Origin of the sequence: Bradyrhizobium sp. BWA-3-5 (genome assembly GCF_032917985.1) — a bacterium.
Lineage (GTDB): Bacteria > Pseudomonadota > Alphaproteobacteria > Rhizobiales > Xanthobacteraceae > Bradyrhizobium.
This window is the reverse complement of record NZ_CP136626.1, coordinates 396,436-627,121: the sequence shown is the minus strand read 5'-3', so window position 1 is coordinate 627,121 and position 230,686 is coordinate 396,436. Positions and strand designations below refer to the sequence as shown.

Sequence of the window (230,686 nt, the reverse complement as noted above, 5' to 3'; positions counted from 1 at the left end):
GCCGCCGGTCGCGATCGCGTTCTGGTCGTTCCGCATCATGGTCGGCATGGGCCTGTTGATGCTGGCGCTCGGCCTGTTCAGCCTCTTGATGCGCGTGCAGGGCAAACTCTACGATTCCCGGCTGCTGCACATGTTCGCGGTCGCGATGGCGCCTGCGGGCTTCATCGCCGTGCTGGCGGGGTGGATTACTACCGAGGTCGGGCGGCAACCGTTCACCGTGTATGGACTGTTGCGAACCGTCGACTCGGCCTCGCCGCTGGCGGCGCCTGCCGTCGGCTCCTCGCTGATCGCTTTCATCATCGTCTATTTCATCGTGTTCGCCGCCGGCGTGACCTACCTGCTGCGCCTGATGGCGGCACCGCCGCATCCCGGCGAGGAAGGACCGTCGAAGGAGGCACCGACCCGCACCGCCGGCATCACACCCGCGACCCAGGGAGCCCGCCCATGAGCATCGCGGTCGACCTCGCCACCGTCTGGGCCTTCATCATCGCCTTTGCCGTGTTCGTCTATGTCGTGATGGACGGCTTCGATCTCGGCCTCGGCATCCTGTTTCCGCTCTTCCCCGAGAAGCACGACCGCGACGTCATCATGAACAGCGTCGCGCCGGTGTGGGACGGCAACGAGACCTGGCTGGTGCTCGGCGGCGGCGGGCTGATGGCCGCTTTTCCGCTGGCCTATGCCATTCTGATGCCGGCGCTCTACACGCCCGTCATCGTGATGCTGCTCGGTCTCGTCTTCCGCGGTGTTGCCTTTGAATTCCGCTGGCGCACGACCAAAGAGCGCAACAAGTGGGATGTCGCTTTTTTCGGCGGATCGCTGCTGGCGACGCTGGCCCAAGGCATCGCCCTCGGCGCCATTCTGCAGGGCGTGCATGTCGAGGGGCGGCACTATGCCGGCGGCTGGTGGGACTGGCTGACGCCGTTCAGCATTCTGACCGGAATATCGCTGGTGATTGGCTATTCGCTGCTCGGCGCAACATGGCTCGTCATGAAGACCGAAGGCGAGTTGCGCGACCGCGCCTATCATTTGAGCTGGATATTTTTGCTGGCAATGCTGGGCGCGATCGGCGCGGTCAGCCTCGCAACGCCATTCCTGCATGTGCAGTACACCCATCGCTGGTTCGCCTGGCCGAACGTCCTCCTGACCGCGCAGGTGCCGATCTCGGTAGCCGTCATCACCGCACTCCTGCTGCGCAGCCTCGCGAAGAAATATGACTATCAGCCGTTCTTCCTGGCGCTGGGGTTGTTTGCGCTGTCCTATGCCGGGCTCGGCATCAGCATGTATCCCTACATCGTGCCGCAGAGCATCACGATCTGGCAGGCGGCGGCGCCGGAGAACAGCCAGCTCTTCATGCTGGTCGGGGTCGCCGGGCTGATCCCGCTGATCCTCGCCTACACGGCGTGGGCCTATTGGGTATTCCGCGGCAAGGTTAGACCCGAGAGCGGATACCATTGACAGAGATCAAGCCAAGCCAGCGTCCTCTGACCCATCGTTTGCTGTGGTTCGCAGCGCTGTGGCTCGGCGGCGTCGGCACGGTAGCGCTGATTTCGTTTCTGCTGCGGCTCTGGATCGCGCCGAAATAAGGCGGCTGGAGCTCCCATGAATATGGCGACATGCGGAAATTCAGAGACATTTCAGTAGGATATAAGTCACATTCGCCCTAAACTTGCCATCAAGCTAGCCCTGAGATTTGATGGTTCCGCTGATTTGGCTTACTTGGCCGATAGGAGAATTTTGCGATGAAAAAATTTCGGCACCTGATCTGCATGTTGATTGCGACCGGCGGTCTGGTCCTCTCGGCTTCGCAGAGCCAGGCGCAGTTGCGCCAGCCCGATGTCGGTGATCAGCCGGGCCTGCTTCCCGACGAATCCGTCGAGCTCGATCCGCAATTCAGGAAGACCGCGGTGCTCTATCGCACCAACGAGGCGCCGGGCACCATCATCGTCGTCACCGCCGAGCGCCATCTCTATCTGATCCAGGGCAATGGCCGCGCGCTGCGCTACGGCATTGGTGTCGGCCGCGAAGGATTCCAGTGGCAGGGGCTCGTCAACATCACCCGCAAGGCGGAGTGGCCGGACTGGACGCCGCCGCCGGAGATGATCGCGCGCCAGCCTTATCTGCCGCGCTTCATGGCCGGCGGCCCCGGCAACCCGCTCGGCGCCCGCGCCATGTATCTCGGCACCACCGTCTACCGCATCCACGGCACCAACCGTCCCGACACGATCGGCACCGCCGTTTCCTCCGGCTGTTTCCGCCTGGTCAACGCCGACGTCACCGATCTCTATGAGCGCGTGCCGGTCGGCACCAAGGTGATTATCCGTCAGAAGCCTGAGCTTTAATCCCGCCGCTGTTTCTTCAGCGCTCCATTCCAACATATTGGCGAGTTAAAAATGCTACGGACATTTCGAGGCGGCCTGCTCATCGGGCTGGCGGTCGCGGTCGCGGTTGCGGCTGCCGCAATCACCTATGAGCGTTACGACACCAAGACCTTGAAGCGCACCATCCGCCGCGGCGAGGTGTTGTGCGGCGTCAACAAGGGCTTGCCCGGCTTCTCGATCCCCGACGACAAGGGCGACTGGACCGGCTTCGACGTCGATTTCTGCCGCGCGGTGGCCTCCGCGATCTTCGACGATCCGAAGAAGGCGAAATTCGTGCCGCTCGACGCCAGCGAGCGCTTCAAGGAGCTGCAGAGCCGCAAGGTCGACATCCTCTCGCGCAATTCGACCTGGAGCATGTCGCGCGAAACCAATTACGACCTCTATTTCCCGGCGGTCGCCTATTACGACGGTCAGGGCTTCATGGTGCCGCGCTCGCGTAACATCGATTCCGCGCTGGACCTCAACAACAGCAAGGTCTGCGTCCAGGAGGGAACGACGACGGTGCTCAACGTCGCCGACCATTTCCGCGCCAACAACATGAAATACACGGAAGTGAAGCTTCCGAAGCTGGAAGACGTGCTCAAGGCCTATGAAGGCGGCAAGTGCGACACCTTCAGCGCCGACGTATCCCAGCTCTACGCGCTGCGGCTGAACCTGATCCAGCCGAGCGACCACGTCATCCTGCCCGACGTCATCTCCAAGGAGCCGCTCGCACCCGTGGTGCGCCAGCGCGACGACGACTGGATGATGATCGTGAAGTGGACGCTCTATGCGATGATCAACGCCGAGGAGCTCGGCGTGTCCTCGAAGAACATCGACGAGGCCTTGAAATCGAAGAAGCCCGACGTGATGCGCCTGGTCGGCACCGAAGGCACCTACGGCGAGGACCTCGGCCTGCCCAAGGACTGGGCCGCCCGCATCATCCGCCATGTCGGCAATTACGGCGAGATCTACGAGCGCAATGTCGGCGAAGGATCGAAGCTGAAGATCCCGCGCGGGCTGAACTCGCTGTGGAGCAACGGTGGGATTCAGTACGCGCCGCCGATACGGTAAGCCCTATCAGCACCCACAATTGTCATCGCCCGCGAAGGCGGGCGATCCAGTATTCCAGAGAAGCAAGACGTTGACCGAGAAGCCTCGGCATACTGGATCACCCGCCTTCGCGGGTAATAACGGCGGTGTGTGGGGCGCGTTTGGCGCGCGCCACAATCCTTCAATAACTCTTCATCCGCGCTAGTTGATCGGCGTGATAGTTGCTATCCCCGAACAATTCCTGGCAGACCCGCGCGCGCTTCATGAAGAAGCCGATGTCGAACTGATCGGTCATGCCCATGCCGCCGTGCATCTGCACGCCTTCCTGCACCGCCTGCGTCGCCGTGGTGCCGGCGCGCGCCTTGGCGACGGCAATCGCTGCGCCGGCGTGATCGAAATCGCCATCGAGCGCCTGCAGCGCCTTTAGCACGGCCGCGCGGGTGATCTCGATATCGACATAGAGCTGGGCGGCGCGGTGCTGCAGCGCCTGGAATTCGCCGATCAATTTGCCGAACTGCTTGCGCTCCTTGAGATAGGTGACAGTGCGCCCGAACACCTCTTCGGAGAGGCCCACCATTTCGGAGGCGACGGCGCCGCGGCCGATATTGAGCAGGCCATCCAGCAGCTGATAGCCCTGGTCGACTTCGCCGAGCACCTGGTCGGCATTGACCTCGACATTGTCGAACGCGATGCGCGCCGCGTTATGCGCATCGACCATCACGGTGCGCTCGATCGCAACGCCCTTGGCTTTGGGATCGACCAGGAACAGCGTCAGCCCGTTGCGCTCGCCGGGCGCGCCGCCGGTGCGGCCAGCGACGATCAGGAGATCGGCGGTGTGGCCGTCGACCACCAACGCCTTGGCGCCGCTGAGCTTGAAACCGTTACCTGACCGCACCGCCTGCAAATTGATCTGCAGCGGACGGTGTTTTGTGCCTTCGTCGACCGCCAGCGCAGCCAGCAGCGATCCATCAGCGATATCAGGCAGGTGCGCAGACTTCTGTGCTTCATTGCCGCCACGCGACAGCGCGGAAGCCGCGAGCACCGCCGTCGACAGGAACGGCGACGGCATCAGGGTGCGGCCGATTTCCTCCATCACCACGCCGGCCTCGACATAGCCGAGCCCGCTGCCGCCGAAGTTTTCGGGCACCAGAAGGCCGGAGAAGCCCATCTCGGCAAACGACTTCCAGAGGTCGCGGGAGAATCCCGTTTCATCCTTGCTGTCGCGCAGGTGGCGCAGATGCGACACGGGCGCCTTGTCGCTGATGAGGCCGCGCGCGCTGTCGCGCAGCATGGATTGTTCTTCGGTGAGGATAAGGGGCATTTTCAGATATCCGCTTCAGAGATGAATTACGTTGCTTCGTCGTCCCTGCGAACGCAGAGACTCATATACCGCGGCTATCGAATAGGAATTGGAGCTAACGTCACGACCAATACTCGGCGGCGGTGGTTATGGGTCCCTGCGTTCGCAGGGACGACGTGAGGGTGCGCTAGGCCCCCGGCAAATCCAGGATGCGCTTGGCGACGATGCCGAGCATCACCTCTGAGGTGCCGCCTTCGATCGAGTTGGCTTTCGTGCGCAGCCAGGCGCGCGGACGGGCGCCACCCCGCGAACGCTCGCTTTCCCATTCCAGCGCATCGATGCCGCCGGCTGACATCAGGATTTCATGGCGGCGCTTGTTGAGCTCGGTGCCGTAATACTTCATCGCCGAGGAGAAAGCCGGATGCGACTGCCCGGCTTTCGCCAGATCGATCGCGCGCTCGGCCACCGCCGCGAACGCCGCCTCGTCGACATCGAACGTCGCGATCTGGCCGCGCAGCATGGCATCGTCGAGCCGGCCGGACTCATCGCTGCCGACGGTATCGGCGGCGACTTGGCCGAGCGGACGGCCGATGCCGCGCTCGCCGGTGCCTGAGATCATCGCGCGCTCATGCTGCAGCAAGTACTTGGCGACATCCCAGCCGCGGTTGACGGTGCCGACCACATGCGATTTCGGCACGCGCACATTATCGAAGAAGGTTTCGCAGAACGGCGAATAGCCCGAGATCAGGAGAATGGGCTTGGTCGACACGCCCTTGGAAGCCATGTCGAACAGGATGAAGCTGATGCCGTCATGCTTCTTTGCCGTCAGATCGGTGCGCACCAGGCAGAAGATCCAGTCGGCGTAGTTCGCGTACGACGTCCAGATCTTCTGGCCGTTGATGATGTAATCGTCGCCGTCGCTTTCGGCGCGGGTCTGCAGCGAGGCGAGGTCCGATCCGGCGTTCGGCTCGGAATAGCCCTGGCACCAGCGGATCAGGCCGGCGGCGATTTTCGGCAGATGCTCCTTCTTCTGAGCCTCGTTGCCGTATTTGAGCAGCGCCGGTCCGAGCATCCAGATGCCGAAGCTCGACAACGGCGCGCGGGCGCCGATCGCCGTCATCTCCTCGCGCAGCACCTTGTGCTCGGCGCGATCGAGCCCGCCGCCGCCATATTCCTTAGGCCAGTCCGGCACGGTCCAGCCCTTGTCGCGCATCCGCTCGAACCAGACGCGCTGCGGCTCCGACGCGAACTTTGCGTTACGTCCGCCCCAATAGGTGTCGCTTTCCGAGGTCATCGGACGGCGCATCTCCGGCGGGCAATTGGCCTCCAGCCAGGCGCGGGTTTCACGGCGGAATGTTTCCAGATCGGACATATCGGCGTTTCCATATGCGATGTTTGAGACGACCTTAGCCCTCGGCTCGCGGAATTCAATATATGTCTGACGTCAGGTGATGCCGTTATGGCCGTGGTCATAGTGCCCGATCGGGTGTATTCGCAAAGCCGGAACGATTGAAAAACAAAAGGAAACGCCGATGCGGCTGAAACTGCTTTCGCCTGGCGAAATGAACGCCGACCAGAAAGAAATCTACGACGAGGCGATCGCGGGCAAGCGCGGCGCGCCGCCGGCGCCGATGATGGCCTGGCTCAACAGCCCCGACATGGCACGGCATGCGACGCGGCTCGGCGAGCAGCTCCGCTTCAACACGATCTTTCCGGCAAAGCTTTCCGAGATCGCGATCCTCGTCACCGCAAGGCACTGGACCTCGCATTACGAATGGTTCGCCCACAAGCGCCTGGCGCTGAAGGGCGGCATGGACCCCAAGATCATCGAAGACATCCGGGATCGCCGCACGCCTGTTTTCGACGATCCCAAGGGTCAGATGATCTACGACCTCGCAAAGTCATTGCATGAAGGCAAAGGCGTGTCGCAGCCGCTGTACGATGAGGCGGTGAAGCTGCTTACCGAGCGCGGCGTGGTCGAGGTGATCGGGCTGTGCGGCTATTACACAATGGTGTCGATGACGCTGAACACGTTTAAGTTCGGGCTGCCGGATGGCGAGGTGTCGGATCTTGCGTGATGTCTAAGCTCCCTCTCCCGCTCTTTGCGGGGAGAGGGTTGGGGTGGGGGCTCCCTCCGCGAATTGTGACCTTACGATCGACCTGTACCCCCTCACCCGGACTTTCCGCTTCGCGTAAAGTCCGACCCCTCCCCGCAAGCGGGGCGAGGTTCAGGAATCGCGAGTGGAGAAGCCATGCCCTCACATCCTCCCATCATCGCCGGCACCCGCATCGGTCACGTCCACCTCAAGGTCGCCGATCTCGAACGCGCGCTGGGCTTCTATTGCGGCGTGCTCGGCTTTGAGCTGATGCAGCGGATGGGCTCCGGTGCCGCGTTCATCTCAGCCGGCGGCTATCACCATCATATTGGCCTCAACACCTGGGAAAGCAAAGGCGGCCATCCGCCACCGCCGGGCACGACCGGGCTATTTCACACCGCCATTCTCTACCCCACCCGCCCGGCGCTGGCCGATGCGCTATTTCGCGTAATCGAGGCCGGCATCGAGCTCGATGGCGCCAGCGATCACGGCGTCAGCGAGGCGCTGTACTTGCGCGATCCCGACCAGAACGGCGTCGAGCTTTATCGCGACCGACCGAAAGAGGAATGGCCGCGCGCGCCGGACGGATCGCTTGCGATGTTTACCAAGCGGCTCGATCTGGAGGATCTACTGCGAGCGCGGGATGCGTAGGTCTCAACTCCGTCATTGCGAGCAAGGCAAAGCAATCCATCTCTCCGCTTGCGGAACCATGGATTGCTTCATCGCTACGCTCCTCGCAATGACGAGGCTCTACCGCGGATCATGATCAACACCGCCGCGGTCAGTTCGACCGCGATGCAGCCGTAGAAGGGCAGCGCGTAGCCGCCGGAGAAATCGCGCAGCAGGCCGACGACGCCGGGGCCGAAGGCGTAGGTGATCTGATTGATCGCCGTGATCAGGCTCACCAGCACGCCGAACGACCGCGGATCGAACTCGCGCTGCACGATCAGCGCCGGCAGCGTGATCAGATTGCCGACCGAAAAGCCGAACAGCGCGCAGGCCGCGATCAGCACATAATCATTGTGCACGTTGATGACGATGAGCAGCGCCACCGCCTGGCTGACGAAAGAAAGCGAGGACGCCAGCCGCTGGTTCATGCGGTCGATCACGAAGGAGAACAGCACGCGGCCAATCACCGCCATCGCCGTCAATAGCGCCATAGCGAGGGCGGCACGCTCGCGGCCGATCACCGGGTCGAGGAACGCGATCAGGTGCACGATGAAGCCGACCTGCGCGAACAGCACCAGCGCAAAGGCCGAGGACACCGAGAGGAAGCCGATGTCGCGAAACGCCCGTGCACGGATCTGCCGCGGCGACGGCGCATCCGCCGCTTCGACCGCTCCGATATCGGCAAGGACCGGCGGCCGACCGACGCAGAGCAGGATTACCGGCACCATCAGCACGACCATCGCCACGGCCGCCGCGGTCATCGCGCCCTCGAAGCCGAAATGGCCGATCGCCGCGATCAACAGCGGCGTGCCGACGATGCCGCCAAAGCTCGCGCCGTTCAGCGCGAGGCTGATCGCCATGCCGCGCTTGCGGTCGAACCACAAGCCGAGCGTATTGGTGATGATGCCTAGGCTGGTGCCGGCCCAGCCGAACGCCAGCACGGCGTTGGCAAGATAAAGCTGCCAGGGCTCGCGCACCTGGCCGATCGCAACCGCGGCGGCCGCCATCGCGAAGGTCCCGGCAACCAAGCAGTTGCGCGGACCGAACGCCCGGATGGCTTCGCTGACGAAGGCGACCAGCGCCGCGCCGAACAGATAGAAGAACGTGGTGCCGGACGAGATCAGCGACGCCGGCCAACCATGCAGCCGCTGCAGCTCCGCGACATAGACGCTCTGGCCGTAGAAGCCGAGCCCCCAGCCGAACGTCGCCAGCAGGAAGCAGACCGCGACGATGCGCCAGCCATCGTAGCGGATCGAGGTTTCGTCGATCGAATGGTAATTGCGAGCGTCCAAAAGACCTCTCTTCGTTTCTGTTCCGTCAGTGCGGCGCTTGTCCGGCACATGTCGTAACAGCCAACAAAGCCACAAGGGCGATCAATTCGATGCGCGCCGAACTGTCAGCACATGGCAGCAACTAGGAAGCCGGCTTCGCGGAATCGTAGAAGAAGCGCTCGCGCCAGACCTTGTCGCCGCGCCAGTCCTGCAGCGCGACCTCGTCGAAGCGGCCGGTCTTGCCGGAATGAAAGACGAAGTCGAAAATCCAGTGGATCGCGACGCGGTCGCCCTCGACGATCGAGCTCACGCAGGTCGAGGTCACGTTCTTGACGTGCTCCAGCACCGCGCGCTCATGCGCCACCAGCACGTCGCGGCCGACCCGCGGCGGTGCCGCGTTCTCCTGCATGCTGGCATCCTCGGTATAGAAGCGCTCGATCGCACCGGCATGATCGCCGGAGACGACGGTTGCGATGAACTCATCGAGACGGGCGCGCGACGGCATGAAGCCTCCATCGATTGACTGAACGACAGATACTGAAATTAGATGCTCGGATCGGGAATTTGGTCAACCGCGCGCAACTTGGCCCGCCGCTTGGCAAACGAGGCGAACGAGAGCACCGCGAGGCCGAGCAACACTGGCGGGAACACCACCATGTTGACCATCGACCAGCCGTAATGCGCCAGCAATTGGCCGGACGAGAACGATCCGATCGCCATCATTCCGAATACCAGGAAATCGTTGAAGGCCTGCACCTTATTGCGCTCCTGCGGCCGGTGCGTCTCCAGCACCAGCGCGGATGCGCCGATAAAGGCAAAGTTCCAGCCGACCCCGAGCACGAACAGCGTCGCCCAGAAATGCATCGCGGTGAAGCCGGCAAGGCCGATGCCGGCGGCGGCGGCCTCCAGCATGAGGCCGAGCGCGACGATCGTTGGCGCGCCGAAGCGCGCGATCAGCGATCCCGTGAAGAAGCTCGGCCCGTACATCGCCACGATGTGCCATTGAATGCCGAAATTGGAGTCGCTGACGGTCAGCCCGCACATCTTCATGGCGAGCGGCGCCGATGTCATCACGAGGTTCATCATCGGATAGGCGATCACCCCGCATAGCGCGGCGGCAATGAAGCGCGGCTGCCGCGCAATCTCGAACAATGGACGCCCGCCATGCATGTCCGACGGCGCGGGTTTTGGCGCATCGACGCCCGACAGCACCGCCATCGCAATAAGCGCGACGAAGGCCTGCACCACGAAGCTGAACGCAAACAGATAAGGCGGCCAGATGTCCATGGTCCACTGCACTAGCTGCGGACCGAGCACGCCGGCAAACACGCCGCCCGCCATCACCCACGACAGCGCCTTCGGCCGGAACGCCGCGCTGGCGCCGTCGGCGGCGGCAAATCGGTAGGACTGCGCGACCGCGCCGTAGAGCCCGCCGAGGAAGGTCGCCCCGCAGAACAGCCAGAAAGAGGCGTACAGCACGGCCAGAGCCGCGAGGGCGCCGGTCAAGACGCCGCAGAATGTGCCGATCATGAACGCGATGCGGCGGCCATAGGCGCGCGAGATCGCGCCGGTCGGCAGCGTGCCGGCGGCGAGGCCGAGCACATACATCGAGAGCGGCACGGTCGCGAGCGAGATGCTAGGGGCCAGCGTCGCGCCGACGATCGAGCCGGTGGCGAAAATCACCGCCGAATTGGCGCCGGTCAACGCCTGCGCCGCGGCAAGCCGCAGCACGTTGGCGCGCGCGCGTGCGTCATTGGCGATTTCTTCGGTGGCAGTCGTATCCAACATCGGCTTCCCGCCCGGCCGGCCCCGGGAGGGAGCCTCGTCGATTGATTTGCCGGCACTATGAAGACGCGAAGCGGTGCGATCAACCGGCGCAAACGGGCGCGCGCTATGCGCTCCCGTCACGCTCGATGGAATTGTTGACCGAAGACCCGGCCGATCGCGCGAAAGCCAGGATCATGTTGTTGGCGGGCATCGGCACGGTCTCGACCAGCACTAGACCCGCGCCAGCGGCGAGCTTCTCGAGATCGGCGATGTCGCGCACGCCCCATTCGGCGTCCTGCTCGCGCAGGCTGGTGTCGAACACGGCATTGCTCATCGCGGTGTGCTTGCCGCCGCGCTTGAACGGGCCATAGAGAAACAGGCGCCCGTCAGCGCCGAGATAACGGCCGGCGCCGGCGAACAGCCCTTCGGCCACGCGCCAGGGCGCGATGTGAATCACGTTGGCGCAGAACACGGCCGTCAGTTCGGCGGGGCCGCTGCCGTCATGCATCTGCGGGCACCAGGCGGGATCGGAAAGATCGATCCGCAGCGGCGGACGGATGTTCGGCAGCGCGACGTAGGCGCGCCACGCCTCGATGCTCCTCAGGTGGCTCTCGTTGAGATCGCTCGGCCACCAGGTGATGTCAGGTGCATGCCTGGCAAAATGCACGACATGCTGGCCGGTGCCGCTGCCGGCCTCCACAACGTCACCGGACTTGCCGGCGAGAAATGTCTGCAGCACTGACCAGATCGGTGCATGGTTGCGGTGGAACGCCGCGGCATCGAGCCGCCCGTCGGGCTCGACCGGCCGGCCATCCTTGCCGAATTCCACGACGTATTCGGCCATTGTCGCCTCTTTTCAAATTGCGCGACGCGGGCAGCGTCACTTCAGGTCGCCGCAATAAATATCTTTCAGCACCTGCAACAAGCGCAACGCGCGCGCATCCGCCACCCGATAATGCAGAGTCTGTGACGTCCGGCGGAACTCAACCAGGCCATCGGCGCGAAGTTTAGCCAGATGCTGCGACAAGGCCGACTGGCTCAGCTTCACTACGCCGACAAGTTCGCCGACGGTCATCTCGCCGCGGACGGCGAGAAAGCACAGGATCAGCAAACGCTTTTCGTTGGCGAGCATCTTCAGAAGCTGCGCGGCCTCGTCGGCTTGCTTCGCCAATTTCTTCAACGCCGCCGCATCGTCGGCGCCGGGGGCCGGTTGCGGCTTTTTGGCTGCCGCGGCGACTGCTCTCATGGCGTAATATCCGGATGTTTTTCGTGCCTGCGAAGCACGCCCACACTCTAGCGCCGCGGCACTTCTTTAGCATTGACTAAATTAGCAAATGTGGATACCGCTTCAAAAAAGCAATAAATGATGCGGCGAAGTGGCCGCGAGGAGAAGGAACGTGCGCTACACACCGTCACGCAGCAACGTTGTTCTCCCTAGGACCGCCGGTTCGCCTGCGCGGATCGGCCGGCGCGGCCTTCTTGGCCTCGGCGCGGCACTGACCGGCAGCCTCGCCCTTGGTGGCAAAGCAGCTATTGCGAATCCCGCGCAGGAGTCACCGCCCGCCGACGCGCCGTGGTCGCAATCGATCGGTGCGGGCGTGGTCGACCGGCCCTACGGACGGCCTGCGGAGACCGAAGCTTCCGTCATCCGGCGCAACGTCCCCTGGCTCACCGCCAGCGCGGAATCCTCGGTGAGCTTTTCGCCGCTGCAGGACCTGCACGGCATCATCACCCCGAACGGGCTGTTCTTCGAACGCCACCACGCGGGCCGGCCCGATGTCGATCCAGCGCAGCACCGTCTGATGATCCACGGGCTGGTCGAGCGGCCGCTGCTGCTGACCATGAAGGACATCCTGCGCTTTCAGCAGACGACGCGCATTCACTTTATCGAATGCCCGGCCAATGGCGGCATGAACTGGCGCGCCGCGCAGATGAACTCGCTGCAGTTCAGTCACGGCATGGTCAGTTGCGCCGAATGGACCGGCGTAAAATTGTCGACGCTGCTGGAGGAAGTGGGCGTCAAGAAAGAGGCGAAGTGGGCGATGGTCGAAGGCGCCGACGGCGCGCATATGAACCGCAGCATCCCGCTCGACAAATGTCTGGACGATTGCCTCGTGATCTATGCGCAGAACGGCGAGGCGCTGCGGCCCGAGCAGGGCTATCCGCTGCGGCTGGTGGTGCCGGGCTGGGAAGGCAACGTCAACATCAAGTGGCTGCGCCGGATCAAGCTTGGCGAAAAGCCGTGGCACACCCGCGAGGAGACATCGAAATATACCGACCTGATGCCGGACGGCACCTCGCGCGGCTTCACCTGGCTGATGGACGCCAAATCGGTCGTCACCTTCCCGTGCCCGGAAAAGCCGCTCGACGGCCCCGGCGTCTATGAGATCAGGGGCCTCGCCTGGAGCGGCAGCGGCAAGGTGAAACGCGTCGACGTCTCCACCGATGGCGGCGTCAACTGGCAGAGCGCACGGCTGCACGAGCCGGTGCTGTCGAAGGCGCTGACGAAATTCTCCTTGCCCTGGCGCTGGGACGGCCGCCCGGCGCTGGTCGCCTCCCGCGTCATCGACGAGACCGATTACGTGCAGCCGACGATTGCAGAGCTGCGCAAGCAGCGCGGCTCGAACTCGGTCTACCATAACAATTCAATCCAGACCTGGCAGGTCAAGCCGGACGGAAGCGTGTTCAATGTTCAGCTCGCGTAAGATTGCCCTGCCCCTCCTTGCTTGCCTGCTCGTGGTGGCAAGCCTCGCCGGCGCGGCCGAGCCCGGCGCATTTGGTTACGGCACGGCGGCAACGCCGGCGCAGATCGCCGGTTGGGACATCGACGTGCGCGGCGAGGACGGCGTCGGCCTGCCGCCGGGCAAGGGCACGGTCGACCGCGGCGCCGACGTCTATGCCGAGCAGTGCGCCGCCTGCCATGGAACCTTTGGCGAAGGCGAAGGCCGCTTTCCCAGGCTTGTGGGCGGCGTCGGAACGCTCCGGGACGAGCGCCCGGAGCCGACGGTCGGCAGCTACTGGCCGTTTGCCCCGACCCTATGGGACTATATTAACCGCGCCATGCCGATGCCTGCGCCGCACACATTGTCAGCGGATGACGTTTATGCTTTGACCGCCTATATTCTGAACCTGAATGATCTCGTTCCCCATGAATTTGTTGCCGACCGCAACAGTCTGCCGAAAGTCAAAATGCGCAATCGCGACAGCTTCATCTGGACCGACCCGCGCCCCGATACCGCGGCCAAGCCTTGCATGAGCGCCTGCACAAACGCCGGCGATGTCAGGATTTCATCGACGGCGGAGGGCAGGAAGCTGACGCCGCGCACCACCGGGCCGCTGGATACGATGCAACCAAAATAGAAATGACGGAAACGCCTGTGATCGCTCCCTTGAAGACGAAATCCGTGAGGTTCCCGGCCTTCGCGCTGGCTCTGGCGATCGGCACGGTCGCTCTTGCCGGCCCTGCGCTGGCGCAATCCACGGTGGACGAAGGCCGCAAGCTCGCCTTCGACCGCAGCAAGGGCAATTGCCTGACCTGCCATGTCATCAAAGGCGGCGACCTGCCCGGTACGATCGGGCCCGAGCTGGTGGACATCAAGAGCAAATATCCCAAGCGCGAGGATCTCGTCGCCATTCTCCACGACGAAACCCAGCGCAATCCGCTGACCGTGATGCCGCCGTTCGGGCGCAACCGGATCCTGACTGAAAAGGAAATCAATGCGGTGGTTGATTTCCTGCAGACCCTTTGAACGCGGCGCACGCCGCAGGAGATTTCCTAAATGAGCACCACGGAAAATGATTTTTCGGCGACGCGGCGGCTGATCCTGAAGGGAGCCGGCGTGCTGACGCTGGTTGGGCTCGGCATCGTCCCGCTCGATCTCACACGGGCGTTCGCCGCCGCCAACGACAAATATCCGGAAGAGGCCTTCAGGCAGAAGAGCGACGCCGATGTCATCAAGGCGCTCTACGGCAAGACCGTCGAGCCCTCGGACAAGGTGAAGATGGACGCGCCTGAGATCGCCGAGAACGGCGCCGTGGTACCGATCGCGGTCTCCACCACGCTGGCCGACGTGACCTCGATCGCGTTCCTCGTCAGCGAGAATCCGAACGTATTGATCGCAAAATACAGCATCCCGGCCGGAACGCTGCCGAACGTCGCCAACCGCATCAAGATGGCCAAGACCAGCAACGTGACCGTGCTGGTGGAAGCCGGCGGCAAGCTCTACAGCGCCGTCAAGGAAGTCAAAGTCACTGTCGGCGGCTGCGGCGGTTAGGGCCTCGAGGGAGAATTCATATGGCATCGACCATTCGCGTGCGCGCCACTTTGAGCGGCGAGACCACCGAGGTGCAGGCGCTGATCCAGCATCCGATGGATTCCGGTTTCGTGAAGGATTCGAAGGGCGAGCTGATTCCTGCGCACTTCATCCAGCAGCTCACCTTCGAGCATGACGGCAAGACCGTGTTCGCGGCTGATTGGGGCGGCGGCGTCTCCAAGGACCCCTACGTCAAGTTCGCCTTCAAGGGCGCCAAGAAGGGCGACGAGCTGAAGATAAGCTGGGTCGACAACAAGGGCGCAACCGATACCACCACGGCGAAGATCCAATGAAGCTGCGATCTGCGATCACTCTGGCGTCGGCAGCGCTGGCGCTTGCGGCGCTGACGCTCGCGAGCAGCCTGCCCTCCGGAGCCGCCGACAAGGTCGACCCCGTCGCCGACGCCAAGGCGTTCAAGAAATTCTTCACTGACAAATTCCCGAAGGTGAAGCTCGAGGATTTCGTCAACGGTCCCTATTCGATGAATGAGGACCTATACCGACAGTGGCAGGACAAGGAGCAATTCCCGCCTTACGAGTTCTCACTCGAAATGGGCAAGGAAATGTTCGCCAAGCCGTTCAAGAACGGCAAGTCCTATGCCGATTGCTTCCCGAATGGCGGCATCGGCATTCGTCAGAACTATCCGTATTTCGACGAGAAGGAAGGCAAGGTCGTCACGCTCGAACTGGCGCTGAACCGCTGCCGCGAAGCCAATGGCGAACAGCCCTATTCCTATGTGAAGGACGAGATGGCGGCCTTGACCGCCTACATGGCTTTTACCTCGCGCGGCAAGCTGATGGACATCAAGATCCCGAACGATCCGCGCGCGCTCGAAGCCTATGAGAAGGGCAAGGAATATTTCTACACGCGGCGCGGCCAGCTCAACTTCTCCTGCGCCACCTGCCACGTGCAAAGCCCGGGTGAGCGCATCCGCGCCGAAATCCTGGCGCCGGCGCTTGGCATCGTCAACGCGATGCCGATCTACCGTTCGGAATGGAGCGGCATGGGCACCACCAGCCGGCGCTTCGTCACCTGCAACAGCCAGATCCGCGCCGTGCCGCTCAACCCGCAGGACGACGAGTATCGCAACGTCGAATATTACCTGTCCTATCTCAGCAATGGGCTGCCGATTTCCGGTCCGGGAGCGCGGCCATGAGGAACATGATGCACCAATCAGCATTGGTTCTGGCGCTGCTCGCCGCTGGCGCCGCATCCGCGCGCGCGGCGGGCTCCGAGGAGGAGTTCAAGGCTGCCTACGCCGCGGCCGATGCCGCCAACAAGGAAGCCGGCAAGCTGCGCAACCAGTGGACCACCACGGCGAACACGCTGACCGCGGCGAAGAAGGCTGCCGATGCCGGCGATTTTGACAAGGCCACCGCGTCAGCCAAGGAAGCCGAGGCACTGGCCAAGGCTTCGATCTTCCAGGCCACCAGCGAAAAAACCCGCTGGAAGGATATGGAAATACGTTAAATACGTTAGAGCATGATCCGGAACGGTGGGAACCGGTTTTCCGTCGAGACCACGCTCAAACAATGAAGCCACTACGACGCGTGAGACCCGCATGACCATCCGCCGCCGCGATTTTCTGACGCTCGCGGGCGCTGCGACGCTTTCGGGCAGCCTGCCGCGGCTCGCGCGCGGCGCCGACAATGCCGGCGTCTACGATCTCGAGCGCTTCGGCAATGCACGCATCCTGCACATCACCGACACCCACGCGCAGCTTCGGCCGATGTTCTTCCGCGAGCCGAGCGTCAATCTCGGCATTGGGCCGATGCAGGGCAACCCGCCGCATCTGGTCGGCCGCGCCTTTCTCGATCGTTTCGGCATCCGGCCCGACAGCGCTGACGCCTATGCCTTCACCTGCGTCGAGTTCGAGAAGGCCGCCGGCCGCTTCGGCAAGCTCGGCGGCTTTGCGCATCTGAAAACGTTGATCGACCGTCTGCGCAGCGAGGCCGGCAGCGGACGCGCGCTGCTGCTCGACGGCGGCGATCTCTGGCAGGGCTCCGGCCTTGCCAATACGCTGCAGGGCGCCGACATGGTCGAGGCCGCCAACCTGCTCGGCATCGAAGCGATGACCGGCCATTGGGAATTCACCTACGGCGAAAAGGCGCTGCGCGCCAACCTCCAACGCTTCAAGGGCGAATTCCTGGCGCAGAACGTCTTCCTCACCGAGGAGGCCGCCTTCAACGACGCCAAGGCGTTCGATCCGGCCTCGGGGCGCGTGTTCAAGCCTTCCACCATCAAGGAGATCGGCGGGCATCGCATCGCCGTGATCGGCCAAGCGTTCCCTTACGTGCCGATCGCGCATCCGAAGCGCTTTACGCCGGACTGGAAATTCGGCATCCGCGACGAGGAGCTGCAGAAGCTCGTCGATGCGCATCGGAGCAACGACAAGGTCGATGCCGTCATCCTGCTGTCGCACAACGGCATGGACGTCGACCTCAAGCTCGCCAGCCGCGTGACCGGCATCGACGTCATTCTCGGCGGCCACACCCATGACGCCGTGCCGCAGCCGGTTGCCGTGACCAACGCGGGCGGCGTCACGCTCGTCTCCAATGCCGGCTCGAACGGCAAGTTTTTAGGCGTGCTCGATCTCGAGGTCGGCAAGGGCAAGGTCAAGGATGTGCGCTACCGGCTGCTGCCGGTGTTTTCGGAACTATTGAAGCCCGATCCGGCGATGCAGGCGCTGATCGACAAGGTCCGCGAGCCGCAGGCGGCCAGCCTCAGCGAAAAGGTTGGCGTCGCCGACCGCCTGCTCTATCGCCGCGGCAATTTCAGCGGCAGCATGGACCAATTGATCTGCGACGCGCTGCTCGGCGAATTGAATGCCCAGATCGCGCTGTCGCCCGGCTTCCGCTGGGGCACCACCGCGCTGGCGGGCCAGCCGCTGACCATGGAGGACGTGCTGGCGCAGACCGCCGTCACCTATCCCGAGACCTACGTTCAGACCATGACCGGCAGCCAGATCAAGGATGTGCTGGAAGACATCTGCGACAATCTCTTCAACGCCGATCCCTATTACCAGCAGGGCGGCGACATGGTTCGCGTCGGCGGCCTGCACTACACCTGCACGCCGACGGAGACCGTCGGCAAGCGCATCTCCGATCTGAAGCTCGAAAACGGTCACGCGCTGCAGGCCGGCAAGAACTACAAGGTGGCAGGCTGGGCCTCAGTGAACGAGCAGAGCGGCGCGCCGATCTGGGACGTCGTTACCAGCCATCTGAAATCGGGCAAGCCGCCGAACCGGGCGGCGCCCGGCGTCACGCTGAAAGGCGTCGAAGGCAATCCGGGCATTGCGGGGCAGTTATGACTGACTTGGCGGCCATCGTTCGCACCACGATCGTAGCGCTTCTGATCGCAGCAGCCGCCCCTGATACCCGCGCCCAGCAGGTGCCGCTGCAGGACAAGCCGTTTGCCGAGCACAAGATCGTGCTGCAGCTCTCCGACAACGACCCGCGCAAGCAAAGTCTCGTCCTCAGCGTCGCCAGCAATCTGATGAAGCACTACGACCCGGACAAGGTGGCGATCGAGGTCGTGGCGTTCGGTCCCGGCATCGACTTGCTGCGCCCGGAAAACCCCAACCGCAAGATGGTCGAAAGCCTGGTAGTGCAAGGCGCGCGCTTCGACATCTGCCTCAACACCGTTGATACGCTTGAGCGCGACAGCGGCAAGCGGCCGGAGTTCATTGCCGCGGCGACGCCGGTGCAGGTTGGCGTCGCGCAGATCCTGTTTCTGACGGAGAATGGCTATACGCTGGTGAGGCCGTGACCGCTGCCATCATTTGCGAGCAGCGGCGGGGGGGCTTAGGGAGTAAAGATTATTTTACTGGGGCGCTTTGTGTAGATGAAAGCTGTTTGAGAAGACCACCAAATTAGAATAATATCCTGCATGAGACTCAGATTTTGAGCGCGGCAGCAGGCATGATCTTTCGCCAACTCTTCGACAGCGTTTCCGGCACCTACAGCTATTTGCTGGCGAGCCGCGCCGGCGGCGAGGCGCTGATCCTCGACCCCGTGCTGGAGAAGGCCGACCGCTATTACCAGTTGCTGCGCGAGCTCGATCTGCGGCTGGTGAAGGCGGTCGACACCCATCTGCACGCCGATCACGTTACCGGCCTTGGCGAGCTGCGCGACCGCACCCAGTGCATCACCATCATGGGCGAGCAGAGCAAGGCCGACGTGGTGTCGATGCGGGTTTCCGACGGCGACAGGGTGACGATCGAGGGGCTCTGCCTCGACGTCATGTATACGCCCGGCCATACCGACGATTCCTATTCCTATCTGATGGGCGACCGCGTCTTCACCGGCGATACGCTGTTGATCCGCGGCACCGGCCGCACCGACTTCCAGAACGGCTCTTCCCGGGCGCAGTACGAGTCGATCTTCAACCGGCTGTTGAAGCTGCCGGAGGAAACGCTGGTGTACCCCGCCCACGACTACAAGGGCGACACGGTTTCCACCATCGGCGAGGAGAAGCGCTACAATCCGCGGCTGCAGGTGCGCAACGTCGACGAATATATCGAGCTGATGGCGAACCTGAAGCTGCCGAACCCCAAGATGATGGATGTCGCGGTGCCCGCCAACATGCATGTCGGCCTGCACCAGGAAGAGCTCGCCAGGCAGGGCCTCGCACTCACGGCGCGCGATGCCATCAACAGCCTCGGCCGGCCCGACATCCTTCTGGTCGATCTACGCGAGGACGGCGAGCGCGCCAAGCATGGCACGATCTCGGGCGCGCTGCACGCGCCCTATCCCGGCATCGCCGAGAGCCTGAAGCCCGGCGGCATGCTGCGCGAGGTCGCCGCCGCCACCGGCCGCCGCGTGGTGTTCTTCTGCGCGTTCGGCGAGCGCTCGGCAATGGCGGTGGCCGCCGCGAAGAATGCGGGGCTCGCCAACACCGCGCATATCGAGGGCGGCATCGATGCGTGGAAGAAGGTCGGCGGACCGGTGGTTCAAGGGTAGTCAAGTTGAAGTCGTCGTCCCTGCGAACGCAGGGACCCATACGCCGCGGCGCCAATGATAGACGTCGCGGCTGGTTGCCTTTCTTATTACATGCCCTGTGGTTATGGGTCCGTGCCTTCGCAGGGACGACGCGGCATTTGCGGCGCATGCTGCCCCGCCACTTTCAACTCTGCCGCCATCGCATCAAACATCCGCCCAGGGAACGATCACGGCTTCGTTCTGGTGTTCCGCGCGATAAGCCGAGATCCGGAACACATCCGCCATCACCTGTTCGGAGAGCGCCTCAGCCGGCGCGCCCTGCGAGACCAGCCGTCCGTGGTGTAGCACCAGCACGTGATCGGCAAACCGCGCGGCCAGCCCGAGATCATGCGTCACCACCATGACCAGCACGCCCTTGTCGGCGGTTGCGCGCAAATTCTGCATGACGTCGATCTGGTGCCGCGGGTCGAGCGAGGCGGTCGGCTCGTCGGCGAGGATCACCGGCGCTTCCACCGCCAGCGCACGGGCCAGCGCGACGCGGCTGCGCTCGCCGCCGGACAGTTCGGTGACGCGGCGATCGCTGAACTCCATGACGTCGACCGCCTGCATGGCACGCAGCACCGCCTCCGCATCCCTCGCCGACAGCCGCGCGGGATCGGTCGCACCATGCGGATAGCGGCCGAGCGCCACGATATCGCGCGCGACCAGCGGCCAGTGCACCATGTGTCCCTGCGGCAGATAGCCGAACCGCTTTGCGCGCTCGCGCAGCGGCAGCGACGACAGCGCCTGTCCGCCGATCTCGATTTCGCCTTCGGACGGGATCAATCCCGCCAGCGCCCGCAGCAGCGTCGTCTTGCCGGCGCCGTTGGGACCGACCAGCGCCACCAGATGGCCTGCCGTCAGCGCCAGCGACACGTCCTGCAGCACGACGCGGCCGGCGAGCCGTACAGCGAGTGCCTTTGCGGTCAGCAGCGCATTCTCGCTCATGCGACACCTCCGCCGAGCGCGCGGCGCTCGCGCATGATCAGATAGAGAAAGAACGGCACGCCGATCATCGAGGTCAGCACGCCGACCTTGATGTCCGACGTCGAGGGAATGATGCGCACCGCGATATCGGCCGCCAGCAGCAGCGCGGAACCGGCGAGCGCGCTCGGGATCAACAGCCGGCCCGGATCATGGCCGATCCCGGGCCGCATCAGATGCGGCGCGACCAGGCCGATGAAACCGATCGTGCCGGTGACGGCAACCGCCCCGCCAACGCCGAGCGCGACGCCCGAAATGACAAGCAATCGCAAGCGGCCGACATCGACGCCGAGGCTTTGCGCGGTTTCCTCGCCGAGGCTGAGCGCGCGAAAGGCATGGCGCTGACTGAGCAGCATGGCGGCGCCGGCAATAATGAAGGGTAGCGCCAGCATCACGTGCTGAAAGCTGCGGTCCTCCAGCGAGCCCAGCAGCCAGAACGCGATCTCCAGCGCCACGAAGGGATTGCTGGAGAGATTCATCACCAGCGCCGTGGCCGCCCCGGCAAAGCTCGAGATCGCAAGTCCCGACAGAATGAGAATCAATAACCCGGCATTGCGCCCTGCGATCGACAGCAGCACGAACACCGAGCCGAAGGCGGCGATGATCGCCGCCACCGGCATCGCATAAGAGCGCACGTCGGCGAGGCCCAGTGCAATCACCAGCACCGCACCGAACGCGGCCGATTGCGGCGCGCCGAACAGCGAAGGCGACGCCAGCGGATTGCGCAACAGGCCCTGCAGCGACGCCCCCGATAGTCCGAGAATGGCGCCGATCGCCAGCGCCAGCAGCGTGCGCGGCAGGCGAATTTCCCGCACAATGACCTGCGATACCTCGCTGCCGCCGCCGAACAACGCTTCCGCCACCACTAATGGCGAGAGCCGCACCGGCCCGATGCCGAGCGAGATCAGCATCAGCAGCACAACGAGAGCTGATATCGCAAGCGTCGCGCCGATCCGCCGGCGCGCGGCATCCGCATTGGTCAGGGTTACGGCCTCAACACTCATCAATAGTCCAACGGCAGTTTTGCTCGCTGAGGTACATCAGTCCGGTAGGCGCGGCGCATGCGGCAAAAATAGCGCACCCGTCCAGCGAGGATTCCGAGAGCGCCTCCGGCGGATTGACTCGCTATTTGACAAACTTCTACCATAGTTTCCGACGGTTCCCGTTCGGGGATCAAAAGGGAATGCGGTGCGGGGAAAATCCCCAATTCCGCGGCTGCCCCCGCAACTGTAAGCGGCGAATCCTTCGTCATAGGCCACTGGGCATCTCGGTCCTGGGAAGGCGACGATGGGGTAACGACCCGCGAGCCAGGAGACCTGCCGTCAGCCGTGGTCACACGCGAAGATGTCGGTCGGGGAGTACAGGCATTAGCTTCACCTGAGCTGCTTTAGGCACATGGTGAGACTTAGTTCGCTGTGACGTGCCACTGACGTCATACCGAGGTCTCGACCATGTCTTCCACCACCGCCATGCGGCAACACCGCTTCTGGCTCGCCAGCAGTTTTTTGGCGCCGATCGTATCGTTCGGCATTTCCGCCGCAGAGGCGCAGCAGGCGCCATCCGAACCATTGCCGCCGATCGAGATCACTTCGCCGACCGACCCGAATCGGACTCGCGCAAAGCCGACCTACGATGAAGCATCAACCTCGCGCCGCGTCGTGCCGGCGGCTGCGCCATCAAGCGGCACGCGGCCCGCATCCGGAACCGGCGCGGATGCCTCGCCGCAAAGTGCTGCGCAAGGTGCGGGCGGAGGCGGCGGCCGGCAGTTCTCCGGCATCGTCGGGACGTCGGCGACGGTGATCACGGCTGCCGAGATCTCGCATTCGCCGGCCCAGACGCTATCCGAGATCATTGCGCAACAGCCGGGCGTGCAGTTGCAGTCGCTCTATGGCGGCGTCAACGGCGCCAAGACGTCGGTCGATCTCCGCGGCTTCGGCGCGTTTGCCACCGCCAACACCCTGGTCCTCGTCAACGGCCGCCGGCTGAACGATATCGACATGGCCGGGGTCGATCTTTCGACCATTCCGCTCCAATCGATCGAACGGATCGAGATCACCCGCGGCAACAGCGGCGCAGTGCTCTACGGCGACAACGCGGTCGGCGGCGTCGTCAACATCGTCTTGAAGGACGGCGTCGGCGGCCCGCCCGTCGCGATGCGCGCAGAGGCCGGTATCGGCTCGTTCAACCAGCGGCTTGCGAACATCTCGGCCGCGACCAATTACGGACCTTGGTCGACGTCCTTCTATGGCAACGCCATCAAGTCTGATGGTTACCGGGTCAACAACGCCCTCGACCAGCGCAACGGGGTGGGCAATCTCAACTACAGCACACCGGACCTCAAGGCCTTCCTTACGGTGACTGGTGACGACCAGAAGCTCGGGTTCCCGGGCGGACGCACCGTCGATCCCTCAATCGGACTCGATCAACTCGTCACTGACCGCAGGGGGACCAATACGCCGTTCGATTACGGCAACCAGCAGGGCGCCAGCGCCACCACCGGCTTTACCAAGACAATCATGAACGGCGTCGACCTGATCGTCGACGGCGGCGTTCGGAAGAAGGACACGCAAAGCGGCTTCTTCGGCGCGGTACCGTTTGCCTCGCCACTTCCGAGCTTCTCCTCCACCTATAACGACGCATCATTGCTGACCTGGTCGATCACGCCGCGATTGAGCGTCAAGAATTCGATCTTCGGGATGCCCTCGCAGATCCTGACCGGCATCGATTATTACGATGCGACATTCAATCAGGACCGCGGAGCGTTCAAAGGCCTGGCGCCAACCCACATCTATGACCTGTCGCAACAGACGCTGGCCGGCTACTGGCAGCAAACCATCGGCCTGTTGCCGGCGACCGATTTCTCCTATGGCGCCAGGATTCAAAACACCAGCCTGAGTGCCCGCGATCGGTTCGATCCCAATGCGCCCGGTTGCGCCTTGTTCTTCAATTGCAGCCCCGCGGCCTCTCCGCTCGACAGCAACGAAACACAATACGCACTGCATGCCGGCCTCGAGCACCGCTTCAACAGCGTGTTCTCGGTATTCGGCCGTGCCGCGCGGGCATTCCGCACCCCAACCGTCGACGAGCGTGTCTCCAATGGCCCCTTCTTCGTTCCGGGGACTTTCCAGTTGAAGACCCAGACCTCGCACGACATCGAGGGCGGATTCCGCATCAAGAGCGGTGGCTTTCAGATGCAGTCGAGCATCTACAACATGGATCTCGAGAATGAGATCCATTTCATTCCAGCACTGTTCTACAACGTCAACCTCGGTCCGACCCGCCGCTACGGCTCGGAGACCAGCGCCTCGCTGCGCGTCAGCGACACCGTGACGCTGCGCGGCGGCGTGGCTTACACCCGCGCGGTGTTTCGCGAAGGGGAGTTCGCCGGTAACGACGTGCCGCTGGTATCGCGCTACACCGCCAGCGGCGGCGTGACCTGGAACATCTGGCAGAACTACCTGGTGCTGGATGCCACCGTCCGCGCCTGGAGCGAACGCTTCATGGACAATGACCAGGCCAACACTCAGCGGCGCATTCCGGCGGACGCCACCGTCGATTTGAAACTGAGCGGCGCCTACGATCGCTTCTTCTGGTCGGTCAGCGTGAACAATTTGTTCAACGCGCTGTACTACGACTACGCGATCGCCAGTTCATTCACACCGGGGCGCTTCTCAGCCTATCCGCTGCCGGGCCGCACCTTCATGGTGAAGGCGGGCGCGACTTTCTGAACGGAATCACCGCTCCGGTCATGCCGGATCGGGCGCAACGATATTCTCTCGGGCAATCCTGCCCGGGAGAATGGTTTTGGATGTTACGGAATTGCAAGGACATGATTGATTTGGAAAGAAAGCGACATCTTTTCGACCAAAAATAACGCTTTCCGTGATCGGATCCCGTGATAAATGAAGCCGCAAAATCGCTCGACATATCTGTCGCAACTCAAACGGCGCGACGGGAGCGAGCGTCGAAGACGCCGCCGATCCGCGACAGATTTACGTCGGACGCGCGACCAAAACAACGAATGGATTGAGACTGACTTGAAATGACGAACGACGATCAAGATCGTACCGCGAAGGCCGCAAGAGCGGCCGAGGATGCCAGGTCGGCCATGGCCGAGCGGGAAGCCGCCGCCAAAGCGACGCTCGACAACATGGCAAGGTTGAGGGCGTTGCGCCTGGCCCGCGAAGCGGCCGAGCCGCAGCGCGCGCCTGCCGCCCGAAAGACGCGCACCGCCAAGACAACGAGCAAGGCAACAAGGAAGCCGGCCGAAAAAGCGACTCCCGCCCTTTCCGACTGGCTGGCAAGCCAGCAAAGCGGCGGACGGCGTATCTGATCCCGCGAGACGGACGCGAAACTGCGATGCGTCAGGCCGGTCCCGGCCAATCGATCATCGATCGCGTCTTGTTCTCGGCGTCGTAAACCTGCACCTGAAGCATCTGAAACCTGTTCTTCAGGGCCATGCCTGCCTCTTCGGCGGCCTCGACCGTGTCGTAATGCGTCTTGAAGTGGCCGTCGACCACCAGCGAATAGCCGGAGGTCGGCGCCTTGTCGGCGCGGATGGCTTTGCGCGGCTGCGGCTCGTCCACCACAGGGCGGGGCTTCTTCATGCTGGCTCCGTATGTGAACGCCCTTCGGGCTGAACGCCGCAAAAAGGGCAGGAAGAATTCTCTGACCGGCGCTAGAATGCACCTAGGCGCGGCCAGATTGCGATCATGCCGATACAATGAGTCGGCACGCTGCGCAAACGCTGATTGCTCATCCGAGAAGGCATCACATGGGCGGAACGGGCAGGAAGAACGAACCTCCGAAACAACCGGAGGACAAGCCGAAGAAGCCGGAGCGCGTTCCGGTCGAGGACGAAGAGTACGAGGACGGCGACATCGCCACGCCGAAGCGCGACCCTCACGGCAATGACGATGAGCCGCTGTAGCGACAACGACGGCAAGTAAGGCAAGTCAGGTCGCCATCGCCTGCGAAAGCGGGCGATCCAGTACGCCGCGGCCTTTGCATTGAAAAACAAGCGCCTCGGATTACTGGGTCGCCCGGTCAAGCCGGGCGATGACGAGCTCGCTTAGACGAAGTCTCCGAATTCTATTACCCGATGCTTCAAGAGCAGATGCGCGCCGAAGCTGCCGCAGCCGGCTTGATCGTCGCGATTTGATGGGAGATGCCCGCGCCCTGCCCTGCACCGGGGCAGCCATGCAGCAGCATTCATGGACAAATAACCGCCTGCCTATATTTTCAGCGGGCCTGATGGCCCCTTAAACGATACGGGAATTTGAGCTGAAATGGTCGATATTCTGGCCGCACCGCGACAAGCCAAGACCGACACTGCGAAGACCGACACTGCCAAGCCCGACACGGCGCTGCGCACGCTGACGGCGATTTCGATCGCTCATTGGGTCAGCCATTTCCATCTCTTCGTGCTGCCCATGCTGTTCCCGTTCCTCAAGGAGCAGCTTGGCGTTGGTTATATCGAGCTCGGCTTTGCGCTCACCGTCTTCGGCGTCGTTTCCGGCCTGACGCAGGCGCCGATCGGCTATCTCGCCGACCATATCGGCGCGCGAAAAGTGCTGCTGATTGGCCTCTCCGTCGGAGGCCTGGCGCTGATCATGCTGGGCCTGCATCTCAGCTACGTCTCGCTGATCGTCTGCGCCGCCCTGCTCGGCCTTGCCAACAGCGTTTATCATCCCTGCGATTACGCGATCCTGTCGACGCATATGGATGAAGCCCGGATGGGCCGCGCCTTCTCGATCCACACCTTTGCGGGTTTCCTCGGCGGCGCGGTGGCGCCGGCGATCATGGCCGCACTGGTGGCTGCCGTCGGCGGGCTCGGCGCGCTGATCGTGGCGGGTGCGGTCGGGCCTCTCGTCGCGCTGCTGCTGATCGCGGTCCGGATTCCCGACGCGAGTTCGGCCGATCGCAAGACCGACGGCGTGTCAGCGCCGCAGCAGAGCATCCTGACGCCGGCCATCATCGTGCTGACGATCTTCTTCATGCTGCTCGGCCTGTCCAATGCCGGCATCAGCAATTTCGGCGTCGTCGCGCTGATGAGCGGCTATGGCGTGACCTTCTCGGCCGCCAATATCGCACTGACCGCGTTTCTTGGCGCCAGCGCCGCCGGCGTGCTCGCCGGCGGCTATCTTGCCGACCGCACGAGGCGCCACGGCAATGTCGCCGCCGCGTGCTTTGGCATCAACGCCGTCATCATCACGGTCATTGCGACGATCAACCTGCCGTCGGTGGTGCTCACCGCGGCGATGGGACTGGCCGGCTTCCTCGGCGGCGTGATCGCGCCCTCGCGCGACATGCTGGTCCGCAACGCAGCGCCGGCGGGCGCCGCGGGCCGCGCCTTCGGCATCGTCTCTACCGGCTTCAATTTCAGCGGCATTCTCTCGCCGCTGTTGTTTGGCTGGATCATGGACCAGCATTTGCCGCACTGGGTTTTCGGCGCCTCCGTCGCCTTCATGGTGCTGACGGTGCTGCTGGCGCTGGTGACCGACCGCAAGCCGGCGGAACCCGCCAAGGCATAAACGGATTTCTGAACCCCATCCCTGGCGGTTGACAGCATCGGACAGCTTCCGATGATGCGACAACAAAACAAAACCGGGATGGAAGCCATGACCTCGACCCCCGACCTCGTGATCCGCGGCGGCACCGTTGCCGACGGCAAGGGCGGCGACCTCTTCGAAGCCGATGTTGCAATCAGCGGCGGCCGCATCAGCGAAGTCGGCAATGTCACCGGCAAGGGCAAGGAAGAGATCGACGCCAGGGGCAAGCTGGTCACGCCGGGCTTTGTCGACGTCCATACCCACTATGACGGCCAGGTCACGTGGAGCCAGGACATCACGCCCTCCTCGCAGAACGGCGTCACGACCGCGATCATGGGCAATTGCGGTGTCGGTTTCGCGCCGTGCCGTCCGGAGGATCATCTCCGGCTGATCCAGTTGATGGAGGGCGTCGAGGATATCCCCGAGCCGGTGCTGAGCGCCGGCATTCCCTGGGCCTGGGAAAGCTTTCCGGATTACATGGACTGGCTGTCGAAGCGGAGCTTCGACATGGATGTCGGCGCGCAACTGCCGCATGCCGCTTTGCGCGTCTATGTGATGGGCGAGCGCGGCGCACGGCGCGATCCGTCCACGCCCGACGACAACAAGGCGATGGCCGCGCTGGCGGGCGATGCGGTAAAGGCCGGCGCGCTCGGCTTCTCGACCTCGCGCACGCTCAACCACCGTACCTCGACCGGCGACTTCACGCCGACCCTGAAGGCCGGCGAGGATGAACTCACTGCGATTGCAGCGGCGATGCATGCGCAGGGACGCAGCGTGTTGCAGTTCGTGCTCGACCTCTCCACCATCAATGAAGACCTGCCGATGATGCTGCGGGTGGCCGAGAACACCAAAATTCCGGTGTCGTTCTCGATCACCCAGAACGACAAGGCGCCGCAACGCTGGCGCCAGACGCTCGACACCATCCATGAAGCTTCGATGCGCGGCCTGTCGATCACGGCGCAGATCGCCGCCCGTCCAGTCGGGCTGATGCTTGGGCTGGAGCTATCGCGCAATCCGTTCCAGACCCATCCGAGCTATCAGGCGATCGCGCATCTGCCGCTCGCCGAGCGTCTCGCGCAGTTGCGCCAGCCGGAGGTGCGGAAGGCGATCCTGAGCGAGCACGCCACCGCGACCGACGACCCACTGTTCTTCCGGCCGAACTACGACAAGATGTACCTGCTCGGCAACCCGCCGGATTACGAACAGCCGCCGGAAAATACCTTGGGCGCGCAGGCCCGCCGCCAGGGCAAGCAACCGGAAGAATTGGCGTACGATGCAATGCTAACGGACGAAGGCCGCGGCATGCTCTATGTGCCGTTCCTCAATTATGCCGACGGCAATCTCGACGCTGTCGGTGAGATGCTGCGTCATGCCAATTCCGTGCCCGGCCTTTCCGACGGCGGCGCGCATTGCGGCATCATCTGCGACGCCAGCTTCCCGACCTATCTGCTGACGCACTGGACGCGCGACCGCAGCCGCGGCGAAAAACTGTCGATCCCGTTCGTGGTGGCGGCGCAGTCGCGCAAGACCGCGCTCTCGGTCGGCCTCTACGATCGCGGCGTGATCGCGCCGGGCTTCAAGGCCGACGTCAACGTGATCGACTACGATCGCCTGCATTTGCATCCGCCAAAAGTGCATTACGACCTGCCGGTCGGCGGCCGCCGCCTGATGCAGCAGGTCGACGGCTACGATGCCACGATCGTCTCCGGCATGGTGACGCAGCGCGGCGGCAAGGCCACCGGCGCGCGCCCCGGCAAACTGGTGCGCGGCGCGCAGGGTTCAAAGCCGCAACTCGACGCGGCGGCGAGTTGAGGGCACCGCTTCGGAGGCAATCGGGCGCAACAAACTCCGCTGTCATCGCCCGGCCTAGTGCGCACTCGCGCACTAGGACCGGGCGACCCAGTACGCCGCGACCTATCGAATTGATCTTAACCTTCCCGGCGTACTGGCTCCCGGCCTTCGCGGGGATGACGAGCTTTTGCGGGATGACGTGCGCACGCATTCGCCGCCCGTCGCCGAACGCAGGGACGAGGCATAGACGCGTTATTGTCTCACGCAAATTTCGGCTGCACCGCTGCCTGCCCCATCAGCCGCTTGCGCTCGGAATTCGGCCAGAGCAGCAGCAACCCAAGCAGTCCCGACGCCGCCATGATCACTGCGTTGATGGTGAAGCCGGTCATGTAGCCGTCGAGCGGCAACGCGGCATTCTGGATCACGACGCCCATCACGGACGGCGCGATCATTCCCGCCAGCGTGTAGATCGCGCCGTAGATCGCGATGACAGCACCGCGCTGCTGCACCGGCGTGAATTCGCCGAGCATCGGCGGGCAGACCACATAGATCGAGCCGCACAGCCCGGAGCCGACCACCAGGAACGCGATCTGCAGGCCGGCCCCGTTGACATGCGGCATCACCGCGAGGATCGCCCCACCGACGATCAGCGGCACCGAGCCGAGCACGCCGCGCGCGCCACGCGTCGTATAGCCGCGCGCCAGCATCTCCTGCGAGATCCATCCCGTCAGCAGCACGATGGCCGCGCCGAACACCCAGGGCAGAACCGAAATCCAGCCGGCATCCTTCTGCGTGAAGCCAAGCCCCTTGACGATGAACGGCGTGAACCAGGTCAAGCCGAGCGACAATGCCCAATAGGCGCCGAAGGTCGCCGCGCAGCAGCCGATGAACGTCCGCGAGGTCAGAAGCTGGAAATAGGGAACGCGCGGATTGGCGGCGGCCGTTTCGGCCGTCTGCACCAACGGACCTTCCTTGCCCATGACGAGCCAAGCCATCGCCCACATCAGGCCGACCACGCCCAGTGCGCCGAAGGCATAGTGCCAGCTATGATTGACGATGATCCAGTTCAGCGCCGGCACCGCGAGGATCACGCCGAATGCCGATCCCTGTGACAGAATGGCGGTCGGCAGCGTCCGCTTCTCGTCGGGAAACCATTTATAGATCGCATGCGCCGCCACCGAGAAAGCCGGCCCCTCGCCAGCGCCGAGAATGATGCGGCAGATCACCAGCGTCGCAAAACCGACGGTGCCGACCATCGGAAACTGCGCCACCGACCAGATCACCGCCATCACCAGCAGCACCCACCGGGTATCGACGCGGTTGACGATGAAGCCGACGACGATGGCCGAGATCGAAAACAGGAAGAAGAACGAGGAGCCGAGGAAGCCGAACTGCTCGGGCGAAAGCTTCAGCTCGTCCATGATCGGCGCACCGGCAAGGCCGACCACGATCTTGTCGGCGAAATTCACCAGCATGAACAGGAACAGCAGGAAGGTGATTTTCCAGGCACCCTTGGGCGTCGGTTGCGCGGTCATGGTTGTTTTCCCCGTGTGTCCTTATTGTCTTTGCTGGCTCTGTAAGATCGGCCGATTCCAATGGTACAAGGGGCGTTGCAGGCAAGGCAACCGGGATTTTCCGCGAGGCACCCAGCGCCGCAACTGCCGGCTGCTGCGACAGGCGCGCGCCACAACCGGATCACGTTCACGTCGCCGCGCGATTGAAGCCGTGATCCCCACCGTCCGCCCTGCTATGTTGCATGCCATCATGTTCGAGGGGATTTTTCATGGTCAGATCGGTTGATCGTCACACATGACCAAAGACAGTCCCAGTGCGACCGGCCCGGTGCTTCACGTGACCGGCCTGATCAAGAGCTACCGCGCCGCCGGCGAAGAGGTCGCGGTGCTGCGCGGGGTCAACCTGACGGTTGCGGCCGGCGAGAGCGTCGCGCTGACCGGCGAATCCGGCAGCGGCAAGAGCACGCTGCTGCACCTGATCGCCGGGTTAGACGCGGCCGACGGCGGCGAGATTCGGCTGGCGGATGCGGAAGTTTCCGAGCTCAGCGATGCCGACCGCGCCGAAATGCGCCGCGACCGGCTTGGCCTGGTGTTCCAGCAATTCAACCTGATCCCGAGCTTGACGGTAGAGGATAACCTCGTCTTCCAGTCGCGCATCGCCGGCCGTCATGATGCTATCTGGCACAATGAGCTGGTGGAGCGGCTCGGGCTCGGCCGATTCCTGAAACGCTATCCCGAACAATTGTCCGGCGGCCAGCAGCAGCGCGTCGCCATCGGCCGCGCGCTGGCGATCAAGCCGCTGCTGCTGCTTGCGGACGAGCCGACCGGCAATCTCGACGAGGACACCGCCGACGAGGTGCTGGCGCTGGCGCGTGATCTCGTGGCGCGCAGCGGCTGCGGTTTTCTGATGGTGACGCACAGCGCAAGGCTGGCCGCGACCCTCGACCGGCAGGTCAACCTCCATGCCGGGGTGATCGCGTGAAGCGCGCGCTGTGGACGCTGGCCGTGCTGCTCAGCCATTGGCGGCGGCATCCGATGCAGCTTGCGACGTTGCTCATCGGATTGATCTCGGCGACCGCGCTGTGGAGCGGCGTGCAGGCGCTCAACCAGCAGGCCCGCACCTCCTACGACCGCGCCGCCGCCACCTTTGGCGGCACGCGCACCGCCATGCTGGTCGCCAGCCGCGGCGCGACCTTCGCGCAAAAACTCTTTGTCGATCTGCGCCGCGCGGGCTGGCCGGTCTCGCCGGTGCTCGAGGGCCGGATCCAGATCGAGGGACGATCGTTCCGCCTGATGGGAATCGAGCCGGTGACGCTGCCCGCGGAAGTCGGCAATGCGCCAGCGGTCGGCAAGGACAGCCTGCAGGCCTTCATGACGCCGCCAGGCGAAATGCTGGTCGCGCCGGAGACGCTTGCCGATCTGAAGCTCACTGAGGGCGCGCGACCCGAGGCGAGCGGAGCGTCACTGCCGCCGATTCGCGTGCAGCCGAATCTGGTGCCCGGCGTGCTGGTCGTCGACATCGGCATCGCGCAAAGCCTATTGAAGATGCCGGACCAGCTCTCCCGCCTCCTGGTCGGCAAGAATGCGGGCAAGCGCCCGTCGCTCGAAAGTGTTACCGGCGACAGACTGCGCCTGATCGAGCCGGACGCCGAGACCGATCTCGAGCGCCTCACCGACAGTTTTCACCTGAACCTGACGGCGTTCGGGCTGCTGTCGTTCTTTGTCGGCCTGTTCATCGTCAATTCGGCAATTGGCCTCGCTTTCGAGCAACGCCTGCCGGTACTGCGCACCCTGCGCGCCTGCGGCGTCTCGGCGCGGATGCTCAACGCGGTGCTTGTGCTCGAACTGGTGTCGCTGGCGCTGGTCGCGGGGTTGGTTGGGCTGGTCTGCGGCTACTTCATCGCCGGCGCACTGCTGCCCGATGTCGTGGCCTCGCTGCGCGGGCTCTATGGCGCACAGATCCCGGGACAGCTGGTGCTGAAGCCGCAATGGTGGTTCGCCGGCATCGCCATCAGCATCGTGGGCGCGCTCGCCGCGGCGGCGGCCAGCCTGACCAAGGCGCTGCGGCTGCCGCTGCTCGCCACCGCCCAGCCGTTCGCCTGGCAACAGGCGCAGCGGCGCTGGCTGACCTATCAGAGCGCGCTGGCGCTCGCCGCCTTTGCCGCCGCCGGCATCTTCCTGTGGTTCGGCGATTCCCTGATCTCGGGCTTTGCCGTGCTCGCGGCGATGATGCTCGGCGCCGCGCTGATCCTGCCGATGTTTCTGGAGATCGTGCTGTCGATCGGGCAGCGGCAGGCACGCGCTCCGCTCGGCGTCTGGTTCTGGGCCGACAGCCGCCAGCAACTCTCCGGGCTGTCGCTCGCCTTGATGGCGCTGCTGCTCGCGCTCGCGGTCAATGTCGGCGTTTCCACCATGGTCGAGAGTTTTTCCCGCACCTTCCTCGTCTGGCTCGACGGACGGCTGGCGGCGGATGTCTATGTCAATGCGGCCAATGACGATCAGGCGCACGAGATCAAGGCGTGGCTGCGCGAGCGGGGCGAGGTCGAAGCGATCCTGCCCGGCGGCCGCGCCGACACGCAACTGGCCGGCGCGCCGATCGAGGTGCTCGGCCTGCCCGATCACGTCACCTATCGCGACAACTGGCCGCTGCTGCAATCGGTCGACAATGCTTGGAGCAAGCTGCGCCCGGGCAATGCAGCGCTCGTCAGCGAACAACTGTCGCGGCGCATGCACCTCTCGGTCGGCGACCGCATCGAGGTGCCGGCATCTGGCGGCAGCTGGCCGCTCGACGTGGTCGGCATCTATGCCGATTACGGCAACCCCAAGGGCCAGATCGCGGTGAATTTTGCTGCGCTGACGCGGCGTTTTCCCGAAATACCGCTGACACGGATGGGACTACGGGTTGCTCCGGCCAACGTCCCGGCATTGATCGCGGCGCTGAAGGAAAAATTCAGTCTCGACGACCGCAACGTCGCTGACCAGGCGACCATGAAGGCGGAATCAACGCGGATCTTCAACCGCACGTTTTCCGTAACCGCCGCGCTGAACGCCTTCACGCTCGGTGTTGCCGGCGTTGCGCTGCTGACGAGCTTGCTGACGCTGGCCAATTCGCGCCTGCCGCAACTGGCGCCGTTATGGGCGATCGGCATCACGCGGCGGCGGCTCGCTGTGATCGAGCTTCTCAAGACCATGTCGGTCGCGCTGATCACCACGATCTTCGCGCTGCCGCTCGGCCTGCTCGTCGCGTGGTGCCTGCTCGCGATCGTCAACGTCAAGGCGTTCGGCTGGCGGCTGCCATTCCACGTGTTTCCGATGCAGTTGCTGTGGCTCACCGGAGTCGCAATGGCGGCTGCGTTTGCCGCAGCGGCACTGCCCGTTATCCGCCTGGCGCGCATGCAGCCCGCGAGCCTGATCAGGATCTTCGCCAATGAGCGCTAGCGGCCGCATCACCCGCCGCGGTTTTGTCGGCGCCGCGCTCCTTGCAGGCATCAGTGGCAAGGCGGCCGCGCAAGGGTACGCCGGCTTGAGCGAAAGCGCGCAAGGATTTGCGCCGGTCGTGCCCGGCAGGACGTTCGCGTTTCCCGCCGACCATGGCCCGCACCCGGAATTCCGCATCGAGTGGTGGTACGTGACGGCCAATCTCGGCGATGCCAATGGCAATGCCTACGGCGCGCAATGGACGCTGTTTCGCCAGGCGATTGCGCCGGGCGGGCCGGCGGAGGGGTGGGCCAACCAGCAGATCTGGATGGGCCACGCCGCCGTCACCCGTGCCGACACCCATCGCGTTGCGCAAGTCTTTGCGCGCGGCGGCATCGGTCAGGCCGGTGTCGAGGCGCAGCCGTTTCAGGCCTGGATCGATGCGTGGGAAATGCGCGGCATCGATCCGGTCAGCGATGAGAACATCGCGCCACTTGCGCTGAAGGCTTCCGGCACCGACTTCAGCTACGCTCTGCGCCTCGGCGCGCTGCGTCCGCTGGTGCTGCAGGGCGATGGCGGCTATAGCCGCAAGTCGCTGCGCGAACAGGCTTCCTACTACTACAGCCAGCCGCATTATTCGGCGACCGGTGCCCTCACCATCGACGACAAGCCGGTCGACGTCACGGGCATGGCCTGGCTCGACCGCGAATGGAGCAGCCAGCCGCTGGCATCGGATCAAAGCGGATGGGACTGGCTGTCCCTGCATTTCAATTCGGGCGACAAGCTGATGCTGTATCGGATGCGGCAGAGCGACGGCCAGCATTACGGCTCCGGCAAGTGGATATTTTCCGACGGCAAGGCCGAGCAACTCGTCTCCGCCGACATCAGCATGACGCCGCTGGCCTTCACCGAGATCGAGGGACGAAAGATACCGACGACGTGGCGTATCGCCGTTCCGAAGATGGCGCTATCGATCGAATGCACGCCTCTCAACGCTAGATGCTGGATGGGCACCAGCTTCCCCTATTGGGAAGGCCCGATCCGCCTTGCTGGCAGCCACACAGGGGTAGGCTATCTGGAAATGACGGGCTATTAAGTCCCCGCACCAAGAGGGGAAATTTCCACGATGTATCACTTCACCGCGCTCGTCACCTTGCTGGCGATCCTGGTCTACTTCTATTCGTCCATCCTGGTGTCGCGGGCACGCGGCAAGTTCGGCGTCAAGCTGCCGGCCATTTCGGGCAATCCGGATTTCGAGCGCGTGTTTCGCGCGCAGATGAACACGCTGGAATGGCTGCCGATCTTTTTGCCGGCGCTGTGGCTGTTTGCGGTCTATCTCAGCGACAGCATTGCGGCGGCGATCGGACTGGTCTGGGTGATCGGGCGTATCCTCTACGTGCTCGGATATGCTCAGGCGGTCGCCAAGCGCAGCCTGGGTTTTGCGATCCAGGCGCTGGCGACGATCGCGCTGTGGGTGGGCGCATTCGGCGCGATCCTGTGGCGGATCGTGCAGGGGTAGTCTTCGCGGCTCTATCCGCACGTCGTCCCGGGCAAGCGAAGCGCGACCCGGGACCCGTAAGCCGCGTCCTCTCGATGAAGCAAGACGCCAGACGCCCGCCCTAACAACGGGCGCCTGTGGTTATGGGTCCCGGCGTTTCGCCGGGACGACGGCGACCTACTTCACCAACGGACAGCCCGAGTCCTTCGCCGGCGGGAACGCCTTGTCGCCGGGCACGACGGCGAGCTGCTTGTAATAGTCCCACGGCTTCTTCGATTCCGACGGCTTCTTGACCTCGAACAGATAGAGGTCATGCACCATGCGGCCGTTTTCCATCACCTTGCCGCCCTGGGCAAAATCGTCATCGACCGGAAGCTCCTTCAGCTTCTTGGCGACCGCCTCGGTATCCTTGGTGCCGGCGGCCTTGACGGCCTTGAGATATTGCAGCGTTGCCGAATAGGTGCCGGCCTGGATCATATTGGGCATCCGGCCGGTGCGCTTGAAGAATTTTTCGGCGAGGTTGCGGCTCTTGGGGTCGCGGTCCCAATAGTAGCCTTCCGTCAGCACCAGGCCCTGCGCGGCGTCAAGCCCGAGCCCGTGCACCTCGGCGAGCGTCAGCAAGAGACCGGCGAGCTTCTGGCCGCTCTTGACGATGCCGAACTCGGACGCCTGCTTGATCGAGTTGGTGGTGTCGAGGCCGGCATTGGCAAGGCCGATGATCTTGGCCTTCGAACTCTGCGCCTGCAGCAGGAAGGAGGAGAAATCCGCCGTGTTGAGCGGGATGCGGACCGAACCCAGCACCTTGCCGCCCTTCGCCTTGACGAAATCGCTGGTGTCCTTTTCGAGCGCGTAACCGAAGGCGTAGTCCGCGGTCATGAAGAACCAGCTATCGCCGCCGGCTTCCACCAGCGAGCCGCCGGTGCCGTAGGCCAGCGCATGGGTGTCGTAGGCCCAGTGGAAACCGTAGGGCTGGCAGGCGTCGCCGGTAAGACGCGACGTCGCCGCACCCACGACGATATCGATTTTCTTTTTCTCCTTCGAAAGCTCGTGAATGGCGAGCGCGACCGAAGAGGTCGTCAGCTCGGTGATCATGTCGACGCCTTCGACGTCGTACCAGCGCCGCGCAATCGCGCTGCCGAGGTCCGGCTTGTTCTGATGGTCGGCGGAAACGATCTCGATCTTGTGGCCCAGCACCTCGCCGCCGAAATCCTCAATCGCCATCTTGGCCGCCTCGAACGACCACTTGCCGCCGTAATCGGCGTAGACTCCGGACTGATCGTTCAAAATACCGATCTTGACGCCCTGCGCCGATGCCGGCGCGGCGAACAAAACACCACCCACCGCAACGGCGACCAACAATCCCGACTTCATCCTTTTCTCCCGGAATTTCTTGTCAGAGGAACCCATCAACACTATTCAATAACCCCGCCGCTGCCCATCCATTTCGGATCAGCCAAAAGTATTGGGGAACTCTGGAAGGGAGAGGCACGACCGCAGTTATCGTTCGGGGTCGCGACGAAGTCGCGCGCCCCGGAACGACGGCGGAGCAAAAAGCTGCAGCTAAGCCGCCGCCGGCTTCTTGTCCTTCCTGCCCTCGGCGAGATTGCGCACGATGACGTAGAAGATCGGCGTAAAGATCAGGCCGAACAGCGTGACGCCGAGCATGCCGAAGAACACGGCGACGCCGACGGCCTGCCGCATTTCCGAGCCCGAGCCCGACGAGATCACCAGCGGCAGCACGCCGAGGATGAAGGCGAACGAGGTCATCAGGATCGGCCGCAGCCGCAGCCGGCAGGCCTCGATCACGGCGTCCAGGCGCGATTTTCCTTCCAGCTCGATGTCGCGCGCGAACTCGACGATGAGAATGGCGTTCTTGGCTGCAAGCCCCACCAACACCACGAAGCCGATCTGGGTCAGGATGTTGACGTCCTGGCCCATGATACGCACGCCGATGGTGGCGGCGAGCAGGCACATCGGCACGATCAGGATAACCGCGAACGGCAGGCTCCACGAACCATACTGCGCCGCCAGCACGAGATAGACGAACAGCACGCAGATCGGGAAGACGAGCAGGCCGGTATTGCCGCCGGTGACCTGCTGATAGGACAGGTCGGTCCATTCAAACGAAAAACCGCTCGGCAGCGTCTCGCCAGCCAGCCGCTTCATCGTGTTGATCGCCGTCGCGGAGCTCGTTCCCGGCAGCGTATCGCCCTGCAATTCCGCCGCGGGATAAAGATTGTAGCGCGCGACGCGGTCGGGGCCGGAGACATCGCGGAAGCTGACGACGCTGCCGAGCATCACCATGTCGCCGGCGGCGTTGCGGGTGCGCAGTCGCGCCAGATCGGAGGTTTCTTTCCGGAACGGCAGATCGGCCTGCGCGGTGACGTGATAGGTGCGGCCGAACAAGTTGAAGTCGTTGACATAGGACGAGCCGAAATAGGTCTGGATCGTGTCGGTGATACCAGCGATCGGCACGCCGAGCTTCTGCGCCTTGACGCGATCGATGTCGACGAAGAGTTGCGGCGTGTTGGCGGTGAAGGTCGAGAACACCTGGGTCAATCCCGGCGCCCTGCGCGCTGCGCCGACCAGTTCATCCGTCGCCGCCGCCAGCATTTCCGAGCCGCGGCCCTGACGATCCTGGATCCGCATGGTGAAGCCGCCGCCGGTGCCGATGCCGGGCACCGCAGGTGGCGGGATGACGATGATGAAGGCGCCCTGGATGCTCGACAGCCGCATCCGCAGATTGTTGGCGATCGCGCCGGCCGACAGTCCCTTCTTGTGGCGCTCCTCCGGGTCCGCGAATACCGGGAACAAGGCCGCGGCGTTGCTGGCCTGCGTGCGGGTCGCACCCGAGAAGCCGGCAAACGCCGCCACGCGAATGATGCCCGGCGTATCCAGCGCAATCCGCTCGATCTCGCGCACGACCTCGGTGGTGCGCGCCAGCGACGCGGCGCCGGGCAGCTGCACCGATACGATGACGTAGCCGCGGTCCTGCGCCGGGATGAAGCCCTGCGGCGTGGTTATCAGCAGCCAGCCGGCACTGCCGATCAAGCCGACATAGAGCAGGAGCATCACAACCGCGTGGCGGATCACGAAGTCGGCGGCGCGGGCATAGCCGTGCGACAGGCGGTCGAAGCCGCGATTGAACACGCCGGTAAAGGCGTCCCAGCCGCGGGCGATGATATTCCAGCGCGCTGCCGGCCGCTTGTCCTCATGCGGCTGCAGGATCAGCGAAGCCAACGCCGGCGACAGCGTCAGCGAACAGAAGCAGGAAATCGCGGTCGCGACCGCAATGGTGACGGCAAACTGCTGGAAGAACTGCCCGGAGATGCCGCCGAGGAAGGCGGTCGGCACGAACACCGCGCACAGCACCAGCGCGATCGAGACCAGCGCGCCGCCGACCTCTTCCATGGTGCGGAGCGCGGCGTCGCGCCGGCTCATGCCGTGCTCGAGATGGCGCTCGACATTCTCGACGACCACGATCGCGTCGTCGACCACGATGCCGACCGCGAGCACGAGGCCGAACAAGGTGAGATTGTTGATCGAGAATCCCAGCGCCGCCATGACAGCGAAAGTGCCGACCAGCGAAACAGGTATCGCGATGATCGGAATGATGGCGGGACGCCAGCCCTGAAGGAACACCAGCACCACGATGACAACCAGCGCCATCGCTTCATAGATCGTCTTGATCAGCTCGCTGACGGACTGCGCGATGAATTCGGTCGGGTTGTAGCCGATATTGTAGTCGAGCCCTTTTGGAAAGCTCGCCTTCAGTCGCTCCATGGTATCGTTAATGCCCTTGGCGGTCGCCAGCGCGTTCGAGCCCGGCCGCTGCGTCACCAGCATGGCGACGGCGGATTTGCGGAGCAGGAAGCTGTTGGTCGAATAGGCGAGCGCGCCAAGCTCGATCCGCGCGACGTCGCGCAGCTTGACTGTGCGGCCGTCGGCGCCGGCCTTCACCACGATCTCCTCGAACTGTTTCGGGTCCTTCAGGCGGCCGGTGAAGGTGAGATTGGGCGAAAAGGCGCGGTCTGAAATCGGCGGCTCCGCGATCTGTCCGCCCGCGATCTGGACGTTTTGCGCGCGGATCGCAGCCACCACCTCCGCCGATGTCAGGCCGAGGGTGGCGATCTTATCGGGATCGAGCCACAGCCGCATCGAATAGTCACGCGCGCCGAACATCTGGATATCGCCGACGCCGTCGAGCCGCAGCAACTGGTCACGCACCTGCAACAGCGCGTAATTGGAGATGTAGAGCTGGTCGAACGTTTCGTCCGGCGACAGCATGAACACCACCATCAGGATGTCCGGACTGTTCTTGCGGGTGACGACGCCGTTGCGCTGCACTTCCTCAGGCAGGCGCGGCTGCGCGATCGCGACGCGGTTCTGCACCAGCACCTGGGCCTTGTCGAGATCGGTGCCGAGCTTGAACGTGACGGTGATGGTGAGCTGTCCGTTCGAGGTCGCCTGGCTGTAGAGATACAGCATATCCTCGACGCCGTTGATCTCCTGCTCGATGGGAGCTGCGACGGTGTCGGAAACAGTCTGCGCCGAGGCGCCCGGATATTGCGTGGTCACCACTACGGTCGGCGGCACCACCTGCGGATATTCCGAGACCGGCAGCGTGCCGTAAGCGATCGCGCCGACAATCAACAGCACGATCGACAGCACCATTGCCAGGATGGGCTGATTGACGGAGAGACGGCCGAGATTCATGTCTTGCCACCGGTCGGCTTGATTTCGGCCGCCTTCGGCGTGACCTTCGCGCCCACCCGCGCCCGCTGCAGGCCATCGATAATGACCTTGTCTTCAGCGTTGATCCCTTCACGGACCACGCGCAGGCCTTCATCGAGCGGGCCGAGCACGACCGGTTTCGCCTCCACAGTGTTGTCATCCTTGACGACGAAAACGATCTTGCGCGACTGGTCGGTCGCAATCGCGGTATCCGGCAGCAATAGCGCCTCGTAAGGCGAGCTGCCGATGATCCGGACCCGGCCGAACTGGCCGGGCAGGATCGAAAGGTCCTTGTTCGGGATCACTGCGCGGCTGCGCAGCGTGCCGGTCGAAACGTCGAGCCGGTTGTCGAGGAAATCCATTTTGCCGTCATGCGAGGGCTTGGTTTCACCCGTCAGCGTCACCTGTACCGGATTTGGCGTATCGCGCGAGCTCGGCCGCTTGCCTTCGAACCACAGCTTGCTGTTCCTTTGATAGGTCGCCTCGTCGACGTCGAAATAGATGTAGATCGGATCGAGCGAGACGATCGAGGTGAGCAGCGTGGCGCCACCCTCGCTGCCCTGTACGAGGTTGCCGGGCGTCACCAGATGACGGCTGACGCGGCCGGTGATCGGCGCCATCACATGGGTGAATTCGATGTTGAGCTTCGCCGCCTTGAGCGCGCCTTCGGCCTGCATCTCGGCGGCGCGCGCCGCCTGCAAGGTCTGGCGGCGCTGGTCGACGATGGAATCGGATACCGCCTGGGTCTGGTTCAGCGTCAGCGCGCGGTCGAGTTCGCGCTTGGCGAGCTCCGCCTTGGCGCGCGCATCGGACAATTGCCCGTCCGCCTGCTCGGCAACCGCCTCGAACGGCCGGGCATCGATCACATAGAGCAGGTCGCCGCTCCGGACGATGGCGCCGTCGCGGAATTCGACCGACGTCACGAAGCCGCCGACCCGGGCGCGGACCTGGACTTCCTGCACCGCCTCGAACCGGCCGGTGAATTCATCCCAATCGGTGACGGTGCGCTTCACGGGCTGCGCAACCGTGACCGGCGGCGCCGGGGGAGCCGCCTGCTGTTGTGGCGGCTTGTCGCCGCAAGCCGACAGCGTGAGCGCGAGCAGCGGGGCCAGCCATTTAACGCCGCGGGACAGGCTGCCATCGCCCTCCCTCGGCCAGGCTGAACGATTCAATGGCTCAATGGCGGTCAAACCCCACTCCCCTCACTCATGACATCCGATGTAGATGAAAGCCGCCGTGGAACTTGAGGCGGAGGCCACAGATGTGATCGGTTCCCAGTCTCGTCAAGAAGGCGCGAGGATCAAGCACAATCGTTATGCATCCGCGTAGCCAACGGCCTGCGCCATCCGAACGTTGTGATTTTCCGCAATGCGATGAGACGGAACCGGACGCAATGGACGCCAGCTAATCGTCGGCCGGTGACGAAAACGTGACATTGTAGGGGGCGAGGCCCGGCTCCTTCAGCCAGGCCTTCGGGCAATTGGCGTCAGGAGAACGTGAGGCTGCATCCATTCATCATTGCGAGCCAACGGGTCGCAATGACGGGGATAAGCCGCAGCGCTCCTTGATCGGCCGGAGGACAACGGGATCAGCGCCCCCATCTTCGGACATGACGCCGCGAATTTCCTCGGCTAACCTCCGCGCAAGGCCCGCCGCAAGGGCCAAAAAATGTCCGGGGAGGACAAGGGTGCATAGCGGGCGTGTCGTATTCGGCGCGATGGACGAGGTCGTGTTCGGACGGCCGGCATCCGAGGCGCTCGTCGAGCAGTTGAACCGGCTGGGCTCCGCACGCGCTTTCCTGATGGTCAGCGGCACGCTGAACCGCCAGACCGACGTGATCGAAAACATCCGCCGCGCGCTGGGTCCGCGCTGCGTCGGCACCTTCGACGCGATGCCGCCGCACACGCCGCGCGCGGCCGTCATCGCCGCCGCCGAACGGGCCCGCACCGCGAACGCCGATCTCATCGTCACGGTCGGCGGCGGCTCGATCACCGACGGCGCCAAGGCGGTGCAGCTCTGCCTCGCCAACGATATCCGTAACGCCGAGGACATCGACAGGATCAGGGTCGGCCGCGGCGCTCCGCCGCAGCTCAAGGCGCCGGCGGTGCGCCAGATCAGCATCCCCACAACGATTGCCGGCGGCGAATTCTCTTCCACCGCCGGTGTTACAAATGAGAAGACCAAGGTCAAGGAAGCGCTGCGGCATCCATTATTGATGCCGCGCGCCGTGATCCTCGATCCCTGGCTCAGCCTGAATACGCCGGAATGGCTGTGGCTCTCGACCGGAATCCGCGCCGTCGATCATTGCGTCGAGGGCATCTGTTCGCGCGAGGCGCATCCTTACGGCGACGCGCAGGCGCTGAAGGGCCTTTCCATGCTGGCGCAGGCGCTGCCGCGCGTGAAGGCGGACGCCAATAATATTGAGGCGCGGATGGACTGCCAGATCGGCACCTGGCTTTCGACCGGGCCGCTCGCTTCCGGCGTGCCGATGGGCGCCAGCCATGGCATCGGCTACGTGCTCGGCGCGGAGTTCGGCGTGCCGCATGGCCATACGTCCTGCGTGATGCTGCCGTCGGTGATGCGCTGGAACAAGCCAGCCAATGCCGAGCGGCAGGCGCAGGTTGCCGCCGCCATGGGACATCCGAATGAGGATGCCGGCGACGTGCTCGATCGCCTCATTCGCGGCCTCGGCATGCCGCGCAGCCTGCGCGAGGTCAATGTCGGGCCAGAGCATTTCGACCGCATCGCAAAGGCCGCGATGGCAACACCCTGGGTGCCGCGCAACCCGCGCAGGATCGAGGGGCCGGCGCAGGTGCGCGAGATTCTGGATATGGCCGCGTAAGGAGACCCGAGCACACATGTACACCGGCAAGCATGCCCACCTTCGTCCGCTTCAGCCCGCCTTCATCATGGCATCCACCGGGGAGACGGTGACCTATCGCGAGCTGGAAGCCCGCACCAACCGCCTGGCGCATCTGTTTCGAAAACGCGGCCTCAATCGGCTCGACCACTATTCGATCTTCATGGAGAACAACAGCCGCTTTCTGGAGGCCTGCGGCGCCGGCGAACGGAGCGGACTTTATTATACCTGCGTGAACTCCTACCTGACGGCCGGCGAACTCGCCTACATCCTGACCAACAGCCAGTCGCGCATTCTCATCACTTCGCAGGCGAAGCTCGGCGTTGCACGCGAAGCCTTGAAGGAATGCCCTCAGGTCGAACTTTGCATCGTTGCCGATGGCGAAGGCCAAAGCGATCGGATTGTCGGACTGGCGCAGGCCACATCGGGCCTGCCGGGAACGCCGAATGGCTGGGCACCGCGATGCTTTATTCTTCCGGCACCACGGGCCGGCCCAAGGGCATCCTGCGCCCCCTGCCTGAGCAGCCGCCGATACAGAACCTGCCGCTGTTCGATTTCCTGATCAATCTTTGGCAGTACCGCGAGGGAATGATCTATCTCTCGCCGGCGCCGCTCTATCATTCGGCGCCGCAGGCGGCGGTCAACCTCACCATCCGCATGGGCGGCACCGTCATCATCATGGAGAGCTTTGATCCGGAAAAATATCTGGAGCTGGTGCAGAAATGGGGCATCACCCATACCCAGCTCGTGCCGACGATGTTTTCGCGCATGCTGAAACTGCCGGAAGACGTGCGCCAGCGTTACGACCTGTCATCGCTCGAGATCGCCATCCACGCCGCCGCGCCCTGCCCCGCGGCCGTGAAGGACGACATCATCAAATGGTGGGGTCCAATCGTTCATGAATATTACGGCGCCACCGAAGGGCTCGGCTTCACCGCCTGCAACAGCGAGCAATGGCTGGCGCATCGCGGCACCGTCGGCAAGGTCCTGCTCGGCGATCTGCACATCCTCGACGAGAACATGACACCCTGCCCCGTCGGCACGGCCGGCACTGTGTGGTTCAAAACGGCATCGCCGTTCGAATACTTTAATGATCCGGCCAAGACGGCAGAGGTCCGTTCGGCCGACGGCACGATGAGCACGGTCGGCGACGTCGGCTATGTCGACGAGGATGGCTATCTCTACCTGACCGATCGCGCCACGTTCATGATCATCTCCGGTGGCGTCAACATCTACCCACAGGAGTGCGAGAACCTCCTGATTACGCATCCGAAGATCGCGGACGCGGCGGTGTTCGGCGTGCCCAATCCGGATCTCGGCGAGGAGGTAAAGGCGGTCGTGCAGCCGATGCCCGGCGTTTCGCCGGGGCAGGAGTTGGCCGACGAACTGATCGCTTTCTGCAGCCAGTCGCTGTCGCGCCAGAAAGTGCCGCGCTCGATCGACTTCGAGGCGGAGTTGCCGCGGCTGCCGACCGGCAAGCTCTACAAGCGCCTGTTGCGCGACCGCTATTGGGGCAACCAGACCTCGCGGATCGTGTGATCATTCCACCATGTGAGAGCGTGATCGAATATCCGCGGCGCGCCGCTTAGTGCAGTGCATCATTGGCTGAGACGTTTTGGCGCGCAAGTCCGCGCCGCGATGCAGCCGGGTCGCAGAAACTGCAATGCAAGACACATCTTCCGGCAGGCGGATTTCGCGTAGTCCAAATTGCCAATCCTCGCATTGGCTTGGCCGGTTGCTCCAACGCCACGTCATGGTATCTTCGATGCCAATCGGCCCATTGAGACCGAACAAAGTGGAGGAGATCATGCGGAGCGTTCGTGCGCTTGCCGCCGCGGCTTTGTTGTTGCTGCCGGCTTACGACCTTGCATCGGCGGGCGAGCCGAAACAGGGCGGCATTTTCCGGATATATCACCGCGACAGCCCGGGCAGCGCTTCGATCCACGAGGGCGCGACGTATTCGATCAACGTCCCGTTCATGCCGGTGTTCAACAATCTGGTCATCTTCGACCAGCACATCGCGCAGAACAGCCAGGACACCATCAGGCCGGAGCTGGCGGAAAGCTGGGCGTGGAGTGACGACGGCAAGACGCTGACGTTCAAGCTGCGCAAGGACGTCAAATGGCATGACGGCAAGCCGTTCACTTCGGCCGACGTCAAATGCACGTTCGACATGCTGATGGGCAAGTCGCAGCAGAAGTTCCGGCAGAACCCGCGCAAGGCGTGGTACAATGAAGTCAACGAGGTCACCGTCAATGGCGACTATGAAGCATCGTTCAACCTGAAGCGGCCGCAACCGTCATTGCTGTCGCTGCTCGCCTCCGGCTACACGCCGGTCTATCCCTGCCACGTGTCGCCGGCCGACATGCGGACCAAGCCTGTCGGAACCGGGCCGTTCAAGTTCGTCGAGTTCAAGGCCAACGAGTCGATCAAGCTCGCCAAGAATCCAGACTATTGGAAGAAGGGCCTGCCTTATCTCGACGGGATCGAGTTCAACATTATAACGAACCGCTCAACCGCGATCCTCGGCTTCGTCTCCGGAAAGTTCGACATGACCTTCCCGACGGAAGTGTCGATCCCACTGTTGAAGGACATCAAGTCGCAGGCTCCGAACGCCGTCTGCGTGGTCGAGCCCAACAACGTCTCCACCAATATCATCGTCAACTCGTCCAGCCCACCGTTCGACAATCTCGACGTCCGCCGCGCGATGGCTTTGGCGCTCGACCGCAAGGCCTTCGTGCAAATCCAGTTCGAAGGCCAGGCCGACATCGGCGGCACCATGCTGCCGGCCCCGGCGGGGCTGTGGGCGATGCCAAAGGAGATGCTGGAATCCATCCCGGGCTATGGGCCGGACGTGGAGAAGAACCGCGAGGAAGGTCGCAAGCTGATGCAGAAGGCCGGTTTCGGCCCGGACAAACATCTTGCAATCAAGATATCGACGCGCAACATCCCGGTCTATCGTGATCCCGCGATTATCCTGATTGACCAGCTCAAGAGCATCTACATCGACGCCGAACTCGATGTCGTCGATACCGCGCAATGGTTCCCGAAAGTAGCGCGCAAGGATTATTCGCTCGGTCTCAACCTCACCGGCAATGCGGTCGACGATCCCGACCAGTCCTTCTACGAGAACTATTCCTGCGGCTCGGAACGCAACTACACCGGTTACTGCAACAAGGAAATCGAGAAGCTGTTCGATCAGCAGTCGATGGAGAAGGACATCAACAAGCGCAAAAAGCTGGTCTGGGAGATCGACAAGAAGCTGCAGGAGGACGTGGCGCGGCCCATCATCTTCCACAGCCGGACCGGAACCTGTTGGGCGCCTTACGTCAAGAACGTCACCATCATGTCCAACAGCTCCTACAACGGCTACCGATACGAAGACGTCTGGATGGACAAGTAAGCTGCGTCGTGGATAGCGTAGCCGCCGTATCCTGAAGGGAGAAAGCCGGGTGTTTGCTTATCTCGTGCGACGCCTTGCTTTGATGCTCGTGACCCTGATTGGGATCTCGATCATCATCTTCGTGCTGCTGCGCATTGTCCCCGGCAACATCGTCGACATCCTGTTCGATGCGGCTGGCTTCGTCGATCCCACCGACAAGGCCAACCTTGAAAAGGAGCTCGGCCTCAACCTGCCGATCTGGCAGCAATACCTAAATTGGATCGGCGGGCTGCTGCACGGCGACCTCGGCTATTCCTACGTCTCGGAAAAGCCGGCACTGCAGGAGATTTTGCCGCGGATTCCGATCACGGCGCGGCTGGCGGCGCTGGCGCTGTTGTTCTCGGCCTCGATCGGCATTCCCTTGGGCGTATTGAGCGCGGTCCATCAGGGTTCAAAGCTCGATTACACCCTGCGCGTCATCAGTTTGAGCGGGCTGTCGCTGCCTTCGTTCTGGCTCGGCCTCCTGATCCTGATGGCCTCGGTCTCGCTGTTCGGCAGCATGCCGATCTACAATCCGAATCCAAGGACCTGGACCGAGGCGTTCGCGATCTATGCCGTGCCGGCAATGGCGGTCGGCTTCCGCAGCGCCGCGCTGACCATGCGCATCACGCGCTCCTCGATGTTGGAAATCCTGCGGCAGGATTTTATCCGCACCGCGCGCGCCAAGGGCGCTTCGGAAGCGTCAGTGAATTACCGCCACGCGCTGAAGAATGCCATTCTTCCCGTCATCACCGTGATCGGCATCGAGGCGGCGTTCCTGATCGGCGGCCTGATCGTCACCGAGACCGTCTTCAACATTCCCGGCGTCGCCCGCTTCCTGGTCGAGGCGCTGCGCTGGCGCGACTATCCGATCGTCCAGAATCTCGTGATGCTGATCGCCGTGGTCGTGGTGGTCGCCAACTTCACCGTCGACATGCTGTATGCCGCGATCGACCCGCGTATCCGTTATGGGGACTAGCCGTTGACCACGATCAACTTCGAGAGCGAGTTAAGACGGGCCGGCGCGCATTCGACGCATGGCTGGCGCCGCCTGGTGTTTCTGGCGCAACGCTACCTGCTCGGCACGATCGGCCTCATCATCATGGTGCTGTTCGTCTGGATGGCGATCTCGGCCGACCTGATCAGCCGCTACGACCCGCTCAGCGTCGATTCCGCGCAGCGGCTGGCCGCGCCCAGCGCGGCGCACTGGATGGGCACCGATTCATTCGGGCGCGACGTCTGGAGCCGGATCGTGCACGGCGCCCGCATCTCGCTAGCTGTCGGCATCGGCGCCACCTTGCTGGGCTCCACGCTCGGCGTCATCGTCGGTCTTGTGTCGGGCTACCTGTCCGGCTGGGTCGACCTGCTGTTCCAGCGCATTACTGACATTTTGCAGGCACTGCCATTGCTCGTTCTGGCGCTGGTGATGACCGCGGCGCTCGGGCCGTCGCTGCCCAACGTCATCATCGCCATTGCCATCCCGCTGATCCCGACGGTCGCCCGCGTGATCCGGGCCAACACGCTGGCACTGCGCGAATTGCCGTTCGTCGAGGCCGCCAAATCGATCGGCATGAGCGAGACGCGTATTGCGCTCCGCCACGTGCTGCCGAACACGCTGGCGCCCTTGATCGTGCTGGCGACCGCGCAGCTCGGCTCCACCATTCTCACCGAAGCCTCGCTGTCGTTTCTCGGGCTCGGCATTCCCGAGCCCTATCCGTCCTGGGGACGCATGCTGTCGGAATCGGCGGCGGAATATGTCCGCACCGCGCCGTGGCTGGTGATCTTCCCGGGCGTCGCCATCAGCCTTGCGGTGTTCGGCACCAATCTGTTCGGCGATGCGCTGCGCGACATCCTCGACCCGAGGCAGCGCGGCTGATGACGGAGGCGAAGGCGGCAGACACGGTTCTCGACGTGAAGAACCTGCAGACGGTGTTCTTCACCAATTCCGGGCTGTTTCGGGCGGTCGACGATGTTTCGTTCAGCGTCCGCCGTGGCGAGACGCTGGCGATCGTTGGCGAATCCGGCTGTGGCAAGAGCGTGACCGCGCTCTCGGTGATGCGGCTGGTGCCGGACCCGCCGGGCCGGGTGGTCGGCGGCACCGTGACGCTGGAAGGCAGGGATCTGCTCAGCCTCGATGAAGCCGAGATGCGCAACATCCGCGGCAACCGCATCTCGATGATCTTTCAGGAGCCGATGACCTCGCTCAATCCTGTCATGCGGATCGGCGACCAGATCACTGAGGTGCTTCGCCTGCACCAGGAGATGACCGCGAAGGAAGCCTGGGCCAAGGCGATCGAGATGCTGCGCCTGGTCCGCATCCCCGAGCCGCAACGCCGCGCGAGCGAGTATCCGCACCAGCTTTCCGGCGGCATGCGCCAGCGCGCGATGATTGCGATGGCGCTGGCGTGCCGGCCGGCGCTGTTGATCGCGGACGAGCCGACCACCGCGCTCGACGTGACGATCCAGGCGCAAATTCTCGCGCTGATCGTCGACCTGCAGAAGACGCTCGGCACCGGCCTGATCCTGATCACCCACGACCTCGGCGTCGTCGCGCAGACCGCGCAGCGCGTCATCGTGATGTACGCCGGCAAGAAGGTCGAGGAGGCCTCGGTCGAAGACCTTTTCGAGAATCCAAGACATCCCTATACGCGCGGCTTGATGGCCTCGATGCCGGCGGTGATTTCGTTCGGCGCCAAGACCGATGCGCGGCTCAACGAAATACCGGGCATGGTGCCGTCACTGACGAACCTGCCGCCGGGCTGCGCCTTTGCGCCGCGCTGCAGCCTTGCCATGGAGCGCTGCCGCGCCGAATACCCGCCGCTGCAGGAAACGGGTGAGGATCATTTCGCGGCGTGCTGGCGCGCGGCTGAATTGGTGGGTGCACCGTGACCGAGCCTCGCCCCCTTCTGGAAGTTACCGATCTCGTCAAGCACTACGCCGTGCGCGGCGGCATCCTGCGCCGGCGCGTCGGCACCGTGCATGCCGTCGACGGCGTCAGCTTCTCTGTCGGCAAGGGCGAAACGCTTGGCCTCGTCGGCGAATCCGGCTGCGGCAAATCGACGGTTGCGCGCAGCGTACTGCGGCTGGTCGAGCCTTCGAGCGGCGCCATCAAGCTCAACGGCACCGACATTACCGGCCTGAGCAAATCGGACACGCGGCCGCACCGGCGCTCGATGCAGATCGTGTTCCAGGACCCGTTTGCCTCGCTCAATCCGCGCATGACCGCCGGCGACATCGTCGGCGAGCCGCTTGCCGTGCATGGTCTTGCGACCGGACGCGCGCAGCAGGACCGCGTCGCCGAACTGTTCGCGCAAGTCGGGCTGCGGCCCGACCAGATGAAGAACTATCCGCACCAGTTTTCCGGCGGCCAGCGCCAGCGCATCTGCATCGCACGCGCACTGTCGCTTGGACCGAGCCTGATCGTGTGCGACGAGCCGGTCTCGGCGCTCGACGTCTCGATCCAGGCGCAGGTGATCAATCTGCTGATCGACCTGCAACGCAAGAATGATTTTTCCTATTTGTTCATTGCCCACGATCTCGCTGTGGTCGCCCATATCAGCCACCGCGTCGCCGTGATGTATCTCGGGCGTATTGTCGAGATCGCCGACAAGGCCGAACTGTTCGCCAACCCGCGCCATCCCTATACGCAGGCGTTGCTGGCTTCGGTCCCGGTCGCCGATCCCAAGGCCAAGAAACTGGCTCCTGGCATCGACGGCGACGTCCCGAGCCCGATCAATCCCCCCTCGGGATGCGCCTTCCACACCCGCTGCCGCTACGCGATGGATCGGTGCAAGGTGGAGCGACCCGCGCTGGTGGAGGCCGGGGAAGGGCATCAGGTGGCGTGCTGGCTGAATGAGGGGACGGGGCGGGCGAAGTAGCCTCCATCGTCGTCCCTGCGAAGGCAGGGACCCATAACCACCGCTGCTATTTGCGAATAAAATTGTCACCCCAGCTTGACACGAAGCGCTCGTGGTTATGGGTCCCTGGTCAAGCCCGGGACGAAAGAGATTTTTTGCTAGGCCGCCGCGATCTCCACGACGATCCTCCCCGTGGTTACCTGCTCGCCCTCAGCGACATCGATGGCCGACACCGTGCCGGCAACCCCCGCCGTATGCACGTGCTCCATCTTCATCGCCTCCAGCGTCATCACCGGCTGGCCGGCCGCGACCTGCTCGCCAGGCTTGACCAGCAGCGCCACAACGCGGCCGTTCATCGCCGCGCGTACCTTGCCATCGCCGCCGCTGGCCGCAGCCGATACCGGCGCCGCCAGCGTCAGGTCGCGAACGGCGATCGTGACGCCGCGGTGCAGGATATAAAGCCGGTCGCCATCGCGCAGGAATTTTGCTGAAGCCATGAGGCCGTCAGTGCGGAAGCGGATGTTATCGCGGCTGAGCTCGTCGATCCCGAAGCGAAACTCGGCGCCGTCGACGGCAGCGACATAATCGCCATCGCGCTCGCGAACGATATCGATCTCTCTCGCCCCATGGCCGAGATCGATCCGCATCGTCAGCGGGAACATCGCAGCGAGACTGCGTCCGCTCCGCCAAACTGGCGCGTGAGAATTGCTGACGTAAAGCAACAATGCCGCCAACGCCGCTTCCGCCTTGTCGTCCTCCCGCACGGCCAGTAACTCATCGCGATGCTTGCCGATGAAAGACGTGGTCGCCTCACTCCTCGCAAAGCTGGGATGGCGCAGGCAGGAAATCAAAAATCCCTGATTGGTGGTGACGCCGAAGGCGGCTGTCTGCTCCAGCGCACAGATCAACCGGCCCCGCGCCTCGTTGCGGTCGGCACCGTGAGCAATGACCTTGGCAATCATGGAATCGTAGTATGGCGGAATCTCCGATCCTGATCGCAGCGCGTGCTCGACGCGGATGCCATTCGGCACCTGCCACAGGGCCATCCGCCCCGACTGCGGCATGAAGTCATGGGCCGCGTCTTCGGAGCACAGCCGCACCTCGATGGCGTGGCCGGAGAATTTGACGTCTTCCTGCTTCAGCCCGAGCGACTCGCCCGCGGCGATGCGGAGCTGCAGCTCGACGAGATCGAGGCCGGTGATCGCCTCAGAAACGGGATGCTCGACCTGCAGGCGCGTATTCATTTCCATGAAATAGAACTCGCCGCCCTCGTCGAGCAGGAATTCCAGCGTGCCGGCGCCCTCGTAGCCGATCGATTTCACCGCAGCGACGGCGACCGCACCCATCCGCGCCCGCAGTTCGGGCGTCACCTTCGGCGACGGCGCCTCCTCGATCAGCTTCTGGTGCCGACGCTGCACCGAACAGTCGCGCTCGCCAAGATGAATGGCGTTGCCATAGCGGTCGCCGAACACCTGGATTTCGATATGACGGGGATCGACAATGGCCCGTTCCAGGATCACGGTTGGATCACCGAATGCGCCCTGCGCTTCCGAACGTGCGCTGCGCAGCGCATCGGGAAATGCCGCAGCGTCCGAAACCAGCCGCATGCCGCGCCCGCCGCCGCCGGCGACCGCCTTGATCATCACAGGGAAGCCGATCTTTTTGGCCTCCGCCAGCATCGCGGCATCGCCCTGGTCCGCGCCCTGATAACCGGGCACGACCGGCACGCCCGCCTTCTGCATGATGGTCTTGGCGCCGGCCTTGTTACCCATCGCTCTGATCGCTTCGGGCGACGGCCCAATGAACACCAGCCCGGCATCGCGGCAGGCTTGCGCAAAATCCTCGTTCTCGGCGAGAAAACCGTAGCCCGGATGCACGGCCGTGGCGCCGCTGGCCTTGGCGGCGGCGATGATCGCGTCGATCCGCAGGTACGACTGCGCCGGGAGCGCCTCACCGATTCTTACCGCCTGATCCGCTCCGCGCACATGCAGCGCATCGCGGTCGGCATCGGAATAGACGGCGACCACGCCATAGCCGAGCCGGCGTGCGGTGCGCATGATGCGCAGCGCGATCTCGCCGCGATTGGCGATCAGGATCTTGAAGAACGGCGTCCGCTTCACTGTTTCAACGCTCATGGCCGGGCGACCGAGAATTGCATGCGCTGGGGCGTGCGGGCCTCGGCCTCGCGGCAGATCGCCAGCACTTCCGCCAGCACGCCGCGGGTATCGCGGGGATCGATCACGCCGTCGTCGAGCACCCGCGCGCTGGTCGAGAACACGTCCATCTGGCCATCGAACACGCCCGTGATCTGCGTCTTCATGGCCTCCAGCTTTTCCTTCTCGATCGGCTTGCCCCGGCGCGCCGCCGCGGCCTCGGTCACGATCGCCATGGTTTCGGCGGCCTGCTCGCCGCCCATCACGGCGGTCTTGGCGTTCGGCCAGGAGAAGCAGAAGCGCGGATGGAAACCGCGCCCACACATGCCGTAATTGCCGGCGCCGAACGAGGCGCCGCAATAGATCGTGATCTGCGGCACGGTGGCCGACGTCACCGCCTGGATCATCTTGGAGCCGTGCTTGATCATGCCAGCCTCCTCATAGGCTCGGCCTACCATGTAGCCGGTCGTGTTGTTCATATAGAGGATCGGCGTGCGCGACTGGCAGCAGGCCTGGATGAAATGCGTCGCCTTGTTGGCGCCGGGCACGTCGAGCGGGCCATTATTGGTGATGATTCCGATTGCCTGCCCTTCGATGCGGGCGTGGCCGCACACGGTGGCGGGGCCGTAATTCGCGCCGAACTCGGTGAAGTCGGAATCGTCGACGAAGCGCGCGATGGCTTGCCGCATGTCGACGGGGCGTTTGTGATCCATCGGCATGATGCCGAGCAGCTCCTCGGCATCGTAGCGCGGCGGCTTGAAGGACGCCGCCACCGGTTTGCGCCGATCCCACTCCAGATTGGCCATGATATCGCGCGCGATGCGCAGCGCGTCGCGATCGTCTTCGGCCAGATAATCGCCAAGCCCTGAAATGGAGGTGTGCATCTCGGCGCCGCCGAGCTCTTCCTCCGTCGCGATTTCTCCGGTCGCCGCCTTCAACAGCGGTGGGCCAGCGAGGAATGCGCGGGTTCGGCCGCGCACCATTACAATGTAGTCGGACAGTCCCGTCTGGTAGGCGCCGCCCGCCGTTGACGATCCGTGCGTTACGGTCACGACAGGAAGCCCGGCGGCCGACAGCCGCGCCAGATTGCGAAAGATGTTGCCGCCGCGAATAAAATCCTCGACGCGGTAGCGCAAGAGGTTGGCGCCGGCGCTTTCGACCAGTTGCACGTAGGGCAGCTTGTTCTCCAGCGCCAGCTCCTGCACCCGTAACGTCTTGTCGAGGCCGTAGGGCTGCAGCGCGCCGGCATCGATGCCGGCGTCATTGGCGCTGACCATGCAGCGGATGCCGGAGACGAAGCCGATGCCAGCGATCACGCCGCCGCCGGGCACGCTCTTCTCCGCATCCGTAACGTCGAACATGTAGCCGGCGAGCGTGGAGAGCTCGATGAAGGGCGAGCCGGGATCGAGCACCAGCGCGACGCGTTCGCGCGGCAATAGCTGCCCGCGCTTGTGGAAGCGGTCCTTGGCTGCGGCCGACGCGGCGCGCGTGCGCTCTTCCAGCGCGCGCATCCGCGCGATCAGCGCCAGCATCCCGTCGCGGTTGGCTTTGAAGGCGGCACTGGAGGACGAAATGGTGGATTCAATTACTGCCATGAATTCCCCTGCTCGTCATTGCGAGCGAAGCGAAGCAATCCATACCTTTTGTGTGTCACGATGGATTGCTTCGCTTCGCTCGCAATGATGGGGCTAATGTCTTGTCCCGAATATCTGCCGCGCCTCGGCGGGGCTCGCGATCTCGCGGCCGGCGCGCCGTGCGCAGGCGGCGATAGCTTCGATGAGTTGCCCGTTCGAGGTCACCTTGGTGCCATCAGCCAAATAGAACGTATCTTCCAGCCCGGTGCGCAGATGGCCGCCGAGATCGGCGCAGCGCTGGTGCAACGGCCAGATTTCGGCGCGGCCGATCGCGGTGACCTGCCAATGGGCCTCTGGCTGTTTCAGCTTGAGCAGGATCGGCAACAACTCGGGATCGGCGGGCATGCCCGAAGCAACGCCCATCACGAAATTATATTCGAGCGGCCCGGAGTACATGCCGGTCTGCACGTACATGCCGACGCAGCGCACGATGCCGACGTCGAAACACTCAAACTCAGGGATGGTGCCGGCGCCCTTCATCACATCGAGATAGTCCTGCACCTTCTCAACCGCGTTATCGAACATCATCGGCGGCCAGGCCCAGGTATTGTCGGCCTTGACCTTGAGATAATTCAGCGAGCCGGCGTTGCAGGCGGCGATCTCGGGCTTGGTCTCGCGAACGCAATCGAGCGCGCCCTGATAGTTCGGACCTGACGTGCCCGTGGTGTGATTGATAATGACGCCAGGGCAGGCTTCGCGGATGGCCTGCTGAATTTCTTTGGAAACGTTAACGTCCCAGGACGGCAGATGGCCCTTGTTCGGCTCCTGCTGGCGCAGATGGACATGCATGATACTGGCGCCGACGTCGAACGCGGCCTTGGCTTCGCGCGCCATCTGCTCCGGCGTGACAGGCACGTTGTGCTGCTTCGGATCGGTCAACACGCCGTTCAGCGCGCAGGTAATGACGGCCTTGTCACCCATGGATCAACCTTCGAAAACGGGACGCGCGGGATCGCGAAAAACCTGGCGCGATCATGCGTCCCGCATCAGCCGGCTTCTTGCGTCAACCCGCTATTGCCGGCGGCGACGCGGCGGTGGCTATAGATCGCCAGATCGCGCGAGCCGGAAAAGATCGCGCGCGGCTTCAAGCCATAGAAGCGGCGGATCGAGTGGCTGAAATGCGTGGAATCGGGATAGCCGATATCCTGCGCGAGATGCGCAAGGTTAATGTCCTGGTTGGCGAAGTGCAGGAGATGCCGCGCCCGCTTCCAGGCGCGGAACGAGCGGAAGGAGATTCCGGTCTCCTCCTTGAAGAGGTGCAGGAAGCGCGAGGGAGACAAGCCCGCTTCAGCGGCGCAGCTCGCGGCGGTCACCGGCTCGCCGGAGAATTTTCCGATCTGCAGAATCGCGCGCGCGACGCGGGGATCGAGTTCGCGCTGCGGCAGGACCTCGCCGAGGCACAGCGCATCGAACTCGGCGCTGGAAAAATCATTGCCTTCATGATGCTCGCGCAGTTCGTGATAGGCCGCGCGAATGCGATTGATGAATTCAGCGCCTTCAAGTCCAGCGAGACGCGCCGCAAACTCTTCCAGCGCGCCGGGGCGAACGCTTTCCGGCTCGATCACGACGCTCATCACCGAACGATAGTCGCTGGCGATGGTGTGCCTGACATTCGGCAGCACCGCAATCATTTCGCCATGGACCTGCCGCCCATCCGATGTCGTGAGCCAAAGACCGCCTTCGAATGCGACATAGATGTTGAAGCCGCCCGAGCAACGCTGCCGCGGCCGGCCGAGCAGGCCGGCGTAGAACACGCGTTCCGGGGTGATCAGCATCAGATGGCCCGACTTGCGGCCGATATCGTCCATGGGTGCTCCTCCTCGCGCGGCTCTTTGGCCGCTGCGATGGAGCCAACCATAGCGGAAATTCATCTGATGTCACCGATCGGAAAAAGGTTAATTCGCGTCCTGAATCGGCACCATCTTCAAGCCCGTATCCGCGGCGCCACGTTCTGCTCGACGCCGGCCTTGCGCTCCGCCGCAACCGCCCGCTGATAGCCGTCGCGTTCCTGCAGCCGGGCCCAGTAGGCTGCGACATTGGGGCCGAAATCCTTGGCGAGGCCGATAGTGCCGGCCAGCCGCAGCGCATAGCCGTTGACGATGTCGGCCGCGGTAAAGCGCCCGGCGCAGAGGAATTGCGAATTCGCGGTCGCGGCCTCCACCGCCCGCAGCCGCCCCAGGAACCACTTGGCGTAATCGCCGGCGACTTGCGGGTTCCGCCGCTCTTCCGGTTCGAGCTGGCTGTATCTCAGCACCAGCGTTTGCGGAAAGGTCAGCGTGGCGTCGCTAAAGTACATCCAGTTCAGGAAGGCGCCATAGGCGGGGTCATCAAGCCCGACCACCAGCGGTGAAGGCCCGTATTTGGTACCTAGGTAGTAGCAGATACCTGATGACTCCGTCATCTTGGTCTCGCCATCGACCATGAACGGAATCGTGCCGAGCGGATTGATCGCGAGATACTCCTTGGCGAACACCCGCGGCGGAAACGGCAACATCTTGAGCTCGTAGGCCAAGCCCATCTCTTCCAGCATCCAAAGTGGACGGAACGAGCGCGCGCCGTCGCAGTGATAGAGCGTGATCATCAACCGTTCCCTTATCTTCTTCCCGATTTCTCTTATTGGATTTTCGGCAGCGTGCCCATCATCTTGCAGAGCACCGTCAGCATCACCTCGTCGGCGCCGCCGCCGATCGAGGTCAACCGGCTGTCGCGATAGGCCCGGCTAACCGGCGTCTCGTTCATGAACCCCATGCCGCCCCAGAATTGCAGGCAGGCGTCGGTGAGTTCGCGCCCCAGTCGGCCGGCCTTGAGCTTGGCCATGGTGGCAAGCCGCGTCACGTCCTCGCCTGCAACCAGCGCCTCGGCGGCGCGATAGACCAGCGCGCGCAGCAGTTCGACCTCGGTCTGCATCTCCGCCAGCTTGAAATGGACAATCTGGTTATCGAGGATCGATTTTCCGAACGCCTTGCGGCCGCGTGTATATTCGATGGTCTCTGATATGATGAACTCATGCGCCTTGAGGCAGGCTGCCGCGCCCCACATCCGCTCCTCCTGGAACTGGATCATCTGGTAGGTAAAGCCCTTGCCTTCTTCGCCGATGCGGTTGCGTTTGGGCACGCGAACATTATCGAAGAAGATCTGCGCGGTGTCGGACGAGCGCATGCCCATCTTGTCAAGCTTGCGCGCGACCTGCACGCCCTTAGCTTTCATGGGCACGCAGATCAGCGACTTGTTGCGGTGGACCTGATCGTCGCTGGTGTTGGCGAGCAGGCAGATCCAGTCGGCCTGCACGCCGTTGGTGATCCACATCTTGCCGCCATTGATGACGTAGTCGTCGCCGTCGGAACGCGCCTGGGTCTTGATCGAGGCGACGTCCGATCCCGCGCCCGGCTCGGAGACGCCGACGCAGGCGACCGCATCGCCCGCGACCGCCGGCGCCAGAAATTCGCGGCGGACTTCATCGGAGCCGAACCGCGCCAGCGCAGGGGTAGCCATGTCGGTCTGCACCCCGATCGCCATCGGCACGCCGCCGCACTTGATCGCCCCGAGCTCCTCGGCCATCATCAGCGCGTAGGAATAATCGAGCCCCTGCCCGCCGAATTCGACCGGCTTGTTCAGCCCGAGGAAGCCAAGCTCGCCGAGCTTCTTGAACAGCTCATGCGCCGGGAAGATGTCGTTCTTCTCCCATTCGTCGACGAAGGGGTTGATCTCGGCGGCGATGAATTTTTGCAAGGCCCGGCGGGGTTCGTCATGGTCGGCGGTGAAGAGCATTTTGTTAGCTAAGCTCCAATCGAAGTTCTTAGTTGCGTCATGGCCGGGCTTGTCCCAGCCATCCACGTCTTCTTCTGCTGCAAGAAAGACGTGGATGCCCGAGCCGAGCCCGGGCATGACGGATAGTGTGGCTACAACCCCATTTGCCTCGACGCGAGGTCCTTCATGATTTCCTCCGTCCCGCCGCCGATGGCGTTGACCTTGACCTCGCGGTAGATGCGCTCGACCTTGACGCCGCGCATGAAGCCGGCGCCGCCGAAAATCTGCACCGCCTCGGAGGCGCAGAACGCCATGGTCTGGGTGGCCTGGTTCTTCATCATGCAGATTTCGGCCACCGGGCTCTCGCCCTGCCCGAGCCGCCACGCCAGCAGTTCCAGCATCGCCTGTGACGCCGCGACCTTCTGCGCCATGTCGACGATCTTGTGACGGATCACCTGGTGCTGCGCGATCGGCTTGCCGAAGGTGTGGCGCTCCTTGGCGTAGGCGATCGCCTCCTCGACGCAGACGCGGGCGTAGGCCGTGCAGCTCGCCGCCATGCCCATGCGCTCACTGTTGAAATTATGCATGATCAGCTTGAAGCCCTGCCCCTCCTCGCCGATCAGGTTTTCGGCGGGCACCCGGCATTCGTCGAAATGCAGCGTTGCGGTATCCGATGCCCACCAGCCCATCTTATTCAGCTTGGTGCGCGACAGGCCCGGCGTATTACCCTCGATCAACAGCAGGCTGACGCCGCCCGGCCCTTCGCCGCCGGTGCGCACCGCGACCGTCAGGTAATCGGCCCGCATGCCTGACGTAATAAAGGTCTTCTCGCCACTGACGATGTAATGATCGCCGTCGCGCCGCGCCTTGGTGCGGAGGCTGGCGACATCGGAGCCACCGCTCGGCTCGGTGATCGCGAGCGCGGAAATCTTCTCGCCCGCCAACACTTGCGGCAGTACCCGCGCCCTCACTTCTGGCTTTGCCGCGCGCGCGATCGGCGGCGAGCCGATGCTATGGCTCATCAGGCTCGAGCTGATCCCGCCGGCACCGGCGCGCGCCAGCTCCTGCGACGCCACGATTTTCATGAACTGATCCGCGGGCACGCCGCCAAACTCTTCGGGAAAGCCGAGCCCGAGCAGGCCGATCTCGGACGCCTTGCGATAGAGCTCGCGCGGAAATTCGCCGGCCTCGTCCCATTCATGGGCGAAAGGCTCTATCTCACGCGCGACGAAGCGGCGCATCACGTCGCGGAAGGCTTCGTGTTCGGCCGTGTAGAACGGGCTCAGTACTTTTGTGCGCTCCGGCATGGCTTCCTCCCGAGCGATTACGATGCCCCGATTTGGCTCGCGCAAACTTGCGTTGAGCGGCTGGCATTAGCCGGCAGACATTCGCACTCAATCAAGCAAGATGCCGAGGCCTCCCAGGTGCGTATCCACGAATTGCGTCAATTGCTGGCGCAGCTTTTCTGGCGGCACCGCGACCATGCGCTCTTCCAGGCCGAGGGAGATGATACCGTGCACGGCGGAGAACATCATGCGCGCCAGTAGCGCCACCTCCTCCGGATCGCGGTCGGGCAGAAGGCGGACCAGCGGTTCATGCATCAGCGCGAACGCCTGCATCACCATCTTGAGGATGTCCTCGGGGAACGGCCGGTCGTCCTCCATCCGGTGTTCGAACAGCGAGCGCAACAGATTGGCGTGCTCGGCGGCGAATGCCAGGTATGTCGTGGCCAGTCCGTGGAGCTGGCGGACCGGCTCTTCGGCCGGGACCGCGACCAGGCGGGCGGTCAGGGCCTGAACCGTCTCCCGATTTACCGTCAGGATCAGCCCGTCGAAGTCCCCGAACTCATTATAGACGCTCCCGATCGAGCAGTCGGCGGCCTCGGCAACATCCCGAACCTTCAATGATCTCAATCCGTTAGCGGAGATTATGCCGCGAGCGGTCTCGACCATGAGATGGCGCCGCAACGTTTTTTTGCGGTCGCGCAAAGATTCTTCTTGAGCATTGCTCACGGCTAGCCTATATGTTTTGAACAATGTTCATTTTCAACCCGGAGGCCACTCAAATGCAGACCCTCGTTTCCCAACTGACCACCACTTTCATCGACGATGCCATCGAACTCGTGAAGGGATTTGGCAAGGTTATCGTCCATATCGCCACTGCGCCAATCGAGCGCATGGCCAATGCCTGTGACGTCGGCGGCGTGCTTGCTCGCCGCCGCTTGCGCGCGGCGATGAAAGCCCAGCGTCCGAAGGCGTGGAAGCTGTCGCCGTTCGCCTCGCTGCATCACTTGACCTGAGGCGGCGCCGCTTTCGTTCAAATGTGTCCCCGATCGTAAGAAAGGGATCACTATGCCGCAGCAAATCGTCCGCGGCGTCCCACGCAACAACGTCCGGATAACCTTCCGTACAACCTTTCACTGCAACGGTGCCCGGCGACCACTTCGCGCATCGGCCAGGGCCTCTCACGCAACCGACGCTCACCTTAGTTGCTCACGACCTTTAGGACCACATCCCGGATTGCCCCCGGCGGAAGTAACAGGAAATAGTCATGATCAAGGAATTGCTTTCCTCTCGTCGCTTCGCTCCGCTGTTCTGGTCGCAATTCACTTCGGCTTTGAACGACAATGTGCTGAAGAATGCGCTCGTCATCATGCTGCTCTATGGCGTGGCGACTGAGGAGGGCGCGCCGCTGGTGACGCTGGCCGGCGCGGTCTTTATCTTTCCGTTCTTCGTGCTTTCGGCGCTCGGCGGCGAACTGGCCGACAAATACGTCAAGATGACCGTGGCGCGACGGTTGAAGTTCGCCGAAATATTTGCCGCCGGCTTTGCGGCCGCCGGCTTCTATCTGCATTCGATCCCGTTGCTGTTCGTGGCGCTCGCCCTGTTCGGCATGGTCGCCGCCCTGTTCGGCCCGGTCAAATACGCCATCCTTCCCGACCAGCTGGCAGTTTCCGAACTCGCCACCGGCAACGCCCTTGTCGAGGGCGCGACCTTCATCGCGATCCTGATCGGCACGATTGCCGGCGGGCTGTTTGTTGCGGGCGCCTCGCATATGGGATGGATTTGCCTGGCCGTGGTCGGGCTGTCGATCCTGTCTTGGGCGTTCGCGGCCCGTATCCCCGTGAGCCAGCCGTCGGCGCCTGGTCTCTTGATCACCGCCAACCCCTGGACCTCCACCGTTCGTCTTCTGAAGACGCTTCATGCCGAACCGCGGCTGTGGGACGGCATGGTGATCGTGTCCTGGTTCTGGATGGTCGGCGCGATCGTGCTGTCGCTGCTACCCGCGCTGGTCAAAGGCAATGTCGGTGGCACCGAAGGTGTCGTGACCGTCTGCCTCGCCGTGTTCGCGATCGGCGTTGCCGCGGGCTCGCTGTTTGCCGCGCAGCTCAGCCATGTGCGCCCGAATCTCGCGCTGGTGCCGATTGGCGCCATCGTGATGGGCATCGTCGGCGTCGATCTGGCCTGGGCCATCGGCAGCACGGTGCACGGGACCGATGTAACAGCCGCCGCATTTACCACTTCCTTTTCCGGCGTCCGGATGCTGGCTGACTTCTTCCTGTTCGCGTTCGGCGGCGGCTTGTTCGTGGTGCCGTCCTTTGCCGCGGTCCAGGCATGGTCCGCGCCGTCGGAACGCGCCCGCGTGATCGCTGCCGGCAATGTGCTGCAGGCGGCCTTCATGGTAGCAGGCTCGCTGCTCGTCGCAGGCTTGCAGGCGCTCGGTCTTCCGGTCGCGGGGATCTTCTTCGGCCTGGCGATCGCGAGCTTTGGCTCGGTCTGGTTCGTCCTTAACAAATGGGGCCGCGAAGGCGTGCGCGATTTCGGCGCGCTGCTGTTTCGTGCGCTGTTCCGCGTCGAGGTCCGGGGCATGGAGAATCTGCCGCCACCCGGCACCCGGATGCTGATCGCGCCGAACCATGTCAGCCTGGTCGACGGCCCGCTGCTGCACGCGACGCTGCCGATCGACGCCAGCTTTGCCGTCGACACCGGGATTTCGAAGGCCTGGTGGGCAAAACCGTTCCTGAAGATGATCAAGCACTACACCATGGACCCGACCAAGCCGCTGGCGGCGCGCGACCTGATCAAGCTGGTGGCATCGGGCGAGCCGGTGGTGATTTTCCCGGAAGGGCGCATCACGGTCTCGGGTTCGCTGATGAAGGTTTATGACGGCACCGCGATGATCGCCGACAAGGCCGATGCGATCGTCGTGCCCGTCCGTATCGAGGGCGCGCAGCGCTCGCGTCTGAGCTACCTCAGGAATGGCGAGATCAAGCGCTCGTGGTTCCCCAAGGTGACGATCTCGATCTTGCCGCCGGTGAAATTGTCGATCGATCCCGCCCTGAAGGGCAAGACCCGCCGCAACACGGCAGGCGCCGCGCTGCAGGACGTCATGATCGACGCCGTGGTCAAGAACGCCATGCTGGACCACACGCTGTTCGAAGCGCTGGCCCATGCCCGCCGCGACCGCGATACCGGCAAGCCGATCATCGAGGACGCGCTCGGCACCAAACTGACCTATCGCAAGATGATCCTGGGCGCCCAGGTCTTGAGCCGCAAGCTCGAGAACGGCACCACTGCCGGCGAAAATGTCGGCGTGCTGCTGCCGAATTCGGCCGGCGTCGCCGTCGTGTTCATGGCGCTGCAGACCATCGGCCGCGTGCCGGCGATGCTCAACTTCTCCGCCGGCTCGGTCAACGTGCTGGCGGCGATGCAGGCCGCGCAAGTCAAGACCGTGCTGACCTCGAAGGCGTTCATCGAGAAGGGCAAGCTCGACAAGCTGATCGCCGCCATCGCTGAGCAAGCCAGGGTCGTGTACCTGGAGGACGTGCGTGCCGGCATCGGTTCGCTCGACAAGATCCGCGGATTGCTCACTGGCTCCGCGCCGCGCGTGGCGCGCAATGCGGATGATCCGGCAGTGATCCTGTTCACATCAGGATCGGAAGGCACGCCCAAGGGCGTCGTGCTCTCCCACCGCAACATCCTGGCCAATGCGACCCAGGCGCTGGCGCGCGTCGACGCCAACGCCAACGACAAGGTGTTCAACGTGCTGCCCGTGTTCCACTCGTTCGGCCTGACGGGCGGCATGATGATGCCTGTCCTGGCCGGCATTCCGATCTTCATGTATCCGTCGCCGCTGCATTACCGGATCGTGCCGGAACTGATCTACCAAACCGGGGCCACCATCCTGTTCGGCACCGATACCTTCCTCACCGGCTACGCCCGCTCGGCCCATGCCTACGACTTCCGCACCCTGCGCCTCGTGATCGCCGGTGCGGAAGCGGTGAAGGACCGCACGCGGCAGATCTATATGGAGCGCTATGGCATCCGAATCCTCGAGGGTTACGGCGTCACCGAGACCGCGCCCGTGCTCGCGATGAACACGCCGATGGCCAATCGCCCGGGCACCGTCGGCCGGCTGTCGCCGCTGATGGAAGCCCGCCTCGATCCGGTCCCCGGCATCGAGGAAGGCGGCCGTCTGTCGGTGCGCGGGCCCAACGTGATGCTCGGCTATCTGCGTGCGGAAAACCCCGGTGTGCTGGAGCCGCTGGCCGGCGGCTGGCACGACACCGGCGACATCGTCACCATCGATGCGGCCGGCTTCATCGCCATCAAGGGCCGCGCCAAGCGCTTCGCCAAGATTGCCGGCGAGATGGTCTCGCTGTCGGCGGTCGAGGCCATGGCCGCAACATTGTGGCCGCAGGCGATGTCGGTCGCGGTGACGATTCCCGATGCCCGCAAGGGCGAGCGGATCGTGCTCCTAACCACGCAGAAGGACGCCGAACGTTCGGCGATGCAGCGCCAGGCCAAGGCTATCGGCGCGTCCGAACTGGCGGTGCCGGCGGATATCCGCGTCGTCGGCAGCGTGCCGCTGCTCGGCTCCGGTAAGACCGACTATGTCGGCGCGACCAAGCTCGCCAAGGAACTCGCAGCGCCGGCCGAGCCAGCGCGGGAAGAAAGAATCGTCGCAGAGGAAGTCGCATAAGCATTATCGCGTCGCCGCGGGGTCAATGACGATCCCGCGGTGCGCCGACCGCGCGAAGCTGGCTGAATCGCCGTAATCGCTTCGCTTGCCTTCATCAGCCTGGACCCATTGCCTTTTTGCCCTGGCCGGCTCGCTCGCCGCACATCCATTGGAAGCATGGACGACCGACCCGGACGTGGTTCGACGTCGCCGCTCAGCAAGCTGATCCCCGAACCGCGCGGGAACTTTCGGTTCCCCTCGGCGTCATCTCCTTTGGCGTGACCTAACGTGACGTGACGAGGCCTGGCGCGGGAGGATGCCGTGTCGACGATGCGCATTGGGATTGCCGTGGTCGTTCTGGCAACCCTGCTGTCCAGTTCGGCCATGGCTAGGGCGCGTCTTGGCATCGGGCCCCTTGGGGTCGCGAGACTTGCAGTCACCAGCGTGTTGTCGCTGGGGGGATTGCATCACGGTCGTGCCTTCGCTCGCCAGCGCCACATCCGAACGGCTTCTCCCCGACCGCAAAACCTGCGCAGCGCCATGGATTCGGACCTGCGCAACCCCGCGGTGCGCAGGCAAGTCGCCGCAGCGACAGCGCTCGCGGGCTGGCACGGCGGCCAGACCGCGAAGGGGTGGTGGCAGCACGCCGATGGCGGATATGGATGGGTCGGGCCGCTGTTCTGGCCATTCGCCAGTAACGACATTAACGACTACATCGTCTGGGGCGATAGCACCGGCTTCTGGGACTACGGTTATCCTGACATCTATGCTGCGATCTTTGCCCCTTACGGCCGTGATGAACTCGCCGCCTTTACCGGACCGAGCCCACACGGCCAAAGACATCGCAGGGTCCCTCCGCTACAGCAATTCTGCGGCGACGACAGAAGCGAAATGGCTGGGCTTCCCATCCATCAGATTCAGCAGGCGATACAGCCGAACGAGACGCAGCGCGCCGCTCTGGACGAGCTTGCGAATGCATGGATCTTTGCTACCCAGATGATCCGGGCGACGTGCCTGACGCAGACGGCGTTTACCGCACCGAACCGGCTGGCCATCATGCACCAGCGCCTCGGCGCGATGATCGGAGCGCTGTCAGCCGTGCGGGAGCCGCAGGGAAAATTTCACGACCTGCTGGAAGAAGAACAGGAAGCGCGGCTCAATGCGCTCGCCGAGGAGCGGCGCAGGATATCCACCGCAAATGGGACCACGGAAGCGTCCGCCCAAGGTTGCGGCGCGGCGCAATCTGCCGTGTTGCAATGGCCGGCCGACGAGATTGAGGCCAGGCTGCACCCGAGCGACATGCAGCGCGCGGCCCTCAAAACGCTGCAGGACGCCAATGCCAGGGCTGTCGAGATACTGAACGACGAATGCCAACCACAAGACGCGATCACATCACCTGCTCGCCTTGACGCCGTGGAGGTGCGGCTCGCCGACATGCAGCAGGCGGTCCATCTGATGAGCACTGCGCTCGAGGCCTTCTATGCGACGCTGAGCGACGAGCAGAAGGCGCAGTTTGAGGCGATAGGACAGAAACGAACGGTGTAATTTCCCGGTAGGTTGAGGTTGCTGAGCCGCAGCCAACCCGCTGGCACGTTTTGGGCAGGCGGGATGATGTCCGCTCACCGGGAGCAAAGCAGCGGGGTCTTATGGCCCAGCCACTCCACGCAAGACAGCAGCGTCCCTATTAGCTTCCCATCTGCTCAATAGAATGCCGTCAAACAAAACAGACGACACCGCTGGGCCGGGAGGAGACATTGGCCGTACGTTATTACGACTGGATCGCCCATTTCGGCCGCCGCACGCCGGATAAAATCGCGGCCATCGACCTCGCGAGCGACCGCCGCCTCTCCTACGCCCAGTTCGACGTACGGATATCGCGGCTTGCCACCCATTTGCGTGAGAAGCTCGGCGTCAAGCGCGGCGACCGCGTCGCAGTGCTGGCGCTCAACACGACCGATACGCTCGAAGTGCAGTTCGCCTGCGGCCGTCTCGGCGCAGTGTTCCTGCCGCTGAATACGCGGCTGACGGTTCCGGAATTGCAGTTCATCGTCGGCGACGCCTCGCCGAGCGTAATGATTTATGACACCGATCTCGCCGAGGTTGCGCTGGCGGTCGCCAAGCTCTGCAACGTTTCCTCGACGCTGCTGCTGGGCGCCGGCGGCAGCTATGAGGCGGCGATTGCCGCCTCCAAGCCACTCGACACGTTCGAACTCGTCACCCATGACGATATCTCGACCATCATGTACACCTCGGGCACCACGGGCCAGCCGAAGGGCGCCATCATCACCCATGGCATGACGTTCTGGAATTGCGTCAATCTCGGCGGTCCGGCCTATGTCTCGCCATCGACGGTGCTACTCACCGTGCTGCCACTGTTCCACACCGGTGGGCTCAATTGCTACACCAACCCGGTGCTGCATGCCGGGGGTACCGTGCTGATCATGCGCGCGTTCGACCCTGGTCTGGCTCTGCAATTGATTAGCGACCCCGCCTACGGCATCACGCAGTTCTTCGGCGTGCCCGCGATCTATCAGTTCATGGCGCAGCATCCATCATTCGCGAGTGCCGATTTCAGCCGCCTCGTGATCGGCGGCGTCGGCGGCGCCCCGATGCCGGTGCCGCTCTTGAAAGTATGGGAAGGGCGCGGCGTCGCCCTGCAGCAAGGTTACGGCATGACCGAGACCTCGCCGGCGGTGCTGGCGCTCGACCGCGAGGACGCCGCGCGCAAGGCCGGCTCGTCCGGCAAGCCGGTGCTGCATACGGAAGTGCGGATCGTACGCCCCGACGGCACGGACGCTGATGTCGGCGAACTCGGCGAGCTCTGGGTCAGGGGGCCGAACGTCACGCCGGGCTATTGGAACAGGCCGGACGCCAACCAATCATCCTTCACCGACGGCTGGCTGCACACCGGCGACGCCACGCGGGTCGATGAAGAAGGCTTCTACTACATCGTCGACCGCTGGAAGGACATGTACATCTCCGGTGGCGAGAACGTCTATCCGGCCGAGGTCGAGAGCGTGCTGCATCAGCTCACCGCCATCGCCGAAGCTGCCGTGATCGGTATTCCCAATGCGCAGTGGGGCGAGGTCGGCATGGCCATCGTCGCCGTGAAGCCGGGCCAGACGTTGACAGAAGCCGACATTCATGCCCATTGCGCCGCCAACCTCGCGCGCTTCAAATGCCCGCGGCTGATCGAGTTCGTCGATGCGCTGCCGCGCAATGCCACGGGCAAGATTCACAAACCGACGCTGCGGCAGCAGTTCAACGCGCCGAGCGCGACCGACAAGCTGGCGTCCTAACTTCGCACTTCCCAACATCGTCATGCCCCGCGAAGGCGGGGCATCCAGTACACGCCAGCGGCTGTGATTGAACCGAACCGCCGCGGCGTACTGAATCGTCCGCTTTCGCGGACGATGACACCGGAGGATGAGGCGGCTATCCCGGCAAGAAAAGCGCAAACGATTCATCCGTCGTTCGCCGCAAGTGCTGGCGGTACAGCGCATGATTGGGATCGTCGGACGAAATCCGGCCAAAGGTCGCTTCGGCCACCATCTTGATTGGCAGATAGGCGATTGGCGCCGCGATCGGCGTCAGCGACGAGCCGCGGCCAGCGAGCAGCGTCGTGATGATCCCGTACATCTCACCCGAAATCGCCAGGTGCGCCACAGTGATCAGGCGATGCTGGCCGTGCCGGTTGGTGACCAGATAGATGTGTCGCGACTGATTCGGCACTGCGACTTCGCCGAATTGGGTAAAGGCCGCGTCCTGTCGTTCGCTCTCGCGAAACACCAGCGAGGAAGCCGCCGTGTCCCAGCCGATCTCGGTGCGATAGGCGAAGATCGCGTCCTTCTCGCCGAACGAAGGACGAACCGTGACGTAGGTGCCCTCGAGCCACGCCACCGCGCGGCGCGAATAGGCGCCGAGGCCGTCGGGTGCGATCTCACCGTTGACCGCCGGTGCCTGCGCCGGCGGCGCCTCCGCTGCCTTGCGCAGGGAGACGCCGAGCGCCTGTTCGAGGCGAACGGTGGTGGCCAGCGTAAACGGGCGTCGGCCGCCCAGCACCTTTTCCAGCGTTGAAAGGCTGAGCTTTGCGAGCTCGGCCAGCGATTGCCGGGACATGCGGCGACGGGCGATTTCCTCACGAATGGTGTCGGCGACCTGCCGGCTCTGCTCGGCGGAAAGCTGCTGGTCCGGCGCTGGCATCGTTACCCCTGATTGATCGCCGCCAGTCTAGCAGACGGACAATCCATCACAAACCCGCACAAAACCGCCGCCGCCTGGACGGAGGGCGGTGGCCGGCGACTGGACAATGCCGATCATTCCGCTCGCGCCAAATCACTGGATTCCACACCCTCTCCGCACGGCGAAATCGCCGTTCGGAGAGACGACATGACCACATGCGACGAAATTGAAGCCGACAAACGCGGCGAGCAGCCCAGCCTGATCCGGCTGGTGCTGTTCTTTTTGATGCAAGGCGTTGCCGTGATTCTGGTCGGATTTGCGGCATTATTTTTGAGCTTTGAGCCGGTCTGGCCGGCGGAGCGCCTGCAATCCAACTACCTCAAGCCCGGCGATGCGCACGCCGGCTCGCTGCTGCTCAAGATCGACGAGGGCTATGCCGACGCTGTCCGGCTCGGCGTCGATGTCGATCTCACCGTCTCCGGCCCCACGGTCCGCGCCCGCGTCACCCAGATTTTCCGGAACCCGTCGAAGGACTGGGTCGAGGCGGTCTATGTTTACCCGCTGCCGTCAGGCGGCGCGGTCGATTCGCTGAAGATGGTGATCGGCGACCGCGTCGTGGTCGGCGATATCAAGGAGCGGCAGCAGGCCAAGGCGATCTACGAGCAGGCCAAGAGAAGCGGTCACAAGGCGGCGCTGACCGAGCAGGAGCGGCCGAACATCTTCACCAATTCCGTCGCCAACATCGGTCCCGGCGAAACCGTGCTGGTGCAGATCGAATATCAGGAGCCGGTCCAGCAATCCGGCAGCGAGTTTTCGCTGCGGGTGCCGATGGTGGTCGCGCCGCGCTATAATTCTGCACCGGTGGTGCAGAGCGTCGACTTGTGGCCCGGCAGCGGCGGCTGGGGTTCGACCAAGTCTGATCCCGTGCCGGATCGGATGCGCATCTCGCCCGAGGTGCTCGATCCCGCGACCAATGCGCCGGTCAATCCGACGCGCATCACGGTGCGGCTGCAGGCTGGCTTCCCGCTCGGCGAGGTCAAGAGCCATCATCACGCGATCAAGACCGAAAAGCCCGACGCCAACACGAGCGTCATCAGGCTTGCCGAAGGCCCGGTGCCGGCGGACCGCGATTTCGAGCTGACCTGGAAACCGGCGGCCGAGCAGGCGCCCTCGGTCGGACTGTTCCGCGAGCGCGTCGGCGACAGCGATTATCTGCTTGCCTTCCTCACGCCGCCCTCGGTCGAGCAGGCGCTGCAGAAGCCGCTGCCGCGTGAGGTGATCTTCGTGATCGACAATTCCGGCTCGATGGGCGGTGTTTCGATCATCCAGGCCAAGGCGAGCCTGATCTACGCGCTTGGCCGCCTGCAGCCGAACGATCGCTTCAACGTCATCCGCTTCGACCACACCATGGATGTGCTGTTTCCGTCCGCCGTGCCGGCCGACAGCGAGCATATCAACCGCGCCACGTCGTTCGTCGGCGCGTTGCAAGCCAATGGCGGCACGGAAATGGTACCGGCAATGCGCGCAGCACTGTTCGACAAGGCCAGCGATGCCAACTACATCAGGCAGGTGGTGTTCCTCACTGATGGCGCGATCGGCAACGAGCAGCAATTGTTCGAGACCATCAATGCACTGCGTGGCCACTCGCGGATCTTCATGGTCGGCATCGGCTCAGCGCCGAACACCTATCTGATGACGCGCGCCGCCGAGCTCGGCCGCGGCACCTTCACCCATATCGGTTCGGTCGAGCAGGTTGAGGAACGCATGCGCGGCCTGTTTGCCAAGCTGGAGAATCCCGCCGTCACCAACCTTGCAGTAAAATTCTCCGACGCCAGCGCCGACATGACGCCGGCGGCACTTCCCGATGTCTATCGCGACGAACCGCTGGTCCTGGCGGCGAGGCTCGACAAGCTCGCCGGCTCAGTCGAGATCAAGGGCCGCATCGCCGACCGGCCCTGGACCGTCACCCTGCCGCTGGCGAATGCAGCCGAAGGCAAGGGCCTATCCAAGCTCTGGGCACGCCGCAAGATCGCGGATGCCGAGGTTGCGCGCACCACCCGGCAGGCCACGCCTGAGGATGCCGACAAGACCATCCTCACGCTGGCGCTTGAGCATCAACTCGTCACACGGCTGACCAGCCTGGTCGCGGTCGACAAGACGCCGAGCCGTCCCTCGGGCGAGCCGCTCAAGCTCTCGGAATTGCCGATCAACCTGCCGGCGGGCTGGGACTTTGAAAAATTGTTCGGCGAGCGCCCGGGCGTTCCGGCGACGCCAACCGAGCGGCGCGCCGATACTGAAGAAGCGCAGGTTCAGGTCGCGGCCCTGAAACGAGCACAGCCTGTTCCGACGCAGGCACCCAATACGGTCGCGCTGCCGAAGACGGCCACCGACGCCGAACTGAAGATGATTGCCGGCGTGATCCTGCTCACATTCAGCCTGATCCTGTTGGTGTTCACTCGACGCGAGATGTCATTGCCCTGACATCGGCTGAGAGGAGGAGACCTCCCCGACCTCCTCCTTCACAGAGCGCGCGCGGCTTCCACCCGTCCCCCAAGAGCCGCGCGCGCCGCTTTTTCTCTCCGCACGGCCGTCATTGCGAGCGAAGCGAAGCAATCCATCTCGCAGGCCGGACGGTGTGGATTGCTTCGTCGCTTCGCTCCTCGCAATGATCGGCGGCAAAAATTCCGATGCGCTTCATCCTCCCTCTCCTCCTCGCGCTGATCGGCCTCACCCTGTTCGGCCAGGGCGCCTACATCCATGCCAAGGCCCTGCTCGCGCAGGTGCTGCTGGAGCGCGCCTTTGAGCAAACCATCGCCACCGGGCGCGAGACCAAGCCTTGGTCATGGGCCGACACATGGCCGGTCGCGCGCATCGAGGTGAAGCGGCTGGGAAGCCGCGCCATCGTGCTCGCCGGCAGCAGCGGACAGGCGCTCGCCTTCGGCCCGGGCCATGTCGAACGGACATCCGACGCCGGCGAACGCGGCGTCGCCGTCTATTCGGCGCACCGCGACACCCATTTCGCTTTCCTGAAGAAGGTCGTGATCGGCGACGAGATCGAGGTGACGCGAGGCGACGGCAAACACTTCCGTTACCGGGTGGACGGCACCTCGGTGGTGCGCTTCGATGCCTCCGGCATCGATCCGCTCGCGGATGGCTACCATCTCGTGCTATCGACCTGCTGGCCATTCGACGCGCTGACACCGGGACCGGACCGCTACCTTGTGCACGCGAGCATGATCAGGCCAGCGCAAGGCTCGAACTGAATTCTCCGCCAGCCGGGAAATATTGCGCGGCGCGAATGGCGCTCATGGCGCAACGCGTGTTGCCACCCTCATCAAGTCTCAATAAAAAGGGCTCAATCAAAAGAACAACATGACGCGGCGATCATTCGCGATCGCCACGCCAAAGCAAGCAACAGAGTTAGGGATCTCCATGGACGCTCAGGCAAGCACCGCATCGCACACGGTCGAAAAATGGTCGCCCTCACCTGACGCCAGCGACATCGTCAAGCGCATCCATGCAATGCTGCATCCGTGCAACATCGTGCTGGTCGGCGCCACCGACAAGCCCGGCAACTATGCCGAGCGCATCTGGAACAATTTGATCAAGTACAAGTACGAAGGCGGGCTTTATCCGGTCAACGCCAAGCGCGAAACGATCTGGGGCGTGCCCTGCTACAAGGATTTTGCCAGCCTCCCCGAAAAGCCCGACCATGTGCTGGTGCTGGTGCCGGCGCGCTTTGCGGTGCAGGTGATCCGCGACGCCGCGGCCACCGGGGCGCGCTCTGCCACCATCGTCACCTCGGGCTTCAGCGAGTTGCAGGACGAGGAAAGCCAGCGCCTGGCGGTGGAATTGAAGCAGGCGGTGAAGGAGACTGGCCTCGCCGTCACCGGCCCGAACTGCCTGGGAAATCTGAGCGCGGGCGAAAAGCTGTTTACCAATATCGACGACCGCATCGTCACCATGGAAGCCGGTCCGGTGGCGATCGTCGGGCAATCCGGCGCGATCGTGATGGCGATCCGCCAGACGCTGGAAGATCGCGGCGTCGGCGTCGGCTACATGGTGACGACCGGCAACGAGACCGGCCTCGAGACGCCGGACCTGATGGCTTATTTCGCCGCCGATCCCTCGATCCGCGTCATCGTGGTCTATCTCGAAGGCGTCCGGAACACGAAGGTGTTCCGCGAGGCCTGCAAGGCCGCCCGCGCCGCCGGAAAGCCGGTGATTGCGCTTAAGCTTGGCGCCTCCGAAGGCGGCCGCGCCGCCGCGATGGCGCATACCGGCGCGCTCGCCGGCTCGATCGAAACGTTTGACGCGATCTCGACCCGCGAAGGCGTGATCCGCGTCCGCGGGCTCGACGAATTGATCGAGACCACGGAATGCTTCGTCCATGCCGATCCGCCGAAGGGTAACCGCCTCGCCGCGGTGTCGCTGTCCGGCGGCAAGCGCGGCCTGTTGATCGATGCGTTCTATTCGGCCGGCATGAACTTTGCCCCGCTCAGCGCGAATGCGACGTCGCAACTGGCGCAGATGCTCGGGCCCGGCAGCATCGTCGGCAATCCGCTCGATGCGGGTTTCGCCGCCGTGGTCGATCCCTCCGTCTACATGAAGTCGATCAAGATCATGATCGACGATCCCGATACCGACATCGTCATCATCGACGCCGAGCTGCCGAAGGCGCCGCATGAGTTGCGCGAGCGCAATCTGCGTATCGTCAACGAGATGGCGGGCGAGGCCAACAAGCCCGTGGTCTATATCAGCGCGATGTCGATCGGATTCACCGAGTTCACCAAGGGCTTGCGCAAATCGCTGCCAAACATCGCCGTCATGCAGGGCCTCGACCGCGCGGTCGGCGCGATCAAATCACTGATCGAGTATGCGTCTTTGCGCAAGGAAGTGCCCGACATCGTGTCGAGCTCGAAAGCCTCCGCGCGCTCGGTATTGGAGAAGACGCTCAAGGCTGCGAACGGCGCTGCCCTCGACGAGGTCGCCTCGAAGAAGCTGCTCAAGGCCTACGGCATTCCCGTCTCGAAGGAAGAGATTGCGCGGACTGCAGCCGAGGCGGTGAAGATCGCCAAGAAGATCGGCTTTCCCGTCGTGGCGAAGGTCGCCAGCGCTGATATTCTTCACAAGTCGGATATCGGCGGCGTGGTGCTCAACCTCAACACCGCCGCCGAGGTGAAGAAGGCATTCAACGACATCACGGCACGGGTCAAGAAGATCAAGAGCAAACCCAAGCTTGAAGGCATTCTGATCGCGCAGCAAGTCAAGGCCGATCTCGAGCTCGTGGTCGGCGCCTCGCTCGATGCCGAGATGGGGCCTGTGGTGCTGTTCGGTACCGGCGGCGTCGATATCGAATTGATGAAGGACGTCGCGCTGGCCGGCGCGCCGCTCGACGAGGCCGAAGCGAAGCAGCTGATCGCCAAGACCAAGGCCGGCGTGAAGTTGAAGGGCTATCGCGGCAAGCCCGCACTGCACGAACCATCCGCAGTGAAGGCGCTCGTCGGCCTGTCCAACCTGATGGCCGATGCCGACGGCCGCATCGCTTCGATCGACGTCAACCCGTTCCTGATCAACAGCAAGCTCGGCGTCGCCGTCGACGGCCTGATCGTGCTGAACAACGCCGCCGCGAACAAGGCGGCAGGGCGTTAGGCGGCTGACTCGGTGGCCATTGTCGTCCCTGCGAAAGCGATGCTTTCGCAGGGGACGACGGTGTGGTTACAACCCCGCGCCCCACTTCTGCGCCGTCTGCACGATCCAATCGCGATAGAGTGTCAGCGGCGTCACGCCCGTCATGCCGCCGCAGCCGGCGTTGCCGTTCGGCCCGGTCGACCAGCTCACGACGCCGATGATCACCGGGCCGCCTTGCTTGTCCTCGAAAACCGGCGCACCGGAATCGCCAGTGCAGGCGCCGAGCCCCTCGCGCGCACCCTGCCCTACCGGATCGACCAAACGAATCTGCAGCGTCCCCGGCTTGCCCGTCGCAACCAGGCCAGCGACGCGGATGGTGCCGCCGCTTTTGCCGTCGCCGCGCACGGTCACGCCGATGCCGGCGATGGTGAAGCGGCTGCCGACATTGATCGGGATGTCAGGCAATCCGAGCACAGAAGGTGCCTTGCCCTTCGGCGCTACCGCCAATTGCAGCAGCGCGACATCCGCTGTGGCGCGATGTCCCGACATCGCCTGCATGTTGAAACCGGGATGAATGGCGACCGCCTTGACATCCCTTAGCGAGGGCTGCCGGTCGGCGTCGTATTCGACGATCTTGTAGTCAGCGCCCGGCGGCACGCAGTGCGCCGCGGTCAACACCAGTTTTGGCGCGATCAGCCCCCCAGTGCAGAAATTGCCGCGCGAGCCGACGATGGTGACGACCGAGCGGGCCACGCCTTCGGTCGACGGCGCGCCGCCGCCGACGATGGCGTGCGCAGGAGCCGATAGCGGTAGTGCCACGCTGACAATGAAGCAGGAGAGACGTTTCATCGGTGCAGCCATAGCCTGCGGCGCGCGGATCGCCAAGCGCCGGATCAGGCTGGTTCTCACAGGCATTCCGTGTTAGCCGCTCGGAGACGTGTTTCTGTCATGCGAGGAACAATGATCGAGGCAGTGATCTGGGATTTCGGCGGAGTGCTCACCACCTCGCCGTTCGAGGCCTTCGCGCGGTTCGAGACCGAGCGCGGGCTACCGGTCGACATCATCCGGCGCACCAACGCCGCCAATCACCTCGAAAACGCCTGGGCCAAATTCGAGCGCGCCGAAATCGACATCGAGGCCTTCGACGAATTGTTCGCCGCTGAATCGCTGGCGCTGGGCGCCGCCGTTCGCGGCAAGGACGTGCTGCCGCTGCTATCGGGCGACCTGCGGCCCGAGATGGTCGAGGCGCTCAAGCGCATCAAAGCAAAATTCAAGACCGGCTGCATCACCAACAACCTTCCCGCCAATGCCATCGGCAGCGAGGGCGGACGCATGCTCTACATCGCCGAGGTGATGGCGCTGTTCGATCATGTCATCCAGTCTGCAAAAAGCGGCCTTCGCAAACCCAATCCGCGCATCTACCAGATGATGGTGGAGGCTCTTCAGGTAGATCCGAAAAACTGCGTCTACCTCGACGATCTCGGCGTCAACTTGAAGCCGGCGCGCGAGATGGGCATGACCACGGTCAAGGTGGTGAGTGCCGCGCAGGCGATTGCCGATCTCGAGGCCGCGACCGGGCTGGCTTTGCGCTAGGCGGAAAATACCGCAACTTGCGCCCTCGTTATGCCGAAACGGCGCTTGTTCTTTGCCGGGAACGCGGGCAGAAACACTCCGAAATCCAGCGAATTCGGAGTTGAAACCCCGTGGCTGACATCGGGCCTTCGGCCTCCATCGAGGCAGTGGAAAGCGGTCTTGCGGCGCAAGGCTATATTGCGAGCCGCCAGATTGCGACCGCGGTCTATCTGTCGCAGCAGATCGAGAAACCCATCCTGGTCGAAGGCCCGGCCGGCGTCGGCAAGACCGAGCTGGCAAAAGCGATCGCCGCCTGGCGCGGCATGAAGATGATCCGCCTGCAGTGCTATGAGGGGCTCGACGAGGCCAAGGCGCTCTACGAGTGGAAATACGCCAAGCAGCTTCTCTACACGCAGATCCTCAAGGACAAGCTCGGCGAAGTGCTCGGCGGCGCGCCGACGCTGGAGGCAGCGCTGAACCAGCTGCACGATTTCGGCGACGTGTTCTTCTCCAAGGAATTCGTCGAGCCACGGCCGCTGTTGCAGGCGCTGGAGCAGCCGGCCGGCTGCGTGCTGCTGGTCGACGAAATCGACAAGTCGGACGCCGAATTCGAATCCCTGCTGCTGGAAATTCTCAGCGACTTCCAGGTGACTATTCCGGAGCTCGGCACGGTCGTCGCAGTCTCGCCGCCGACCGTCATCCTGACATCGAACAGCGAGCGCGATCTCGGCGACGCGCTGAAGCGGCGCTGTCTGCATCTGCACATCGGCTTCCCCGAGCAGAAGCTGGAAGAGCGGATCGTCGAGAGCCGCGTGGCCGGCATTTCGCAGACGCTGCGCCGGCAGATGGTGAGCTTCATCAACGAGGTCCGCACGCTGGACCTGAAGAAGCTGCCATCGGTCAGCGAGACCATCGATTGGGCGCGCGTGCTGGTGCTGCTGCAGGCGTCCGAGCTCGGCCATGAAGTGGTCAAGGACACGCTGAACGTGCTCCTGAAATACGAGGCTGACATTGAGGCGACCATGCCGCAGGTTTCCACCTTCATCGCGAAGGCATCGCGCCCAGGCGTCTTCGGGTGATCACGCATGAGAGAGAACCTGCATCGCTTCTTTCGTGCGGCGCGGGGCGCAGGCGTGCGGCTCTCGCCGGCCGAAAGCATCGATGCGATGCGGGCGGTCTCCAAGGTCGGCTTCACTGATCGAACGATCCTGCGCGACACGTTCCTGCTGACGCTCGCCAAATCGCAGGACGAGAAGAAGGCGCTCGGCGACTGTTTTGATCTGTTCTTCGATACGCTGGAGCCGGAAGCGCCGCCCGAAGGCGGCAAGACGGACGAGCAGGACGCGTCCGGATCGAATGCGCCCCCCGGTGATGCCGGCGAGCAGGCCGAGGAGCTGGGCCAGCTCGCCCAGATGCTGCTGGCGCAGGACCGCAACGAAATCGCAGCCGCCATCGCCAATGCGGCGAACGCGGCCTCGCTGTCCGACATTCGCTACTTCACGCAGCGCGGCATCTTCTCCGGCCGCATCCTCGACCAGATGGGCATCCAGCGGCTGCGCGACGATCTCGACAATCTGACCGCCACCAATCCGGCGCTGGCGGAGCGGCTCACCAGCGCGCTGGATGGCCTGCGCGGCACCGTCCGCGATACGGTTTCACAGGCGTTGATGCTGTATGGGCGCGAGGAAGCCGAAAACCTCCGCAATGAGATCCTGCGCAACGCGCCGCTGTCGCGGATCGAGCCACGGCAGGTCGAGCAGATGCGGCACCTGATCCGGCAGATCGCGCGCCGCCTCCGCGAGCGCTATTCAAAGCCGCGCAAGCGTCAGCGCCGCGGCCATCTCGATGTCCGCCGCACGCTCCGCCGCAACGCCGCCTGGGGCGGCGTGCCGTTCCTCACCGCCTGGAAGCGGCGGCACCGCGATAAGCCGAAAATCGTGGCGCTCTGCGACGTCTCGGGTTCGGTGGCGCGCGTGTCGGATTTCTTCCTGCTGCTAATCCACAGCCTGCACGAGGTCGTGGACGACGTTCGTTCCTTTGCATTTTCCGGCCACCTGATCGAAGTCAGCGACATCTTGGAATCCAAATCGCCGGAAGAGGCGATGGCCGAGATCATGTCCAAGGTCGGCTTCGGCTCGTCCGACTACGGCAGCTCGCTGGCCGATTTCGAGGACGAATGGATGAGCACGCTGACGCCGCAGACCACGGTGATCGTGCTCGGCGATGCCCGTAGCAACAACCTCGATCCGCGCGCCGATATTCTTCGCAGGATTTCCGAGCGGTCGAAGCGGCTGGTCTGGCTCAACCCCGAGGGCCGCATGGCCTGGGGCTGGGGCGATTCGGAGATGCCGCGCTATTCGACCTTCTGCACTGTGGTGCGCCAATGCGCCACCGCGCAGCAGCTTGAGCGCGCGGTATCTGACATCGTGGCGAGCTATCAGTAAGCCTCCTCACGCATCGATCGCATCCTTGATGCGCTTGCGCGTCAGCGGCAAATCCCGCAGCCGCTTTCCCGTGGCGTTGGCGATGGCGTTGGCAATCGACGCCGCCGCCGGTCCCTGCCCGGTCTCGCCGCTGCCGAGGAACGGCTGGCCAGGGCGATTGATGATGTGGACTTCGATGCTCTCGGGCACGGCATCGAAGCGCAGGATCGGATAGGTTTGCCAATCGATGCTGGTGATCCTGGTGTCGTCGAACGTGACGGCTTCATACAGCGTCCAGCTCATCGACTGCAGGATCGCGCCTTCGATCTGATTGACCAACCCGTCCGGATTGATCACCTGGCCGCTGTCGACCGTCGCCACGGCGCGCACCAGGCGCGCGCGACCGGTCTCGCGGTTTACTTCAACCTCGGAAGCGATGGCGCAATAGGCCGCCAGATTCTTGTATCGTGCAAAGGCAAAGCCGAAGCCGCGGTCCTGCGGTGCCTTCTGGCCTTTTTTCCATCCAAAACCCTGCGCAGCCTTTTCGATCACCGCACGGCCGCGCGGATCGTCGAGGTGTCGGAGCCGGAATTCGACGGGGGCGGTATCGGCGAGGCCCGCGAGTTCGTCCATAAAGCTCTCGATCGAAAACACGTTGTGATAGGCGCCGAGCGCGCGCATGGCCGAAATCCGGATCGGCATCGCCGGAATAAAATGATGCACCACCCGCGCGTCGGGAAATGTGTAGATCGGAATCGCATTGCGGTCGCCGCCGCCCTCCGGCAACGGCAGCGGCCTGGGGGCCGGTACGGCAAAGGCTTGCGCCATGTGCTGCGCCGCCAGCATGGATCCGGCGCCGCCGGGCCGCATCGAATGCGTGTTGCTCCAGACCTCGAAATGCCAGTCAGCGATCTTGCCGCTGCCGTCGAGCGAGGCCTTGAGCCTCGTCACCATCGCCGGGCCGAACGGCTCCCACGCATGCTCCTGCTCGCGCATCCATTGCACGCGGACCGGGCGGCCGGGCAATGCGCGCGCGATCAGCGCCGCATCGGCCGCGGCATCGTCCGCACCATTGTGGCCATAGCAGCCGGAGCCTTCGACATGGATCAGGCGAACGTTCGCCGGCGGCATGCGCAGCATTTCCGCGATGCCCTGGCGATCGGGATAGACACCTTGCGTATGCGTCCACACCGTCATCTCGCCATCGACGAAGTGCGCTACGGCACAGGATGGCCCGATCGACCCATGCGCCTGATAGGGCCGCGTATAGGTGGCCTCGATTGTTCGTTGGCCGGTGGCCGCGGCATTGCCTTTCTCGAAGATGGTCGTGTTCTGCGATGGGAGGCTGGTCAGCACCGCCATCAGGTCGTCCTGCTTCGGCAGGCTCGCGGTCTCCTGCCATTTGGCAGCGGCAGCCAGCGCGTTCATCGCCTTTATCGACAAAAACTCCTTTTCCGCCACGACTGCGAGAAAATTGCCGTCCCGCACGACCTTGAGGACGCCGGGAAGCTTCTCGACGGCGGAAGTATCGCATTCGGCCAGTTGTGCGCCATAGCTCGGCGGGCGCACCCACGCGGGCGTGCACCATGCCCGGCAATCGCATGTCCTGGACGTAAGCGTCCCCGCCGGTGACCTTTGCGGGAATGTCCACGCGCGGCACCGAGTGGCCTATCACTTGGAACGTCGCGGGGTCCCTCAGCTTCGAGCTGGGCTGAGCCTGCACGTGCAACATGTCGGCCGCAACGAGTTCGCCATAGGTCAAGCGATTGCCGTCGGGCGCTACCACCGCGCCGTTTTCGGTCCGCAAATTTTCGGCAGGCAAATCGAGCCGGGCGGCGGCTTCCGCGATCAGTAGCGCGCGCACCTGGGCCGCCGCGTTCAAAACCGCGGTGCCGCTGTCTTTGGCGGAATTGCTGCCGGCCGTATAACCCTCGTTCGCGGTAAGTTTGGTGTCGGCGGTGACGACGTTCAGCGACGCAAAGGGAACGTCAAGCTCTTCGGCGGCAATCTGTTGAAAGGCGGTCCTGAAACCTTGCCCGAGTTCAGCCTTGCCCGTGAACACCGTAATGCTGCCATCGGCGTCGATCCGGATCCAGGAATCGAGATAGGGCGACGTTTTCAAGCTGCCGGGTGGGCTCCGCGCGGGAGCCGCAGGTGGGGCGCCCTGTTGCTGCGCCGCGGCGCCTAACAGCGAGAAACTGACGATCAAAGCTCCGCCGCCTGCGAGCACACGACGGCGATCGAGAACCACGGCGTCGCTCATCGGGACCTCCCGTCGCTCGTCGAGGAAGCGTCTGCCGTGTCCATGAGCCGGGCCGCCCGGTGTATCGCGCGCAGGATACGCATATGGGTGCCGCAGCGGCACAGATGCGGCTCGAGTTCGGCGCGGATCTGCTCGTCCGTTGGCTTCGAATTCTTCTGCAGCAGGGCCTGCGCGCGCATCATCATGCCGGCGATGCAATAGCCGCATTGCGCCGCCTGCTCTTCGATGAAGGCGCGCTGGATCGGCGCCGGCTCCGCGCTCGAGCCGAGACCTTCCAGCGTCGTCACCTGCTTGCCTTCCAAGAGGACCATGGGCGTGACGCAGGACAGCACCGCCTTGCCGTCGGCGATGACCGTGCAGGCGCCGCATTGCCCGAGCCCGCAGCCGAACTTGGCAGCGTTGAGCTTGAGATCATCGCGCAGCACGTACAGCAGCGGCGTATCCGCCTCTGCATCGACCTGATGCTCCCGGCCGTTGACCTTCAATGTCATCATGGCTTGCCTCGCTGCGCCGGATCGATGGACGCTTTGCCCGGTCCTGGGCCGGACGATGCCTGGAGAACTGCGGATTGCCTCCGGCGCGCATCCGCGATGGTCTTATCGAGGTCGGTCCATGCCGGCTGATCGCTGAACCGCGCCCGCAAATAATTCAACAGGGCCAAAACCTGTTCGTCATTCATGCTGGCGGCATAGCCCGGCATGATCGGGCTGCGCTCGCCTTCCACCGAGCGGATGCCCGACAGCACGATATTGGCGAGGTTGCGCGGATCGGGACTTGAGATCGCGGTGCTGAGGCCGAGATTTACGCCGCCGAACGACAATGGCCGGCCGCTTTCATGGCATGACGCGCAGGCCGCCGCATAGATCGATGCGCCGGCCGCATTGGTCTGCGCAGCCTTCTCGCTCCGCGCCAACATCGCCTCGCGCGGCTCCCTGCGATCCCGCGCGCGCCCGATACGCCGGCCATATAAACCGCGATGGCACGAACATCGCCAGGCGGCACCGACGACAGATTGCTGACCACTTCCGCCATCGGCCCGCGCGCGGTGCCGTGATCAGGATGGAAGCCGTGGCGCAGATAGGCAAACAGTGCGTCTGATGTCCAGGGCACCGGCGACCGAGACTGGTCGTTGATGGCGTAAGCGTGCCAATTGTCGACATCGCCGCCGGCGAATTGTGCGCTGGCGCGTTCCGCACCCAGCGCGTTTCGCGGCGTGTGGCAGGCGCCGCAATGCGCGAGCCCTTCGACCAGATAGGCGCCACGATTCCATTCGGCGCTTTGCTTGGGATCCGGCTGATAGGTGTCGTGACGAAGGAACAGCAATTTCCACCCCGCGATGGCAAAACGCTGGTTGAACGGGAAGGAAAGTTCGTTCGCGCGCGCCGGCGCACGAACCGGCTGCCGCGTCATCAGGAAGGCATACAGCGCCCGATTATCCTCATCGCTGACATTGGTGAAATGATCGTAGGGGAATGTCGGATAGAGGTGCTGTCCCTGGCGATTGACGCCGGAGCGCATCGCGCGCTGAAACGCGGCCTCCGACCATTGCCCGATTCCCGTCTCGGCATCGGGCGTGATGTTGGTAGAGAAGATCGTGCCGAACGGCGTCTGCACGGGAACGCCGCCCGCAAAATCACTGCCCCCGCGCGCGGTATGACAATCGCTGCAATTGCCGATTGCCGCCAGTTCCCGCCCCTTCTTGACGAGCGCGGCATCGAAGGTCTGCGGCGCCGGCGGATCGATTGCGGCAAGCGCCGGCCGCCAGACAATCGCAAACACCGCCACGACGGTTGCGATCAGCACCACGGCGACAATACCCGCGATGATCCGCACCGGTCCCGTCATGCGCGTCCCTGTGTTTATTGTTTGGGATTTCTACTAACACATTTCTCCTGCCGTCGTTCGGCCATGAAGCCGTCAATCACCGGCAGTTGACCCCTGACAGGCCTGAAATCTGCCGTAAGCGCCTGGAATCAGGCATGGACTTGCCGGGGACTTTTTGCCTACTTAACTTCATCAATTCCGCCCATCTGCTTCAAAGGCGGTTGCCACGCGGCCTTCAATTGGACGACTTCACCGCTATGCCCGCCCCCGCCGCCCACAACCATGCCGCAAGCCCTGCCCTCGATGCATTGTCGGTGCTCAATTCCGTGTTCGGCCTGTCGGCGTTCCGCGGCGCGCAGGAAGAGATCATCCGGCACGTCACGGACGGCGGCAACTGCCTGGTGCTGATGCCGACCGGCGGCGGCAAGTCGCTGTGCTACCAACTGCCATCGCTGCTGCGCGAAGGCTGCGGCATCGTGGTGTCGCCGCTGATCGCGCTGATGCGCGACCAGGTCGCAGGGCTGATCGAGGCTGGCGTCAATGCAGCCGCGTTGAACTCAACACTGTCCTTCGACGAAGCTTCGGAGGTCGAGCGGCGGCTGCTCGCCGGCGATCTTGATCTGCTCTATGTCGCGCCAGAGCGGCTACTGACGTCGCGCTGCTTGTCACTGCTCGGACAGGCCAATATCGCCCTGTTTGCGATCGACGAGGCGCATTGCGTGTCGCAATGGGGGCACGATTTCCGCCCCGAATATATCGGCCTGTCCGTCCTCGCCGAACGTTTCCCTAACGTGCCGCGCATCGCGCTGACCGCGACCGCCGACGAGATGACGCGCAAGGAGATCGTGACCCGGCTCGCCCTCGACGGCGCGCCGAGCTTTATCTCCAGCTTCGACCGCCCGAACGTCCGCTACGAGATCGTCGAGAAGCAAAACGCGCCCGCCCAGCTCAAGGCCTTCATCAGCGAGCGCCACGCCGGAGATGCCGGCGTCGTCTATTGCCTGTCACGCGCCAAAGTCGAGGACATCGCCCAGACGCTGACCGATGCCGGCATTCCGGCCCTACCTTATCACGCCGGCCTTGATGCGGCCGTTCGCGCCCGCAACCAGGACCGCTTCATCAACGAGGATGGCGTCGTGATCGTCGCCACCATCGCGTTTGGCATGGGCATCGACAAGCCGGACGTGCGCTTCGTGGCGCATCTCGATCTGCCGAAGAGCATCGAGGCCTATTATCAGGAGACCGGCCGCGCCGGGCGTGACGGCAAGCCATCCAGCGCCTGGATGGCCTATGGCCTGACCGACATCGTGCAGCAGCGCCGCATGATCGATGAATCCACCGGCTCCGATGCGTTCAAGCGCGTCTCGATCGGCAAGCTCGATGCGCTGGTCGCGCTGGCGGAAACCGCAGGCTGCCGGCGCCGCCGCCTGCTCGGCTATTTCGGCGAAGCGGTTACATCGGAGAATTGCGGCAATTGCGACAACTGCCTGTCCCCGCCGCAGCTTCGTGACGGCAAGATCGCTGCGCAAAAACTCTTGTCCTGCGCCTACCGCACCGGCCAACGTTTCGGCGCCATGCACCTGATCGACGTGCTGGTCGGCCGCCTGACCGACAAGGTCACGCAGTTCGGGCACGACAAGCTGTCGGTGTTCGGCATCGGCCGCGACCTCAACGAGAAGCAATGGCGCGCCGTGATCCGGCAACTGGTCGCGATGGGCCATCTGCGCGCCGATAGCGAGGCTTTCAATGCGCTGAAATTGACGGAGAGTTCGCGCGGCGTCCTCAAGGGCGAGACCGAAATCATGCTGCGCGAGATGCCGGCCGGGTCGCGCATTCGCGCCAGCCGCACCAAATCACGCCGCGGCGAGCTTGCGCCGCGCGCCGACGTGAAGCCTGCCGACGCCGGCCTGCAGGCCGCGCTACGCGCCTGGCGATCGGAGATCGCACGGCAACGCGGCATGCCGGCCTATGTCATATTGCACGATGCCACCCTCGACGGCATCGCCGCGGCGCGGCCCGCAACGCTGAACGAGCTTCGAAATGTGCCTGGGATCGGCGACAAGAAGCTCGAACATTACGGCGAGGAATTGCTGGCGCTGGTGCGTTCGGCCGACGCGTAAGGTAACGCGGAGGCGCCGGCTCTCCCTCGCCCCGCCCTTGCGGGGAAAGCGTCAGGGTGAGGGGCCCCTCTCTGAGCAAAGATTGTCGAGGGACCTGTACGCCCTCACCCGGATCGCGTCGCGATCCGACCTCTCCCCGCAAGCGGGGCGAGGTTAGAGCGAACACCGTCGCTATCCATTGCGGAAGGTGTAGCCGTATCCGTTGATCGCCGGCGCGCCGCCGAGATGGGCGTAGAGGATCTTCGATCCTTTGGGGAAATAGCCCTTGTTCACGAGGTCGATCATGCCCTGCATGGATTTTCCCTCATAGACCGGATCGGTGATCATGCCTTCGAGGCGGGCGCAGAGGCGGATCGCCTGCTTGGTTTCTTCCGACGGAACGCCATAGGCCGGATATGCGTAGTCCTCGATCAGCACTACATCGTCCTCGACGATGCCGCGGCCCAATTCGACAAGGCTCGCCGTGCCACGGGCAATCTCGAGCACCTGGGCCTTGGTCTGGGCGGGCGTGAACGACGCGTCGATGCCGATCACCTTGCGCTCGCGGCCGTCCTTGGCAAAACCTACCAGCATGCCGGCATGGGTCGAGCCGGTGACGGTGCAGACGACGATGTAATCGAAGGCGAAGCCGAGCTCCTTCTCCTGCGCCCTCACCTCTTCGGCAAAGCCGACATAACCGAGCCCGCCATATTTGTGCACGGAAGCGCCGGCCGGGATTGCATAGGGCTTGCCACCCTTGGCCTTCACATCGGCAATCGCCTCTTCCCAGCTCTGGCGGATGCCGATGTCAAAGCCTTCATCGACGAGGCGTACATCCGCACCCATGACGCGGCTGAGCAGGATGTTGCCGACGCGGTCATAGACGGCATCCTCGTGCGGCACCCAGCTTTCCTGCACCAAGCGGCACTTCATGCCGATCTTGGCTGCGACGGCGGCGACCATGCGGGTGTGATTGGACTGCACGCCGCCGATCGAGACCAGCGTATCGGCATTGGAAGCGATCGCATCGGGGATGATGTATTCGAGCTTGCGCAGCTTGTTGCCGCCGAAGGCGAGCCCCGAATTGCAGTCCTCGCGCTTGGCGTAGATTTCGACCTGGCCGCCGAGATGCTGCGACAGCCGCTCCAGCTTTTCGATATGGGTCGGCCCGAAGGTCAGCGGATAGCGTTCGAATTTTTCCAGCATCGTCGTCCCCGTTGGTGGTCTGATCCAGCGAAACGCCCTACCATCCAGCACGAGAAAGGTGCTCTCGAAGCTTCTGGCCAGTATGCTAAGATGTTGCGCCAGAATCCCATTTCTCTATGTTTTCATTCGTATTCTAGCCGATATCTGAAAGATTCTCTCATGGCCGGCAGACTGGACCGCATCGACCTTAAGATATTGCGTTTGCTGCAGAATAACGGGCGGCTGACCAATGCGGAGCTGGCCGAAACCGCCGGTGTCAGCGCCGCAACCTGCCACCGCCGCACCCAGCGCCTGTTCGACGAGGGCTATGTCCCCCAAGTCCGGGCGATGGTGGCGCCGCGCAAGGTCGGCAAGGGCGCGCTGGTCATGGTCGGCGTCGTGCTCGACCGCTCCACGCCGGAGAGCTTTGCCGCCTTCGAACGGGCGATTGCGCAGCTCAAATTCGTGCTGGATTGCCACCTGGTGGCGGGCGATTTCGACTATTTCCTCAAGATCCGGGTCGGCGACATGGAAGATTTCAACCGCATCCACGGCGAGCAGCTGATCGGGCTGCCGGGCGTGCGGCAGACCCGAACCTTCTTCGTGATGAAGGAAGTGGTCGATAATGCGCCGCTCGATTTCTGATGGCGTTTTGCATCCGGCGGGGCGGAGGTCTCCCCGGTGTTCTCCGGGGAACCACGGCAGAGTCTGGCCACTTAGCGCTCGATGTCCTATCAACCGGGAATGACCATGAAATTTTTTCGGCGGGCTTTTGCCCTCGCCATTATTTTTGCTGCCACGACGGCGCGCGCCTCGGACGAACTCCCACGGCCCGAGCCAGATACCATCATCTTCGCGATGATGTCCGGCAGGTGCAGCACATTCAAGGTCGCGGGGCGGGATTTTGCCTGCCGGGCCGTGGCGTTCTTCCAGACCGAGGAAGGCAGGGCGAATTTCACTGTTGCGCTCGACGACCCCAGCGACGACAGCCACACCATCACCTTTTCCGGCGACAATGGGCGGCGGCCGGACGCCAACGTGTATGAACTGCCGATCGACCGGATGCTGCTGAAATCCAAGGATCGGCCGAAGGCCGATGGCCTGCCGGTGCCGTTTGTCGAATCGACCGCCGGCCTCTGCACCCAGGTCGGCAACTTCGTGACGCTGGAGCTCTCCAGCATCTCCTGTACCGCGGTCGATAGGAACGGCAAGAAATACGAGCTACACTATCAGTCCGACGGCGCGCCGATGGCGGTGCGCCGCATCAAGCGGATGCGGGTCGGCAGCCCCGCGGTCTCGCCGTTCGATGATGTGAAATGAAAGGCCGCCGACGGTAAACCGACGGCGGCCAGTGTCGATCCGCACATGGCTCGCGATTGCGCGGACAAATTCAAGCTAGCTGCAAAGTCCTCCCGGGAAGTGGAGGCCGCCAGTCAAAGTCGAACGATTGCGTTCATACCCGCTTTACCGTCGGCCTCGCTCGCGCGCGGTCCATGTCGGCAGGATCGAGCTTGCGATCTCGAAGGCGACGGCCCATCTCGGCTTTTCTTCTTCCGCGCCGGGAACGTTGATCTGCACGCCGCCACCGTCAGTGACGGTGTCAGAAGCGGCCTGCACGGCGGCTTCGAGTGCGGCGCCCCGCGATTCGTAGACGCCGCCGATCTTGATGTTGTCGGCGAATACCGACCAACCGAGTGGTGCCTTCACGACTTCGAATACCGATCGCTCCATTGGCTCTCCTGTATCGTTTCACCGGTAGCGTTTACGCCCCTCGCCGATACGGCGAATCCTGGCCGCGGGGGCGTGACGCGGGGACGTTGGCTTGCCTGGGGCCTTTGCCCGCCAATCGAAGGCCCGCAGTCCTGTCAACGAATGCACCGCCGGTGCAATGGCGACTTCCTTTCGCGCGGCATCGACAACCCGATCGAACTCAGCTTCGCCCATCCTAGACTCCATGGCTCCCGGCATGCTGCCGCCAGGACGATAAGAGGAACCGCGCTGGGCACAGTTCGCCATGCAAGTTTGTTGTTTGAACGCTGGCCGATCGTCGCTTCGATGGCGAAAAAGGGCCGAAATCGGGAAAGCTCTTGTTCCATGATTCACGAAACGGTGGGCCGGACGCCCTGCTGGCGCCTCCCCTTGGCCCAACTTGGCCCACGCGTGCTAGATTCGGTGGCGAATCAGGAGGGTTTGCATGCCGGTAGACAGTGACAGCGCCATTGCGTGGCACCGCGCCCAGCTCAAGAAGCTTCGCGAGACCTTGAGGGGTATCGAGACCGCCAGATTCATGGTGGGCGAATCAGCGCAGGCGAACAGGACCGGCAAGACCCAGAAGACGATTGCCGAGCTCGAGCAGAAGATCCGGCAATCGCAGCACATCATCGCCGCCTATGAGCGGCAGACAAGGCGGCCGTTGGCGACCGACCAGCGCAGCCTCGCCAGCGTCAGCTGGAGCAGCTGGGCCGTCCAACCGGCGCACGGCCGCAACTCGCGATAAGCGTTAAACGGCCTGCAGGCTGCCGGATCCGGCGGCGAGGCGCATGCCGGCGCCGCCGTCCCTAGTTCTTCGCCGCCTCTCTCTCCTTCGCCTTGACCTTGCAGGAAATCAAGAACGTAAACGCCCGCGCGTTGCGCGCGATGTCGGCCGTCTTCAATTCCGCGTTGGCGTCGGAGGTCTGATATGACACCACGCTGTTGTCGAGAAAATCGCGCAAAGCGCCGGTCTTGATGGCGAAGTTGATGTTCTCGGGAATGTTGCCGGTGGCGCGCACGAATTTGAGAGCATTGAGTTTCGCCGCGACCACGCCGACCACGTCACCGCTGGAAGCGAGCAGCGGCCCGCCGCTATTGCCGGGCTGAACGGCGGCGCTGATCTGCAGGAAGCGCGTGTCGTTGAGAAGGCCGCTCAGCGAGCTCACGATCCCGGTCGTCACCGTGAAGTCCGACGTCAGCAGGCCGTGAAAGGGATAGCCGATCGCCACCACGCTGTCGCCGGACTGGATCGCCTTGTCCCTGATCCTGGCGACCTCCTTGAACGAGCCCGTCGCCTGCAGCAGCGCCAGATCGTTGGTCTCGTCGCTCGAGACGAGGCGCAACTTGGTCGGCGCCTCGCCGGTGAGATTGCCCAAAATGTCGCCGATGCATCCCTGCACGACATGCGCGTTGGTCACGAGATGTCCGTTCGTGCTGACCAGAAATCCGCTGCCGGCCTGATCGAGCAGCCTGTCAGGCTTGCCCGGCGCGGGCTCCGGCGCCGCCGCTGCGGCGACCGGCTTGGCGGCGGGCAGCACATTGAAGTCGCCGGCACTCGCCAATCCCGACTGCTTGATCTTGGCGACGCAATTCGCCAGCACCGGCAACAGCTGCCCGGTCTGATCGAGATTGAACTGGAACAGCTGTCCCTGCGTATAGGCCGTCATCGCCTTGGCCCGCCGGAACTGGCTGATCAGCGAGGAATTGCTTGGCATCGGCACGCGAACCAGTTTGTCGGCGATCGGGACGCCATGGACATTGAAGGGCTGCTGGCCGTCGAACGTCAGCGTCAGTGGAAAGGCTTGTCCCGGCGTGAGCTTCCACTGCTCATGCATGAAGCCGAGACCCCACCCGCCATTGCCATCGATCGTCACTAGGAAATAGATGCCGCTGGCGTATCGGGCGCCTGCCGCGCAATGAGAGAAGGCTCCTGTCTGGTCGTTTGTATAGGCGCCGCCCTGCCAGTTTCCGATGCTGATCGAGCCGTAGGGCCCCCGCGCATCGGCAATCGAACTGGCCATCGCACACAGCAAGGCTGCGGCCGCGGCAACACGAAACTTCATCAGCACGCCCCCCACATTCTCAAGATGAGCATATTTGCCTTTGCAACCAGAGTCCATTTGGCCGGCGCGACAAGGGCGAATTTTCATCTTCGGGGAAAGCAAAATCGGCGCGGCACCGGCGTCCTGGCCGCTGCGGACACCGCTGCCTGATCTGCCAGAACCAACACGGCGTTTGCTGCCTGGCTCTCTTCTCCGCTTGATTTCCGGCCATGGGCCTATCCGCCGAGCTTCCTGCTGATGCTGCTGCCGCTCGCGCCGCAAGGCTTCTTCGGCTCCTATGTGGCGTTTCAGATCGCAAGCGGCGCGCTGCTGGCGCTGGCGCTGCGATCGAGCACGAAAGCCGTCCTGCGAGCGGGTGCCCTGCTCGCAGCCGTGCTGATCTGTCCGGCGTCGGCCATCAATATGATCGACGGTCAGGCCGTCTTTCTGGTCGCGGCGCTGATCGTCGGCGGCTTCAGCCTGCTCGACCGGCGCCCTATCTTGCCGGGCTGGTGCTGGGACTGCTGACGTTCAAACCGCAGTTCTGCATCCTGGTCCCCATCGCGCTGGTTGCTGCCGGTCGGTGGCGCGCGCTGGTGGCGTCAGGACTATCCGCGCTCGCACTGATGATTGCGAGCGGACTGGTCTTCGGCTGGGACCTGTGGCTGCGCTGGTTTCCTGTCATCATTGAAAATCTCGTCAGCCCGAACCAGAATCGAGTTTGGCCGCATGGGGGGTTACAGCGTCTATACCTGCGCCGTTCTGCTCGGCGCGCCCGATCGGCTGGCCTCGTTGATTCAACTGGAAAAGACCGCCGTCTTTCTCGCCGCGACCGTGCTCGCCGCACCGCATTCCGGCCCCTATGACGGGACGCTGCTGGCGATCGCCGTGGCGTTTTGGCTGATGGCGCGCAGCGCGCCGCTGCCGCTGTGGTGCTGGACGCTGGCGTCCATGATCTGGCTATTTCCGATGCTGAGCCGCCCCTGCTGTTTCCCGTAGCCCGGATCGCCCCGCTGTTTCCCGTGCTGATCGTGCTTCTGCTGCGTCCCGCGCCACCCGCGACCAGTGCGATCGCCCCCTCTCCTGCCGGATAGCTCACCCACCCTCTCCGACCGGTCGTCTGCTACTTTTGGGGAGCGACCAAACGCCCCGGTGCATGCCGGGGTCCGGCCGCTCATTTTGATGGATCGTGCCTGGCATCTTGCATACGGTGGGGGCCCATCGCCCGGCCCGCCAGCAGCGGAGCCGGGACCTGCAAAAATCAAGGTCGCGCCGCTGGCCAGCGCGGACGCCGATTGCAATAACCGGAGGAAAATGCCGTGAAGCCCAGAGTTGTCCGGTGCGCCCTGTTCACACTTCTGGCGGTCGTAGCCGCCGTCGCCGGCCAGGCCCCAATCGCGGCGCAGGCCCAGACCTGGCCTGACAAGGCGATCACCTTCATCGTGCCGTTCGCGGCCGGCGGCGGCACCGATGCCTTTGCCCGCCCGCTGGCGGCCCAGCTCGATACCCAGCTCGGCAAGCGCGTGCTGATCGAGAACCGCGCCGGTGCCGGCGGCACCGTCGGCGCCTCCGCGGCGTCCAAGGCCGCGCCCGATGGCTACACCTTCTTCGTCGGCGCTGCGCATCACGCCATCGCGCCCTCGCTCTATCCCAATCTCGACTACAACATCGAGAAGGATTTTATCCCGGTGGCGCTGATCGCGCGGCCGCCGCAGGTGGTCGTCGTCAATCCGGACAAGGTCGCCGCCAAGACGCTGGCCGAATTCATCGCCTATGCCAAGGCCAATCCGGGCAAGTTGAATTACGGCTCGGCCGGCGCCGGCACCACGCACCATCTGGCCGGCGAGCTGTTCAAGATCCTGACCAAGACCAACATTCAGCACGTGCCCTATCGCGGCGCCGGCCCCGCCATGCAGGACCTGATCGCCGGCCACGTGCCTGTCGTGTTCGACGGCCTCGGCTCGTCGGCCGCCCCGGTCAGGGCCGGACAGCTCCGCGCGCTCGCCGTCGCCGCACCGAAGCGCGTGCCGGCCTTCCCCGATCTTCCGACCGCTGCGGAAGCCGGCCTTGCCGGCTATGAAGTCTCGACCTGGTACGGCGTGTTCGCGCCGAAGAATACGCCGCCGGCGATCGTCGAGCAGATGACAAAGGAGTTGCGGAAAGCGATGCAGGTGCCCGCGATCACGGAGGCCTGGGAACGCAACGGCTCGGACGTGCCCGACGTCACCGGCCCGGCCTTCGCGAAGATGGTCTCCGCAGAAGTCGAGCGCTGGCGCAAGGTCGTCAGCGAAGCGAACGTCAAGCTTGACTGATCCGGCAGCACCAGGCGCGGCACGCTGCTTGGAGCGAGCGTGCCGCCCCACGCCTGATGGTCAGTTAGCCGCGCGCACGCCATGGCGTGCGAAGTCGTGATCAATTCCGGTCGCGACGACCCTTGACTCGATATCCGGAGATGGCATCGTCTACCTTGCTACCCGAAAGGATTACTCCTTTTGAGCCCAACGCCTGACGCCTGCGGATCGGCTAATTTAGATTTAGGAACTTTTCAGCAGCTGGCAGTCCGGGCCAGCGGCAGCCCGGCTTTTTGACCTCACGGGCCAGGCAAGGCCGGCTCGTGAAAAATTGCACGGGGTAAGTGGCAGACGGGGTAGGCAAATGCTCGTCGGGACCCACGCCAATACGCAGGACGTTCAGGCCGCGGCCGGCGGCTCGCGAAGCCGATCTCATGCCGGCAGGTTCGGCATGCTGTGGCTCTCGGCACTCGCTTTCGCCCTTGGGAAGCAGGCCCAGGCCGCCGACCCTGGCGTCACATTCCTGGACGACGGAAACATCACGTACAAGGATCTCGAACACGGCTCCTTCGAATTGGTCACCAAGGAGGCCGTCCCGCGGCACATCCTCATCGACGATCCCGGGGAGACCATGACCCTGCGTTCGCAGGGGTCCTCGGTCAGCATTAGCCCGAGTACGAACTCCACTGCGCGAATGGCCGAATTGCAGGCAGCCCAGCAGGAGGCGCTCGCCACTTACGAGCAAGGATTGGGATCGACAGGATCGAGCACGCCGCCTCCCCTCGAGAAGCTGCCGGTGCAACCGATCAATTTCATCGAGACCGATGCCACTTCCAGAGAGCAGGATTTGCCCGTTTTGCCGGCGGTAATCCTGGCATCCGCCCCGGAGATGATTATCGGACAGGTACCACCCCCTCCGCCCGCGCCGCCGACATTGAATGCGGTGATCGGGCCGACCGAGATCGACACGGCGGTCTTTGACCTCTTCACCGCGACGAGCGGCACTTTTGTTGCCAGCAGCCCCAACGGGGCAACGCTGACCTTCGGCATCATCGGAGGAACCGCGGGCAGCACCGCAATCGACGGGGTAACTTACGATGTGTCGAAAGCTGGCCCCTACGGCACGCTTTACGTCGACAGTACGACCGGCGCCTATGCGTTCGTTCCGAATAATGATGCGATCAACGCGCTGACTGCACCGACTACGACCGACTTCACGATTACCGTGTCCAACGGCACGCTCTCGAGCGATGAACTCTTTACGATTTCCATCGATGGCGTCAACGATGCCGCGATCGTCTCCGGCGCCACCAATGGCACCGCCGTCGAAGCCGGCAGCGCCGCCCATGCCGCGTTCGCCAGTCTGAGCGCCACAGGGACGCTCACCAGCACCGACGTCGACGATGCGCCCAATAGTTTCACCGCGGTGGATACTCCAGCTGCGAGTGCGAATGGCTTCGGCACCTTCGCGATGACGGCGGCCGGCGTATGGACGTACACGGTCGACGATTCCAACAGCGCGGTGCAGGCACTCAATGTCGGCGACAAACTGACCGATTCGTTCACGGTGACCACGATCGACGGCACCCCCCAGTTGGTGACAATCATCATCAACGGCACCAATGACGCCGCGGTCATTTCCGGCGCCACAGCCGGCTCAGTGACCGAGGACAGTGGCACCAAGTGCGACCCGCCGACCGCGACCGGCAAGCTCACCGCGACCGACGTCGATAACGCGCCCGGTTTTGCGGCGGTCAGTTGCCCGACGGCTAGCGCCGCCGGCTATGGCACATTCACGATGTCCGCGGACGGCACGTGGACCTACACGCTCGACGATGGCAATTGCGCGGTACAGGCACTTAACGTTGGAGACCAGCTGACTGACTGCTTTACGGTGACCACCATCGACGGCACGCCGCAGGTGGTGACGATCACCATCAACGGCGTCAATGACAAGGCCGTCATTTGTGGCGAAACGACAGGATCAGTCACCGAAGCTGGCGCTTGCACATACGGCGATCCGATTGCGACCGGCACGCTCACCGATACCGATGTCGACAACACGCCCAACACGTTCACTGCGGTCGACGAGCCGACAGCCAGCGATCACGGCTATGGCAATTTCACGATGACGGAAGATGGTGTCTGGACCTACAAGCTCGACAACGCCAATTACGAATTGCGGACCCTCAATGATTGCGACACGCTGACCGACTGCTTCACGGTGACCACCATCGACGGCACGCCGCAGGTCGTGACAATCATCATCAGGGGCACCAACGACACCTTCTGCTTCAAGGACGATAAGTCCGAGTTCAAAATTTCGGATGCCATCGACCTGCCAGAGAGCAACTCGACGTCGATCAGTTCCTCCGAAGCAGGAACCAGCAGAGCGCCGGCGTTTTCAGAGGCAGCCCCGACCACCGAACCGTCTGCACAATGGTCCGATGGTTTTGCTGTCACTGCCTTCGCACCGCACGATCTGAACGTGTAACGGGGGCCGCGCCGCCTTTCCGGCGCAGCCGATCTTGTTCGCCGACCGACGGCCTACTTCGCTTCGCTCGCCTTGATCCCCGAACTTTCGATAAGCTTTGCTACCCGCGGCAGATCGGCGGCGAACAGGCGCGCATGCGCCTCGGGCGTCAGCTCGTCTTTCGGGAACGGCAGCGTGCCGAGCTGCTTGAGTTTCTCGACGAGCTCCGGCTCGGCCAGCGCCGCGCGAAGCGCGGCGTTCAGCGCATTGATGGTCTCTTTCGGCGTGCCTTTCGCGACATAGAGGCCATGCCACATCGTGTAGCTGACCTCGGGCATGCCGAGTTCGGCGGTGGTGGGGACATCCTTGGCCTGCTCGAGCCGCTGCGGCGAGGTGATGGCGATGCCGTGCAGCGCTCCGGCCTGAACCTGCGGCAGCGCATTGGTGAGTTGGTCCCACAGTAGATCGATCTGCCCCGCCAGCAGGTCCGCGATCGCCGGCGCCGACCCGCGATAGGCCACGACCGTCGGCTTGAAGCCGAGCACATTGCCCATCATCACCGCGCACAAATGGCTGTTGGTGCCGATACCGCCATGCGCGAAATTCGCCTTGTCGCGCTGCGCCTTGATCCAGGCCACGTAATCCTTCGGACTTTCGCCGGGAATCGACTTGCGGCCAACCAGAATCATCGGCGCATTGTTGACGAGGCCGACCGGCTCGAAGGCGGTATTCGTGTCATACCGAAGATTGGTAAACAGGCTCGGCGCCGCGAGCAGCGCGACGTGATTGATCAGGATGGTCGAACCGTCGGGCGCCGAGCGCGCGACGCGATCATTGGCCAGCGTGCTGCCGCCGCCGACCACATTCTCGATGATCACAGTCTGGCCGAGCGTGCGCGACATCCGCTCTCCGATCAGGCGCGCGACCGTATCGGTGCCGCCGCCCGCCGCAAACGGCACCACCAGCGTCACCGTCCTTGCCGTCGGTTGCGCTTGCGCCTGCGGCGATAGCGCCGCAGCGAGCAGGCCAAGGCCGATGAGCGCGCGCTTGAGGGGAAAATTGTTCACGATGTCTCCTCCCGGATCTTTCTTTTTATTGCCATGCCGCGTTGTCGCGGACTGTGCTTGTTGGCGAAGCTGCGCGTCAACGGCGCGGCCCCGCACAACCTCCGATCATGCTGATTGCGCCGCTGCAAATCAAATGGAAAGCAGGCGTAGCTCACGGGCGATGCGGCGTGGTACCATGTCGCAAGGCGCAGATAGCAGCGGACGGACGTGGAATGAGCGAGGCAGCCTATGTCGCGGTCGATTGGGGCACGAGCAGCTTTCGGCTGTGGCTCATCGATCGCGCCGGCAACGTACTGGCGGAGCGGCGCAGCGATGAGGGGATGATGGCCGCTGGCAAGGGCGGCTTTGCGGCCGTGCTGCAATCACATCTCGACGCCGTCGGCGCCGCGCCAGCACTGCCCGTGATCATCTGCGGCATGGCCGGCGCCCGGCAGGGCTGGGTCGAAGCCGGCTATGTCGACACGCCGGCGCCGCTTGCATCCGTGCTGAAACAAGCGGTCGCGGTACCCGGACAGGATCGTGACATCCGCATCCTCCCGGGAATCGCGCAGCGCGACCGCGGCGCGCCCGACGTAATGCGTGGCGAGGAGACGCAATTGCTCGGCGCCCTTGGCCTCGAGGCGGCCGCCGACGCTCTCGTCTGCATGCCGGGTACGCATTCAAAATGGGTCAGCGTGCAGGGCGGGATCGTCGCGCGGTTCGCTACCTTCATGACAGGTGAATTGTTCGGCGCGGTGTCGCACCACACCATTCTGTCGCTCACGGTGGCCGGCGCCGATGCGGCAGAAGATATCGACGCCTACAAATCGGCGGTCATCGCCGCGTTCGAGCGACCGGCGCTGGCAAGCAACCTGCTGTTTCAGGTGCGATCGGGACAGCTCCTCCAGGGCGGCACGCCTGCCTCGGCCCGCGAAAAAATATCGGGCACGCTGATCGGCCTTGAACTGGCCGGCGGTCTCGCCGGCGAAGTGCCGAGGACCAGCATCACATTGGTGGCCTCGGGAAGGCTCCAGATGCTGTACCAATCGGCGTTTGACACGGTTGGCATTTCCGTCCGATCCATCGGTGCCGAGGAAGCAGTTCGGCGCGGTCTTTCAATGGCCGCTGCAGCGATTTGGAGCGTATGAAATGAGGGCTATTCCGTTTCCCCCGATGAAGCGTCCGCTGGTCGCGATCCTGCGCGGCATCAGGCCGGAAGAGACGGCTGATATCGTCAGCGTGCTGATCGACAGCGGCATGACGGCGATCGAGATCCCGCTCAACTCGCCGGAGCCATTCCGCACGATCGAGATCGCCGTCAAGCGCGCGCCTGCCGGCACCCTGATCGGCGCGGGGACCGTCCTGACGATCGATGACGTCGCGCGGCTGCATGACGTCGGCGGCCGGCTGATGGTCTCTCCCAACGTCGATCCCGAGATCATCGCCGGCGCCCGGGCCCGCGGCATGGTCACGATGCCCGGCGTGTTCAGCCCCACGGAGGCGTTGTTGGCCGCCAAATCAGGCGCCTCGAGCCTCAAGTTCTTTCCGGCCAGCGTGCTAGGGGCCGCCGGCATCACCGCTATTCGCGCGGTTCTTCCCGCCGACCTGATGATCGCCGCGGTGGGTGGCGTCTCCGATACGAATTTTGCTGATTACACGAAGGCCGGCATCACCGCATTCGGCCTCGGCAGCAGCCTCTACAAGCCCGGCATGACGGCGGCGCAAGTCGCGGATCGCGCCAAGGCGACAATCGAGGCGTATGATCGTGCGGTTCAGCGATCGGGGACGGCCTGATCGCTACAGGCAAGCGCGCCACTTAAGACGGTGAGATTACCGGCTTCAATTAACCGGTTCAAATCTGGCAATCCGCATCGGCCCTTCCCAAAGTTCCACCGGCCTGTCCTGAACGAGCTGCTTCGCCCGCTCTTTGGCATCTTCCAGGCTCGTGCAATGAAGGTCGATACGGGTAATGGCTTCGTCCTTTGCGGTCAGTTCGAAGGCTTGATAATATTTCAGCGGCATCGGCGTTCCTCGATAAGGACAGCGTTACCGCTTTTGTTCCGTACCAGGCCATATATCGATGGACATAGGATCGGGCGCCAGATCAACCGTCATTCACTGGCTTGCAAGGGGTGCCCGAGGGGAGGCACCCTATGGCTCCTCCAATCGGCGAAGCTGAGCCAGCAATTCTGCCTCTAATTCCCGAAGGTGAGCTGCCGTTGGCTCATGACAATACTCTTTGGCAAGCTGTCGGCAGCGCGCCAATTTTTCACTGACTGCCACTTTCTCCCGCTCATGATCCATCGACGAAAGATGCGCCAGAACGCGCAAGCGTTCAACACGCGTACTATGAGAGGGTTGCCGGCGACAACTGCGGGGTGCGCAATTGCCGAGTAGGCCTTTCTCAGCGGCCCATGGTCCTTAACCCAGATCTGGGCTTGCGGTGAGAGGCAAAAACGGTTCATTCTAAACGCATGATATCTAAGGCTTTCATAGGGTAGGCCGCGTCTCGCGACGCACCAAGACGCAAACGATGACAGCTAGCTCGCTTTCGTCCTGGAGAATGAATTATCCCGCTCAGACACTGCGGCGGGTAGCCCGGGCTGCCGGCGCCAGGCAATTGCGACTTTGCCTGGGGGCAGCAAGAGGGATACCGCACCGCGCTGGGCTAGCGAGGTCAGGCCCATGCTAGATGTGTCTGCCGATCGCGGAACATTCACGCGCTGCATCCGACTGGTGATTGCAGACAAACAACCGATCGTTCTGCAGGGGTTGAAATCGGTATTTGCGGCACAGCGCGACTTCGAGGTCATTGCGTCCTGTAGCACCGCAGCAAGCTGCCTTCAATCAATTCGGAATTTGGCGCCCGACGTCGCACTTCTTGCCAACACGTTGCCTGACGTGACGCCGTTCGAGATCCTTGCCATTGCGAAGGCCGAGCATCTTCCTACTCGTCTGGTATTCTTTACCGAATCCGAAGGAGACGATGATCTCAGCGCGGCAATCGCGGCCGGCGCCTGCAGTGCAATTTCGAGGTACGCAACCCCCGACATCATGCTGCGATCCCTGAGGCTGATAACGGAGCACATCAGCGCATCACCGGAGCGATCCCAAAACCTTTCGCCAAATGGCCAGGCAATAGACGCCGCCAAGATCGAAAAACTGCTGGGGCTGCTGACGGAGCGCGAGAGCCAAATTGTGCGGCTGGTGTCCGAAGGCTTGTCGAACAAGGAGATCGCACGCCAGCTGAACATTTCCGGTGGCACAGTCAAAGTGCACCTCCACAACATATTTCAGAAGCTTGAAATCAGTAACAGGACCGTGCTGGCCACCATCGCGTTGTTGCAGCGCCCCGCCGGCTTCGGAACGCTCGCGCTCGCTGCCCTGGCGTTCGCGATCTTGGACGACGTCAAGGCTTCGGAAACGAGCAACGCGTTCCTGGATGACGGCAGCACCGCCTACGGGGATCTTGAGCACCCCGCATTTGATGTCTGGAAAAAGGCGATCCTCCGGCACACCGTCGCTGTGGATCACAGCGAGACCGTCGTGCGGCCCCAAGGAGGGGCCACCAGCAAGATCAGCCAAGCCACGACCTCGACCGCGAGAAGGGAAGAGTTGCACGCGGCTGAGCAGGCCGTTCTGTCCAGCACGGCGAGAGGCCATGGCCCGATTGGATCCAGCACGCCCTGTCTTTTGATTTCGCCGCTGCTGCAAGCGATCAACAATAGCCAAACCGACAATCCCACGGCGCAACCGTCGTCCCCCCTGCCGGCGCTTGCCCCGAATCCACTAAAGAACCATGCAGGCTATGGCGCCTTCACCATGACGACCGCCGGCGCCTGGATCTACGCACTCGACCACGCGAATGCCGCAGTGCAGGTCCCCGACCCCCGCGAAACCCTGATCGACACGTCCGCGGTCGCCGCGATGGATCGCACCACGCACGTGGCGGCGATCACCATTCATGGCGCCAGCGATGCGGGCTCGAATGATGTCGACAACCCTGCTCCGGGAACGATTGCCGCCCCCCATCCGCCGCTCGCATTCGGCGCCCTTGGACACAAGAGCGTCCCGGGAGAAGAAAAAGCGAGCCAGCTCATTCATGGCGCCGCCGGTGACGACCCCCTCAGCGGCGCCGGCTTGGCGGGTGTTATCCACGGCGGCTCAGGGAACGATACGATCAAGGGTAACGGTGGAGACGACGCGATCTCTGCAGCATCCGCCACCGGCAACGGCGGCACCGGCAACGATACCGCCACCGGCGGACATGGCGGTGACCAACTGGCGGGCCGCAACGGTGATGGCGCCCTTGTCTATCTTTCAGCGAAAGATTCCAACTCTACCAACTTCGACACCATCGCCGATTTCACATCGGGCGGCGACAAGATCAACCTGGCTGCCTTGGGCGCGCTGGCGTTCCTGCACCTTACGTCGACAAGCACGTCGGTGCCGCCGCATACCCTTGCCTGGATCTACAACCCCACAACCAATGAAACGATCGTCTATGTGAATCCGACGGATCACCGCCTCGATATCGGCGATTCGGCCCTGCTCGAAATCCACTTGCAGGGAGTCGTCTCCGTTGCGGAGTCGGATTTTGTCTACGAGCCGCATGCGGCGGCCGTCACGGCGGCTTTGGCGGGAATCGATCCTGCATTGCTGCTGGAGGCGACCGCGCGCGATGGGACCGATCCGACAACGGGCAGCACCGATGCTTTCAACGAAGCGGAGGCGAGAGAGAGCACGCGCGAGACGGGCCACATCTGGACCATCTCAGCCGACGACGGCTTCAGATTTCACTTCGCGCGGGAACGCATCGGTTCCAACGTTTCGACCAAACTCACCAGTTTCGGTGACGATTCGCCTTATGCGACAGAAGCGAGCAACGATGGTGCGGTTAATGCGTCTGCGTACCCATCATCAATCGCGCCGGCTCAGAGCCACGCATCCGTCCCGATGGAGGAACATCCCACACACAAGAACGAGCCCGCCCACGCGAACGCGGGCACAGCGGCCATCGAGCACGGCAAGGCGAATGTAGCCGCTGGACCTCAATCTTTCGAGTTTGCCATGCCAGGCGCCCCAATCCTGACACCGGTCGTCGCGCCGCCCCCCGAGCCTGACACCGCTCCCGGCAACAGCGCGGGTCATGGCAATTCGCAGCACGCGCCGAACTCGGCAAAGGCTTCAGCCGACGAGTCGGCAGAGCCGGGCACACCCGGGCACGGCAACTCGGAGCCCCCTCCCCACTCGGCCGGGTCAAGCAAGATAAAAGATGTCGAGCCCCCCGAGCCTGACACCGCTCCCGGCAACAGCGCGGGTCACGGTAACTCGCAGCACACGTCGAACTCGGCGAATGCTTCAGCCGACGAGTCGGCAGAGCCGGCCGTTACACCCGGGCACGGCAACTCGGAGCACCCTTCCCACTCGGCCGGGGCAAGCAAGATAAAAGATGTCGAGCCCGCCGAAACCGGCGCCTCTCCCGGCGACAGCGCGGACCACGGTAATTCGCAGCACGCGTCGAACTCGGCGAAGGCTTCAGCCGACGAGTCGGCAGAGCCGGGCACACCCGGGCACGGCAACTCGGATCACCCTTCCCACTCGGCCGGGGCAAGCAAGATAAAAGATGTCGAGCCCGCCGAAACCGGCGCCTCTTCCGGCAACAGCGCGGACCACGGTAATTCGAAGCACGCGTCGAACTCGGCGGTTGCTTCAGCCGATGAGCCGACAGAGCCGGCCGTCACACCTGAACACAGCAAACCGGAGCTTCCGTCACACTCGGCCGCTGCAAATAACGTGGAAGCGCCCGAGCCCGCTGAAACTAGTGTGGCTTCCGACAATAGCGCCGATCAAAGTAACTCACAGCACCCATCACGATCCGTCGTTGCAAACGCGTCAGCGGCCGCTCCGCCGGCTGAATCTGTGTCCGGGGCTGAGGGTGCCGGCCACGAACAGGCATTCCATTTCAATAACCAAACCACCCCTGCCCCAACCATCTCGACGGTCGAGCTGGAACAGCCTCACGATTTGCCCGCTCCGCTGGATCACATCACTGAGGTGGCGGCGATCCTTGAGGCAGGTCCGGCGGCCATGGAGGAACACGCGGCTGGTCACGGCAATAGCAATCAGCATCAACTCGCAGGACATGGGTCTCACGACCTGCTGATTTGAAGAATTGCTGGTGGAATAGCTGCGAGCTCCGCGGATAGATAGGACCATGTGAGCCGTCGCGCCGGTTACGAAGGGGGCGTCACGCGAGAGCCGGTGCAGCTTTGGCGATGCCGCCAGCCCACGGCGAGCTAAGGGCGGCACGAGCTTGCCGCGGCGCCTACCCCAAAAATATCGAAAACAACCCCATGCACAGTAGCCCGTGGCCGGCGCAACCGACGGTTTGGACCTAAAACTTGACACGTCGGGCAAATCATCCCGGAAATTTGCTAACGACTTAAGTGCGCGCAACATCGATGCGATCATGTTTCGCGTGGCTGGACCGTCGAGGACGCGCCGCCGCCGCTTGCGCTGAGCTGCGGAAACCGCGAAAATCCGAGCCTGTTCTCAGAATTCATCAGGGGAATTCCACACAGATGCGGTTTGATGACGTCATCCTCGGTCGCCGGAGCATCCGCGGCTACAAACCCGATCCGGTACCCAAGGCGCTGATTGCGGAAATCATTGGCTTGGCGATGCGTGCGCCGTCGTCGATGAACACCCAGCCCTGGAATTTCTACGTCATATCAGGCGAACCGCTGAATCGGATCCGCGCCGGCAACACGGAGCGGATGGTGGCGGGCATCCCACAGTCGCGCGAGTTTCGCACGGGTCAGCCCTTCGCGGGCAAGCACCGCGACCGGCAGATCGGCGTCGCCAAGCAATTATTCGCCGCGATGGGGATCGAGCGCGACAACAAGGAAAAACGCCAGGACTGGGTGCTGCGCGGCTTCCGTCAGTTCGACGCGCCGGTCTGCGTGATCATCACCTATGATCGCGTCCTCGACGGCAGCGACGATACGCCCTTCGACTGCGGCGCCGTGGCGACCGCCCTGGTCAATGCCGCCTGGTCGCGCGGGCTGGGCGCCGTGATCAACAGCCAGGGCATCATGCAATCCCCCGTGGTGCGCGAGCACGCAGGGATCGCCGACGATCAGGTCATCATGAAAAGCATCGCGCTGGGCTGGCCGGATAAAACGTTTCCGGCGAATGCGGTGGTGTCGGAGCGGAAGTCGGTCGAGGAAGCTACGGTGTTCGTCGGGTTCGAGAGTTAGCGGCGCGCGGGCGGAAGGGCTGGAGGTGCAGCAGTGATCCGCGCCATGGTGCGACATGCGCTCGCGCTGGCAGCAGCTTTTGCCGCGGCTTTGATGCCTGTCACGTGCCTTGGCCAAAGCACAAAACCGTTGCCGGCCAAGGCAACACAGGAGCTGCCACCCGAGCTGCTCTCGCTGCTCGAACAGAAGAAGATGCCAAAATACTCGCCGATCATTGTGCGTCTTTTCAAGGAGGAAGCGGAGCTCGAAGTCTGGAAACAGGACACGGCCGGCCGTTTCCAGATCCTGAAGACCTATCCGATCTGCCGGTGGTCGGGCGATCTCGGGCCGAAATTGTACGAGGGCGACCGGCAGGCCCCTGAAGGGTTTTATACGATTACACCCGAGTTGATGAATCCCAACTCCAACTACCATCTTTCGATCAACCTCGGCTTTCCCAACGCGTTCGACAAGGCGAACAAGCGCAACGGCAGCTTCCTCATGATCCACGGCGACTGCTGGTCGAGCGGTTGCTATGCCATGACCGACGAACAGATCAGCGAAATCTATTCGCTGGCGCGCGACTCACTCAGCGGCCGGCCGTCGTTTCAGGTCCAGGCCTATCCGTTCCGCCTGACGCCGGAAAATCTGGCGCGGCACCGAAACAGTCCCAACCTGGCGTTCTGGAAAATGCTCAAGGTCGGCAACGATCATTTCGAGACGACGGGGCGCGAACCCAAGGTGGATGTCTGCAACCGCCGCTACGTGTTCGATGCGCAGCCTCCGCCAAATTCGCCGCACCCTCTCGTGTTCAACGGAAACGAAAAGTGCCCGCCCTTCGTCGTCAATCCGGAAATCGCGCGGCGGGCGCTGGAAAAACAACGCGCCGACGAACGCGCCTACGCGCAACTGGTTGAAGACAATGTGCCGACGGCCCCGATCTACAGCGGACTTGACGGCGGAATGAACAAGGCTTTCCTTGCAAAATTTCCGGGCCGGGTGACGCTTGCGAAGGTAATGCCGTATGCATCCTACCTGCCGCAATTGCCGCCGATCCCGTGGATCGAACAGGATGGCTCGTTGACGAGCAGGTGGTTTGGCGCCTCGCTCTCCGGCCTGGTTGTGTGTGATGCGGCTCGTGCCGGCTTCCCGACGGGTGGGTGCTAAACGTTCGTTGCACGTCAGCGATGAGGCATTGACAGGCCACGCTTGGCATCGCGGGCCAAGCGCCGTGATCAACAGCCAGGGCATCATGCAATCACGTGTGGTGCGCGAGCACGCGGGAACAGCCGACGATCAGGTCATCATGAAAAGTATCGCGCTGGCCTGGCCGGATGAAAATTTTCCGGCGAATGCGGTGGTGTCCGAACGAAAATCTATCGAGGAAGCTACGGTGTTCGTTGGGTTTGGGAACTAGGCGAGCGCACGCGCAATTGGTGCTACCCGGTACAACGTCAGGCGAAACTTCCTCACCTGCGATCGGACGCTATATTGTGATCCCTTCAACGCCATTGACGTGATCATGTTCCGCGTGGACGTCATCGATTCGTTATTCACGATAACTTTGTGCACTGTTACCGAAATCACTCGAAATCCCATTGCATGGCACCCTTACGCCACGCCGCCTACAGCTCGCGGGGTACGCGCGGCGCTAGCGAATTAGGGCAGTGTTGCGCGGCAATAGTTATCCTACCAAGCTGTCAAATTGGAAACAGTCGCGGTGATTGTCTTCGCTCGCTCACCCAAGAAGGCATCGTAGTCATCATTCATTGCCACCTTGAATGCCTCAGGTGAGATCAAATTGGAGGCAAGCACTTCCTCCAGTTTTGGACCGAGGGCCTGAACGACTTCCTTGAAGACCTGGTTCTGGCGAACGGCAGTGGCCGGCTACTTCGGAGGGTGGAATACGGGGAATATAAGCTCCGACCAAAAGGCTGTTCAACTCTTCGCGTCGGGACAGGCAAAGACGTGCTCAGGCTGGAAACGTGCTTGAAGTAGGCCGATGGATCCGTGAGCTTGTTGAGGCGCAGATGATGAAGCGGCGGATCATCCAATGTCGTGAGATGCAGGAACGCTCTCTCCCGAAGATCGTATGCAAGATTCCATCGGCTCAGCGGGTCTCCGCCTTGCCAATACAGGGCTCCGCAAATTGTCGAGAGCCTTTGCTGTCCATCTAGAAGGTAGTTCACCGGATAATCGTGCTGCGTAGGCGCGATCTCAAGGTCTGCGATACTGCGCTCACTCCTCAGGAGCTCGCGGCTACGCCATAGCAGAACGCTGCCGATGGGACAATTGTTGGCGATAGAGTCCAGCAAATCGATAATTTGATGCTTTTCCCACACGAAGTCCCGTTGAAATTTTGGAAGCAGGATATCGCCCCGAAGGATTCGGCCTGCCAGCTCTTCAATCCGATCTACTGTCGGCTATGGAGCGCGGGGTGGTATCGCTATCGTGCCACCTGCATGCGCGATCGGTTCATGGAGTTTGGACATGCTCGCCCAGTTAGTGTGATTTCCTTGAATGCGACTTATGCGCGATTCTCGTTGCCCGAACATCCCCAACGTCGCATATCCACGGGAGTCGTTTCGGCAGTGGCGCCCTGGGAGCTGGCGGAGAGAGTGGGATTCGAACCCACGGTACGGTTTCCCGCACACACGCTTTCCAAGCGTGCGCCTTAAGCCACTCGGCCATCTCTCCGGAGGCCCTCTCTTGAAGGGGCAGGACTGATTTTGCAAGGGAGGCTGGGCGCGGCGGCTAAAATTTCCCCAATTCATTGAATTTGTTCGATAATTTTTGTCGTCAGAGGCCGGTTTTTCGCGCTTTGCCGGGCCTTGAACCGAAATCCGGCCACGATCGGCGATGATAAGTGGCGACCCTAACGGTGGAGGACGGCTTGATGATCCCGCGGACGCTTCAATTCTCCGTCCTGCTATCGGCACTCGCGATCGGCGCGGTCGCCCCGGCGCTGGCGCAGTCCTGCACCCGCCAGGGGGTGGACGTGACCTGCGACGACGGCCGCTGCGGCGTGTTCTCCAATGACGCCATCGTCTGGGCCGACGGGACGCAGTCGCGGCTGGCCTCGCCGCACCCGAGCGTCATTATCGGCAACAAGTCTTCCGTCGTGATCGGCCCCGGCGTGTTCGCCGGCAACGGCAAGGGGGGTTATGTGCCGATGGAGAATCCGAGCGCGCCGACCAAGACGCGCTGCCCGGTGCTGGATGGGGTGTCGTATTGTTATTAGGTGCGGTTGGTTATCACGCCGGGACGCGCCGGCCTCATCCTTCGAGACGCGCGCCACATAGCGCGCGCCTCAGGATGAGGAGAGAGATTTGGGGCTCCGCTATATCCGCGTCATTGCGAGCGCAGCGAAGCAATCCACGTCTCGGCTTGGGGATAGATGGATTGCTTCGCTGCGCTCGCAATGACGGAACTAGCTTCACACCCCCTCAGGGGCAAGGGTCAAGCATCGACGCTAATGATACCGCGGCGTGTTGCTATTGCCGGCGGAGCGCAGCGGCCAGCGGGCGGGCTCGACGATGACGGGCGCGAGCGCGTCCTTGTCGAGCTGGCATTCGCGCAGCGCTTCGGTGAAGTCGGCGAACCATTGCTGGATCGTATGGCCGCGCAGCTTTGCCATCATCGCTTCCCAGCGCATCCGCCGCTCGGTCAGCGGCATCGACAGCGCCACCGCAATGGTGCGCGCCATGCCGTCGATATCGTGCGGATTGACCAGGAGCGCGGTGTCGAGCTCGTTGGCTGCGCCGGCGAATTTCGACAGCACCAGCACGCCGGGATCGACCGGGTTTTGCGCGGCGACATATTCCTTGGCGACGAGGTTCATGCCGTCCTGCAGCGGCGTCACGACGCCGACCTGCGCGGTGCGGTAGAGGCCCGCAAGCACGGCCTGGCCGTAGCCCTTGTTGAGATAGCGGATCGGCGTCCAGTCGACCTCGCCATGAATGCCGTTGACGTCGGTGACGAGTTTTGCGACCTCGCTCTGCAGATTGCCATAGGCCTCGATCGCACCGCGCGAGGGCGTTGCGATCTGCAATAGCGATGCGCTGCGCGCGAGCTGCGGATGCATGGTCCACATGCGGTCGAACGCCTTGATGCGGTTGATCAGGCCCTTGGAATAATCCAGACGGTCGACGCCGATCGCGAGCTTCTCGCCGTTCAGGCTGCGGCGCAGGCGCGAGACATCGGGATGGGTCGAGGCCTTCGCCGCAAGCTGCGCGAACTGCTGTGGATCGATGCCGATCGGGAACACCGCGGCGCGGGTGCGGCCGTGGCGCGAAATGACGACGCCGTCATGCACGACGAGGCCGAGATCGGCCTGCGCGTAAGACAGGAAATTCTCGCAATCTTCCTCGGTCTGGAAGCCGATCAGGTCATAGGCCAGCATCGCCTCGATCAGCTCGCGATGATGCGGCACGCCCGAGATCACCGCGTGTGACGGCCACGGCGTGTGCAGGAAGAAGCCGACCGGCTCGGTGACGCCGAGAGCGCGCAGCTCGGCACCGAGCGCGAGGAAGTGGTAGTCCTGAATCCAGAACGCGGAGTCTGCTTTTCGAAAACGCAGCAGCGCGCGCGCCATGAAGGCGTTCACTTCGCGATAGCTGAGATAGTCCTCCTGCGAGGCGCGAATCAGATCGGCGCGCGAATGCAGCGCCGGCCACAGCGCGGAATTTGCAAACCCTTCATAGTAGCCGCCGTAATGCGCGGCCGGCAAATCCAGCATCGCCAGCGCGCCGGCGCCGAGCGCTTCAATTTCAGCAAAAGGTTCCTTCTGGTTCCCGTCGCGGACCCTGCCGCTGGAACCGACCCAGATAGCGCCCGACTTCTCGACGATCGGCAACAATGCCGCCGCGAGTCCCCCCGTCATGGGTTCGTTGGGTTTTCCGCGCGAAACGCGGTTAGAAACGACGACGAGGTTCAAAGGTCCCCTCCCGTTGGTACGCTCGCGTTTAACTGCCGTTCATCAATATGGTTCCGGAACACCCTTTCAACCAATTGAAACCAAATTCGGGCCAGGGCGCGCAGGAACTCACTGGAACTCACGAAAAATAAAATTCGCTGCAAACCTCGGCGCTATCAGTGAGAATCTATGTTCGAAACCGGTCGGGACGAAAAACTTTATGGCAGCGCTGCGTCCCTTTCGTCGTCAAGCAGGTGCGTCAGGAATTCCCTGACATCATCAGGCGAATCGAAGTGCCCGGCGACGCCCCTCGCGCGGCGTCCGACCGAGAACGCAAGCCCGTCGAAGTCGGGCATAATCGCAAACACGGTTTCATCGGTGACATCGTCGCCGATGAAGAACGGGCGGCGTCCCCTGAACGGTTCGCGCGTCATCAGTTCGCGCACGCCGCTCGCCTTGGTGAAGCCGGAATGCTTGATCTCGCAGACGCATTTTCCGGGAAGCACCTCGATCGGCGCATTGGGCAGGTCGGCGCGGATCAGCGATACCGCCGCATAGATCGCTTTCTCCGCATGCGGCGCGAGGCGGTAGTGCAATGCCAGCGAGTAGCCCTTGTCTTCCAGCAGGATTCCCGGACTGAGTTTCGCGATCGCCGCCAGGCGGCGCTTCAATTCCTTGTCCATCGGCGGCGCATGCGCGGCCACCGACTCGCTGTCGATCTCGAGCCGCATCTCGGCGCCGTGGCCGCCGACGGCCGGAAACACGTCGGGTGCGAAAATAAGATCGATGTCGTTGATCGAGCGCCCGCTGACCAGCGCCAGCGCGCCATTGGTCCGCCGCAGCAGGCGGTTCAGCGTCTTCGACAGGCCCGGCGGCACCCAGACTTCGCGCGGCGTCGGCATCAGATCGAGCAGCGTGCCGTCGATGTCGAGCAGGATGGCGGTCTCGCTCAAATGCGGCACCAGCGAAGCCGGCACCGGTACGGTTTCCGGCGAGCCTTCGTCTTCACGCGCGATATCGTCTTCCAGCGGCATTTCGGCAAAATCCTGATTCATGTCGTCCATCTTATCCTACTCCACACATGCGAGTGGCCGTGCGACAGATTCGAGCGATTTTCGCTCGGCCGCAACGGCATACCGCCACGCCACCGCGGCGGCCACGATCATCAATGCCGACCCCAACAGGTAGCCGGCGAAAACGCTGTTGCGCGATCCGGTATCGATCAGCGCACCAAACAGGGCGGGTCCCGCCACGCCACCAATGCCGGTGCCGATCGCGTAGAACAGCGCAATCGCCAGCGCGCGCACCTCCAGCGGAAACGTCTCGCTGACAGTGAGGTAGGCCGCGCTCGCCGCCGGCGAGGCGAAGAAGAAGATCACCATCCAGGCAATCGTCTGGGTCTGCGCGCTCAGGACGCCGATCGAGAACAGGTAGCCCGATAGCGCCAGCAGCACGCCCGACACCCCGTAGGTGGTGGCGATCATCGCGCGGCGGCCGAGCGTATCGAAGAGGCGGCCGAGCAGCAGCGGCCCGAGGAAGTTGCCCGCCGCGAAGGGCAGGATGTACCAGCCGACATCGTTCGCCGGGATGCCGAAGAAGTCGGTCAGCACGAGCGCGAAGGTGAAGAAGATCGCGTTATAGAAGAACGCCTGCGAGGCCATCAGCACCAGGCCAACCAGCGAGCGCTGCCGGTAGGTCGTGAACAGCGTGTGCGCCACCTCGCCGAGCGGTGTGTGGCTACGCATCCGCAGGCGGATTTTCGGGAACACCTCGTCGGCCGCATGATCGGGATGGCGTACCGACGCACGCTCGATGTCGTCGACGATGGCGTGCGCCTCCTCGGGCCGGCCATGGATCATCAGCCAGCGCGGGCTTTCCGGGATCCACATCCGCATCACGAACACGACGAGGCCGAGCGCCGCGCCGATGAAATAGGCCAGCCGCCAGCCGAGATCAGGCGCGAGCACTTTTGGATCGAGCAGCACGATGGCGGCGACCGCGCCGATCGCCGCGCCGATCCAGAAGCTGCCGTTGATGACGAGGTCGGTCCAGCCGCGATAGCGCGCCGGCACCAGCTCCTGAATGGTTGAATTGATCGCGGTATATTCGCCGCCGATGCCCGCGCCGGTCAGGAAACGAAACAGTGCGTAGCTCGCAATGCTCCACGACAGCGCGGTGGCGGCGGTCGCGGTGAGATAGAGCGCGAGCGTGATGAAGAACAGTTTCTTGCGCCCGATCCGGTCCGTCAGCCAGCCGAAGCCGAGCGCGCCGAGCACGGCGCCGGCGAGATAGGCGCTGTTGGCAAGGCCGACATCGAAATTGGAAAATTGCAGCGTCGGGCTTTCCTTCAGCGCGCCCGACAAGGCGCCGGCCAATGTGACTTCCAGCCCGTCCAGAATCCAGGTGATGCCGAGCGCCGCCACGACGCGGGTGTGAAACCCGCCCCAGCGCAGGCAATCGAGCCGCGCCGGTATCGACGTCTCGACGACGCGGTCGTTGTCCTTTCGCGCGGTCACGGAATCGGGGGCAATCTCATTCACCGCCGCACCATGCCGTCTTGCTCTCGCACCCATCGGATTGGACCAACGAAAGACACCCCGGAACGCCCCAGCCCCAGGGTTTTCACGCTCAATTGCGGCAAACATGATGCCCGCGACGGAGATAACGCCATTCTGGGGGCGATGTTCCGGGGGTAGCGGGACTGTCAAATTGCATGGCTGTCACCGTTTTCTTCCGTGAAATCGCGCGAGGAACTGAACGACCGACGCGGCCGTTTTCGGCAAAACAGCGATGGAGCCGAACATGGCCGAACGCCGGAAAGCTTCCCGTCCGCGGAAGACCGCGGCCCGCAAGAGCGGCCGCACCACAAAGGCGAAGAAATCTTCGCCGAAGCGATGGTCGCAGCGCGTAACGGAAGAGAGCGACGCGCTCGATCTCAAGCGCGGCGTCTTCAAGCAGACCAGTGCGAAGAAGATCGCGGCATCGCTGAAGCGCTCCGCCGAGCACAGCGCGCGCCGCAAGTCCGGCGCCTATCGCTCCGCGCTGTCGATGCTGACCTTCTACATCAACCGCGCCGGCAAGACCTTGCCGAAAACCCAGCGCGCGCGGCTGGAGCGGGCCAAGGCGGAGCTGAAGCATCAGTTCGGGCGGGAGTGAAGTTCTCACTGCGCCGATACTGCGCCAATCACCCTGCTGTCATGCCCCGCGCAGGCGGGGTATCCACTACGCCGCGGCTTTCGATTGATGATGACCGTCTCTGGAATGCTGGATCGTCCGGTCAAGCCGGACGATGACAGCTTTGGTGGGGCGACAAACTGCACACTACACGCGAACACACAGCCTCACGCCGCCCGGATATTCGCCATGAAGCGGTCGAGCTCCTCGCGCAGGCGGGCGCTTTCGCTCGACAGCGTGCGCGCCGAGTTCAGCACCTCTTCCGACGCCGAGCCGGTTTCGGTCGCGCCGCGGTTGACCTGCATGACGTTGCTGGCGGCCTCCTGCGTGCCCTGCGCCACGCTTTGGACGCTGCGTGCAATTTCCTGCGTCGCCAGGCTTTGCTGCTCGACGGAGCTGGCGATCGTCGCGGCGATGCCGGAGATCTTTCCGATGGTGCCGCCGATCTCCTTGATCGCGGCGACCGATTCCTGCGTGGCGCCCTGCATGCCCGCAATGTGACTGGAGATCTCGTCGGTCGCCTTCGCGGTCTGGCTGGCCAGCGATTTGACCTCGGATGCGACCACGGCAAAGCCGCGGCCGGCATCGCCGGCGCGCGCTGCTTCGATGGTCGCGTTCAGCGCCAGGAGGTTGGTCTGCTCGGCGATCGCGGTGATCAGCTTGACGACGTCGCCGATCTCCTGCGCGGCGCGCGACAGCTTGCCGATCCGCCCGTCGGTCTGCTCGGCCTGCCGGACGGCGGCGTCCGCGATCTGGCTGGATTCCTTGACGCGACGCCCGATCTCGTCGACGGAAGCAGACAATTCCTCGGTCGCCGAAGCCACCGACTGCATGTTGCTGGAGGCTTCCTCCGAAGCACCGGCGACCTGGCTCGAAAGGTCTTGGGTGGTTTCCGCCGTCCGCGTCAGCGTGTCGGCCGCGGCTTCGAGCTGCACGGCGGAAGATGAAACCTTGGCGACGATGGCGCCGACCGCGGCCTCGAACTCGTCGGCGAAACGAATGAGCTCGGCGCGGCGCGCGGCGCTCGCCGCCTTGTTCTGCGCTTCCTGGGTGGCGGCATCGCGCTCGGCGCGAGCGATCGCCTGCACCTTGAACTCCTCGACGGCGCCCGCCATCTCGCCGAGTTCGTCCCGGCGGCCGAGGCCGGGCAATACGACCTCGAAATTGCCGGCGGCAAGCTCGCGCATCGCCTTGCACATCGCTGTCATCGGCCGGGAAATCCCGGTGCCGAGCAGGAAGGCCCAGACGCAGCCGAGCAGGAAGCCGCCGCCGGCGAGGATCGCGATCAGCCGCTCGGTCTCGCCGATGGTCGCGTCCGATTCCGCCTCAAGCCGCTTCTGATCGGCGAGCAGGGCAGATTTCATCACGGCCGAGGCCTTGTTGATCTCGGCCGCCGTCTCCGTCATTTCCTGGATCAGTTCGTCGATCTCCTCGGCATTGCCGACCAGCTTGGCCAGCGACGTGCGGTATTCCTCCAGCAGGCCGGCAACTTCCTTGATGCCGTCAAGGATTTTTGCGTTGGTTGTCGAGATCGCCTTCAGCGCACTTTCGACGAATTTCAGACGCGCCAGCGCGCTGTTGGCGACCGTTTGGTCGGAATTGACCACGAACGTGTTGGCAAGCGCGATCACCGCCTGGAACTGCTCGGTCACCTTCTTGGCGCCAAGCGTGATCACCGGCATCTCCTCGTCCTCGGCATTGCTCGGGAGATCGTCGAGCTTGTAGCGCAGCGAGTTGCCGGTGCGCCCGAGCTGGTTCTGCGCGATGCGTGCGCTCTCGTCCTTGACCTTGAGCATGTCGGCGAAAATCTTGGTAAAGGTGCGGAACTCCCGCTCCAGCCTGGCGAGCTGCTCCAGCCGCGCCGGATCGGTGGTCCCCTTCATCGAAGCCAGGATCGCATCCTTGAGGCGGGCTTCCGCCTCTAGCGCGGCCTTGCCGTCCTCTTCCTTGCCAGTGGCGACGAAATAGCGCGCCAACAACCGATAGGACATGAGCTCGCGGTCGATGTCGCGCGACAGGTCGGCTTCCTGCACGCCGCGCCGGTAGGAATCCACGACCGTGGAGGTACGTTCGAATCCGAGATAGGCAAAGCCCATGCTGGCGGCCGAAATCGCCAGCACGACGGCAAAGCCAAGCATGATCTTGGCCCGGAACCGCAGGGCTGGGAGCCTGAAAGACGCGCCGCCGCTACGCTTCAGAAATCGCATGTCACCCCCCGTTTTCATTCTGAAAAGCAGGCATCGGGAGGCCCAGCCCCCAATCCGGTGCGCAAACTTAAGGCAGAATGGATAAGGGGTCGTAAATCCGGGCAAAGGGGCAAGGGAAAAGACGCACCGCGATTCTCGCCGCGCACATGCGCGAATGTCATCACAATGACCGGGCCTCGAAAAATCCTAGTTGCAAGTTCCCGCGCCGCTGTTTCTAATTGGAATAATTACAAAACATCGGGAGGAACCACGCGTGTCCACAGTCAAGCTGACCGTAAACGGCAAGGCCGTCTCGGCCGAGGTCGAAGACCGGACCCTTCTCGTCCATCTCCTGCGCGACCATCTGAATCTGACCGGCACCCATGTTGGCTGTGACACCAGCCAATGTGGCGCCTGCGTGGTTCATATCGACGGTCAGGCGGTAAAGTCCTGTACCGTGCTGGCCGCCCAGGCCGCCGGATCAAGCGTTATCACCATCGAAGGCATCGCCAAGGGCGACGAGTTGCACCCGATGCAGGCGGCGTTCCGCGACAATCACGGCCTGCAGTGCGGCTTCTGCACCCCCGGCATGATCATGTCGGCGATCGATATTGTGCACCGCCACAGCGGCCAGCTCGATGAGGCGACGGTCCGGCACGAGCTGGAGGGCAACATCTGCCGCTGCACCGGCTACCACAACATCGTCAAGGCCGTGCTCGATGCCGCCGGGCGCATGAAGGTGGCGCAGGCGGCTGAATAGCCGCCGGCCAGCACTTTTCCGAATTGAAACGCGTTTCGACGGAAACCGCGGGAAACCAATAACTCCGGTTGGGAGGATCAGGACATGGGCGTTGAAGGCATTGGCGCAAGCGTAGTGCGCAAGGAAGACCGCCGTTTCATTACCGGAAAGGGCCGTTACGTCGACGATATCAAGCTGGTGGGCATGACCCACGCCCACTTCATCCGCAGCCCGCATGCGCATGCGAAGATCAAGAGCATCGACTCTTCCGCCGCGGCACAGATGCCGGGTGTGATCGCGGTGCTGACCGGCCAGCAGATCGTCGACGACAAGATCGGCAATTTGATCTGCGGCTGGGCCATCACCTCCAAGGACGGCTCGCCGATGAAGATGGGCGCCTGGCCGGCGATGGCGCCGGAAACGGTGCGCTTCGTCGGGCAGGCGGTGGCGGTGGTGATCGCCGAGACCAAGAGCCTGGCGCGCGATGCCGCGGAAGCCGTGGTCGTCAATTACGAGGAATTGCCGGCAGTGGCCGACGTCAAGGCCGCGATCAAGCCGGGCGCGCCGCAATTGCACCCGGAGGCGCCGGGCAATGTGATCTATGACTGGCATCTCGGCGACGAGGCGGCGGTGAACGCTGCTTTCACCAAGGCCGCCAATGTGGTGAGCCTCGATCTCACCAACAACCGCCTGGTGCCGAACGCGATGGAGCCGCGCGCAGCAATTGCCGATTACGACGAGGCGGAAGAGCATTTCACACTCTACACGACCTCGCAGAACCCGCATGTCGCCCGCCTCGTGCTGTCGGCGTTCTATAACGTCGCACCCGAGCACAAGCTGCGCGTGATCGCGCCCGACGTCGGCGGCGGCTTCGGCTCGAAGATCTATATCTACCCGGAAGAGATGGTCGCGCTGTGGGCCTCCAAGAAGGTCGGCCGCCCGGTGAAGTGGACCGGCGACCGCACCGAATCCTTCCTCACCGATGCGCATGGCCGCGACCACGTCACCCATGCCGAGATGGCATTCGACAAGGACAACAAGATCCTTGGGCTTCGGGTGAAGACCCACGCCAATTTCGGCGCCTATATGTCGCTGTTCTCCTCGGCGGTGCCGACCTATCTCTACGCGACGCTGCTGTCGGGCCAGTACGTCATCCCGGCGATCTATGCCGAGGTGCTGGCTGTTTACACCAACACCACGCCGGTGGACGCCTATCGCGGCGCCGGCCGGCCCGAGGCCAGCTATTTGCTCGAACGCATGATGGAGACCGCGGCGCGGCAGCTCAAGGTCGATCCGGCCGAGCTGCGCAAGAAGAATTTTATCACCACCTTCCCGTACCAGACGCCGGTGATCATGACCTATGACGCCGGCGACTTTAACGCCTCGATCGACGCGGCGATGAAGGCGATCGATTATGCCGGCTTCGCAGGCCGCAAGGCCAAGGCGAAAGCCGACGGCAAGCTGCGCGGCATCGGCGTGTCCTGTTACATCGAGGCCTGCGGCATCGCGCCCTCGAAGGCGGTCGGCTCGCTCGGCGCCGGCGTCGGCCTGTGGGAATCGGCAGAGATCCGCGTCAACCCGGTCGGCACCATCGAGGTGCTTACCGGCGCGCACAGCCACGGCCAGAGCCACGAGACCACGTTCTGCCAGCTGATCGCCGAGCGCCTGGGCGTTCCGATCAGCCAGGTCTCGATCGTGCACGGCGATACCGACAAGGTGCAGTTCGGCATGGGCACCTACGGCTCGCGTTCGATCGCGGTCGGCGGCACCGCCATCGTCAAGGCCATGGAGAAGATCGAATCCAAGGCCAAGAAGATCGCCGCCCACGCGCTGGAAGCCAGCGAGAACGACATCGTCATCGAGAACGGCGAGTTCAAGGTGACCGGCACCGACAAGTCGATCGCGCTGCCGATGGTCGCGCTCGCGGCCTACACCGCGCACAATCTGCCCGACGGCATGGAGCCGGGCCTGAAGGAAACCGCCTTCTATGACCCGACCAACTTCACCTTCCCGGCCGGCGCCTATATCTGCGAGGTCGAGGTCGATGCCGCAACCGGCAAGACCTCGTTCGTGAACTTCGTCGCCGCCGACGATTTTGGCCGCCTGATCAATCCGATGGTCGTGGAAGGCCAGGTCCATGGCGGCCTCGCCCAAGGCATCGGCCAGGCGCTTTTGGAGCACGCGGTCTACAACGAGAACGGCCAGCCGGTGACGGCGTCGTTCATGGACTACACCATGCCGCGCGCCGACGACCTGCCGTCGTTCAAGGTGCAGCACACCACGACGCTGTGTCCGGGCAACCCGCTCGGCGTCAAGGGCTGCGGCGAGGCCGGCGCGATCGGCGCTTCGGCCGCCGTCATCAACGCCATCACGGATGCGATCGGCAACAACAAGCTGGAAATGCCGGCGACGCCCGACCGCGTCTGGCACGCGATCCACGGTTAATCAGGGAGGACGCATCATGTACGAGACCACTTATCACCGCGCCTCCTCGGTCGATGAGGCAGCCGCTCTCTTCGCCAAAGGCAGCGAGGCGAAATATCTCGCCGGCGGCCAGACCTTGCTTCCGGTCATGAAGCAGCGGCTCGCCTCGCCGTCCGACGTGATCGATCTCGCCAAGATCAAGGATCTCGTCGGCTGCTCGGGAACCACCTCCGGCATCCAGATCAAGGCGGCGACCACGCATTACGAGGTGTCCCAGGACGCCACCGTGCGAAAGGCAATCCCGGCGCTGTGCGCCCTCGCCTCGCAGATCGGCGATCCGGCCGTGCGCCATCGCGGCACCATCGGCGGCTCGCTTGCCAATAACGATCCGGCCGCAGACTATCCCGCTGCCGTGCTGGCGCTGAACGCGACCATCAAGACCAACAAGCGCACGATTTCGGCCGATGATTTCTTCCAGGGCCTGTTCACGACGGCGCTGGAGGACGGCGAGATCATCACTGCGGTCGACTTCCCCGTCATCGACAAGGCGGGCTACGCCAAATTCCCGCATCCGGCCTCGCGCTTTGCGCTGACCGGTGTGTTCGTGGCGCGGACGCATGGCGGCGACGTCCGCGTTGCCGCCACCGGCGCATCGCAAAGCGGCGTCATGCGGGTTTCCGCGATCGAGGCGGCGCTGAAGGCGAACTGGTCGCCGAGCGCGATCGACGGCGTCAAGATCTCGGCCGACGGCCTGCTGAGCGACATCCACGGCTCGTCCGACTACCGCGCCAACCTGATCAAGGTGATGGCGCAGCGGGCGGTGCAAGCGGCCGGTTGATCTATCTCGCTTTAAGCCATGCATGCGGCGCGCAGCGATGCGCGCCGCACTGCTTTTGGGCCAAGATTTGCTTGCCATGCGCTGGCTTCGGCGGGACAATTTAGCTAATCAACTAATTAAGGCGCTCCTTGCGAGGCTTCCCGGGAGAAAAACACGTGCTCGACAAACCAGCCAGCCAGTCTGCCATCGGCGCATCCGGCCCGCTCGCCGGCTTCCGCATCGTCGAATTCGCGGGCATCGGCCCCGGCCCGTTCGCCTGCATGATGCTGGCCGACATGGGCGCGGAGGTGGTGACGCTGGACCGCGTCGGCGCGAAAAAGAATCTGAAATCGGTGGCGGGACGCGGCCGCAAGGTCGTCGAGCTCGACCTGAAGGACAAGGCGGCGATCGCTGAAGTGCTCGACCTGCTCGCCTGCGCCGACGCGCTGATCGAGGGCTTTCGCCCCCGCGTGATGGAGCGGCTCGGCCTCGGCCCCGACGTCGTGCTCGCGCGCAACCCAAAGCTGGTCTACGGCCGCATGACCGGCTGGGGCCAGGAGGGTCCGCTCGCCAATGCCGCCGGCCATGACATCAACTATATCTCCATTACCGGCGCGCTCGCAGCGATCGGACCGAAGGAAAAGCCGGTGCCGCCGCTCAACCTCGTCGGCGATTTCGGCGGCGGTGCACTCTATCTCGTGGTCGGCGTGCTCGCTGCGCTGCTCGAAGCTTCAAACTCCGGCAAGGGCCAGGTGGTCGACGCCGCGATGTGCGACGGCGCGGCCTCGCTGATGTCGATGTTCTTCGACATGACCGCGATGGGGCGCTGGACCGAAGGCCGCGACCAGAACTTTCTCGACGGCGGCGCGCATTTCTACGGCGTCTACGAATGCGCCTGTGGCAATTTCATTTCGATCGGTTCGATCGAGCCGCAGTTCTACGCGCTCTTGCGCCAGCATGCCGGTCTCACCGACGCCGATTTCGACGCCCAGATGGACCGCAAGGCCTGGCCAGGCCTGAAGGAAAAGCTGACAAAGGTGTTCAAGAGCAAGACGCGCGAGGACTGGTGCAAGATCATGGAAGGCACCGACATCTGCTTCGCGCCGATCCTGACCATGGCCGAAGCACCGAAGCACCCGCACATGGCCGCGCGGGGCGTGTTCGTTGAGCGCCACGGCGTGACCCAGCCCGCCCCCGCGCCGCGGTTTTCGCGGACGCCGTCAGCGATCCGCGAGCCGAAGAAGGTGGAGCTGGCCGAACTGGTGAGTGCGTGGAAGCGGTAACGCCGTCGTCCCGGCGAAGGCCGGGACCCATAGCCACGAATTGTTGTGACCGAAATAACAGGTGGCCCCAGCCTGCCGCACCAATTGAGATCAGTGGTTATGGGCCCCGGCCTTCGCCGGGGCGACAACAATTACGCCGCGTGATCGTGCCCAACCTTCAGCACACCGCGCCGGATCTGATCCTCCTCGATCGATTCGAACAGCGCCTTGAAATTACCCTCGCCGAATCCATCGTCACCCTTGCGCTGGATGAATTCGAAGAAGATCGGCCCGATCGCGTTCGCCGAGAAGATCTGCAGCAGCACTTTTGTCTGGCCGCCGTCGACGACGCCCTCGCCGTCGATGAGAATGCCATTCGTCTGCAGCCGCTCGACGTCCTCGCCATGTTGCGGCAAACGCGTATCGATCTTCTCGAAATAGGTATCCGGCGGCGACGGCATGAACGGCAGGCCGGAGGCGCGGAGCGTCTCGACGGTGCGGTAGATGTCGCGCGCGCCGCAGGCGATGTGCTGGATGCCCTCGCCGCGATAGGTGTTGAGATATTCCTCGATCTGGCCGGAATCGCCGGCGTCCTCGTTGATCGGAATCCGGATCTTGCCGTCGGGGCTGGTCAGGGCGCGCGAGAACAGGCCGGAGGCACGGCCCTCGATGTCGAAGAAGCGGATCTGGCGGAAGTTGAACAGTTTTGCGTAGAAGCCGGTCCAGACATCCATGCGGCCACGATGGACGTTGTGGGTGAGATGGTCAATGTAGTAGAGGCCGGCGCCGGCGGGACGCGGGTCGCGCGCGCCGAGCCAATCGAACTCGAGATCATAGGCCGAGCCCTTGGCGCCGTAGCGGTCGACGAAATAGAGCAGGCTGCCGCCGATGCCCATGATGGCGGGAACGTCGAGCGTCTTCTGCGCCGACGGGATATCCGCCGGCTCAGCGCCGAGCGAGAGCGCGCGCTCATAGGCCCGCTTCGCATCGACCACGCGGAACGCCATCGACGGCGCACACGGTCCGTGCGCGGCGACGAAGCTGTGGCCGTGCGTGCCCTGCTCCTCGTTAACGAGATAGTTGATGTCGCCCTGGCGGTAGACCGTGATCTTCTTGCTCTTGTGGTGGGCGACCGGCACATAGCCCATCAGCTTGAACAGCGCATGTAGCTCTTCCGGCTTCGGATGCGCATATTCGACGAACTCGAAACCGTCGGTGCCCATCGGATTGTCGGCACTGATCGTGGCGGCCGGCGCGTCGTGCGGAAACGGACCCATGGCGAAACTCCCGAAAATTGATCTAGGTCAATATCGGTCGAAATGACCGCAAAGTGCATGCAAACAACCGGGTGTTTGGGCTATGTTTCGCACAATCCGTGCACCAATTCGGCAGTTCGCGCATGATATCCGTAGATGCCTTCGACCTCAAAATGCTGGCCGCACTGCAGCACGACGGCCGGCTGACCAACCAGCAGCTCGCCGATCTCGTCGGCCTGTCCGCCTCGCAATGCTCGCGGCGGCGGATGCGGCTGGAGGAGGAAAAGGTGATATCAGGCTATCACGCCGACCTCGCGGGCGAGGCGCTCGGCTTCAACCTGATCGCCTTCGTCCACATCACGCTCGCCACCCACTCGCCTGACAACGCGAAGAAATTCCGCGCGCTGGTCAACCGCGTCGACGACATCCAGGAGGCCTATTCGCTGACCGGCGACGCCGATTACGTGCTGAAAGTGGTGCTGCGCGACCTCAAGGATCTCTCCGAACTCGTCAACAACGTGCTGATGCCGCATCAGAGCGTTGCGCATGTGCGCTCCTCGATCGTGCTGGACAGGCTGAAGGAGAGTAGCAAGCTGCCGCTGAAGGCCTAGATGGCGCAATTCGAGGGAAATTCGTCATTCGCGTTTCCGGCCGATTTGCGATGATCTCTTGGAATCACAGGACGAGACGACCATGGCGCTGCAACTCCGCCCCAACTGCGAATATTGCGACAAGGACCTGCCGCCATCCGCGACGGACGCGCGGATCTGCTCCTATGAGTGCACGTTCTGTGCTGATTGTGCCGACAACAAGCTGCACAATGTCTGCCCGAACTGCGGCGGCGGGTTCGAGCGGCGCCCGATCCGCCCCGCCACCGAGCGGCGGCCCGGCGTGTGCGTGACGAAGCAGTTGCCGTCGGACAAGCGGGTGCATTTGAAATATTCGCTGGAAGACATCGCCGCGCATTGTGCGCGGTTACGGGATATTCCGCCGCAGGAACAGTGAGCCAACCCCGTCATTGCGAGCGCAGCGAAGCAATCCATGCTTCCATTGTGGCGCCATGGATTGCTTCGTCGCTTCGCTCCTCGCAATGACGGGGAAAGAGCGCCGTTCCGTAAACGGCACTTACCCCGCCGCCAGAATCGTCCCCTCGACTTCACCAAACCCGACGCGATAGCCGTCACCCTGGCACCAGCCGCGCATCAGAAGCGAATCGCCATCCTCCAGGAACGAACGCTTGATGCCCTCGGCGAGTTCGACCGGCTCGGTGCCGTTCCAGCTGATTTCCAACAAGCTGCCGCGCTGGTCCTTCTCCGGGCCGGAGATGGTGCCGCTGCCTAAGAGATCGCCGACATTCATGGCGCACCCGCTGGATGCGTGGTGCACGAGCTGTTGCACCGATGACCAGTACATGTATTTGAAATTGGTGCGGCTGATGTTCTTCGGCGCATTCATCGGCGCCGCGCGCAAATCGACCTCAAGCGCCAGGTCGTAATTGTTCGGCTGGGTCTGCTGCAGGTAGGGCAGCGGCTTCGGCTCCTGCGCTGGGCCGTGGAGGCGGAACGGCTCCAGCGCCTCGCGCGTCACCACCCACGGGCTGATTGAGGTCGCGAACGCCTTGGCCTGGAACGGCCCGAGCGGCACATATTCCCATTGCTGGATGTCGCGCGCGCTCCAGTCGTTCAGGATCACGAAGCCGAAGATCATTTCCTCGGCCTGCTGCTCGGTCAGCATCTCGCCCATCGTTGACGGCTGGCCGACGACGACGCCCATTTCCAGCTCGAAATCGAGCCGCTTGCACGGGCCAAAACTCGGCACATCAGCCGTCGGCGGCTTTAGTTGCCCTCGCGGCCGCGTGACCTTCGTACCGCTGACGACCACCGTCGAGGCGCGGCCGTTATAGCCGATCGGCATGTGCAGCCAGTTCGGCTGCAGCGCGTTGTCCTTGCCGCGGAACATCACGCCGACATTGGTGGCGTGCTCCTTCGACGAATAGAAATCGGTGTAGCCGGAGACGGCGAACGGCAAATGCAGCGTCACGTCCGCCTTCGGCACCAGCGCGCGCTTGCGCAGCTTTTCATTATCGCGCAGCTCGGGATAGTCGTGCCGCAAAAGCTCGCTGATGCGTGCGCGCGTTTGCGACCAGACATTCGGTCCCAGTGCCATGAACGGATTGAGCTGAGGCGCTGCAAACACCGCAGGCTCGACGACGTCGAAGCGGCAATCCTGCGCGAGCTGCCAAAGATCGAGTACGTAATCGCCGATCGCAACGCCAATGCGCGGGGCAAGGCCGTCCTTGGCGGAGAACACGCCGTAAGGGAGATTCTGGATCGGGAAGTGCGAATCGGGCGCGACGTCGATGAAGGAGCGGAGTGTGGGGTCGTTGGGATGGGGCACCTGACTCTCCAATCGGAAAATCGTCACGCCCGGGCTTGACCCGGGCATCCATCTTCTCACAAGGTGATGGATCGCCGGGTCAAGCCCGACGATGACGAGTTGCGCACGCTACGGCTTGTTCGGATCGAACCTTTTTTCCAAACCCTTCCAACAATCGGCGTAGTCGTCCTGCAGGGCCGACGTTGTTGCCGCGTGTTTCGTGACCCGCTGCGGAAAACGCGTCTCGAACATGAAGGCCATGGTGCCGGTCAGCTTCACCGGCTTCAAATCGCCGTTGCTGGCGTGATCGAAGGCTTCGCGGTCGGGGCCGTGCGGCAGCATCATGTTATGCAGCGAGATGCCGCCGGGCACAAAACCCTGCGGCTTGGCGTCATAGACGCCGTAGATCAGGCCCATGAATTCGCTCATGATGTTCATGTGGTACCAGGGCGGACGGAAGGTGTTCTCGGCCACCATCCAGCGTTCCGGAAAGATCACGAAGTCGATATTCGCAGTGCCCGCAGTTTCCGACGGCGAGGTCAGCACCGTGAAGATCGAGGGATCGGGATGGTCGAAGCCGACGGCGCCGACCGGCGAGAACGTGCGCAGGTCGTATTTGTACGGCGCGTAATTGCCGTGCCAGGCCACCACGTCGATCGGCGAGTGCGGCAGCTTGGTCTTGAACAGCGCGCCGCCCCATTTCACGTAGAGCTCGGTCGGCGTGTCCTTGTTCTCATACGAGGCCACCGGCGTCAGGAAGTCGCGCGAATTGGCGAGGCAGTTGGCCCCGATCGGTCCGCGCTCCGGCAGCGTGAACGCGCCGCCATAGTTTTCGCAGAGATAGCCGCGGGCGGGGCCTGACGGAATCTCGGCGCGGAATTTCACCCCGCGCGGGATCACCGCGATCTCGCCCGGCTCGATATCGATACGGCCGAACTCGGTGACGAGACGCAGATTGCCCTGCTGCGCCACGAACATCATCTCGCCATCGGCATTGTAGAAATGCTGATCGACCATCGATTTGGTGATGATATAGACATGCGCGGCCATGCCGGCCTGCGTATTGGCATCGCCGGCCGTCGTCATGGTCTGCACGCCCTGCAGGAAGGTCATGTCCTCCTTCGGGAGCGGCGCGGGGTCCCAGCGCAGCTGCGCGATCGGCAGATCGTATTCATGGCACGGCGCGGTGCGCCACAGCCCGGCATCGGCCTTCTCGAACCGGCCGGAATGCTTCACCGACGGCCGAATGCGGTAGAGCCAGGAGCGTTCGTTGGTGCCGCGCGGCGCGGTGAAAGGCGAGCCGGAAAGCTGCTCGGCATAGAGGCCGTAGGCACAGCGCTGCGGCGAGTTGCGTCCCATCGGCAGCGCACCAGGCAAGGCCTCGGTTTCAAAGCTGTTGCCGAAGCCGGACATGTAGCCGGGCGTGATCTGCGCGGTGCTCCTGACGATCTGATCAGGCGAGGTATTGATATTCATTTCTATCCTCCTCCTTGCAGGGCGGCCCACATTTCGCGGTCGCGCTTGTCGGTCCAGATCACGGGATCGTCGATGCCCGATGCTTCATCGAAGGCGCGTGAGACGTTGAATGGCAGGCAATGCTCATAGATGGCGAAGCTGGAAAATTTTGGATCCATCACCTCGCGCGTGGCGGCGAAGGTCTCCTTCAGTGAGCGACCTTTGGCGACCGAGCTTTCGGCTGCACCATAGAGCGAGGTGACGAAATCGCGCGTCATCGCGATCGCATCGCGCCCGGTCGAGAGCCCCTTGAGCGCATCGCCGCGCCCCGGCGCGATTGCCTTGGGATTGAAGGCGCGGATTTCGTTCAGCGTCGAGGGCCATTCGCGTAAATGCGCATCGCCGCAATAGCAGGCCGAGTGGTATTCGATGAGATCGCCGGAGAACATCACCTCGGCATCCGGCACCCAGGCGACGATGTCGCCCGACGTATGGCCGGCGCCGAGCTGCATCAGCCGCACCTCGCGCTTGCCCAAAAAGATCGACATCTCGCCTTCGAAGGTCAGCGTCGGCCAGGTCAGCCCGGGAATGCTCTCGGCATCCTGGAACAGGCGCGGGAAGCGGCCGTACTCCGAATCCCAATCCTGCTGGCCGCGCTCCTCGATCAACCGGTAGGTTTCGGCCGAAGCGACGATGCCCTGCGCCTTGTAGGCAGACGCGCCTAACACGCGCACGGCGTGGTAATGCGACAGCACGACGTATTTGATCGGCTTGTCGGTGACGGTGCGGACGCGCTCGATCACCTTGTTGGCCATCGCCGGCGTCGACTGCGCGTCGAACACCAGGCAGCCGTCATCGCCGACGATAACAGCGGAGTTCGGATCGCCCTCCGCGGTGAACGCGTAGAGGTCGGTGCCGATCTCGGAGAAGGTGATCTTCTTCTCCGAGAGGTCGGTCGTCGATGCAAAACCCTTTGCAGTGTTTTCGGCCATCAATTCGTTCCCACAATTCGTTTACTGCTGTTGTTGCTGTTGCTGTTGCTGCTGGCTGGCGTCGAGCATGCGCCGCTTGGCGAGCGCGATCGCCTCGTGCAGAACGGCGATGTCGCCGATGTGGTTGGCAAGCACGAGAACCAGCGCGGCGTCGAGATCGGCGCTCTGCTCGTCGCTCAGGCCGCGATGCGCCTCGACGATGGCGCGGAACGCGTCATCGGGCCTGGCGAAATTCGAAGCTGTCGATAGCGCCATAAGAGACCTCAGATCTGGCCGGCGGCACGGGCGAGCGCGGCGTCGAGCCGCTCGCGCGTCGGATGACGGAAGCGCGCCGCGACATAGCCGTCGGGCCGCAGCAGATAGGCGGTGCCGGGTTCGGCATCGTAGCGCTTGCCGGCAAGTCCCGCCGAATCGGCAAGGCCATCGTTGCCGCCGATCCGGATCGTTCCCACACCTTCCGGCAGCTCCGGCCCCGCACCATTGCTGAACTCCAGCAACGTGAATCTCGTTCCAGCGCCGATGAAGGCGTCGGTCAGATACAGCGGCTCGCCGCCGCGGCCTGACACTGGCGCATCCGCCATCGAGGCGCCGGGCCGCAGGCCGCCGCGCCAGCTATCGCCATCCGCGGTGGAGAGCGGTGTGTCGTAGATCGAGGGCGTCGAAAGCCGGCCGCCATTGACCATGCGCTTGCCGAACTCGGTTTCCTTGGCGAGCGACAGCACCGCCTTGCGCAGCCGCGCCTCCTGATGCGAGTTCGGCGCCATGAAATCAGTCGAGCGGGTGGATTCGCGGATGTTCTCGTCGGCAGCTGCGCTGCGCTCGATGTGATAGCTTTCGAGCAACGCCTCGGGCGAGATGCCCTTCAGCACGCGATCGAGCTTCCACGCCAGGTTTTCGGCATCCTCCAAGCCGGAATTGGCGCCGCGTGCGCCGAACGGCGAGACCTGATGCGCGGCATCGCCGGCGAAGATCACGCGGCCATGGACGAACTTGTTCATCCGCCGGCACTGGAATTTGTAGAGCGAGATCCATTCGAAATCGAACTTGTCGTGGCCGAGCATCCGCGCGATGCGTGGCCGCACATTCTCCGGCAGCTTTTCGACGGCCGGATCGGAAAAGCGACTGAGCTGCAGATCGATGCGCCAGACGTCGTCCGGCTGCTTGTGCAACAGCGCGGAACGTCCGGGATGGAACGGCGGGTCGAACCAGAACCAGCGCTCGGTCGGGAACGCCGCGGTCATCTTGACGTCGGCGATCAGGAACTGATCCTCGAACACCTGGCCGGCAAAATCCGCGCCGACCATCTGCCGCAGTGAGGATCGCGCGCCGTCGCAGGCGATGACATATTGCGCCGCGAGCCGGTAGGGCCCGTCCGGCGTCTGCACCGTCAGCACCACATGATCGTTGCGAGGCTCGAGCCCCGTCACCTTATTGCGCCAGCGCAGATCGATCGCCGGCAACTCCGCGACGCGTTCGACCAGATAGGCCTCGGCATAGAATTGCTGCAGGTTGATGAAGGCCGGCCGCTTGTGGCCCTCCTCCGGCAGCAGGTTAAATTGGTAGAGCTGCGACTCGCCGTGAAAGATCTTGCCGACGCTCCACACCACGCCCTTGTCGACCATGCGCTGGCCGATGCCGAGCCGGTCCCAGAATTCCAGCGAGCGCTTTGAAAAGCAGATCGCGCGCGAGCCCTCGCCGATGCGGTCGGCATCATCGAGCAGCACGACCGGCTGCCCGCGCTGCGCCAGGTCGATCGCCAGCGACAGCCCGATCGGGCCGGCGCCGACCACGATAACCGCATGTTCGGCGATATTCGCGCCCGCCCGGTCCTGATCGGGATGGCGACGATAGCCGAATTGGGTTTTAGTCAGCGCCATGCGGGCTCAACCCTGGTCACGGTGACTAGCCAAGGGCACAATGCCTTGCTAAATTAGTCTCACTTGCAACTATCTTAACCCTCGGGCGGGCCCGGGCGCAACTCAAATCGAGGCGATTCTTGCCAAAGGCGATGTCCACCGAGATGGCTGCCGGCCCGCAGGAAGATAGCGCGCCGAAAAGGGCGACGCGGCTCGACCTATTGAAGTTCGTGCCGTTTCAGCTCAACCGCCTGGCGGCTGAGGTCAGTTCCGCACTGTCGGCGGAGTATGCGGCGCGCTATGGGCTCGACATTCCAGAATGGCGGGTGCTGGCGACGCTCGGTTTCCGTCATGAGCCCTGCAGTGCACAATACGTCGCCGATTGCACGCGCACCCACAAATCCACCATCAGCCGCGCCGTCACCTCGCTGCTGAAGCAGCAGATCATCGAGCGGGTCGAGAACGCCGACGACCGCCGCGAATTCCGCCTGCAACTGACCGGCAAGGGCGCGGCACTTTATGAAGAGCTGATCCCGCGCCTGCTCCGCCGCGAGCAGGAGATCCTGTCATGCCTCTCCGCGCAGGAGCGCAGGGATTTTGCGCGGCTGCTCGGCAAGATCGAGGCGAGCCTCGATCTGGTGCAGACCAGCGAAGAGGCCGACGCGAAGGAGGCGTATTAGTTTGCCTACTTCACCGCCGTCACCACGATCTCCACGATATGCGGCGGTTCGAGATCGACGCCGAGGCAGGCGCGCATCGGCGGGTTCTCGCGATCAACCCACTCATCCCAGGCGCGGTTCATCTCGGCCTTCTGCTTGATATCGGCGATATAGACGATGGCCGAAAGGATCTTGCTCTTGTCGGTGCCGCACAATGCGAGGCTTTCGTCGATGCGAGCGAGCGCCTTGACGCTCTGCTCATACATCGAGGGACTCACCGGATCGGGCGAAACTGCTACGGTGAAAACGAGATCGCCATGCGCGACGGCGCGGCTGCGCGTCGGCGTGAGTCCGGGGAAGCGCGTGATCATCATGGTCTCCGGTTAGCGGCCACTAATATGCTTCGCGATGACGGGGAAATAATTATCGCCCGAGCCGGCATCGATCGCTTCCTGCAGGATGGTGCCGACCAGCTCCGCGCCGCGGATCTTCAATCCGGCTTCAGTCGCGAGCTCCAGCGCGTAGGACAGATCCTTCAGCGCATATTCGGTCGAGAACGCGCGCTCCGGAAAAATTTCCGGCACGATCGCCTTCATGCCGTGATTGCGCAGCGCAAAGCTATCTGCGGAGCCCTTTGAAAGCGTATCCAGCAGCAGTCCGGGATCGACGCCATTGTGCTTGGCCACCGCAACGGCTTCGGAAAGCGCATTGACGGTTTCGAACAACACCATGTTGTTGAGAATCTTCGTCACCTGCCCGGCCCCGACCTCGCCGCAATGGGTGACGTCAGTGGCAAAGCACCGGATCAGCGGCTCGATGTCGGCGTAGCGCGCCGGCGTCGTCCCGACCATGACGCTCAGCGTGCCGTCCTGCGCCGCCTGCCGCGTGCGTGCGATCGGGGCGTCGGCCCAATCAGCGCCTTTTGCCTGCAACTGCCTGGCAAAGTCGCGGGTCTGGCTCACGGAGGAGGTGCCGAGATCGACGACGACCTGGTCGCTCCTGATATTTTTGAGAATGCCGTCGCCTTCGAACACCGCGCGCACATGCCTGGCGCTGGGCAGGCAGAGGAACAGCAGTTCGCTCTGCTTGACGACTTCGGCAACGGAAGCTGCGACGTCAGCACCGTCGGCGCGCAGTCGCGCCAACGGCTCGGCCGACAGATCAAAGGCGAGCACGCGTTTGCCGCTCTTCTTTACGAGATTGCGGCAGATCGGCTCGCCCATCACGCCGAGGCCAATGAAGCCGATGGTCTTATATTCCGACATATCTGGCCGCGCCTATTTTACGAACGATCGCGACGGCGCCAGATGCAGCGCGAAGGCATCGACCTTGTCGCTGGCGCGTGGGTAGATCTCGCTCACGATCGGATCGTGGCCGGGGATGAAGCGGTCGGGATGGCCGGCCAGCCGCTCGACAGTCTCCCAGCCCTGCGCCATGTCGCCGACATTGTAGACGATCGGAAACGGGCTGCGCTTGTGCAGATTGGCGTAGTAATGCGCCGCATCCGAGGCTAGCACCACCGGCCCCCGCGCCGTTTCCACCCGCACCACCTGTAACCCGTCGGAATGGCCGCCGACGCGGTGCACAGTCACGCCGGGCGCGATCTCGCCGTCGCCGGCATGGAAGGTGACGCGGTCGCCATAGACATGGCGCACCATGGTGGTGACGTGCTCGACCGAAAACGGATGCCGCAACAGGCCGTTGCACATGCAGCGCCCGGTCGCGTAGCTCATCTCGCGTTCCTGTAGATGAAACCGCGCGTTCGGGAAGCGATCGAGATTGCCGGCGTGGTCGTAGTGCAAATGGGTAACGATCACATCGCGAATGGTCTCGGCGGCCACACCAAAATCTCTGAGCGCATCGACCGGGTTGAGAGTGAGCTTGCGCGCACGCGCTCTTGCCTCTTCGGCGTTGAAGCCGGTATCGACCAGGATGTCGCGGCCGCCGCCCCGGACCAACCAGACGAAATAATCGAGGTCCTGCGCGGTGGTGTCGTGCGGATCGGGGACGAGGAAATTCAGATGCGGAGTGCGGGGCGACATCGTCGCATAGCGCAGCGCGTAGATTTCGTAGGCGTTTCCCATCGGTGTCACTTTTTTCTTGGTTGGATGTGGGCCGATCCCCAAGCAAGCCATTGCCGTCCGCAAAGGTCAAACGCGCAAGGCGAATGACAGCCGTATGACAGCGCAACACTCTCCGTGAGAAAAGTCACATTACCGCTCGTACAGGTAGTGACGCGGCCCTTGCGGCCGGCGGCTTCGAGCCAAAAATTTGCATCGTGCAGGGCGCCCTGCTTTCACCAACCATGGCGCCAAGAGGCCGGGCCGAAAGGATTTCCGCGCTTGATCTGGAACCGGCTTGCACGAGGAGGGATCACACGTTGCCGCGCAGCCACAATGGGCGCTTTTGTTGCCTCGTCCGCATGGTCCTGTCGCGGTGAATTGTCGCAATTAATTACGAGATCGCAATCAGTTGACGGGGGTGCGGCGGCGGTTTGATAATGCTGAACCCGTAGAGTAAGGTCGCCCGCCGCGCGAGCTAGCATCGCCGCTATTTTGGCTGGGTTGCCGTGATCTGGACTGCCATCATTATGAAAATCCGCGTTGCATTGCTCCTGACATTGCTCCTTGCGCTCGCATCGGTCGCGCCGTCTTTCGCCGCCGGCGAACGCTATGCGCTGGTGATCGGCAATGCGAAATATCCCGACGCCGAGGCGCCGCTGAAGGAGCCGATCAACGACGCGCGCGACATCGCCGACGAGCTCAAGCGCGACGGCTTCAACGTCGATATCGGCGAGAACCTGACCAGCGAGCAGATGCGCCGCGCCTTCGAGCGCCTTTACGGCAAGATCAAACCCGGATCGGTCGCGCTGATCTTCTTCTCCGGCTTTGGCGTGCAGTCGAGCCGCCAGAGCTACATGATCCCGGTCGATGCCCAGATCTGGACCGAGGCCGACGTCCGCCGCGACGGTTTCAGCCTCGAGACTGTGCTCGGCGAGATCAACAGCCGCGGTGCCGGCGTCAAGATCGCGCTGATCGATGCGTCCAGGCGCAACCCGTTCGAGCGGCGCTTCCGCAGCTTTTCCGCCGGCCTCGCGCCGGTGATCGCGCCGAACGGCACGCTGGTGATGTATTCGGCCGCGCTGTCCTCGGTAATCTCGGACAATGGCAGCGACCGCAGCCTGTTTGTGCGTGAATTGCTGAAGGAAATCCGCACCCCCGACCTGACGGCGGAGGAAACGCTGAACCGCACCCGCGTCGGCGTCACCCGCGCCTCGCGCAGCGAGCAGGTGCCGTGGATTTCCTCGTCGCTGGCCGAGGATTTCTCTTTTATCCCGAGCGGCAGTGGCCCGCGCCCGGCGAGCCCGCCATCTCCGGTCATCGCGGCCCCAGCCCCGGGTCCCGCCCCTGCGCCGGCTCCCGCGCCGGCACCGTCGCCTTCGTCCTCGCCTCCCCAGGTAGCTGCGCCCGCGCCGCCGCCCCCACCGCCAGCGGCGCCGACCAAACCGCCTGAGATCGCGCTTGCTCCGCCCCCGCCGCCGGCTAAACCGGCCGAGCCCTCGAGCCCAGCTGCCCCCGCGCTCGCCGATGATCCGACCATCAAGAGCCTGAACGCCAAGCTCAACGAAAATCCTGACGATGCCGCCGCGCTGTACCGGCGCGGCCAGGTCTATGCCAGCAAGGGCTTCTATGAGCTCGCCATCAAGGACTTCAACAATTCGCTGCGGCTGAATCCGAAGGACGTCGAAGCCTATAACAACCGCTGCTGGGCGCGCACCGTGATCGGCGATCTGCAGGCGGCGCTGAAGGATTGCAACGAGGCGCTGCGGTTGCGGCCGAATTTCGTGGACGCGCTCGACAGCCGCGGCCTTCTCAATTTGAAGAACGGCCAGAACAAGAATGCAATCGCTGATTTCGACGCGGCTCTAAAAATCAACCCCAGATTGACCTCGTCGCTATATGGCCGCGGCCTTGCCAAGAAGCGCAACGGCTCGATTTCGGAAGGCGACCTCGACATCAACAACGCCAAGGCGATGGACCCCAATATCGTCAAGGAGTTCGCCGAGTACGGGGTGCAGTAATTTTTTCGACGAAGGCTGGCCGGCGCCTCGAACCCAGTGGCGGGTGCTCAGACTAAAGAACAGCAGCCGGTGTGACCTAAAGGTCCGGCAGCGTTGGATGGATATTGGAACCGCGTGGGAAGCCCGCAGGAGGGACAGGTAATGGCACATTTCTCGGCAAGGAAAACCCTTACCGCAATAGTTTCGGTTGCAGCGCTCGGCGCCGCCGCGCCCTTGAGCGCGGGCAGCGCCCTGGCGCAGGACAAGAACGTCACCGAGGACCAGATCATCCGCGCGCTGACGCCGGAAAAGAAGGCGCCGCTCACCCGCGGCCTTTCGGCCGGCCCGCAGCACACGGCCGATCCGGCCGTCGCCGCCGCCGAGAACAAGGTGGTTCAGAAGTTCCGCGGCCGCTCCACGCGTTCGCTCTCAATCGCGGAACGCGAGGAAATCGCTGCCATCGTCCAGGACAAGCCGAAGATCGATCTGGAGATCAATTTCGACTACAACTCCGCTGACATCAGCACGAAGTCGCTGCCGTCGGTACAGGCGCTCGGCCGCGCGCTCACCAACAATGACCTCAAGGGCTCGACCTTCGTAGTCGCGGGCCATACCGATGCGGCCGGTGGCGATGCCTATAATCAGGATCTCTCCGAGCGCCGCGCCGACGCGATCAAACGCTATCTCGTCGACAAATACGGCATCAACGGTACCGATCTCGTGACCGTCGGCTATGGCAAGAGCAAGCTCAAGGACCCGAGCCAGCCGCTCGCGGAAGTGAACCGACGCGTGCAGGTCGTGAACATGGAAAACAAGGCCACGACGGCGAACGCAGCCAAGTAAGGGGCGTGGCGTCGACCTCTATTTTGCGGCTACAATACGTCCCGCAGCCCCCATGCGGGACGTATTCGTTTTGGGCTCCATTACCGGCCTTGCAGCCGGCAAAACACCCTGTTTGATTGACTTGCAGTCTGGATTGATCCGGCGATGAAGTTTTCCGAATACCTTAAACCTGCGCTTGGAACGGCCTTCGTTGTCATTGTGGCGGCCGGCTACTACTGGTTCGAGAATCGTCCCCACGCCGAAGAGAAGGAGACACCAGGCCAGGCGCTGGTGATCGTGACCAAATCCACCAATGCGTGCTTCTCCGACATGGTGCGGGTCACCGGCTTCATCGTTCCGCGCCGCGAAGCGCAGATCGGCGTCGATCAGGAAGGCTCTCGGGTCACCGATCTTCTGGTCAAGGAAGGCGATACGGTCACCGAAAATCAGGAACTGGTGCGCCTCACCGCGCCGCCGCAAATCCCGGGCGCGCCGGCCGGCAGGCCCGGACCGGTCGTGCTTCGCGCGCCCGCGGCCGGTCTCGTCACCGAAGTCAGGACCGCGGTCGGCGCACCGGCCTCGCCGCAGGCCGGCCCGATGCTGCGCATTTCGGTCAACAATGAAATCGAGCTGGAGGCCGAGGTGCCGAGCGTGCATCTGCTCAAGCTCAATCCCGGCGCGACCGTGCGCATCAGCCGCGACGACGCGCCCGACGTGGTCGGCAAGGTCCGCCAGATCTCGCCGCAGATCGACCGCGCCACCCAGCTCGGCAAGGTCAGGATTTCGCTGAACAACAATCCCTCGCTCAAGGTCGGCATGTTTGCGCGCGCCAATATCGACGCCAAGCGCTCCTGCGGCGTCGCCGTGCCGCGCACTGCGATCGACCGCCTGACGCTGCAGGTGGTGAAGGGCAACACGATCGAGACGCGAAAGGTGCGGGTCGGCCTCACCTCGGAAACCTCGACTGAAATTCTTGAAGGCCTCGACGTCGGCGAAATCGTTGTGGCCGATGCTGGCACCTCGCTGCATGACGGCGACCAGATCAAGACCATGTTCGCCGACGAACTCGAACGCACGCGGGCACGCTAATGGCTTTGAATATCTCGGCTTGGTCGATCCGGAACCCGCTTCCCTCGATCGTCTTCTCAATCATCCTGCTGGTGTTGGGCTGGGCCAGCTTCACCAAGCTCGCCGTGACGCGACTTCCCAGCGCCGACATCCCCGTGATCTCGGTCGCGGTCGCGCAATTCGGCGCGGCTCCCTCCGAATTGGAAAGCCAGGTCACCAAGACCATCGAAGACGGCGTCTCCGGCGTCGAGGGCGTGCGGCATATTTCGTCGTCGATTACCGACGGCCTGTCGGTGACGACGATCCAGTTCGCGCTGGAGACCAACACCGACCGCGCGCTCAACGACGTCAAGGACGCCGTCACCCGCGTGCGCGCCAACCTGCCGCAGAACGTCAACGAGCCGCTGATCCAGCGCGTCGACGTGATCGGCCTGCCGATCGTCACCTATGCGGCGATCTCGCCCGGCAAGACGCCGGAGCAGCTTTCGTACTTCGTCGACGACGTCGTCAAGCGCGCGCTGCAGGGCGTGCGCGGCGTGGCGCAGGTCGAGCGTATCGGCGGTGTCGAGCGCGAGATTCTGGTCTCGCTCGATCCTGACCGGCTGCAGGCGGCGGGCCTCACGGCCGTCAATGTCAGCCAGATCCTGCGCGGCACCAATGTTGACGTCGCTGGCGGCCGCGCCCAAATCGGCAAGAACGACCAGGCGATCCGCACCCTGGCCGGCGCCAAGACGCTGAACGAGCTCGCTGGCACCATGATTCCGCTGTTCGGCGGCGGCGAGGTGCGGCTCGACGATCTCGGCACCGTCACCGACACCATCGCTGATCGCAGCACCTTTGCCCGCTTCAACGGCGAGCCTGTGGTGGCGCTCGGCATCAAGCGCTCCAAGGGCGCCAGCGACGTCAAGGTGGCCGAGGCCGTGCAGAAGCGCATCGATGCGCTGAAGGTTGCCTATCCCGACGTCGACCTGAAACTGATCGACACCTCGGTCGAATTCACCAAGGGCAATTATTTCGCCGCGATCTCGACCCTGTTCGAAGGCGCGATCCTCGCCGTCATCATCGTGCTGCTGTTCCTGCGCGACATCAGAGCGACCATCATCGCCGCGATCTCGCTGCCGCTGTCGATCTTCCCGGCGTTCTGGATGATGGACCTGCTGGGCTTCTCGCTGAACCTGGTCTCGTTCCTCGCCATCACACTGTCGACGGGCATCCTGGTCGACGACGCCATCGTCGAGATCGAGAACATCGTGCGCCATATGCGCATGGGCAAATCGCCCTACCGCGCGGCGCTCGAGGCCGCCGACGAAATCGGCCTTGCGGTGATTGCGATCTCGCTGACCATCATCGCGATCTTCGCGCCCGCCAGCTTCATGTCCGGTATCGCCGGACAGTTCTTCAAGCAGTTCGGCATCACGGTCTCGGTGCAGGTATTCTTCTCGCTGCTTGCCGCGCGCTTCGTCACACCGGTGCTGGCTGCCTACTTCCTCAAGGATCACCCGCACGAGGATCCGCCGCCCGGGCGAATCCTGCAGACCTACACCAGGCTGGTCACCTGGTCGGTGAAGCACTACTTCATCACGGTGCTGATCGGCTTTGGCGTCTTCGCCGCCTCGATCTGGAGCATCACGCTGCTGCCGCAGGGCTTCCTGCCGGCGCAGGACACCGCGCGCTCGCTGCTGGCGATGGAATTGCCGCCGGGCTCGCAGCTCGCCTACACCGAGAAGGTGACGGAAGAAATCGTCGCCCGTCTGCGCAAGCGGCCTGAGGTGAAGAGCATCTTCGTCGATGGCGGCCGGGTGCCGCCGGGAACGCAGGAAGTCCGCCGCGCCGCGCTGATCATCAATTACACGCCGAAGAAAGAGCGCAAGATCACCCAGCGGCAGCTCGAACTCGAGATCGGGCGGGAGCTGGAGAACGTCCCGGATATCCGCTTCTGGTTCCTCGACGAAAACGGTCTGCGCGCGATCTCGCTTGTTGTGACCGGCACCGACAGCAACATCGTCAACAACGTCGCCAGTGAGCTCGCGACGCAGATGAAGCGGATTCCGATCATCGCCAACGTGATTTCGGAAACCGCGCTCGACCGGCCCGAGCTTCGCATCCGCCCGCGCGCCGAACTGGCGGCGCGGCTCGGCGTCTCGACCGAAAGCCTGTCGCAGACGATCCGCGTCGCCACGATCGGCGACGTCGGTCCGGCGCTGGCCAAGTTCGACGCCGGCGACCGCCAGGTGCCGATCCGCGTCCAGCTCGAGGACAGCGCGCGCAGCGACCTGCAGATGCTGCAGCAATTGCGCGTGCCGCTCGGCCAGCGCGGCGAACGCGGCGGGGTGCCGCTGTCGGTTGTCGCCGACATCCAGCTCGATCAGGGCCCGACCAGCATCAGCCGCTACGACCGCGAGCGGCAGGCGACGGTGGCCGCAGACCTTGTCGGCACGGCAGCACTTGGTGACGCCACCAGAATGATCAACGAGCTGCCGGTGATGAAGAGCCTGCCCAAGGGTGTCAGGGTCAGCCCATCGGGCGATGCCGAAAGCCTGGCCGAACTGTCGGATGGTTTTGCGACCGCCATTACCGCCGGCCTGATGATGGTCTACGCCGTGCTGGTGCTGCTGTTCGGAACGTTCCTGCAGCCGATCACCATCCTGTTCTCGCTGCCACTCTCGATCGGCGGCGCAATTATCGCGCTGCTCCTGACCGGCAAGCAGCTCACCACGCCGGTGTGGATCGGCATCCTGATGCTGATGGGCATCGTCACCAAGAACGCCATCATGCTGGTGGAGTTCGCGGTCGAGGCCATCCGGGAGGGCAAGAAGCGCGACGTGGCCATCATCGACGCCGGCATGAAGCGCGCCCGCCCGATCGTGATGACGACGATCGCAATGGCCGCGGGCATGATGCCGTCAGCTCTGGCGTTCGGCGCCGGCGGTGAATTCCGCTCGCCGATGGCGCTCGCGGTGATCGGCGGCCTGATCTTCTCCACCATCCTGTCGCTGGTGTTCGTGCCGGCGATGTTCATGGTGATGGACGATATCGGCGCACTGTGCTGGCGGTTTGGCCGCAAGCTGCTCGTCTCCAGCGCCGACAGCGAGCCGACCGGCCACGGGCACGATCATCGCGGCGAGCCGCCCGCGAAGGGTCCGCCTGCGGTGCCGCCGGCGATCTGGCCGGCGGCGGAGTGAGGGCCTGTACCAAGATGTCGGAAATTCTCGATGTCGGGGAGGACCGCCGTCGTTATGATGATTCAAACGAACGCGGCTGGCCGTTCCGCTGGATGAAGTGAAAGCATGGGTTACGAGCTGGGGCTCGACGGATGAACTGATTCGTCCGCAACCGCGCAAGATTGTGCAATCGTAGCCCGGATGAGCGAAGCGACATCCGGGAATTTGCAAGATCGGCCCCGGATATCGCTTCGCTCAACCGGGCTACATTACTTTTGCGTCCTACTCGTTCCGTGCGACCGCCGTCAGCTTGGTCATGTTCTGCAGCAATATCCGTCCCCGCTGCAGGTCCAAAATGCCGTCCTTGCGCCAGAGCTGCAGTTGACGGTTGACGCTTTCGCGGGCGGCGCCGACGAAGACGCCGAGCTGTTCCTGCGAGATGTGCACCTCGGAGCCGAAATCGGAAGCGAGCGCGCAGAGCCGTCGCGCCAGGCGCACCGGCAGCGGCTGCAGCACCGATTCCTCCATCCGCTCGCTTTGCCAGCGGATGCGCTGGCATAGCAGCATGATGATCTTGATTGCAACCTTCGGCTCGCGTTCCAGGAAGGCGAGGAAATCCTCGCGCCGGAGCACGAACAGTTCCGTGGGCTCGCCCGCAGTCGCGTCCGCGGTGCGCTCCTGGCCATCGAGCACCGCGACCTCGCCGAAGAGATCGCCGGACCCCATGAAGTTCAGCGTCAGGCGGCTGCCGTCGGAGGCGCCGGTCTCGATCCGGATCTGTCCGCGCCGCACGCCATAGAGGGCATCACCGGGATCGCCCTTCTGAAACAACATTTCGCCGACGCCGAGCTGCTGGGTGTGGCAAAGGCCGGAGATGCGCTGCAATTCGTCGGCGCCCAAATCGGCAAACATCGGGTTCATTTTCAAAATGACCGCAAATTCGGCCTGTTTACTCATCGTATTGCCTTCCGGATCGAATTACCTTCCCCCGAATGCGCCGTTAGCAGGATTCCCCTGATGGTGAGTGTGTCATAAGTCACATAACAATGCAGCACCCCCGGAATATTTTTGGGTGCTGGGTCCTCCTCCCTTTCCGGGATAAACTTGCCTGAGCGGTTGCGCCCGCGGGTTGCACCCCCGAAATAAGTGCCGTTTTGCGCGGCCTGGAATATCGATATGAAAGCACTGAAAATTGTCGGCGCCGTCATCGTTGCCGTGATCGTCATCATCGCGCTGACGCTGGCGATCGGCATCCCCTCGGGTTTCCTGAAGAACGAAATCGCCGAGCGCGTCGAGCGCGAGACCGGCTACAAGCTCACCATCAATGGCGGCGCCAGGATCGGGCTGTGGCCGTCGCTCAACGTCACGCTGAACGATGTCACGCTGCAAAATCCGAAGGACAGCGACATCAACCGCCGCTTCGCTGCCGCGAGCATCGAAGCGGACGTGACGCTTGCGAGCCTATGGGCAGGCAAGCCGCACATCACCGAGCTCGCCATCATTCGTCCGGTGGTGAATCTGCCGCTGCGGCGCGAGCGTGTGAGGGATGCGGCCGCCACCCCGAAGCCCGCCGCCGGCAAGGCGCCGGAGGCCTTTTCGATCGAGCACATCAGCGTCAGCGGCGGCACCATCGTGCTCTCCAATGTGCGCGACCGCGTCGAGAACAGGATCGAGACCGTCAACCTCGACATCGTCGTCGATGCCAACCGCAAGGTCGCCCTGTCAGGTAGCGCGCGCAAGAACGGCAATCCGCTCAAATTCGATATCAAGGCAGCATTGCCGGCAGCGCCGGTCGAGCGGCAGAACATTCCGGCCGAGATCAAGATCGACGCGCCAGGCCTCCTGGAGGCCCAGCTCACGGCCAAGGCCGAAGCGCGCCTCAACGGTCCGATCGTGATGATCAACAGCGTGACCGGTACGCTCGGCGATGCGGCGTTCAACGGCTGGGCCTCGGTCGACCTGTCGAGCAAGCCGCTGGTCAAGCTCGATCTCGACTTCCAGAAGCTCGCGCTCGCATCGACAAGCAGCGGCAATACGTCGGGGCAGCCCTGGAGCAACGCGACGATCGACAACAATGGTCTCAACTATATTGACATCCAGGCGCGCATTTCGGCGACCGAACTCAGTATCGGCGACGCGCGTTTCGCGCGCGCCGCGATCGACGCCACGCTGGCAAGCGGCGTTTTGAGGGCCCGCGTTGCCAACCTCGGCGCCTATGAAGGCAGCGCCAGCGGCGATCTGACGGTCGACGTCTCCGCCGCCACGCCCACCTATGCGATGGGCGTCGACCTTACCGGCGTGCGCGCGTTGCCGCTGCTGCATGGCCTCGCGGATTTCGACAGGCTCGACGGCAGGATGCAGGCCAAGATCAGCGTGCGCTCTTCCGGCACCAGCCAGCGCGCGATCATGTCGAACATGGCGGGCACCGCCTTCATCGTGTTCCAGGACGGCGCGATCAAGGGGCTCAACGTCGCGCAAATGATCCGTTCGCTGACCGCGCGCCCACTGTCCGGCTGGCAGGAGAGCGAGGAGAAGGCGACCGACCTCTCGCAATTGTCAGCCTCGTTCAGGATCGACAAGGGCCAGGCGCAAACCACCGACCTCAACCTCGTCGGCCCGCTGGTCAAGATGACCGGCGTCGGAACCATCGCGCTCGACACCAAGCAGATCGGATTCCGCGTCGAGCCGAAGCTGGTGCTGACCACCGAAGGCCAGGGACGCACCGGCGATCCGGTCGGGCTCGGCATCCCCGTGATGATCGAGGGCCCGTGGGGAAACCCACGGATCTATCCGGAGATGCAGGGCATCCTCGACAATCCCGAAGCCGCCTACGCGAAGCTGAAGGAAATGGGCAAAGGCCTGTTCGGCGAGCAAGGCGCTGGGCTTGGCGCCGCGATCGGCAGCCTGCTCGGCGGACAGCCCGGCACGACCGGCGGACAGGGCGCCGCGGGCGGCCAGCCGCCGGCCAACAACCCGCTCGGCGGCCAGCTCGGCGAGACCATCGGCAATCTCCTGCAGCAGGGCCTCAGCGGATTTGGCCAGGGCGGCGGGGGCCAAAGTCCCGGCCAGGGCCGCGCACGTCCGGGTGGCCAGCGCAGCCTCGTCGGTCCGAATCCGCCCGATCAGGTCCCGGCGCAAGCCGCACCCTCCGAGCCGGCCGCGCCCATGCCGCCGGGCGATACGACGGCGCAGGAGGACAGCCAGCCGATGAACGAGGTGCTGCGGCAATTGTTCAACCGCTGATGCGCCTACTCCCTCCCCTCGCCCTTGCGGGGCGAGGTTGGGCTACGGCTGAATTTCCCTGATTCCAGCCTAAAATCCGGGCTAACCATGTTGGCGGACCCACAAATCCGTCTCCCAATTCGTGCTAAACAGGCCTCACGCCGGGCTGCCGAGACAGCGCGGCGCCAGCGACAAACCGATGCGCGCGCTCCGATGCGGCGCCGAGGGTCCGGATGAGCGAGGTCAAAGACAGAGTCTGGTTTCTGCGCGAAGGCCTGTTCGCCAAATACGTCGTCGCGCTGGTCGGGCTCGTCGTGTTCGTGCTGGCCGTCAACGGCGCGATGGAAATCTGGATCACCTATCGCGGCATCAAGAGCTCGCTGAACGACGGCATGTCCGAGAAGGCGGAGGCGACCGCCAAGCGGATCCAGCAATCGATGGCCGACCTGGAGCGGCAGATTTCCTGGGTGACGCGCGCGAGCGCTACCAAATCCAATGAAGCCCTGACGCTGGAGCAGCACCGGGAGGATTATGCGCAACTGCTGCGGCAGGTGCCGCAGGTGAGCCAACTCTCGTTCCTCAACAACCAGGGCCGCGAACAGCTTCGCATGACGCGCCAGATTATCACGCCCGGCAGCAACACGGATTTCTCACGGGATGTCAGGATCACCGAGACCGCCGCACGCCGCACCAGTTTCGCGCCGGCCTATTTCCGCGGGGAGCGCCCGTTCATGTCGATCGTGCTGTCGCATGCCGACGGCAGCATCACGCTGGCGGAGATCGACCTCGATTTCCTCTCGGAGTTCCTGATCGACGCCCAGATCGGCAGGGTGACCTATGCCTACGTCACGGACGCCAGGGGCGACGTGCTGGCGACGTCCTCGACCGGGCCGGAGATCGGCAAGAACCTGCTCACGCTGCCGCAGGTCGCCGCCGTCAGCAAGCCCGGCGGCGTCGCGCCGCTTTCGGGCACCGATGTCCGTGGCGATGCCGTGCTGACGACATCAAGCGTGGTGCCGAAGCTCGGCTGGCACGTGTTCTTCGAACAGCCGACGGCGCAGGCGCTGATGCCGATCCGCGACCAGCTGGTGCGGATCGCGTTTCTGATCGCGCTCGGCCTCGTGGTCGCGATCATTGCCGGCACCATCATGGCGCGCCGCATGCTGGTGCCGATCACGGCGCTGCAGGCCGGCGCGCGGCGGCTCGGCGCCGGCGATTTCGGCCACCGCATCGAGGTGAAAACCTCGGACGAGCTGGAAGAGCTTGCCCACCAGTTCAACAGCATGGCCGGCCAGCTTGCCGAGACCTATTCGGGCCTCGAAGCCAAGGTGAAGGAACGGACGCGAGACCTCGCGCAATCGATCAACGAGCTCAAGGTGCTCGAGGAGGTCGGCCGCGCCGTCGCCTCCTCGCTCGATCTCAACGCGGTGCTGCCCACCGTCGCCGCGCGCGCGCTCGAAATCACCCATGCCGACGCGGTGCTGATCTACACCTATGACGCCGGCAATCACCAGTTCTCGCTCACCGAATCGATCGGCATCGACAAGGCGGCCGAGGGCCGCCACCGCGCCATCGACGCCGACAATTCCCCGCTCGGCGAAGCCGCCACGTCTGGCGAGCCGATCGCCATCCCCCAGGTCGGCGCGGTTGCCGAACATCCCTTGCGCGACGTCGCGATCGAAGCCGGCTTCCACTCGGTGCTGTTGGTGCCGCTGGTCGACCAGACCGGCATCTTGGGATCGTTGGTGGTGCTGCGGCGGAACGAGGGCGAATTCTCCGACAACCTGATCGGCCTGATGAAGACCTTTGCGCACCAGGCGGTGCTGGCGATGCGCAACGCGCGGCTGTTCACCGAGGTGGACCAAAAGAGCCGCGAATTGCTCGCCGCCAACGACGTCGTGCGCCGGCAGGCCAGCAAGCTGCAGGACCAGACCGACCAGCTTCGCGACTGGAACCGCTCGCTGGAAGAGCGCGTCGAAACGCAGCTCGGCGAGATCGAGCGCATCCGGCGGCTGGAGCGTTTCCTGGCGCCGCAGGTGGCGCAGTTGATCGCCTCCTCCGACGGCCATGAGGGCCTGCTCGACAGCCACCGCCGCGAGGTCACGGTCGTGTTCTGCGACCTGCGCGGCTTCACCGCCTTCACCGAGACCACCGAGCCGGAAGAGGCGATGAACGTGCTGCGCGAATATCACGCCGCGCTCGGCGAGCTTATCTTCAAGTATGAAGGCACGCTTGACCGCTATGCCGGCGATGGCGTGATGATCCTGTTCAACGCGCCGATCCAGTTCGACGACCACACCGCGCGTGCGGTGCGGATGTCGGTCGAGATGCGCGACACCATCGGCGCCCTTACCGAGAAATGGCGCAACCGCGGCCACAATCTCGGCTTCGGCATCGGCATCGCGCTCGGCTATGCCACGCTCGGCCAGATCGGTTTCGAGCAGCGGCTCGAATATGCCGCGATCGGCAGCGTGACCAACCTCGCCTCGCGTCTGTGCGACGAGGCAAAGGCCAACCAGATCGTGGTGTCCAGGCGCGTCTACGGCATGGTCGAGCAGTGGGTCGAGGGAAGGCCGATCGACGATCTGAACCTCAAGGGCTTCAACCATCCGATTCTCGCCGCGGAGATCATCCGCTGGCGCGAGGAGGTCGACAACGTCGTGGATGCAACGGCGGCCGCAGCGCGGCGCAAGAAGATGCAGTAGTCGCTACCGCTCCGCCGCCCGTCCGCCTCAATGCCAACCCGGTTGCTGCATTCGCGCGCGGGTCTGCGCCAGATCTTCAAGATTGCCCTCGATCTGCGCGCGGCATATGCCGAGATCCGCAAGCGTGCGGTCGTCGAGTTGGTAAAGGGCGGCGCGGGCGGCGTGACGCTCGTGGCGCGCAATCACCGCTGCGAAGGAACGGTTGATGCAACGGCGCAGATGCGCCAGCCGAACCGCAGCCCGCAAGGCAAATGGCCTGGTGGCGGACGTCTGTATGTTGGTCAGCATTGTCATGGCTATGTTCTCCAATCCGGAATCCGGTAGCCCTGCCGGCCATTCTTTCTATCGAAGGCCTGCTGCCAGCATGGTGTCAGCAGACTTCGGCGGCCACGCCCACCCGCCGCAGCACGCGTGCCCGCCCGCGAAATTGAACATTTCCCCGCTCATCCAAGACAAAATCAGAGACCGGGAATGTGGAGCGCCTGCAACAAATCGCCGCCGCTATCGGCTTCATCAAGCTTGGCGCGAGCGCCGCCTTTCTGGTATCCAAAGCCCTGAATTTGAGAAGGAATTATCGATGCCCGCCCTTGCCGCGCGCGACCTTGCGCCGAAGCTCACGGCCCTCTTCGCCGTGGGCCTCGTCTGTCTTTCGGCTTCCGTTTCGCGCGCCGCCGACGAAGCCGACCCCGCCGCACCCAAGGGTGCCGCGGTGACCGTGCTCAAGGTCGCGAAATCCTGCTTCGCCAACACCGTCGAAGTCTCGGGCACCATCATTGCGCGCGAGGAGGCGCAGGTGCGGCCCGAGCGAATGGGACTGAAGGTCGCCGAGGTGATGGTGGACGCCGGCGACAGCGTCAGCGCGGGCCAAGTGCTGGCGAAGCTGAACCTGCCCGAGGGCGGACAGATGTCGGTGCAGGCGCCGGTCGCAGGGGTGATCTCGGCTTCCACCGCTTCCGTCGGCGCGATGGCCTCCGGCAAGGGCGAGGCGCTGTTCTCGATCATCGCGCGCGGCGAATTCGATCTGGTCGGCATGGTGCCGACGCGCGATATCGCAAAACTGCAGGTGAACCAGACCGCGCGGATCAAGGTGATCGGCGCCGGCGAAGTCGACGGCAAGGTGCGGCGTCTGTCGACCACCGTCGAGCCGAACAGCCAGCTTGCGCAGGTGTTCGTCGGCGTCACTACCAACCGCCGCCTGCTGGTCAATTCATCCGGCCGCGCGCAGATCAAGACCGGGCAGAGCTGCGGCGTCGCGGTGCCGCTGACCGCGATCCTCTACGGCACCGCCGGCACCGTGGTGCAGGTGGTGCGGCGCTCGCGCGTCGAAACAAGGCGCGTGGAGACCGGACTGATGTCGGCCGGCCAGGTCGAGATCACCTCCGGCCTGCAGGAAGGCGACGTCGTGGTGGCGCGCGCCGGCGCGCTGCTCCGCGAGGGCGATCCGGTGCGCCCGGTGATGGCCAGCGCCGACGCGAAATAAGTGGCGGACGCCCCAAGTCCGCCGTCGCCCCTGCGAACGCTGGGGCCCATAACCACCGGCCCTCGTTGTGTGATACAGCGTCTGCTACTGTGTCAAAGATAGATCACGCGGTATGGGCCCCTGCGTTCGCAGGGGCGACGGTGGGATATGTTCTACGTCTATATTCTCGCGAGCCGACGTTATGGGACACTGTATATCGGCGTGACCAATTCGCTGGCGAAGCGGATGGAGCAGCATCGCAATGGCGAAGGCTCTTCGTTCGTCAAGACCTACGGCGTTTACCGGCTGGTCTATCTGGAGGCTTTCGAACGGGCCGATGAAGCGATTGCGCGGGAGAAACATTCAAACGCTGGAAGCGGGACTGGAAGATCGAGCTGATCGAGCGCGAGAATCTGGAATGGCGTGATCTCAGCGATCTGATTGTTTGAATCAGTCCGCCGCCACCTCCACGATGTCGTCCTGCGAACGCAGGGGCCCATACGCCGCGGCCGGCGTTCGGCCCACCGATGCACAGAGCGCGTATGATTAACGCCAAGCCTCAGTCACCGCGCCCTCACGATGGATCACGCGGTATGGGTCCCTGCGTTCGCAGGGACGACGATGGGATGAAGCTTGCTTAGCCGCCGAGATGGATGTCTTCGAGCAGCGACGAGGAGACCTGCGGCACCTGCTCGCCATCGGAGGCGCGGGAAATCGAGATGCGGGTCTTGTTGAAGGCGCTGGCGGCGCTGGCCTGCGAGTCCAGATTGTTGAGCAGCTCGGTAACCAGCACGCTGTACTGGCCCTTGCCGTCGTCGGCGACCTTGCCCGGCGTCGCCGAGGTCAGGATCAGCGCGTTCTCCGGCGTCGAGATCGGGGCGAGGCCGTGCGAATAGGAGCGGAAGCGGCGCTCATAGGGATTGCGGCGGGAGGCGTCGACGACGACGAGCTTGGCCTTGGCGCCCTTCTCGGTCATCGTATCAAGCACCTGCTCGATGGAGACGCCATCGCGGCGGACGTCGGCTTCCTTCCAGATCGCGGCATCCACGGGGATCATGAAGCTTTCGCGGCCGACCTGCACGCCATAGCCGCCGAAGAACAGCATCGCGACGGTGTCCGGCTTGACCTTGGTCTTCAGGCGGGCGATGGCGCGCGCCATGTCGTCCTTGGTGGCATCCTCGACCACGTCGACGTCAAAACCCTTGGCCCGCAAGGCGGCGGTGAGGCCGCGGGCGTCGTTGATCGGCTGCGACAGCGGCGCCGAAGCGTCCGGATAATGGCCATTGCCGATGACGAGCGCCACGCGGCTCGCGCCGGCGCCAATCGAGCCGGTCTGCTCGGTGCCGATCGCCTTGGCGGCGTCGAGCGAACGCTTGTTCAGCGCCGCATGGGCGCCGATCGCCAGCGACACCAGACCGATCAAGGCCACAGCGATGGTGGCGGTGCGGCGGGAGATGTGGAGCTGACCGAGGTTCATCGCGTTTCCATTCCCAAGTTTGTCCAAAGCGCCAAACAAGATCGCGCCAGTTAGTCGCGTCAGGACCGTTCAGGTTTGATGGGGTTGCAAGCTGTGTGCCGTCCAATTGCGCTCAATTTGCGGCACCGCAACAAGCGGGCTTTTAGCCTGTCGGCCCCTCCCGAACAACCACCTTTGACGCATGCCTCCGGACCGCCGCCGATACTGGCGGAAGGTAAATTTTTACTAAGTGATTTACATCACATTTGTGTTTCTTGACGGATTTATATAGTTTTCAAGGGCTTGCGGGCCCAATCCGCCGGCGATGGCTGCGGGGACTCCCCATCGAGCCCGATCCGAATACCCCGAAACCTCCGGGGTATTACGGATCGTGCCTTAACGCAGCCCTCCCTTCACCGTTCCGGCGGAAAGAGACTGCATGGGTTTTTCTACGATTGCCGGAGCCACATTCCGCGCGCTGACCGCCCGGAAGAATGGCCCGTCCCTGTACGACGTCTGCGACCCCGTGCTGCTGAAATACCAAGGCGGCGACCCTCATCTCGGCAAGTTCTATCGGACCGCGCTGGGTAATCCGGCGCTGCGTCCGCTGCTCCGCCGCACCGGGCACCCGGCGCTGCGCGACGAGAAGCGGCTCGGCGCCGTGCGGGAGGCGCTGGTGCGGGCACGGGACGATGCCGAACCGGACTGGGCCGCCGTCGGCGCCCCGATCGCCGAGCTGATGGCTGATATCGGCGTGCGCCATCCGGCGCCCGGGCCGGTCACCACCCCCGGCCGGACGCCCGGGAAGAGCGAGATCGACCGGGTGATCCGCCGCTGCGCGAAGCATCTGCTGCAGTCCTTTGCCAAAAACGGCTTCATCCCGACCTATGCCGCGTTCAACCTGATCGGCGACCCTGATATGGGCGGACGCGAGATGCTGATGGCGCTGACCGGGCTGAATTCGCGCGGCTACAAGAATTCGACGCTGCTGTTTAGCCTGGCACGTATCTTCATCGCCCATTCGCCGGCGCGCGCTTTGATCAACCCGGCCTGGCGAGGGATCGCCGAACCGATGTGGGAGCCGGTGCAGATCCGACACCGCTCGGCCTATTACGATGCCTTCTTCACCGAGGCGCTCCTCAGCTACCTCGAAACCGGACTGGCAGCGGGCGACGAAGCCTCGGCATCGCGACGCGCGATTTCGGAGATGGTGGATTTCTGCCTGAAGACCTCGGTCGAGGAAGTGCCCGCGCATGACGGCTCGACGGTGCGCGTCATTACCGCGCTGGCGCCGGGTCCGCATCCGCGCTTCTCGCGCTTCTTCGCCCAGATCAAGCAGGATCTCGGCTTCGGCATCTACGTACCGGATTGCGACACCACCGCATGCTCGATCTCGGCAGCGACGCAGGCCGGCGCGACAGACCCGATCCTCGACCAGCCGCTGCTCGACTTCTATCGCGGCTACCAGGTGCGCGAAGGCGCCAACGAGCCGCGCGTCACCGTGCCGCTCAACGACAACATCGAGTACGAGGGCGGCGTCGTCACCTGGATCGACAATCTCGCCGGCGACCGGCCCTACGGCAACGACCTCGATCCCACCCTCAATCTCGACATTCTCGAAGTCTCGTTTCGCAACCTTAACCGCTGGAAGATCCTCGAAACGCCCGCGCGGCTGGAGACGGTGCGGCGCATCCTCGGCTTCCAGCGCAAGCTCGCCGAAAGCTATGCCTTCGCCAATCCGCGCTCGCACATCTATTATTTGCCGGAACTCTACTCCGCCTATTTCGGCCGCTGCCACGCCGCGTTCATGGCATTGTCTGCGGCGGCGCGGCAGGCAATCGATCCGGACGACGCGTTCGAGTTCATTCGCGGCCGCGTGCTCGGCTATGTCCAGGGCGAACTGATCGCGCGCGAGATGAACGCGTTCGATGCGGCGCTTGCGCTGATGGCGCTGGCGCATCTCGGCGCCGACGTCTCGACGTTTGCGCCGGCGCTCGCCTGCATCACGGCAAGCCTCGGCGAGGGCGGCAGGCATGGGCCGTACAAGGCCTATGAGTGGAACAAGATGAAGACGCCGACCCGGATTTTGGTCGGCGGCCCGGAAGTGACGTCGGCCTTCGTGCTGATGGGGCTTGCGTTGGCGAGAAGGAGAATGGCGGAAGATAAGGCGTGACACGCGCTTGCTCACCCTCCCATGGAGGGGTCCCTCCAGGGGAGGGGGACATCTCGCGGGAAGTTGAAAGCGGTGCGACGCAGCTGCTCTGGCAAGCGGCGCCTAATCTCCGCACAATCCGCCGGATTGGTGCGCATCATTTCGCTGGGACCGCCGATGAATTTTAGCAGATTGCTGTCCACCCTGTTGCTGCTGTCGCTTCCCACCGTTGCACAGGCGGCAGACATCACCGGCGTGCCGAAGATTCGCGAAGGCGATTATGTGCAGATCGGCAACCACCGCATCCGCCTCGGCGGCATCGACGCGCCATCCGCCGATCAGCTCTGCCTTAACACCAAGGGCGAGCGCTGGACCTGCGGTGCCGCCGCGCGCGACGAGCTGACGAAACGCTTCGGGGCCAAGAGCTGGACCTGCCACACAAGGCCAGTCGCCGATCGGCGCGGCCGCGTGGTGGCGCGCTGCGAGGCCGACGGCGAGGATATCCAGAAATGGCTGGTGTCGAACGGCTGGGCCCTGGCGCTGACGCGCATCTCGCGCGACTACGAAGCGGACGAGAAGGCCGCGCGCGAGGCCAAGGCCGGGATGTGGCAGGGCGCGTTTATCGCGCCGTGGGACTGGCGCATCCGCAACAAGAAGACCGCGATCCTCGGCGCCGTCACGCCGCCGGAGAATGCCAAGGCGATTCTGCTGGCATCGGCATCCGGGCCGGTCGCGCCCTCACCCGACTGCACCATCAAGGGCAACGTCAACCGCTCCGGCGAATGTATCTACCATCAGCCGACCAGCCGCTGGTATGCGAAGATCGAGATGAAGATTTCGAAGGGCACGCGCTGGTTCTGCTCGGTCGAGGAAGCCGAAGCGGCGGGTTGCAGAGAGACAAGGCGATAGTTCTTCTTTTAACCTCTCCCCGTTTGCGGGGAGAGGTCGCCATGCTCTTGCGTGGCGGGTGAGGGGGTACAGGTCTATCGATTGGCATCAGAATACGCGGAGAGAGCCCCTCTCCCCGTGAAGGACGGGGAGAGGGAGTGGCACCCGATCAACGCATCGAGAAGCGATTGCGGCGGCAGCGGCGCGGCGGATGGCGTCGCGCCGTGTTGCTCACACTCGTGATCCTCGGCGGCTACAGCCTACTCGCCTATCTGGTGCTGCCGGGGATTTGGACGCATTACGAGCATCAGCGCGGGCTCGCCGACATGCCGATGGTCACGCGCACGGCGCAAGATATTCCCGGCGATCCCATGAATGTCGGGCTGGTCGGCGACACTGCCGACGTGGTCTGCGCGATGCATCAAGCCGGCTGGTATCCGGCCGACCGGATCACGCTGAAATCCTCGATCGAGATCATCGGCAGCGTGCTGCTCGACAGGCCCTACAAGGACGCGCCGGTGAGCAATCTCTATTACCTCGGCCGCCGCGAGGATCTCGCCTATGAAAAGCCGATCGGGACCAGCGCCGACCGCCGTAACCATGTGCGGTTCTGGAAAGTGCTGGAAAGCGGCGCGGAGCAGCGCCCGGTATGGCTCGGGGCGGCGACGGAAGATCGCGGCGTCGGCGTCAGCCACTATACGGCCGCGGTCACGCACCACATCTCGCCCGATCTCGATGCCGAGCGCGCGCTGCTGGCGGCCGACCTCGAAAACGCCGGCATGGTGGAAGCGAAATATCAGGTCACCGGCATCGGGCCCACGATCGCGGGACGGAACGGCGGCGGCGACCTCTATTATACGGACGGCGAGATCTGGGTGCTGCGGCTGGTCGAAGCCTGCAGGAAACGCGAGGCGCCCGCGGTGACGATCCCGAGCCCGCCGGCGACCGAGCTCAAGGATCAGATCTGGCGCGCAATCGCCCATACAGTGGGGAATAAAGACTGATGATGTTTGGTTCGAAAGTTGGCCGCAGACGTGCCTCACCTCTCCCGCGTGCGGGGGGTCGGCGCGAGGCGCCGGGTGGGGGCTCTCTCCGCGCGGGCAGCGTCACCCGCGGAGACACCCCCACCCCAGCCCTCCCCCGCAAGCGGGAGAGGGAGTGCACCTACTTCGTGGCGCAATCAAATCCAATTTCATTATGCTCCGGCTTGCATATGCCATCAGTAACGGAGCAATGAGTGCAATTTGACCTATTTTGCAGCGCTGGATTGCTTCACTGCGCTCGCAATGACGGCCTCGATCCAATAGTATCCCTAGCTTCGATCCATGCCGCTCCCTTGCGTTCCACCGACTAAGGAAAATCAACAAATGACCGTTCGCGCGGGCCGGGAATTTCTGGCCATCCCGGGGCCCACCACCATGCCCGACGAGGTGCTGCAGGCGATGCATCGCCCGGCGCTCGATATCTATTCGACGCAGATGGTGGAATTGACCGAAAGCCTGCTCGAGGATCTCTCAAAACTGTTCGCCACCAAGGGCAAGTCCTACATCTACATCGCCAACGGCCATGGCGCCTGGGAGGCGACGCTCTCCAACGTGCTGTCGCGCGGCGACAAGATGCTGGTGCTGGAGAGCGGACGCTTTGCGATCGGCTGGGGCCAGGCCGCCAAGGCGATGGGCGCCGAGGTCGAGGTGCTCAAGGGCGACTGGCGCCGCGCCATCCGCGCCGCCGAGGTCGAGGCGCGGCTGAAGCAGGACAAGGATCACAGCATCAAGGCGATCGTCGCCGTGCAAGTCGATACCGCGTCGGGCGCCTATAATGACATCGAGGCGATCGGCAAGGCGATCAAGGCGACCGGCCACCCGGCACTATTCATGGTCGATACCGTCGCGTCGCTCGGCTGCATGCCGTTCGAGATGGACAACTGGGGCGTCGATGTCGCGATGTCCGGCTCGCAGAAGGGCCTGATGACGCCGCCCGGCCTCGGCTTCGTCGCCGCCAACGAGCGCGCGCAGGCGGTGCACAAGAAGGCCGGTCTGCGCACGCCCTATTGGGACTGGACCGAGCGCGAGGGCACCGAGCACTACCGCAAATATGCCGGCACCGCGCCGGTGCATTTGTTGTTCGCGCTGCGCAAGGCGATCGACATGCTCAAGGAGGAGGGCCTCGAAAACGCGCATCTGCGCCATCGCCTGCTCGGCGAAGCGGTGCGCCGCGCCGTGGCGGTGTGGAGTGAGGGCCAGGTGCTCGGCTTCAATATCGCGGAGGCCAATGAGCGCTCCAACACCGTGACGACGGTGACGATGAAAGGCCACGATCCGTTGGCGCTGCAGCGCTACTGCAAGGAGAAATGCGGCGTGGTGCTCGGCACCGGCATTGGCGATCTCTCCGGCCAGGCTTTCCGCATCGCCCATATGGGCCACGTCAACGCGCCGATGATTCTCGGCACGCTCGGGGTCGTCGAGGTCGGCCTCAATGCGCTCGGCATCCCCCACGGCAAGGGCGGAACCGAGGCCGCGATCGAATATCTCGGCGAGAATGTCGGGGCGTAAGCCCCGACTCATCCTAGTCTTCCCCAGCCGACATTAGTGCGTATACTGGCATACCAAGCCGGGCGCTGATCCGTGCAGTAACTAGGGTGGGAGTGAGGCGATTGGCGTCCGTTGATTTGCGCGGCCTGACCAAGCGATTTGGTGCGCTTGCGGTGGTCGATAACGTCTCCTTGAAAATCGATCACGGACAACTGGTCTGCCTGCTCGGGCCATCGGGCTGCGGCAAGACCACGACTCTGCGGCTAATCGCGGGCTTCCTCGAACCTTCCGACGGCGAGATCCATGTCGGCGAGCGGCTGGTGTCGTCACGCGCCCGCACGCTGCCGCCCGAGCAGCGCAACATGTCGATGATCTTCCAGAGCTACGCGCTGTGGCCGCACATGACGGTGACGGAAAACATCGTCTACGGCCTGCGCCTGCGCAAACTCGACCGCGACACCATCGCCAAGAAGCTGGCGGCGATCCTTGCCACGACAAAACTCGAAGCGCTGGCGCAGCGCTATCCCGGCGAACTCTCCGGCGGGCAGCAGCAGCGCGTGGCGTTGGCGCGCGCGCTGATCGTCGAGCCGGAGACGCTGCTGCTCGACGAGCCGCTCTCCAACCTCGACGCCAATCTGCGCGAGGAGATGCGGTTCGAGATCCGCCGCCTGCATGACGAGTATCGCTACACCACGGTCTATGTCACCCACGACCAGTCGGAAGCCATGACCACGGCCGACCTGATCGCGGTCATGAACGGCGGCAGGATCGACCAGCTCGGCACGCCCGAGGATATCTATGCCCACCCCGAATCCGAATTCGTCGCCCGCTTCATCGGCGCCAGCAACGTGATCAAGGGCACCGCGCGCGATACCAATCACGTTTCCTTAGCAGGCGCGACGCTGCAAGTGATCGGCGCGCCGCTTGCGGCTGGCCAGAGCGTCGCGGTGGCCATCCGCCAGCATGATGTCGGATTGTCGACGCAGGCGCCGGCATCACCGGAGAATGCGCTTCGCGCGGTTGTCACGCGGCAGGTCTATCTCGGCGCCGCGCGCGATTACATGGTCGAGGTCGCCGATGGCACCAGCCTGCGCGTCACCACGCCGACCGAAACCAACGTGCCGAAAGGCACGGAGGTCTGGCTGACACTGCCGCCCGAGCGCTGCCGGGCGCTGAGCCGGTAAACAACAACAGAACGGGAGGACGCGATGAGGGGGCCAAAACTTTCCAGACGCGATATCCTGCAAGGCACGGCGGCGCTGGCGGCCGGAACTGTGTTCGCCTCGCCGCTTCGCGCGCAAACGCCGGAGCCGGTTGCGATCACGCCGGCGCTGGTGGAAGCGGCGAAGAAGGAAGGCAGACTGATCTTCTATTCCTCGATGGACCTGCCGGTCGGCGAAAAGCTCGGCAAGGCGTTTGAGGCGGCGTATCCCGGCATCACCATCCAGATCGAGCGCTCCGGCTCGGAGCGGCTGTTTCAGCGCATCGACCAGGAATTCGGCAGCAACATCCGCGCCGCCGACGTGATCAACACCTCGGATGCGTCGCACATCATCACCTGGAAGCGGAAAGGCTGGCTGGCGCCCTTCGTGCCGGAGGATGTCGCCAGACATTTTCTCCCTGAATACCGCGACCCCGACGGCATGTCCGCCACCTCGCGCATCTATCTGTCGTCGATGGCGTACAACACCAATCTGGTGAAGCCCGAGGATACGCCGAAGAGTTTTGCCGACCTGCTCGATCCCAAATGGGCGGGCAAGATGGTGAAGGGACATCCGGCCTATAGCGGCACCATCATGACCGCGACGTTCCAGATGGTGCGCGAGCTTGGCTGGGACTACATGGAGAAGCTGGCCAAGCAGCGCGTGATGCAGGTGCAGTCGTCGACCGATCCGCCGAAAAAATTGTCGCTTGGCGAGCGGGCTGTGATGGCCGACGGCAATGAATATGGCGTCGTGCTGCTCAAGGAAGCCGGCCAGCCGGTCGAGCCGATCTACCCGGCCGAGGGGGCGCCGACGATCTCGGGCCCGACCGCCATCTTCGCGTCGGCGCCGCATCTCAATGCCGCCCGCCTTTTTCACGCCTGGTTTCATACCCGCGAGACCCAGCAATTCTTCACCGACTACACCGCGCAATATTCGGCGCATGCGCAGGTGCAATCGAAGCCGGGACGGCGCAAGATTTCCGACATCAAGCTGATGAAGGAGGACGCGGAAGGCGTGGAGAAAATGGCGGAAGAGATCAAGACGCGCTATGCGCGGCTGTTTCGGGTGTGAGGATGAAAGCGACGGCTGTCCAGCCTCGCCCCGCCTGCGGGGAGAGCCCGACGCGCATCGAAAGATGCGCGGCGGGTGAGCGGGCTCTCCGCGAGTCCGAATGTGCGGTGAGAGCCCCTCACCCCAACCCTCTCCCCGCAAGGGCGGGGCGAGGGACTTGCAGCTCGCTTGTGGAAATAGCATGACCACCGCCAGCACCGACGCCCCCAACTTCGATCTCACCCGCCCAGTGCTGTGGCTGTTCGCAGCCTTCATGATCCTTCTGATCGTGCTGCCGCTGTCGTGGCTGGTGCTGTTCGCATTCACCGACAAGGCGCGCCATCCGACGCTGCAGAATTTCGTCACGCTGTTCACCGACCCCGCGTTTCTCGATCCGCTGTGGACGACCGCGATCATCGCCACCACCTCCGCGGTGCTCTGCTGCCTGGTCGCCGCCCCGATCGGGTGGCTGGTGTCGCGCACCGACATGCCGGGGCGGCAGATTATCCGCGCGCTGGTGACAGCGTCGTTCGTCACGCCGCCGTTTCTCGGCGCGGTCGCCTGGGAGCTGTTGGCGGCGCCGAACAGCGGGATGCTGAACCAGCTCTATCGCCATCTCACCGGCGCTGACGATCCGCTGTTCGACATCTATTCGCTGACCGGGCTGATCTTCGTGATCTCCTGCTACACCTTTCCGTTCGTGTTCGTGCTGGTCGCCAATGCGCTCGACAACATGCCGGGAGAGTTGGAAGACGCCTCCGCCATCCTCGGCGGCAAGGCCTGGACGACGGCGCGGCGGGTGACGATCCCGCTCGCGCTGCCGGCCTTGGTTGCCGGCGCACTGATCGCGTTCCTGCAGGCCATGACCCTGTTCGGATCACCCGCGATCCTGGCATTGCCGGCGGGCTTCCACACCATGACGACGAAAATCTGGAGTCTGTTCCAGTACCCGCCAAAACTCGAGCTCGCGGCGGCCGCCGCCGTGCCGCTATTGGTGCTGACGATCCTTCTGCTGCAGGGCCAGAAATTCCTGCTCGGCCGCCGCGGTTTTTCCGTGGTCGGCGGCAAATACGGTCCGCCGCGCCCGGTCGAGATGGGTGGCTGGCGCTGGGCCGCGCTGGCATTCTGCCTGATCGTGCTGCTCAACCCGGTGTTCCTGCCCTATTTAGCGCTGCTCAACGCCGCATTCTCGCCGAACGCCACCACGCTGGTGACGCCGTCGACGGCGACACTGCACAACATCGTGTTCGTCTTCACCGAACTCTCGTCGACCCAGCTGGCGCTGAAGAACACGGTGATCCTCGGCGCGTCGACCGCGACCATCGGCACCATCCTCGCGCTGGTCGTCGCCTATGTCACGACGCGCCGCGCGATTGCGAGCCACCGCCTGCTCGGTTTTCTTGCCACCGCGCCGGTTGCGGTGCCCGGCATCGTGCTCGGCGTCGGACTGTTCTTAAGCTACACGCGGCCGCCCTTCGTGCTGTACGGCACGCTGTGGATCCTGCTGCTGGCGTTCCTGACCATCAACCTGCCGTCGGCCTATCAGCAATTGCAAGCGGCGTTTGCGACCATTCACCCCGAGCTGGAGGACGCCAGCCGCATCCTCGGCGCAACGCGGCTGCAATCGCTGTGGCGGATCACCGCGCCGCTGCTGCGCACCGGCGTGATCGCAACCTGGTGCTTCATCTTCATCGGCGTGATGCGCGAACTCTCCGCCGCGATCGTGCTGTTCACCTCGCAGACCAAGGTGCTGTCGGTTTTGATCTACGACCTCAACGAAAGCGGCGATCTCGCCGCCATTTCGGTGCTGGGTATCGCCATGCTGGTGATCACCTTCGCGGTGGTGCTGGCGGTGAATCGAATTCCGATGTTCGGCGGCGGCGCCGGGGCGCGGTTAAGGAATAGTTAGCCGCCGTCGTTGCGAGCGAAGCGACGCAATCCATAGTTCGTCATACCGGATAGATGGATTGCTTCGTCGCGTTGCTCCTCGCAATGACGACCCGCAGGCCTCTGGTAATCCGCTCGATTCACCCCGATATAAGGCCCACCACTGAGCCATTCGAGGACCGCGTGACCCAAGCTACCAAGAACCCTGCCCTGTCAGCCCCATCCGCGCCGAAGCGCCCGCATAGCTTCACCCGGCACGGCATCACGGTGACGGACGATTACGCCTGGCTCAAGGACCCGAAGTGGCAGGAAGTCTTGCGCGATCCCTCGATCCTGGATCCGGATATCCGAAAATATCTGGAAGCCGAGAACGATTACACCGAGGGCCTGCTCGGCCACACCGCGCCCCTGCAGAAGAAGCTGGTCGCGGAAATGCGCGGCCGGATCAAGGAGGATGATTCCAGTGTGCCGGCGCCGGACGGCCCGTTCGCCTATTTGCGAAAATTCCGCGAGGGCGGGCAGCACGAACTGTTCGGCCGCACGCCGCGCGACGGCGGCGAAGTGCAGATCGTGCTCGACGGTGACGCGCTGGCCGTGAACCATGAATATTTCAAGTTCGGCAGCGCCCGGCATTCGCCTGATCACAAGCTGCAGGCATGGACCGCCGACACCAAGGGCTCGGAATATTTCTCGGTCCGCGTGCGCGACTGGGCAACCGGCGTCGACCGCGACGATCTGGTCGAGGAGACCGATGGCGGCATCGTCTGGAGCAAGGATTGTCAAAGCTTCTTCTACGTCAAGCTCGACGACAACCACCGCCCGATGCAGGTGTGGCGCCACAAGCTGGGCACCAAACAGGCCGACGACACGCTGGTCTATGAGGAGCAGGATTCCGGCTGGTTCACCCATCTGCATGAGAGCTCCTCCGGCCGCTTCTGCGTGATCGCCGGCGGCGACCATGAGACTTCGGAGCAACGGCTGATCGATCTCGCCAATCCCGACGCACCGCCCCGCCTCGTCGCGGCGCGCGAGGTAGGCGTGCAATATTCGATCGCCGACCGCGGCGATGAACTGTTCATCCTCACCAATGCGGATAACGCCATTGACTTCAAGGTCGTCACCGCACCGCTTGCCGCGCCGGAACGCGCCAACTGGCGCGACCTGATTCCCTATCGCGAAGGCGTCTATGTCCTCGACGTCGAGCTCTATGCCGGCCACATGGTGCGGCTGGAGCGCGCCAACGCGCTGCCGGCCATCATCATCCGCGACCTCAGTAACGGCGAAGAGCACGCCATCGCCTTCGACGAGGCCGCCTACTCGCTCGACACCATGGGCGGCTACGAATTCGAAACCACGAATCTGCGGTTTTCCTATTCGTCGATGACGACGCCCGCGGAAGTCTACGATTACGACATGGCAACGCGCGCGCGAATCCTGCGCAAGCGGCAGGAGATTCCGTCGGGCCACAACCCTGCCGACTATGTCACCACGCGCATCATGGCGACCTCGCATGACGGCGCGTTAGTGCCGGTCTCGATCCTGCACCGCAAGGACCTCGTGCGCGACGGCAAAGCGCCGCTCCTGCTCTACGGCTACGGCTCCTACGGCATGGCGATGCCGGCGTCCTTTGCATCCAACCGCCTGTCGCTGGTCGATCGCGGTTTTGTCTATGCGATCGCGCATATCCGCGGCGGTGCGGACAAGGGCTGGGGCTGGTATCTCGACGGCAAGCGCGAGAAGAAGACGAACACGTTCGACGATTTCGCCGCCGCCGGGCGCGCGCTGATCGAAGCCAAATACACCAGCGCAAAACGCATCGTCGGCCATGGCGGCAGCGCCGGCGGCATGCTGATGGGCGCGGTGGCCAATCGCGCCGGTGAACTGTTCGCCGGCATCGTCGCCGAAGTACCGTTCGTCGACGTGCTCAACACCATGCTCGACGACACCCTGCCGCTGACCCCGCCGGAATGGCCTGAATGGGGCAACCCGATCGAGAGCGAAAAGGATTTTCGAACCATTTTGTCCTATTCGCCTTACGACAATCTCGCGGCGAAGGGCTATCCGGCGATATTGGCGATGGGCGGCCTGACCGATCCGCGCGTCACCTATTGGGAGCCCGCCAAGTGGATCGCGCGGCTGCGCGCCACGATGAGCGGTGGCGGCCCGGTGCTGCTGCGCACCAACATGGGCGCCGGCCATGGCGGCGCATCCGGGCGGTTCAACCGGCTGGATGAGGTCGCGATCGTCTATGCGTTCGCGCTGTGGGCCGCCGGGCTGGCGGAAAAGGGTGATGTGTAACCAAGCACACCGCCCGGATCGGAACGAGCTCAAGAACGACACAAATATCGGATTTCAAATCGCGATCCGGAGGAGCTAGTCTCCTCCTATGCTGCTGGAAACCGAACGCTTGCTGCTCCGGCCGCCACGTCTAGCGGACGCGGAATCCTTGTTCGAATTTCTGGGCGACGCGACAGCGATGCGATACACGGCGCGGCAGAAATCGCTGCGCGACTGCCGGCGCTATCTCGCCGCTCATGAGCGGCAGCGGCGACGCGTCGGCTGCGCGCCCTGGGTCGTCATCGAGCAGGAAACGAATTCGACAATTGGCTTCGGGGGCCTCTATGAGGATCCCTTCGATCCGGGCTGGGGTCCCGAAGTCGGGTACTTCCTTGCTCCGCAGGCGTGGGGCAAGGGTTATGCGACCGAACTAGCGCTACACTGCGTTGTTGTTGCGAGAAGGCAGACGCATTGGCCGGTGCTGCGCGCCTTCGCCCATCCGGACAACATCGCATCGCAGCGGGTATTGTCGAAAGCGGGATTTCGGCAACAGCGGTTCGTGCCGGAGATGGAGCGCTTCCTGTACAGTCTTGCTCTGCGCGCTTCCTGACCGCGACGATACAGGAATCGTCCTCTCACCCGGCGCTATGCGCCGGGTGAGAGCAAGGCCATCACGGCATCGTATAGGCCGTCTTCACCGTCGTATAAAACTCGGCGGCATAGCGGCCCTGCTCGCGGGCGCCGAAGCTGGAGCCTTTTCGGCCACCGAACGGCACATGGTAATCGACGCCGGCGATTGGCAGATTGACCATCACCATGCCGGCTTCGGAGTTGCGCTTGTAGTCGCTGGCGTATTTCAGGCTGGTGGTGCAGATGCCGGATGACAGGCCGAAATCGGTGTCGTTCGCGGTCGCCAGCGCTTCGGCATAATCCTTGACCCGGATGACTGCGGCCACCGGCCCAAAGATCTCCTCGCGCGCGATCCGCATCTTGTTGCTCACATCCGTGAACAACGCCGGCTGCAGGTAAAAGCCGGGCGCCTCGCGGTTGAGGCGCTCGCCACCGAAGGCGAGCTTGGCGCCTTCGTCCTTGCCGATGCTGATATATTTGAGATCCTGATCGAGCTGGCTCTGATCGACGACCGGGCCGATATCGGTACCGGCCTTCACCGCGTCATCGACCTTCAGGCCGCGCATCCGCTCGGTCAGCGCCTCGACGAATTTGTCGTGAATGCCCGATGTGACGATCAGCCGCGAGGCGGCGGTGCAGCGCTGGCCGGTGGAGAAGAACGCGCTATTGGCGGCGCATTCCACCGCAACCTTCAGATCCGCGTCGTCGAGCACGACCAGTGGGTTCTTGCCGCCCATTTCGAGCTGAAACTTCTTCATCGGCCGCGAAGCGATGCAGGCCGCCGCGACCTTCTGGCCGGTGGCCACCGAGCCGGTGAAGCTGATCGCGGCAACATCGGGATGCTCAAGCAGCACCGCGCCGACTTCCGAGCCGCGCCCGATCACGAGGTTGAGCACGCCCTTGGGCAGGCCGGCGCGATGCAGGATATCGACCAGCGCCCAGGTCGAGCCCGGAACAAGATCGGCCGGCTTGATCACCACGGTATTGCCATAGGCCAAAGCCGGGGCGATCTTCCAGGCGGGAATCGCGATCGGGAAATTCCACGGCGTGATCAGGCCGACGACGCCCAGCGCTTCGCGTGTAATCTCGATGTCGATGCCGGGGCGCACGGAAGCGAGTTTCTCACCGGCCATCCGCAGGCATTCGCCGGCAAAGAACGCAAAGATCTGGCCGGCGCGCGCGACTTCGCCGACGCCTTCCGGCAGCGTCTTGCCTTCCTCGCGCGACAACAGCCGGCCCAGCTCGTCCTTGCGGGCCAGGATTTCGTCCGACGCCTTTTTCAGGATGTCGTAGCGCGCCTGCGGCGTCGACCGCGACCATGCCGGAAACGCCGCTTTGGCAGCCGCAATCGCAGCCTCGGCTTGCGCACGCGTGCCGCGCACGGCTTCGCCGACGATGTCCTTGGTATCGGATGGGTTGACGTTCGGCGCGCGAGCGCCATCGGACAACCATTCGCCATCGATCAGATTGTTGAACATCAGCATGGGTGGTTTCTCCACTGTTGCGTCATTTTAGGATCCCGCGCCCGGGAATGGAACACTATCGTCCGTTGGCCTTGCGCCAGACGGCAAAGTCCTTCGGCGTCTGCTCGTCGGTTGCGGGATAGAGGCCGAGGATCGAGCGCCCCTTGCGCACCTCCTCGGCAACAAAATCCTCGAACGCCGTCATTTCAACTGCTTCGTCGGCGATCTCGTCGGCGAGGTGCGCGGGGATCACGATGACGCCGTCGGAATCACCGAGGATGATGTCGCCGGGGAACACCGGCGCATCGCCGCAACCGATCGGAACGTTGATCTCGATCGCCTGGTGCAGCGTCAGATTGGTCGGCGCGCTCGGGCGGTGGTGATAGGCGGGAAAGCCGAGCGCGGCGATCTCGCTCGAATCGCGAAAGCCGCCGTCGGTGATCACGCCGGCACAGCCGCGCTGCATCAGCCGCGTCACCAGGATGGCGCCGGCGGACGCCGCCCGCGCATCCTTGCGGCTGTCCATGACAAGCACCGCACCGGGCGGGCAATCCTCGACCGCCTTGCGCTGCGGGTGGGCGCGATTGCGGAACACGTCAATCTTGTTGAGATCCTCGCGCGCCGGCATGTAGCGCAGCGTGAAGGCTTCGCCGACCAGCACCGGCTGGCCGGGACCGATCGGGTGCACATCCTGAATCATCTGGATGCGGAAGCCGCGCTTGAACAAAGCGGTGGCGACGGTGGCGGTGGAGACGGTTTTTAGCTTGTTGCGGGTGGCGTCGCTTAGCTTTGCCATTGGTTTTCCATCCAGGTTCGCAGTCATTCCGGAGCACCCGCGTCAGCGAGTGAACTGTGGTGCGCAATTGCGCACCTGAGAATCTCGAGGTTCCGGGTCTGGTGCTTCGCACCATCCCGGAACGACGGTGGCTAATATATCGGCGGCTCGCTGACAGGTGCGCCGAATCCGGTCTCCAGAAAATCGAAATCGCAGCCTTCATTGGCCTGCTTGATGTGGCGGGTGAACATCCAGCCATAGCCGCGCTCATAGCGCGGCTCCGGCGCTTTCCATTCGGCGCGGCGCTTTTCCAACTCCGCCTCCGGCACATCGAGGTTGATGGTTCGCGCGGCAACGTCGAGCGTGATCTTGTCGCCGGTGCGCACCAGCGCCAGCGGGCCGCCGATATAGGATTCCGGCGAAACGTGCAGGATGCAGGCCCCGTAGCTGGTGCCGCTCATGCGCGCGTCCGACAGCCGCACCATGTCGCGCACCCCCTGCTTCACCAGCTTTGTCGGGATCGGCAACATGCCCCATTCCGGCATGCCCGGGCCGCCCTGCGGGCCGGCGTTGCGCAGGATCAGAACGTGATCGGCCGTGACGTCGAGGTTAGGATCGTCGATCGCCTTCTTCATGGAAGGATAATCGTCGAACACCAGCGCCGGCCCCGTATGCTTGAGGAAACGCGGCTCGCAGGCGCTCGGCTTGATTACGCAGCCATCCGGCGCGAGGTTGCCCTTGAGCACGGCGAGCGCGCCCTCGGCATAGATCGGATCCTTCACTGTGCGGATGACGTCGTCATTATAGACTTCGGCACGCGCGATGTTGTCGCCAAGCGTCTGGCCCGTCACGGTCATCACGTCGAGATGCAGATGCTCCCTGATCCGGCTCATCAGGCCAGGCAGGCCGCCGGCATAGAAGAAATCTTCCATCAGGTATTTGTCACCGCTCGGCCGCACATTGGCGATGACCGGGACCTTGCGGCTCGCATTCTCGAAATCGTCGAGCCCGATGTCCTGGCCGGCGCGGCGGGCCTGCGCGATCAGATGGATGATCGCATTGGTCGAGCAACCCATCGCCATCGCAACCGTGATCGCATTCTCGAAGGCTTTGCGGGTCTGGATCTTCTCCGGCGTCAGGTCTTCCCACACCATCTCGACGACACGGCGGCCGCATTGCGAAGCCATGCGGATATGACCGGCGTCGGCGGCGGGAATCGAGGACGCGCCCGGCAGCGTCATGCCGATCGATTCCGCGATCGCGGTCATGGTCGAGGCTGTGCCCATGGTCATGCAGGTGCCATAGCTGCGCGCGATGCCGGCCTCGACATCGACCCAGTCCTTGTCGGAGATTTTCCCGGCGCGGCGCTCGTCCCAGAATTTCCAGGCATCCGAGCCGGAGCCCAGCGTCTTGCCCTTCCAGTTGCCGCGCAGCATCGGGCCGGCCGGCAGATAGATCGTCGGCAGGTTCATGCTAGTGGCACCCAGCAGGAGGCCCGGCGTAGTCTTATCGCAGCCACCCATCAGCACGACGCCGTCGACCGGATGCCCGCGCAGCAATTCCTCGGCGTCCATCGCCAGCATGTTGCGATAGAGCATGGTGGTCGGCTTCAAAAACGATTCCGACAGCGACAGCGCCGGCAGCTCCATCGGAAAGCCACCCGCCATCAGGATGCCGCGCTTGACGTCGTCGACACGGCTCTTGAAGTGCATGTGGCAGGGCTGCGCATCCGACCAGGTGTTGAGGATCGCAATGACGGGCCGGCCCTTCCATTCCTCCGGCGCGTAGCCCATCTGCATGGCGCGCGAACGGTGGCCGAATGCGCGGAGATCGTCGGGCGCGAACCAGCGCGCGCTGCGAAGCTCAGTGGGGTTCTTTTTGTTCGTCATGATTGGGTGCCCCATTTCTGGACGGTGTTGCGCTCGATCGTGCGGAAGATCAGGTTCTCCACGATCAGGCCAATCACGATCACGGTCAACAGGCCAGCGAACACGGCGGGGATGTCCAGGAGGTTGCGGTTCTCGAAGATGAACCAGCCGAGACCGCCCTGCCCCGACGAGACGCCGAACACCAATTCGGCGGCGATCAGCGTCCGCCAGGCGAAGGCCCAGCCGATCTTCAGGCCGGTCAGGATCGAGGCGAAGGCCGCTGGGATCAGGATGCGGAACACGTAGGGCAGGCCGCGCAAGCCGTAATTGCGGCCGACCATGCGCAGCGTGTTCGAGACGCTCTTGAAGCCGGAATGGGTGTTGAGCGCGACCGGCCACAGCACCGAATGAATCAGTACGAACACAAGACTGCCATTGCCGAGGCCGAACCAGATCAGCGCCAGCGGCAATAGCGCGATCGCCGGCAGCGGATTGAACATCGCGGTGATGGTTTCCAGAAAGTCGGTGCCGATCCGGGTCGAGATCGCGAGGATGGTGAAGATGGCTGCCAGCGCAATGCCGGCGGCATAGCCCATGAACAGCACTTTCAGCGACGCCCAGGCGCGCAGGGGAATGGTGCCGTCACGCACCTTGTCGAACATCGTGAGAATCGTGTCGTGGAAAGTCGGGAACAGCAGCGGATTGTCGAGCACCGTGCCGTAGATTTCCCAGGCCGCAGCGAGGAAGATGATGATCACGGACTTGCGGACGAAGCCGTCGTTCCACAGCAGCTCCAATACCGTCAGCTTGCGCTCGACTTCCGCGGGCACCGCGGCCTTCAGGTCGGCGGCATCGCGCAGCAGAATTCTGGCTTCACCCATTGCGCGCTCCCTGTCAGTGTGTCGTGACGGCGTCGGCGAACAGCAGATCGTGAATCTGCTTTTCCAGCCGCGCGGCGCTGCCGTCCTCGCCGGAGACTTTGTCGACATCGATCATCTCGGCCTTGACCCGGCCGGGATGCGGCGACAGCAGCAAAATGCGATTGCCGATCTTGATCGCTTCCGCGATCGAATGGGTGACGAACAAGACCGTGAATTTTGTCTCTGACCAGAGCTGCAGCAGTTCGTCCTGGCAGGTCCGCCTCGTCAGCGCATCGAGTGCGGCGAACGGTTCGTCCATCAGGAGAATATCCGGCTCCATCGCCATGCCGCGCGCGATTGCGACGCGCTGCTTCATGCCGCCGGAGAGCGTGTGCGGATAGGCGTCGACGACGCGGGTGAGGCTGACCTTCTCGATATACGCCCGCGCCCGCGCCTCGGCGTCCTTGCGCGGCAACTTCCGCGTCATCAGAAGCGGAAACATCACGTTCTCCAGCACCGTCTTCCATGGCAGCAGCTGATCGAACTCCTGGAAGATCATCATCCGGTCGGCGCCGGGCTCGGAGATTTCCCGGCCCGAGATCCGCATCTTGCCTTCGCTCGGCTTCATGTAGCCGCCAACCGCCTTGAGCAGCGTCGACTTGCCGCAACCGGAGGGGCCGAGCAGCACGAAGCGATCGGAACGATCGACCGAGAAGCTGACCCGCTCGGTCGCGGTCACCACCGCGCTCGAGGTTTTGTAGCGCAGCGTTACGTCACTGACATCGAGAAGCGCGGTCATGTCGATCAATTGCCCTTCAGGTCGTGGGCGACCGGCAGATAGTAGTCGGTGAACGCCTTGGGCATGGTCTTCAGCGTGCCGACCTTGTGCAGATGGGCTGCGAATTTCATGGTGCCCTGCGGCTGCAGGTTCCACTCCATCATGCCGGGCTCCTTGAGCCAGGCCAGGAGATCCTCCACGCTGGTCTTGTCGCCGGTAACTTCCTTGTAGATCTCGACAGCAGCCTTGGTGTCGCTGCGGATCAGGTCGTGCGCTTCCTTGGTGGCGTCGCGCACCGCCTGCACGATCTTCGGATTGGCATCGGCGAACTTGGTCGTGGTGAAGAACTGTGCCTGGCTGAGCGGCCCGCCCATCACGTCGGGCGAGAACAGCACGACATGGGCTCCGGGAACATTCTTCATTTCAAGGAAGGTGAACGGCGGAATCGCAAAGTGATTGCGCACCTCGTGCTGCGCATTGGTCATCGCGACATAGGCGTCGGGATGTCCGAGCTGCACCGTGTTGGCATCGAGCTTCGACCACTGGTCGGCGCCGAACGCCTCGCTGGCCGCGATCTGCAGCACGATCGCCTGCGTCGATACCTTGACGGTCGGCACCGCGATCTTGTCGTTGGGGCCGAAATCCTTGATCGACTTGATATTCGGATCGCGGCTGATCAGCGTCATTGGCTGCGCCGAGGTGGCGACGATGCCTTTGACGCCGCCGCGGGTGCGATCCCACAGCAGCAGCAAATTGCCGGTGCCGGTGTTGAGAATGTCAACGCTGCCGGCGAGCAGCGCGTCGGTCTGCGCGCCGCCGCCGCTTAAGTTGACCCATTTGGTGGTGACACCTGGTACGCCGAGCGAAGCCGCATGCTTCTCGATCAGCTTGTTCTTTTCCATGATGTGGGAGGGCATGTAGAAGATGCCCGGCTGCCGCGACAGCGTGACTTCCGACTTCTGCTGCGCGAAGGCCTCTGAGCCCGACAGCAGCACCAGCATCGCAATGGCGCCCGTGCAGGCGCGCCACATTCCGTTTTTCATTGTGCATCTCCTCCCGGCGCCGCGTTGACGCCTTCGCGGAGATGCACTAATGTATTAGTGCATCTGAAGCAAGTCCCTTTCCGAAAACGGCCGGCCGCCCGAATGGCTCCCCCGCAAATCGTCTCCCGCCGCGCTGCCCCGCGTTCCGCCGGCCGGCTGGATCGCGACCGCCAGGCGGCGCCGCAGGTGTTCGAGCGCCTGCGCGGCATGATCATTTCGCTGGAGCTGCCGCCGGGATCGCCGCTGTCGCGCGCCGCCCTCGCCGCCCAGTTCGGCGTCAGCTCGACACCGATCCGCGATGCACTGATGCGGCTCGAGGAGGAAGGCCTCGTCGACGTCTTCCCGCAATATGCCACCGTGGTCAGCCGGGTTGATGTGCGGCTGGCGCAGCAGGCGCATTTCCTGCGCCAGGCCGTCGAACTGGAGATCGTGCGCGCCCTCGCGCTGCAGCACGATAAAACACTCGTCGTCGAGCTTCACGCCACGATTGCCCGCCAGCAGCAATATGCAAAGGCCGGCGACTTCGAGAAATTCATGGCGGCCGACAATGAGTTCCACAGTCAGCTCTACACGGCCGCCGACAAGCAGGACATCTGGACGCTGGTGCGCAGCCGCAGCGGACATATCGACCGCCTGCGCCGGATGCACCTGCCCTCGCCCGGCAAGGCACAGGACATCGTGCGGCATCACAGACTGATCGTAAAAGCGATCGATGCCGGCGAGGCGGACGAGGCGCAGAAGCATCTACGCACCCATCTATCCGGGACGCTCAGTGAGCTCGCCCGGATTCGCTCGCGTCATCCGGAATATCTCAGCAACTGATCCGCGCCGCACCGCACGGATGGCGAACCACGCCCGATGGCGCCGGCGCTGGCTTTGTCTGCACGGCAATATGCGGAAACCAGCACATTTTACCTGCATTTTAACGATCTGCGGAACGCTCGTGGCTGTGAAGCAGTTGCAGCGACACGCGGATTCAGCAACACTCGCAACCTGCCGTTGCCTGATTCAATCGGAGCCCGGAGAACTTTTTCCTTTGGCAAGAATACTGGTCGTGGATGACGATGCGGCGGTCCAGATGACCATCCGCCTGTTGCTGGAACGTGCCGGCCATAGCGTGGTCACCGCCGGTGACGGACGAAAGGGCCTGGCAATGTGCCAGGCCGGAGATTTCGACCTGCTGTTCCTCGACATCTACATGCCGGGCATGGATGGATTTGAGACCATGCGGATGGTTCGGCAACAGCACCCGCAGCTTCCGATCATCGTCATCTCCGGCCGGCCGATTTCGTCCGAAGCCGATTCCGCTCCCGACTTCCTGACCATGGCGACCAAGCTCGGCGCCGTCTCCAGCCTGCAGAAGCCGTTCAGGGCCGCCGATCTCCTGGCGGCCGTCGCCGGCTGCCTGGATGCCGCCCGGCGCGGCCCTCGCCCTGCCGGCGGTGTTGCTTCCTCCCCATGATGCGCCATAGCATCGGATTTGTCCGGCCGCCTGCCGGGCGGAGGTGGAGGGCGAGCGAACAGCGACATGACGCTCACGACCAGGCTAGCCATCGCGATGATTGCGCTGGTCGCGATCGCGGTTTCCGCGGTCGGATGGCTGAGCTATCGCAACCTGGAACAGGCGCTGCTGCTGCGCGCCCGCGACCGCATTGAGACGCATTCACGGCAGCTCGCGACCGATCTCGAATACTACGCCGCCAGTGCAACCGGCGACGTCGTCGGCTTCCGTTCGGCCGTCGCGCTGCATGGGCTGGTGCGCGCCCGCAAGGCAGGCGGCACCGATCCGACCGATGGCGTGTCCGAAAAGACCTGGCGTGATCGGATAGCGACGCGCTTCGCGGCGGAACTCGAAGCCAAGCCCACCTACGCGATGTTCCGGGTTATCGGTTTCGACAACGATGGACGCGAACTGGTGCGCGTCGATCGCAATGGCCCAAACGGCACAATCAGGATCGTCCCGGAAGCGGATCTGCAGAAGCGAAGCGATCGCGGCTACTTCAAGGAGGCCCTCCGACTGGACCCCACCCAACTCTACGTCTCGCCGCTCGATCTCGGTCGCTTCAACGGGCTGATCGAGGAGGTGCACCGGCCGACGATTCGCGTCGCGACGCCGATCTTCGCTGATGACGGCAAGCCATTCGGCATTTTCATGATCAATGTCGACATGCGGCGCGCATTCGACCGGCTCAGGTCCGCGGCATGGCCGGGCGAAACGATCTATGTCGTCAATCGGGCCGGCGACTACCTCATTCACCCCGATCGTTCGCGCGAATTCGGCGCCCTGCTCGGCAAGCCCAACGACTGGATGGCCGACTTCCCGCATCTGGCAGCGCAGGTCGGGGCCACGCAGGGCAGTGCCGATATCGTGACGGATCGGCAAGGCCGATCCAACGGGATCGCGTTTGCTCCCGCTGTTCTGGCTGGAAGCGAATGGGTGGCCGTGATCGAAACCACCCCCAACGCCGTCATCATGGCACCGGCCGCCAGCATCAGGAATACCTCGCTTCTGGTCGGCGGCGTCGCCGTGCTGTTCGCAGCCGTGCTGGCGATTTTGATCGCGCGATCTCTGACGCGGCCGATCGTCCAACTCACCGAAGCCGTTCAGGGGGTGGCCAGCAAGGGAAAAGTCACCATTCCAATCGAGGCGCGCGGCGAGACCGGCGTGCTCGCACGCGCATTCGCGCAAGCGATCGAGGAGATCAACCGCAAGACCGCCGCGCTGCAGCAGGAAGTTCAGGAGCACCGCCGCACTGAAGCGGCGCGCGACCATCACGCCGAACGCGAGCGGCTGTTCAGCGCGGCCGTCGAATCCTCCAACGACGCCATCATCACGACCTCGCTCGACGGCACGATCACCGGCTGGAACTCGGCCGCGGAGCGGCTGTATGGATACACGGCCGCGGAAGCGGCGGGCAAGAATATCACCCTCATCGTTCCGATGGACCGCCTGGAGGAGGTGCATGACACATTGCGCCGGATCGGCTGGGGCGAACGGATCGAGCAAAACGAGACCGTCCGCCTACGCAAGGACGGCAGCCGGATCGAGGTCTCGCTCAGCATCTCGCCGATCAAGGCGCCCTCGGGCGCGATCATCGGCATCTCCAAGGTCGCGCGCGACATCACGGAAACCAACAAGACCAGGCAGGTGCTGCGGCAACAGACCGAAGAGCTCCGGCGCATCTTCGAGACGTCGCAGGATCTCATCATGGTGATGGATTCCCGCGGCCATTTGGTTCAGATCAGCCCGAGCTGCGAGACGATACTGGGCTATCGGCCCGAAGAAATGATCGGCCGCAGCGGCGTCGATTTCATTCACCCCGACCATCTCGAGAACTCGCGCGAGGAAATGCGCGCGGCCCGCCGCGGATTGCGCCCGAAGATTGCCGATACGCGCTGCATTCACAAGGACGGCCGCGAGGTGTGGCTGTCATGGCTTGGAACATGGTCCGAGCCGGTCAAGCGCTTTTTCTTCGTCGGCCGTGACATGACCGAGAGCCGGCTGGCACAGGAAACGTTGCGCGAAAGCGAGCGCCTCGCGCGCGGCATCATCGACACCGCGCTCGATGCATTCGTCCAGATCGACGAGAAGGGCGTCATCCGCGCCTGGAATGCGCAGGCTGAAACCATCTTCGGCTGGCCCCGCAATGAGGCGCTCGGCAAGAACGTGTTCGATCTGATGGGCCGGCGCGACGGCGAAGGGCCTCTGAAAAAGGCCCTGCAAACTTTTCTGCAGTCCGGCAACGAGGTGGTGCGCCAGCCCCGGCGTGAACTCCAGATCAGGCGGCGGGACGGCAAGGAGATCACGGCGGAGCTGAGCATCGCAGCGCTACGAACGCGCAGCGGCTTCCTGTTCAACGCCTTCGTCCGCGACCTCACCGACAAGCTCGCCGCCGAGGATCGGATCCGCCAGGCCGAAAAGATGGAGGCGATGGGACAGCTCACCGGCGGCATCGCGCACGACTTCAACAATATCCTGACGGTCATCACCGGAACGATCGAGATCCTCGCCGACGCGGTCAAAAGCGATCCGCAGCTCGCCGCTATCACGCGCATGATCGACGAGGCGGCCTCGCGCGGCGCCGACCTCACCCAGCACCTGCTCGCCTTCGCGCGCAAGCAGCCGCTGGAGCCGAAGGTGACCGACGTCAACACACTGATCATCGACACCGCGAAACTGCTGCAGCGAACGCTCGGCGAACATGTCGAGATCGAATCGGTGTTCGACGAGGAGACCTGTTCGGCGATCGTCGATCCCAATCAGCTCGCCACCGCGATCCTCAACCTCGCCCTCAATGCCCGCGACGCGATGCCTCATGGAGGCAAGCTGATCATCGAAACCGGCTTTGTCGTGCTCGACGACAATTATGCGAAGATGCACAGCGACGTCCGGCCGGGCCGCTACGCCATGATCGCGGTGAGCGATACCGGAACGGGCATCCCGGCCGCGATTCTCGACAAGGTGTTCAATCCCTTCTTCACCTCGAAGGGCCCCGGCAAAGGCACCGGCCTCGGGCTCAGCATGGTGTACGGCTTCATCAAGCAATCGGCCGGACACATCATGATCTACAGCGAGGAGGGCCACGGCACCACGATCAAGATGTATCTGCCGCCAGCCGCCGGCGCATTGCCGGCGGCGGAACCCGCGCCGGTGCCGGCCATCGAGGGCGGCGCCGAACGGATCCTGGTCGTGGAGGACGACAAGCTGGTGCGCGACTATGTGCTGGCGCAACTGCACTCGCTCGGCTACGTGACGCTGGATGCGGCGAATGCAACCGAAGCCCTCGCGCTGGTCCACGCCGGCCACGCCTTCGACCTCTTGTTCACCGACGTGATCATGCCCGGCATGAACGGACGCCAGCTTGCCGACGAGATATCGAAGGTAAGGCCCGGGCTGAAGGTGCTGTTCACCTCAGGCTACACCGAGAACGCCATCATTCATCACGGACGGCTCGACGAAGGCGTCTTGCTGCTCGCCAAGCCCTATCGGAAATCGGACATGGCGGTGATGATCCGCAAGGCGCTCGCCGGGTAACAGCGCGCTGCCCGGCGCAAGGCTCGCGTCGGAACCCGCTTGTCGACGATCCTGCGCCCGCATCTGCGGCCAGAGTTGCGATCAGATCTGGCCCTGACGCTGGGTGGTCATCACGATCCGAACCAGGTCGGCAGCATTCCGCGCGCCCAGCTTCTTCATGATATTGGCGCGATGATCCTCGATCGTGCGCGGGCTGATCCCGAGATGCCGTCCCGCCTCCTTGTTGGAAGCCCCCGCAGTGAATTGCTCCAGCACCTCGCGTTCGCGTCGCGTAAGCGGCTCGCGTCCCGGAAAGTGCAGGGACGTAATGCGCGACGGCGCGTTTTGCGCCTGCCGGCGGGCATAGGCCTCGATCGCCTCTTCGAGCCTGGCCACGATTTCACTGCCGCGGAACGGTTTTTCGATGAAATCCAGCGCGCCGTTCTTGATGGCGCTGACCGCCATGGCGATGTCGCCCTGCCCCGAGATCATGAAGATCGGCGCAGGGTAGTCCTCGCCGTGAAGTTCCCTCAGAATATCGAGACCGGACTTACCGGGAATATGCACATCGAGCAGGATACAGGCTGGCGTCCGCGTTCGTGCAATCGCCAGCAAAGCGGCGCCGTCGGCGAAACAGATGACCTGATAGCCTGCTGCCGACAGGACCATCGAAAGCGTGTCGCGAACGGCAGGGTCGTCATCGACTACGAAAATCTCCCCGCGGGAGGGGGCTTTTTCAGCCATGTTCCATCGTCCATGCGTGGTTGGATGTGACGCACACTCGGATAACGGTATTCAACGCCATACCGAACCGTATTTGTACGGGACCACGGCTTACCGCACAAGTAGCAACGCACTCTTAAAAGGTGACTGAGGAGTGCACTCATGCAGCATGCGACGGCCGACGGCCTCGCACAGGCATTCGCGCGGGAAATATCCCTCGGCAGCCCCGAGAGTTCCGCCAAAGTCATCATGCTCGACGACGTGTCACCCCGCTAACTACTTGGTGCAATCGCTGGCTGCTATCAGGCATCCCGCGAGCGCCAGCCGGACGCGGATGCCACCACCATGGCAAATCGGTCTGCGCTGCGCTGGAACGTTGAACCGCCAAGCATAGGCCGGTCTCAGTGCATCGCCTCTTCGGCCTTTGACGAGGCGCCCGACTTCTTCTTCCCGTGCTTGCCGCGCAGAAAGCGAATGTCCATTTCCGTGCCGTTGACACGAACGAGTTCGCAGCGGCGATAGGCAAGGCCGGTCGACGACAGCAGCAGGAAGAACTCTTTGAGATTGAGGCCCTGAATGGAGCCTTCCACGGTCAGCGTAGCGTCGGTGTCCGAGATGGCGTTGAGCTGGCAGTCCCTCCGCCAGGTCCCGTCGATCGCCATCAGGCAGACATCATAGCCCCGGCTGAACGTCACCCGCTCCGCGCCCTTGCTCTCGTCCGTCATCGCTCACCGTCCTGCCATCGCTGCAATCCTTGGCATCGCCGCGCCCGCTCCTGACGTCGCACGCGCGCCGCTCGGCCGATAGAGGCCGCGTTTGTCCGGGAACGGCTTGAACACGTCGGTCAGGCCGACGACGGTTTCCGCCGCACCCAGCACCAAGAAGCCGTCGCCTTCCATCGCGTTGGCGAGGCGGCCGAAGATGTTGATCTTGGTGTCCTGATCGAAATAGATCAGCACGTTGCGGCAAAAGATGACGTCGAACGTGCCGAGCAGGGAGAAATCGTGCAGCAGGTTCAGTTGCCGGTGCTGCACCATGGCTCGCAGCTCCGGATTGATCTGCCACAATTCGCCGTTCTGCTTGAAATATTTGACGAGCAACTGAATCGGAAGGCCGCGCTGGACCTCGAACTGGCTATAGACGCCCGACTTCGACTTTTCGAGCACTTCGGTCGACAGATCGGTCGCAATGATCTCGACGCGCCATCCGGCCAGGGCCGCGCCCATCTCCTTGAGCGTCATGGCGAGCGAATACGGCTCCTGCCCTGTCGAGCCGGCGGCACACCATATCCGGATGCTCCTGCGCGCGGCGCGCGCCTTCAACATCTCCGGCACGATCGTGTCGCGGAAATGCTCGAACGGCACCTTGTCGCGAAAGAAGAAGGTCTCGTTGGTGGTCATGGCCTCGACCACCTGCGCGGTGATAGATGACGACCCGCTTTTCATCTTCTGCACGAGTTCGGCGATGCCCGGCAGGCCGCACTTGCGTGACAGGGGAAGCAGGCGGCTTTCGATCAGGTACTGCTTGTCTGCGGACAGGTCGAGACCGGAATGATCCTTCAGGATCTTACGCAGATACTCATAGTCTGGCGGAGTCACGGGCGCCTCTCGATGGTAAGCAGAAAAATTTCAAATGACGCTCGGTTCCACGAGCTCGATCAAGCCGACTTCCTGGAATTTCGCCGCGATGATCTCCTTGTCGAACGGCTTCATGATGTATTCATTGGCGCCGCCGTCGATTGCCCGCGTGATATGATCGATGCCATTTTCGGTGGTGCAGAAAACCACCTTGGGCTCATCGCCGCCCGGCATGCGGCGCAGGTGACACAGGAAGTGGTAGCCGTCCATCACCGGCATATTCCAGTCGAGGAGAATTGCCTCCGGCATCGCGCGCTTGCAAACGACCAGGGCGTCCACACCGTCCTCGGCTTCGACGACATCGAACCCGAGTCCTTCCAGGATGCGGCGCGCCATTTTGCGAACGATGCTGGAATCTTCGACAACGAGACACGTTTTCTTCATATCCAGGATCCTTTTCCTGCGAGCGATGGAGGCCGACGGCGCTAGGCTGCGAGGGCGGTTTTCGGCGCGAGCTCAAGAACGCGGTCGACGTCGAGCACGACCATGAGCTGGCCGTCGAGGCGATGCACGCCGCCAGCGAACTTGGCCATGCGGGGGTCGAGGTTGACGGGGTTTTCCTCGCAGCTCGCTTCGGATAGCCGCAAGACTTCGCCGATCTGGTCGATCAGCAGCCCGTAGGACTCGCCGCGCAGGTCGACGCCGACCGCCATCGGCGGCTTGCCGTCGTCGTTCTTGGGCAGGCTGAGCCGGGCACGCATGTCGACTACGGTGACGATGCGGCCGCGCAGATTGAGCACGCCGGCGATCTCGGCCGACGACAGCGGAACGCGGGTCAGCCGCTCGGGCATGAACACGTCCTGCACGCGCGAGATCGGCAGGCCGAACAATTGCCCGCCAATCACGGCCGTGACGTATTCGACCATGTTGCCCTCGATGGTCTCGGTCTTGATCTTGGGTGTCATGACTATTTGCGCTCTTTCGTTTTGAACATGATCGTTCGGAAAATCGGTTCCCGTTTTTTCCGGATCACGCTTTACGCCGCTTTCCGCGTCTCGGCGGTCTGTTCCTTCAGCGCCGCGATCAGGCCGGGACGGTCGAACTTGGCGACATAGTCGTGGAAGCCGGCCTGCCGGCCGCGCTCGATCGCCGCCGGCGACACCAGCGAGGACAAGGCGATGATCGGCATCTGGCTCAGATTGTTGTCGGCGCGGATCGTCTCGGCGAACTCGAAGCCGTTCATGTCGGGCATCTCGATGTCGGTCAGCACGACGTCGAAGCTCTGGTTCGAACGCAGCGCGGCGAGGCCCTCCTGCGCGTTGACGGCAACCCGCACCTTGTAGCCGGCGGCCTTGAGCACCGGGGCCAGCATGTTGCGGAAGAAGGCTGAGTCGTCGACCAGCAGCACCGACTGCGCGGTCGAGGACGCCCGCATCTCCTTGCGCGAGAACCAGTCGGCAAACGCCATCGGCAGGAAGTGGCCGACATCGATCACTTCGGTGGCCTGGCCCTTGATCACGGCCGAGCCCAGAATGCCGTCGGCCTGGCCGGCGACCTCGATGTGCAGCCGCTCCTCGACGATGTCGATGATCTCGTCGACCACGAGCCCCATCGAGCGGCCGTCGTCGGCGAACACCAGGATCGGCTGCGAGCCCTGGGTCTGGACGCTGACGCCGTTCATCTGCACCAGCGGCATCAGCTGGTCGCGGTACTGCACCATGTAGCGGCCGTTACTGAGCTCGATCTTGTCGGTGGCGATCTCTTCCAGCCGCGTGACGAGGCCGAGCGGCACCGCCTTGGGCTGGTTCGAGCCGGCGCGGAACACCAGCAGCGAGGTGAGTTGCTCGCCGCCGACCGCGTGTGCGGCGGAGGCCTCGTCGGCCATCTCATGGGCCGAGGAGCCGGAGGCGCCGAGCGCTTTGGCAATGCCGTTGGGATCGATGATCATGATGACCGCGCCATCGCCCAGAATGGTGTTGCCGGAGAACATGTCGATGTGCCGCAGCTTGGTCGACATCGGCTTGACGACGATTTCCTCGGTGTGGAACACGCCGTCGACCACGATGCCGAAGGTCTGGCTGCCCACTTGGGTGACCACGATGAAGCCGTTCTCGGGATCGCTCGAGGAGCCGTCGTCGATCTTCAGGAGCTTCTTCAGGTGCATCAGCGGCAAGAGCTTGTTGCGCAGCCGCAAGACCGCGGTGTCCTTGATGCGCTCGATGCGGTGCTCGGAGTTGGCCCGTGCCCGGACCAGCTCGACAACAGACAATTGCGGGATCGCAAAACGGTCGCCGCCGGCCTCGACGATCAGGGCCGAGACGATCGCCAGCGTCAGCGGGATCTTGATGGTGACACTGGAGCCCTCGCCGGCCACGCTCTTGATGTCGATGGTGCCGCCGATCTGGTCGATATTGGTGCGCACCACGTCCATGCCGACGCCGCGGCCGGACACCGAGGTGACGGTCGCCGCGGTCGAGAAGCCCGGCGCGAAGATGAACTTGTGGATCTGGGCCTCGGTCATCTTCTCCAGCTCGGCCTCGCTGACGAGACCGTTCTGCAGCGCTTTCGCCTTGATCCGCTCGGTGTTCAAACCGCGGCCATTGTCGGCGATGCAGATGATGATGTGGCCGCCCTCATGATAGGCGGACAGCCGGATGGTGCCCTGCTCGCCCTTGCCGGCGGCCAGCCGCTCGGCCGGGGTCTCCAGGCCGTGGTCGGCGGAGTTGCGCACCATGTGGGTGAGCGGATCCTTGATCAGGTCGAGCACCTGGCGGTCGAGCTCGGTGTCGGCGCCGTGCATCTCCAATTCGATCTGCTTGCCGAGTTCGCCGGAGAGGTCGCGGACGATGCGCGGCAGCTTCTGCCAGGCATTGCCGATCGGCTGCATGCGCGTCTTCATGACGCCTTCCTGCAGCTCGGCGGTGACGTTGGAGAGCCGCTGCAGCGGCACCTTGAACTCGGTGTCCTCGTTGCGGCGGGAGATTTCCAAAAGCTGGTTGCGGGTCAAGACCAGCTCGGAGACCATGGTCATCAGGTGTTCGAGCGTGTCGACATTGACGCGGATCGACTGGTTGGCGATCTTGTCGGCGACCTCGCCGTCGGCGTCCGCGGCAGGCGCGCGCCTGGCGGGCTTGGCTTTTTCCTTCGCAATTTCCTTGGCGGCTTCCGGCGCAGGGGCGGCCTTGACGACGGGCGCCGGCGCGACTTCGGTCTCGGTCTCGCGGAAGGCGCGTTCGAGGTCGTCAAGCGAGACTTCGCCCGGACGCAACGGGCGCTCCAGCACCTGCTCGACCAGCGTGCCCTTGGTCATCGTGGGCGCCGCGGGCGGCGCCTCGACCACCGGGGCCGGTGGCGGCGGCTCGGCGGCGGCGTGGTGGCCGCCCTCGGCCATCGCATGCAGCTGCTCGATCAGATCTTCGTCGGTGCCCTCGGGCTCGATCTCGGTGGCTTCCAGCCCGGCGAGAATTTCCTTGATGCGGTCGATCGAGGACAGGATCAGCGTCACGGCCTCGGCCTTGACCGGCATGCCGTCGCGGAATTTGCCCATCAAGGTCTCGCCGGCATGGGCCAGCGCTTCGAGCCGCGGCAACCCGAGGAAGCCGCAGGTACCCTTGATGGTGTGGACCAGGCGGAAGATGTTATCCAGAATCTTCGCGTCGCTCGGATCCTGCTCGAAGCGAACCAACTGATTGTCGACCGTGTCCAGGCTCTCGTTGGTCTCCGTCAGGAACTCCCGCAACAGATCGTCCATATGAGTACGCCTTCTGAAAATTCAGACACCGGTCTAGTGTAGAAATAACCACTCGGATTTCACGGCAGCGTTAATTTCGCCGTCCGTGCTAATACGGATATGGTGAATAATTTCGTGCGTCGCCGCTCGAGCGATGCGATCGCGCGATTGGAAATCGATCGGCGGATTTTGATAAAGCTTTTTGAAAATAGCCAGTGACGGCATAAAGCGGGCGTCATGGACGACGCCAAGGAGCGCGCGCAGGTCGCGCAGATCAGGCGACGAGCAGCTCGTCTTCGCGCTTCACAAGTTTCCTGATTTCCTTGAGCGCCTTGTAGAGCGCGCCGGCGGCAACATGGGCGTTGGCGGCATCGATCGTGACGCGGGCGCCCGGATTGGCCTCCCGCAATTCGCGCAGAAAGCCCTGATAGGCCATGCGATAACGCGGGATGTCGTTCTTCAGGTACATCGTCTGGACGCAGAGATAGAGCCGCTTGGCCGGCGTATTGGCCGTCTCGGCGTTGATGGTATCGCGCTCACGCAGGATCGGCGCGTCGCCGTCGATCAGAAACGACGTGCGGGTGCCGGAATTAACGAGAACGGTTTCCCCAATCACGATCCGTTCAAATGGCTTTAGTTCAACACGTAGCGGCACAATCGTCCCCCGTTCGAAGACGCCCGCGAGCGTGAAGGCCCACAGCGTTTACGAAACATCGTTCGTGCAAATGCATGGCGGAACTGCCGCCAGATAATATTCAGGGATTTTGGATCGATGGTGGCGGCGGGGTTTCCCCCGCCGCCGGGATCGTTGACGATACCGTTCCGCTTAGCGGAGCAGCTGCAGCACGCTCTGCTGGCTCTGGTTGGCCAGCGCCAGCGCGGACACTGCGATCGACTGGCGGGTCGACAGCGCCTGGCTGTTCGCCGCTTCCTCGTTGGTGTCGGCCAGCGTCAGGTTCGACGAACCGGTCTGCAGCACGTTGATCAGGTTCTTCGAGAAGTCCTGACGGATCTGCACGATCGAGAGGTTCGAACCCAGGGCGGAAGCCTGCGTGCGCAACAGCGTCGAGGCGGCGCTGAGGTTGGAGATCACCTTGTTGGTGGCGGAGTTGTCGATGAAGTCGGTGCCACTGACGAGGTTAGCCAGACCGAGACCCGCGGCATTGAACGTCACACCGGTGATGTTCAGCGTCGACTTGCCGGTTTCGTTGAATGTCAGCTTGAGCTGATCGCCGCCGAGCAGGTTGACGCCGTTGAACGATGCGTCCTGCGAGGTGGTGGTGATCTGCGCCAGGATGCCGTTGAACTGGTTCACCAGGTTGCTGCGAACGGTCTGCGCCGACGCGTCAACCACCGGGGCTGACGGGGTGGTGAAGGTGATCGCCGTCGTCAGCGTGCCGCCAATCGCGCCGCCCGCCGTCGCCGAACCGAGGGTCGACGAAGCGTAGTCGTTGGTGGCCGAGATCGTCAGCTTGCCGGTCGAGTCGACCGTCGCGGTGAGGTTGTTGGCCAGCAGCGCGGCATTGAGCTGGTCGAGCGTCTTCACGGTGCCGTTGGAACCGTCGCCGAACGTGACGTTGACCGCCGTGCCACCGTTGAAGGAGGTGAAGGTCAAGGTCTTGCCGGAGAGGCTGCCGGCCGCAGCGGTACGACCCGCGGTGAAGCTGGTACCGGTTCCGGTGTTGCCGGTGAGGCCGAGCGTGGAGAGCGCGTTACCGGTTCCGATGATGGACAGATCAGTATTCACGCCGGTGGAGATCTTCAGCGCGCCGCTCGAGTTGATCGAGGACTTCGTCTGACCGGTGGCGGCTGCGAACGTTGCACCGCCGGCCGCAAGCGTTGCCGTCTGGACGCCGGTAGCAAGGTCAATTGCATTCAGCACGTCGCTAACGTCGGCCTTCTGGAGATAGACCGTCGAGTTGCCGCTACCATCGGTTTCGATATTGCCGCTGACGCCCGTGTGGGTGGCCGAAGCCGCAGGGGCAAGGGCATTCTTGAAGGTGATCGTCTTGCCGTTCACATTCAGCGTGGAGCCGTCCTGGATCAGGGTACCGAGGGTAGCAGAGCTGGTGGAGCGGCTGGCCGTCACTGTGGTGACACCCGAACCGAGCGAGGCGGTTAGACCCAAGGCCTTGAGGAAATCGGCCTTGCCGCTGATGCTGAGGTCGCCACCGGTCGAGGTCTTGACCTGGAGCTGGCCCGAACCGTTGACAGACGAAGCCGTCTGGCTGGCGTCGGTCGCGAGCGTTGCAACGCCGGCGCTGATCGTGGCCGTCGACACGCCGCTGGCGAGATCGATCGCCCTCAGAACGTCGCCGACGGTAGCCGTCGAAGCCGTGATGCTGGCGCCGATGTAAATGATCGAGTTGCCGTTGCCGTCGGTCGCGACACTGCCGGTACCGCCGCTGTCAATGCCATAGCCTGCTGGCGCGCTGGCTGCTGCCGGAGCCGCGCCGGCCTTGAACGTGATCGTGTGGCCGTTGACGGTGAAGCTGTCGCCGTCTGCAACGGTCGCCGTGCCGACGCCCGAGGTCCCGGCGCCGCCTGCGCCGACGTTGTTGAGCTTGGTGGCGCCGGTGATCGCGGCCGGAGTGCTCTGGTTGTCGTTGACCGTTGTGCCGGCCAGCGTGCCGACAATACCGCCGATTTTGGTCGTAGACGTTGCCGCAGTCGTGCCACCGGCCGCGCCGGAGAACAGCACGTTTGAAGTCGCGGTGGCAGATGTATACGTCGTGGTGCCGCGCAGGTCGGTCGCCGTGGCGCCGGTGATCGTCGCTGACACGTTCGACTTGGTGGAGTAGCCGACCGCGCTCTGCAGCGCCTGGTTGGCAATCGATTTTGCAGTGTCGACCAGCTTCTGCAGCGAGGTGATGCCGGTGTTGGCGGCCTGCAGCACCTGCACGCCGTTGCCGATGCCGTCGAGCAGATTGTTGATGTCACCGGCGCGCGAATCGAGCGACTGCGCGGTGAAGAAGTTGGTGGGGTTATCGAGGGCCGTGTTGACCTTCTTGCCGGTGGCAAGGCGGTTCTGCGTGGTGGCGAGCAGATCCGCGGTCGACTGCAGCGAGAGGAGGTTCTGGCGAACCGAAGCGGAGAGAACAATACCGGACATAACTCATACCCTTCTGGATGAACACGATTGACGCAACGCCACAAACTTCTTTGGGCGATGCTGCCACACTGGTCCGCCACCGCTACCCGGAGGTTAACGCGCTGGTTCGTACGGGGACGAACGGTGCCAAAAGGCATCGCCAATTCAATTTATGGTAAATAGAGTGTTATCGGCGGCGCCGGTGCCAATTGCATGGCCGCGCGGAGGGATGCCAGGCGACCGGTCGATAATAATGGCTGCATGTCGCGCCGCCGAATCACCGAACGCCGGCAGCAGGCAACGTGTCGCTAGCTCGACTGGACCGCACCACTGAGGCGAGAGCGCGCTTCGGCAAGACACTCGTTAACGACCGCGAGCAGCGCCCCTGGCGTGAACGGCTTGCGCAGGCAACGCGCGGCACCAAGCTCGAGCGCCATGCGCAGAAAATCCGGCGCCGGCGAATCGAGATTGGCGAAGGCGTATCCCGACATCGCCACCAGCGGAATGGCCGGCGCGCGCTCATGGAATATCCTGATCGTTCGAAGCCGCGCATATGCGGCATGAAGATATCGACGAGCATCAGGTCGAAACAGGAATCCTCCAGTGCCCGGAGCACGGCCTCGCCGCCATCGGCTAACGTCACCTCAAAACCGTGGCGCTCGAGATAGATCTCAATGGCCGTGCAGACCATCGGGGCGTCATCGACCACCAAGATGCGACGCATGACTCCCTCCTTGCGGGTCGAACGCTTCCATGCATGGGGGAACCGCGGCCCCGTTCCCGTGACGATTTCACCTTGCGAATCAGTGCAATAGGGGCACTTCCGCTGCAAATGGGTCGACCTGTCTGCCTCCACAGGGTATCAGGCAGGTTCCACAACCTGCCGAAGGCGGCCGGGAATTTTCACTTGGCCTATCATTGATGCAACCGTTCGAACTCGCGCCGTCAACGCGAATGGAAATTGCGTCTCCGATCGACGGGAGTAGATTCGCCGGCGCCCGCGGCATTGCGGGCGCATCTAAAAATGTCGGCTTGCGGAGCCGCGCGACCTGCCGGCACCGGGCCGCGTGCAACAGATCATCTTGCCCATCACGGCGTCCGCATCGGCGATGATCCGTTTTCAGGTGGGCAACGCGCGAGAACGCAACGGGCGGCGGACGGTGCAATTGTCGTCGCAGCCGCACGGCTACCATCGACACCGCCGGGACCGCGCCCGTTTTGCACGGCTCGCGCGACCGCAAGGCTTCAGCCCGGACAATCCTCGGATAGACGGACCAGCGGCGCAGCGCGGTTTCGTTGCGCGAAAGCCCGGAAGGGGCATTGGTCTTGTGCGTCCATTTTGCCAATTTTTCTTGCCAATAAAATGTGCAAGGGTCATCCTACATTTCGGATTGTATGCTTCAGGCACCACACACCTGAGATCGGCTTAGCCCGTAAGGCAGGAGGCTGCTTTGGATTCAGCCCCTCGTTCTCCGAATGGATTCTTGTCCTCGCTGTCCGCGGACGACTTCGAACTGCTTCGTCCGCATCTGCGCGTCGCCGATCTCGGCCAGGAAATGGTGCTGGTCGAAGTCGACGAGACGCTCAAACGCGCCTATCTGCCGCACAAGGGCGTCATCTCGCTGGTCGTCAAGCTCGCGCGCGGCGAGCACGTTCAGATCGCGATGATCGGCCGCGACAGCATCTTCGGTGCATTCTCCGCGCTTGGCGACGTGGTCGCGCTCAACACCGCCGTGGTGATGGTGCCGGGCGTGGCTTCGACGATCGATCTCGACCAGCTTCGCAATGCCGCGGACCAGAGCCCGACGTTGCGCACCGCCCTGGTGCGGCACGGCCTTGCCGTCTATGCGCAGATCCAGCAGACCGCCGGCTGCAATGCCTCGCACACGGTCGAGTCCCGCCTGGCGCGATGCCTGCTGCACACGCGCGACCTTTCCGGCAGCGACAAGGTCGTCCTGACCCAGGAGGCGATGGCCCAGATGATCGGCGCGCGCCGCAACAGCGTTTCGCTGGTCGCCAACACGCTGCAACAGGCAGACTTCATCCACTACAGTCGCGGCCACATCGAAATCACCAACGTGGACGGCCTGATCAAGACGTCCTGCGAGTGCTATGCCACGGTCAAGGCGCAATACACGCGGCTGCTGCACCCGCGCATCCCCTGCGCGGCCGCCTGATCGCTCACCGCAATCGATGCGAAGGCCCGATCTGTGATACGCATTGCGCGATCATTGCGCGCGAGGATTGCGCCACGCCCGCACCCACTACCGTAATACTACGACCAAACGCCGATTCGGCCGGCCGCGAATTAACGCGCTGTTCAACGAGCCCTGATAGTGGTCGGCAGTGCTGACGGGTGCGGGTTCGAGAAGAAGCGGTCGAGACTCTTTCGCGCGCATTCACCCTGGTTCGGCCATTTTGCAGTTCGCGCGGAGTAAGAACATGGCTTTTGACCTGTCGATGCCGATCCTGGTGGTCGATGACTACAGCACCATGATCCGCATCATCCGCAACCTTCTCAAGCAGCTTGGCTTCGAGAACGTCGACGAAGCAAGCGACGGCTCGGCCGCGCTTGCCAAAATGCAGACCAAGCGATACGGCCTCGTGATTTCCGACTGGAACATGGAGCCGATGACCGGCTACGACCTGCTCAAGGAAGTCCGCGCCAGCCCCGAATTCTCCAAGACCCCTTTCATCATGATCACGGCCGAATCCAAGACCGAAAACGTGATCGCCGCGAAGAAGGCCGGCGTCAACAACTACATCGTTAAGCCGTTCAACGCCGCAACACTGAAGACCAAGATGGAAGCGGTGTTTCCCGACGCAGTCGGTTAATCGCGCATCGCGGGCGCCACCGCCTTCAATGATCGCGCGCATTCGTCCTCGCTCGTCCGCACCGATGCAACGAAACGCGCGCAGCGAACCTCACGAGTGTTCTTTTCCCAGGGCGATCGGCTCGCTCCGCACGACAGATGCGGCTTGGCCGTACTTCTACGGTTTGAGATTTTCACTTCCGGATAACATTGACTGACGATAGTTGCGTGGACCAAGGAGTGCCCTCATGTTCACGTTTGAAACGAGCGATCCGAAAGAAGTGCGGCGTTTTCGTATCGCCCAGTTCAATGGCAGAACTGCAACCGCGCGTTCGGCGGAATCGACGGTCACCGGTCACGTTCGATCGATCGTGGAAAACAAATCGAGCATTCCGGCCGCGTGGACCATTACGATCATTCCGGAAGAGCCCAAGCCAGCGCTTTCGATGCGTCCGGTGCCGCGGGCGCGCTCCTTCATGGAAGATTTCTGCTGAACCTCGGCGCGGGCGAACGCGAAGCGCGTTCGCTCTCCGCGCGCCCGGCACATCGACGGCGTCATGCCGCATGCCCATGCCATTGCATCGCCGGTATCGCTTGGGAAGAAATCAGGCGGGCTGCAGCAGCGCCTTGCGGACCAGATCGGCGGTGTTGCGCGCGCCAAGCTTGCGCATGGCCTCGGCCCGGTGGCTCTCGAAGGTCCTCGGACTAATATTCATCCGCAAGGCACCCTGCTTGTTGGAGCAGCCCTCGCTGATCAGGCTCAGCACCTCGCGCTCGCGCTTGGTAAGCGGTTTCTGCGACTCCGGATTAAGCGTCATGCCCGGCCTGCGGGCACCGTCCGCGGCGCGGCCGGACTGGCCCTCGCCTGCCGGCCTGCGGGCACCGTCCGAACCGAACGCCGGATTGCGATCCGACATCTGCTTCACCAATGCGCAGACACGTTCAGTTTGCTGAAGCGCATTCTCGACCACCTGCTGCAGATAGAGGCGGTTGCCTGGCGCCTGCGCAAACTGATGGCTGTGCTGCTTGATCTCGTTCATGTAGAGCAGGAGCGCCGTCAGCGGGCCGTTCAACTGCCGTGCGATCGCAGCGCTCGCCTCTTCCGCGGCACGCGAGCGCGCGGCGGACAGTTGGACGATCTCCGAATTCTCTTCGAGAGGCGTGATGCTTTCCATCCACTTGGCGAAGTGCGAATCAGCGGCTCTTTGATCTTGTCCTGACATATAACTATTTTATCGGCTGCATCCTCTTTCATGGTTAATTTCCCAACCAGTAAGAATACGGAGAAGTTGCGCGGCTCGCCACGTCGGTCGACGGAAATGGACTAAAAACGCCCGCAAACAAGTCAAAAATGACCGTTTTTGATCGAAAAGCGCGTCGCAAAGGTAAATACTGTAGCCCGTTACCCTCGTACTTTCACGGTACTTCCATTTACTTTGTTAATGGATCTCAACCGACCCGCGTCGATCCTTCCGGCAACCCTCCGCCATCCCGCCGGCACGCGGCGTGGGCCGGGGGAGGTCCGCGCCAGGCCGTTCGGCTCACGGGGCAAAACCCGGATTGGCTGTCGTTGCGGCAATCGATCAGGGGCGGCGCAGCCTGAGAAACTTTTCGAGAAAGCGCCCCGAGACGACAAATCTGAACCACCAAAAGGCCATTCGCCGCGTTGTCATCGGTTCGATGCTCGCCGGCTGAGGCGGTCGCGCTCCCTTGCTGACTAGCGCAGGCCGAGGCTCCCACGTGTGAATGGCTTCACAACCGGCCGGCGAAGACGCGCGACGTCACGCCACATCGCCGATTCCGATTTACAGCGTCGAACGGCGCCGCAATGATCACGGCGTAAACCATCCCGCAACGAATCCAAAAAGGAGACGGCGATGTCGCAAGCAAAGGGATCATGGATGACGATGGCGGTGCTGGCCGGCGTGCTGGCGCTCAGCTCCGGCGCAGCCGCGCAAACCGCGCCGGCGGAAAACGCAGCGCCGACGGCCGACAACGCCGTGACGCTGACGGTGTTCCTGAAGCACGACCAGTCGCGTCCTCTGAGCGAACTCAATGCGCAGCTTCAGCGCCAGGGCTACTACAAGGCGTTTCCGCCGGACGGCGTCGAAGTCGTAAGCTGGTACGTGATGATGGGAATCGGACAGGTGGTGACGCTGCGTCTGCCGGCCTCGCGGCTGCGCGAAGTCAATCGCATTCTCGAGAACACCGCCTGGGGCAGCTACCGCACCGAGTTCTATCCGACCTATGACTACAAGGCGATCGGCGTCGCCGCGCACGAGAAGGCGCAGCAGCAGTAGGCGTCAGGCCGCAAGCAGCGCCTTGCGCTTCCCTACCCGCGCGATGGATTGCTCGACCGCCGAACCGGACAGATTTCCATCGCGCAGGTTTTCCAGGAAGTATCCGGCCGTCCCAGCCATTTCCTGTTCCTGATCGAGCAGGTTGTTGCCGATGCAAATCATGTCGATGCCCGCCTTCAGCGATTGCAGGCAAGCTTCGCGCGTGCCGAGCGCCTTCTGCAGGCCCTGCATCTGCATGTCATCGGTGATCAGCAAGGTATCCGGAAGGCGCCGGCGCAAACGGCCGAGCCCGGACGCAGACAGCGTCATCGGGCGTTCGTCCCATTGCCTGACGATGGCGTGGCTGACCAGCACCGCATTGCCGAACATCCTTGGCGCGAGCGAATAGAACAGCTCCTCCTGCTCATCTCGCAGCGCATCGGAAATATCCATGAATTCCTGGTGCGAATCGACGACGGCGCCGCCGATGCCGGGAAAATGCTTCAGGCAAAGGCCGATGCGCTGCGCCTGCGCGACTTCACCCACCAATTGCGCATTGGCTTCCACCTCGGCGATGTCCGCGGAATAGGAACGCTTGATCCTGCCGATGTTCGGGTTGTCGGGATTGTAATCGACATCGATGACCGGCGCGAAATCATAGTGGATGCCGAGTTGCCGCATCTCGGCAAAACTCGCGGTGAGAATTGCGCGCTTCTCCTCCAGTGCGAGAAGATTGAACTCCTTTGCACTCGGCAGCGGCGCAAAGCCGCGGCCTTCCTTTAGCCGCCGCACCAGCCCGCCCTCCTGGTCGATGAACACCATCGGCGCGGAGGGCAGCGCCGAGATCTCCGCGCAGAGGCGTTGCACCTGCTCCGGAGAATCGATGTTGTTGTCGTATTCAAGCGTCCGGCAGGAATAGTCGAACAGGATCACGCCGCCGAGACCATAGCGCGCGGCAAACGCCTTCAGCCAATCGGGAACGACCTTGCCGAAGAAACCGAGGATGAAGAGTTCGCCGACGGGCATGATGATGACCTCAGATATCGCGTCCAAGCGTAACCTCGTCCCGCAACCACCGCATCAGGACAAGCGATCCGGCCTGCGCTGGCCAGCGTGACGTCCGTCACATCATAGCGCAATCGGTGTCTCTAGGGTTGCAGCAAGGCAGAGCGATCCCCGCGCTGCAGACCAAGGAGACCTCCATGATTAGCATCAAGAAGATCATCCCTGCCGCTGTCGGCGCTCTCGCGCTTGCCGCGGCTTCCCTGACGATCCCGGGCCAGGCTTTCGCCGGCGGCCATGGTCATGGCCACGGCGGCTTCGAACATGGCTTCGGCCACGGCTTCGGACATGGTTTCGGACATGGCTTCGGGCATCACCACGGCCATTTCTTCGGCCACTATCGCCCGTTCTTCGTCTACAACAGCTGCTGGAAGTGGACCCCGTACGGCCGGGTCAACGTCTGCGACGTCTACTGATTGCGGACAAGGCCATTCGCCCGGGCCGCGACGGCCCGGGCGCATTCATCCATACGCTAGGACGCGAGCAAATCCTGCGCGCGAAGCCGCCGCCTCCGGTGCACAACACTGCGCTTGGCGCAGCTGAGCTTCTTCTGCTCCCCCTCCAAATCCCCACTGCGACAGAACCCGGACCGGCCCAGCCTTCGCCAGGGCTCTCGGCGACCCGCGCGTTCCCGCCTCATCAAACAATCGTGCTCGGCTTGTCCCTTGAAGTGATTGGGCCAGAGCATTGCGGTTTTCTAGCTTGTTATTCGCGTGAATCCGATGAGCACCTTCCGATCGCTGGGTTATGTCCGAGTCCGGCGGTCCCCACATACAGAATCGAATGGCGGCGGGTTCAATGAGATTGTGGCTTTGCCGCGCCAGCGCGGGTCTATTCCTCTCGCTCTTGTTTGTGTTCGGCTGGGCGCGAGCCATTCTGGCGGATCCGGAGATGGACGCGCATGTCAGAGAGATCGTAACGGAAAACCTCGCGCCGTTGACGGCCGATCATCCGGGCGGCCTGGCAGCTGCTGCTTACGTCGCTGGTCGGCTACAATTTTTCAATTTTGGATTTGCTGACGAGGCGCAGAAGCGGCCGGTGACATCGGACACGCTGTTCAATGTTGCTTCGGTACGAAAAGTGTTCGAGGCCACGCTGGTTGCGCTGGGCGTGCTCCGTGGCGAACTGAGGATGGACGACCCGGTCGGCAAATACGTCACCGAATTGCACGGCGACTACATCAGCCGGGTCACCATCGGCGAGCTCGCGACCCACACATCCGGTCTCCTGCTGCCGACCGATCATCCGCCGTGGCCAAATGCCTCATACTCCCGGGACGAATTCTTCGAGATGCTGAATGCCTGGACGCCGCCGAACCGCGAAGCGCCCGGCAGGCAGCGCATCTATACCCATGCGGGTTACGTCCTGCTCCAGCTTGCCCTCGAACGTCGCTATGGCGTTCCGATCGCGCAACTTGTCGAAAGCCGCATCCTGACGCCGCTCGGCATGCATTCGACGCTGATCCCGGAACGCGGGCAGGATAACCGCGCGATCATGCCACCCGAGCTATTGCAGAAAGCCGTCCAGGGCTACTCCGAGCACGGCACACCGATCGGCCCTCCCGGAAACCAGCAGGGCTATTTCGATTTTCCCGGCACAGGGCAGATGTTCTCCACCGCGCGCGACCTTGCCACCTTCATGGCGGCCTGCATCGACGGCAACGTCGCCGATCCGCAGTTGCGCGAGGCGCTGCGCATGACGCAAGCCGAGGCGTTCCACGTCGACCACACGTTCGGGCAGGCGATGGCCTGGGAAGATGTCGACCTTGGCGAAGTTGCCATCGTCGACAAGCCGGGCGGCCTCGATAACGCTTCAGCCTATGTGGGGCTGGTTCCGGCGCGAAGGATCGGACTGCTTCTGCTGGCCAACCGCGGCGAATTTTCCCACGAAATCGGCCGCTATCACATCCTTCCGGCACTGGCGCGACAGTGACTGAATTCGGCCGGGGCCGCCACCGCCGTCGTTGAAGGTATCTGCTTAGGCTTCAAGGGGTTCCGGCCGCCGCGCGCCGGATATGTGATGGGCCGCACATTTGTCGGCGCGAAGATGGGGTAAGGTCCTGTTCACGAGAGGCGCTGTGGAGAGACTTCCCGCATCCGCCGCCCGACGCCCTTTCCGGCATCACAGAACAAAGCTGAAAGCGTGGACCATGTGGCGCATCCCAAATTTCCGATCGACCACCTCGATCTCCAACCGATCATCGCAGCCGCGATACGCGATTGCGCAGGCCATGAAGCAGGCCGCCGTCGTGATCGCCTGCCTTGCCGTGCTCAGTGATATCAGCGCCGCCGCGGCCAGCCCCGCATCCGATCGTGAAATGGCCAATCGCTACGAGCAGTCGGCGCAGGCGGGCGATGACGATGCTCAATTCTATCTGGGTGCGCTGCATTCCGCAGGCGTCGGCCGGCCGCGCAGCGACGCCGAAGCCTTTCGCTGGTTCATGCGCGCGGCCGACCAGGGACATCCCCACGCCATGCTGATCGTTGCCGGCCTTTACGCCAGCGGGCGCGGCATCACGAAGGACAATGTGAAGGCCTATCGCTGGGCCCACATCGTCGCCTCGGCGAGCAAGGTCGACGAGTACCGCGACGGTGCGCGGCAGTTGATGTCGTCGTTGATGAAGAAGATGACGAGCGACGAGATCGGCCAGGCCGTGGTCGCGGCAAGGGCCTGGCGCGCCTCCCGCCCCGCCACCGGGGCCAAGGCTTCCAATATCGAACGGTCCATCGACAGCGCGCCGGATCAACCTGCGCCGGCCGCGCCGCCGCCCCCGCCCGCCCCTGTGGCTGCGCAGCCGGCACCCGCCGCAGCACCGGTCGCAGCACCGGCACCGGTGGTCGCGCAACCGGCGCAATCCAGCGTCACGGCAGTGCCGACAACTCCCAAGGTCGCGGCGGCGCCGGCGGCGAAGAGCACAAAGAGAGACGACGTTCGCGATCTGATGGATCAGGTTCCGTCGGGCCTGCGCAAGCGATTTGGCTTCTGAGCAACGGGGCACGTCATGAAACTTCCGCATCTCCTCACGACCGGCGTTCTGGCTATCGCAGCCGCAGGGGCCGGCTACTACGGCTATTCCAATGTCCTTTATCCGCCGCTGGTGACCACCAGCATCGCGAGCCTCGCGCCGGTTTCGGAAGCCGTCTACGGAACGGGCACTGTCGAGCCCGAGCGCTGGGCCAAGGTGGTGCCGCTGCAGCGCCGCCGCCTGGTCGAGCTGTGCCGATGCGAAGGACAGGTGGTCAAGTCCGGCCAGATCCTCGGTCGCCAGGACGACGCCGAGGAGCGCAGCGCGCTGGAGCAGATGGAAATCAACCGCGGCCAGCTCGAACGCGATCTGGCGCGCGCCGAAAAGGACCGCGACAAGAACGACGCCGCGCGTACCGAATATGAGCAGCGCTGGACCAAGCTTGAGGATGCCAAATCGCGGATCGCGGCGCAGAAGGTGCGGCTCGACTCGCTGGTGCTGCGAGCACCGCTCGATGGCATGGTGCTGCGGCGCGACGGCGAGGTCGGCGAGATCGCCGGTCCCACCGATGTCCTGTTCACGGTCGGACCGCCCGCCCCGATGCAGGTCGTTGCCGAGATCAATGAAGAAGAGATCAACCGCATCGCGTCCGGCCAGAAGGCGTTTCTGCGCAGTGAGGCGTTTCCCGGCAGGGCGCTGCGCGCCAACGTCGCTCAGATCACGCCCAAGGGCGATCCGACCCGCAAGACCTTCCGCGTCTATCTGCGGCTGCCGCAGGACACGCCGCTGCGGATCGGCATGTCGGTCGAAGTCAACATCATTTTCCGCGAGAAGCAGGCTGCGGTCGTGGTGCCGGCCGAGGCGATCACGGGCGATGTGGTCCAGATCGTCGACGACGGCCGGATCAAGCGCGTGCCGGTCAAGCTCGGCATCCGTGGCAACCGCAATGTCGAGATCATTGGCGATGTATCCAAGGGAACGCCGGTGCTTTCGCCCGCCCGGATCGACCTTGCCGACGGCGCCAGGATTCGCATCGATAGCAGCATGACGCGGACGTTGGAGCCGCCGGCCGCAAGCGAGCCGGCCGACCAGCCTGTGGCCGCAACGCCCGAGGCCGCCGTGGTCGCCGCAGCCACTCCGGCTTCCTCGGATCCCGACGACGCCGTGATTTCGGCCGCGATTACCGCCCACATCGATTCCGTCGTCAACGATGCGCGTCGCAACCTCATTAGCAACAGCCGGTAGCCGCCGTGAAGCTCATATTCAACATCGCATGGACCCATGTCAGCACGAGGGTGCGGCAGACCCTCGTCGGCATGGCCGGCGTCGCCATGGGCGTCGGCTTCACCATCATGATGGCGGGCCTGATGCAGGGTTCGCAGATCGATTTCCTGCGGCAACTCGTCGACACCATGCCGCATATCACGGTCGAGGATGAGCGACGCTCGGTGCCGACGCAGCCCGCCGAGCAGGAATATGGCGCGGTCCAGATGGCCGACATCGCCAATGTCGGCAAGCGTCCCGGCATCAAATATCCGGAATCGGTGATGAGCTCGCTGCGCTCCTGGATTCCGGGAGACGTTGCGCCTTCGGTGAAGACCACAGCTATCATCGATCACGGCGGCGCGCGCATCGGCATCACGCTGACCGGCATCGATCCCCGCCGAGAGATTCATGTCTCCAAGCTCGCCTCGCAGATGCGCGAGGGAAGAATCGACGACCTCTCCCGCGTGCCGAACGGCGTGCTGCTCGGCGAAGCGCTTGCCGAAAAGCTCGGCGTGAAGACCGGCAGCACGGTGCTCATGGTCGGCGGCCAGGGCATGCAGCTGAATGCGTCGGTGGCGGGGGTGTTCCGCTCCGGCATGAAGCGCGTCGACGAGAGCCAGATCTATTCGCTGATCGGGCCAGCGCAGGTCATGATGGGACAGAGCGGGGTCGTGAACCAGTTGCGGCTGCGGCTCACCGATCCGATGCTGGCACAAAAGGTTGCGACCCAGGTCGAAGCGCAGACCGGCTACAAGGCGGTGTCCTGGCAGGAAGCCAATGCCGATTTGCTGTCGTCCTTCACCGTGCGCGATTTCATCGTGCTCACCGTGATGGGCGCGATGCTGCTGACGTCGTCCTTTGCCACCTATAACATCATCTCGACGATCACGCATGAGAAGCGCTCGGACATCGCGATCATGAAGTCGCTGGGTATGCGCGAATACGCGGTGCGGCGGATCTTCATCATCGAAGCCGCCATCATCGGCATGGTCGGCATTTTGTTCGGATGGATTCTCGGTTACCTGCTCTGCTACGGCTGGTCGAAGATCACGATCTTCAATCCGCTGACGGGCACAACCGTTCCGCTGTCGATCTACTATTCGGCGACGCACTATGTGGTCGTTGGCGGCATATCGCTGCTTTGCTGCGCAGGCGCGGCCTACTTCCCGGCGCGCAAGGCGACGCGGGTACACCCGGTTGAAATCATCAGGGGGGCGTCATGAGCGAGGTTGCATTGCAGGCGGTGGATCTGGTCCGCCGCATCGAGGGCACGGTTTCGCACACCCTCGTCAACGGTATCGACCTGGCGGTGAAGAAGGGAGAGTTCGTCGCAATCACCGGACCGTCGGGGTCGGGCAAATCATCGCTGCTCTATCTCCTGGGCCTGCTCGATGCGCCCAACGAAGGCGAAGTCATCATTTGCGGTCAGCCGACTTCGAAGTTGTCGGAATCGGACCGGGCCGATGTTCGCCTCACCAAGTGCGGCTTTGTGTTCCAGTTTCACTTCCTGCTGCCGGAGTTCACCTCGCTCGACAATGTGCTGCTGCCGATGCGCGCCGCCGGCAAGATGAGCGAAAAGGAAATGCACGAGCGCGGGCTTTCTCTCCTGGGCTCGCTGGGGCTCGCCGAGCACGCCAACAAGCGTCCCAACCAGCTCTCCGGCGGCCAGCGCCAGCGCGTCGCTATCGCCCGCGCGCTCGCCAACCGCCCCGAAATCATCGTGGCGGACGAGCCGACCGGCGCGCTCGATACCAAGTCGACCGAGCAGGTGTTTTCGATTCTCCGCGATATCGCCGACAGCGGCCAGACCGTGATCGTGGTAACCCACGATCCCGCCCTTGCCGCCCGCGCCGACCGCCGCATCCATATCGTCGACGGCAAGATCGCGGAGATCACCGAGCGGGGCGGGAGTGAAGTGGTTTGCGAGGCGGCGGGCTAGAAGCGTCGGTTCCAAATATTTTCCGGCATGATGCAGATGCGGTATCCTGTGGTGCCGGATACAAAATATTGAAAACAACCCCATGCAAAGTAGAAAGGGTCCGGCCGGCGCTCAGGCCGCTTGCGTACGGGACACGAGATCAGGCGAAAACCGGCTCTCGATGAATGCGCTCGGCACTCTCGGCAACCACCTCGATCGCCAGTGCGGGTCTGACGGCGGTTTCGAGGCAGCGGATATCAGCGGCAAGGTGTTTTGCGAAGGCGACAGCTTCCGAAGGGAGTGAGAACTCGCGGCCCACTTCGTCCTCGATTTTGAGCTTGTCCTGAACATTGAAAAAGAAGCGCATGGGACCTCCGGGATTCCTACACTCATATCCGGCGCCGAAATCTGGCAATTGATGCGGATCAAACAATTCTGGAAAAAGTGCGAGGCTTTCAATCCGGATCAGCCTTGATCCAGTTCCCCGGTCCAGCGATCTCGTCCCTTCCAATAGGGGCATTGGGGACAGGACTCACCCATGGGATAATCGATCCCTTCCTCATGAGGACAGCCGATGATCCGATCGACCATCGCTACCGACCGCACCGAATGCTCGCGCAGATGGGTAACGATCTCGGCGAGGACAATCTCGTCCGCTCGCACGTCATTGGATTCCGCAAACCACCGTCGCAGCTTGGGCTCGGCGCCCTCATATGGAATGACAGAAACGGCCACTTTCGAAGCGCGCTGGTCGTTAGGACCATTGAAAGCGATCGTACCGACAGGATAGCCGCGCGCTTCTTGCTTGGCCTTCTTCCTCAACCATTTGTTTGGACGCGGTCCGATTTCATCGCCGCCTCTACCCGCACCAAATCTGGAACATTTTCTGAGCCATGGCGGAGAGGGAGGGATTCGAACCCCCGATAGGCTTGCACCTATGCCGCATTTCGAGTGCGGTGCATTCAACCACTCTGCCACCTCTCCAGGCGCCAAGGCGGGCCGGAATCGGCCCTGTGGTCGGGGCGTGTTCTAGGCGAGGAAGGCGGGCCAGACAAGACGCAGAACCTAAGAAATCCGCAGACCCGCGCTTAAGCAAAAGGGAGCCCAAAATGGAGCATTTGACGGTTCGGACCAATGGCGCGACCTTGCACGTCGCCCGAATGGGTACCGGGCGGCCGCTGCTGCTAGTGCATGGGTGGCCGGAATTCTGGCTGACGTGGGAGCCGGTGATGACACGGCTCGCCGATCGCTTCACGCTCTATGCCCCCGACCTGCGCGGCTTTGGCGACAGCGACAAGCCCGAGGGGCTGTTCGGCCCCGACCAGCAGGCCGCCGACATGCTGGCATTGCTGGATGCGCTTGGCCTGGAACAGACCGGCATCGTCGGCCACGATGTCGGCGGCGCACTGATGCAGCCGCTGGCGCGGCTGGCGCCGGCGCGCATCGCCGGGCTGTTCTTCTTTGATTTCGTCTATCCCGGCATCGGCCCCCGAATGGCGGAGCCGGAGCGGCTCAATAACATCTGGTATCAGTCCTTTCACCAGATGGAGATAGCGCCTGCTCTGATCGGCGCTACCAGAGAAAGCTGCCGGCTCTATATCGGGCATTTCCTGAAAGCGTGGTCGCATCGCAAGCAGGCCTTCGACAATGCGCTCGACGCCTTCACCGATAATTTCTTAAAACCGGGAAACCTTGCCGGCGGCTTTGCGCATTACCGCGCGGCGCATGCCGGCCGGATCAGGATGATGAAGGGTGAAGCGCCCGCGCTACCGCCGATCGCCCTGCCGACCTGCGTGCGCTGGGCCCAACACGATCCGCTGTTTCCCTATGAATGGACCGACCGGCTCGGCGAGACCTTTGCAAACCTCGATCTCGCGATGTTTCCGGATGTCGGTCACTTTCCCCATCGCGAGGACGCCGACCGCGCCGCGTCGGAAATTTCCGCGTTCTTTACACGCATCGGCTGGGCTTAGCGTCGAGGAAAGGGAGTGGGACCGTCAGACGCGACAAAAAACTGACGGTCCCGTGTCGCTGCTTTGAAATCCTGGCCGGGAAGTGCGGCTTCGCCGACCAGCGGAGCGACGTGGGCGACGGTAGCAAGGCAGGGTGAAACGGCAACGCGAAGTGGATTTTAACCTAACCAGTCAACCTTACTACCCGCGCAAAACGTTAAATCAGGAACTAAAGCATGATCCGGAAAAGTGTGAAGCGGTTTTCCGAAAAGATCATGCGCAAACAAAGGCCTAAAGCGCGCTGACGCTTCATCCAAATCTGATCGCGCTTTAGTCTTTGCTCTTCTTCGCTTTTTTCTCGTCCTTGCCGTTGTCCTTGCGCCGATTGGTGAAGCGCGCATTGCCAAGGCCGGTGCCGATCGTCAGCACGCCCCAGCACTCGACGTCCTGCATGAACGGAACTTCGGATAGCCCCTGGACCACGCCGTCATTGTGCATCAGCACGGCGGTGTCGTGATCGCCGATCTCCGGGATCGCTTCGACCAGACTTGCCGGCAGATTGAACTTGGAGCTTTCCCAATTGCCGGGCAAATTCTGCGCGCCCTTTTCGATCGAGCCGTCGGCATCGATCACGCCGGGACAGGCGATGCCGATGAAGGGCGCGAGCTTCAACCCTTCGGTCTCGGCCTCGGCGATCAAATCCTTCAGCATCTTGACCAGCCGCTTCACCGCGCCCTCGCGCGTCGGCTCGTCGTCAGCATGCCGCCATAGTTCGGACTTCCAGACTGCGGCCTTGGAAAGATCCGGCGCCTTCTTCCAGCGCGTTTCCACGACACCGCAGCGGATGTTAGTGCCGCCGATATCGACCGCAAGAATGCTGTCATGGGCTTCGAAAATCCATGACGGCGCCAGATGCAAGGTACCGATCAGGCCGGCATCATCGGGATGAAAGCGGATCGGCACCAGGTCGACCTCGAACTCCTCCGCCTTGAGCAGGATGTCGGTGCGCGCGATCGCCAATTCGCCGACCCGGCTCTGTCTGAAGCCGCCGCCGACCACGATGCGCTCGGTATCCGCCCACGCCTTGGTCTTGAGAAACCGCCGCGTCACATAGGCCAGTTCCTGCGCAAATTCCTCGATCGCGCTGTGCACCAGCGCGGCGGCGGCGATGTCGTCGCTTTCGAGCGCCTCGTCGAGCTCGCTCTTGGCGATCTCGCCGCTGGCCTTCTTGCCCAGGGGATCATCGCCGTTCTTCTTGAGCGGCTTGCGCAGGTCATCCAGGATCTTGCGAAAGGCCTTCTTGCTGGCGCGATCTCCGAGAAATCCCTCGTCGTCCTTCAACTCGACGTTGAAGCTGTTAACCTCCACCGAGGGGAGGCGCGTGGCCCCGTGACGGGCGATGCCCGTAGTCGTAACGATGTCTTCTGCCATGTTTGCCAGCCCTGCCGGATCTTCTGCCGACAACGGACGGGGAACCCATTGGTTTCAAAAGAGGGCGAATAGCGAATGGGGTGGCAATAGCAGCGACCTACTCGCTATTCGCCGCTCGCTATTCGCCCGTTTCTGGCCCAAATACCTCATTTCTGGCGGCTTTTCGGGCCATTTCACCTTGACTCACAGCATTCTGCAGCTATAAGTCCCCGCATCCGGCGCGGGATTTCTCGCGCCGCTTGTTTTTGCGTGAATTCTGGAACGGGTTGCTCCCCGGCCGCGCGAAAATCGTACCCATAACGACTGACCAAGAAGCCGACCCGGATAGGCCCGCTGGGCACATATCCGAGGCCGGGATTGAACACGAAGGAAAAAAACGATGTTCGCAGTCATCAAAACCGGCGGCCGGCAGTACCGCGTCGTTCCGGATGATGTGCTCGAGATAGGCAAGATCGCCGGCGAAGTTGGCACGATCGTGCAGCTTGGCGAGGTTCTGGTGGTCGGCGGTGATACGCCGGTGCTGGGCGCGCCGACGGTGGCAGGCGCTTCCGTGGCGGCCGAAGTGCTGGACCACAAGCGTGGCCCGAAGGTGATCGCGTTCAAGAAGCGTCGCCGCAAGAATTCGCGCCGCAAGCGCGGTTATCGCGACGAGATCACGGTGCTTCGCATCACCGAGATCCTGACCGATAACAAGAAGCCTTCGATCGGCCCGCGGCCGAAGAAGGAAAAGGTCGCCGCAGCAGCCGCCGAAGGCGACGAGGCGCCGGCCAGGAAGAAGGCGCCCGCGAAGAAGGCTGCGGCAAAGCCCGCCGCAAAGAAGGCCCCGGCCAAGAAGGCCGCTGCGAAGGGCAAGAACGAGGAGTGACGCGTTTCGACGAAAAGTTGAAGCGTGAGAAAAAGTGAAATGATTCCGTCAAGGAATTGATCTAGAAATATCTACGTAGTCGGAGACGGGCCATGGCTCACAAAAAAGCAGGCGGTTCATCGCGAAACGGTCGCGATTCAAAAGGCAAGCGCCTGGGCATCAAGGCCTTTGGCGGCGAACACGTGATTCCCGGCAACATTATCGCACGCCAGCGCGGCACCACCTGGCATCCCGGCCTTAATGTCGGCATGGGCACCGATCATACTCTCTTCGCCAAGGTCGAGGGTCATGTCGAATTCCGTGCAAAAGGCAACGGCCGCACCTTCGTATCGGTAGTTCCGATGGCGGAGGCGGCCGAATAGACGGTGGACACAATTTCCGAGTCCGCCGGATCCTGTTGAACCGGCGGAGTCGAAATGGGCTCCAGGGGAGGCGGGAAACCGGCCTCCCCTTTTTCATTTGCGCATTTCGCAATCAGGAGCCCGACATGTTGCAGGACATCCCGATCCAGACCCCGCCGTTGCGTGGGACCAGTAGCTGCGTCCTCGAGACCGAACGGCTGACGCTGCGCCGGCCGACGCTCGCGGACGTAAAAGCGATTGCGCACCTCGCCAACGATCGTCGTATTGCGGAAAACACCCGCCGCCTGCCGCATCCTTACCTGCAGGACCATGCGGTCGAGTTCGTGCGCGCCAAAGCTGCCGATAGCAGCGAGACGGTGTTCCTGATCGAGCATAATTACTCGCCGGTCGGCATGGTCGGCATCGACCGCAACGAGCCCGATGCGGCAGAGCTCGGCTACTGGCTCGGCGTCGACCATTGGGGCCAAGGTTTCGGCACCGAGGCCGCGCGCGCGGTGATTGACTTCTTTTTCGAGGAGTTCGATGCCGAGCATCTCGTCTCGGGCGCCCGCGTTGCCAATCCGGCGTCACGCAACATCCTGGAGAAATGCGGCTTCCAGTGGTGCGGCGTCGAGCTGCATCGCTTCGAGGCGCTGGGATCCTCAACCCCGGTCGACCGCTTCCGCCTGACGCGCGGCGTGTGGTCGTCGCTGAAGAACTGGGGGAGTTCGACGAGGAGGTAGCGGGAGTTGCACCCTCCCCTGGAGGGTCCCTCAAGTGGAGGGTAAGAAAAAATCACGCCGGCGGGTTCACCACCGCTTCCTCGCGCCCGAGCTTCTGCTCGCGCAGAAAAATGTAGAAGCCGGCGCCGATGATGATGGCGGCGCCGATCAGGGTCGAGACCGACGGCACGTCGCCGAACACGACGAAGCCGAAGATCACCGCCCAGATGATCATCGAATATTGATAGGGCACGACGACGCTCGCCGGCGCCAGCTTCAGCGACCGGTTGATGCATAGTAGCGCGGCGACCGAAACCAGGCCCGCCGCGGCGAACAGCACCAGGCTGCCGGGTGTCGGCGTCACCCAGCCGACCGGCGACATCAGCGCGCCGAGCAGGAACGTGCCGCCGAACTGCGAGGTCGTCAGCACGATATCCGGCGTCGTCCGCAGCGACCGCGTGATCAGCATCAGGAACGCAAACGACAGGCTGCCGCCGAGCGCGATCATCGCCGGCCAGCTCACGGTCTGCGTGGACGGGCGCAGCGCAATCAGCACGCCGCAGAAGCCGATCAGGATCGCGGTCCAGCGCCGCCAGCCGACGCGCTCGCCGAGCACGATGCCGGACAGTGCGGTGACGAAGATCGGCGAGGCCAGATAGTAGGTGATGACGTCGGCAAGCGGCAGGTACACGGTGGCAAGGAAGAAAGCCGCGACCTCCAACGTCGACAGCGTCACGCGAAGCAGCTGCAGCCAGGGCCGTTCGAGGCGTCTGAATTCCGCGCGCTGCTTCCAGATCACCGGCAGTAGCACCAATAGCGCCGCGCAGGCGCGCAGCCACAACAACTGCCCGACCGAATAGGTCGCGACCATGAATTTTCCGAGCGCGTCGCCGAACGAGAACATGAAGATCGACAGCAGCATCAAGCCGATGCCGGCGAGCCGCGCCGAACGCTCGTCATAGCTGGAGACCTTGCCGAACAGGCTCATGACGTTTCCTGCTTCTTGCTCTTCGTCATGGCCAGACTTGTTCCGGCCATCCACCTTCTTTGGAGCGCTGTTTTAAGGACATGGCGTCCCGGGACAAGCCCGGTCCTGACGAATTGAACGAATTGCCGCAGCCAAATCGCTGAGATACCGATAGGCCTGAACCAATCATGGGCAAGACGTCACAGGAAACCCGACATGACCGACTTCGATCCCGCACAGCATCGCATGGTGAGCGAACAACGCTGGTTCGAAGATTTCGTGCTCGGGGAACGTTTCGTGATTCCAAGCCGGACCCAGACCTCGGCGGTGTTCGCCGCATTCCAGACCGCAAGCGGCGACACCCATCCGATCCATTACGATGTCGAATATTGCCGCGCTCGCGGCATGCCGGACCTGCTCGCGCACGGCTTCCAGACCCTGGTCCATACCGCGCCGGGCGCCGGGCTGTTTCCCTATCTCGTCGAGCAATCGCTGGTCGGCTTCCTCGAACAATCGAGTCGGTTCTTGAAGCCGGTCTATGCTGGCGACACCATCTATCCCGCGCTCGAAGTCATCGAGCTCGTTCCGGGCCGCAGCACCGGCGTGGTGACGCTGCACTCGACCGTGTTCAACCAGCGAAAGGAGCTGGTGCTGGAGGGCATGCAGAAGTTTCTGGTGCGGCGGCGGCCGGCATCATAAACGGCTGTTCACGTTGGTCAGAACGGCAAAAAGGGCCGAAAATTAAGGCTTTTCGCCAATGTGGCCACGCTTGAGGGTTGCCGTCCGGCGCCCCCTGGCCTACCTAGGGGCCATTATGAAATTCCTTGACGAGGCAAAGGTCTATATCCGCTCCGGCGACGGCGGCAACGGCTGCGTGGCGTTCCGCCGCGAGAAGTTCATCGAGTTCGGTGGGCCCTCCGGCGGCAATGGCGGCCGCGGCGGCGATGTCATCGTCGAGGTGGTGGATGGGCTGAACACGCTGATCGACTACCGCTATCAGCAGCACTTCAAGGCGCCGAAGGGCGGCAATGGCATGGGCAAGGACCGCCATGGCGCCAACGGCAAATCGATCGTGCTCAAGGTTCCCGTCGGCACGCAGATCTTCGACGAGGACCGCGAGACGCTGATCCACGACTTCACCGAGCTCGGCGAAAAGTTCGTGCTCGCCGAAGGCGGCAACGGCGGCTTCGGCAACGCGCATTTCAAATCCTCGACCAACCGTGCCCCGCGCAACGCCAACCCAGGCCAGGAAGGCGAAGAACGCTGGATCTGGCTGCGGCTGAAACTGATCGCCGACGCCGGCCTCGTCGGGCTGCCGAACGCCGGCAAATCGACCTTCCTCTCCGCCGTCAGTGCGGCGAAGCCGAAGATCGCGGACTATCCCTTCACCACGCTGCATCCGCAGCTCGGCGTCGTGAACGCGCAGGGCCGCGAATTCGTGCTCGCCGATATCCCCGGGCTGATCGAGGGCGCGCATGAAGGCGCCGGCCTCGGCGACCGCTTCCTCGGCCATGTCGAGCGCTGCCGCGTGCTGCTGCACCTGATCGATGCGACCTGCGAACACGCCGGCAAGGCCTACAAGACGGTCAGAACCGAGCTCGAGGCCTATGAGGGGCATCTCGCTGACAAGATCGAGATCGTCGCGCTCAACAAGATCGACGCGGTCACACCCGATGACTTGAAGAAGCAGAAGGACCGCCTGAAGCGTGCCGCCAAGAAGACGCCGTTGCTGCTCTCCGGCGTCACCGGCGAAGGCGTGCAGGAAGCGCTCAAGGCGCTGGTCGAGGTGATCGGCGAGGCCCCGGTGTCGCAGAAGGCGAAGAGCGGCCAGGACCCGTGGGCGCCGGCGCCGCCGCCGCAGGGCTGACGCAAACTTAACATCCGTCCCTGCTGCGCCACTTCCCAATCCGGGAACTGGCGCGTATTGCTTCCCTCATCGCCCGCATCGCTCGATCGCACCATGAAACGCCCCGCGCTCAACAACTTCCGCCGCATCGTCGTCAAGGTCGGCTCCTCGCTGCTGGTCGATTCTGACGCCGGCGAGGTCCGCGCCAAATGGCTATCGGCGCTGGTCGCCGACATCGCCAAACTGCACGGCGAGGGACGCGACGTGCTGGTGGTTTCGTCAGGCTCGATCGCGCTCGGACGCAGCCGCCTGAAATTGCCGCGCGGCCCCTTGAAGCTCGAAGAGAGCCAGGGCGCCGCCGCCGTGGGACAGATCGCGCTGGCACGGATCTGGTCCGAGGTGCTGGGCGCGCACGGCATCGGCGCCGGACAGATTTTGGTGACGCTGCAGGACACCGAGGAACGCCGCCGCTACCTCAACGCCCGCTCGACCATCGCAAAGCTGCTGGAGTGGCGCGCGGTGCCCGTGATCAACGAGAACGACACGGTTGCCACCAACGAAATTCGCTACGGCGACAATGACCGCCTCGCCGCGCGCGTCGCGACCATGGCGAGTGCCGATTTGCTGATCCTGCTGTCCGACATCGACGGGCTCTACGACGCGCCGCCCGGCGCCAATCCGAACGCCAAGCTGATCCCCATCGTCGAGTCCGTGACGTCGGAGATCGAGGGCATGGCGGGCGCCGCCGAGTCCGAGCTGTCGCGCGGCGGCATGTACACCAAGATCGAGGCGGCCAAGATCGCAACGACGTCGGGCACGCATATGCTGATTGCTTCCGGCAAGATCGAGCATCCGCTGCAGGCGATATCAGATGGCGGCCGCTGCACCTGGTTCCTGACGCCAGCCAATCCCGTCACCGCGCGTAAGCGCTGGATCGCCGGCTCGCTGGAGCCGAAGGGCACGCTCACCATCGATGCTGGCGCCGTCGCGGCGCTCCGTGCTGGCAAAAGCCTGCTGCCGGCCGGCGTGATCAGGATCGACGGCCAGTTCGCCCGCGGCGACGCGGTCGTGGTGCGCGGCCCCGATACTCACGAGATCGGTCGCGGACTGATCGCCTACGACGCCGAGGATGCCGAGAAGATCAAGGGCCGCTCCTCGCCTGACGTGATGGCGATCTTGGGCATCTCAGGCCGGGCCGAGATGATCCACCGCGACGATCTGGTGGTCGGACCGGCCGGGACCGTCCCGGTCAAGTAGCCAGCCAGGCCATTGGCCTAGCTGCCGTTTAGCCAATACCGCCAGCCAGCCATGCCGGCGTCGGACCTCGTAAAAGCGGGATTTTCGTGCTAGGCCATGGCCTTAACTCAGGATCCGAGACCTCCAATGACCGCCCCCCTCAAGGCAATCGACGGCAACGCCGATCTGCCCGCCCTGATGACCGATCTCGCCGCTCAAGCGCGCGCTGCCGCGCGGGTGCTGGCGTTGGCGCCGCCGGAGCAGAAGAACCGGGCGCTGGAGGCGATCGAGCGGGCGATCCGCGCCAATGCAGGAAAGATTCTGGTGGCAAATGCCGAAGATGTCGCCGAGGTGAAGGCCAGCGGCGCGACCTCGGCCTTCATCGACCGCCTGACGCTGACGCAGGCGCGGATCGATTCCATGGCTGACGGCGTCGCCACCGTGCGCGGCATTGCCGATCCCGTCGGCACGGTCACCGAAAGCTGGCAACGCCCGAACGGCATGACCATCGAGCGCGTGCGCGTGCCGCTCGGCGTCATCGGCGTGATTTTTGAGAGCCGCCCCAACGTCGCGGCCGATGCCGGCGTGCTGTGCCTGAAGTCGGGCAATGCCGTGATCCTGCGCGGCGGCTCCGACAGCTTCCGCTCCTGCCGCGCCATTCACGAATGCCTCGCGCAGGGCCTGCGCGAAGCGGGCCTGCCGGAGGCCGCGATCACGCTGGTGCCGACGCGCGACCGCGCGGCCGTAGGCCTGATGCTGTCGGGATTAGACGGTGGCATCGACGTTATCGTGCCGCGCGGCGGCAAGAGTCTCGTCGCACGCGTCGAGGCGGAAGCGCGCGTACCGGTGTTTGCGCACCTGGAAGGCGTCAACCACGTCTATGTCGACGGCAGCGCCAGGCTCGATATGGCCAAGTCGATCGTGCTGAATGCCAAGATGCGCCGCACCGGCGTTTGCGGCGCCGCCGAGACGCTACTGGTCGATCGCGCCGGCGCCGCGACCAATCTGAAGCCGCTGGTCGAGATGCTGATCGACTCCGGCTGCGAGGTGCGCGGCGATGAGGCGGTGCGGAAGATCGACGCGCGCGTGAAGCCGGCTACAGACGAAGATTGGGACACCGAATATCTCGACGCCGTCATCGCCGCACGCGTCGTCGACGGCGTCGACGCTGCGATCGCGCATATCCAGGCTCACGGCTCGCGCCACACCGATGCGATCGTGACTGAGGACGCCAACGCGGCCGAGAAATTCCTCAGCGAAGTGGATTCGGCGATCGTGCTGCACAACGCCTCGACGCAGTTCGCCGATGGCGGCGAGTTCGGCTTCGGTGCGGAGATCGGCATCGCCACTGGCAAATTCCACGCCCGCGGCCCTGTCGGTGCCGAGCAGCTGACGAGCTTCAAATACCGCGTTCACGGCACCGGGCAGACGCGGCCGTGAATAGCCGCCTGCGCATGCGGTGCTGCGGCCGATGACATTGCAGTCGGCCGCCCAGGCGATCCCGTTCCACACCAGCGGCATGCGCATCGGCCTGCTCGGCGGCTCGTTCAATCCGCCGCACGCGGCGCATCGCGCCATCAGCCTCTTTGCGCTCAAGCGCCTCAAGCTCGATCGCGTCTGGTGGCTGCTGACCCCCGGCAATCCGCTCAAGGAGAACGGGCGATTGCACGGCCTTGCCGAGCGCGCGCAGGCGGCGCGAGAGGTCGCCAGCGATCCGCGCATCGATATCAGCTGTCTCGAAGCTGTCATCGGCACCAGATATACCGTCGACACGATCACTCACCTGCGCCGCCGCGTTTCCGGCGTGCGCTTCGTCTGGATCATGGGCGCCGACAATCTCGCGCAGTTCCATCGCTGGAAGGATTGGCGGCGCATCGCTTCCGAGGTGCCGATCGCCGTGATCGACCGTCCGCCGCAGAGTTTTCGGGCCCTCGCCGCCCCGGCCGCCCAGGCGCTGGCACGCTATCGCGTGCCCGAAAATCAGGCGGGCCGGCTGGCCGAACGGCAGGCGCCCGTCTGGGTCTTCCTCACCGGCATGAAACTACCCCTGTCATCCACCGGATTGAGGAACGCGGATGGGAGCTGGAGGCAAAGAGGTGACAGTTAACCCGAACCGGCAGGCGGGGCCTACTGGAATATTGAAACCATTAACCCCACATGCCTAATATGGTCCGCAACGCCGGGATTCGGCGTTTGCGATACAGTGAAAGGAATGGTCCCTGGCCACATCTGTATTGTCCAAGTCAAAGTCTGTTTTACCCAAGGCGACTGGTAGCAAATCTGCTGGCAAGTCTGCCAGGACCCCGCGTAAAACATCGACAGAAGCTGCGGCCTTGAAGGCGCAACCCGACGCCGACAAGACGCTGAATATGATCCTTTCCCGCCTCGACGATATGAAGGCGGAAGAAACGGTCACCATCGACCTTCGTGGCAAATCTGCATTTTCCGATTACATGATTGTCACCACGGGCCGGGTCAACCGGCACGTCGGCGCGATCGCGGAAAACGTCACCAAAGCCCTGAAGGAAACCGGCATCAAGAACATCCATGTCGAGGGCTTGCCCAATTGCGACTGGGTGCTGATCGATTCCGGCGATGTGGTCCTGCACGTATTCAGGCCCGAGGTGCGCGAGTTCTACAATCTGGAAAGGTTGTGGGCGCAGAACCCGGCGGCGGCGGCGATCTGACCTCTCGGCCGATGCGAATCGGCTGAGGCGCATGTAATCTGTTTGCTCGCGCGGCAACAGCGCGCGTGCCGCGACGTGTACGCCGGAAAAACAATCATGCGCCTTGTCGTGGTCTCGATCGGCCGGCTGAAACAGGGCCCGGAACAGGAACTGGCGGACCGCTACCGCGAGCGCTTTGAGGACATCGGCCGCAAGCTCGGCTTTCGCGGCCTCGCGATCCATGAAATTCCCGAAAGCCGCGCCCGCGACAGCGCGACACGGATCTCGGAGGAAGCCGCGGCGATTGCGGCGGCGATACCGGAGAAATCCGCGCTGGTGGCGCTCGACGAGCGTGGCAAGAGCATCGACAGCGCAACGTTCGCCCGGCAGCTAGGCCAGTGGCGGGACGAAGGGATTGCCAGTACAATTTTTGCCATCGGAGGCGCGGACGGACTTTCGCCCGATTTGCAACGCAAGGCTAAATTACGCATTGCGTTCGGCTCGGCGACCTGGCCGCATCAAATGGTCCGCGTCATGCTTCTTGAACAGATTTACCGCGCCGCGACCATTCTCGCCGGTCACCCCTATCACCGCGCGTAAGGCACGGTGACGTGAATACAGAGATCGCTGAACAGGGATGCATTCAACGCGGGACATTCATTCATACCCTGGCACCGCCGATCGCGGCGAGCCGATGATGTCAGCCATCTTGCTTCCCGTAATACTACTGTCCGCCAGTTTTGTTGCGGCGTCGCTTTCGCCGGCGCTAGCGCAGTCCGCGCCAGCAGCGCAGCAGGCAACCGCCGTTTCGCCCGATGCGATCAAGCAGCGCGAGCAGGAGCTGGAGGCCGCACGCGAGGAGCAGCGCAAGGCGGCCGAGTTGCAAAAGAAGTTGAAGGCCGACATGGCAGCGATCGGCCAGGACCGCTCCAAGCTCAACCAGCAACTGATCGACATTGCGACCCAGGTACGCAGTATCGAAACGCGCATCGGTGAGACCGAGGGCGAGCTTCGCCCGCTCGATGCCCGCGAGCAGCAGATCCGGGCTTCGCTCGATTCAAGGCGCGCTGAAATTGTCGAGGTGCTGGCGGCGCTGCAGCGTGCCGGGCGGCGCACGCCGCCGGCACTGCTAGTGCGGCCTGAGGACGCGCTGCAATCACTGCGCACTGCGATGCTGCTCGGTGCTGTTGTCCCCGAATTGCGCGGCCGTGCGGAAAGGCTTGCGGGCGATCTTGGCCAGCTCGTCGCCTTGCGCAAAGATATCGCGACCAAGCGCGATGTCCTGGCGCGAGATCGCGACAAGCTGAAGGACGAGTCTATTCGGCTTGCGGCGCTGGTTGACGAACGCCAGCGCAAGCAGAGCGCGATCGAAAAGGACATCGAGGCCGAAGGCACGCGCGCCATCAACCTGTCCAAACAGGTCGACAGCCTGCAGGGCCTGATCGGCAAAATGGAGCAGGACCTGAAGAGTGCCGCCAAGGCGGCTGCGACCGCCAATCTGCAGGGCGCTCCACCGGCCCCGGGCGGCAAGCCGAATCTCGGGGCGCTGAAGGACCCGGCCCGGCTCAGCCCGGCGATCGCCTTCGCTTCCGCCAAGGGATTGTTCGCCTTTCCGGTTAACGGCCGCAAGATTCGCGATTTTGGCGGTTCCGACGGCGCGGGCGGCGTGGAAAAAGGCATTTCTTTGGCAACCCGGGCCGGGGCGCAGGTCACAACACCGTGTGACGGCTGGGTTGTTTACGCCGGACCCTTCCGCAGCTACGGACAACTCTTGATCCTCAATGCCGGGGGCGGGTATCATGTCCTGATCGCCGGGATGGAGCGCATTTCGGTAAACATCGGCCAGTTTGTACTTACGGGAGAGCCGGTCGCGACCATGGGGACGACGTCCCAAGTCGCATCCATTCTCGCGACGACCGCGAGCCAGCCGGTGCTCTATGTCGAGTTCCGTAAGGACGGCACTCCAATCGACTCAGGCCCATGGTGGGCCGCTAACGAAGGCGAAAAGGTTCGCGGATGATGCGCAAGACTTCTCTCATTCTTCTCAGCGCCGCCACCGGAGCGGCTTTGACCCTTTTCGTTACGCAGCCCCGCTCGGTGCTGATGGGATCGGTGGCGCGCGCCGCGACGTCCGATACCTACCGCCAGCTCAATCTGTTCGGCGACGTGTTCGAGCGCGTGCGCAGCGACTATGTCGAGAAGCCCGATGATTCCAAGCTGGTCGAATCCGCGATCTCGGGCATGCTGGCCGGCCTCGATCCGCACTCGAGCTACATGGACGCCAAGAGCTTCCGCGACATGCAGGTGCAGACCCGCGGTGAGTTCGGCGGTCTCGGCATCGAGGTCACGATGGAAGACGGCCTGATCAAGGTCGTCTCGCCGATCGACGACACGCCGGCATCGAAGGCTGGCATCATGGCCAACGACATCATCACCACGCTCGACGACGAAGCCGTGCAGGGTCTCACCCTCAACCAGGCCGTCGAGAAAATGCGCGGGCCTGTTAACACCAAGATCCGCCTCAAGATCATCCGCAAGGGCCAGGACAATCCGATCGAAGTCACGCTGGTCCGCGACAACATCCGCGTCCGCTCGGTGCGCGCCCGCGTCGAGCAGGACGACATCGCCTATATCCGCGTCACCACCTTCAACGAGCAGACCACCGAAGGCCTGAAGCGCGAGATCGGCAACCTCTCGAATCAGCTCGGCGACAAGCTCAAGGGCTACATCATCGACCTCAGAAATAATCCCGGCGGCCTGCTGGAAGAAGCGGTCACGGTTTCCGACACCTTCCTCGAGCGCGGTGAGATCGTCTCGACCCGCGGCCGCAATGCCGAGGAAACCCAGCGCCGCGCCGCTCATTCAGGCGACCTCACCAAGGGCAAGCCGGTCATCGTGCTGATCAATGGCGGCTCGGCCTCGGCTTCCGAAATCGTCGCCGGCGCACTGCAGGACCACAAGCGCGCCACGCTGGTCGGCACCCGCTCGTTCGGCAAGGGCTCGGTGCAGACCATCATCCCGCTCGGCAGCGGCAACGGCGCGCTGCGCCTCACCACCGCGCGCTACTACACGCCGTCGGGCAAGTCGATCCAGGCCAAGGGCATCGTGCCCGACATCGAGGTGCTGCAGGATGTGCCGGAAGAGCTGAAGGCGCGCACCGACACCAAGGGCGAGGCCTCGCTCCGCGGCCATCTGAAAAACGATGGCGACGAGAAGACCGGCTCGCAGTCCTATGTCCCGCCGGACGCCAAGGACGACAAGGCGCTGAAGACCGCCGCCGACCTGCTGCACGGCATCAAGTCGACCGCGAGCGGCGCGGCCACCGGCGACAAGGCCGCGGTCGAAAAGCCGGCCAACAAGGCGGCTAACTGATTCGCATCTTCCAGATATTCCCGAACCAGGGGGCGGCTCACGGGCCGCCCCTTTTGCATGGCCGGTCCCCGCCGCCACCCCCCGAATGGCGCTTTTGCGGGGCGGCGCAGGCGCTCGAATCCGGGCCATCGTGCTATCGTCGGGTCTGGTGATTCGGGAAGATTCATGACGGAAACCGCCGACGAGCTGAGTGCACCGCTTGGGCAAAAGACGGAGCGCAAAAAGCGCCGGTTTCGGCTGCCGTTCACGGCGATGCAGGCGCTGGCCGTGCTGCTCGGCCTCGTCCTGGTTGTCTTCCTGAGTGTCGCGCTCTTTACCGACAACCCCCTGGGCGGGGAGCCGATGGCCCGTGTCGCGCTGCGCAAGCCGGCGGATGACCAGCAGCCCGCAGCCTCCGGCCAGACCGAGCATGCCGCCAAGCCCGGCACCCCGCAGGCCCCGGCCGGCGAAAACAAGACCGTCACCATCATCGATGGCTCCAGCGGTAAGCGTCAGGACGTGGTGATCGGCAGCGATGCCGGCGACAAGGCCGGCGCCGAGCCGGCGATGACCATGACCGGGATCGATCCGCGCCTCCTGGAGAAGTCGCGCTACGGCATGATTCCGGCCGTTGCCGATGGCCTCAAACCCTTCACGGTCTATGCGGCAGACGCCGACCGCACCAAGGCCGCGAAGATGCCGGTGATTGCGATCGTGGTCGGCGGCCTCGGTGTCGGCGCCGCCAAGACGACCGATGCCATCATGAAGCTGCCGCCGGCGGTGACATTGGCGTTCACCCCCTATGGGGCAGATCCCACCAAGCTGGCCGAGCGGGCCCGCGCCCAGCGCCACGAGATCCTGCTGCAGGTTCCGATGGAGCCGTTCGATTACCCCGACAACGACCCCGGCCCGCAGACCCTGCTCACGACGCTGACCTCAGAACAGAACCTCGACCGGCTGTACTGGCACCTCAGCCGGTTTCAGGGCTATGCCGGGATCGCCAATTTCATGGGCGCGCGCTTCACGGCGACCGACAGCGTGATGCAGCCAGTCATCCGTGAGGCCGCCAAGCGCGGTCTCGGCTATCTCGACGACGGCTCCTCGCCGCGCAGTATCGCGTCAGCGCAGGCGATCGCCCAGTCGATGCCGTTTGCCAAGGCCGATTTCACCATCGATGCCGTGCCGACCTCGGTCGAGATCGACCGCACCCTGGTCAAGCTAGAGACGCTCGCCAAGGAGCGCGGGCTGGCCGTAGGTGTCGCCTCGGCGCTGCCGATTTCGATCGAGCGGCTGGCCGCCTGGACCAAGACGCTCGAGGGCCGGGGCATCCTGCTTGTGCCATTGACAACGGCGATGCTGAAATCAAAATCAGGCTAGAGATCAAGCTGATGGCGGCGGCGCGGCCCTACCCGACCCTGCCGGACCGGCCGATTGCAGATGAATGCAGGCAAAGGAACCCTGACGGACATGGCGCGCTATGAGGACCTGCCTTACCGGACCTGCGTCGGCATGATGCTGATCAACGCGGCCGGGCTGGTCTTCATCGGCCGCCGCGCTGGGGGCATCGAGCATGTCGATGAAACCCATGTCTGGCAGATGCCGCAGGGCGGGGTCGATCCCGGCGAGGACACCTGGGAGGCGGCCAAGCGCGAGCTTTACGAGGAGACCAGCGTCCGCTCGGTCGAAAAGCTGGGCGAAGTCCCGGATTGGCTGATCTACGACATTCCACGCACCGTGGCCGGCCGCGCCTGGAAGGGTCGCTATCGCGGGCAACGCCAGAAATGGTTCGCGGTACGCTTCACCGGCAAGGATGCCGAGATCAATGTCGCCAGCCCCGGCGGCGGCGGACACAAGGCCGAGTTCGTGACCTGGCGCTGGGAGCCGATGAAGAATCTTCCCAACCTGATCGTCCCGTTCAAGCGGCCGGTCTATGAGCGCGTGGTCAAGGAATTCGCCAACCTCGCAGGCAGCTAGCCCATTCATTCTCCCCGCGTCGTTCGCGATGCGGACACGCATCAGTCTCATGTCCGACAAACCCTACCGGCCCAATGTGGGCATCGCTTTGTTCAACGCTTCCGGCGAGGTGCTGATCGGCCGGCGCTTCCGCGACGATGGACCGGAAATCATTCTCCCCGGCCTTGAGTGGCAAATGCCCCAGGGCGGCATCGACGCCGACGAGAACCCGCGCGATGCCGTCATGCGCGAACTCTGGGAGGAGACCGGCGCGGTCAGCGCCGAATATCTCGGCGAGACCGATTGGATAAAATATGACTTTCCGCCCTATGACGGACCGGCCACGCATCGCCTCGCGCAATTCCGCGGGCAGCGGCAGAAATGGTTCGCATTGCGCTACACCGGCCGCGACGATGAAATCGACCCGCTGACGCCGCGCAACGGCCAGCCGGCCGAATTCGATTCCTGGCGCTGGGAGCGCCTCGATCGTGTCGCCGACCTCGTCGTACCATTTCGGCGCGATGTGTACAGAATGGTGGCGCAGGCATTTGCCGAGTTCACCCGCTAGAACGCGGCACTGCCTGGAGGCGCTTGACAGCGTTCTGCCGCTGAATATTTTTTGCTGGAGGGCTGAACCATCTCTCAATTCGAAGGACCCATAGAACGACCGTCAAAGGATGACGAAGATGATTGATGAAAAGCTCACCCGTTTGCGAACGCATCGCAACAACATCGACCGTTATCGCCGTCTTCTAAAAACCAGGCTGACAGAGCTGGAACGCCAGTACATCGAGGCGCGCCTGTCCGAAGAGCAATCAGCGCTGGAAAAACTCGCAGCTTCCACTTTCCCGCTCGCCTTTCCGGCTCCCAGCATCCAGAATTCCAGGACCCAGCCGCCGATCTCCTCGGCGGCCTAGATCAATCTGGCGCCGTTCGATCGGCCGTCGCGCTTGCTGCAAGTGACACCGCATGATGTCTCGCCCGACATGAAGGATGTGATCGTATTCAAGCGCCGCCGAAGCTTCGAATGGCAGGTGCGAGACCAGAATGGCACGCTGCTGATGCGCGGGCGCGAGCGTACGCGCCCGGCCGCCCGCTACCAGGTTTATCGAACCCTCTTCATGATGCTGGCGGTTGGCCCCAGACCGAACGGCTTGCGGGCGCGAGGGCTTGACCGGGAGCAGCACACCGGCCGCACCTGACCTGGCCGACATTCAGCCCCCGGCCCGGCCATTTACGCTTGATTAATTCTGCCGCCGCGGGCGCGCGGCGGCAGCAAAATTTTTTGAATCCCGCCCCTTGAAACTTTTCGGCTTTTTTCTAATTCGTTGTTTGCCGCTGACAGCGGCGCCGGATGCCAGCTTGGGTCCGGCGAGTTGAGTGGGCGCCGGACGGTGTCCGACGCTCCTTCGTATCCATCTTGCTCTTAGGAGGACTTGGCTATGAGGACCTTTGACTTTGCGCCCCTGTGGCGTTCCACGATCGGCTTCGATCATCTGGCCGACCTGCTCGCCAGCAGCTTGCGGCACTCGACCGACGACAACTACCCGCCCTATAACGTCGAACGCGTCGGCGACGACGCGTACCGGATTTCCCTCGCCGTCGCCGGCTTCGGCATGGACGACATCAGCGTGACTGCAGAGCGAGACACGCTGATCATCGAGGGCCAGAAGCCCCACGCCGAGCAACGCGAATACCTGTATCACGGCATCGCGGCCCGGCCGTTCCGGCGGGTGTTCAATCTCGCCGATTATGTGCAGGTCAAGCAGGCCTCGTTCAAGGACGGTCTCTTGATCGTCGACCTGGTTCGCGAAGTGCCCGACGCGATGAAGCCGCGGCGCATCCCGATTGGCAACGCCGCCGCTTCCCACCAGATCGAGCAGAAGGCGGCTTAAGGCGCCTTTGTAGTGCAGGCTCTGCGCGCGGATTCCCGCCGCGCGCAGAGCCTATGCAAGCAGCAGCAGAAATCTCTCAGGAGGACACACTATGGCTATTCGTGATCTGATCCCGCGGTCGAGAAATCAGGAGCTCACGCCTTCGCGCGACGATCCCTTCTTCACCCTGCACCGGGAAATGAACCGGCTGTTCGACGATGTCTTCAGAGGCTTCGGGATGCCAGCCCGTTTTGGCAGCCCGCTGATGGAAGGTCGCTTCGGATGGCCAAGTATCGAGCTCAACGAGACCGACAAGGAGCTGAAGGTGACGGCTGAACTGCCGGGGCTGACGGAAAAAGACGTTCAGCTCGAGATCGCCAACGGCGTTCTGACCTTGCGCGGCGAGAAGAAGTCCGAACGGACTGATAATGGCGGCAGATACTTCACCGAGCGCTATTACGGTTCGTTCGAACGGCAGATCCCGCTCGACGGCGTCGAGGAAGACAAGGCCGAAGCCAAATTCCACGACGGCGTCCTGACGATCACGCTGCCGAAATCCGAGCAGGCGCGTTCGTCTGTCAAGCGCATCCCAATCAGCAACCAATGACGACACGGCGGCGGCGGCTCCCCGCCGCCTCCCGTCGCATGCCCCAGGGAAAGGAGACTAAGGAGATCGTTCGATGAGCAAGGCCGATCTGAGCACCACCGACTTTGCGCTGTTTCATCCCGCCGCACACTATGATTCCCCTGATGAAGTATTGATCGATCGGCAGCTTTCCGATTCCGAGAAGCGCGTGATCCTCTCTTCATGGGCTTCCGACATGTTCGCGGTCGAGTCCTGTCCCGGCCTGCGCGACATTCCGGGCATGGGTCATCCGATCCGGCTTGCCGATATCCTGGCCGCTTTGCGCCAGCTGGATGGCGATGGCGAGCCCGTGCAGCGAACCGACATCAGCGGCCGGAGGCGACCGCGCTGGCAGGCCATGACACGGAGGCTGACGTCATGCTGACCCCGGCCATCCTGACCATTGCGCTGATCAATCACGCAACCGTCTTCTGGGTTGCGTCATGTCTCGCCTTTCATCAGGGCGCGCCACCGCAGGCGAGCTCCTGATCTGCAACCTTCGTCATCCGCATATGAGGACGCGCGTGGACCGTCTCTTTGCTGTCGTGATCGCGGGCTTGATCCTTGTGAGTCCCGCTGCGGCCCAAATTCCGAACCTGAAAGCCGGCGGCGCCGTGCCAACCTTGGCGCCGCTGGTGCGCGAGGTTACACCTGCCGTGGTCAACATCGCCGTGCACGGCAAGATCAGGCAGGACAATCCGCTCTATCGCGATCCGCTGTTCCGGGAATTCTTCGACGTACCAAAGCAGCTCGAGAAGGAAATCAACGCCACCGGCTCCGGCGTCATCGTCGATGCGCAGAAGGGATACATCCTCACCAACAATCATGTCGTCGAGCAGGTTGCTTCGGTTCAGATCAAGACCAAGGATGGCCGGCCTTTTTCGGCCAAGGTCATCGGCCGCGATCCCGCAACAGACATTGCCGTGCTGCGAATTCAATCGCCGAGCGCGCTGAAGGCGATCGCGTTCGGCGACAGCGACGCGCTCGAAGTCGGCGACTTCGTCCTCGCCATCGGCAATCCCTTCGGCCTCGGCCAGACGGTGACGTCCGGCCTCGTCAGCGCGCTCGGCCGCACCGGCCTTGGCAAGCAGGGCTATGAGGATTTCATCCAGACCGATGCCGCCATCAACCCCGGCAATTCCGGCGGCGCGCTGGTCAATCTGAGGGGAGAGCTGATCGGCATCAATTCGGCCATCATTTCGCCGGCCGGCGGCAATGTCGGCATCGGCTTTGCGATTCCCGTGAACATGGCGCGGCGGGTGATGGAGCAGATCATCGAGAAGGGACGCGTCGAACGCGGCCGTATCGGCATCTCCTTGCGCGAGCTCAATCCTTCCACCGATGGCGGACGCAGCGAGGGAGCCCGCATCGCCGAGGTCAGCCCCGGCTCGCCGGCGGAAGTGGCCGGCCTGCGCAAGGGCGACATCGTGCTGCGGGCGGACGAGCGCCCGATCCACTCGGCCGCGCAACTTCGCAACCGCATTGGTCTTGCCCGGATCGGCGAGCAGGTCCGTCTGACCGTCGAGCGGTCCGGGACGCCCCAGAATGTCATCGTCGCGGTCGGGCCGCCATCGGAAGCGTATACCGATCAGAGCGAGCGCCCCGTTCAGCGGCGTTAGCTATGGCGCTTGGCGCACGGCGAGCGCATCATTGACCGCGCCCTGTTCTGTCGCCGCGCTCAATCCGAGTCGTGGCCGGCTTCTCGGATGACACCCGAAAATAAAAAACGCCCGCCACAGCGTGACGAGCGTTGATGCAGGTCCGGGCCTTCTGTGCGCCCCGGAGCGGTGCCCCGGGGCTTAGTGCATGGCCGTGGCGTTGAGCTCGATCTGGATGCTCTTGAAGTGATCCAGCCGCTCGATGGCATGATCGAGTTCGTCACCCTCATGCTCTGCGAGCTTGGCTTCCATCTCGGCAATGGTCTCGGCGAACTGTGCGCGATCGACGTCCTCGATCGAGGTGGCGACGTCGGCGAGCACGGTGAGGCCGGTCCCCGACATTTCGGCAAGACCGCCCAGCACGATCACCTTTTCACGGGTGCCGCCGGTGATGATGGTCAGGATGCCCGGCCGGATCGCGGCCACGACAGGCGCATGTCCGGCCAGCACACCGAAATCGCCTTCCAGACCGGGAATATCAACCTGATCGACCTCGCCGGAGAAGGCGAGCTCTTCGGGAGAGACGAGATCGAAGTGGAAGGTAGCCATTGTCGTTCCGTTCTTTACGTTGTCACCCGCGGGCTTGACCCGCGGGTCCATCAGACGAAAGTCTTCTTGAGTCGATGGATTGCCGGGTCAAGCCCGGCAATGACGACTTCAGATCACGCCGCTTCAGCAGCCAGCTTCTTGCCCTTCTCGACGGCTTCTTCGATGGTGCCGACCATGTAGAAGGCCGCTTCCGGCAGGTGGTCGTACTTGCCTTCGCAGAGGCCACGGAAGCCCTTGATGGTATCCGCGAGCTCGACGAACTTGCCGGGCGAGCCGGTGAAGACTTCGGCGACGTGGAACGGCTGCGACAGGAAGCGCTCGATCTTGCGGGCGCGTGCCACGGCGAGCTTGTCCTCTTCGGACAGTTCGTCCATGCCGAGAATGGCGATGATGTCCTGCAGCGACTTGTACTTCTGCAGCACCTGCTGGACCATACGTGCGGTCTGGTAGTGCTCCTCGCCGACGACGAGCGGCGAGAGCATGCGCGACGTCGAGTCGAGCGGGTCCACCGCCGGGTAGATGCCCTTTTCTGAGATCGCGCGGCTCAGCACCGTGGTCGCGTCCAAGTGGGCGAACGAGGTGGCGGGTGCCGGGTCGGTCAAGTCGTCGGCGGGCACGTAGATCGCCTGCACCGAGGTGATCGAGCCCTTCTGGGTGGTGGTGATGCGCTCCTGCAGCGCGCCCATGTCGGTGGCGAGCGTCGGCTGATAGCCCACCGCCGACGGGATGCGGCCGAGCAGCGCCGACACTTCCGAGCCGGCTTGCGTGAAGCGGAAGATGTTGTCGACAAAGAACAGCACGTCCTGGCCCTGATCGCGGAAGTGCTCGGCGACGGTCAGACCGGTGAGGCCGACGCGGGCGCGGGCGCCCGGCGGCTCGTTCATCTGTCCGAACACCAGCGCGCATTTCGACTTCACGCTCGGATCGGGATTGTGCGGATCGGCGTTGACCTTGGATTCAATGAACTCGTGATAAAGGTCGTTGCCTTCGCGGGTACGCTCGCCGACGCCGGCGAACACCGAGTAACCGCCGTGCGCCTTGGCGACGTTGTTGATCAGTTCCTGAATCAGCACGGTCTTGCCGACGCCGGCGCCGCCGAACAGGCCGATCTTGCCGCCCTTGGCGTAAGGCGCGAGCAGGTCGACGACCTTGATGCCGGTGACGAGAATTTCGGCCTCAGTGGATTGATCGGTGTAGGTCGGCGCTTCCTGGTGGATGGCGCGGGTGCCTTCGGACTTGATCGGACCGGCTTCGTCAATCGGCTCGCCGATCACGTTCATGATGCGGCCGAGCGTGCCGTCACCGACGGGCACCGCGATCGGCTGGCCGGTGTCCTTGACTTCCTGGCCGCGGACCAGACCTTCGGTGGCGTCCATCGCGATGGTGCGGACGGTGGACTCGCCGAGGTGCTGCGCGACTTCGAGCACCAGACGGTTGTTGCCGTTCTTGGTCTCCAGCGAGTTGAGAATGGCCGGCAGGTGGCCTTCGAACTGCACGTCGACGACGGCGCCCATGACCTGGGTGACGCGACCGATCTGGTTGGCTGCTGTAGCCATTTACTGTCTCCTTCGATCCGAATTTCTTGCCCGGTCAGACTGCTTCTGCGCCGGAGATGATTTCGATGAGTTCCTTGGTGATCTGGGCCTGACGCGTGCGGTTGTAGACCAGCGTCTGCTTGCGGATCATTTCGCCCGCGTTGCGCGTCGCGTTGTCCATCGCGCTCATCTGCGCGCCGTAGAACGAGGCGTTGTTTTCGAGCAGCGCGCGGAAAATCTGCACCGCGAGATTGCGCGGCAGAAGGCGGGTGAGGATCTCGTCCTCCTCCGGCTCGTATTCATAAGCCGTCGACGAGCCGTTGCCGCCTTCGCCTTCGACGACGAGCGGAATGATCTGCTGCGCGGTCGGGATCTGCGCGATCACCGACTTGAACTGCGAATAGAACAGCGTGCAGACGTCGAACTCGCCGGCCTCGAAACGTGTCAGCACTTTCTTGGCTATGTCCTCGGCATTGACGAAGCCGAGCTGTCGCACGCCGCGCAGGTCGAGATGCTCGACGATCTGCTTTTCGAAGGTGCGGCGGAGCTGCTCGTAGCCCTTGCGGCCGACGCAGAAGAACTTGACTTCCTTGCCCTGGTTCATCAGCGACAGTGCCTTCTCGCGGGCGAGACGCACGATCGCCGAGTTGAAGGCGCCGGACAGGCCGCGCTCCCCGGTGCAGACCAGCAGCAGATGAACCTGGTCGCGGCCGGTGCCGGCCAGCAGCGCCGGCGCGCCCGGCGAACCTGCGGCGGCAGCCGCGATGTTGGAAATCACCGCGTCCATCTTCTGGGCGTAGGGCCGCGCTGCCTCGGCGGCGGTCTGCGCGCGACGCAGCTTGGAAGCCGCGACCATCTGCATCGCCTTGGTGATCTTCTGCGTCGCCTTGGTCGAGGCGATGCGGACCCGCATGTCTTTAAGTGAAGCCATTCTCAGTTCACCCCGGCGGCCCGCCGATCCGGCAGACCGCAAGCCACTATTTCGCCGGGCCCGACCTATGCCGGGCCCTGGCGGCAATCATCAAGAAAACGACTTGGCGAAACCTTCGACCACCGACTTCAGCTTGGCGGCGGTGTCGTCGGAAAGATCGCGGCTGTCGCGGATGGTGTTGAGGATGTCGGCGTTCTTGCCGCGCAGCGCCGACAACAGACCTTCCTCGAACGCCTTGATCCGGTTGAGCGGCAGCGGATCGAGATAGCCGTTGGTGCCGGCCCAGATCACGCAGACCTGCTCTTCCATCTTCAGCGGCGAGAACTGCGGCTGCTTCAGTAGTTCGGTGAGGCGCGAGCCGCGGTTGAGCAGACGCTGGGTCGAGGCGTCGAGGTCAGAGCCGAACTGCGCGAACGCCGCCATTTCGCGATACTGCGCCAGTTCGCCCTTGATCTTGCCGGCGACCTTCTTCATCGCCTTGGTCTGCGCTGACGAACCGACGCGCGACACCGACAGACCGACGTTCACCGCGGGACGGATGCCCTGGAAGAACAGGTCGGTTTCCAGGAAGATCTGGCCGTCGGTGATCGAGATGACGTTGGTCGGGATGTAGGCCGACACGTCGTTGGCCTGGGTTTCGATGACCGGCAGCGCGGTCAGCGAGCCCGAGCCCTGATCCTTGTTGAGCTTGGCGGCGCGCTCGAGCAGGCGGGAGTGCAGATAGAACACGTCGCCCGGATAGGCTTCGCGGCCCGGCGGGCGGCGCAGCAGCAGCGACATCTGGCGGTAGGCGACGGCCTGCTTGGACAAGTCGTCATAGATGATCACGGCATGCATGCCGTTGTCGCGGAAGTACTCGCCCATGGTGCAGCCGGTGAACGGGGCGATGTACTGCATCGGCGCCGGGTCGGAAGCGGTCGCGGCGACGACGATCGAATATTCCAGCGCGCCCTGCTCTTCCAGCACCTTGACGAACTGGGCGACGGTCGAGCGCTTCTGGCCGATCGCGACATAGACGCAATACAGCTTGATGTTCTCGTCCGGCTGCGCGTTCAGCGGCTTCTGGTTCAAAATGGTGTCCAGCGCGATCGCGGTCTTGCCGGTCTGGCGGTCACCGATGATCAGCTCGCGCTGGCCGCGGCCGACCGGGATCAGCGCATCGATCGCCTTCAGGCCGGTCGCCATCGGCTCGCTCACCGACTTGCGCGGAATGATGCCGGGCGCCTTGACGTCGACGCGCATGCGCTTGTCGGCCTTGATCGGGCCCTTGCCGTCGATCGGGTTACCCAGCGCGTCGACGACGCGGCCGAGCAGGCCCTTGCCGACCGGGGTGTCCACGATGGCGCGGGTACGCTTGACGGTCTGGCCTTCCTTGATCTCGCGGTCGGCGCCGAAGATGACGATACCGACGTTGTCGGTTTCGAGGTTCAGCGCCATGCCGCGGGTGCCGTTCTCGAACTCGACCATTTCACCGGCCTGGACGTTGTCCAGACCGTAGACGCGGGCGATACCGTCACCGACGGACAGCACCTGCCCGACTTCGGTGACTTCGGCCTCCTGGCCAAAATTCTTGATCTGGTCCTTGAGGATCGCGGAAATTTCCGCGGCGCGGATGTCCATCAGCCTGCCTCTTTCATCGCGTGCTTGATCGAATTGAGTTTGGTGCGAAGCGAACCATCCACCATGCGGCTGCCGAGCTTGACCACAAGACCGCCAATGATGGAGGAATCGACTTTCACGTTGAGCGCGACGTCCTTGCCCGTCACCGACTTCAGTGCGGTCTTCAGCGCGTCGAGATTCTTGTCACTGAGCTGTTCGGCGACGGTGACGTCGGCCGTCACCTCGCCCTTGAACTTCGCCACCAGCGCGCGGAAGGCGCGGATTACGTCGGCGACGGCGAACAGCCGGCGATTGGCGGTCAGGACTTTAAGGAATTTGGCTGAGGTGCCGGTGATGCCGGCCTTGTCGAGCACGGCATTGAGCGCCTTGGCCTGCGCATCGGCCGAGAACACCGGGCTGCGGACGAGGCGCTTTAGATCGGCGCTTTCGTTCAGCATGGCCTCGAATTTCTCGAGATCGGCCTTTACGGCGTCGATGGATTTCTCCTCGCGCGCCAACTCGAACAAGGCCGTAGCATAACGGCCCGACACTCCCGAAACGGACGGATCTTCAGCAGCCACAGACTCGCTCTTTATTAGCTGTCAAACTCGCAAGGGAAAAACCGTCGCCACAAGTAGCGGCGCCTAGCGATCCAAGCCCTTGGAATTCAAGCGGGACTTCGATTTTCGACCGGCACGCGAGGTGCCGGGATCGTTAAAATCGCGGCTTTGCTAACATAGCGAGCGCGCAGGTGCAACATGACCGCGCGTTCGGGCGATGCCTTGTCGCACGTCAATTTTCACGTCGCCTAGAATGCCCGTTGATGCGGGATCAGTGCGCCGGAATTTTGGCTCCAGCGTCGGCCGGCTCAACGGCGCCGTCCCTGACAGGCGAATTCGTTCCGTCCGCATTTGCATGACGGCTATGACCAGCGCCATGCGGAACGAACCCGGCCGATCTCCTCCATTTGGCCATTACTTGCCTAAATCTTTTCATTCTTAGCGATGACTGTATTTCCCAGTAATACGAAGTATTCAATTCGTTAAAAGTTTATTAACTCGCAAGATTACGGAATATCCTCTGATTAGTTGACCGCGGTAACAAGATATGTCAGCGCGCGACATTCCGCATTTACTGCCCAATTCATGCCTCATTGCCTGACCAAACGGCATCCGCTGAAACTGGGACCGGGGGTTCCATTTGTCACGTGTGTGGCAATACTATCTGAGGGACTAGTTTAATGTTGCATGCCAATAAAGTGGTGCCGGGAGCTCTAACCCGGTCGCGTACGGCTTTCGCCTTGATTGCCGCAACTCTCCTGGTCGGCGGCACCGTCTCCGAGGCGTCCGCCAAGTCCAGGCATCATCGCCATCACCACCACCATTCCCACCACGCCAAGGCGCAGCCGGCCGGCGATGGTTGGCTCAACGCCAATGCGGCGATTGCCCCGACGGGCGGGCGCGGCTTCTCGGGCAAGGCTTCCTATTACGGCAACGAGTCGGGCAGCCGGACTGCCTCGGGCCAGCGCTTCAACCAGAACGCCCTGACCGCCGCCCACCGCTCGCTGCCGTTCGGCACCAAGCTCCGCGTCACCCATCGTGGCCAGAGCGTCATCGTCACGATCAACGACCGTGGTCCGTTCATCCGCGGCCGCGTGCTCGACCTCTCCAAGGGTGCCGCGCGCGCCATCGGCCTGACTGGCGCCGGCGTCGGCCACATCACCGCCGAAGTCGTTTCCTAAGTCCATCAGACCCGCGTAGGCGTTGCGTTGCGTAACCGGCTGCGACTTTTCGCGGTCACAAGGGCCTGCCGTCGCGATGACGGCAGGCTTTTTGTTGGCCCTCCCCCTGGAGGGTGAAAGCACGGCGCCTACAAAAAGCTCTGCGGGTCGACGTCGACCTCGAGCTTGAGATTGCCCTTGGTCTTCGGCCCGGCGGCGAGCCATTCGCGCAAATACTCCGATAGATCGACATTGCGCAGCGACTTCACCAGGATTCGAAACCGGTAGCGCCCCTTGATCACAGCCAACGGCGCCTCTGCCGGGCCGAGCACCTGGATGCGCTCGTCGATCGGCGCGATCGCGGCGAGCTTGCGCGCAAAGCCTTCCGCGGTCGGCCGATCGCCGGCGGAAATGATCAGGCTGGCGAGCCGGCCGAACGGCGGATAGCCGGTGCGCTCGCGCTGCTCAATCTCGCTGGCGTAGAACGCCTCGCGGTCGCTGGCCACCAGCGCCTTCATGACGGGATGTTCGGGCTGATGGGTCTGCAGAAAGCCGACGCCGCGGCCCTGCTCGCGCCCCGCGCGGCCGATCACCTGGTTGAGCAGCTGGAACGTCCGCTCGGCGGCGCGCGGATCGCCGTTGCCGAGGCCAAGATCGGCATCGACCACGCCGACCAGATTGAGCCGCGGGAAATTATGTCCCTTCGCCACCAGTTGCGTGCCGATGATGATGTCGACGCGGCCTTCGGCGATCTCGTTCAGCTCGCTGCGCATGGTCTCGATCGAGGTGATGAGGTCGCTCGACAGCACCATGGTGCGCGCGTTCGGAAACAGCGCGGCCGCCTCCTCCTGCAAGCGCTCGACGCCGGGACCGATCGCGGCCAGCGATTCCTCGGCCTGGCAGTGCGGGCAAATGTTCGGGCGCGGCATCGAGAAGCCGCAGTGGTGACAGACGAGCCGCTGCCGAAAGCGATGATCAACCAGCCAGGCATCGCAGATGGTGCAAGAAAAGCGATGGCCGCAAGCGCGGCACAGCGTCAGCGGCGCATAGCCGCGCCGGTTGAGGAACAATAACGCCTGCTCGTGCTTCTCGATCGCGAACTGAACCTGCTCGGCCAGCGGCGGCGAGATGAAGCGCCCGCGCGGCGGCGGCGCGCGGCGCAAATCGATCGCCTCGATATGCGGCATGTGCTGGCCGCCGAAACGCGAGGGCAGCGCGACGCGCTGGTAGCGTCCCTTGCGCGCGTTGACCTCGCTTTCGACGGAAGGCGTTGCGGAAGCCAGCACGATCGGAATTTTGGCGATATGCGCGCGCACCACCGCCATGTCGCGGGCATGGTAATGTGCGCCGTCATCCTGCTTGTAGGCCTGATCGTGCTCTTCGTCGACGATGATGAGACCGAGATCCGCGTAGGGCATAAACAGCGCCGAGCGCGCGCCGACCACGACCGTCGCCTCGCCCGCCGATATCGCCGCCCAATTGCGCTGCCGCGTGCGCGGCGTCAGCTCCGAATGCCATTCGAGCGGACGCACGCCAAAACGTTGTGCGAAGCGATCGAGGAACTGTCCCGTGAGCGCGATTTCCGGCATCAGGATCAGGCATTGCTTGCCGCGCCGGATTACTTCCGCGATCGCTTCGAAATAGACTTCGGTCTTGCCCGAGCCGGTGACGCCATCGAGCAGCGCGACATGGAACGTGCCGTTGGCAGCGAGCGCGCGCATCGCATCGACTGCGGCGCGCTGCTGGCTGGAAAAGTCCGGCTGCGCGAACGCCGGATCGGGCGCCGGCGGCGCCAGCGGCGGCGGCATCGCCTCGACGGCGAGCGTGCCCTCGTCGATGAGGCCATCGACCACACCGGAGCTGACGCCGGCTTCGCGCGCGGCTTCGGACTTGCCGTGCAAAAGGCCGTCCGACAGCACCTCGATCAGGCGCCGCCGCGCCGGCGTCAGACGCTGCGGCGGCGCGCCGACCAGCCGCACGCCGAGCCGCATCCGCTCGGGCCCGAGATTTTCGCCCATCCGCAACGCCATCCGCAGCACCATGCCGCGGGCGGACAGCGTGTAATTGGCGACCCAGTCGACGAGGCTGCGCAGTTCCGGCCGCAACGGCGGCACGTCGAGCTTCTCGCCGACATCCTTCAGGCGGTTGTGCAGCCGCGGATCGGGATTGGCGTTCTCCGCCCATACCACTGCCACCACCTCGCGCGGTCCGAGCGGCACGCAGACGACATCGCCCGGCTTCAGCGTCATCTCGCGCGGCACGCGGTAGGAATAGGTCTGATTTAGCGCGACCGGCACCAGCACGTCGACGATGCGCGTCGACGATGCCGATGTGGCGGTTTGGCTGATAGCGTGGTCCATCAGGGAATCAGGCTTGAGGTATTTTGGCCAAGGCTAGCGCCGGGCGGCCAAGTTAGCGAACGGTAAACGAAAGAGGTGCGATATAATCGACGGAAGCATCGCCTCCAAGACCGGGGAAGGCTATGGGCAAGCAAGTTCCGCAAGGCCTCGAACTCGACTGCGCCGATGACGGCTTCGCGCAGGAGATGGCGCGCTGGCTGATGCATCTGCGTGCCGAGCGGCGGCTGTCGCCGAAGACGCTGGAAGCCTATGCCCGCGACCTCCGCCAGTGCCTCGCCTTCCTGGCCGAGCATTGGGGCGAGAAGGTCACCTTGAGGCGGTTTGCAGCGCTGGAGGCCACCGACGTCAGGGCCTTCATGGCGATGCGACGCGCCGATGATATCGCCGGGCGCTCGCTGATGCGGGCGCTGGCGGGGCTCCGATCGTTCGGCCGCTATCTCGAGCGCGAGGGTAAAGGCAAGGTCGGCGCCCTCTCGGCCATTCGTGCGCCCAAGGTTGCCAAGAGCTTGCCGAAGCCGATCCAGATGGCGGCAGCCAAGCGTTTCGCCGATGCCGACGAGCGCGCTGGAGAGGAGCGCGAACCCTGGATCCTGGCGCGCGATGCCGCAGTCATGGCGCTGCTGTACGGCTCTGGCCTGCGCATCTCCGAGGCGCTGGGGCTGAAGCGGCGCGAAGTGCCAAAACCCGGCGAAGGCGATGTCCTCATCGTCACCGGCAAGGGCAACAAGACCCGGATGGTGCCGGTGCTGCATAACGTGCTGGCGCTGATCGCCGATTACGTCGCGATGTGCCCGCATTCATTGCCGCCGGCCGGTCCGATCTTCGTCGGTGCGCGCGGCGGGCCGCTTTCCCCGCGCATCATCCAGCTCGCCATGGAGCGGCTGCGCGGCGCGCTCGGCCTGCCCGACAGCGCCACGCCCCATGCGCTGCGACATTCGTTCGCAACCCATCTGCTCAGCCGCGGCGGTGACCTTCGCGCCATCCAGGAGCTGCTCGGCCACGCCTCGCTCTCGACGACGCAGGTCTACACCGGCATCGACAGCGAGCGGCTTCTGGAAGTGTACCGCTCGGCGCATCCGCGCGGCTGACCCGGCCAGACACAAAATCGCGAAAACAACCCCATGCACAGTAGAATGCGCTCGGTCCAGCCCTGCCGCGCACCCGGGCATATCATATAATGGCCCGTCGCCCCGGGCCGAATTCGATCCATACCAACCGAACCAGCCCGATCCGGAATCGGTGACTGTCATATTGGGCTCAAAGCATGGAAAGAATAATCCTGTAATGGACCCGCCCAAAATCCGCTTCACTCTTGCGTTGAACGGGGCGTTCGGCAATCGTGGTCGCGGTCTGCTTTTGGGGAGATGAACATGGGCGCACATGAGAGCATGGAGCATGCGGAGCATGCCGAGCACGCTTCCGGCTCGAACAAGAACATCGCACTGCTGATCGCAGTCATTGCGCTGTTCCTCGCGCTGTCGGAAATGCTCGGCAAGGGCGCGCAGACCGAGTCGATCAGCAAGAACGTCGAGGCTGCGAACCTCTGGTCCTTCTTCCAGGCCAAGAGCATCCGCCGCACCCAGATCCAGACCGCGGCCGAACAGGGCAGGCTAACACTCGGCGCCGCCACCGATGATGCCGTCAAGGCCGCGCTGACCAAGCAGATCGACACCTGGGAAAAGACCGCCGCGCGGTACCGCTCCGAGCCGGAAACCGGCGAAGGAACAGAGCAACTCGCCAAGCGCGCCAAGGAAGCCGAAGCAGCGCGCGATGTCGCGACGGACAAATATCATCACTACGAATACGCATCGGCGATGTTCCAGATCGCCATCGTGCTGGCATCGGCAACCATCATCACCGGCATGGCCTGGCTTGCCTGGACATCGGGACTGCTGTTGCTGGGCGGGCTCGTGATGACCGGATTCGGCCTGTTCTGGCCGCATCTGCTGCACGTGCTGCATTTGCATTGAGCTGAGGGCGATCTGCGGTTTCCACTGTCATGCTCCGCGAAAGCGGGGCATCCAGTACGCCGCGGCCCTTCGGCTTAGCCGCTAATTTCTCGGAATGCTGGGTTGCCCGGTCCTAGTGCGCAATTGCGCACTGGCCGGGCAACGACACCGGGGCTATCGCGCCTCGTGCACGCTCTTGCGGAAGCGGGCGATCAGCCGCAGCATGCGCGATGACCAGCTATCGCCATCGCCGCGCAGCATCTCCCGGATACGCTGCTTGATCGGCTGCACCAGCTCTGCCGCCTTGGCGCGCATCGCCATGATGAATTCATAGCCCTTCTTGAACCACGCCATCTGCAGGAGCTTGGCGCGTGTCACGTCGAAGACGAACGCTGTGACGCCGAGGCCGAGGAATTTGCCTGCTACGATCACAAGCGTAGCGGGGATCCAATATTGGTGGGCCAACAGCCAGAAGCCGACCAGCTTCAGTGGAAACAGCACGATGACCGGCACCGCAAACACGATCAGGGTCATCGCGGGCGACAGCGCTTCAATGCGCCCGGACAGCCAATGCTTGAAGGCGCGAAGCGGGATCGCCGCAACGACGCGCTCGACGATCGGCTCGAGGTGATCCCACAGCCAGGCTTCGATCAGGAAGATGACCGCAAGCAGGACCCAGAACGGCTGTAACAGGCGGCGCATCATCGATCATCATCTCTGGAGCGGTACGACCTCTGTTGATTGGTCGCGCCCCTCCATTTCTGCGTTCAAAGCGTGATCTTTTCGAGAAAGCGGATACGGCCTCTTTCGATCACGCGCTACCCGGTGTGTCCCGGATATGGATCACATATGGATGGCGCGTTTGCCGACCGCAAGCGCAGCTTCCTTGACGGCTTCCGAACGCGTCGGGTGGGCGTGGCAGGTGCGCGCGAGATCTTCGGCGGAGCCGCCGAATTCCATCAAAACGCAGGCTTCGTGGATCATTTCGCCGGCTTCGCGGCCGACGATGTGCACGCCAAGCACGCGATCAGTCTTCGCATCTGCAAGAATCTTCACGAAACCGTCAGTGGTCTGATTGACCTTGGAGCGGCCGTTGGCGGTAAACGGAAACTTACCAGACGTATAGGCGACGCCGGCCTGCTTCAGCTCCTCCTCGGTCTTGCCGACCGACGACACTTCCGGCGTGGTATACACGACGCCCGGAATAACGTCGTAGTTCACATGGCCGGCCTGTCCCGCGATGATTTCGGCGCAGGCGACGCCTTCGTCCTCGGCCTTGTGCGCAAGCATCGGTCCGGCCACCACGTCGCCGATCGCATAAACGCCCTTCACGCTGGTCGAGAAATGCGCGTCGATCTGCACGCGACCCCGATTGTCGAGCGCGATGCCGGCTTCCTTGAGGCCCAGCCCTTCCGTGTAGGGCACGCGGCCGATGCAGACCAGAACCACATCTGCTTCCAGCATCTGCGCCGTTCCGCCGGCCGCGGGCTCCACGCTGACCTTCAACATCTTGCCTGACGTATCGACGCTGGTGACCTTGGTGCCCAGCTTGAATGCAAAGCCCTGCTTCTCGAGCATGCGCTGGAATTGTTTCGCCACTTCGCCGTCCATGCCGGGCAGGATGCGGTCGAGAAATTCGACGACCATGACGTCCGACCCCAGCCGGCGCCACACCGAGCCGAGTTCGAGGCCGATCACGCCGGCGCCGACGATCAACATCTTTTCCGGCACTTTTTCCAAGGAAAGCGCGCCGGTCGATGACACGATGCGCTTCTCGTCGATCTCGATGCCTTTCAGCCGCGCGATATCGGAGCCGGTGGCGATGACGATATTCCTGGTCTCGACTGTCTCGGTCTTCCCGCCGCCGCTCACCTCAACCTTGCCCGCACCGAGAATCTTGCCGGTGCCTTTCAGCACGTCGATCTTGTTTTTCTTCATCAGGAACTCGACGCCCTTGACGTTACCGTCGATGCCCTGCTGCTTGAAGTTCATCATCGCCGGCAGATCGAGCTTTGGCGCGGAAACGCTGACACCCATCTTGGCAAAGGAGTGCGCGGCCTCCTCGAACATCTCGGACGCATGCAGCAGCGCCTTCGACGGCATGCAGCCGACGTTCAGGCAGGTGCCGCCCAGCGTCGGATTCTTCTCGACCACGGCGACCTTCATGCCGAGTTGCGCCGCGCGCACCGCGCAGACATATCCGCCGGGGCCGGTGCCGATGACGACGAGATCGTAGGTAGCCATGGTGCAGTCCTGTACTAGAAATGTGTCAGGGATTACCGCCCACCCGAGACGTCGAGGATGGTGCTGGTGACGTAGGAGGCCTCGTCCGAGATCAGCCAGACGATGGCGTTGGCGATTTCATCCGCAGTGCCGACGCGCTTCATCGGCACCAGATGCGCCAGCCGATGCGCGCGGTCGGGCTCGCCGCCGGCGGCGTGGATTTCGGTATCGATCAGTCCCGGCCGGATACCGGCGACGCGGATGCCCTCAGCGGCGACTTCATAGCCAAGGCCGATCGTGAAGGAATCGATCGCGCCCTTGGAGGCGGCATAGTCAACATAGGTGTTGGGTGCGCCGAGCCGGGCCGCGACCGAGGAGAGGTTGACAATGACGCCGCCCTTGCCGCCGTGCTTGGTCGACATGCGCTTCACCGCCTCGCGCGCGCATAAGATGCTGCCGGTGACGTTGATCGCCATCACTTGCTGGATCCGCTCGGCCGACATCTCGTCGACACGCACGCTACTCTTGCCGACAATGCCGGCATTGTTGACGAGCGCCCCGAGCGTGCCGACCTCGTCGGCCGCCTTGAACAGGGCGAGAATGTCCGCCTCGCTGCCGACATCGCATTTCACGGCAATTGCCTTGCCGTTCTTGCCCTCGATCAGCGAGACAACCTCGTCGGCCGCCGCCTTGTTGGTGGCGTAGCCGACGACGATGCGATAGCCGCGCGCGGCGGCCGCGAGCGCGGTGGCGCGGCCGATGCCGCGGCTACCGCCGGTGATCACAACGACTTTGTCCGTCACATCAGCCCCCAACGCATGAGATTCATACAGCACCCCGTGTCATGATTTCGGAGACTGCGTGATTGTCCAACTGGTCGTAAGGTCAGGATTCTCGACCGTCTCACCCGTCGATCGTAGTCTGTATTCGCCGGGACGTGCCGCCTGAAACGCCGATAGGTGCGGCGGCAACGTCATGGTCTGTCCAGTCCACACCTTGCCCTCGCACACAACTGCTATTCCGTCGGGCGTCGCGCTGTCGATCCGTCCCCAACACTGAATCTGCGATGTCACCGTCTTTCCATCCGCTGCAAGGTAGGTGATCCCTGCCAGAACCAATTGACCAACGAGACCATCCCCTTCGTCCTGATCCCACGGGGGCGGGCGATCTAGAGCATCATCCGACACAGCAACCCGCGATCTAGAGATCCAGCACCAATCGCGCCGGATCTTCCAGGCTCTCTTTGACGCGCACCAGGAACGTCACCGCTTCCTTTCCGTCGATCACGCGGTGATCGTAGGACAGCGCCAGATACATCATCGGGCGCACCTCGATCTTGCCACCGACCACCATCGGCCGCTCCTGGATCTTGTGCATGCCGAGAATGCCGGATTGCGGCGCGTTCAGGATCGGCGTCGACATCAACGAGCCGTAGATGCCGCCATTGGTGATGGTGAAGGTGCCGCCCTGCATCTCGTCGATCTTGAGATGACCATCGCGGGCGCGGCGGCCGAAATCGGCGATCGATTTTTCGATGTCGGAGATCGACTTGTGGTCGCAGTCGCGCACGACGGGCACGACCAGGCCCTTGTCGGTGCCGACCGCGATGCCGACGTGATAGTAGTTCTTGTAGATCAGATCAGAGCCGTCAATCTCGGCGTTGACGGCGGGAATGTCCTTCAGCGCCTGCACGCAGGCCTTGGTGAAGAAGCCCATGAAGCCGAGCTTGGTGCCGTGCTTCTTCTCGAACACGTCCTTGTACTGCGCGCGCAGCGACATGACGTTGGTCATGTCGACCTCGTTGAAGGTCGTCAGCATCGCCGCGGTGTTCTGCACGTCCTTCAGGCGGCGCGCGATGGTCTGGCGCAGCCGCGTCATCTTCACGCGCTCTTCGCGGGCGGCATCGTCGGCCGGGGACGGCGCACGCACCTGCACGGACGCGGCGGGCTGGTTGACCGGGGTCGGCGCGGACGCCGCCTTCTCGATCGCGGCCAGCATGTCGCCCTTGGTGACGCGGCCATCCTTGCCGGAGCCCGGCACGGTCGAGGCATCGATGCCGCTCTCGGCGGAGAGTTTTCGGACCGATGGCGCGAGCGGCGCATCCGCCGCGACGGCCTTCGGAGCCGCAGCAGGCGCGGCGGCGGGCGCCGCCGGTGCAGCGGCCTTGGCAGGCGCGGCGGCCGGCTTCGCAGCCGCGGCAGCGCCGTCATTGATCTGGCCGAGCAGCGCGCCGACGGCGACGGTCTCGCCATCCTTGGCCGAGATTTCGCCGAGCACGCCGGCCGACGGCGCCGGGACTTCGATGGTGACCTTGTCGGTCTCGAGCTCCACCAACGGCTCGTCCACCGCCACGGCATCGCCGGCCTTCTTGAACCAGCGGCCGATGGTGGCTTCCGTCACGGATTCGCCAAGCGTCGGAACACGAATTTCAGTCATGGTATTGGTTTCCTGGGTATCCTTAAGCGATCTAAAATTCCAAAGCTGTCATCGCCCGGCTTGACCGGGCGATCCAGTACGCCGGGACGGTCGTGATTGAATCTTGGCGGCGCGGCGTACTGGATGCCCCGCTTTCGCGGGGCATGACGAGTGAGGATCAGTTCAGCGCCTCATCCAGCATCGCCTTGAGCTGCGCCAGATGCTTCGACATCAGACCGGTGGCGGTCGCCGCCGACGCGGCGCGGCCCGCGTAACGCGGACGCCGGTTCGGCGCATGGATCTGGTTCAGCACCCATTCGAGATAGGGCTCGATGAAGTGCCACGCGCCCATGTTGCGCGGCTCTTCCTGGCACCAGACCACCTCGGCATTCTTGAAGCGGACGAGTTCCTGCACCAGCGCCTTCAGCGGCACCGGATAAAGCTGCTCGACGCGCAGGATGTAGATGTCGTCGATGCCGCGCTTCTCACGCTCCTCGTAGAGGTCGTAATAGACCTTGCCCGAGCACAGCAGGACGCGGCGGATCTTGTCGTCCGGCGCCAGCTTGATCTTCTCGTCGGGCAGCATCTGCGCGTCATCGTACAGGATGCGATGGAAGGTCGTATCCTTGCCGAGTTCGTCGAGCCGCGACACCGCGCGCTTGTGGCGGAGCAGCGATTTCGGCGTCATCATGATCAGCGGCTTGCGGATCTCGCGATGCAGCTGGCGGCGCAGCACGTGGAAGTAATTCGCCGGCGTGGTCGGGTAGACCACCTGCATGTTGTCTTCGGCGCACATCTGCAGGTACCGCTCAAGACGTGCCGAGGAGTGTTCCGGCCCCTGCCCTTCATAGCCGTGCGGCAACAGGCAGACCAGGCCGGACATGCGCAGCCATTTGCGTTCGCCCGACGAGATGAACTGGTCGAACACCACCTGTGCACCATTGGCGAAATCGCCGAACTGCGCTTCCCACATCGCCAGCGCATTCGGCTCGGCCAGCGAATAGCCGTACTCGAAGCCGAGCACCGCCTCTTCCGACAATAGCGAGTTGATGACTTCGTAATGGCCCTGGTCGTGGCCGAGATGGTTGAATGGCGTGTAGCGGCTCTCGTCTTCCTGGTCGATCAGCACCGAATGGCGCTGCGAGAAGGTGCCGCGCTCGCTATCCTGACCCGAGAGGCGGACGTGGTGGCCTTCCTGCAGCAGCGTGCAGAACGCCAGCGCCTCGCCGGTCGCCCAGTCGATGCCGACGCCATTGTCGATCGCTTTGGCACGGTTCTCCAGGAAACGCTGGATGGTGCGGTGAACCCGGAAGCCGTCGGGCACCTTGGTGATCTTGCGGCCGATATCCCTGAGGACACTGACATCGACGCCGGTGACGCCGCGCCGCGCGTCCTCTTCCTGGTCGGCGACCTTAAAGCCGGCCCATTTGCCGTCGAGCCAGTCGGCCTTATTGGGCTTGTAGCCGGTGCCGGCCTCGAGCTCGGCATCGAGCCGCGCGCGCCAATCGGCCTTGGCCTTGTCGACCTCGCCCTCGGTCAGAACGCCTTCAGCGACGAGACGCTTGGCGTAGAGTTCGAGCGTCGAGGGCTGTTGCGCGATCCGCTTGTACATCACCGGCTGGGTGAACGCCGGCTCGTCGCCCTCGTTGTGGCCGTGCCGGCGGTAGCAGAACATGTCGATCACGACCGGCTTGTGGAATTTCTGCCGGAACTCGATCGCGACCTTGGCGGCGAACACCACCGCCTCGGGATCATCGCCGTTGACGTGGAAGATCGGCGCGTCGATCATCTTGGCGACGTCGGACGGGTATGGCGAGGAGCGCGAGTAGCGCGGATAGGTCGTAAAGCCGATCTGGTTATTGACGATGAAATGCAGCGAGCCGCCAGTGCGGTAGCCTTTCAGGTCCGACAGGCCGAAGCATTCCGCGACCACGCCTTGGCCGGCAAACGCCGCGTCGCCGTGCAGCAGCAGCGGCAGCACGGAGATGCGCATGTCCGGCGGATCGCCATGCTGGTCCTGCTTGGCGCGCACCTTGCCGAGCACGACCGGATCGACGATCTCCAGGTGCGAGGGGTTGGCGGTCAGCGACAGATGGATCTTGTTGCCGTCGAACTCGCGGTCCGAGGACGCGCCGAGGTGATACTTCACGTCGCCCGAGCCTTCGACGTCCTCGGGGTTGGCGGAGCCGCCCTTGAATTCGTGGAACAGCGCGCGGTGCGACTTGGCCATCACCTGGGTCAGCACGTTGAGGCGCCCACGATGCGGCATGCCGAGCACGATCTCCTTCACGCCGAGATTGCCGCCCCGTTTGATGATCTGTTCCAGCGCCGGGATCAGCGACTCAGCGCCGTCGAGACCGAAGCGCTTGGTGCCGGTGAATTTGAGGTCGCAGAATTTTTCAAAGCCTTCGGCTTCGATCAGCTTGTTGAGGATGGCGCGACGGCCTTCCGGCGTGAAACTGATTTCCTTGTCCGGGCCCTCGATGCGCTCCTGAATCCAGGCCTTTTGCGCGGCGTTACTGATGTGCATGAACTCGACGCCGAGCGTCTGGCAATAGGTGCGCTCGCAGATCGCGACGATCTCGCGCAAGCTGCCGTATTCGAGGCCGAGGACGTGATCGAGGAAGATCTTGCGGTCGAAGTCGGCCTCGGTGAAGCCGTAGGTGCGCGGATCGAGCTCTTCACGGTCGCGCGGCGCCTCGATGCCGAGCGGATCGAGCTTGGCGTGGAAATGACCGCGCATGCGGTAGGCGCGGATCAGCATCAGGGCGCGGACGGAATCGCGGGTCGCCTGGTTGACGTCGGCCGGCGCCAGTTCGGCGCCGGGCGCCTTTGCCTTGGCGGCGAGCTTGGCGCCGACCGCCTTCTCGACCTGCGCCCAATTGCCGTCCAGCGCCGAGGTCAGATCGTCCTGCGGCGTCAGCGGCCAGTTGTCACGGCCCCAGGAGGGGCCTTCGGCGTTCTTGCGGACGTCGGCCGGGGTGTCTTTCAGGCTCTTGAAGAATTCCTGCCATTCACCATCGACCGCGCCGGGGTCCTGTTCGTAGCGGGCGTAGAGCTCGTCGATATAGGTGGCGTTGGTGCCCTGCAAAAAAGAGGAGAGGGCAAATGCTGCATTCGCGTCCTGGCGAGACATGATGGCGTCCTGGTATTTGTCGCTTTTGCGCGTGGAAAACGGCGCTTTAGCCGGTCCGGGAGGCCCGAACCAGCTCGGTAAAGATGCTTTACCCTATTTAGGACGGATATTCCCGCCTAAAAGAACCAAGGACTGAATTAAGATTTCAACTTTTCGGCAAGGGTATGCCCTAGCCGTGCCGGGGACGGCGAAACGGTAATTCCGGCCGCTTCCATGGCTGCCGTCTTGGAGCCGGCGTCGCCCTTGCCACCGGAGATGATCGCGCCGGCATGGCCCATGCGGCGGCCGGGAGGGGCGGTGACGCCGGCGATGAAGCCGACCATCGGCTTCTTGCGGCCGCGCTTGGCCTCGTCCTTAATGAACTGGGCGGCGTCTTCCTCGGCGCTGCCGCCGATCTCGCCGATCATGATGATCGAGGTGGTCTTCTCGTCCTTGAGGAACATCTCGAGCACGTCGATGAACTCGGTGCCCTTGACCGGGTCGCCGCCGATGCCGACCGCGGTGGTCTGGCCGAGGCCTTCCTGGGTGGTCTGGAACACGGCCTCATAGGTCAACGTGCCCGAGCGCGAAACGATCCCGACGCTGCCCGGCTTGAAGATGTTGGCCGGCATGATCCCGATCTTGCACTCGCCGGCGGTCATCACGCCCGGGCAGTTCGGTCCGATCAGCCGCGACTTCGAGCCTGACAGAGAGCGCTTGACGCGCACCATGTCGAGCACCGGAATGCCCTCGGTGATGCAGACGATCAGCGGGATCTCCGCGTCGATCGCTTCGCAGATCGCATCCGCCGCGCCCGGCGGCGGCACGTAGATCACCGACGCATCCGCGCCAGTCTTCTCGCGCGCCTCGCGGACGGTGTCGAACACCGGCAGGCCGAGATGGGTCGAACCACCCTTACCCGGCGAGGTGCCGCCGACCATCC

General features: G+C 63.6%; 198 protein-coding genes, 2 tRNA genes, 6 pseudogenes and 1 riboswitch (2 of these 207 running past the window's edge). Of the genes and pseudogenes, 121 read left to right on the top strand and 85 right to left on the bottom strand.

The annotated features are described in order from the left end of the window. The 5 genes from RX331_RS02935 to RX331_RS02915 form a co-directional block, all read left to right on the top strand. Positions 1-448: the final stretch of a cytochrome ubiquinol oxidase subunit I gene (locus tag RX331_RS02935; protein WP_317257988.1), read on the top strand. Its footprint begins 950 nt before the window's first position; the window shows 448 of its 1,398 coding nt (coding positions 951-1,398); the start codon falls outside the window, past its left edge; its stop codon occupies positions 446-448. Next, positions 445-1,455: a cytochrome d ubiquinol oxidase subunit II gene (gene cydB / locus RX331_RS02930; RefSeq protein ID WP_317255164.1), complete on the top strand. Its 1,011-nt coding sequence runs from the start codon at positions 445-447 to the stop codon at positions 1,453-1,455. Before RX331_RS02935 ends, cydB begins: the two co-directional genes overlap by 4 nt. Further along, positions 1,452-1,583 (top strand): DUF2474 domain-containing protein, encoded by a 132-nt coding sequence (locus RX331_RS02925; protein WP_317255163.1) that lies wholly within the window; start codon positions 1,452-1,454, stop codon positions 1,581-1,583. Before cydB ends, RX331_RS02925 begins: the two co-directional genes overlap by 4 nt. A gap of 156 nt (positions 1,584-1,739) precedes the next feature. After that, a complete protein-coding gene (locus RX331_RS02920) occupies positions 1,740-2,339 on the top strand; it encodes a L,D-transpeptidase (protein ID WP_317255162.1) in 600 nt (199 codons plus the stop codon). Between the two features lie 51 nt (positions 2,340-2,390). Next, a complete protein-coding gene (locus RX331_RS02915) occupies positions 2,391-3,431 on the top strand; it encodes an amino acid ABC transporter substrate-binding protein (protein ID WP_317255161.1) in 1,041 nt (346 codons plus the stop codon). Positions 3,432-3,591: 160 nt separating this feature from the next. Here RX331_RS02915 and RX331_RS02910 read toward each other — a convergent pair whose 3' ends face one another. Both RX331_RS02910 and RX331_RS02905 read right to left on the bottom strand, forming a co-directional pair. Further along, positions 3,592-4,731 (bottom strand): acyl-CoA dehydrogenase family protein, encoded by a 1,140-nt coding sequence (locus RX331_RS02910; RefSeq protein ID WP_317255160.1) that lies wholly within the window; start codon positions 4,729-4,731, stop codon positions 3,592-3,594. A gap of 166 nt (positions 4,732-4,897) precedes the next feature. Continuing rightward, positions 4,898-6,082 carry an acyl-CoA dehydrogenase family protein gene (locus tag RX331_RS02905; protein WP_317255159.1) on the bottom strand — a complete coding sequence of 395 codons (1,185 nt, stop codon included), beginning with the start codon at positions 6,080-6,082 and terminating at the stop codon, positions 4,898-4,900. 160 nt (positions 6,083-6,242) lie between these two features. Between RX331_RS02905 and RX331_RS02900 the strand changes: the two genes are divergently transcribed. Beyond that, entirely contained in the window at positions 6,243-6,788 is a 546-nt protein-coding gene (locus RX331_RS02900) for a carboxymuconolactone decarboxylase family protein (RefSeq protein ID WP_317255158.1), read from the top strand. A 174-nt stretch (positions 6,789-6,962) separates the two neighbouring features. After that, the gene (locus tag RX331_RS02895) at positions 6,963-7,457 is read left to right on the top strand and encodes a VOC family protein (RefSeq protein ID WP_317255157.1); all 495 of its coding nucleotides are present in this window, start codon (positions 6,963-6,965) and stop codon (positions 7,455-7,457) included. Between the two features lie 74 nt (positions 7,458-7,531). Here the strand turns inward: RX331_RS02895 and RX331_RS02890 are convergent, their stop codons facing one another. From RX331_RS02890 to RX331_RS02870, 5 genes are all read right to left on the bottom strand, one after another. Beyond that, the gene (locus tag RX331_RS02890; RefSeq protein ID WP_317255156.1) at positions 7,532-8,767 is read right to left on the bottom strand and encodes an MFS transporter; all 1,236 of its coding nucleotides are present in this window, start codon (positions 8,765-8,767) and stop codon (positions 7,532-7,534) included. Positions 8,768-8,888: 121 nt separating this feature from the next. Further along, on the bottom strand, positions 8,889-9,251 hold the full coding sequence (locus tag RX331_RS02885; RefSeq protein WP_317255155.1) for a nuclear transport factor 2 family protein: 363 nt from the start codon (positions 9,249-9,251) through the stop codon (positions 8,889-8,891). Between the two features lie 38 nt (positions 9,252-9,289). Beyond that, positions 9,290-10,534, bottom strand: a complete 1,245-nt coding sequence (locus tag RX331_RS02880) for an MFS transporter (protein ID WP_317255154.1) — start codon at positions 10,532-10,534, stop codon at positions 9,290-9,292. Between the two features lie 103 nt (positions 10,535-10,637). Then, positions 10,638-11,357: a DUF938 domain-containing protein gene (locus tag RX331_RS02875; RefSeq protein WP_317255153.1), complete on the bottom strand. Its 720-nt coding sequence runs from the start codon at positions 11,355-11,357 to the stop codon at positions 10,638-10,640. Between the two features lie 36 nt (positions 11,358-11,393). Continuing rightward, positions 11,394-11,645, bottom strand: coding sequence for a metalloregulator ArsR/SmtB family transcription factor (locus tag RX331_RS02870; RefSeq protein WP_317257987.1), 252 nt, complete (start codon positions 11,643-11,645; stop codon positions 11,394-11,396). A gap of 328 nt (positions 11,646-11,973) precedes the next feature. On the opposite strand from RX331_RS02870, the gene soxC reads away from it, so the two are divergent. The 10 genes from soxC (at position 11,974) to RX331_RS02820 (ending at position 19,787) form a co-directional block, all read left to right on the top strand. Further along, entirely contained in the window at positions 11,974-13,218 is a 1,245-nt protein-coding gene (gene soxC / locus RX331_RS02865) for a sulfite dehydrogenase (protein WP_410708245.1), read from the top strand. Next, entirely contained in the window at positions 13,202-13,873 is a 672-nt protein-coding gene (locus RX331_RS02860) for a cytochrome c (RefSeq protein WP_317255152.1), read from the top strand. The genes soxC and RX331_RS02860 overlap by 17 nt, the downstream gene beginning before the upstream one ends. Positions 13,874-13,875: 2 nt before the next feature. Further along, entirely contained in the window at positions 13,876-14,262 is a 387-nt protein-coding gene (soxX, locus tag RX331_RS02855) for a sulfur oxidation c-type cytochrome SoxX (RefSeq protein WP_317255151.1), read from the top strand. A gap of 30 nt (positions 14,263-14,292) precedes the next feature. Next, positions 14,293-14,787, top strand: coding sequence for a thiosulfate oxidation carrier protein SoxY (gene soxY / locus RX331_RS02850; protein ID WP_317255150.1), 495 nt, complete (start codon positions 14,293-14,295; stop codon positions 14,785-14,787). A 20-nt stretch (positions 14,788-14,807) separates the two neighbouring features. Then, positions 14,808-15,119: a thiosulfate oxidation carrier complex protein SoxZ gene (gene soxZ, locus RX331_RS02845; RefSeq protein ID WP_317255149.1), complete on the top strand. Its 312-nt coding sequence runs from the start codon at positions 14,808-14,810 to the stop codon at positions 15,117-15,119. Beyond that, on the top strand, positions 15,116-15,982 hold the full coding sequence (gene soxA, locus RX331_RS02840) for a sulfur oxidation c-type cytochrome SoxA (RefSeq protein WP_317255148.1): 867 nt from the start codon (positions 15,116-15,118) through the stop codon (positions 15,980-15,982). The genes soxZ and soxA overlap by 4 nt, the downstream gene beginning before the upstream one ends. 8 nt (positions 15,983-15,990) lie before the next feature. Beyond that, positions 15,991-16,296: a hypothetical protein gene (locus RX331_RS02835; RefSeq protein WP_317257985.1), complete on the top strand. Its 306-nt coding sequence runs from the start codon at positions 15,991-15,993 to the stop codon at positions 16,294-16,296. A gap of 91 nt (positions 16,297-16,387) precedes the next feature. After that, entirely contained in the window at positions 16,388-18,136 is a 1,749-nt protein-coding gene (gene soxB, locus RX331_RS02830) for a thiosulfohydrolase SoxB (RefSeq protein WP_317255147.1), read from the top strand. After that, entirely contained in the window at positions 18,133-18,594 is a 462-nt protein-coding gene (locus RX331_RS02825) for a hypothetical protein (protein ID WP_410708094.1), read from the top strand. Before soxB ends, RX331_RS02825 begins: the two co-directional genes overlap by 4 nt. A 152-nt stretch (positions 18,595-18,746) precedes the next feature. Continuing rightward, entirely contained in the window at positions 18,747-19,787 is a 1,041-nt protein-coding gene (locus RX331_RS02820; protein WP_317255146.1) for an MBL fold metallo-hydrolase, read from the top strand. A gap of 183 nt (positions 19,788-19,970) precedes the next feature. On the opposite strand, the gene RX331_RS02815 is transcribed toward RX331_RS02820, so the two are convergent. Next, on the bottom strand, positions 19,971-20,753 hold the full coding sequence (locus RX331_RS02815; RefSeq protein ID WP_317255145.1) for an ABC transporter ATP-binding protein: 783 nt from the start codon (positions 20,751-20,753) through the stop codon (positions 19,971-19,973). After that, positions 20,750-21,793: an iron ABC transporter permease gene (locus RX331_RS02810; protein WP_317255144.1), complete on the bottom strand. Its 1,044-nt coding sequence runs from the start codon at positions 21,791-21,793 to the stop codon at positions 20,750-20,752. The genes RX331_RS02815 and RX331_RS02810 overlap by 4 nt, the downstream gene beginning before the upstream one ends. A 135-nt stretch (positions 21,794-21,928) precedes the next feature. Beyond that, positions 21,929-22,128: riboswitch (cobalamin riboswitch) on the top strand. A gap of 112 nt (positions 22,129-22,240) precedes the next feature. Here RX331_RS02810 and RX331_RS02805 point away from each other — a divergent pair. Next, positions 22,241-24,517, top strand: a complete 2,277-nt coding sequence (locus RX331_RS02805; protein ID WP_317255143.1) for a TonB-dependent receptor — start codon at positions 22,241-22,243, stop codon at positions 24,515-24,517. A 314-nt stretch (positions 24,518-24,831) separates the two neighbouring features. Next, positions 24,832-25,122 carry a hypothetical protein gene (locus RX331_RS02800; protein WP_317255142.1) on the top strand — a complete coding sequence of 97 codons (291 nt, stop codon included), beginning with the start codon at positions 24,832-24,834 and terminating at the stop codon, positions 25,120-25,122. 31 nt (positions 25,123-25,153) lie between these two features. Here RX331_RS02800 and RX331_RS02795 read toward each other — a convergent pair whose 3' ends face one another. Next, positions 25,154-25,396: a hypothetical protein gene (locus tag RX331_RS02795; protein WP_317255141.1), complete on the bottom strand. Its 243-nt coding sequence runs from the start codon at positions 25,394-25,396 to the stop codon at positions 25,154-25,156. A 167-nt stretch (positions 25,397-25,563) separates the two neighbouring features. On the opposite strand from RX331_RS02795, the gene RX331_RS02790 reads away from it, so the two are divergent. From RX331_RS02790 to RX331_RS02780, 3 genes are all read left to right on the top strand, one after another. Beyond that, complete coding sequence (locus RX331_RS02790; RefSeq protein ID WP_317255140.1) at positions 25,564-25,719, top strand: hypothetical protein; 156 nt, start codon at positions 25,564-25,566, stop codon at positions 25,717-25,719. Positions 25,720-26,077: 358 nt separating this feature from the next. Next, positions 26,078-27,322: an MFS transporter gene (locus tag RX331_RS02785; protein ID WP_317255139.1), complete on the top strand. Its 1,245-nt coding sequence runs from the start codon at positions 26,078-26,080 to the stop codon at positions 27,320-27,322. Between the two features lie 87 nt (positions 27,323-27,409). After that, entirely contained in the window at positions 27,410-29,152 is a 1,743-nt protein-coding gene (locus tag RX331_RS02780; RefSeq protein ID WP_317255138.1) for an N-acyl-D-amino-acid deacylase family protein, read from the top strand. 239 nt (positions 29,153-29,391) lie between these two features. Here the strand turns inward: RX331_RS02780 and RX331_RS02775 are convergent, their stop codons facing one another. Beyond that, entirely contained in the window at positions 29,392-30,666 is a 1,275-nt protein-coding gene (locus RX331_RS02775) for an MFS transporter (RefSeq protein ID WP_317255137.1), read from the bottom strand. 274 nt (positions 30,667-30,940) lie between these two features. Here RX331_RS02775 and RX331_RS02770 point away from each other — a divergent pair, with 274 nt between their 5' ends. From RX331_RS02770 to RX331_RS02755, 4 genes are read left to right on the top strand one after another with little or no spacing between them, the layout of a single operon-like run. Further along, positions 30,941-31,627 carry an ABC transporter ATP-binding protein gene (locus RX331_RS02770; protein ID WP_317255136.1) on the top strand — a complete coding sequence of 229 codons (687 nt, stop codon included), beginning with the start codon at positions 30,941-30,943 and terminating at the stop codon, positions 31,625-31,627. Beyond that, positions 31,624-34,083: an ABC transporter permease gene (locus tag RX331_RS02765; protein WP_317255135.1), complete on the top strand. Its 2,460-nt coding sequence runs from the start codon at positions 31,624-31,626 to the stop codon at positions 34,081-34,083. Before RX331_RS02770 ends, RX331_RS02765 begins: the two co-directional genes overlap by 4 nt. Then, positions 34,073-35,158, top strand: coding sequence for a lipocalin-like domain-containing protein (locus tag RX331_RS02760; protein ID WP_317255134.1), 1,086 nt, complete (start codon positions 34,073-34,075; stop codon positions 35,156-35,158). Before RX331_RS02765 ends, RX331_RS02760 begins: the two co-directional genes overlap by 11 nt. A 30-nt stretch (positions 35,159-35,188) precedes the next feature. Next, a complete protein-coding gene (locus RX331_RS02755; protein WP_317255133.1) occupies positions 35,189-35,581 on the top strand; it encodes an MAPEG family protein in 393 nt (130 codons plus the stop codon). Positions 35,582-35,737: 156 nt separating this feature from the next. On the opposite strand, the gene RX331_RS02750 is transcribed toward RX331_RS02755, so the two are convergent. From RX331_RS02750 to RX331_RS02740, 3 genes are all read right to left on the bottom strand, one after another. Next, positions 35,738-36,931 carry an ABC transporter substrate-binding protein gene (locus tag RX331_RS02750; RefSeq protein WP_317255132.1) on the bottom strand — a complete coding sequence of 398 codons (1,194 nt, stop codon included), beginning with the start codon at positions 36,929-36,931 and terminating at the stop codon, positions 35,738-35,740. A gap of 189 nt (positions 36,932-37,120) precedes the next feature. Further along, positions 37,121-40,276 carry a multidrug efflux RND transporter permease subunit gene (locus tag RX331_RS02745; RefSeq protein WP_317255131.1) on the bottom strand — a complete coding sequence of 1,052 codons (3,156 nt, stop codon included), beginning with the start codon at positions 40,274-40,276 and terminating at the stop codon, positions 37,121-37,123. After that, positions 40,273-41,427 carry an efflux RND transporter periplasmic adaptor subunit gene (locus tag RX331_RS02740; RefSeq protein ID WP_410708360.1) on the bottom strand — a complete coding sequence of 385 codons (1,155 nt, stop codon included), beginning with the start codon at positions 41,425-41,427 and terminating at the stop codon, positions 40,273-40,275. Before RX331_RS02740 ends, RX331_RS02745 begins: the two co-directional genes overlap by 4 nt. Positions 41,428-41,981: 554 nt before the next feature. Here RX331_RS02740 and RX331_RS02735 point away from each other — a divergent pair. The 7 genes and pseudogenes from RX331_RS02735 to RX331_RS02705 all read left to right on the top strand — a co-directional run bounded on the left by RX331_RS02735 (position 41,982) and on the right by RX331_RS02705 (position 50,453). Next, positions 41,982-43,136: an iron-containing alcohol dehydrogenase gene (locus tag RX331_RS02735; RefSeq protein WP_317255130.1), complete on the top strand. Its 1,155-nt coding sequence runs from the start codon at positions 41,982-41,984 to the stop codon at positions 43,134-43,136. 16 nt (positions 43,137-43,152) lie between these two features. Next, positions 43,153-44,693, top strand: a pseudogene (locus tag RX331_RS02730) (AMP-binding protein). 268 nt (positions 44,694-44,961) lie between these two features. Continuing rightward, positions 44,962-46,557, top strand: a complete 1,596-nt coding sequence (locus tag RX331_RS02725) for an ABC transporter substrate-binding protein (RefSeq protein ID WP_317255129.1) — start codon at positions 44,962-44,964, stop codon at positions 46,555-46,557. A 49-nt stretch (positions 46,558-46,606) separates the two neighbouring features. Next, entirely contained in the window at positions 46,607-47,554 is a 948-nt protein-coding gene (locus tag RX331_RS02720; RefSeq protein ID WP_317255128.1) for an ABC transporter permease, read from the top strand. A 3-nt stretch (positions 47,555-47,557) separates the two neighbouring features. After that, entirely contained in the window at positions 47,558-48,451 is an 894-nt protein-coding gene (locus RX331_RS02715) for an ABC transporter permease (protein ID WP_317255127.1), read from the top strand. Beyond that, positions 48,451-49,464 (top strand): ABC transporter ATP-binding protein, encoded by a 1,014-nt coding sequence (locus RX331_RS02710; protein ID WP_317255126.1) that lies wholly within the window; start codon positions 48,451-48,453, stop codon positions 49,462-49,464. The genes RX331_RS02715 and RX331_RS02710 overlap by 1 nt, the downstream gene beginning before the upstream one ends. Next, complete coding sequence (locus RX331_RS02705) at positions 49,461-50,453, top strand: dipeptide ABC transporter ATP-binding protein (protein WP_317255125.1); 993 nt, start codon at positions 49,461-49,463, stop codon at positions 50,451-50,453. The genes RX331_RS02710 and RX331_RS02705 overlap by 4 nt, the downstream gene beginning before the upstream one ends. A 137-nt stretch (positions 50,454-50,590) precedes the next feature. Here the strand turns inward: RX331_RS02705 and RX331_RS02700 are convergent, their stop codons facing one another. From RX331_RS02700 to RX331_RS02665, 8 genes are all read right to left on the bottom strand, one after another. Further along, the gene (locus tag RX331_RS02700) at positions 50,591-52,567 is read right to left on the bottom strand and encodes an acetyl-CoA carboxylase biotin carboxylase subunit (protein WP_317255124.1); all 1,977 of its coding nucleotides are present in this window, start codon (positions 52,565-52,567) and stop codon (positions 50,591-50,593) included. Next, positions 52,564-54,180, bottom strand: coding sequence for an acyl-CoA carboxylase subunit beta (locus RX331_RS02695; RefSeq protein ID WP_317255123.1), 1,617 nt, complete (start codon positions 54,178-54,180; stop codon positions 52,564-52,566). The genes RX331_RS02700 and RX331_RS02695 overlap by 4 nt, the downstream gene beginning before the upstream one ends. A 93-nt stretch (positions 54,181-54,273) precedes the next feature. Next, positions 54,274-55,140, bottom strand: a complete 867-nt coding sequence (locus RX331_RS02690) for a 3-keto-5-aminohexanoate cleavage protein (RefSeq protein WP_317255122.1) — start codon at positions 55,138-55,140, stop codon at positions 54,274-54,276. A gap of 65 nt (positions 55,141-55,205) precedes the next feature. Next, positions 55,206-56,027, bottom strand: a complete 822-nt coding sequence (locus tag RX331_RS02685) for an AraC family transcriptional regulator (RefSeq protein ID WP_317255121.1) — start codon at positions 56,025-56,027, stop codon at positions 55,206-55,208. 116 nt (positions 56,028-56,143) lie between these two features. Beyond that, positions 56,144-56,800, bottom strand: a complete 657-nt coding sequence (locus RX331_RS02680; protein ID WP_317255120.1) for a glutathione S-transferase family protein — start codon at positions 56,798-56,800, stop codon at positions 56,144-56,146. A gap of 32 nt (positions 56,801-56,832) precedes the next feature. Next, positions 56,833-57,987, bottom strand: coding sequence for an acyl-CoA dehydrogenase family protein (locus RX331_RS02675; protein ID WP_317255119.1), 1,155 nt, complete (start codon positions 57,985-57,987; stop codon positions 56,833-56,835). Between the two features lie 131 nt (positions 57,988-58,118). After that, on the bottom strand, positions 58,119-59,273 hold the full coding sequence (locus RX331_RS02670) for an acyl-CoA dehydrogenase family protein (RefSeq protein WP_317255118.1): 1,155 nt from the start codon (positions 59,271-59,273) through the stop codon (positions 58,119-58,121). A gap of 87 nt (positions 59,274-59,360) precedes the next feature. Further along, the gene (locus RX331_RS02665; RefSeq protein ID WP_317255117.1) at positions 59,361-59,978 is read right to left on the bottom strand and encodes a TetR/AcrR family transcriptional regulator; all 618 of its coding nucleotides are present in this window, start codon (positions 59,976-59,978) and stop codon (positions 59,361-59,363) included. A 23-nt stretch (positions 59,979-60,001) separates the two neighbouring features. On the opposite strand from RX331_RS02665, the gene RX331_RS02660 reads away from it, so the two are divergent. From RX331_RS02660 to RX331_RS02645, 4 genes are all read left to right on the top strand, one after another. Then, positions 60,002-60,265 (top strand): hypothetical protein, encoded by a 264-nt coding sequence (locus tag RX331_RS02660; RefSeq protein ID WP_317255116.1) that lies wholly within the window; start codon positions 60,002-60,004, stop codon positions 60,263-60,265. A 251-nt stretch (positions 60,266-60,516) separates the two neighbouring features. Continuing rightward, complete coding sequence (locus RX331_RS02655) at positions 60,517-63,948, top strand: acyl-[ACP]--phospholipid O-acyltransferase (protein WP_317255115.1); 3,432 nt, start codon at positions 60,517-60,519, stop codon at positions 63,946-63,948. Between the two features lie 309 nt (positions 63,949-64,257). Continuing rightward, complete coding sequence (locus tag RX331_RS02650) at positions 64,258-65,472, top strand: Spy/CpxP family protein refolding chaperone (protein ID WP_317258370.1); 1,215 nt, start codon at positions 64,258-64,260, stop codon at positions 65,470-65,472. A gap of 209 nt (positions 65,473-65,681) precedes the next feature. Continuing rightward, positions 65,682-67,226, top strand: a complete 1,545-nt coding sequence (locus tag RX331_RS02645; RefSeq protein ID WP_317255114.1) for a long-chain fatty acid--CoA ligase — start codon at positions 65,682-65,684, stop codon at positions 67,224-67,226. A gap of 136 nt (positions 67,227-67,362) precedes the next feature. On the opposite strand, the gene RX331_RS02640 is transcribed toward RX331_RS02645, so the two are convergent. Continuing rightward, the gene (locus RX331_RS02640) at positions 67,363-68,130 is read right to left on the bottom strand and encodes a helix-turn-helix transcriptional regulator (protein ID WP_317255113.1); all 768 of its coding nucleotides are present in this window, start codon (positions 68,128-68,130) and stop codon (positions 67,363-67,365) included. A 186-nt stretch (positions 68,131-68,316) separates the two neighbouring features. Here RX331_RS02640 and RX331_RS02635 point away from each other — a divergent pair, with 186 nt between their 5' ends. From RX331_RS02635 to RX331_RS02625, 3 genes are all read left to right on the top strand, one after another. Continuing rightward, positions 68,317-70,590, top strand: coding sequence for a marine proteobacterial sortase target protein (locus RX331_RS02635; RefSeq protein ID WP_317255112.1), 2,274 nt, complete (start codon positions 68,317-68,319; stop codon positions 70,588-70,590). Positions 70,591-70,796: 206 nt separating this feature from the next. Continuing rightward, positions 70,797-71,372, top strand: a complete 576-nt coding sequence (locus RX331_RS02630) for a class GN sortase (RefSeq protein ID WP_410708092.1) — start codon at positions 70,797-70,799, stop codon at positions 71,370-71,372. A 169-nt stretch (positions 71,373-71,541) separates the two neighbouring features. Continuing rightward, entirely contained in the window at positions 71,542-73,761 is a 2,220-nt protein-coding gene (locus RX331_RS02625) for an acetate--CoA ligase family protein (RefSeq protein WP_317255111.1), read from the top strand. Between the two features lie 66 nt (positions 73,762-73,827). Here the strand turns inward: RX331_RS02625 and RX331_RS02620 are convergent, their stop codons facing one another. After that, complete coding sequence (locus tag RX331_RS02620) at positions 73,828-74,589, bottom strand: S1 family peptidase (protein ID WP_317255110.1); 762 nt, start codon at positions 74,587-74,589, stop codon at positions 73,828-73,830. A gap of 111 nt (positions 74,590-74,700) precedes the next feature. Here RX331_RS02620 and RX331_RS02615 point away from each other — a divergent pair, with 111 nt between their 5' ends. The 3 genes from RX331_RS02615 (at position 74,701) to RX331_RS02605 (ending at position 77,756) form a co-directional block, all read left to right on the top strand. Further along, positions 74,701-75,333, top strand: coding sequence for an HAD-IA family hydrolase (locus tag RX331_RS02615; protein WP_317255109.1), 633 nt, complete (start codon positions 74,701-74,703; stop codon positions 75,331-75,333). A 110-nt stretch (positions 75,334-75,443) separates the two neighbouring features. Continuing rightward, positions 75,444-76,391 (top strand): MoxR family ATPase, encoded by a 948-nt coding sequence (locus RX331_RS02610; protein ID WP_317255108.1) that lies wholly within the window; start codon positions 75,444-75,446, stop codon positions 76,389-76,391. Between the two features lie 6 nt (positions 76,392-76,397). Continuing rightward, a complete protein-coding gene (locus RX331_RS02605; protein WP_317255107.1) occupies positions 76,398-77,756 on the top strand; it encodes a vWA domain-containing protein in 1,359 nt (452 codons plus the stop codon). A gap of 6 nt (positions 77,757-77,762) precedes the next feature. On the opposite strand, the pseudogene RX331_RS02600 reads toward RX331_RS02605, so the two are convergent. The 4 genes and pseudogenes from RX331_RS02600 to RX331_RS02585 all read right to left on the bottom strand — a co-directional run bounded on the left by RX331_RS02600 (position 77,763) and on the right by RX331_RS02585 (position 81,843). Beyond that, positions 77,763-79,998: pseudogene (locus RX331_RS02600) on the bottom strand (molybdopterin cofactor-binding domain-containing protein). Beyond that, the gene (locus RX331_RS02595; protein ID WP_317255106.1) at positions 79,995-80,492 is read right to left on the bottom strand and encodes a (2Fe-2S)-binding protein; all 498 of its coding nucleotides are present in this window, start codon (positions 80,490-80,492) and stop codon (positions 79,995-79,997) included. The pseudogene RX331_RS02600 and the gene RX331_RS02595 overlap by 4 nt, the downstream one beginning before the upstream one ends. Beyond that, entirely contained in the window at positions 80,489-80,914 is a 426-nt protein-coding gene (locus RX331_RS02590; protein WP_317255105.1) for a c-type cytochrome, read from the bottom strand. The genes RX331_RS02595 and RX331_RS02590 overlap by 4 nt, the downstream gene beginning before the upstream one ends. Then, positions 80,800-81,843, bottom strand: a complete 1,044-nt coding sequence (locus RX331_RS02585) for a cytochrome c (protein ID WP_317255104.1) — start codon at positions 81,841-81,843, stop codon at positions 80,800-80,802. Before RX331_RS02585 ends, RX331_RS02590 begins: the two co-directional genes overlap by 115 nt. Positions 81,844-82,079: 236 nt before the next feature. Between RX331_RS02585 and recQ the strand changes: the two genes are divergently transcribed. Then, entirely contained in the window at positions 82,080-83,942 is a 1,863-nt protein-coding gene (recQ, locus tag RX331_RS02580) for a DNA helicase RecQ (RefSeq protein WP_317255103.1), read from the top strand. A 171-nt stretch (positions 83,943-84,113) separates the two neighbouring features. On the opposite strand, the gene RX331_RS02575 is transcribed toward recQ, so the two are convergent. Then, positions 84,114-85,127 (bottom strand): 1-aminocyclopropane-1-carboxylate deaminase, encoded by a 1,014-nt coding sequence (locus RX331_RS02575; protein WP_317255102.1) that lies wholly within the window; start codon positions 85,125-85,127, stop codon positions 84,114-84,116. A 159-nt stretch (positions 85,128-85,286) separates the two neighbouring features. Between RX331_RS02575 and RX331_RS02570 the strand changes: the two genes are divergently transcribed. Continuing rightward, entirely contained in the window at positions 85,287-85,751 is a 465-nt protein-coding gene (locus RX331_RS02570) for an Lrp/AsnC family transcriptional regulator (RefSeq protein WP_317255101.1), read from the top strand. A 105-nt stretch (positions 85,752-85,856) separates the two neighbouring features. Then, entirely contained in the window at positions 85,857-86,426 is a 570-nt protein-coding gene (locus RX331_RS02565) for a hypothetical protein (RefSeq protein WP_317255100.1), read from the top strand. A gap of 144 nt (positions 86,427-86,570) precedes the next feature. Here the strand turns inward: RX331_RS02565 and RX331_RS02560 are convergent, their stop codons facing one another. Further along, complete coding sequence (locus RX331_RS02560) at positions 86,571-86,837, bottom strand: hypothetical protein (RefSeq protein WP_317255099.1); 267 nt, start codon at positions 86,835-86,837, stop codon at positions 86,571-86,573. Between the two features lie 463 nt (positions 86,838-87,300). On the opposite strand from RX331_RS02560, the gene RX331_RS02555 reads away from it, so the two are divergent. Further along, a complete protein-coding gene (locus tag RX331_RS02555) occupies positions 87,301-87,603 on the top strand; it encodes a hypothetical protein (RefSeq protein ID WP_317255098.1) in 303 nt (100 codons plus the stop codon). 61 nt (positions 87,604-87,664) lie between these two features. Here the strand turns inward: RX331_RS02555 and RX331_RS02550 are convergent, their stop codons facing one another. Next, positions 87,665-88,921 (bottom strand): S1C family serine protease, encoded by a 1,257-nt coding sequence (locus tag RX331_RS02550; RefSeq protein ID WP_317255097.1) that lies wholly within the window; start codon positions 88,919-88,921, stop codon positions 87,665-87,667. A gap of 237 nt (positions 88,922-89,158) precedes the next feature. Here RX331_RS02550 and RX331_RS02545 point away from each other — a divergent pair. From RX331_RS02545 to RX331_RS02530, 4 genes and pseudogenes are all read left to right on the top strand, one after another. After that, positions 89,159-89,535: pseudogene (locus tag RX331_RS02545) on the top strand (glycosyltransferase 87 family protein); the annotation flags it as partial. A gap of 94 nt (positions 89,536-89,629) precedes the next feature. Next, positions 89,630-89,899 (top strand): hypothetical protein, encoded by a 270-nt coding sequence (locus RX331_RS02540; RefSeq protein ID WP_317255095.1) that lies wholly within the window; start codon positions 89,630-89,632, stop codon positions 89,897-89,899. Between the two features lie 320 nt (positions 89,900-90,219). After that, the gene (locus RX331_RS02535; RefSeq protein ID WP_317255094.1) at positions 90,220-91,212 is read left to right on the top strand and encodes a tripartite tricarboxylate transporter substrate binding protein; all 993 of its coding nucleotides are present in this window, start codon (positions 90,220-90,222) and stop codon (positions 91,210-91,212) included. Between the two features lie 343 nt (positions 91,213-91,555). Further along, positions 91,556-93,685, top strand: a complete 2,130-nt coding sequence (locus RX331_RS02530; protein WP_317255093.1) for a VCBS domain-containing protein — start codon at positions 91,556-91,558, stop codon at positions 93,683-93,685. A 53-nt stretch (positions 93,686-93,738) separates the two neighbouring features. On the opposite strand, the gene RX331_RS02525 is transcribed toward RX331_RS02530, so the two are convergent. Next, positions 93,739-94,731, bottom strand: coding sequence for a Bug family tripartite tricarboxylate transporter substrate binding protein (locus RX331_RS02525; RefSeq protein WP_317255092.1), 993 nt, complete (start codon positions 94,729-94,731; stop codon positions 93,739-93,741). 212 nt (positions 94,732-94,943) lie between these two features. On the opposite strand from RX331_RS02525, the gene RX331_RS02520 reads away from it, so the two are divergent. After that, positions 94,944-95,858, top strand: coding sequence for a 2-dehydro-3-deoxygalactonokinase (locus RX331_RS02520; protein WP_317255091.1), 915 nt, complete (start codon positions 94,944-94,946; stop codon positions 95,856-95,858). Between the two features lies 1 nt (position 95,859). Beyond that, positions 95,860-96,504, top strand: a complete 645-nt coding sequence (locus RX331_RS02515; RefSeq protein WP_317255090.1) for a 2-dehydro-3-deoxy-6-phosphogalactonate aldolase — start codon at positions 95,860-95,862, stop codon at positions 96,502-96,504. A gap of 45 nt (positions 96,505-96,549) precedes the next feature. Here RX331_RS02515 and RX331_RS02510 read toward each other — a convergent pair whose 3' ends face one another. Further along, on the bottom strand, positions 96,550-96,732 hold the full coding sequence (locus tag RX331_RS02510) for a hypothetical protein (protein WP_317255089.1): 183 nt from the start codon (positions 96,730-96,732) through the stop codon (positions 96,550-96,552). Between the two features lie 663 nt (positions 96,733-97,395). On the opposite strand from RX331_RS02510, the gene RX331_RS02505 reads away from it, so the two are divergent. From RX331_RS02505 to RX331_RS02490, 4 genes and pseudogenes are all read left to right on the top strand, one after another. After that, positions 97,396-100,881: a LuxR C-terminal-related transcriptional regulator gene (locus tag RX331_RS02505; protein ID WP_317255088.1), complete on the top strand. Its 3,486-nt coding sequence runs from the start codon at positions 97,396-97,398 to the stop codon at positions 100,879-100,881. Positions 100,882-101,294: 413 nt separating this feature from the next. Further along, the gene (locus RX331_RS02500) at positions 101,295-101,972 is read left to right on the top strand and encodes a nitroreductase (protein ID WP_317258368.1); all 678 of its coding nucleotides are present in this window, start codon (positions 101,295-101,297) and stop codon (positions 101,970-101,972) included. A gap of 333 nt (positions 101,973-102,305) precedes the next feature. Then, positions 102,306-103,118, top strand: a complete 813-nt coding sequence (locus RX331_RS02495) for a murein L,D-transpeptidase family protein (protein WP_317255087.1) — start codon at positions 102,306-102,308, stop codon at positions 103,116-103,118. Positions 103,119-103,143: 25 nt separating this feature from the next. Then, positions 103,144-103,368, top strand: a pseudogene (locus tag RX331_RS02490) (nitroreductase); the annotation flags it as partial. Between the two features lie 379 nt (positions 103,369-103,747). Here RX331_RS02490 and RX331_RS38665 read toward each other — a convergent pair. Next, positions 103,748-104,350, bottom strand: a complete 603-nt coding sequence (locus RX331_RS38665) for a DUF262 domain-containing protein (protein ID WP_410708359.1) — start codon at positions 104,348-104,350, stop codon at positions 103,748-103,750. 208 nt (positions 104,351-104,558) lie between these two features. Next, positions 104,559-104,648, bottom strand: a tRNA-Ser gene (locus RX331_RS02485). Between the two features lie 196 nt (positions 104,649-104,844). Here RX331_RS02485 and RX331_RS02480 point away from each other — a divergent pair. Beyond that, positions 104,845-105,192 carry a hypothetical protein gene (locus RX331_RS02480; RefSeq protein WP_410708357.1) on the top strand — a complete coding sequence of 116 codons (348 nt, stop codon included), beginning with the start codon at positions 104,845-104,847 and terminating at the stop codon, positions 105,190-105,192. 231 nt (positions 105,193-105,423) lie between these two features. Here the strand turns inward: RX331_RS02480 and RX331_RS02475 are convergent, their stop codons facing one another. The 3 genes from RX331_RS02475 to RX331_RS02465 form a co-directional block, all read right to left on the bottom strand. Next, a complete protein-coding gene (locus tag RX331_RS02475) occupies positions 105,424-106,887 on the bottom strand; it encodes a trehalose-6-phosphate synthase (RefSeq protein ID WP_317255086.1) in 1,464 nt (487 codons plus the stop codon). Positions 106,888-107,084: 197 nt separating this feature from the next. After that, positions 107,085-107,900 (bottom strand): trehalose-phosphatase, encoded by an 816-nt coding sequence (gene otsB, locus RX331_RS02470; protein ID WP_410708356.1) that lies wholly within the window; start codon positions 107,898-107,900, stop codon positions 107,085-107,087. 36 nt (positions 107,901-107,936) lie between these two features. After that, positions 107,937-109,406 (bottom strand): MFS transporter, encoded by a 1,470-nt coding sequence (locus tag RX331_RS02465; RefSeq protein WP_317255085.1) that lies wholly within the window; start codon positions 109,404-109,406, stop codon positions 107,937-107,939. Between the two features lie 262 nt (positions 109,407-109,668). Here RX331_RS02465 and RX331_RS02460 point away from each other — a divergent pair, with 262 nt between their 5' ends. Further along, positions 109,669-110,022, top strand: coding sequence for a DUF3175 domain-containing protein (locus RX331_RS02460; protein ID WP_317255084.1), 354 nt, complete (start codon positions 109,669-109,671; stop codon positions 110,020-110,022). Between the two features lie 185 nt (positions 110,023-110,207). Here RX331_RS02460 and RX331_RS02455 read toward each other — a convergent pair whose 3' ends face one another. Next, positions 110,208-112,247, bottom strand: coding sequence for a HAMP domain-containing methyl-accepting chemotaxis protein (locus RX331_RS02455; protein ID WP_317255083.1), 2,040 nt, complete (start codon positions 112,245-112,247; stop codon positions 110,208-110,210). A 253-nt stretch (positions 112,248-112,500) separates the two neighbouring features. Here RX331_RS02455 and RX331_RS02450 point away from each other — a divergent pair, with 253 nt between their 5' ends. From RX331_RS02450 to RX331_RS02435, 4 genes are all read left to right on the top strand, one after another. After that, complete coding sequence (locus RX331_RS02450; RefSeq protein ID WP_317255082.1) at positions 112,501-112,986, top strand: (2Fe-2S)-binding protein; 486 nt, start codon at positions 112,501-112,503, stop codon at positions 112,984-112,986. Positions 112,987-113,070: 84 nt separating this feature from the next. Further along, entirely contained in the window at positions 113,071-115,410 is a 2,340-nt protein-coding gene (locus RX331_RS02445) for a xanthine dehydrogenase family protein molybdopterin-binding subunit (RefSeq protein WP_317255081.1), read from the top strand. A 16-nt stretch (positions 115,411-115,426) separates the two neighbouring features. Beyond that, positions 115,427-116,227: a xanthine dehydrogenase family protein subunit M gene (locus RX331_RS02440; RefSeq protein ID WP_317255080.1), complete on the top strand. Its 801-nt coding sequence runs from the start codon at positions 115,427-115,429 to the stop codon at positions 116,225-116,227. Between the two features lie 155 nt (positions 116,228-116,382). Continuing rightward, positions 116,383-117,489 carry a CaiB/BaiF CoA-transferase family protein gene (locus RX331_RS02435; protein ID WP_317255079.1) on the top strand — a complete coding sequence of 369 codons (1,107 nt, stop codon included), beginning with the start codon at positions 116,383-116,385 and terminating at the stop codon, positions 117,487-117,489. 131 nt (positions 117,490-117,620) lie between these two features. On the opposite strand, the gene hppD is transcribed toward RX331_RS02435, so the two are convergent. Next, positions 117,621-118,745, bottom strand: coding sequence for a 4-hydroxyphenylpyruvate dioxygenase (gene hppD / locus RX331_RS02430; protein ID WP_317255078.1), 1,125 nt, complete (start codon positions 118,743-118,745; stop codon positions 117,621-117,623). A 122-nt stretch (positions 118,746-118,867) separates the two neighbouring features. Here hppD and RX331_RS02425 point away from each other — a divergent pair, with 122 nt between their 5' ends. Together RX331_RS02425 and RX331_RS02420 are read left to right on the top strand one after the other, a co-directional pair. Further along, positions 118,868-119,335, top strand: coding sequence for an Lrp/AsnC family transcriptional regulator (locus RX331_RS02425; protein WP_317255077.1), 468 nt, complete (start codon positions 118,868-118,870; stop codon positions 119,333-119,335). 82 nt (positions 119,336-119,417) lie between these two features. Beyond that, complete coding sequence (locus tag RX331_RS02420) at positions 119,418-119,729, top strand: DUF1272 domain-containing protein (protein ID WP_317255076.1); 312 nt, start codon at positions 119,418-119,420, stop codon at positions 119,727-119,729. A 120-nt stretch (positions 119,730-119,849) separates the two neighbouring features. On the opposite strand, the gene fahA is transcribed toward RX331_RS02420, so the two are convergent. The 5 genes from fahA to RX331_RS02395 all read right to left on the bottom strand — a co-directional run bounded on the left by fahA (position 119,850) and on the right by RX331_RS02395 (position 125,424). Continuing rightward, positions 119,850-121,121, bottom strand: a complete 1,272-nt coding sequence (gene fahA / locus RX331_RS02415) for a fumarylacetoacetase (RefSeq protein WP_317255075.1) — start codon at positions 121,119-121,121, stop codon at positions 119,850-119,852. Between the two features lie 108 nt (positions 121,122-121,229). Continuing rightward, entirely contained in the window at positions 121,230-122,576 is a 1,347-nt protein-coding gene (gene hmgA / locus RX331_RS02410; protein ID WP_317255074.1) for a homogentisate 1,2-dioxygenase, read from the bottom strand. Positions 122,577-122,578: 2 nt separating this feature from the next. Further along, positions 122,579-123,547 carry an MBL fold metallo-hydrolase gene (locus tag RX331_RS02405; protein ID WP_317255073.1) on the bottom strand — a complete coding sequence of 323 codons (969 nt, stop codon included), beginning with the start codon at positions 123,545-123,547 and terminating at the stop codon, positions 122,579-122,581. Positions 123,548-123,568: 21 nt separating this feature from the next. Then, on the bottom strand, positions 123,569-123,802 hold the full coding sequence (locus RX331_RS02400) for a DUF2783 domain-containing protein (RefSeq protein ID WP_317255072.1): 234 nt from the start codon (positions 123,800-123,802) through the stop codon (positions 123,569-123,571). A gap of 8 nt (positions 123,803-123,810) precedes the next feature. Next, positions 123,811-125,424, bottom strand: a complete 1,614-nt coding sequence (locus tag RX331_RS02395) for an FAD-dependent oxidoreductase (RefSeq protein ID WP_317255071.1) — start codon at positions 125,422-125,424, stop codon at positions 123,811-123,813. A 131-nt stretch (positions 125,425-125,555) separates the two neighbouring features. Here RX331_RS02395 and RX331_RS02390 point away from each other — a divergent pair, with 131 nt between their 5' ends. Further along, positions 125,556-126,083 carry a MarR family winged helix-turn-helix transcriptional regulator gene (locus RX331_RS02390; RefSeq protein WP_410708355.1) on the top strand — a complete coding sequence of 176 codons (528 nt, stop codon included), beginning with the start codon at positions 125,556-125,558 and terminating at the stop codon, positions 126,081-126,083. A gap of 5 nt (positions 126,084-126,088) precedes the next feature. On the opposite strand, the gene RX331_RS02385 is transcribed toward RX331_RS02390, so the two are convergent. Genes RX331_RS02385 through RX331_RS02375 form a run of 3 tightly spaced genes read right to left on the bottom strand, consistent with a single transcriptional unit; the run spans position 126,089 to position 128,146 of the window. Further along, the gene (locus RX331_RS02385) at positions 126,089-126,433 is read right to left on the bottom strand and encodes a RidA family protein (protein ID WP_317255070.1); all 345 of its coding nucleotides are present in this window, start codon (positions 126,431-126,433) and stop codon (positions 126,089-126,091) included. A gap of 12 nt (positions 126,434-126,445) precedes the next feature. Further along, complete coding sequence (locus RX331_RS02380) at positions 126,446-127,327, bottom strand: NAD(P)-dependent oxidoreductase (RefSeq protein WP_317255069.1); 882 nt, start codon at positions 127,325-127,327, stop codon at positions 126,446-126,448. Positions 127,328-127,339: 12 nt separating this feature from the next. Beyond that, on the bottom strand, positions 127,340-128,146 hold the full coding sequence (locus tag RX331_RS02375; protein ID WP_317255068.1) for an N-acyl homoserine lactonase family protein: 807 nt from the start codon (positions 128,144-128,146) through the stop codon (positions 127,340-127,342). Positions 128,147-128,652: 506 nt separating this feature from the next. Between RX331_RS02375 and RX331_RS02370 the strand changes: the two genes are divergently transcribed. The 4 genes from RX331_RS02370 (at position 128,653) to RX331_RS02355 (ending at position 135,194) form a co-directional block, all read left to right on the top strand. Further along, positions 128,653-130,143 carry a caspase family protein gene (locus RX331_RS02370; protein ID WP_317255067.1) on the top strand — a complete coding sequence of 497 codons (1,491 nt, stop codon included), beginning with the start codon at positions 128,653-128,655 and terminating at the stop codon, positions 130,141-130,143. Between the two features lie 141 nt (positions 130,144-130,284). Further along, a complete protein-coding gene (locus RX331_RS02365; protein WP_317255066.1) occupies positions 130,285-130,965 on the top strand; it encodes an OmpA family protein in 681 nt (226 codons plus the stop codon). Between the two features lie 144 nt (positions 130,966-131,109). Next, positions 131,110-132,033, top strand: a complete 924-nt coding sequence (locus RX331_RS02360; RefSeq protein ID WP_317255065.1) for an efflux RND transporter periplasmic adaptor subunit — start codon at positions 131,110-131,112, stop codon at positions 132,031-132,033. Next, positions 132,033-135,194: an efflux RND transporter permease subunit gene (locus RX331_RS02355; protein WP_317255064.1), complete on the top strand. Its 3,162-nt coding sequence runs from the start codon at positions 132,033-132,035 to the stop codon at positions 135,192-135,194. The genes RX331_RS02360 and RX331_RS02355 overlap by 1 nt, the downstream gene beginning before the upstream one ends. A 261-nt stretch (positions 135,195-135,455) precedes the next feature. On the opposite strand, the gene RX331_RS02350 is transcribed toward RX331_RS02355, so the two are convergent. Then, positions 135,456-136,130, bottom strand: coding sequence for a Crp/Fnr family transcriptional regulator (locus RX331_RS02350; protein ID WP_317255063.1), 675 nt, complete (start codon positions 136,128-136,130; stop codon positions 135,456-135,458). Between the two features lie 219 nt (positions 136,131-136,349). On the opposite strand from RX331_RS02350, the gene RX331_RS02345 reads away from it, so the two are divergent. Then, positions 136,350-138,416 carry an AsmA family protein gene (locus tag RX331_RS02345; RefSeq protein ID WP_317255062.1) on the top strand — a complete coding sequence of 689 codons (2,067 nt, stop codon included), beginning with the start codon at positions 136,350-136,352 and terminating at the stop codon, positions 138,414-138,416. Between the two features lie 212 nt (positions 138,417-138,628). Then, the gene (locus RX331_RS02340) at positions 138,629-141,100 is read left to right on the top strand and encodes an adenylate/guanylate cyclase domain-containing protein (protein ID WP_317255061.1); all 2,472 of its coding nucleotides are present in this window, start codon (positions 138,629-138,631) and stop codon (positions 141,098-141,100) included. Between the two features lie 27 nt (positions 141,101-141,127). On the opposite strand, the gene RX331_RS38660 is transcribed toward RX331_RS02340, so the two are convergent. Next, the gene (locus RX331_RS38660) at positions 141,128-141,388 is read right to left on the bottom strand and encodes a DUF1127 domain-containing protein (protein WP_410708354.1); all 261 of its coding nucleotides are present in this window, start codon (positions 141,386-141,388) and stop codon (positions 141,128-141,130) included. 289 nt (positions 141,389-141,677) lie between these two features. On the opposite strand from RX331_RS38660, the gene RX331_RS02330 reads away from it, so the two are divergent. Next, positions 141,678-142,580 carry an efflux RND transporter periplasmic adaptor subunit gene (locus RX331_RS02330; RefSeq protein ID WP_317255059.1) on the top strand — a complete coding sequence of 301 codons (903 nt, stop codon included), beginning with the start codon at positions 141,678-141,680 and terminating at the stop codon, positions 142,578-142,580. 147 nt (positions 142,581-142,727) lie between these two features. After that, positions 142,728-143,008, top strand: a pseudogene (locus tag RX331_RS02325) (GIY-YIG nuclease family protein). Positions 143,009-143,196: 188 nt separating this feature from the next. Here the strand turns inward: RX331_RS02325 and RX331_RS02320 are convergent. Then, on the bottom strand, positions 143,197-144,036 hold the full coding sequence (locus tag RX331_RS02320; protein WP_317255058.1) for a caspase family protein: 840 nt from the start codon (positions 144,034-144,036) through the stop codon (positions 143,197-143,199). 418 nt (positions 144,037-144,454) lie between these two features. Between RX331_RS02320 and RX331_RS02315 the strand changes: the two genes are divergently transcribed. The 9 genes from RX331_RS02315 (at position 144,455) to RX331_RS02275 (ending at position 156,615) form a co-directional block, all read left to right on the top strand. After that, positions 144,455-146,188, top strand: coding sequence for a hypothetical protein (locus RX331_RS02315; protein ID WP_317255057.1), 1,734 nt, complete (start codon positions 144,455-144,457; stop codon positions 146,186-146,188). 156 nt (positions 146,189-146,344) lie between these two features. Further along, the gene (locus RX331_RS02310; protein ID WP_317255056.1) at positions 146,345-147,076 is read left to right on the top strand and encodes a thermonuclease family protein; all 732 of its coding nucleotides are present in this window, start codon (positions 146,345-146,347) and stop codon (positions 147,074-147,076) included. A gap of 137 nt (positions 147,077-147,213) precedes the next feature. Beyond that, positions 147,214-148,059 carry an LssY C-terminal domain-containing protein gene (locus tag RX331_RS02305; protein WP_317255055.1) on the top strand — a complete coding sequence of 282 codons (846 nt, stop codon included), beginning with the start codon at positions 147,214-147,216 and terminating at the stop codon, positions 148,057-148,059. A 363-nt stretch (positions 148,060-148,422) separates the two neighbouring features. Further along, a complete protein-coding gene (locus tag RX331_RS02300) occupies positions 148,423-149,607 on the top strand; it encodes a pyridoxal-phosphate-dependent aminotransferase family protein (protein WP_317255054.1) in 1,185 nt (394 codons plus the stop codon). A 101-nt stretch (positions 149,608-149,708) separates the two neighbouring features. Continuing rightward, complete coding sequence (locus tag RX331_RS02295; RefSeq protein ID WP_317255053.1) at positions 149,709-150,770, top strand: ABC transporter ATP-binding protein; 1,062 nt, start codon at positions 149,709-149,711, stop codon at positions 150,768-150,770. Positions 150,771-150,794: 24 nt separating this feature from the next. After that, entirely contained in the window at positions 150,795-151,862 is a 1,068-nt protein-coding gene (locus RX331_RS02290; RefSeq protein ID WP_317255052.1) for an ABC transporter substrate-binding protein, read from the top strand. A 181-nt stretch (positions 151,863-152,043) separates the two neighbouring features. Then, the gene (locus tag RX331_RS02285) at positions 152,044-153,750 is read left to right on the top strand and encodes an iron ABC transporter permease (RefSeq protein ID WP_317255051.1); all 1,707 of its coding nucleotides are present in this window, start codon (positions 152,044-152,046) and stop codon (positions 153,748-153,750) included. Between the two features lie 161 nt (positions 153,751-153,911). Further along, positions 153,912-156,026, top strand: coding sequence for a S9 family peptidase (locus tag RX331_RS02280; protein ID WP_317255050.1), 2,115 nt, complete (start codon positions 153,912-153,914; stop codon positions 156,024-156,026). A 148-nt stretch (positions 156,027-156,174) separates the two neighbouring features. After that, positions 156,175-156,615 (top strand): GNAT family N-acetyltransferase, encoded by a 441-nt coding sequence (locus tag RX331_RS02275; protein ID WP_317255049.1) that lies wholly within the window; start codon positions 156,175-156,177, stop codon positions 156,613-156,615. A gap of 61 nt (positions 156,616-156,676) precedes the next feature. On the opposite strand, the gene RX331_RS02270 is transcribed toward RX331_RS02275, so the two are convergent. The 6 genes from RX331_RS02270 to RX331_RS02245 all read right to left on the bottom strand — a co-directional run bounded on the left by RX331_RS02270 (position 156,677) and on the right by RX331_RS02245 (position 163,410). Next, positions 156,677-158,119 (bottom strand): aldehyde dehydrogenase family protein, encoded by a 1,443-nt coding sequence (locus RX331_RS02270; protein WP_317255048.1) that lies wholly within the window; start codon positions 158,117-158,119, stop codon positions 156,677-156,679. A gap of 55 nt (positions 158,120-158,174) precedes the next feature. Further along, a complete protein-coding gene (locus RX331_RS02265; protein WP_317255047.1) occupies positions 158,175-158,894 on the bottom strand; it encodes a ribonuclease activity regulator RraA in 720 nt (239 codons plus the stop codon). 131 nt (positions 158,895-159,025) lie between these two features. Further along, positions 159,026-160,762, bottom strand: a complete 1,737-nt coding sequence (araD, locus tag RX331_RS02260; protein ID WP_317255046.1) for an L-arabinonate dehydratase — start codon at positions 160,760-160,762, stop codon at positions 159,026-159,028. Beyond that, on the bottom strand, positions 160,759-161,622 hold the full coding sequence (locus tag RX331_RS02255) for an ABC transporter permease (protein ID WP_317255045.1): 864 nt from the start codon (positions 161,620-161,622) through the stop codon (positions 160,759-160,761). Before RX331_RS02255 ends, araD begins: the two co-directional genes overlap by 4 nt. 13 nt (positions 161,623-161,635) lie before the next feature. After that, entirely contained in the window at positions 161,636-162,400 is a 765-nt protein-coding gene (locus tag RX331_RS02250; protein WP_317258364.1) for an ABC transporter ATP-binding protein, read from the bottom strand. Positions 162,401-162,405: 5 nt separating this feature from the next. Further along, positions 162,406-163,410 carry an ABC transporter substrate-binding protein gene (locus tag RX331_RS02245; RefSeq protein ID WP_410708353.1) on the bottom strand — a complete coding sequence of 335 codons (1,005 nt, stop codon included), beginning with the start codon at positions 163,408-163,410 and terminating at the stop codon, positions 162,406-162,408. A 114-nt stretch (positions 163,411-163,524) separates the two neighbouring features. Here RX331_RS02245 and RX331_RS02240 point away from each other — a divergent pair, with 114 nt between their 5' ends. The 3 genes from RX331_RS02240 to RX331_RS02230 all read left to right on the top strand — a co-directional run bounded on the left by RX331_RS02240 (position 163,525) and on the right by RX331_RS02230 (position 168,457). Further along, positions 163,525-164,244, top strand: coding sequence for a GntR family transcriptional regulator (locus RX331_RS02240; RefSeq protein ID WP_317255044.1), 720 nt, complete (start codon positions 163,525-163,527; stop codon positions 164,242-164,244). 214 nt (positions 164,245-164,458) lie between these two features. Next, on the top strand, positions 164,459-164,884 hold the full coding sequence (locus RX331_RS02235; RefSeq protein ID WP_317255043.1) for a response regulator: 426 nt from the start codon (positions 164,459-164,461) through the stop codon (positions 164,882-164,884). Positions 164,885-164,950: 66 nt separating this feature from the next. Next, positions 164,951-168,457, top strand: a complete 3,507-nt coding sequence (locus RX331_RS02230; RefSeq protein WP_317255042.1) for a PAS domain S-box protein — start codon at positions 164,951-164,953, stop codon at positions 168,455-168,457. An 81-nt stretch (positions 168,458-168,538) separates the two neighbouring features. Here RX331_RS02230 and RX331_RS02225 read toward each other — a convergent pair whose 3' ends face one another. The 9 genes and pseudogenes from RX331_RS02225 to RX331_RS02185 form a co-directional block, all read right to left on the bottom strand. Then, the gene (locus RX331_RS02225) at positions 168,539-169,180 is read right to left on the bottom strand and encodes a response regulator transcription factor (RefSeq protein ID WP_317255041.1); all 642 of its coding nucleotides are present in this window, start codon (positions 169,178-169,180) and stop codon (positions 168,539-168,541) included. Positions 169,181-169,560: 380 nt separating this feature from the next. After that, positions 169,561-169,884: a PilZ domain-containing protein gene (locus RX331_RS02220; RefSeq protein ID WP_283031592.1), complete on the bottom strand. Its 324-nt coding sequence runs from the start codon at positions 169,882-169,884 to the stop codon at positions 169,561-169,563. Between the two features lie 3 nt (positions 169,885-169,887). Further along, on the bottom strand, positions 169,888-170,757 hold the full coding sequence (locus tag RX331_RS02215) for a protein-glutamate O-methyltransferase CheR (protein ID WP_317255040.1): 870 nt from the start codon (positions 170,755-170,757) through the stop codon (positions 169,888-169,890). 30 nt (positions 170,758-170,787) lie between these two features. Further along, positions 170,788-171,180, bottom strand: a complete 393-nt coding sequence (locus tag RX331_RS02210; protein WP_317255039.1) for a response regulator — start codon at positions 171,178-171,180, stop codon at positions 170,788-170,790. Between the two features lie 41 nt (positions 171,181-171,221). Continuing rightward, complete coding sequence (locus tag RX331_RS02205; RefSeq protein ID WP_317255038.1) at positions 171,222-171,701, bottom strand: chemotaxis protein CheW; 480 nt, start codon at positions 171,699-171,701, stop codon at positions 171,222-171,224. Positions 171,702-171,772: 71 nt separating this feature from the next. Then, the gene (locus RX331_RS02200) at positions 171,773-174,487 is read right to left on the bottom strand and encodes a hybrid sensor histidine kinase/response regulator (RefSeq protein WP_317255037.1); all 2,715 of its coding nucleotides are present in this window, start codon (positions 174,485-174,487) and stop codon (positions 171,773-171,775) included. Positions 174,488-174,740: 253 nt separating this feature from the next. Further along, complete coding sequence (gene flbT / locus RX331_RS02195; RefSeq protein WP_317255036.1) at positions 174,741-175,121, bottom strand: flagellar biosynthesis repressor FlbT; 381 nt, start codon at positions 175,119-175,121, stop codon at positions 174,741-174,743. Between the two features lie 171 nt (positions 175,122-175,292). After that, the gene (locus tag RX331_RS02190) at positions 175,293-177,578 is read right to left on the bottom strand and encodes a DUF1522 domain-containing protein (protein WP_317255035.1); all 2,286 of its coding nucleotides are present in this window, start codon (positions 177,576-177,578) and stop codon (positions 175,293-175,295) included. A gap of 287 nt (positions 177,579-177,865) precedes the next feature. Beyond that, positions 177,866-178,281, bottom strand: a pseudogene (locus RX331_RS02185) (response regulator). A gap of 760 nt (positions 178,282-179,041) precedes the next feature. On the opposite strand from RX331_RS02185, the gene RX331_RS02180 reads away from it, so the two are divergent. The 3 genes from RX331_RS02180 to RX331_RS02170 all read left to right on the top strand — a co-directional run bounded on the left by RX331_RS02180 (position 179,042) and on the right by RX331_RS02170 (position 180,864). Further along, positions 179,042-179,734 carry a Crp/Fnr family transcriptional regulator gene (locus RX331_RS02180; RefSeq protein ID WP_410708089.1) on the top strand — a complete coding sequence of 231 codons (693 nt, stop codon included), beginning with the start codon at positions 179,042-179,044 and terminating at the stop codon, positions 179,732-179,734. Between the two features lie 265 nt (positions 179,735-179,999). Beyond that, a complete protein-coding gene (locus RX331_RS02175; protein ID WP_317255033.1) occupies positions 180,000-180,392 on the top strand; it encodes a response regulator in 393 nt (130 codons plus the stop codon). Between the two features lie 226 nt (positions 180,393-180,618). After that, the gene (locus tag RX331_RS02170; protein WP_317255032.1) at positions 180,619-180,864 is read left to right on the top strand and encodes a hypothetical protein; all 246 of its coding nucleotides are present in this window, start codon (positions 180,619-180,621) and stop codon (positions 180,862-180,864) included. A gap of 111 nt (positions 180,865-180,975) precedes the next feature. Here the strand turns inward: RX331_RS02170 and RX331_RS02165 are convergent, their stop codons facing one another. After that, positions 180,976-181,545, bottom strand: coding sequence for a response regulator transcription factor (locus RX331_RS02165; protein WP_410708088.1), 570 nt, complete (start codon positions 181,543-181,545; stop codon positions 180,976-180,978). Positions 181,546-182,247: 702 nt separating this feature from the next. Here RX331_RS02165 and RX331_RS02160 point away from each other — a divergent pair. Next, positions 182,248-182,670: a hypothetical protein gene (locus RX331_RS02160; protein WP_317255030.1), complete on the top strand. Its 423-nt coding sequence runs from the start codon at positions 182,248-182,250 to the stop codon at positions 182,668-182,670. A gap of 3 nt (positions 182,671-182,673) precedes the next feature. Here the strand turns inward: RX331_RS02160 and RX331_RS02155 are convergent, their stop codons facing one another. Further along, positions 182,674-183,702: a glycoside hydrolase family 3 N-terminal domain-containing protein gene (locus RX331_RS02155; RefSeq protein WP_317255029.1), complete on the bottom strand. Its 1,029-nt coding sequence runs from the start codon at positions 183,700-183,702 to the stop codon at positions 182,674-182,676. 149 nt (positions 183,703-183,851) lie between these two features. Between RX331_RS02155 and RX331_RS02150 the strand changes: the two genes are divergently transcribed. The 6 genes from RX331_RS02150 (at position 183,852) to RX331_RS02125 (ending at position 189,881) form a co-directional block, all read left to right on the top strand. Beyond that, a complete protein-coding gene (locus RX331_RS02150) occupies positions 183,852-184,127 on the top strand; it encodes a hypothetical protein (RefSeq protein ID WP_317255028.1) in 276 nt (91 codons plus the stop codon). A 382-nt stretch (positions 184,128-184,509) separates the two neighbouring features. After that, positions 184,510-185,643 carry a serine hydrolase gene (locus RX331_RS02145; RefSeq protein WP_317255027.1) on the top strand — a complete coding sequence of 378 codons (1,134 nt, stop codon included), beginning with the start codon at positions 184,510-184,512 and terminating at the stop codon, positions 185,641-185,643. Positions 185,644-185,860: 217 nt separating this feature from the next. Further along, a complete protein-coding gene (locus RX331_RS02140; protein WP_317255026.1) occupies positions 185,861-186,697 on the top strand; it encodes a tetratricopeptide repeat protein in 837 nt (278 codons plus the stop codon). Between the two features lie 15 nt (positions 186,698-186,712). Further along, positions 186,713-187,921 (top strand): efflux RND transporter periplasmic adaptor subunit, encoded by a 1,209-nt coding sequence (locus tag RX331_RS02135; RefSeq protein ID WP_317255025.1) that lies wholly within the window; start codon positions 186,713-186,715, stop codon positions 187,919-187,921. Positions 187,922-187,926: 5 nt separating this feature from the next. Continuing rightward, positions 187,927-189,165 (top strand): ABC transporter permease, encoded by a 1,239-nt coding sequence (locus RX331_RS02130; RefSeq protein WP_317255024.1) that lies wholly within the window; start codon positions 187,927-187,929, stop codon positions 189,163-189,165. Then, positions 189,162-189,881, top strand: a complete 720-nt coding sequence (locus RX331_RS02125; protein WP_317255023.1) for an ABC transporter ATP-binding protein — start codon at positions 189,162-189,164, stop codon at positions 189,879-189,881. The genes RX331_RS02130 and RX331_RS02125 overlap by 4 nt, the downstream gene beginning before the upstream one ends. 139 nt (positions 189,882-190,020) lie before the next feature. Here the strand turns inward: RX331_RS02125 and RX331_RS02120 are convergent, their stop codons facing one another. From RX331_RS02120 to RX331_RS02110, 3 genes are all read right to left on the bottom strand, one after another. Next, the gene (locus RX331_RS02120; protein WP_317255022.1) at positions 190,021-190,227 is read right to left on the bottom strand and encodes a DUF6894 family protein; all 207 of its coding nucleotides are present in this window, start codon (positions 190,225-190,227) and stop codon (positions 190,021-190,023) included. Between the two features lie 98 nt (positions 190,228-190,325). Further along, positions 190,326-190,682, bottom strand: a complete 357-nt coding sequence (locus RX331_RS02115) for a hypothetical protein (RefSeq protein WP_317255021.1) — start codon at positions 190,680-190,682, stop codon at positions 190,326-190,328. A gap of 72 nt (positions 190,683-190,754) precedes the next feature. Next, positions 190,755-190,844 (bottom strand) — tRNA-Ser (locus RX331_RS02110). Between the two features lie 125 nt (positions 190,845-190,969). Between RX331_RS02110 and RX331_RS02105 the strand changes: the two genes are divergently transcribed. Further along, positions 190,970-191,833, top strand: a complete 864-nt coding sequence (locus RX331_RS02105) for an alpha/beta hydrolase (RefSeq protein ID WP_317255020.1) — start codon at positions 190,970-190,972, stop codon at positions 191,831-191,833. Between the two features lie 309 nt (positions 191,834-192,142). On the opposite strand, the gene RX331_RS02100 is transcribed toward RX331_RS02105, so the two are convergent. Continuing rightward, on the bottom strand, positions 192,143-193,243 hold the full coding sequence (locus RX331_RS02100; protein WP_317255019.1) for an ROK family protein: 1,101 nt from the start codon (positions 193,241-193,243) through the stop codon (positions 192,143-192,145). A 379-nt stretch (positions 193,244-193,622) separates the two neighbouring features. On the opposite strand from RX331_RS02100, the gene rplU reads away from it, so the two are divergent. The 3 genes from rplU to RX331_RS02085 all read left to right on the top strand — a co-directional run bounded on the left by rplU (position 193,623) and on the right by RX331_RS02085 (position 195,192). Beyond that, positions 193,623-194,108, top strand: a complete 486-nt coding sequence (rplU, locus tag RX331_RS02095; protein WP_317255018.1) for a 50S ribosomal protein L21 — start codon at positions 193,623-193,625, stop codon at positions 194,106-194,108. A gap of 92 nt (positions 194,109-194,200) precedes the next feature. Beyond that, entirely contained in the window at positions 194,201-194,470 is a 270-nt protein-coding gene (gene rpmA, locus RX331_RS02090) for a 50S ribosomal protein L27 (protein ID WP_283031568.1), read from the top strand. Positions 194,471-194,595: 125 nt separating this feature from the next. Continuing rightward, positions 194,596-195,192, top strand: a complete 597-nt coding sequence (locus tag RX331_RS02085) for a GNAT family N-acetyltransferase (RefSeq protein ID WP_317255017.1) — start codon at positions 194,596-194,598, stop codon at positions 195,190-195,192. Positions 195,193-195,244: 52 nt separating this feature from the next. Here RX331_RS02085 and RX331_RS02080 read toward each other — a convergent pair whose 3' ends face one another. Then, positions 195,245-196,159 (bottom strand): DMT family transporter, encoded by a 915-nt coding sequence (locus RX331_RS02080; protein WP_317255016.1) that lies wholly within the window; start codon positions 196,157-196,159, stop codon positions 195,245-195,247. 195 nt (positions 196,160-196,354) lie between these two features. Between RX331_RS02080 and RX331_RS02075 the strand changes: the two genes are divergently transcribed. The 18 genes from RX331_RS02075 to RX331_RS01990 all read left to right on the top strand — a co-directional run bounded on the left by RX331_RS02075 (position 196,355) and on the right by RX331_RS01990 (position 211,308). Beyond that, positions 196,355-196,837: a MaoC family dehydratase gene (locus RX331_RS02075; RefSeq protein WP_317255015.1), complete on the top strand. Its 483-nt coding sequence runs from the start codon at positions 196,355-196,357 to the stop codon at positions 196,835-196,837. Positions 196,838-196,952: 115 nt separating this feature from the next. Then, complete coding sequence (gene obgE, locus RX331_RS02070; RefSeq protein WP_317255014.1) at positions 196,953-198,005, top strand: GTPase ObgE; 1,053 nt, start codon at positions 196,953-196,955, stop codon at positions 198,003-198,005. Positions 198,006-198,098: 93 nt separating this feature from the next. Beyond that, positions 198,099-199,241, top strand: a complete 1,143-nt coding sequence (gene proB, locus RX331_RS02065; RefSeq protein WP_317255013.1) for a glutamate 5-kinase — start codon at positions 198,099-198,101, stop codon at positions 199,239-199,241. A gap of 126 nt (positions 199,242-199,367) precedes the next feature. Then, entirely contained in the window at positions 199,368-200,660 is a 1,293-nt protein-coding gene (locus RX331_RS02060; protein WP_317255012.1) for a glutamate-5-semialdehyde dehydrogenase, read from the top strand. 31 nt (positions 200,661-200,691) lie between these two features. After that, entirely contained in the window at positions 200,692-201,327 is a 636-nt protein-coding gene (locus RX331_RS02055; RefSeq protein ID WP_317255011.1) for a nicotinate-nucleotide adenylyltransferase, read from the top strand. 226 nt (positions 201,328-201,553) lie between these two features. Beyond that, positions 201,554-201,907 (top strand): ribosome silencing factor, encoded by a 354-nt coding sequence (gene rsfS, locus RX331_RS02050; RefSeq protein ID WP_317258362.1) that lies wholly within the window; start codon positions 201,554-201,556, stop codon positions 201,905-201,907. Between the two features lie 96 nt (positions 201,908-202,003). Beyond that, positions 202,004-202,486 (top strand): 23S rRNA (pseudouridine(1915)-N(3))-methyltransferase RlmH, encoded by a 483-nt coding sequence (gene rlmH, locus RX331_RS02045; protein ID WP_317255010.1) that lies wholly within the window; start codon positions 202,004-202,006, stop codon positions 202,484-202,486. A 94-nt stretch (positions 202,487-202,580) separates the two neighbouring features. Further along, complete coding sequence (locus RX331_RS02040) at positions 202,581-203,906, top strand: murein hydrolase activator EnvC family protein (protein WP_317255009.1); 1,326 nt, start codon at positions 202,581-202,583, stop codon at positions 203,904-203,906. Next, the gene (locus RX331_RS02035) at positions 203,903-205,258 is read left to right on the top strand and encodes a S41 family peptidase (protein WP_317255008.1); all 1,356 of its coding nucleotides are present in this window, start codon (positions 203,903-203,905) and stop codon (positions 205,256-205,258) included. Before RX331_RS02040 ends, RX331_RS02035 begins: the two co-directional genes overlap by 4 nt. A 165-nt stretch (positions 205,259-205,423) precedes the next feature. Then, complete coding sequence (locus tag RX331_RS02030; protein ID WP_317255007.1) at positions 205,424-206,614, top strand: divergent polysaccharide deacetylase family protein; 1,191 nt, start codon at positions 205,424-205,426, stop codon at positions 206,612-206,614. A 90-nt stretch (positions 206,615-206,704) separates the two neighbouring features. Next, positions 206,705-207,211 carry an RNA pyrophosphohydrolase gene (locus RX331_RS02025; protein ID WP_317258361.1) on the top strand — a complete coding sequence of 169 codons (507 nt, stop codon included), beginning with the start codon at positions 206,705-206,707 and terminating at the stop codon, positions 207,209-207,211. A gap of 49 nt (positions 207,212-207,260) precedes the next feature. Next, a complete protein-coding gene (locus RX331_RS02020; RefSeq protein WP_317255006.1) occupies positions 207,261-207,758 on the top strand; it encodes an RNA pyrophosphohydrolase in 498 nt (165 codons plus the stop codon). 118 nt (positions 207,759-207,876) lie between these two features. Continuing rightward, positions 207,877-208,107 (top strand): hypothetical protein, encoded by a 231-nt coding sequence (locus tag RX331_RS02015; RefSeq protein WP_317255005.1) that lies wholly within the window; start codon positions 207,877-207,879, stop codon positions 208,105-208,107. Between the two features lie 69 nt (positions 208,108-208,176). Continuing rightward, positions 208,177-208,392, top strand: a complete 216-nt coding sequence (locus RX331_RS02010) for a hypothetical protein (protein ID WP_317255004.1) — start codon at positions 208,177-208,179, stop codon at positions 208,390-208,392. A gap of 240 nt (positions 208,393-208,632) precedes the next feature. Next, positions 208,633-209,085 carry an Hsp20 family protein gene (locus RX331_RS02005; RefSeq protein WP_317255003.1) on the top strand — a complete coding sequence of 151 codons (453 nt, stop codon included), beginning with the start codon at positions 208,633-208,635 and terminating at the stop codon, positions 209,083-209,085. Positions 209,086-209,176: 91 nt separating this feature from the next. Then, a complete protein-coding gene (locus tag RX331_RS02000) occupies positions 209,177-209,671 on the top strand; it encodes an Hsp20/alpha crystallin family protein (protein WP_317255002.1) in 495 nt (164 codons plus the stop codon). A 73-nt stretch (positions 209,672-209,744) separates the two neighbouring features. Next, complete coding sequence (locus tag RX331_RS01995) at positions 209,745-210,074, top strand: hypothetical protein (protein ID WP_317255001.1); 330 nt, start codon at positions 209,745-209,747, stop codon at positions 210,072-210,074. A 127-nt stretch (positions 210,075-210,201) separates the two neighbouring features. Further along, entirely contained in the window at positions 210,202-211,308 is a 1,107-nt protein-coding gene (locus tag RX331_RS01990; protein WP_317258360.1) for a Do family serine endopeptidase, read from the top strand. Between the two features lie 180 nt (positions 211,309-211,488). On the opposite strand, the gene RX331_RS01985 is transcribed toward RX331_RS01990, so the two are convergent. The 5 genes from RX331_RS01985 to RX331_RS01965 all read right to left on the bottom strand — a co-directional run bounded on the left by RX331_RS01985 (position 211,489) and on the right by RX331_RS01965 (position 216,542). Then, positions 211,489-211,896, bottom strand: coding sequence for a F0F1 ATP synthase subunit epsilon (locus RX331_RS01985; protein WP_317255000.1), 408 nt, complete (start codon positions 211,894-211,896; stop codon positions 211,489-211,491). 113 nt (positions 211,897-212,009) lie between these two features. Beyond that, on the bottom strand, positions 212,010-213,452 hold the full coding sequence (gene atpD / locus RX331_RS01980) for a F0F1 ATP synthase subunit beta (RefSeq protein WP_317254999.1): 1,443 nt from the start codon (positions 213,450-213,452) through the stop codon (positions 212,010-212,012). A gap of 34 nt (positions 213,453-213,486) precedes the next feature. Next, positions 213,487-214,362, bottom strand: a complete 876-nt coding sequence (locus RX331_RS01975; protein ID WP_317254998.1) for a F0F1 ATP synthase subunit gamma — start codon at positions 214,360-214,362, stop codon at positions 213,487-213,489. 90 nt (positions 214,363-214,452) lie between these two features. Further along, positions 214,453-215,982 carry a F0F1 ATP synthase subunit alpha gene (atpA, locus tag RX331_RS01970; protein WP_317254997.1) on the bottom strand — a complete coding sequence of 510 codons (1,530 nt, stop codon included), beginning with the start codon at positions 215,980-215,982 and terminating at the stop codon, positions 214,453-214,455. Beyond that, positions 215,982-216,542: a F0F1 ATP synthase subunit delta gene (locus RX331_RS01965; RefSeq protein ID WP_317254996.1), complete on the bottom strand. Its 561-nt coding sequence runs from the start codon at positions 216,540-216,542 to the stop codon at positions 215,982-215,984. Before RX331_RS01965 ends, atpA begins: the two co-directional genes overlap by 1 nt. A 659-nt stretch (positions 216,543-217,201) precedes the next feature. On the opposite strand from RX331_RS01965, the gene RX331_RS01960 reads away from it, so the two are divergent. Beyond that, on the top strand, positions 217,202-217,702 hold the full coding sequence (locus tag RX331_RS01960) for a septal ring lytic transglycosylase RlpA family protein (RefSeq protein WP_317254995.1): 501 nt from the start codon (positions 217,202-217,204) through the stop codon (positions 217,700-217,702). A gap of 128 nt (positions 217,703-217,830) precedes the next feature. On the opposite strand, the gene RX331_RS01955 is transcribed toward RX331_RS01960, so the two are convergent. Next, the gene (locus tag RX331_RS01955; protein ID WP_317254994.1) at positions 217,831-220,041 is read right to left on the bottom strand and encodes a primosomal protein N'; all 2,211 of its coding nucleotides are present in this window, start codon (positions 220,039-220,041) and stop codon (positions 217,831-217,833) included. A gap of 122 nt (positions 220,042-220,163) precedes the next feature. Here RX331_RS01955 and RX331_RS01950 point away from each other — a divergent pair, with 122 nt between their 5' ends. After that, entirely contained in the window at positions 220,164-221,129 is a 966-nt protein-coding gene (locus tag RX331_RS01950; protein WP_317254993.1) for a tyrosine recombinase XerC, read from the top strand. Between the two features lie 282 nt (positions 221,130-221,411). Beyond that, positions 221,412-222,011 carry a DUF4337 domain-containing protein gene (locus tag RX331_RS01945; RefSeq protein ID WP_317254992.1) on the top strand — a complete coding sequence of 200 codons (600 nt, stop codon included), beginning with the start codon at positions 221,412-221,414 and terminating at the stop codon, positions 222,009-222,011. Between the two features lie 153 nt (positions 222,012-222,164). Here the strand turns inward: RX331_RS01945 and RX331_RS01940 are convergent, their stop codons facing one another. From RX331_RS01940 to sucD, 6 genes are all read right to left on the bottom strand, one after another. Continuing rightward, a complete protein-coding gene (locus tag RX331_RS01940) occupies positions 222,165-222,695 on the bottom strand; it encodes a hypothetical protein (protein ID WP_317254991.1) in 531 nt (176 codons plus the stop codon). A gap of 138 nt (positions 222,696-222,833) precedes the next feature. Beyond that, entirely contained in the window at positions 222,834-224,234 is a 1,401-nt protein-coding gene (gene lpdA / locus RX331_RS01935) for a dihydrolipoyl dehydrogenase (RefSeq protein ID WP_317254990.1), read from the bottom strand. A 32-nt stretch (positions 224,235-224,266) separates the two neighbouring features. Beyond that, entirely contained in the window at positions 224,267-225,016 is a 750-nt protein-coding gene (locus RX331_RS01930; protein ID WP_317254989.1) for an SDR family oxidoreductase, read from the bottom strand. A gap of 397 nt (positions 225,017-225,413) precedes the next feature. Beyond that, positions 225,414-226,649 (bottom strand): 2-oxoglutarate dehydrogenase complex dihydrolipoyllysine-residue succinyltransferase, encoded by a 1,236-nt coding sequence (gene odhB / locus RX331_RS01925; RefSeq protein ID WP_317254988.1) that lies wholly within the window; start codon positions 226,647-226,649, stop codon positions 225,414-225,416. Between the two features lie 157 nt (positions 226,650-226,806). Beyond that, positions 226,807-229,764 (bottom strand): 2-oxoglutarate dehydrogenase E1 component, encoded by a 2,958-nt coding sequence (locus RX331_RS01920; RefSeq protein ID WP_317254987.1) that lies wholly within the window; start codon positions 229,762-229,764, stop codon positions 226,807-226,809. 137 nt (positions 229,765-229,901) lie between these two features. Next, positions 229,902-230,686: the 3' portion of a succinate--CoA ligase subunit alpha gene (sucD, locus tag RX331_RS01915; RefSeq protein WP_317254986.1), read on the bottom strand. It continues 100 nt past the right edge of the window; the window shows 785 of its 885 coding nt (coding positions 101-885); its start codon lies beyond the right edge, outside the window — the gene reads right to left on this strand; the stop codon is at positions 229,902-229,904.

What these genes read in the sequence shown, in the direction of transcription:
- cydB (WP_317255164.1), top strand. Translation starts at nt 445, where the DNA reads ATGAGCATCGCGGTCGACCTCGCCACCGTCTGGGCCTTCATCATCGCC.
- RX331_RS02920 (WP_317255162.1), top strand. Translation starts at nt 1,740, where the DNA reads ATGAAAAAATTTCGGCACCTGATCTGCATGTTGATTGCGACCGGCGGT.
- RX331_RS02915 (WP_317255161.1), top strand. Translation starts at nt 2,391, where the DNA reads ATGCTACGGACATTTCGAGGCGGCCTGCTCATCGGGCTGGCGGTCGCG.
- RX331_RS02910 (WP_317255160.1), bottom strand. Translation starts at nt 4,731, where the DNA reads ATGCCCCTTATCCTCACCGAAGAACAATCCATGCTGCGCGACAGCGCG.
- RX331_RS02905 (WP_317255159.1), bottom strand. Translation starts at nt 6,082, where the DNA reads ATGTCCGATCTGGAAACATTCCGCCGTGAAACCCGCGCCTGGCTGGAG.
- RX331_RS02900 (WP_317255158.1), top strand. Translation starts at nt 6,243, where the DNA reads ATGCGGCTGAAACTGCTTTCGCCTGGCGAAATGAACGCCGACCAGAAA.
- RX331_RS02895 (WP_317255157.1), top strand. Translation starts at nt 6,963, where the DNA reads ATGCCCTCACATCCTCCCATCATCGCCGGCACCCGCATCGGTCACGTC.
- RX331_RS02885 (WP_317255155.1), bottom strand. Translation starts at nt 9,251, where the DNA reads ATGCCGTCGCGCGCCCGTCTCGATGAGTTCATCGCAACCGTCGTCTCC.
- RX331_RS02880 (WP_317255154.1), bottom strand. Translation starts at nt 10,534, where the DNA reads ATGTTGGATACGACTGCCACCGAAGAAATCGCCAATGACGCACGCGCG.
- RX331_RS02875 (WP_317255153.1), bottom strand. Translation starts at nt 11,357, where the DNA reads ATGGCCGAATACGTCGTGGAATTCGGCAAGGATGGCCGGCCGGTCGAG.
- RX331_RS02870 (WP_317257987.1), bottom strand. Translation starts at nt 11,645, where the DNA reads ATGCTCGCCAACGAAAAGCGTTTGCTGATCCTGTGCTTTCTCGCCGTC.
- RX331_RS02860 (WP_317255152.1), top strand. Translation starts at nt 13,202, where the DNA reads ATGTTCAGCTCGCGTAAGATTGCCCTGCCCCTCCTTGCTTGCCTGCTC.
- soxX (WP_317255151.1), top strand. Translation starts at nt 13,876, where the DNA reads ATGACGGAAACGCCTGTGATCGCTCCCTTGAAGACGAAATCCGTGAGG.
- soxY (WP_317255150.1), top strand. Translation starts at nt 14,293, where the DNA reads ATGAGCACCACGGAAAATGATTTTTCGGCGACGCGGCGGCTGATCCTG.
- soxZ (WP_317255149.1), top strand. Translation starts at nt 14,808, where the DNA reads ATGGCATCGACCATTCGCGTGCGCGCCACTTTGAGCGGCGAGACCACC.
- soxA (WP_317255148.1), top strand. Translation starts at nt 15,116, where the DNA reads ATGAAGCTGCGATCTGCGATCACTCTGGCGTCGGCAGCGCTGGCGCTT.
- RX331_RS02835 (WP_317257985.1), top strand. Translation starts at nt 15,991, where the DNA reads ATGCACCAATCAGCATTGGTTCTGGCGCTGCTCGCCGCTGGCGCCGCA.
- soxB (WP_317255147.1), top strand. Translation starts at nt 16,388, where the DNA reads ATGACCATCCGCCGCCGCGATTTTCTGACGCTCGCGGGCGCTGCGACG.
- RX331_RS02825 (WP_410708094.1), top strand. Translation starts at nt 18,133, where the DNA reads ATGACTGACTTGGCGGCCATCGTTCGCACCACGATCGTAGCGCTTCTG.
- RX331_RS02820 (WP_317255146.1), top strand. Translation starts at nt 18,747, where the DNA reads ATGATCTTTCGCCAACTCTTCGACAGCGTTTCCGGCACCTACAGCTAT.
- RX331_RS02815 (WP_317255145.1), bottom strand. Translation starts at nt 20,753, where the DNA reads ATGAGCGAGAATGCGCTGCTGACCGCAAAGGCACTCGCTGTACGGCTC.
- RX331_RS02810 (WP_317255144.1), bottom strand. Translation starts at nt 21,793, where the DNA reads ATGAGTGTTGAGGCCGTAACCCTGACCAATGCGGATGCCGCGCGCCGG.
- RX331_RS02805 (WP_317255143.1), top strand. Translation starts at nt 22,241, where the DNA reads ATGTCTTCCACCACCGCCATGCGGCAACACCGCTTCTGGCTCGCCAGC.
- RX331_RS02800 (WP_317255142.1), top strand. Translation starts at nt 24,832, where the DNA reads ATGACGAACGACGATCAAGATCGTACCGCGAAGGCCGCAAGAGCGGCC.
- RX331_RS02795 (WP_317255141.1), bottom strand. Translation starts at nt 25,396, where the DNA reads ATGAAGAAGCCCCGCCCTGTGGTGGACGAGCCGCAGCCGCGCAAAGCC.
- RX331_RS02790 (WP_317255140.1), top strand. Translation starts at nt 25,564, where the DNA reads ATGGGCGGAACGGGCAGGAAGAACGAACCTCCGAAACAACCGGAGGAC.
- RX331_RS02785 (WP_317255139.1), top strand. Translation starts at nt 26,078, where the DNA reads ATGGTCGATATTCTGGCCGCACCGCGACAAGCCAAGACCGACACTGCG.
- RX331_RS02780 (WP_317255138.1), top strand. Translation starts at nt 27,410, where the DNA reads ATGACCTCGACCCCCGACCTCGTGATCCGCGGCGGCACCGTTGCCGAC.
- RX331_RS02775 (WP_317255137.1), bottom strand. Translation starts at nt 30,666, where the DNA reads ATGACCGCGCAACCGACGCCCAAGGGTGCCTGGAAAATCACCTTCCTG.
- RX331_RS02770 (WP_317255136.1), top strand. Translation starts at nt 30,941, where the DNA reads ATGACCAAAGACAGTCCCAGTGCGACCGGCCCGGTGCTTCACGTGACC.
- RX331_RS02760 (WP_317255134.1), top strand. Translation starts at nt 34,073, where the DNA reads ATGAGCGCTAGCGGCCGCATCACCCGCCGCGGTTTTGTCGGCGCCGCG.
- RX331_RS02755 (WP_317255133.1), top strand. Translation starts at nt 35,189, where the DNA reads ATGTATCACTTCACCGCGCTCGTCACCTTGCTGGCGATCCTGGTCTAC.
- RX331_RS02750 (WP_317255132.1), bottom strand. Translation starts at nt 36,931, where the DNA reads ATGAAGTCGGGATTGTTGGTCGCCGTTGCGGTGGGTGGTGTTTTGTTC.
- RX331_RS02745 (WP_317255131.1), bottom strand. Translation starts at nt 40,276, where the DNA reads ATGAATCTCGGCCGTCTCTCCGTCAATCAGCCCATCCTGGCAATGGTG.
- RX331_RS02725 (WP_317255129.1), top strand. Translation starts at nt 44,962, where the DNA reads ATGCGGAGCGTTCGTGCGCTTGCCGCCGCGGCTTTGTTGTTGCTGCCG.
- RX331_RS02710 (WP_317255126.1), top strand. Translation starts at nt 48,451, where the DNA reads ATGACGGAGGCGAAGGCGGCAGACACGGTTCTCGACGTGAAGAACCTG.
- RX331_RS02700 (WP_317255124.1), bottom strand. Translation starts at nt 52,567, where the DNA reads ATGAGCGTTGAAACAGTGAAGCGGACGCCGTTCTTCAAGATCCTGATC.
- RX331_RS02695 (WP_317255123.1), bottom strand. Translation starts at nt 54,180, where the DNA reads ATGGCAGTAATTGAATCCACCATTTCGTCCTCCAGTGCCGCCTTCAAA.
- RX331_RS02690 (WP_317255122.1), bottom strand. Translation starts at nt 55,140, where the DNA reads ATGGGTGACAAGGCCGTCATTACCTGCGCGCTGAACGGCGTGTTGACC.
- RX331_RS02685 (WP_317255121.1), bottom strand. Translation starts at nt 56,027, where the DNA reads ATGGACGATATCGGCCGCAAGTCGGGCCATCTGATGCTGATCACCCCG.
- RX331_RS02680 (WP_317255120.1), bottom strand. Translation starts at nt 56,800, where the DNA reads ATGATCACGCTCTATCACTGCGACGGCGCGCGCTCGTTCCGTCCACTT.
- RX331_RS02675 (WP_317255119.1), bottom strand. Translation starts at nt 57,987, where the DNA reads ATGCTCTTCACCGCCGACCATGACGAACCCCGCCGGGCCTTGCAAAAA.
- RX331_RS02670 (WP_317255118.1), bottom strand. Translation starts at nt 59,273, where the DNA reads ATGCCGGAGCGCACAAAAGTACTGAGCCCGTTCTACACGGCCGAACAC.
- RX331_RS02660 (WP_317255116.1), top strand. Translation starts at nt 60,002, where the DNA reads ATGTTCATTTTCAACCCGGAGGCCACTCAAATGCAGACCCTCGTTTCC.
- RX331_RS02655 (WP_317255115.1), top strand. Translation starts at nt 60,517, where the DNA reads ATGATCAAGGAATTGCTTTCCTCTCGTCGCTTCGCTCCGCTGTTCTGG.
- RX331_RS02650 (WP_317258370.1), top strand. Translation starts at nt 64,258, where the DNA reads ATGCGCATTGGGATTGCCGTGGTCGTTCTGGCAACCCTGCTGTCCAGT.
- RX331_RS02640 (WP_317255113.1), bottom strand. Translation starts at nt 68,130, where the DNA reads ATGCCAGCGCCGGACCAGCAGCTTTCCGCCGAGCAGAGCCGGCAGGTC.
- RX331_RS02635 (WP_317255112.1), top strand. Translation starts at nt 68,317, where the DNA reads ATGACCACATGCGACGAAATTGAAGCCGACAAACGCGGCGAGCAGCCC.
- RX331_RS02630 (WP_410708092.1), top strand. Translation starts at nt 70,797, where the DNA reads ATGCGCTTCATCCTCCCTCTCCTCCTCGCGCTGATCGGCCTCACCCTG.
- RX331_RS02625 (WP_317255111.1), top strand. Translation starts at nt 71,542, where the DNA reads ATGGACGCTCAGGCAAGCACCGCATCGCACACGGTCGAAAAATGGTCG.
- RX331_RS02620 (WP_317255110.1), bottom strand. Translation starts at nt 74,589, where the DNA reads ATGAAACGTCTCTCCTGCTTCATTGTCAGCGTGGCACTACCGCTATCG.
- RX331_RS02615 (WP_317255109.1), top strand. Translation starts at nt 74,701, where the DNA reads ATGATCGAGGCAGTGATCTGGGATTTCGGCGGAGTGCTCACCACCTCG.
- RX331_RS02605 (WP_317255107.1), top strand. Translation starts at nt 76,398, where the DNA reads ATGAGAGAGAACCTGCATCGCTTCTTTCGTGCGGCGCGGGGCGCAGGC.
- RX331_RS02595 (WP_317255106.1), bottom strand. Translation starts at nt 80,492, where the DNA reads ATGATGACATTGAAGGTCAACGGCCGGGAGCATCAGGTCGATGCAGAG.
- RX331_RS02590 (WP_317255105.1), bottom strand. Translation starts at nt 80,914, where the DNA reads ATGTTGGCGCGGAGCGAGAAGGCTGCGCAGACCAATGCGGCCGGCGCA.
- RX331_RS02585 (WP_317255104.1), bottom strand. Translation starts at nt 81,843, where the DNA reads ATGACGGGACCGGTGCGGATCATCGCGGGTATTGTCGCCGTGGTGCTG.
- recQ (WP_317255103.1), top strand. Translation starts at nt 82,080, where the DNA reads ATGCCCGCCCCCGCCGCCCACAACCATGCCGCAAGCCCTGCCCTCGAT.
- RX331_RS02575 (WP_317255102.1), bottom strand. Translation starts at nt 85,127, where the DNA reads ATGCTGGAAAAATTCGAACGCTATCCGCTGACCTTCGGGCCGACCCAT.
- RX331_RS02570 (WP_317255101.1), top strand. Translation starts at nt 85,287, where the DNA reads ATGGCCGGCAGACTGGACCGCATCGACCTTAAGATATTGCGTTTGCTG.
- RX331_RS02565 (WP_317255100.1), top strand. Translation starts at nt 85,857, where the DNA reads ATGAAATTTTTTCGGCGGGCTTTTGCCCTCGCCATTATTTTTGCTGCC.
- RX331_RS02560 (WP_317255099.1), bottom strand. Translation starts at nt 86,837, where the DNA reads ATGGAGCGATCGGTATTCGAAGTCGTGAAGGCACCACTCGGTTGGTCG.
- RX331_RS02555 (WP_317255098.1), top strand. Translation starts at nt 87,301, where the DNA reads ATGCCGGTAGACAGTGACAGCGCCATTGCGTGGCACCGCGCCCAGCTC.
- RX331_RS02550 (WP_317255097.1), bottom strand. Translation starts at nt 88,921, where the DNA reads ATGAAGTTTCGTGTTGCCGCGGCCGCAGCCTTGCTGTGTGCGATGGCC.
- RX331_RS02540 (WP_317255095.1), top strand. Translation starts at nt 89,630, where the DNA reads ATGGGGGGTTACAGCGTCTATACCTGCGCCGTTCTGCTCGGCGCGCCC.
- RX331_RS02530 (WP_317255093.1), top strand. Translation starts at nt 91,556, where the DNA reads ATGCTCGTCGGGACCCACGCCAATACGCAGGACGTTCAGGCCGCGGCC.
- RX331_RS02520 (WP_317255091.1), top strand. Translation starts at nt 94,944, where the DNA reads ATGAGCGAGGCAGCCTATGTCGCGGTCGATTGGGGCACGAGCAGCTTT.
- RX331_RS02515 (WP_317255090.1), top strand. Translation starts at nt 95,860, where the DNA reads ATGAGGGCTATTCCGTTTCCCCCGATGAAGCGTCCGCTGGTCGCGATC.
- RX331_RS02510 (WP_317255089.1), bottom strand. Translation starts at nt 96,732, where the DNA reads ATGCCGCTGAAATATTATCAAGCCTTCGAACTGACCGCAAAGGACGAA.
- RX331_RS02505 (WP_317255088.1), top strand. Translation starts at nt 97,396, where the DNA reads ATGCTAGATGTGTCTGCCGATCGCGGAACATTCACGCGCTGCATCCGA.
- RX331_RS02500 (WP_317258368.1), top strand. Translation starts at nt 101,295, where the DNA reads ATGCGGTTTGATGACGTCATCCTCGGTCGCCGGAGCATCCGCGGCTAC.
- otsB (WP_410708356.1), bottom strand. Translation starts at nt 107,900, where the DNA reads ATGCCGCTGGAAGACGATATCGCGCGTGAAGACGAAGGCTCGCCGGAA.
- RX331_RS02460 (WP_317255084.1), top strand. Translation starts at nt 109,669, where the DNA reads ATGGCCGAACGCCGGAAAGCTTCCCGTCCGCGGAAGACCGCGGCCCGC.
- RX331_RS02455 (WP_317255083.1), bottom strand. Translation starts at nt 112,247, where the DNA reads ATGCGATTTCTGAAGCGTAGCGGCGGCGCGTCTTTCAGGCTCCCAGCC.
- RX331_RS02445 (WP_317255081.1), top strand. Translation starts at nt 113,071, where the DNA reads ATGGGCGTTGAAGGCATTGGCGCAAGCGTAGTGCGCAAGGAAGACCGC.
- RX331_RS02440 (WP_317255080.1), top strand. Translation starts at nt 115,427, where the DNA reads ATGTACGAGACCACTTATCACCGCGCCTCCTCGGTCGATGAGGCAGCC.
- hppD (WP_317255078.1), bottom strand. Translation starts at nt 118,745, where the DNA reads ATGGGTCCGTTTCCGCACGACGCGCCGGCCGCCACGATCAGTGCCGAC.
- RX331_RS02425 (WP_317255077.1), top strand. Translation starts at nt 118,868, where the DNA reads ATGATATCCGTAGATGCCTTCGACCTCAAAATGCTGGCCGCACTGCAG.
- RX331_RS02420 (WP_317255076.1), top strand. Translation starts at nt 119,418, where the DNA reads ATGGCGCTGCAACTCCGCCCCAACTGCGAATATTGCGACAAGGACCTG.
- hmgA (WP_317255074.1), bottom strand. Translation starts at nt 122,576, where the DNA reads ATGAATATCAATACCTCGCCTGATCAGATCGTCAGGAGCACCGCGCAG.
- RX331_RS02405 (WP_317255073.1), bottom strand. Translation starts at nt 123,547, where the DNA reads ATGGCCGAAAACACTGCAAAGGGTTTTGCATCGACGACCGACCTCTCG.
- RX331_RS02400 (WP_317255072.1), bottom strand. Translation starts at nt 123,802, where the DNA reads ATGGCGCTATCGACAGCTTCGAATTTCGCCAGGCCCGATGACGCGTTC.
- RX331_RS02395 (WP_317255071.1), bottom strand. Translation starts at nt 125,424, where the DNA reads ATGGCGCTGACTAAAACCCAATTCGGCTATCGTCGCCATCCCGATCAG.
- RX331_RS02390 (WP_410708355.1), top strand. Translation starts at nt 125,556, where the DNA reads ATGTCCACCGAGATGGCTGCCGGCCCGCAGGAAGATAGCGCGCCGAAA.
- RX331_RS02385 (WP_317255070.1), bottom strand. Translation starts at nt 126,433, where the DNA reads ATGATCACGCGCTTCCCCGGACTCACGCCGACGCGCAGCCGCGCCGTC.
- RX331_RS02380 (WP_317255069.1), bottom strand. Translation starts at nt 127,327, where the DNA reads ATGTCGGAATATAAGACCATCGGCTTCATTGGCCTCGGCGTGATGGGC.
- RX331_RS02375 (WP_317255068.1), bottom strand. Translation starts at nt 128,146, where the DNA reads ATGGGAAACGCCTACGAAATCTACGCGCTGCGCTATGCGACGATGTCG.
- RX331_RS02370 (WP_317255067.1), top strand. Translation starts at nt 128,653, where the DNA reads ATGAAAATCCGCGTTGCATTGCTCCTGACATTGCTCCTTGCGCTCGCA.
- RX331_RS02365 (WP_317255066.1), top strand. Translation starts at nt 130,285, where the DNA reads ATGGCACATTTCTCGGCAAGGAAAACCCTTACCGCAATAGTTTCGGTT.
- RX331_RS02360 (WP_317255065.1), top strand. Translation starts at nt 131,110, where the DNA reads ATGAAGTTTTCCGAATACCTTAAACCTGCGCTTGGAACGGCCTTCGTT.
- RX331_RS02355 (WP_317255064.1), top strand. Translation starts at nt 132,033, where the DNA reads ATGGCTTTGAATATCTCGGCTTGGTCGATCCGGAACCCGCTTCCCTCG.
- RX331_RS02350 (WP_317255063.1), bottom strand. Translation starts at nt 136,130, where the DNA reads ATGAGTAAACAGGCCGAATTTGCGGTCATTTTGAAAATGAACCCGATG.
- RX331_RS02345 (WP_317255062.1), top strand. Translation starts at nt 136,350, where the DNA reads ATGAAAGCACTGAAAATTGTCGGCGCCGTCATCGTTGCCGTGATCGTC.
- RX331_RS02340 (WP_317255061.1), top strand. Translation starts at nt 138,629, where the DNA reads ATGAGCGAGGTCAAAGACAGAGTCTGGTTTCTGCGCGAAGGCCTGTTC.
- RX331_RS38660 (WP_410708354.1), bottom strand. Translation starts at nt 141,388, where the DNA reads ATGCTGACCAACATACAGACGTCCGCCACCAGGCCATTTGCCTTGCGG.
- RX331_RS02330 (WP_317255059.1), top strand. Translation starts at nt 141,678, where the DNA reads ATGCCCGCCCTTGCCGCGCGCGACCTTGCGCCGAAGCTCACGGCCCTC.
- RX331_RS02320 (WP_317255058.1), bottom strand. Translation starts at nt 144,036, where the DNA reads ATGAACCTCGGTCAGCTCCACATCTCCCGCCGCACCGCCACCATCGCT.
- RX331_RS02315 (WP_317255057.1), top strand. Translation starts at nt 144,455, where the DNA reads ATGGGTTTTTCTACGATTGCCGGAGCCACATTCCGCGCGCTGACCGCC.
- RX331_RS02310 (WP_317255056.1), top strand. Translation starts at nt 146,345, where the DNA reads ATGAATTTTAGCAGATTGCTGTCCACCCTGTTGCTGCTGTCGCTTCCC.
- RX331_RS02300 (WP_317255054.1), top strand. Translation starts at nt 148,423, where the DNA reads ATGACCGTTCGCGCGGGCCGGGAATTTCTGGCCATCCCGGGGCCCACC.
- RX331_RS02290 (WP_317255052.1), top strand. Translation starts at nt 150,795, where the DNA reads ATGAGGGGGCCAAAACTTTCCAGACGCGATATCCTGCAAGGCACGGCG.
- RX331_RS02285 (WP_317255051.1), top strand. Translation starts at nt 152,044, where the DNA reads ATGACCACCGCCAGCACCGACGCCCCCAACTTCGATCTCACCCGCCCA.
- RX331_RS02270 (WP_317255048.1), bottom strand. Translation starts at nt 158,119, where the DNA reads ATGCTGATGTTCAACAATCTGATCGATGGCGAATGGTTGTCCGATGGC.
- RX331_RS02265 (WP_317255047.1), bottom strand. Translation starts at nt 158,894, where the DNA reads ATGGCAAAGCTAAGCGACGCCACCCGCAACAAGCTAAAAACCGTCTCC.
- araD (WP_317255046.1), bottom strand. Translation starts at nt 160,762, where the DNA reads ATGACGAACAAAAAGAACCCCACTGAGCTTCGCAGCGCGCGCTGGTTC.
- RX331_RS02255 (WP_317255045.1), bottom strand. Translation starts at nt 161,622, where the DNA reads ATGGGTGAAGCCAGAATTCTGCTGCGCGATGCCGCCGACCTGAAGGCC.
- RX331_RS02250 (WP_317258364.1), bottom strand. Translation starts at nt 162,400, where the DNA reads ATGACCGCGCTTCTCGATGTCAGTGACGTAACGCTGCGCTACAAAACC.
- RX331_RS02245 (WP_410708353.1), bottom strand. Translation starts at nt 163,410, where the DNA reads ATGTGGCGCGCCTGCACGGGCGCCATTGCGATGCTGGTGCTGCTGTCG.
- RX331_RS02240 (WP_317255044.1), top strand. Translation starts at nt 163,525, where the DNA reads ATGGCTCCCCCGCAAATCGTCTCCCGCCGCGCTGCCCCGCGTTCCGCC.
- RX331_RS02230 (WP_317255042.1), top strand. Translation starts at nt 164,951, where the DNA reads ATGACGCTCACGACCAGGCTAGCCATCGCGATGATTGCGCTGGTCGCG.
- RX331_RS02225 (WP_317255041.1), bottom strand. Translation starts at nt 169,180, where the DNA reads ATGGCTGAAAAAGCCCCCTCCCGCGGGGAGATTTTCGTAGTCGATGAC.
- RX331_RS02220 (WP_283031592.1), bottom strand. Translation starts at nt 169,884, where the DNA reads ATGACGGACGAGAGCAAGGGCGCGGAGCGGGTGACGTTCAGCCGGGGC.
- RX331_RS02210 (WP_317255039.1), bottom strand. Translation starts at nt 171,180, where the DNA reads ATGAAGAAAACGTGTCTCGTTGTCGAAGATTCCAGCATCGTTCGCAAA.
- RX331_RS02205 (WP_317255038.1), bottom strand. Translation starts at nt 171,701, where the DNA reads ATGACACCCAAGATCAAGACCGAGACCATCGAGGGCAACATGGTCGAA.
- RX331_RS02200 (WP_317255037.1), bottom strand. Translation starts at nt 174,487, where the DNA reads ATGGACGATCTGTTGCGGGAGTTCCTGACGGAGACCAACGAGAGCCTG.
- RX331_RS02190 (WP_317255035.1), bottom strand. Translation starts at nt 177,578, where the DNA reads ATGTCCGGTATTGTTCTCTCCGCTTCGGTTCGCCAGAACCTCCTCTCG.
- RX331_RS02175 (WP_317255033.1), top strand. Translation starts at nt 180,000, where the DNA reads ATGGCTTTTGACCTGTCGATGCCGATCCTGGTGGTCGATGACTACAGC.
- RX331_RS02170 (WP_317255032.1), top strand. Translation starts at nt 180,619, where the DNA reads ATGTTCACGTTTGAAACGAGCGATCCGAAAGAAGTGCGGCGTTTTCGT.
- RX331_RS02165 (WP_410708088.1), bottom strand. Translation starts at nt 181,545, where the DNA reads ATGGAAAGCATCACGCCTCTCGAAGAGAATTCGGAGATCGTCCAACTG.
- RX331_RS02160 (WP_317255030.1), top strand. Translation starts at nt 182,248, where the DNA reads ATGTCGCAAGCAAAGGGATCATGGATGACGATGGCGGTGCTGGCCGGC.
- RX331_RS02150 (WP_317255028.1), top strand. Translation starts at nt 183,852, where the DNA reads ATGATTAGCATCAAGAAGATCATCCCTGCCGCTGTCGGCGCTCTCGCG.
- RX331_RS02145 (WP_317255027.1), top strand. Translation starts at nt 184,510, where the DNA reads ATGAGATTGTGGCTTTGCCGCGCCAGCGCGGGTCTATTCCTCTCGCTC.
- RX331_RS02140 (WP_317255026.1), top strand. Translation starts at nt 185,861, where the DNA reads ATGTGGCGCATCCCAAATTTCCGATCGACCACCTCGATCTCCAACCGA.
- RX331_RS02135 (WP_317255025.1), top strand. Translation starts at nt 186,713, where the DNA reads ATGAAACTTCCGCATCTCCTCACGACCGGCGTTCTGGCTATCGCAGCC.
- RX331_RS02125 (WP_317255023.1), top strand. Translation starts at nt 189,162, where the DNA reads ATGAGCGAGGTTGCATTGCAGGCGGTGGATCTGGTCCGCCGCATCGAG.
- RX331_RS02120 (WP_317255022.1), bottom strand. Translation starts at nt 190,227, where the DNA reads ATGCGCTTCTTTTTCAATGTTCAGGACAAGCTCAAAATCGAGGACGAA.
- RX331_RS02105 (WP_317255020.1), top strand. Translation starts at nt 190,970, where the DNA reads ATGGAGCATTTGACGGTTCGGACCAATGGCGCGACCTTGCACGTCGCC.
- RX331_RS02100 (WP_317255019.1), bottom strand. Translation starts at nt 193,243, where the DNA reads ATGGCAGAAGACATCGTTACGACTACGGGCATCGCCCGTCACGGGGCC.
- rplU (WP_317255018.1), top strand. Translation starts at nt 193,623, where the DNA reads ATGTTCGCAGTCATCAAAACCGGCGGCCGGCAGTACCGCGTCGTTCCG.
- rpmA (WP_283031568.1), top strand. Translation starts at nt 194,201, where the DNA reads ATGGCTCACAAAAAAGCAGGCGGTTCATCGCGAAACGGTCGCGATTCA.
- RX331_RS02085 (WP_317255017.1), top strand. Translation starts at nt 194,596, where the DNA reads ATGTTGCAGGACATCCCGATCCAGACCCCGCCGTTGCGTGGGACCAGT.
- RX331_RS02080 (WP_317255016.1), bottom strand. Translation starts at nt 196,159, where the DNA reads ATGAGCCTGTTCGGCAAGGTCTCCAGCTATGACGAGCGTTCGGCGCGG.
- RX331_RS02075 (WP_317255015.1), top strand. Translation starts at nt 196,355, where the DNA reads ATGACCGACTTCGATCCCGCACAGCATCGCATGGTGAGCGAACAACGC.
- obgE (WP_317255014.1), top strand. Translation starts at nt 196,953, where the DNA reads ATGAAATTCCTTGACGAGGCAAAGGTCTATATCCGCTCCGGCGACGGC.
- proB (WP_317255013.1), top strand. Translation starts at nt 198,099, where the DNA reads ATGAAACGCCCCGCGCTCAACAACTTCCGCCGCATCGTCGTCAAGGTC.
- RX331_RS02060 (WP_317255012.1), top strand. Translation starts at nt 199,368, where the DNA reads ATGACCGCCCCCCTCAAGGCAATCGACGGCAACGCCGATCTGCCCGCC.
- RX331_RS02055 (WP_317255011.1), top strand. Translation starts at nt 200,692, where the DNA reads ATGACATTGCAGTCGGCCGCCCAGGCGATCCCGTTCCACACCAGCGGC.
- rlmH (WP_317255010.1), top strand. Translation starts at nt 202,004, where the DNA reads ATGCGCCTTGTCGTGGTCTCGATCGGCCGGCTGAAACAGGGCCCGGAA.
- RX331_RS02040 (WP_317255009.1), top strand. Translation starts at nt 202,581, where the DNA reads ATGATGTCAGCCATCTTGCTTCCCGTAATACTACTGTCCGCCAGTTTT.
- RX331_RS02035 (WP_317255008.1), top strand. Translation starts at nt 203,903, where the DNA reads ATGATGCGCAAGACTTCTCTCATTCTTCTCAGCGCCGCCACCGGAGCG.
- RX331_RS02030 (WP_317255007.1), top strand. Translation starts at nt 205,424, where the DNA reads ATGACGGAAACCGCCGACGAGCTGAGTGCACCGCTTGGGCAAAAGACG.
- RX331_RS02025 (WP_317258361.1), top strand. Translation starts at nt 206,705, where the DNA reads ATGGCGCGCTATGAGGACCTGCCTTACCGGACCTGCGTCGGCATGATG.
- RX331_RS02020 (WP_317255006.1), top strand. Translation starts at nt 207,261, where the DNA reads ATGTCCGACAAACCCTACCGGCCCAATGTGGGCATCGCTTTGTTCAAC.
- RX331_RS02015 (WP_317255005.1), top strand. Translation starts at nt 207,877, where the DNA reads ATGATTGATGAAAAGCTCACCCGTTTGCGAACGCATCGCAACAACATC.
- RX331_RS02010 (WP_317255004.1), top strand. Translation starts at nt 208,177, where the DNA reads ATGAAGGATGTGATCGTATTCAAGCGCCGCCGAAGCTTCGAATGGCAG.
- RX331_RS02005 (WP_317255003.1), top strand. Translation starts at nt 208,633, where the DNA reads ATGAGGACCTTTGACTTTGCGCCCCTGTGGCGTTCCACGATCGGCTTC.
- RX331_RS02000 (WP_317255002.1), top strand. Translation starts at nt 209,177, where the DNA reads ATGGCTATTCGTGATCTGATCCCGCGGTCGAGAAATCAGGAGCTCACG.
- RX331_RS01995 (WP_317255001.1), top strand. Translation starts at nt 209,745, where the DNA reads ATGAGCAAGGCCGATCTGAGCACCACCGACTTTGCGCTGTTTCATCCC.
- RX331_RS01990 (WP_317258360.1), top strand. Translation starts at nt 210,202, where the DNA reads ATGAGGACGCGCGTGGACCGTCTCTTTGCTGTCGTGATCGCGGGCTTG.
- RX331_RS01985 (WP_317255000.1), bottom strand. Translation starts at nt 211,896, where the DNA reads ATGGCTACCTTCCACTTCGATCTCGTCTCTCCCGAAGAGCTCGCCTTC.
- atpD (WP_317254999.1), bottom strand. Translation starts at nt 213,452, where the DNA reads ATGGCTACAGCAGCCAACCAGATCGGTCGCGTCACCCAGGTCATGGGC.
- RX331_RS01975 (WP_317254998.1), bottom strand. Translation starts at nt 214,362, where the DNA reads ATGGCTTCACTTAAAGACATGCGGGTCCGCATCGCCTCGACCAAGGCG.
- atpA (WP_317254997.1), bottom strand. Translation starts at nt 215,982, where the DNA reads ATGGACATCCGCGCCGCGGAAATTTCCGCGATCCTCAAGGACCAGATC.
- RX331_RS01960 (WP_317254995.1), top strand. Translation starts at nt 217,202, where the DNA reads ATGTTGCATGCCAATAAAGTGGTGCCGGGAGCTCTAACCCGGTCGCGT.
- RX331_RS01955 (WP_317254994.1), bottom strand. Translation starts at nt 220,041, where the DNA reads ATGGACCACGCTATCAGCCAAACCGCCACATCGGCATCGTCGACGCGC.
- RX331_RS01950 (WP_317254993.1), top strand. Translation starts at nt 220,164, where the DNA reads ATGGGCAAGCAAGTTCCGCAAGGCCTCGAACTCGACTGCGCCGATGAC.
- RX331_RS01945 (WP_317254992.1), top strand. Translation starts at nt 221,412, where the DNA reads ATGGGCGCACATGAGAGCATGGAGCATGCGGAGCATGCCGAGCACGCT.
- RX331_RS01940 (WP_317254991.1), bottom strand. Translation starts at nt 222,695, where the DNA reads ATGATGCGCCGCCTGTTACAGCCGTTCTGGGTCCTGCTTGCGGTCATC.
- lpdA (WP_317254990.1), bottom strand. Translation starts at nt 224,234, where the DNA reads ATGGCTACCTACGATCTCGTCGTCATCGGCACCGGCCCCGGCGGATAT.
- odhB (WP_317254988.1), bottom strand. Translation starts at nt 226,649, where the DNA reads ATGACTGAAATTCGTGTTCCGACGCTTGGCGAATCCGTGACGGAAGCC.
- RX331_RS01920 (WP_317254987.1), bottom strand. Translation starts at nt 229,764, where the DNA reads ATGTCTCGCCAGGACGCGAATGCAGCATTTGCCCTCTCCTCTTTTTTG.